The organism is Myxococcus sp. MxC21-1 (assembly GCF_032612255.1).
GTDB classification, from domain to species: domain Bacteria; phylum Myxococcota; class Myxococcia; order Myxococcales; family Myxococcaceae; genus Myxococcus; species Myxococcus virescens.
The window spans coordinates 4,466,273-4,696,958 of the sequence record NZ_CP123278.1 but is presented as its reverse complement, the minus strand read 5'-3'; the positions used below and the strand labels follow the sequence as shown (position 1 = coordinate 4,696,958).

At 69.3% G+C, this 230,686-nt stretch carries 147 protein-coding genes and 26 pseudogenes (2 of these 173 cut by a window edge); 100 read left to right on the top strand and 73 right to left on the bottom strand.

Annotated features, from left to right (window positions below):
* Together QEG98_RS42020 and QEG98_RS42015 are read left to right on the top strand one after the other, a co-directional pair.
* Positions 1 to 8,909 (top strand): annotated as a pseudogene (locus QEG98_RS42020) (MupA/Atu3671 family FMN-dependent luciferase-like monooxygenase) (it extends 2,427 nt beyond the left edge of the window).
* Positions 8,906 to 22,489, top strand: a pseudogene (locus QEG98_RS42015) (amino acid adenylation domain-containing protein). The pseudogenes QEG98_RS42020 and QEG98_RS42015 overlap by 4 nt, the downstream one beginning before the upstream one ends.
* A gap of 118 nt (positions 22,490 to 22,607) precedes the next feature.
* On the opposite strand, the gene QEG98_RS20975 reads toward QEG98_RS42015, so the two are convergent.
* Entirely contained in the window at positions 22,608 to 23,471 is an 864-nt protein-coding gene (locus QEG98_RS20975; RefSeq protein WP_316562572.1) for an N-acetylmuramoyl-L-alanine amidase, read from the bottom strand.
* A gap of 171 nt (positions 23,472 to 23,642) precedes the next feature.
* On the opposite strand from QEG98_RS20975, the gene QEG98_RS20970 reads away from it, so the two are divergent.
* From QEG98_RS20970 to QEG98_RS20945, 6 genes and pseudogenes are all read left to right on the top strand, one after another.
* The gene (locus QEG98_RS20970) at positions 23,643 to 24,794 is read left to right on the top strand and encodes an SH3 domain-containing protein (protein WP_316562571.1); all 1,152 of its coding nucleotides are present in this window, start codon (positions 23,643 to 23,645) and stop codon (positions 24,792 to 24,794) included.
* A 51-nt stretch (positions 24,795 to 24,845) separates the two neighbouring features.
* Positions 24,846 to 29,219, top strand: coding sequence for a hypothetical protein (locus QEG98_RS20965; RefSeq protein ID WP_316562570.1), 4,374 nt, complete (start codon positions 24,846 to 24,848; stop codon positions 29,217 to 29,219).
* A 41-nt stretch (positions 29,220 to 29,260) separates the two neighbouring features.
* Positions 29,261 to 30,491 (top strand): annotated as a pseudogene (locus QEG98_RS20960) (IS3 family transposase).
* A gap of 29 nt (positions 30,492 to 30,520) precedes the next feature.
* Entirely contained in the window at positions 30,521 to 30,979 is a 459-nt protein-coding gene (locus QEG98_RS20955) for a hypothetical protein (protein WP_316562568.1), read from the top strand.
* The gene (locus tag QEG98_RS20950; RefSeq protein ID WP_316567932.1) at positions 30,979 to 33,528 is read left to right on the top strand and encodes a hypothetical protein; all 2,550 of its coding nucleotides are present in this window, start codon (positions 30,979 to 30,981) and stop codon (positions 33,526 to 33,528) included. Before QEG98_RS20955 ends, QEG98_RS20950 begins: the two co-directional genes overlap by 1 nt.
* A 110-nt stretch (positions 33,529 to 33,638) precedes the next feature.
* Complete coding sequence (locus tag QEG98_RS20945; protein ID WP_316562567.1) at positions 33,639 to 34,520, top strand: LysM domain-containing protein; 882 nt, start codon at positions 33,639 to 33,641, stop codon at positions 34,518 to 34,520.
* Positions 34,521 to 34,609: 89 nt separating this feature from the next.
* Here the strand turns inward: QEG98_RS20945 and lon are convergent, their stop codons facing one another.
* The gene (lon, locus tag QEG98_RS20940; RefSeq protein WP_316562566.1) at positions 34,610 to 37,093 is read right to left on the bottom strand and encodes an endopeptidase La; all 2,484 of its coding nucleotides are present in this window, start codon (positions 37,091 to 37,093) and stop codon (positions 34,610 to 34,612) included.
* Between the two features lie 236 nt (positions 37,094 to 37,329).
* Between lon and QEG98_RS20935 the strand changes: the two genes are divergently transcribed.
* The 4 genes and pseudogenes from QEG98_RS20935 (at position 37,330) to QEG98_RS20920 (ending at position 41,659) form a co-directional block, all read left to right on the top strand.
* Complete coding sequence (locus QEG98_RS20935; protein WP_316562565.1) at positions 37,330 to 38,544, top strand: VWA domain-containing protein; 1,215 nt, start codon at positions 37,330 to 37,332, stop codon at positions 38,542 to 38,544.
* A gap of 142 nt (positions 38,545 to 38,686) precedes the next feature.
* Positions 38,687 to 39,557 (top strand): annotated as a pseudogene (locus tag QEG98_RS20930) (ImuA family protein).
* An 8-nt stretch (positions 39,558 to 39,565) separates the two neighbouring features.
* Positions 39,566 to 41,076 (top strand): annotated as a pseudogene (locus tag QEG98_RS20925) (Y-family DNA polymerase).
* Between the two features lie 52 nt (positions 41,077 to 41,128).
* Entirely contained in the window at positions 41,129 to 41,659 is a 531-nt protein-coding gene (locus QEG98_RS20920) for a hypothetical protein (protein ID WP_316562564.1), read from the top strand.
* 19 nt (positions 41,660 to 41,678) lie between these two features.
* Here QEG98_RS20920 and QEG98_RS20915 read toward each other — a convergent pair.
* Positions 41,679 to 42,208: pseudogene (locus QEG98_RS20915) on the bottom strand (FHA domain-containing protein).
* Positions 42,209 to 42,308: 100 nt separating this feature from the next.
* Here QEG98_RS20915 and QEG98_RS20910 point away from each other — a divergent pair.
* Positions 42,309 to 43,282 (top strand): annotated as a pseudogene (locus QEG98_RS20910) (NAD-dependent epimerase/dehydratase family protein).
* Positions 43,283 to 43,345: 63 nt separating this feature from the next.
* Here the strand turns inward: QEG98_RS20910 and QEG98_RS20905 are convergent.
* The 4 genes and pseudogenes from QEG98_RS20905 to QEG98_RS20890 form a co-directional block, all read right to left on the bottom strand.
* A pseudogene (locus tag QEG98_RS20905) lies at positions 43,346 to 44,847 on the bottom strand (ATP-binding cassette domain-containing protein).
* A gap of 239 nt (positions 44,848 to 45,086) precedes the next feature.
* Positions 45,087 to 45,461, bottom strand: coding sequence for a hypothetical protein (locus QEG98_RS20900; protein ID WP_228565250.1), 375 nt, complete (start codon positions 45,459 to 45,461; stop codon positions 45,087 to 45,089).
* Positions 45,462 to 45,791: 330 nt separating this feature from the next.
* Entirely contained in the window at positions 45,792 to 46,781 is a 990-nt protein-coding gene (locus QEG98_RS20895) for an SPFH domain-containing protein (protein WP_316562563.1), read from the bottom strand.
* A gap of 5 nt (positions 46,782 to 46,786) precedes the next feature.
* Complete coding sequence (locus QEG98_RS20890; protein WP_090495399.1) at positions 46,787 to 47,269, bottom strand: NfeD family protein; 483 nt, start codon at positions 47,267 to 47,269, stop codon at positions 46,787 to 46,789.
* Positions 47,270 to 47,642: 373 nt separating this feature from the next.
* Between QEG98_RS20890 and QEG98_RS20885 the strand changes: the two genes are divergently transcribed.
* Positions 47,643 to 50,684: an error-prone DNA polymerase gene (locus tag QEG98_RS20885; RefSeq protein ID WP_316562562.1), complete on the top strand. Its 3,042-nt coding sequence runs from the start codon at positions 47,643 to 47,645 to the stop codon at positions 50,682 to 50,684.
* 61 nt (positions 50,685 to 50,745) lie between these two features.
* Here QEG98_RS20885 and QEG98_RS20880 read toward each other — a convergent pair whose 3' ends face one another.
* From QEG98_RS20880 to QEG98_RS20865, 4 genes are all read right to left on the bottom strand, one after another.
* Complete coding sequence (locus QEG98_RS20880; protein WP_316562561.1) at positions 50,746 to 51,795, bottom strand: GNAT family N-acetyltransferase; 1,050 nt, start codon at positions 51,793 to 51,795, stop codon at positions 50,746 to 50,748.
* A complete protein-coding gene (locus QEG98_RS20875; protein WP_316562560.1) occupies positions 51,788 to 52,546 on the bottom strand; it encodes a hypothetical protein in 759 nt (252 codons plus the stop codon). Before QEG98_RS20875 ends, QEG98_RS20880 begins: the two co-directional genes overlap by 8 nt.
* A 306-nt stretch (positions 52,547 to 52,852) precedes the next feature.
* Positions 52,853 to 54,514, bottom strand: a complete 1,662-nt coding sequence (locus QEG98_RS20870; RefSeq protein ID WP_316562559.1) for an acyl-CoA dehydrogenase family protein — start codon at positions 54,512 to 54,514, stop codon at positions 52,853 to 52,855.
* A 90-nt stretch (positions 54,515 to 54,604) separates the two neighbouring features.
* On the bottom strand, positions 54,605 to 55,381 hold the full coding sequence (locus tag QEG98_RS20865) for a DUF6209 family protein (protein WP_316562558.1): 777 nt from the start codon (positions 55,379 to 55,381) through the stop codon (positions 54,605 to 54,607).
* A gap of 193 nt (positions 55,382 to 55,574) precedes the next feature.
* Between QEG98_RS20865 and QEG98_RS20860 the strand changes: the two genes are divergently transcribed.
* The gene (locus tag QEG98_RS20860) at positions 55,575 to 57,338 is read left to right on the top strand and encodes an ATPase (protein WP_316562557.1); all 1,764 of its coding nucleotides are present in this window, start codon (positions 55,575 to 55,577) and stop codon (positions 57,336 to 57,338) included.
* Positions 57,339 to 57,345: 7 nt separating this feature from the next.
* Here the strand turns inward: QEG98_RS20860 and QEG98_RS20855 are convergent, their stop codons facing one another.
* Positions 57,346 to 58,134 (bottom strand): WbqC family protein, encoded by a 789-nt coding sequence (locus QEG98_RS20855; protein WP_194863201.1) that lies wholly within the window; start codon positions 58,132 to 58,134, stop codon positions 57,346 to 57,348.
* A 186-nt stretch (positions 58,135 to 58,320) separates the two neighbouring features.
* Between QEG98_RS20855 and QEG98_RS20850 the strand changes: the two genes are divergently transcribed.
* Positions 58,321 to 60,393: an ATP-binding protein gene (locus tag QEG98_RS20850; protein WP_316562556.1), complete on the top strand. Its 2,073-nt coding sequence runs from the start codon at positions 58,321 to 58,323 to the stop codon at positions 60,391 to 60,393.
* A 2-nt stretch (positions 60,394 to 60,395) separates the two neighbouring features.
* Here QEG98_RS20850 and QEG98_RS20845 read toward each other — a convergent pair whose 3' ends face one another.
* A complete protein-coding gene (locus QEG98_RS20845) occupies positions 60,396 to 61,178 on the bottom strand; it encodes a phytanoyl-CoA dioxygenase family protein (protein WP_141594165.1) in 783 nt (260 codons plus the stop codon).
* 87 nt (positions 61,179 to 61,265) lie between these two features.
* Between QEG98_RS20845 and QEG98_RS20840 the strand changes: the two genes are divergently transcribed.
* The 5 genes from QEG98_RS20840 to QEG98_RS20820 all read left to right on the top strand — a co-directional run bounded on the left by QEG98_RS20840 (position 61,266) and on the right by QEG98_RS20820 (position 65,755).
* On the top strand, positions 61,266 to 62,234 hold the full coding sequence (locus QEG98_RS20840) for an alpha/beta hydrolase (RefSeq protein WP_316562555.1): 969 nt from the start codon (positions 61,266 to 61,268) through the stop codon (positions 62,232 to 62,234).
* 132 nt (positions 62,235 to 62,366) lie between these two features.
* Positions 62,367 to 63,359: a DUF4215 domain-containing protein gene (locus QEG98_RS20835; protein WP_316562554.1), complete on the top strand. Its 993-nt coding sequence runs from the start codon at positions 62,367 to 62,369 to the stop codon at positions 63,357 to 63,359.
* Entirely contained in the window at positions 63,344 to 64,090 is a 747-nt protein-coding gene (locus QEG98_RS20830) for a lamin tail domain-containing protein (protein WP_316562553.1), read from the top strand. The genes QEG98_RS20835 and QEG98_RS20830 overlap by 16 nt, the downstream gene beginning before the upstream one ends.
* An 81-nt stretch (positions 64,091 to 64,171) precedes the next feature.
* On the top strand, positions 64,172 to 64,954 hold the full coding sequence (locus QEG98_RS20825; RefSeq protein WP_090495363.1) for an exodeoxyribonuclease III: 783 nt from the start codon (positions 64,172 to 64,174) through the stop codon (positions 64,952 to 64,954).
* A gap of 18 nt (positions 64,955 to 64,972) precedes the next feature.
* Positions 64,973 to 65,755, top strand: a complete 783-nt coding sequence (locus tag QEG98_RS20820) for a lysophospholipid acyltransferase family protein (protein ID WP_316562552.1) — start codon at positions 64,973 to 64,975, stop codon at positions 65,753 to 65,755.
* 1 nt (position 65,756) lies between these two features.
* On the opposite strand, the gene QEG98_RS20815 is transcribed toward QEG98_RS20820, so the two are convergent.
* Positions 65,757 to 66,281, bottom strand: coding sequence for a hypothetical protein (locus tag QEG98_RS20815; protein ID WP_316562551.1), 525 nt, complete (start codon positions 66,279 to 66,281; stop codon positions 65,757 to 65,759).
* A 59-nt stretch (positions 66,282 to 66,340) separates the two neighbouring features.
* On the opposite strand from QEG98_RS20815, the gene QEG98_RS20810 reads away from it, so the two are divergent.
* Positions 66,341 to 67,525: a hypothetical protein gene (locus tag QEG98_RS20810; RefSeq protein WP_316562550.1), complete on the top strand. Its 1,185-nt coding sequence runs from the start codon at positions 66,341 to 66,343 to the stop codon at positions 67,523 to 67,525.
* Here the strand turns inward: QEG98_RS20810 and QEG98_RS20805 are convergent.
* A complete protein-coding gene (locus QEG98_RS20805) occupies positions 67,497 to 67,958 on the bottom strand; it encodes a universal stress protein (protein WP_316562549.1) in 462 nt (153 codons plus the stop codon). The genes QEG98_RS20810 and QEG98_RS20805 overlap by 29 nt on opposite strands.
* A 155-nt stretch (positions 67,959 to 68,113) precedes the next feature.
* On the opposite strand from QEG98_RS20805, the pseudogene QEG98_RS20800 reads away from it, so the two are divergent.
* Positions 68,114 to 68,970, top strand: a pseudogene (locus tag QEG98_RS20800) (SDR family NAD(P)-dependent oxidoreductase).
* Positions 68,971 to 69,213: 243 nt separating this feature from the next.
* On the opposite strand, the gene QEG98_RS20790 reads toward QEG98_RS20800, so the two are convergent.
* The 6 genes and pseudogenes from QEG98_RS20790 to truD all read right to left on the bottom strand — a co-directional run bounded on the left by QEG98_RS20790 (position 69,214) and on the right by truD (position 76,585).
* Positions 69,214 to 70,731, bottom strand: coding sequence for an FAD-dependent oxidoreductase (locus QEG98_RS20790; RefSeq protein ID WP_316562546.1), 1,518 nt, complete (start codon positions 70,729 to 70,731; stop codon positions 69,214 to 69,216).
* Positions 70,728 to 72,074, bottom strand: coding sequence for a 2Fe-2S iron-sulfur cluster-binding protein (locus QEG98_RS20785; RefSeq protein WP_316562545.1), 1,347 nt, complete (start codon positions 72,072 to 72,074; stop codon positions 70,728 to 70,730). Before QEG98_RS20785 ends, QEG98_RS20790 begins: the two co-directional genes overlap by 4 nt.
* Before the next feature lie 232 nt (positions 72,075 to 72,306).
* Positions 72,307 to 73,760, bottom strand: a pseudogene (locus tag QEG98_RS20780) (hypothetical protein).
* A 7-nt stretch (positions 73,761 to 73,767) separates the two neighbouring features.
* A pseudogene (locus QEG98_RS20775) lies at positions 73,768 to 74,270 on the bottom strand (hypothetical protein).
* The gene (locus tag QEG98_RS20770) at positions 74,267 to 74,836 is read right to left on the bottom strand and encodes an RNA polymerase sigma factor (RefSeq protein ID WP_225909977.1); all 570 of its coding nucleotides are present in this window, start codon (positions 74,834 to 74,836) and stop codon (positions 74,267 to 74,269) included. The pseudogene QEG98_RS20775 and the gene QEG98_RS20770 overlap by 4 nt, the downstream one beginning before the upstream one ends.
* Before the next feature lie 111 nt (positions 74,837 to 74,947).
* Positions 74,948 to 76,585 carry a tRNA pseudouridine(13) synthase TruD gene (gene truD, locus QEG98_RS20765; RefSeq protein ID WP_316562544.1) on the bottom strand — a complete coding sequence of 546 codons (1,638 nt, stop codon included), beginning with the start codon at positions 76,583 to 76,585 and terminating at the stop codon, positions 74,948 to 74,950.
* A gap of 70 nt (positions 76,586 to 76,655) precedes the next feature.
* Here truD and QEG98_RS20760 point away from each other — a divergent pair, with 70 nt between their 5' ends.
* The 4 genes from QEG98_RS20760 to QEG98_RS20745 all read left to right on the top strand — a co-directional run bounded on the left by QEG98_RS20760 (position 76,656) and on the right by QEG98_RS20745 (position 82,388).
* Positions 76,656 to 77,567 carry a hypothetical protein gene (locus tag QEG98_RS20760; protein ID WP_316562543.1) on the top strand — a complete coding sequence of 304 codons (912 nt, stop codon included), beginning with the start codon at positions 76,656 to 76,658 and terminating at the stop codon, positions 77,565 to 77,567.
* A gap of 107 nt (positions 77,568 to 77,674) precedes the next feature.
* The gene (locus QEG98_RS20755) at positions 77,675 to 79,339 is read left to right on the top strand and encodes an adenylate/guanylate cyclase domain-containing protein (protein WP_186817928.1); all 1,665 of its coding nucleotides are present in this window, start codon (positions 77,675 to 77,677) and stop codon (positions 79,337 to 79,339) included.
* Positions 79,336 to 81,579 (top strand): serine/threonine-protein kinase, encoded by a 2,244-nt coding sequence (locus QEG98_RS20750; RefSeq protein ID WP_316562542.1) that lies wholly within the window; start codon positions 79,336 to 79,338, stop codon positions 81,577 to 81,579. The genes QEG98_RS20755 and QEG98_RS20750 overlap by 4 nt, the downstream gene beginning before the upstream one ends.
* 119 nt (positions 81,580 to 81,698) lie before the next feature.
* Positions 81,699 to 82,388, top strand: a complete 690-nt coding sequence (locus tag QEG98_RS20745) for a hypothetical protein (protein WP_316562541.1) — start codon at positions 81,699 to 81,701, stop codon at positions 82,386 to 82,388.
* A gap of 278 nt (positions 82,389 to 82,666) precedes the next feature.
* On the opposite strand, the gene QEG98_RS20740 is transcribed toward QEG98_RS20745, so the two are convergent.
* From QEG98_RS20740 to QEG98_RS20720, 5 genes are all read right to left on the bottom strand, one after another.
* The gene (locus tag QEG98_RS20740) at positions 82,667 to 85,033 is read right to left on the bottom strand and encodes a hypothetical protein (protein WP_316562540.1); all 2,367 of its coding nucleotides are present in this window, start codon (positions 85,031 to 85,033) and stop codon (positions 82,667 to 82,669) included.
* Between the two features lie 157 nt (positions 85,034 to 85,190).
* The gene (locus QEG98_RS20735) at positions 85,191 to 86,780 is read right to left on the bottom strand and encodes a sigma 54-interacting transcriptional regulator (protein WP_316562539.1); all 1,590 of its coding nucleotides are present in this window, start codon (positions 86,778 to 86,780) and stop codon (positions 85,191 to 85,193) included.
* Between the two features lie 13 nt (positions 86,781 to 86,793).
* On the bottom strand, positions 86,794 to 87,627 hold the full coding sequence (locus QEG98_RS20730) for an MBL fold metallo-hydrolase (RefSeq protein WP_090495313.1): 834 nt from the start codon (positions 87,625 to 87,627) through the stop codon (positions 86,794 to 86,796).
* A 245-nt stretch (positions 87,628 to 87,872) separates the two neighbouring features.
* On the bottom strand, positions 87,873 to 88,406 hold the full coding sequence (gene lspA, locus QEG98_RS20725) for a signal peptidase II (RefSeq protein ID WP_316562538.1): 534 nt from the start codon (positions 88,404 to 88,406) through the stop codon (positions 87,873 to 87,875).
* Positions 88,407 to 88,504: 98 nt separating this feature from the next.
* Positions 88,505 to 89,176, bottom strand: a complete 672-nt coding sequence (locus QEG98_RS20720) for a hypothetical protein (protein WP_316562537.1) — start codon at positions 89,174 to 89,176, stop codon at positions 88,505 to 88,507.
* 116 nt (positions 89,177 to 89,292) lie between these two features.
* Here QEG98_RS20720 and QEG98_RS20715 point away from each other — a divergent pair, with 116 nt between their 5' ends.
* The 4 genes from QEG98_RS20715 (at position 89,293) to QEG98_RS20700 (ending at position 92,777) form a co-directional block, all read left to right on the top strand.
* Entirely contained in the window at positions 89,293 to 89,874 is a 582-nt protein-coding gene (locus QEG98_RS20715) for a tRNA-uridine aminocarboxypropyltransferase (RefSeq protein WP_316562536.1), read from the top strand.
* A gap of 513 nt (positions 89,875 to 90,387) precedes the next feature.
* Positions 90,388 to 91,386, top strand: a complete 999-nt coding sequence (locus tag QEG98_RS20710) for a radical SAM protein (protein WP_316562535.1) — start codon at positions 90,388 to 90,390, stop codon at positions 91,384 to 91,386.
* 12 nt (positions 91,387 to 91,398) lie between these two features.
* Positions 91,399 to 91,917, top strand: coding sequence for an NUDIX hydrolase (locus QEG98_RS20705; protein ID WP_316562534.1), 519 nt, complete (start codon positions 91,399 to 91,401; stop codon positions 91,915 to 91,917).
* Positions 91,893 to 92,777: a hypothetical protein gene (locus tag QEG98_RS20700; RefSeq protein WP_316562533.1), complete on the top strand. Its 885-nt coding sequence runs from the start codon at positions 91,893 to 91,895 to the stop codon at positions 92,775 to 92,777. Before QEG98_RS20705 ends, QEG98_RS20700 begins: the two co-directional genes overlap by 25 nt.
* Here QEG98_RS20700 and QEG98_RS20695 read toward each other — a convergent pair.
* A complete protein-coding gene (locus QEG98_RS20695; protein WP_316562532.1) occupies positions 92,761 to 94,332 on the bottom strand; it encodes a GMC family oxidoreductase in 1,572 nt (523 codons plus the stop codon). The two genes, QEG98_RS20700 and QEG98_RS20695, sit on opposite strands and share 17 nt — an antisense overlap.
* Before the next feature lie 31 nt (positions 94,333 to 94,363).
* A complete protein-coding gene (locus tag QEG98_RS20690) occupies positions 94,364 to 94,918 on the bottom strand; it encodes a hypothetical protein (protein ID WP_316562531.1) in 555 nt (184 codons plus the stop codon).
* A gap of 88 nt (positions 94,919 to 95,006) precedes the next feature.
* Here QEG98_RS20690 and QEG98_RS20685 point away from each other — a divergent pair, with 88 nt between their 5' ends.
* The 4 genes from QEG98_RS20685 (at position 95,007) to QEG98_RS20670 (ending at position 100,600) form a co-directional block, all read left to right on the top strand.
* Positions 95,007 to 98,195 carry an efflux RND transporter permease subunit gene (locus tag QEG98_RS20685; protein WP_316562530.1) on the top strand — a complete coding sequence of 1,063 codons (3,189 nt, stop codon included), beginning with the start codon at positions 95,007 to 95,009 and terminating at the stop codon, positions 98,193 to 98,195.
* Positions 98,192 to 99,289: an efflux RND transporter periplasmic adaptor subunit gene (locus QEG98_RS20680; protein WP_316562529.1), complete on the top strand. Its 1,098-nt coding sequence runs from the start codon at positions 98,192 to 98,194 to the stop codon at positions 99,287 to 99,289. Before QEG98_RS20685 ends, QEG98_RS20680 begins: the two co-directional genes overlap by 4 nt.
* Before the next feature lie 143 nt (positions 99,290 to 99,432).
* Complete coding sequence (locus QEG98_RS20675) at positions 99,433 to 99,741, top strand: c-type cytochrome (RefSeq protein WP_316562528.1); 309 nt, start codon at positions 99,433 to 99,435, stop codon at positions 99,739 to 99,741.
* Between the two features lie 97 nt (positions 99,742 to 99,838).
* Positions 99,839 to 100,600, top strand: coding sequence for a ParA family protein (locus tag QEG98_RS20670; protein WP_316562527.1), 762 nt, complete (start codon positions 99,839 to 99,841; stop codon positions 100,598 to 100,600).
* A 58-nt stretch (positions 100,601 to 100,658) separates the two neighbouring features.
* Here the strand turns inward: QEG98_RS20670 and rnk are convergent, their stop codons facing one another.
* The 4 genes and pseudogenes from rnk to QEG98_RS20650 form a co-directional block, all read right to left on the bottom strand.
* Positions 100,659 to 101,075 carry a nucleoside diphosphate kinase regulator gene (gene rnk, locus QEG98_RS20665; protein WP_140792149.1) on the bottom strand — a complete coding sequence of 139 codons (417 nt, stop codon included), beginning with the start codon at positions 101,073 to 101,075 and terminating at the stop codon, positions 100,659 to 100,661.
* 110 nt (positions 101,076 to 101,185) lie between these two features.
* Positions 101,186 to 102,644: pseudogene (locus tag QEG98_RS20660) on the bottom strand (glutamate synthase subunit beta).
* 3 nt (positions 102,645 to 102,647) lie between these two features.
* Positions 102,648 to 104,824 (bottom strand): annotated as a pseudogene (locus QEG98_RS20655) (glutamate synthase-related protein).
* Between the two features lie 191 nt (positions 104,825 to 105,015).
* Positions 105,016 to 107,209: pseudogene (locus QEG98_RS20650) on the bottom strand (glutamate synthase central domain-containing protein); the annotation flags it as partial.
* Positions 107,210 to 107,445: 236 nt separating this feature from the next.
* Between QEG98_RS20650 and QEG98_RS20645 the strand changes: the two are divergent.
* The 4 genes from QEG98_RS20645 to QEG98_RS20630 all read left to right on the top strand — a co-directional run bounded on the left by QEG98_RS20645 (position 107,446) and on the right by QEG98_RS20630 (position 110,291).
* The gene (locus QEG98_RS20645) at positions 107,446 to 107,934 is read left to right on the top strand and encodes an 8-oxo-dGTP diphosphatase (RefSeq protein ID WP_316562526.1); all 489 of its coding nucleotides are present in this window, start codon (positions 107,446 to 107,448) and stop codon (positions 107,932 to 107,934) included.
* Positions 107,935 to 108,072: 138 nt separating this feature from the next.
* A complete protein-coding gene (locus QEG98_RS20640; protein ID WP_316562525.1) occupies positions 108,073 to 108,954 on the top strand; it encodes a TonB family protein in 882 nt (293 codons plus the stop codon).
* Positions 108,955 to 109,027: 73 nt separating this feature from the next.
* On the top strand, positions 109,028 to 109,969 hold the full coding sequence (locus tag QEG98_RS20635) for a PepSY-associated TM helix domain-containing protein (protein WP_316562524.1): 942 nt from the start codon (positions 109,028 to 109,030) through the stop codon (positions 109,967 to 109,969).
* Positions 109,902 to 110,291 (top strand): PepSY domain-containing protein, encoded by a 390-nt coding sequence (locus QEG98_RS20630; RefSeq protein ID WP_316562523.1) that lies wholly within the window; start codon positions 109,902 to 109,904, stop codon positions 110,289 to 110,291. Before QEG98_RS20635 ends, QEG98_RS20630 begins: the two co-directional genes overlap by 68 nt.
* Before the next feature lie 86 nt (positions 110,292 to 110,377).
* Here the strand turns inward: QEG98_RS20630 and QEG98_RS20625 are convergent, their stop codons facing one another.
* The 9 genes and pseudogenes from QEG98_RS20625 to QEG98_RS20585 form a co-directional block, all read right to left on the bottom strand.
* Positions 110,378 to 110,809, bottom strand: coding sequence for a DbpA RNA binding domain-containing protein (locus QEG98_RS20625; protein WP_316562522.1), 432 nt, complete (start codon positions 110,807 to 110,809; stop codon positions 110,378 to 110,380).
* A complete protein-coding gene (locus QEG98_RS20620; protein ID WP_316562521.1) occupies positions 110,785 to 112,035 on the bottom strand; it encodes a DEAD/DEAH box helicase in 1,251 nt (416 codons plus the stop codon). Before QEG98_RS20620 ends, QEG98_RS20625 begins: the two co-directional genes overlap by 25 nt.
* A 180-nt stretch (positions 112,036 to 112,215) precedes the next feature.
* Positions 112,216 to 113,226: an MlaD family protein gene (locus QEG98_RS20615; protein ID WP_090495264.1), complete on the bottom strand. Its 1,011-nt coding sequence runs from the start codon at positions 113,224 to 113,226 to the stop codon at positions 112,216 to 112,218.
* Positions 113,219 to 113,746, bottom strand: coding sequence for an ATP-binding cassette domain-containing protein (locus tag QEG98_RS20610; RefSeq protein ID WP_316562520.1), 528 nt, complete (start codon positions 113,744 to 113,746; stop codon positions 113,219 to 113,221). The genes QEG98_RS20615 and QEG98_RS20610 overlap by 8 nt, the downstream gene beginning before the upstream one ends.
* A gap of 50 nt (positions 113,747 to 113,796) precedes the next feature.
* A pseudogene (locus QEG98_RS20605) lies at positions 113,797 to 113,868 on the bottom strand (ABC transporter ATP-binding protein); the annotation flags it as partial.
* Between the two features lie 111 nt (positions 113,869 to 113,979).
* Positions 113,980 to 114,726: an ABC transporter permease gene (locus QEG98_RS20600; RefSeq protein ID WP_316562519.1), complete on the bottom strand. Its 747-nt coding sequence runs from the start codon at positions 114,724 to 114,726 to the stop codon at positions 113,980 to 113,982.
* Positions 114,723 to 115,496 (bottom strand): MlaE family ABC transporter permease, encoded by a 774-nt coding sequence (locus QEG98_RS20595; protein ID WP_011553919.1) that lies wholly within the window; start codon positions 115,494 to 115,496, stop codon positions 114,723 to 114,725. Before QEG98_RS20595 ends, QEG98_RS20600 begins: the two co-directional genes overlap by 4 nt.
* Before the next feature lie 9 nt (positions 115,497 to 115,505).
* Positions 115,506 to 116,294: an ABC transporter ATP-binding protein gene (locus QEG98_RS20590; RefSeq protein WP_316562518.1), complete on the bottom strand. Its 789-nt coding sequence runs from the start codon at positions 116,292 to 116,294 to the stop codon at positions 115,506 to 115,508.
* Between the two features lie 21 nt (positions 116,295 to 116,315).
* Positions 116,316 to 118,121 (bottom strand): putative metal-binding motif-containing protein, encoded by a 1,806-nt coding sequence (locus QEG98_RS20585; RefSeq protein ID WP_316562517.1) that lies wholly within the window; start codon positions 118,119 to 118,121, stop codon positions 116,316 to 116,318.
* 381 nt (positions 118,122 to 118,502) lie between these two features.
* Here QEG98_RS20585 and QEG98_RS20580 point away from each other — a divergent pair, with 381 nt between their 5' ends.
* From QEG98_RS20580 to QEG98_RS20555, 6 genes are all read left to right on the top strand, one after another.
* Positions 118,503 to 119,873: a TolC family protein gene (locus QEG98_RS20580; protein WP_410477822.1), complete on the top strand. Its 1,371-nt coding sequence runs from the start codon at positions 118,503 to 118,505 to the stop codon at positions 119,871 to 119,873.
* Positions 119,874 to 119,878: 5 nt separating this feature from the next.
* Positions 119,879 to 121,066: an efflux RND transporter periplasmic adaptor subunit gene (locus QEG98_RS20575; protein ID WP_316562515.1), complete on the top strand. Its 1,188-nt coding sequence runs from the start codon at positions 119,879 to 119,881 to the stop codon at positions 121,064 to 121,066.
* On the top strand, positions 121,063 to 124,188 hold the full coding sequence (locus tag QEG98_RS20570; RefSeq protein ID WP_316562514.1) for an efflux RND transporter permease subunit: 3,126 nt from the start codon (positions 121,063 to 121,065) through the stop codon (positions 124,186 to 124,188). Before QEG98_RS20575 ends, QEG98_RS20570 begins: the two co-directional genes overlap by 4 nt.
* A gap of 298 nt (positions 124,189 to 124,486) precedes the next feature.
* Positions 124,487 to 125,437, top strand: a complete 951-nt coding sequence (locus QEG98_RS20565; RefSeq protein ID WP_316562513.1) for an alpha/beta hydrolase family protein — start codon at positions 124,487 to 124,489, stop codon at positions 125,435 to 125,437.
* Positions 125,438 to 125,479: 42 nt separating this feature from the next.
* Positions 125,480 to 125,893, top strand: coding sequence for a GNAT family N-acetyltransferase (locus tag QEG98_RS20560; RefSeq protein WP_316562512.1), 414 nt, complete (start codon positions 125,480 to 125,482; stop codon positions 125,891 to 125,893).
* Positions 125,894 to 125,984: 91 nt separating this feature from the next.
* Entirely contained in the window at positions 125,985 to 126,446 is a 462-nt protein-coding gene (locus tag QEG98_RS20555; RefSeq protein ID WP_316562511.1) for a DUF2267 domain-containing protein, read from the top strand.
* Positions 126,447 to 126,456: 10 nt separating this feature from the next.
* Here the strand turns inward: QEG98_RS20555 and QEG98_RS20550 are convergent, their stop codons facing one another.
* Entirely contained in the window at positions 126,457 to 128,148 is a 1,692-nt protein-coding gene (locus QEG98_RS20550; RefSeq protein WP_316562510.1) for an AarF/ABC1/UbiB kinase family protein, read from the bottom strand.
* 20 nt (positions 128,149 to 128,168) lie between these two features.
* Entirely contained in the window at positions 128,169 to 129,518 is a 1,350-nt protein-coding gene (nhaA, locus tag QEG98_RS20545; protein ID WP_316562509.1) for a Na+/H+ antiporter NhaA, read from the bottom strand.
* 209 nt (positions 129,519 to 129,727) lie between these two features.
* Here nhaA and mutS point away from each other — a divergent pair.
* Positions 129,728 to 132,429: pseudogene (mutS, locus tag QEG98_RS20540) on the top strand (DNA mismatch repair protein MutS).
* A 456-nt stretch (positions 132,430 to 132,885) separates the two neighbouring features.
* Positions 132,886 to 134,898, top strand: a complete 2,013-nt coding sequence (locus QEG98_RS20535) for an amidohydrolase (RefSeq protein WP_316567804.1) — start codon at positions 132,886 to 132,888, stop codon at positions 134,896 to 134,898.
* Between the two features lie 192 nt (positions 134,899 to 135,090).
* Here QEG98_RS20535 and QEG98_RS20530 read toward each other — a convergent pair whose 3' ends face one another.
* Together QEG98_RS20530 and QEG98_RS20525 are read right to left on the bottom strand one after the other, a co-directional pair.
* Entirely contained in the window at positions 135,091 to 135,684 is a 594-nt protein-coding gene (locus QEG98_RS20530) for a DUF998 domain-containing protein (protein WP_316567803.1), read from the bottom strand.
* A gap of 57 nt (positions 135,685 to 135,741) precedes the next feature.
* The gene (locus QEG98_RS20525) at positions 135,742 to 136,299 is read right to left on the bottom strand and encodes a sugar O-acetyltransferase (protein WP_316567802.1); all 558 of its coding nucleotides are present in this window, start codon (positions 136,297 to 136,299) and stop codon (positions 135,742 to 135,744) included.
* A gap of 400 nt (positions 136,300 to 136,699) precedes the next feature.
* On the opposite strand from QEG98_RS20525, the gene QEG98_RS20520 reads away from it, so the two are divergent.
* The 11 genes from QEG98_RS20520 to QEG98_RS20470 all read left to right on the top strand — a co-directional run bounded on the left by QEG98_RS20520 (position 136,700) and on the right by QEG98_RS20470 (position 149,914).
* Positions 136,700 to 138,862: a pyridoxal phosphate-dependent decarboxylase family protein gene (locus QEG98_RS20520; RefSeq protein ID WP_316567801.1), complete on the top strand. Its 2,163-nt coding sequence runs from the start codon at positions 136,700 to 136,702 to the stop codon at positions 138,860 to 138,862.
* A gap of 43 nt (positions 138,863 to 138,905) precedes the next feature.
* Positions 138,906 to 139,826: a hypothetical protein gene (locus tag QEG98_RS20515; protein WP_316567800.1), complete on the top strand. Its 921-nt coding sequence runs from the start codon at positions 138,906 to 138,908 to the stop codon at positions 139,824 to 139,826.
* A gap of 141 nt (positions 139,827 to 139,967) precedes the next feature.
* The gene (locus QEG98_RS20510) at positions 139,968 to 141,335 is read left to right on the top strand and encodes a hypothetical protein (RefSeq protein WP_316567799.1); all 1,368 of its coding nucleotides are present in this window, start codon (positions 139,968 to 139,970) and stop codon (positions 141,333 to 141,335) included.
* A gap of 217 nt (positions 141,336 to 141,552) precedes the next feature.
* Positions 141,553 to 142,572, top strand: a complete 1,020-nt coding sequence (locus QEG98_RS20505; protein ID WP_316567798.1) for a DUF3616 domain-containing protein — start codon at positions 141,553 to 141,555, stop codon at positions 142,570 to 142,572.
* 49 nt (positions 142,573 to 142,621) lie between these two features.
* The gene (locus QEG98_RS20500; RefSeq protein ID WP_316567797.1) at positions 142,622 to 143,386 is read left to right on the top strand and encodes a DUF3592 domain-containing protein; all 765 of its coding nucleotides are present in this window, start codon (positions 142,622 to 142,624) and stop codon (positions 143,384 to 143,386) included.
* Between the two features lie 85 nt (positions 143,387 to 143,471).
* Positions 143,472 to 145,322, top strand: a complete 1,851-nt coding sequence (locus QEG98_RS20495; RefSeq protein ID WP_316567796.1) for an N-acetylmuramoyl-L-alanine amidase — start codon at positions 143,472 to 143,474, stop codon at positions 145,320 to 145,322.
* A gap of 456 nt (positions 145,323 to 145,778) precedes the next feature.
* Positions 145,779 to 146,318, top strand: coding sequence for a fruiting body spore coat protein U (gene pru / locus QEG98_RS20490; RefSeq protein WP_316567795.1), 540 nt, complete (start codon positions 145,779 to 145,781; stop codon positions 146,316 to 146,318).
* A gap of 16 nt (positions 146,319 to 146,334) precedes the next feature.
* Entirely contained in the window at positions 146,335 to 147,102 is a 768-nt protein-coding gene (locus tag QEG98_RS20485) for a molecular chaperone (protein WP_316567794.1), read from the top strand.
* Positions 147,103 to 147,211: 109 nt separating this feature from the next.
* Complete coding sequence (locus QEG98_RS20480; RefSeq protein WP_316567793.1) at positions 147,212 to 148,912, top strand: fimbria/pilus outer membrane usher protein; 1,701 nt, start codon at positions 147,212 to 147,214, stop codon at positions 148,910 to 148,912.
* The gene (locus QEG98_RS20475) at positions 148,804 to 149,466 is read left to right on the top strand and encodes a fimbria/pilus outer membrane usher protein (protein WP_316567792.1); all 663 of its coding nucleotides are present in this window, start codon (positions 148,804 to 148,806) and stop codon (positions 149,464 to 149,466) included. Before QEG98_RS20480 ends, QEG98_RS20475 begins: the two co-directional genes overlap by 109 nt.
* Positions 149,450 to 149,914 (top strand): spore coat U domain-containing protein, encoded by a 465-nt coding sequence (locus tag QEG98_RS20470; RefSeq protein WP_316567791.1) that lies wholly within the window; start codon positions 149,450 to 149,452, stop codon positions 149,912 to 149,914. Before QEG98_RS20475 ends, QEG98_RS20470 begins: the two co-directional genes overlap by 17 nt.
* 16 nt (positions 149,915 to 149,930) lie before the next feature.
* Here QEG98_RS20470 and QEG98_RS42010 read toward each other — a convergent pair.
* The 5 genes and pseudogenes from QEG98_RS42010 to QEG98_RS20435 all read right to left on the bottom strand — a co-directional run bounded on the left by QEG98_RS42010 (position 149,931) and on the right by QEG98_RS20435 (position 159,144).
* Positions 149,931 to 153,432, bottom strand: a pseudogene (locus QEG98_RS42010) (pyruvate carboxylase).
* A gap of 96 nt (positions 153,433 to 153,528) precedes the next feature.
* A complete protein-coding gene (locus QEG98_RS20450; protein WP_090494519.1) occupies positions 153,529 to 154,794 on the bottom strand; it encodes an MFS transporter in 1,266 nt (421 codons plus the stop codon).
* 87 nt (positions 154,795 to 154,881) lie between these two features.
* Complete coding sequence (locus QEG98_RS20445; protein WP_316567789.1) at positions 154,882 to 155,253, bottom strand: response regulator; 372 nt, start codon at positions 155,251 to 155,253, stop codon at positions 154,882 to 154,884.
* Positions 155,250 to 157,469, bottom strand: a complete 2,220-nt coding sequence (locus tag QEG98_RS20440; RefSeq protein ID WP_316567788.1) for an ATP-binding protein — start codon at positions 157,467 to 157,469, stop codon at positions 155,250 to 155,252. The genes QEG98_RS20445 and QEG98_RS20440 overlap by 4 nt, the downstream gene beginning before the upstream one ends.
* 568 nt (positions 157,470 to 158,037) lie before the next feature.
* Positions 158,038 to 159,144 (bottom strand): isopenicillin N synthase family dioxygenase, encoded by a 1,107-nt coding sequence (locus QEG98_RS20435; protein ID WP_316567787.1) that lies wholly within the window; start codon positions 159,142 to 159,144, stop codon positions 158,038 to 158,040.
* A 196-nt stretch (positions 159,145 to 159,340) separates the two neighbouring features.
* Here QEG98_RS20435 and QEG98_RS20430 point away from each other — a divergent pair, with 196 nt between their 5' ends.
* The 11 genes and pseudogenes from QEG98_RS20430 to QEG98_RS20380 form a co-directional block, all read left to right on the top strand.
* Entirely contained in the window at positions 159,341 to 160,621 is a 1,281-nt protein-coding gene (locus tag QEG98_RS20430; RefSeq protein ID WP_316567786.1) for a dicarboxylate/amino acid:cation symporter, read from the top strand.
* 148 nt (positions 160,622 to 160,769) lie between these two features.
* Entirely contained in the window at positions 160,770 to 161,417 is a 648-nt protein-coding gene (locus tag QEG98_RS20425; protein ID WP_316567785.1) for a cytochrome c3 family protein, read from the top strand.
* Positions 161,396 to 164,356, top strand: coding sequence for a 4Fe-4S dicluster domain-containing protein (locus tag QEG98_RS20420; RefSeq protein WP_410478050.1), 2,961 nt, complete (start codon positions 161,396 to 161,398; stop codon positions 164,354 to 164,356). The genes QEG98_RS20425 and QEG98_RS20420 overlap by 22 nt, the downstream gene beginning before the upstream one ends.
* A complete protein-coding gene (gene nrfD / locus QEG98_RS20415) occupies positions 164,353 to 165,777 on the top strand; it encodes an NrfD/PsrC family molybdoenzyme membrane anchor subunit (protein WP_316567783.1) in 1,425 nt (474 codons plus the stop codon). Before QEG98_RS20420 ends, nrfD (QEG98_RS20415) begins: the two co-directional genes overlap by 4 nt.
* Positions 165,774 to 166,301 (top strand): DUF3341 domain-containing protein, encoded by a 528-nt coding sequence (locus QEG98_RS20410; RefSeq protein ID WP_090494504.1) that lies wholly within the window; start codon positions 165,774 to 165,776, stop codon positions 166,299 to 166,301. Before nrfD (QEG98_RS20415) ends, QEG98_RS20410 begins: the two co-directional genes overlap by 4 nt.
* Positions 166,298 to 166,978, top strand: a complete 681-nt coding sequence (locus tag QEG98_RS20405) for a cytochrome c (RefSeq protein WP_316567782.1) — start codon at positions 166,298 to 166,300, stop codon at positions 166,976 to 166,978. Before QEG98_RS20410 ends, QEG98_RS20405 begins: the two co-directional genes overlap by 4 nt.
* A 220-nt stretch (positions 166,979 to 167,198) precedes the next feature.
* Positions 167,199 to 168,134, top strand: a complete 936-nt coding sequence (locus QEG98_RS20400) for a hypothetical protein (RefSeq protein WP_316567781.1) — start codon at positions 167,199 to 167,201, stop codon at positions 168,132 to 168,134.
* Between the two features lie 396 nt (positions 168,135 to 168,530).
* Positions 168,531 to 169,570 (top strand): annotated as a pseudogene (gene coxB / locus QEG98_RS20395) (cytochrome c oxidase subunit II).
* The gene (locus QEG98_RS20390; protein WP_316567780.1) at positions 169,551 to 171,188 is read left to right on the top strand and encodes a cbb3-type cytochrome c oxidase subunit I; all 1,638 of its coding nucleotides are present in this window, start codon (positions 169,551 to 169,553) and stop codon (positions 171,186 to 171,188) included. The pseudogene coxB and the gene QEG98_RS20390 overlap by 20 nt, the downstream one beginning before the upstream one ends.
* Positions 171,178 to 171,828, top strand: coding sequence for a cytochrome c oxidase subunit 3 (locus tag QEG98_RS20385; RefSeq protein ID WP_090494497.1), 651 nt, complete (start codon positions 171,178 to 171,180; stop codon positions 171,826 to 171,828). The genes QEG98_RS20390 and QEG98_RS20385 overlap by 11 nt, the downstream gene beginning before the upstream one ends.
* A 10-nt stretch (positions 171,829 to 171,838) precedes the next feature.
* A pseudogene (locus QEG98_RS20380) lies at positions 171,839 to 172,039 on the top strand (cytochrome C oxidase subunit IV family protein); the annotation flags it as partial.
* A 182-nt stretch (positions 172,040 to 172,221) separates the two neighbouring features.
* On the opposite strand, the gene QEG98_RS20375 reads toward QEG98_RS20380, so the two are convergent.
* The 8 genes from QEG98_RS20375 to mbhE form a co-directional block, all read right to left on the bottom strand.
* Positions 172,222 to 172,779 (bottom strand): hypothetical protein, encoded by a 558-nt coding sequence (locus QEG98_RS20375; RefSeq protein WP_316567779.1) that lies wholly within the window; start codon positions 172,777 to 172,779, stop codon positions 172,222 to 172,224.
* A 221-nt stretch (positions 172,780 to 173,000) separates the two neighbouring features.
* Positions 173,001 to 173,372, bottom strand: coding sequence for a monovalent cation/H(+) antiporter subunit G (gene mnhG / locus QEG98_RS20370; protein ID WP_140792086.1), 372 nt, complete (start codon positions 173,370 to 173,372; stop codon positions 173,001 to 173,003).
* Complete coding sequence (locus QEG98_RS20365) at positions 173,369 to 173,650, bottom strand: monovalent cation/H+ antiporter complex subunit F (RefSeq protein ID WP_090494489.1); 282 nt, start codon at positions 173,648 to 173,650, stop codon at positions 173,369 to 173,371. Before QEG98_RS20365 ends, mnhG begins: the two co-directional genes overlap by 4 nt.
* Positions 173,647 to 174,120 carry a Na+/H+ antiporter subunit E gene (locus tag QEG98_RS20360; RefSeq protein WP_316567778.1) on the bottom strand — a complete coding sequence of 158 codons (474 nt, stop codon included), beginning with the start codon at positions 174,118 to 174,120 and terminating at the stop codon, positions 173,647 to 173,649. Before QEG98_RS20360 ends, QEG98_RS20365 begins: the two co-directional genes overlap by 4 nt.
* Positions 174,117 to 175,622, bottom strand: coding sequence for a proton-conducting transporter membrane subunit (locus QEG98_RS20355; protein ID WP_316567777.1), 1,506 nt, complete (start codon positions 175,620 to 175,622; stop codon positions 174,117 to 174,119). The genes QEG98_RS20360 and QEG98_RS20355 overlap by 4 nt, the downstream gene beginning before the upstream one ends.
* Positions 175,619 to 175,978, bottom strand: coding sequence for an NADH-quinone oxidoreductase subunit K (locus QEG98_RS20350; protein ID WP_316567776.1), 360 nt, complete (start codon positions 175,976 to 175,978; stop codon positions 175,619 to 175,621). The genes QEG98_RS20355 and QEG98_RS20350 overlap by 4 nt, the downstream gene beginning before the upstream one ends.
* Before the next feature lie 2 nt (positions 175,979 to 175,980).
* A complete protein-coding gene (locus tag QEG98_RS20345) occupies positions 175,981 to 176,424 on the bottom strand; it encodes a Na+/H+ antiporter subunit B (RefSeq protein ID WP_316567775.1) in 444 nt (147 codons plus the stop codon).
* Complete coding sequence (gene mbhE / locus QEG98_RS20340; protein WP_316567774.1) at positions 176,421 to 178,730, bottom strand: hydrogen gas-evolving membrane-bound hydrogenase subunit E; 2,310 nt, start codon at positions 178,728 to 178,730, stop codon at positions 176,421 to 176,423. Before mbhE ends, QEG98_RS20345 begins: the two co-directional genes overlap by 4 nt.
* Positions 178,731 to 178,956: 226 nt before the next feature.
* Here mbhE and QEG98_RS20335 point away from each other — a divergent pair, with 226 nt between their 5' ends.
* Positions 178,957 to 180,750: a thiamine pyrophosphate-requiring protein gene (locus tag QEG98_RS20335; protein ID WP_316567773.1), complete on the top strand. Its 1,794-nt coding sequence runs from the start codon at positions 178,957 to 178,959 to the stop codon at positions 180,748 to 180,750.
* On the opposite strand, the gene QEG98_RS20330 is transcribed toward QEG98_RS20335, so the two are convergent.
* From QEG98_RS20330 to fdh, 6 genes are all read right to left on the bottom strand, one after another.
* On the bottom strand, positions 180,701 to 181,522 hold the full coding sequence (locus QEG98_RS20330; protein ID WP_316567772.1) for an acyl-CoA desaturase: 822 nt from the start codon (positions 181,520 to 181,522) through the stop codon (positions 180,701 to 180,703). The genes QEG98_RS20335 and QEG98_RS20330 overlap by 50 nt on opposite strands.
* 68 nt (positions 181,523 to 181,590) lie before the next feature.
* Complete coding sequence (locus QEG98_RS20325) at positions 181,591 to 183,249, bottom strand: GAF domain-containing sensor histidine kinase (protein ID WP_316567771.1); 1,659 nt, start codon at positions 183,247 to 183,249, stop codon at positions 181,591 to 181,593.
* 83 nt (positions 183,250 to 183,332) lie between these two features.
* Positions 183,333 to 183,929 carry a hypothetical protein gene (locus QEG98_RS42005; protein WP_410478077.1) on the bottom strand — a complete coding sequence of 199 codons (597 nt, stop codon included), beginning with the start codon at positions 183,927 to 183,929 and terminating at the stop codon, positions 183,333 to 183,335.
* On the bottom strand, positions 183,857 to 184,465 hold the full coding sequence (gene nrfD, locus QEG98_RS20320; RefSeq protein WP_316567770.1) for an NrfD/PsrC family molybdoenzyme membrane anchor subunit: 609 nt from the start codon (positions 184,463 to 184,465) through the stop codon (positions 183,857 to 183,859). Before nrfD (QEG98_RS20320) ends, QEG98_RS42005 begins: the two co-directional genes overlap by 73 nt.
* Positions 184,462 to 185,259: a 4Fe-4S dicluster domain-containing protein gene (locus tag QEG98_RS20315; protein ID WP_316567769.1), complete on the bottom strand. Its 798-nt coding sequence runs from the start codon at positions 185,257 to 185,259 to the stop codon at positions 184,462 to 184,464. Before QEG98_RS20315 ends, nrfD (QEG98_RS20320) begins: the two co-directional genes overlap by 4 nt.
* A gap of 3 nt (positions 185,260 to 185,262) precedes the next feature.
* The gene (gene fdh, locus QEG98_RS20310; protein WP_316567930.1) at positions 185,263 to 188,532 is read right to left on the bottom strand and encodes a formate dehydrogenase; all 3,270 of its coding nucleotides are present in this window, start codon (positions 188,530 to 188,532) and stop codon (positions 185,263 to 185,265) included.
* A gap of 225 nt (positions 188,533 to 188,757) precedes the next feature.
* Here fdh and QEG98_RS20305 point away from each other — a divergent pair.
* Positions 188,758 to 189,015: pseudogene (locus tag QEG98_RS20305) on the top strand (Rieske 2Fe-2S domain-containing protein); the annotation flags it as partial.
* 505 nt (positions 189,016 to 189,520) lie between these two features.
* Complete coding sequence (locus tag QEG98_RS20300) at positions 189,521 to 190,663, top strand: phosphatase PAP2 family protein (RefSeq protein ID WP_316567768.1); 1,143 nt, start codon at positions 189,521 to 189,523, stop codon at positions 190,661 to 190,663.
* Here QEG98_RS20300 and QEG98_RS20295 read toward each other — a convergent pair.
* Positions 190,651 to 191,274: a nuclear transport factor 2 family protein gene (locus QEG98_RS20295; protein ID WP_316567767.1), complete on the bottom strand. Its 624-nt coding sequence runs from the start codon at positions 191,272 to 191,274 to the stop codon at positions 190,651 to 190,653. The genes QEG98_RS20300 and QEG98_RS20295 overlap by 13 nt on opposite strands.
* 188 nt (positions 191,275 to 191,462) lie before the next feature.
* Here QEG98_RS20295 and QEG98_RS20290 point away from each other — a divergent pair, with 188 nt between their 5' ends.
* Complete coding sequence (locus QEG98_RS20290; protein ID WP_316567766.1) at positions 191,463 to 192,407, top strand: patatin-like phospholipase family protein; 945 nt, start codon at positions 191,463 to 191,465, stop codon at positions 192,405 to 192,407.
* Here QEG98_RS20290 and QEG98_RS20285 read toward each other — a convergent pair.
* Positions 192,404 to 193,168, bottom strand: coding sequence for a TVP38/TMEM64 family protein (locus QEG98_RS20285; protein WP_316567765.1), 765 nt, complete (start codon positions 193,166 to 193,168; stop codon positions 192,404 to 192,406). The genes QEG98_RS20290 and QEG98_RS20285 overlap by 4 nt on opposite strands.
* Before the next feature lie 285 nt (positions 193,169 to 193,453).
* Between QEG98_RS20285 and QEG98_RS20280 the strand changes: the two are divergent.
* From QEG98_RS20280 to xerD, 7 genes and pseudogenes are all read left to right on the top strand, one after another.
* A pseudogene (locus QEG98_RS20280) lies at positions 193,454 to 193,907 on the top strand (general stress protein).
* A gap of 46 nt (positions 193,908 to 193,953) precedes the next feature.
* Positions 193,954 to 194,292 (top strand): hypothetical protein, encoded by a 339-nt coding sequence (locus QEG98_RS20275; protein WP_090494459.1) that lies wholly within the window; start codon positions 193,954 to 193,956, stop codon positions 194,290 to 194,292.
* Between the two features lie 32 nt (positions 194,293 to 194,324).
* Positions 194,325 to 195,544: pseudogene (locus QEG98_RS20270) on the top strand (sodium:proton exchanger).
* Complete coding sequence (locus QEG98_RS20265; protein WP_141620956.1) at positions 195,541 to 196,839, top strand: cation:proton antiporter; 1,299 nt, start codon at positions 195,541 to 195,543, stop codon at positions 196,837 to 196,839. Before QEG98_RS20270 ends, QEG98_RS20265 begins: the two are co-directional and overlap by 4 nt.
* Positions 196,840 to 196,892: 53 nt before the next feature.
* On the top strand, positions 196,893 to 197,504 hold the full coding sequence (locus tag QEG98_RS20260; RefSeq protein ID WP_090494453.1) for an L-threonylcarbamoyladenylate synthase: 612 nt from the start codon (positions 196,893 to 196,895) through the stop codon (positions 197,502 to 197,504).
* Positions 197,505 to 197,526: 22 nt separating this feature from the next.
* Positions 197,527 to 198,507 carry a hypothetical protein gene (locus tag QEG98_RS20255; RefSeq protein ID WP_316567764.1) on the top strand — a complete coding sequence of 327 codons (981 nt, stop codon included), beginning with the start codon at positions 197,527 to 197,529 and terminating at the stop codon, positions 198,505 to 198,507.
* A 45-nt stretch (positions 198,508 to 198,552) separates the two neighbouring features.
* Positions 198,553 to 199,484 (top strand): annotated as a pseudogene (gene xerD, locus QEG98_RS20250) (site-specific tyrosine recombinase XerD).
* 51 nt (positions 199,485 to 199,535) lie between these two features.
* Here xerD and QEG98_RS20245 read toward each other — a convergent pair.
* Positions 199,536 to 200,707, bottom strand: a pseudogene (locus QEG98_RS20245) (DUF4388 domain-containing protein).
* A gap of 259 nt (positions 200,708 to 200,966) precedes the next feature.
* Here QEG98_RS20245 and trpS point away from each other — a divergent pair.
* From trpS to QEG98_RS20215, 6 genes are all read left to right on the top strand, one after another.
* Positions 200,967 to 202,010, top strand: a complete 1,044-nt coding sequence (gene trpS, locus QEG98_RS20240) for a tryptophan--tRNA ligase (protein WP_090494446.1) — start codon at positions 200,967 to 200,969, stop codon at positions 202,008 to 202,010.
* Positions 202,011 to 202,173: 163 nt separating this feature from the next.
* Complete coding sequence (locus tag QEG98_RS20235) at positions 202,174 to 203,043, top strand: segregation and condensation protein A (protein ID WP_090494444.1); 870 nt, start codon at positions 202,174 to 202,176, stop codon at positions 203,041 to 203,043.
* Positions 203,030 to 204,019, top strand: coding sequence for an SMC-Scp complex subunit ScpB (gene scpB / locus QEG98_RS20230; protein ID WP_090494442.1), 990 nt, complete (start codon positions 203,030 to 203,032; stop codon positions 204,017 to 204,019). The genes QEG98_RS20235 and scpB overlap by 14 nt, the downstream gene beginning before the upstream one ends.
* A gap of 24 nt (positions 204,020 to 204,043) precedes the next feature.
* Complete coding sequence (locus tag QEG98_RS20225; RefSeq protein ID WP_316567763.1) at positions 204,044 to 206,224, top strand: pseudouridine synthase; 2,181 nt, start codon at positions 204,044 to 204,046, stop codon at positions 206,222 to 206,224.
* Between the two features lie 79 nt (positions 206,225 to 206,303).
* Positions 206,304 to 208,421 carry a HEAT repeat domain-containing protein gene (locus tag QEG98_RS20220; RefSeq protein ID WP_316567762.1) on the top strand — a complete coding sequence of 706 codons (2,118 nt, stop codon included), beginning with the start codon at positions 206,304 to 206,306 and terminating at the stop codon, positions 208,419 to 208,421.
* On the top strand, positions 208,421 to 210,484 hold the full coding sequence (locus QEG98_RS20215) for a cyclic nucleotide-binding domain-containing protein (RefSeq protein WP_316567761.1): 2,064 nt from the start codon (positions 208,421 to 208,423) through the stop codon (positions 210,482 to 210,484). The genes QEG98_RS20220 and QEG98_RS20215 overlap by 1 nt, the downstream gene beginning before the upstream one ends.
* A gap of 2 nt (positions 210,485 to 210,486) precedes the next feature.
* Here QEG98_RS20215 and QEG98_RS20210 read toward each other — a convergent pair whose 3' ends face one another.
* Complete coding sequence (locus QEG98_RS20210) at positions 210,487 to 211,185, bottom strand: hypothetical protein (RefSeq protein WP_316567760.1); 699 nt, start codon at positions 211,183 to 211,185, stop codon at positions 210,487 to 210,489.
* Positions 211,186 to 211,358: 173 nt separating this feature from the next.
* Here QEG98_RS20210 and QEG98_RS20205 point away from each other — a divergent pair, with 173 nt between their 5' ends.
* Complete coding sequence (locus QEG98_RS20205) at positions 211,359 to 212,195, top strand: hypothetical protein (RefSeq protein ID WP_316567759.1); 837 nt, start codon at positions 211,359 to 211,361, stop codon at positions 212,193 to 212,195.
* 15 nt (positions 212,196 to 212,210) lie between these two features.
* On the opposite strand, the gene QEG98_RS20200 is transcribed toward QEG98_RS20205, so the two are convergent.
* Positions 212,211 to 213,458: an SLC13 family permease gene (locus tag QEG98_RS20200; protein ID WP_316567758.1), complete on the bottom strand. Its 1,248-nt coding sequence runs from the start codon at positions 213,456 to 213,458 to the stop codon at positions 212,211 to 212,213.
* 121 nt (positions 213,459 to 213,579) lie between these two features.
* Here QEG98_RS20200 and QEG98_RS20195 point away from each other — a divergent pair.
* From QEG98_RS20195 to QEG98_RS20180, 4 genes and pseudogenes are all read left to right on the top strand, one after another.
* Positions 213,580 to 215,993: pseudogene (locus QEG98_RS20195) on the top strand (DEAD/DEAH box helicase).
* Positions 215,994 to 216,590: 597 nt separating this feature from the next.
* Positions 216,591 to 217,037 (top strand): annotated as a pseudogene (locus QEG98_RS20190) (ribonuclease H-like domain-containing protein); the annotation flags it as partial.
* A 98-nt stretch (positions 217,038 to 217,135) separates the two neighbouring features.
* Positions 217,136 to 217,576: a hypothetical protein gene (locus QEG98_RS20185; RefSeq protein WP_316568099.1), complete on the top strand. Its 441-nt coding sequence runs from the start codon at positions 217,136 to 217,138 to the stop codon at positions 217,574 to 217,576.
* 118 nt (positions 217,577 to 217,694) lie between these two features.
* A complete protein-coding gene (locus QEG98_RS20180) occupies positions 217,695 to 218,177 on the top strand; it encodes a peptidylprolyl isomerase (RefSeq protein WP_167371207.1) in 483 nt (160 codons plus the stop codon).
* A gap of 82 nt (positions 218,178 to 218,259) precedes the next feature.
* Here the strand turns inward: QEG98_RS20180 and QEG98_RS20175 are convergent, their stop codons facing one another.
* Both QEG98_RS20175 and QEG98_RS20170 read right to left on the bottom strand, forming a co-directional pair.
* Positions 218,260 to 219,237: a hypothetical protein gene (locus QEG98_RS20175; RefSeq protein WP_316567757.1), complete on the bottom strand. Its 978-nt coding sequence runs from the start codon at positions 219,235 to 219,237 to the stop codon at positions 218,260 to 218,262.
* A complete protein-coding gene (locus QEG98_RS20170; protein ID WP_316567756.1) occupies positions 219,234 to 220,157 on the bottom strand; it encodes a bile acid:sodium symporter family protein in 924 nt (307 codons plus the stop codon). Before QEG98_RS20170 ends, QEG98_RS20175 begins: the two co-directional genes overlap by 4 nt.
* 267 nt (positions 220,158 to 220,424) lie before the next feature.
* Here QEG98_RS20170 and tesB point away from each other — a divergent pair, with 267 nt between their 5' ends.
* The 4 genes from tesB to QEG98_RS20150 all read left to right on the top strand — a co-directional run bounded on the left by tesB (position 220,425) and on the right by QEG98_RS20150 (position 222,763).
* On the top strand, positions 220,425 to 221,294 hold the full coding sequence (gene tesB / locus QEG98_RS20165) for an acyl-CoA thioesterase II (protein ID WP_141620037.1): 870 nt from the start codon (positions 220,425 to 220,427) through the stop codon (positions 221,292 to 221,294).
* A gap of 156 nt (positions 221,295 to 221,450) precedes the next feature.
* Complete coding sequence (locus QEG98_RS20160) at positions 221,451 to 221,657, top strand: DUF1585 domain-containing protein (protein ID WP_316567755.1); 207 nt, start codon at positions 221,451 to 221,453, stop codon at positions 221,655 to 221,657.
* A gap of 85 nt (positions 221,658 to 221,742) precedes the next feature.
* The gene (locus tag QEG98_RS20155) at positions 221,743 to 222,021 is read left to right on the top strand and encodes a hypothetical protein (protein ID WP_316567754.1); all 279 of its coding nucleotides are present in this window, start codon (positions 221,743 to 221,745) and stop codon (positions 222,019 to 222,021) included.
* A 40-nt stretch (positions 222,022 to 222,061) separates the two neighbouring features.
* Complete coding sequence (locus QEG98_RS20150) at positions 222,062 to 222,763, top strand: glutamine amidotransferase-related protein (RefSeq protein ID WP_316567753.1); 702 nt, start codon at positions 222,062 to 222,064, stop codon at positions 222,761 to 222,763.
* Between the two features lie 18 nt (positions 222,764 to 222,781).
* Here QEG98_RS20150 and gspG read toward each other — a convergent pair whose 3' ends face one another.
* The gene (gene gspG, locus QEG98_RS20145) at positions 222,782 to 223,234 is read right to left on the bottom strand and encodes a type II secretion system major pseudopilin GspG (RefSeq protein ID WP_316567752.1); all 453 of its coding nucleotides are present in this window, start codon (positions 223,232 to 223,234) and stop codon (positions 222,782 to 222,784) included.
* A gap of 313 nt (positions 223,235 to 223,547) precedes the next feature.
* Here gspG and QEG98_RS20140 point away from each other — a divergent pair, with 313 nt between their 5' ends.
* The 5 genes from QEG98_RS20140 (at position 223,548) to QEG98_RS20120 (ending at position 230,179) form a co-directional block, all read left to right on the top strand.
* Positions 223,548 to 225,041, top strand: coding sequence for an ELWxxDGT repeat protein (locus tag QEG98_RS20140; protein ID WP_316567751.1), 1,494 nt, complete (start codon positions 223,548 to 223,550; stop codon positions 225,039 to 225,041).
* A 151-nt stretch (positions 225,042 to 225,192) separates the two neighbouring features.
* On the top strand, positions 225,193 to 227,556 hold the full coding sequence (locus tag QEG98_RS20135; protein WP_316567750.1) for a GMC family oxidoreductase: 2,364 nt from the start codon (positions 225,193 to 225,195) through the stop codon (positions 227,554 to 227,556).
* Between the two features lie 12 nt (positions 227,557 to 227,568).
* The gene (locus QEG98_RS20130) at positions 227,569 to 228,387 is read left to right on the top strand and encodes an FAD-binding protein (RefSeq protein ID WP_316567749.1); all 819 of its coding nucleotides are present in this window, start codon (positions 227,569 to 227,571) and stop codon (positions 228,385 to 228,387) included.
* A 50-nt stretch (positions 228,388 to 228,437) separates the two neighbouring features.
* Positions 228,438 to 229,139 (top strand): GMC oxidoreductase, encoded by a 702-nt coding sequence (locus QEG98_RS20125; protein WP_316567929.1) that lies wholly within the window; start codon positions 228,438 to 228,440, stop codon positions 229,137 to 229,139.
* Entirely contained in the window at positions 229,136 to 230,179 is a 1,044-nt protein-coding gene (locus tag QEG98_RS20120; protein ID WP_141590642.1) for an alpha/beta fold hydrolase, read from the top strand. Before QEG98_RS20125 ends, QEG98_RS20120 begins: the two co-directional genes overlap by 4 nt.
* A 30-nt stretch (positions 230,180 to 230,209) precedes the next feature.
* Here QEG98_RS20120 and QEG98_RS20115 read toward each other — a convergent pair whose 3' ends face one another.
* Positions 230,210 to 230,686: the 3' portion of a hypothetical protein gene (locus QEG98_RS20115; RefSeq protein WP_316567748.1), read on the bottom strand. The gene runs 600 nt beyond the window's last position; 477 of the gene's 1,077 nt are visible here — the last part of the coding sequence; the start codon falls outside the window, past its right edge; it ends in the stop codon at positions 230,210 to 230,212.

Sequence of the window (230,686 nt, the reverse complement as noted above, 5' to 3'; positions counted from 1 at the left end):
GACCGCCCTGGCGAGGCTGGGGCTGCGAGGGCACCGAGGACGCGCCGTGGCCTCGCTGCCCCGGGCGGGCTCGGCCCTGGATGCACACGCCGCGTTGATGGAGGCGCTCGGAACGGTCTGGGCGCAGGGGCTCGCCATTGACTGGCAGCGCGTCTACGCGCACGAGTCACGCCAGAAGGTGGCGCTGCCCACCTATCCCTTCCAGCGGCAGACCTTCCGGACCCCGCTGCCCACCTCGGTGGTGGCCCGGCCGGAGACGTCCACGGCGGTGGCGGAGCGCCCCGCGGAAGCCGGAAGCGCGCTCCACCTGGAGGCGCCAGCGGAGCAGGCCGGGGCCCACACGGACGTGGAGCGCAAGGTGTTGGCCATCTGGCGCGAGCGGCTGGGCCGGACCGACTTCGGCATTCACGACGACTTCCTGGAGCTGGGTGGCAACTCGCTGATGGCGGCGCAGTTGTTGACCCGCCTGCGAGAGGCATTCCCTGTCTCACTCCCCTTGAGCGATGTCTTCGATGCGCCCACGGTGGCGGGCATTTCGGCCCGCATCCAGGCGCGGCTGGGCACGCCCGGGACGGCGTCCACGGACCCGGTCCTGCCGCCATTGGTCCGCATCCCGCGTGGCGGAGCGTTGCCGCTGTCCGTGGTGCAGGAGCGCATCTGCGCGCTGGAGCAGGCCCTCCCCGGCAACCCGGCCCTGAACATGTATGTGGTGCTGCGGTTGCATGGCGCGCTGGACGTGGCGCTGCTGGAGCGGGGACTGGAGGCGGTGGCACAGCGCCACGAGGCGCTGCGCACGTCCTATCCGCGTGGAGAAGGCGCTCCGAGCGTCCGCATCGCCCCGGAGCTGAAGTTGCCACTCTCCGCCGAACCGCTGGACCCCGCGGCGTGGCAGCCGCGCGTGCACGACGAGGTGGCCCGGCCGTTCGACCTGGAGCACGGGCCGGTCGTCCGAGCCCGGCTCTGGCGGCTGGCACCGGAGGAACATCTGCTGGCGGTCACCGTGCACCACGTGGTGTGTGACACCTGGTCGCTGGTGGTGCTCGCGAAGGAGCTGGGGGACCACTACACCGCCTTCATGCAAGGGCGGCCGGTGGCGCTGTCCACCTTGCCCGTGCAGTACGTGGACTACGCGGCCTGGCAGCAGCAGGCGCTGAAGAACGGCGCGTTCGCTTCCCAGGTCGCGGCCTGGCGCGGGCGTCTGGCGGCGTTCCCGCGTCCGCTCGAGCTGCCGGTGGACCGGCCGAAGGGGAGGGGCCCGCGCTTCGTGGCCAGTGCTTGCGCGTGGGCTTCTCGCGTGCGCTCTCGGCCTCCGTCCAGGCGTTCGCGCAGCGAGAAGGTGTCACGCCGTTCATGGTGCTGTTGGCCTCCTGGAAGGCGCTGCTGTCGCGCTGGACGGGCCGGGATGACGTCGTGGTGGGGACGCCCATTGGCAACCGGAGCCGGCCGGAGCTGGAGCCGTTGATCGGCTACGTGGCGCACTCCGTCCCGTTGCGGACGGACCTGTCCGGGGACCCACCCTTCAAGGAGCTGGTGGCGCGCGTGCGCGAGGTGATGATGGAGGCCTACGCGCACCCCGACGTGCCATATGAGTCGCTGGTGCGGGAAATCGAGCCCGCGAAGGACACCGGCCGCGGCCGGGTCTTCGACTCGATGTTCGTGCTGCACAGCCGGTTCAATCTGAACCTGGAGCTGCCGGGTCTGCGCATGAGCCTGGCGGAGCTCGAGAACGGTCCACCCGAGTTCGGCACCGTCCTGTCGGACCTGTCCGTGGGCCTGGGGGAGCACGAGCACGGCTTCTCCGGTACCGTCGACTACGCGGAGGAGCGCTTCGAGCAGGACACCGTGGAGCGGATGGTGGCGCATTGGACCGCGCTGCTCGAAGCGGCGGTGGCGGAGCCCGGCCTGGCCCTCTCCGCGCTGCCGCTGGAGCACGCACGGGCCAGTCAGGCGCTGGCCTCGGAGCCCGAGGCATCCGCATCGGCGGTGACGCCAATCGCGGCGCTGCTTCGGGCTCGCGCCATGACGGACGCGTCCCAGGTAGCGATGACGGCGCCGGACGGGCGGGGCGTGACGTGGGGCGAGTTGCAAGGGGCCGTGGGGCGTCTGGCCGCCGTGCTGTCGGACCGCGGCGCAGGGCCCGAAGCGCTGGTGGCAGTGTGCCTGGAGCCGTCGGTGGAGCGCGTGGTCGCGCAGTGGGCGGTCCAGGAGACGGGCGCGACCTACGTCCTGCTTCCCGTGCCTCGGTTGATGGAGCTGCCGGACCTCGCGCCTCCAGGCGCGCCGCCTCCGCTGCTGTTGACCCACGCGAAGGTCCGCACGGGCGTGTCCCTGGATGCCGCGCGCGTCCTCCATGTGGAGACGGTGCTCGCGCACGCAGGAGATTCAGCCCGAGGCACCCCAGTGGCGCCGCTGCGGGCTTCTGACTCGGAGCGGGTCTGCCTCGAGCCGTGGACAGGGCCTCGGGGCGAGCAGCTCTGGGCCATCCACACACACCGCACCGTGGCGGGGCTGTTCGGCCGCCTGGACGCGGATGTGACCACGGCGGAAGGTGTCTGGCTCGCGGCGGAGGAGCCGCAGGCTGCCGGCGCCGGGCTGGAGGTCCTCTGGGCCCTGACTCGCGGGCTGCGGGTGGTGTTGCCAGCGGAGCGCGCGCGCTTCACGCAGGTGGGGGCTGGCGCGGAGCCTGCTCGACGGCGCCTGGACTTCAGCCTGTCGTTCTTCGCCAACGACGAGGACTCGCTGGGCGGTCGTAAATACCGCCTGCTGCTGGACGCCGCGAAGTTCGCGGATGCGAATGGCTTCTCAGCGGTGTGGACGCCGGAGCGGCATTTCCATGCGTTCGGCGGCCTGTACCCGAGGCCGGCGGTGGTGGGCGCGGGGGTGGCCACGGTGACGCAGCGCCTGGGCATCCGCGCGGGGAGCGTGGTGCTGCCGTTGCACGACCCCATCCTCGTCGCGGAGGAGTGGGCCGTGCTGGACAACCTGTCCGATGGCCGCGTGGGCGTGTCCTTCGCTTCGGGCTGGCACGCGAATGACTTCGTGTTCGCGCCGGACCGGTACGCGCGCCGGAAGGAGGTCATGCACCGAGGCATCGAGGAGGTGCGCACCCTGTGGCGAGGCGGGACGGTGCGCCGGCGCAACGGCGCGGGCGCGGAAGTGTCGCTCTCACTGCGGCCACGCCCGGTGCAGCAGACGCTGCCCATCTGGCTCACCGCTGCCGGAAACCCGGAGACCTTCCGGCTGGCGGGCGAGCTGGGGGCCTACGTGCTCACCAACCTGATGGGCCAGCACCTGGAGGACCTGGAGGGGAAGGTGGCGCTGTACCGCGACGCCTGGCGGCAACATGGCCATGCGGGACGGGGACACGTGAGCTTGATGCTGCATGCGTATCTCGGCGACGACCCGGCCGAGGTCCGGCGTCGGGCACGACAGCCGCTGCTCGACTACTTCCGCAGCTCCGTGGACATCGCCGCGGGCTTCATGGCCGGCATGGGGCTCGGCATGGACCCCCGTTCGCTGACGCCCGCGGACATGGATGCGCTGCTGGCGCATGGCGTGGAGCGGTACGTGGAGAGTGGCGGCCTCTTCGGTACGCCGGACTCCTGTGGGCCCATGGTGGAGCGTGTCCAGCGGCTCGACGTGGATGAAATCGCCTGCCTGGTGGACTTCGGGGTGGAGGTGGAGGCGACCCTGGAGGGGTTGCGGCACCTCGACGCCTTGCGCAGTCGCCATGCCCCGGAGCCCGGACTCGCGGTCCCGATGCCGCCGCTGCGGGAAGGCCCGGGGGCGGCGGAGGCCCTGCTGGCGCTCGTGCGCGAGGCGGGCATCACCCACCTGCACTGCACCGCGGCGCTGGCGCGCTCGATGCTGGCGCTCCCCGACGCAGCGGAGGCGCTCCGGCCCATCCGCCACGTCTGGCTCGAAGGCGCGTCCGAAGAAGCGGCGGCCTCCCTGGCGCGCGCCATGCCCTGGCGTGTCGCGCACCGGCAGCCGGACCTGGGCCTGGGGGCCTGGGGGCTCGCCGCCGTGCCGGGAGATGCCTCGCGCTGGGATGTCGTGGATGGGCGCGGCCAGCCCGTGCCGGTGGGCGTCATCGGTGAGCTGGTGGTGAAGGGCGCGGGCGTGCCTCGCGGGCTCTGGAACGCGCCGGACTCCACCTCCGTGCGCATCCTCGCTGGAAGCACGAATGCCGCGAGGCGGATGGCCACGGGCCGGCGTGCGCGGCGCAAGCGGGATGGCTCGCTGGAGCTGTTGCCCGCGCTGCCTGTCCCGGAGGGCAGGCCGACACCCCCGAAGGCGATGGAGGCTCGGGAAGGCGTGGCGAAGAAGCCCGAGGCGCCCGCGTCCATCACCCGGGTCCCTCGGGGACGTCCGCTGCCGCTGTCGTTCGCGCAGCAGCGGCTCTGGTATCTGGACCGGCTGGAGCCGGGCAACGCCGCCTACAACAACGCCGTCGCGTTCACCGTGAGCGGCGCTCTGGATGCCGCGGCGCTGGAGCGAGCGTTGAACGCGGTGGTGCGCCGGCATGAGGCCCTGCGGGCCACGTTCTCCATGGAGGGCACCGAGGCGGTGCAGACCCTCGCGCCGTCGCTGGAGATCTCCATCTCCCTGGAGGCGGCGGAGGGCGCCAGTGCAGCGGACGTCGCCCGCTGGACACGTGAAGAGGCGCGCCGTCCCTTCGACCTGGAGCGGGGACCGCTGCTCCGCGCGACCTTGCTGCGGTTGGGAAGCACCGAGCACGTCCTGCTCATCACGCTGCACCACATCATCTCGGACGGCTGGTCCGCGGGCGTGATGGTGCACGAGATGGCTCGGCTGTACGAGGCCGAGCTGACGGGCCAGCCTGCCGCCTTGCCCGCCCTGCCGGTGCAGTACGCGGACTACGCGCTCTGGCAGTTGGAGCAGATGCGGGGCTCCGCCCTGAAGGCCGAACAGGCGTGGTGGCGCGACGTGCTGGCGGATGTCCCCGTGCTCCAACTGCCCGTGGACCGTCCGCGTCCTCCGTTGCAGACGCACGAGGGCGAGCAACTGCCCTTCGCCGTTCCGAAGTCCCTCACCGACGCCTTGGTGGCGGTGGGGCGGAAGGAGGGCGCCACCCCCTTCATGGTGCTGATGGCCGCGTGGCAGGTCCTGCTGCATGCGTACACCGGGCAGGACGACTTCGCGGTGGGCACGCCGGTGGCGGGCCGCGACCGGCCCGAAGTCGAACCGCTGATTGGCTGCTTCATCAACTCCATGGCCCTGCGCGCCGACCTGTCCGGCGACCCCTCGTTCGTGGAGGTCCTGGGGCGGGTGCGAAGAACGGCGCTGGACGCGTTCGCGCACCAGGAGGTGCCCTTCGAGAAGCTGCTGGAGGTGCTGCACGCGCCGCGCGACCTCAGCCACACGCCCGTCTTCCAGACGATGCTGATTCTGCACAACACGCCCGCCGCGGCGTTGTCGCTCGTCGGGCTCCAGCTCCGCAGCCGTCCCGTGCATGCGGGTGCGACCAAGCTGGACCTCGCGCTGGAAGTCACCGAGACGCCCGAGGGGCTGCGAGGCAGCATCGAGTACAACACCGGGCTCTTCGACGCGGAGACCATCGCCCGGCTGTCAGGCTCGCTCATGCGCTTGCTGGAGGTCGCCGCGAGCAGCCCGGAAGTCCGGCTGTCCCAGCTCGACCTGCTGGACCGCGCGGATCGAAACCGGTTGCTCGAGGAGTGGAATCCCGCGCCCACGGCAGGGCACCTCCCAGCGGACACGTTGCCTTCGAGGTTCCTGGCCCAGGTGTCGCGGACGCCGGACCGGGTGGCGGTGGAGGATGGCGTCCGGACACTCACGTATCGCGAGGTGGAGGTGCTGTCGGGGCGACTGGCCCGGCACCTCGTGTCGCGAGGCGTGAAGCGAGGTGACATCGTCGCGCTCGCGGTGTCGCAGCCGGCGGAGGTCGTTGCGGGGCTGATGGGCGTGACCCGTGCGGGGGCGGCCGTGGTGGTGCTCGACGTGGACCATCCGGCGGAGCGTCTGGCTGGCATCCTCGCGGACACACGGGCCCAGGCGCTGGTCGCCTCCGAGTCGTGCCGTGCCCGGGTTCCCTCGCGCGAGGGGCTGACGATCATCCCCCTGGATTCCCTGCCCGAGGCGTCTGAGGACGTGCGCGGCCTTCCGGAGGGGACGGATGCGGCGTGTATCGTCTACACCTCCGGCTCCACCGGTCGGCCGCGTGGCGTGGTGCTGGAGCACCGGCACCTGGTAGCCGCGACCCAGGCCCGCGCCGACGTGTACGGTGAGCCGGGGGTGGTGATGTCCCTGGCACCTTTCACCTTCGATGCCTCGCTGGCGGGACTGCTGTGGTCCTTGTTCGGAGGCGGCACGCTGCGCTACCCGGACGCCGAGGAACATGGGGACCCGCGCCGGCTCGCTGAGCGGATCGCGCGCTCTCACGTCACGCACCTCGTCTCCGTGCCCTCGCTCTATGGGCAGATATTGGCGGCGGCGCCGGTGGGAGGGCTGAGGGGCCTGCGCGCGGTGAGTGTGGGAGGCGAGCCGTGTCCCGTGGAGTTGACGCGGGCGCATCATGAGGCGCTGCCCGCGGTGTCCCTGTTCAACGAGTACGGCCCCACGGAAGCCACCGTCTGGAGCACGGTGCACCGGGTGCGTGTGGACGAAGAGGGGCGCGTGCCCATCGGACGCGCGGTGCCTGGGGCCCGCGTGTACCTGCTGGACGCGCACCGCAGGCTGGTGCCGCGGGGCGCACCGGGCGAGCTGTACGTGGGCGGCGCGGGCGTGGCGCGGGGCTACCTGGGCCAGCCTGGGCTCACGTCCGAGCGCTTCGTGGCGGACCCCTTCGACGGCCGCTTGGGCGCGCGCATGTACCGCACGGGCGACGTGGCGCGCTGGCGGGCGGACGGGACGCTGGAGTTCATCGGCCGCGTGGACCATCAGGTGAAGGTGCGGGGCTTCCGCGTCGAGCCGGGTGAGGTCGAAGCCGCGCTGCTCGCGCATCCGGCGGTGAAGGAGGCCGTCGTCGTCGCGCGTGAGGATGGGAAGGGGCCGAAGCGCCTGGTCGCCTACGGGGTGCTCGCGACGGAGGGGCCGGGTGAGAAACCAGACGCACAGGCCCTGAAGGAGTGGGTGCGTTCGCGCCTGCCGCCGTACATGGTCCCCGCGGCCTTCGTCGCGATGGACGCGCTGCCGCGCACCCGGCACGGCAAGGTGGACCGCCGGGCGTTGCCCACGCCGGACCCGGCCTCCGCGGCGGCGCCGGCCGCGCCTCATTCGGAGGTGGAAGCCACGCTGGTGTCGCTCTGGCGGGAGGTGCTGGGCGTCGAACGCGTGGGCATCCACGACGACTTCTTCGAGCTGGGGGCGACTCCATCCTGGGACTGCAGATCGTCACCCGCGCACGCGCGCAGGGCATCGAGCTGTCCCCGAAGCAGCTCTTCCAGAACCCGACGGTGGCGCGGCTCGCCTCGGTCGCGGGAACGCGCCTTGCGGTGCAGGCCGAGCAAGGCCCCGTCGTGGGGCCGGTGGCGCTGACGCCCATCCAGCACTGGTTCTTCAACCTGGGATTGGAGGCGCCACACCACTGGAACATGTCCTTGCTGCTGGAGGCGAGAACCTCCTTGGACGCCGCCTTGCTGGAGCGCGCGCTGGCGCACCTGCTTGGGCATCATGACGCGCTCCGGCTGGGCTTCGCGAGCGGGGAGGATGGCTGGCATCAGGCCATCTGCGAGCCAGGCGCGCGCGTCACAGTGGCGCGCGTGGACCTGTCGGCCGTGCCGGAGGTGGAGCGCCCCTCGGCGCTGTCGCGGCACGCGGAGGCGGCGCAACGCGCGCTGCGGCTGGAAGGGCCGCTCGTGCAGGCGGTGTTGCTGGAGTGGGGCGCGGGCCACTCCACGCGGCTGATGCTGGCGGTGCATCACCTCGTGGTGGACGCGGTGTCATGGCGCATCCTCCTGGAGGACCGGCGACGGCGTACACGCGGCTCGCGGCGGGGGACGCCGTGGTGCTGCCTCCGAAGACGACGTCGTTCCAGGCGTGGGCCCGTGGCCTGGAGGCGCTGGCGCGCTCGCAGGCGCTGACGGCGGAGCGGGCCTGGTGGCTGGAGCGGCCCTGGCGCGAGGCCCACCGGCTGCCCGTGGACTTCACGGGGGCCTCAACACGGAGGCCACCGCGAGCACGGTGCAGGTGACGCTGGAGCCCGAGCAGACGCGCACGCTGCTGCAGGAGGTCCCAAAGGCGTGGCACACGCAGCCTCAGGAGCCCCTGCTGACGGCGCTGGCGCAGGCACTGACCGCGTGGGCGGGAGGGGCCGTCGCGCTGGTGGACGTGGAGGGGCACGGACGGGAAGAGGTGCTTCCGGGCGTGGACGTCTCTCGCACGGTGGGCTGGTTCACCCGGGTCTTTCCCGCGCTGCTCGACCTGCGGGGGACGACGGGGCCGGGCGAGGCGCTTCGCGCCGTGAAGGAGGGGCTGCGCGCCGTGCCGTCACGAGGCATGGGGTGGGGGCTGCTCCGCTACGTGGCGAGGGACGCGGCGCTGGCGGCCTTGCCAATGGCGGAGGTGGGCTTCAACCACCTGGGGCAGCTCGATGGCGTCGTGGGCGAGGGGGCTCCTTCGTGCTCGCACCCGAGGCGGCGGCCCTGCGGCAGCGAGCCCCGAGCGCGCGGCGGCCATACCTGCTCGATGTGACGGGCATGGTGCGTGACGGGCGGCTGGTGGTCCTCTGGACGTTCAGCGAGGCGGTGCACCGCCGTGAGACGGTGACGCGTGTCGCCGAGGACTTCCTCGCGCGCCTCCAGGCGCTGGTGCACGCATCGCGCGCGCCGGATGCGGGAGGGCACTCGCCCTCTGACTTTCCGCTCGCGAAGGTGAAACAGGCGCAGCTCGACAAGCTGTCCGCACGGTTTGGAAAGAAGACGCGATGAGCGACAACATCGAGGACCTGTACCCCCTGTCGCCGTTGCAGGGCGGCATGCTGTTCCATGCCATCGCAGAGCCCGGCCGGGGGCTGTACTTCAACCAGCTCGTCTGCGAGCTGCGCGGCCACCTGGACGTGGCGCTCTTCACCCAGGCGTGGAACACGGTCGTCGCGGCGCACCCGGTGCTGCGCACGGCGTTCGTCTGGGATGACGTGGACGAGCCGATGCAGGTCGTTCTGCGCGAGGTGGACCTGCCGGTCCGCATCGAGGACTGGCGCGACCTGTCGCCCGAAGCACGCGAGTCGCGGCTGGAAGCCTTGCTGGCACAGGACCGTCGCGAAGGCTTCGACCTGTCCTGGGCGCCGTTGGTGCGCCTAGCGCTGCTGCGCGTCGGCGATGATGCGCATCGCTTCGTCTTCAGCCACTCCCACCTGATCCTGGATGGCTGGTCCGTGCCGCTGGTGATCCGCGACGTCCTCGCCCTGTACGAGGGCGCGTGTGCGGGGAAGCAGCCTCGCATCGCGGCGCCTCGGCCGTATCGGGACTACATCGGGTGGCTGGGTGAGCAGGACCTGGCGGTGTCCGAGTCGTTCTGGCGGCAGGCGCTCGAAGGCTTCGACGCGCCCACGAATCCTCGCGTCGAGCCTGGTGGAGGGGAAGGGAAGGGCAAGGCCTCGCGAGAGCTGTTCCTGTCGGAGGCGCTCACCTCGGAGCTGAGCCGCTTCGCGCGGAAGCAGGGGCTCACGTTGCACACCCTGGTGCAGGGGGCCTGGGCCTTGGTGCTCGGTCACCTGTGCGGGGCGGAAGATGTCGTCTTCGGCACCACTGTCTCCGGACGTCCCCCGGGACTTGGGGGCGTGGAGGACATGGTCGGGCTGTTCATCAACACCCAGCCCGTGCGAGTGCGGCTGCCTCCCGGTGCATCGTTCGGGCCCTGGCTGCGGCAGATCCAGGAGATGCAGGTGGAGGCGCGGCAGCACGAGCACGCGCCGCTGGTGAAGGTCCAGCGCTGGAGTGGCGTGCCCGCTGGCACCTCGCTCTTCGAGACGTTGGTCGTCTTCGAGAACTATCCGCTGGATGCCGAGCTCACGTCCTCCGCCAGGGCCTTGGCGGTGCGGGATATTCGCGCGGTCGAGGCGGACCACTTCCCGCTGACGCTCATCTCGACGAACGGCTCCCGGCTTCCGCTGTGCTTGCGGTACGACCGGGCGCGCTTCACCGCGGCCTTCGCGGATGCACAGCTCGAACGACTCCGCTTCGCGCTGGAGGCGATGGCGGCAAGGCCGGACGGCGCACTGGGGACGCTGTCTCTGCTCGCCGAGCCCGAACGTCACCAGGTGCTCGTGGCGTGGAACGACACGCGCACCGGCTTCGCACCCTGGGCCAGCGTGCAGGAGCGCTTCTTGGCGCAGGTCGCACGCAACGCGGACGCGCCAGCGGTCCGGTGCGAGGAGAAGGAGGTGACGTACGGGGCGCTGGACGCATGGGCCAATCAGCTCGCGCACCAGTTGAGAGGGCAAGGCGTGGGAGCGGACGTGCCCGTGGCGCTGTGCCTGGAGCGAGGTGTGGAGTGGGTGGTGGGGATGCTCGGCATCCTGAAGGCAGGGGGCGCCTACGTGCCGCTGGACCCCTCGCAGCCAGAGTCTCGGCTGCGGATGCTGGTGGAAGAAGTCGGCGCGCCAGTGGTGGTGACGCAGGCGCGATACGCCGCGATCTTTGAAGGGACGCGCGCGCGCCGGGTGGCGGTGGATGGAGAGGCCGCGCTGCTGGAGCGGTGGCCTTCAGCGGCACCGCCGATCGTGGCGGTGCACCCGGAGCAGCTGGCGTACGTGCTGTTCACGTCAGGCAGCACCGGGCGGCCCAAGGGGGTGGCGGTCACACACGGGCAGTTGGCGAATTATGTGCAGGCGGCCATTGAGAGGTTGGGGTTGGCCGACTGCACCAGCTTCGCGCTGGTGTCGACGGTGGCGGCGGACCTGGGGAACACGGTGCTGTTCCCGGCGCTGTGCACCGGAGGGCTGCTGCATGTGTTGACGCAGGAGAGGGCAAGCAGCGCGGCGGGCGTGGCGGAGTACTTCGCCCGGCATGGGGTGGACTGCGTGAAGCTGGTGCCCTCGCACCTCGCGGCGCTGATGAGCGGCGCGGAGCCGAGACTGGTGCTGCCGAGGAAGCGGCTGGTGGTGGGCGGGGAGGCAGCGTCGTGGAGCCTGCTGGAGCAGGTGCATGCGCTGGCGCCCGGGTGCGAGGTGTACAACCACTACGGCCCGACGGAGGCGACGGTGGGCGTGTTGGCGGGGCGCGTGGAGCTGCCGCGTCGGCCGACATCGCCAGCGGCGGTGCCGCTGGGGCGGCCGATGGGCAACACGCGGGTGTACGTGCTGGATGGGAGCCTGCGTCCCGTGCCGGTGGGAGTGGCGGGGGAGCTGTACGCGGGAGGCGCCCAGGTGACGCGAGGGTACCTGGGGCATCCGGGGCTGACGGCGGAGCGGTACGTGCCGGACCCTTACGGTGGGGAGCCTGGCGCGAGGATGTACCGCACGGGAGACAAGGTGCGGTGGCTGGCGGACGGGCGTTTGGAGTTCATCGGCCGGGTCGACTTCCAGGTGAAGGTGCGGGGCTTCCGGGTGGAGCCCGGGGAGGTGGCGACAGTCCTCAGAGCCCATCCCGAGGTCCGGGATGCGGTGGTGGTGGCGCGCGAAGACGTGCCCGGAAACAAGCGACTGGTGGCGTATGCCACGCCCGCCTCGCAGCCAGCGCCTGACACGGCGGCGCTGCGCGCGTTCCTCCAGCAGCGGCTTCCTGGGCACATGGTGCCGTCGGCGCTGGTGGTGCTGGACGCCCTGCCGCTGACACCCAATGGCAAGGTGGACTGGCGCGCGCTGCCGCCGCCAGCGCTGCCCGAGGACGCAGCGCGAGTCTTCGAGGGGCCGCGCAACGCGAAGGAAGAGACACTCACGGCCATCTGGGCGCAGGTGCTCGACCGGCCGTGGGTGGACATCCACGAGAACTTCTTCGAGCTGGGTGGCGACTCCATCATCGCCATCCAGGTCGTCTCGCGGGCCGAGCAGGCGGGACTGCACCTTCGGATGAAGCAGCTCTTCGACCACCCGACCGTGGCGGGGCTGGCGGCGGTGGCGGGGGATGCTCCCACCGTTGATCCCCAGCTCACGGAGGAGCCTCCGTCCGGGCCCGCTTCCGGCTTTCCGTTGTCGGGGCTCTCCCCGGACGGCCTGGAGGCGTTCTCCAAGAGGCTGGCCACGCACGGTTACCACCTGGAAGACGTCGAGGACCTCTACCCGCTGTCACCGCTCCAGCATGGAATCTTGATCTCCCATCTCCAGGAGAGCGAGACCCAGCCGTACTTCAATCAGATCTCCTTTGAACTCGAAGGCCCACTGGATGAGCGCGCCTTCGTGGAAGCGTGGCGGCAGGCCGCCGATCAGTACGCCATCCTCCGGACCGCGTTCTTCTGGGAGGGGCTGGACACGCCGCTCCAGGCGGTGATGCGCGAGGTGCTGCCTCCCGTCGACGTCGAGGACTTGCGTCACCTGTCCGAGGCCGACCAGAAGGCCCGACTGGCCGCGTTCTTCGAGGAGGACCGCCGAATGGGGCTGGTGCTCACCCGCGCGCCCGGCTTCCGGCTGACGATGCTTCGCACGGGAGCGCGTGTGTGGCGCGTGGTGTTCAGCCTGACGCACCTGTTGCTGGACGGGTGGTCCACACAGGTGGTGCTGCGGGAGGTCCTCACCCGGTATGAGGCGCTGCGGAGAGGCGTGACGCTGGCACGAAGCGCCGTGCGGCCGTACCGCGACTACATCGCGTGGCTGGGGCGTCAGGACCTGGGCGCCGCGCGGGACTTCTGGCGCGCCGCGCTGGCGGGCTTCACGGAGTCCACCCGCTTGGAGCTCGGAAGGGCGCCGCGTGATGTGACGCTCCTGGGGGAAGTGCTGCTCCGGATGAGCGCGGAGGAGACGGCGGCACTGGAGGCTTTCTCGCGCCAGCAGGGCGTCACGGGAGGCACGCTGTTGCAAGCGGCCTGGGCGCTGTTGCTCTGGCGCTATACCGGAGAGGACGACGTCCTGTTCGGGTTGACCGTCTCCGGCAGGCCCCCGGAGCTTGCCGGCATCGAGGCGATGGTGGGCTTGTTCATCAACGCTATCCCCGTGCGAGTGCGCCTGCCCGCGTCGAGCCCCGTGGGCCCCTGGCTGAAGGGGCTGCAAGCCTGGCTCCAGGAGGCGAGGCAGTACGAGACGTCGCCCCTGGTGGAGGTGCGCCGCTGGAGTGAGGTTCCTCCTGGCCCCGCGTTGTTCGAGAGCCTGGTCGTCTTCGAGAACTACCCCCGGGACGCGGGCCTCACCACGATGTCGGACGAGCTGGTGGTTCGCGACCCGTACATCGTCGAGGTGGACTCACATCCGGTGACGATGATGGCCGTCCCCGGGCGTGAATGGCAGCTGCGCCTGACCTACGACGCCAGGCGCTTTGATGCGTCGGCGGCGAAGCGGATGGTCGAGCAGGCCCGGCAACTCTTGCGCGAGCTGTGTGGTTCAGAGCGCCGGACCTTGTCGGAGCTGTCGATGATGTCGGAGGAGGAGCGTCGCCGCTTGGTGGAGGAGTGGAGCGGGCGGCGAGAGGAGTACCCGAGGGAGGCGTCGCTGGCGGAGTTGTTTGAAGCGCAGGTGGAGAGGACACCGGGCGCGGTGGCGGTGGAGTGGGCAGGGCAGCAGGTGAGTTACGAGGCGTTGAATCGCCGAGCGAACCAGTTGGCGCACCACCTGAGGGGAATGGGAGTGGGCGCCGAGGTACGAGTGGGTTTGTGCGTGGAGCGCTCGTTGGAGTGGGTGGTGAGCGCGCTGGGGATTCTGAAGGCGGGAGGAGTGTACGTGCCGCTGGACGCGAGCTACCCGCTGGAGCGGCTGGGGTGGATGAAGCGGGAGGCAGGGGTGGCGCTGCTGGTGGCGCAGGAGAAGCTGGCGGACGAGGTGGCCGCGGGTGGAGAGCTGGTGGTGTGCGTGGACACGGAGTGGGCCACGCGGATTGCCAGGCAGCCGGAGACAAACCCGGAGGCGCGAGTGGGAGGAGGCAACCTGGCGTACGTGATGTTTACGTCGGGAAGCACGGGGAAGCCGAAGGGTGTGGCGGTGCCGCAGCGAGCGGTGACGCGGCTGGTGAAGGGAAGCGGCGTGGCGGACTTCGGGCCGGAGGAGGTGTGGCTGCAAATGGCGCCGACAGGCTTCGACGCGTCGACGTTGGAGGTGTGGGGCGCGCTGCTGCACGGGGGAAGCTGGTGGTGTACCCGGAGGGGCCGCTGGAGTTGGAGGCGGTGGGGCAGAGGCTGAAGGAGGCAGGGGTGACGTCGCTGTGGCTGACGGCGGCCCTCTTCGAGCAGATGCAGGCGTACCAGCCGGAGGCGCTGAGTGGAGTGAGGCAGGTGCTGGCGGGAGGAGACGTGCTGTCGGTGGGGCGGGTGAGGGAGCGGGTGAGGAGTGGGGGCATCCTCCTCAACGGGTACGGGCCGACGGAGGGGACGACATTCACGACAGTGCACCGCGTCGCAGAGGAGGACGTGGGGTTGACGGTGCCCATTGGGAAGCCGGTGGGGAATACGCGGGTGTACGTGCTGGACGAGGGAATGCGTCCGGTGCCGGTGGGGGTGAGGGGGAGTTGTACGTGGGAGGGGAGGGGCTGGCGGAGGGGTACGTGGGGAGGCCGGAGTGGACGGCGGAGCGCTTCGTGCCGTCGCCGTTTGGGGACGGGGAGCGGCTGTACCGGACGGGGGATGAGGTGAGGTGGCAGGAGGGTGGGCTGCTGGAGTTTCTGGGACGTCGGGACGCGCAGGTGAAGGTGAGGGGGTACCGGATTGAGTTGGGGGAGGTGGAGGAGGCGCTGAAGCAGCACGCGCAGGTGAAGGAAGCGGCGGCGGTGGTGAGGGGAGAGGGGCAGGAGAAGCGGGTGGAGGCGTACGTGGTGGCGCCGGGAGGAGAGGGCGGGGCGCTGAAGGAGTACGTGAGGCAGAAGCTGCCGGAGTACATGGTGCCGTCGGTGGTGGTGGTGCTGGAGGCATTGCCGCTGACGCCCAACGGCAAGGTCGACCGCAAAGCACTGTTGGCCTCCGACGCGGGTCCTTCCGAGCCGCGCCAGCACATCGAGCCGCGTACTGCCACCGAGCAGCGACTGAGCATCATCTGGTGTGAAGTGCTGGGCATCGAGCGGGTGAGCGCGGACGCTGACTTCTTCGAGTTGGGCGGGCACTCGTTGCTGGCCACGCAGCTCATCGCGCACATCCGCTCCGCCTTCGGCGTGGAGTTGCCCCTGCGCACGCTCTTCGCGTCACCGGCTCTCGAAGGGCTCGCGCTGCGAATCGAGGAGGCGGCGCGGGAAGCGGCGTCGCCGAGCGTGCCAGCGCTGACCCGGGTAGCTCGCATGGGCGCATTGCCCGTGTCGTTCGCGCAGCAGCGGCTCTGGTTCATCGACCAGCTCCACCCGGGCAGTGCCAGCTACAACGTCCCCATCGTCCTCCGAATCGAGGGCTCGCTCGATGTGGGCGCGTTGCAGCGCGCGTTCTCCGCGCTGGTGGCGCGCCACGAGTCGTTGCGCACGACGTTTGCCTCCCACGAGGGACAGCCTGTCCAGGTCATCCATCCGGCCATGGACGTCCAGCTCGCCTTCGAGGACTTGAGCACGCTGCCGGAAGAGGAGCGGGAGGCCGAATTCCGCGCGCGTGCGACGCGAACAGCCCTGCGGCCGTTTCATCTGGAGCGCGGCCCCTTGATGCGAGTGGGGCTGTCGCGGCTGTCGCCGGACGTGCACGCCCTGGTGCTGGTGCTGCATCACATCGTCTCGGATGGCTGGTCGCTGGGCGTGCTGGTCCGCGAGTTGGGCGCGCTCTATGCGGCCTTCCTCGAAGGACGGTCTCCCGGGTTGCCGGAGCTGCCCGTGCAGTACGCGGACTACGCGGTGTGGCAGCGGCAATGGCTGAGCGGGGCCGTGCTGGAGACACAGCTCGACTGGTGGCGGCAGCAGCTGTCTGGCGCGCCTCCTCATCTGGAGCTGCCTACCGACAAGGCCAGGCCGGCCACGTTGTCGCACCGCGGGGCATGGGTGCCGGTGCGGTTGCCACGGCCGATGAGCGACGCCGTGACGGCGCTGGCCCATGCGGAGGGAGCCACGCCCTTCATGGTGCTGCTGGCGGCCTTCCAGCTCCTGCTGTCGCGCTACTCGGGGCAGGAGGACGTGCTGGTGGGCTCGCCCATCGCGGGTCGCCGGTACGAAGAGACGGAGGGGCTCATCGGCTTCTTCGTCAACACCCTGGTCCTCCGCGCCCAGGTCCAGCCCCATGCCACCTTCCGCGAGCTGCTGGCGCAGGTGCGTGAGCGCACACTGGGGGCATACGAGCATCAGGACCTTCCCTTCGAGAAGCTCGTGGAGCATCTGCAACCCGAGCGGGACCTGGGGCGCAGCGCGCTCTTCCAGGTCCTCTTCGTATTGCAGAACGCCCCGGTGGGGCCGTTGGCGCTGCCCGGGCTGACCGTGAAGCCGATGGGGTTGATCGACAAGGAGGCGGCGCGCTTCGAGCTTTCGTTGAGTCTGGGGGAGACACCACGGGGTTTCGAGGGCTTGCTCCAGTTCAGCACCGACCTCTTCACGGTGGCCACGGCGGAACGGATGGTGTTCCACCTGGAGCAGGTGCTGAAGGCGGTCACCACGCGGCCCGAATCGCGCCTCTCCGAGATACCGCTGCTGACCGATGCCGAGCGTCATCAGGTGCTGGTGGAATGGAACGGCTCGGCAATGGCTCTCCCGTGGGAGGCTGTCCACCGGCGCGTCGAGCACCACGCGGAGCGGACGCCGGAGGCGCCCGCGGTGCGGTGCGAGGAGCGGGAGCTGACGTACCGCCAGTTGGAGGCGCAGGCCAACCAGGTGGCGCACCAGTTGAGGGGAATGGGGGTGGGCGCGGAAGTGCCAGTGGCGCTGTGCCTGGAGCGGGGCGTGGAGTGGGTGGTGGCGATGCTGGGGATCTTGAAAGCGGGAGGTGCGTACGTGCCGCTGGACCCCGCGCAGCCCGAGTCCCGCCTGCGCGCGCTGGTGGAAGAAGTAGCCGCGCCGGTGGTGGTGACGCAGGCGCGGCATGCGACGACTTTCGAGGGACTGTCGGCGCGCCGGGTGGAGATGGATGGAGACGCGGCGCGGAACGAGTCGCAGCCGACGGAAGCGCCGCGGGTAGAGGTGCAACCCGAGCAACTGGCGTACGTGCTGTTCACATCCGGAAGCACGGGGCGGCCCAAGGGCGTGGCGGTCACACACGGGCAGCTTGCCAACTACGTGGAAGCGGCGAATGCGCGGCTGGGGTTGGCGGAGTGCACACGCTTCGCGCTGGTGTCGACGTTGGCGGCGGACCTGGGAAACACGGTGCTGTACGCGGCGCTGTGGACGGGGGGACTGCTGCATGTGCTGACGCAGGAGCGTGCAAGCAGCGCTGCGGGCGTGGAGGAGTACTTCCAGCGGCATGGGGTGGAGTGTTTGAAGGTGGTGCCCTCGCACCTCGCGGCGCTGATGAGTGGCGCCGCGCCAGGGCAGGTGTTGCCGACGAAGCGGCTGGTGGTGGGAGGAGAGGCAGCCTCGTGGAGCCTGCTGAAGCAGGTGGCGGCGTTGGCGCCCGGGTGCGAGGTGCACAACCACTACGGCCCGACGGAGACGACGGTGGGTGTGCTGGCGGGGCGAGTGGCGCTGCCGCGTCGAGCGGAGTCACCCGCGACGGTGCCGCTGGGACGGCCGATGAGCAACACGCGGGTGTACGTGCTGGACGGGAGCCTGCGCCCTGTGCCGGTGGGCGTGGGGGGAGAGTTGTACGTGGGAGGAGCGCAGGTCACGCGAGGGTACGTCGGGCGCCCGGAGTTGACGGCGGAGCGGTACGTGCCGGACCCGTACAGTGGGGAGGCTGGAGCGAGGATGTACCGCACGGGGGACAAGGTGCGGTGGTTGGGGGATGGGCAACTGGAGTTCATCGGGCGGACGGACTTCCAGGTGAAGGTGAGAGGGTTCCGGGTGGAACCCGGAGAAGTGGCGGCGGTGCTCAGAGCGCATCCCGACGTCCAGGACGCGGTGGTGGTCGCGCGAGAAGAGGTGCCTGGAGACAAACGGCTGGTGGGCTACGCCGTTCGTACGGCCCGGGCGGCTCCGGACATCGCGGCCCTCAGGGCCTTCCTCCAGCAGCGGCTTCCTGGGTACATGGTGCCGTTGGCGCTGGTGGTGCTGGACGCCTTGCCGCTGACGCCCAACGGCAAGGTGGACTGGCGCGCGCTGCCCGTGCCGGACGTGTCGGCGCGTGGCCCGGCCTCCGCCTATGCGGCGCCGGCTTCCCCCATGGAAGAGTCGTTGGCCGCTGTCTGGGCCCACGTCTTGCGAATGGAGCGGGTGGGCCGGGAGGACGACTTCTTCGCGTCGGGTGGACATTCGCTCCTGGCCACGCAGGTGGTGGCGCGTGTGCGCGCGGTCCTGGGCGTAGAGGTCCCGCTACGCGCCCTCTTCGAGGCGCCCACATTGAGGTCCTTTGCCCAGCAGGTGGAGCAGGCGACTCGAAGCCAGACGCTGCCCGCGCTGCGTCCGATGCCTCGGGAGGGCCGGGTGCCGCTGTCATTCGCGCAGCAGCGACTGTGGTTCCTGGATCGGCTGAAGCCGGGCGGCACCGAATACAACGTACCGTATGTGCTGCGGGTGGAGGGCCACCTGGATGTGTCTGTCCTGGAGCGAGCCTTCTCGGAGTTGGTGCGCCGTCATGAAGTCCTGCGTACGGCCTTCCCGGATGAGGGTGGATCACCTGTCCAGCGCATCGCTTCGCCATCGCCGGTCCACCTCTCCATGGTCGAGCTGGGCGCTCAGGATGAGTCCGAGGTACGGCGCCGGGTGCGCGCGGAAGTCGACCGCTCATTCGAGCTCGCGCGTGGGCCGCTGCTACGCCCCCTGCTGTTGAAGCAGTCCGAGCAGGCGCACGTCCTCGTGCTGCTGTTGCACCACATTGTCTCGGACGGCTGGTCCGCGAGCGTGCTGCTTCGGGAGTTGGCGGCGCTCTACGACGCGTTCTCGCAAGGGCTGCCGTCACCCTTGCCGGAGCTGCCCGTGCAGTACGCGGACTACGCGCTCTGGCAGCGCGAGTGGTTGAAGGGCGAGGTGTTGGAAACGCAGCTTCGCTACTGGCGCGAGGCACTGGCGGGCGCGCCGCGATTCCTGGACCTCCCCACGGACAGGCCTCGCCCCGCGGCGCAGACCTTTCGAGGCGGCGTCCAGCGGCAGATGTGGCCGAAGGCGCTGTGGCAGCAAGTGGAGGCGACCGCGCGGCGAGAAGGGGCCACGCCGTTCATGGTGCTGCTGGCGGCGTATCAGACGGTGTTGTGGCGGCTCTCGGGGCAGGACGACATCAGCGTGGGCTTCCCCATCGCGGGGCGCACGCAGGCGGAGACGGAGGGGCTCATCGGCAACTTCGCCAATACCCTGGTGCTGAGGGCTCGCGTACGTCCTGAGCTTTCCTTCCGGGACATGTTGGCGCAGGTGCGTGAGGTGACCCTGGGCGCCTACGCGCACCAAGACGTCCCATTCGAGAAGCTGGTGGAGGCATTGCAGCCGGAGCGGGACCTGAGTCGCAGCCCGTTGTTTCAAGTCTCCCTGACACTCCAGAACACGCCTGCGCCCGAAGTGAAGCTGCGACAGGGATTGTCGCTGACGGTGATGGACGCGCGGATTCAGACGTCGAAGTTCGACCTGTCGATGTTCGTCGTCGAGCTGCCGGAAGGTGCCGCCGCGTCAGTCAATTACAACAGCGACCTGTTCGAGGCGAAGACGGCGGAGCGGCTGCTGAAGCAGGTGTCGGTGCTGCTGGAGGCCGCGGTCGCGAATCCGGAGACGCGCCTGGGCGAGCTGTCGATGATGTCGGAGGAGGAGCGTCGCCGCTTGGTGGAGGAGTGGAGCGGGCGGCGAGAGGAGTACCCGAGGGAGGCGTCGCTGGCGGAGCTGTTTGAAGCGCAGGTGGAGAGGACACCGGGCGCGGTGGCAGTGGAGTGGGCAGGGCAGCAGGTGAGTTACGAGGCGTTGAATCGCCGAGCAAACCAGTTGGCGCACCACCTGAGGGGAATGGGAGTGGGGCCCGAGGTACGAGTGGGTTTGTGCGTGGAGCGCTCGTTGGAGTGGGTGGTGAGCGCGCTGGGGATTCTGAAGGCGGGAGGAGTGTACGTGCCGCTGGACGCGAGCTACCCGCTGGAGCGGCTGGGGTGGATGAAGCGGGAGGCAGGAGTGGCGCTGCTGGTGGCGCAGGAGAAGCTGGCGGACGAGGTGGCCGCGGGTGGAGAGCTGGTGGTGTGCGTGGACACGGAGTGGGCCACGCGGATTGCCAGGCAGCCGGAGACAAACCCGGAGGCGCGAGTGGGAGGAGGCAACCTGGCGTACGTGATGTTTACGTCGGGAAGCACGGGGAAGCCGAAGGGTGTGGCGGTGCCGCAGCGAGCGGTGACGCGGCTGGTGAAGGGAAGCGGCGTGGCGGACTTCGGGCCGGAGGAGGTGTGGCTGCAAATGGCGCCGACAGGCTTCGACGCGTCGACGTTGGAGGTGTGGGGCGCGCTGCTGCACGGGGGAAGCTGGTGGTGTACCCGGAGGGGCCGCTGGAGTTGGAGGCGGTGGGGCAGAGGCTGAAGGAGGCAGGGGTGACGTCGCTGTGGCTGACGGCGGCCCTCTTCGAGCAGATGCAGGCGTACCAGCCGGAGGCGCTGAGTGGAGTGAGGCAGGTGCTGGCGGGAGGAGACGTGCTGTCGGTGGGGCGGGTGAGGGAGCGGGTGAGGAGTGGGGGCATCCTCCTCAACGGGTACGGGCCGACGGAGGGGACGACATTCACGACAGTGCACCGCGTCGCAGAGGAGGACGTGGGGTTGACGGTGCCCATTGGGAAGCCGGTGGGGAATACGCGGGTGTACGTGCTGGACGAGGGAATGCGTCCGGTGCCGGTGGGGGTGAGGGGAGAGTTGTACGTGGGAGGGGAGGGGCTGGCGGAGGGGTACGTGGGGAGGCCGGAGTGGACGGCGGAGCGCTTCGTGCCGTCGCCGTTTGGGGAGGGGGAGCGGCTGTACCGGACGGGGGACGAGGTGAGGTGGCAGGAGGGTGGGGTGCTGGAGTTTCTGGGGCGCCGGGACGCGCAGGTGAAGGTGAGGGGGTACCGGATTGAGTTGGGGGAGGTGGAGGAGGCGCTGAAGCAGCACACGCAGGTGAAGGAAGCGGCGGCGGTGGTGAGGGGAGAGGGGCAGGAGAAGCGGGTGGAGGCGTACGTGGTGGCGCCGGGAGGAGAGGGCGGGGCGCTGAAGGAGTACGTGAGGCAGAAGCTGCCGGAGTACATGGTGCCGTCGGTGGTGGTGGTGCTGGAGGCACTGCCGCTGACGCCCAACGGCAAGGTCGACCGCAAGGCATTGGCTGCTACGGAATTGCGGTCGCGCGTTGCCGCCGAGACCTTTGTCACGCCGCGCACGGACGCAGAGCGCGTGTTGGCGGGCATCTTCTCGGAGGTGCTGGGCGTGCCACGTGTCGGTCTTCATGACGACTTCTTCGAACTGGGAGGCCATTCGTTGTTGGCAACCCAGGTCGTGGCGCGTGTCCGCACGGAGCTGGGCGTAGACATGCCGCTGCGCGCGCTCTTCGAGGCGCCGACAGTGTTGCGGCTCGCGGTCTGGTTGTTGAGTTCGGACACGGAAGCGGGCGCGCGTGACTGTGTGGCATTGCAGCCTGAAGGTGCCGGCACGCCTGTGTTCCTCGTGCATGCCGTTGGCGGCGCCGTGGGGCCGTACCGTGCGCTGGCTCGGAGCATGGGGCGCGAGCGGCCCCTCTACGGATTCCAAGCCGCGGGGCTCGATGGACGCGAGCCTCCACTGGAACAGGTGGAGGCGATCGCCCGCCGCTACGTTGACGCAATGCGCGAGCGTCAGCCCAAGGGCCCCTATGTGCTGGGTGGTTGGTCCCTGGGTGGGGTGGTGGCGTTCGAGATGGCGCGAGAGCTGGAGCGTCAGGGGCAGTCCGTGGCGCTCCTGGTCCTGCTGGACAGCTTCGCTCCCGGCGAGAACGCGCCCTCGCGGGAACCCGATGCGGCGTTGCTGCTCGCGGGAATGGCCATGGACCTGGCACGGACAGCAGGTGCCGAGTCCACCCTGCGTCCGGAGGCACTCTCGGGCCTGACCGAAGAGGCGCAATTCACCGCCGTCGTCGAGCATGCGCGACAGGCAGGGTGGCTGCCTCCCGAGGTCGAGGCGTCAACGCTCCGCGCCTGGCGTGATGTGACTCGCGCGAACCTGAGGGCGTTGGCGGCCTACCGTCCCGGTCCCGTTCAGTGCCCCGTGCTGCTGCTGCGTGCGAAGGATGCGCAACGCTCCCAGGCGGTAGAGCCGTCCCACGGGTGGGCCCGCTGGGGGCTATCGGGCCTCACCGTGGAGGATGTCCCGGGGGACCACTACAGTGTGCTCAGGGCGCCGCGGGTGGAGACGCTGGCGCGCCGCCTGGTCGAACACGTCGGCGCCGCCACTGGGCGGCACGAGGCGGCGGGGCAGCAACGCGAGGGGTGAGCGAGGACTCCGCCTGAATGGCAGCGCCATGATGCCCGCTCACCCATGAATGGCGGGCCATCCACCACGAGGTCCGGTGGATGGCCTGGGGCATGTCACGGGACGCTGCGGCTCGGGTTCAGCGGGGGCGGGTTGTGCGTGGCTGGGGGGATGCTTCGGGCGCGAGCGCATCCACGAGCCCCTGGGCCACGGCGGCGGCGAAGGCTTCCAGCGTCCGCTGCTCGCGCCACCGTGCGACTTCCTCGAAGTCGAGCGCATGGTGGGTCTCGATGATGACGGAAGGGATGCGCGGCTTTCGCAGGACGAAGATCTGCCTGTGCGTGGGCTCTCGGGCCACGAAGACGCCAGGCTGGGCGGTGTCGATGGCGTAGAGACCCTCGTAGTCCACGCCGTCATAGGGCGGGAAGCCCGCCTGGCCCAGCCTGCGCGCCAGGGCGCGGGCCAGTCCCGCGCGTCCAGTCTGGAGGAGCGCGGTGGCTTCCGCGGACTCGGACCAGAGCACGGTGAAGCCAGGGGCGGAGTCCTGCCGGTTGCACTCCTGGTCCGGATTTGGAGACCATGGTGTGGCGGTGCCACGCGAGTCGGAGTGCAGGCTGAGCATGGCATGGGCGCGCCACCGCTCGGCGGCGGTGACGCGGGTGGGATAGGGGACGCGCTCGCCCGGCTTGCGACTCAGGCGCACCTGGAAGTGGCCGGTTGCCTCCAGCCGCTTCGCGAGGTCTTCCGCCACTCGGAGGGTAAAGGTCTCCTCGTCATCGCAGGTGACGCCTTTGTTGCCGGTGTTCCCCTCCGCGCCGTGCCCCGCGTCCAGGTAGATGCGTCGCTTTCCAAAGCCCTTAGGGAAGCGGACCTCGGAAACGGTGAGGGGCGCGCCCGGAGCGGGCCATGTGGGAGAGGGGGCGACAGGGGTGGGCTCGGAAGAGGCAGCGGGCCTTGCCCACAGGGCGAGTCCCAGTCCCAGCAGCAGAAAGGTCTTCGGCATGGTGCTTGAACTGCCAAGAAAGGAGCGTCGCTGCGTAGTCTCCCTTGTTGATGGGGTGGTGTGGAAGCCCACGTCGCGGTCTTATTCGACTCACTGAGTAGAACAACTCCTCATGAATCTGCGTCGGACTGGCATGCGAGTGTCTTCAACCGAGGGGGAAGGGTACAGGGGATGAAGACGATGCTGCTAGGTCTGCTGGTGGCCGCCGCTGGGGGAGAGCCGCCGCCGGCATACGTGCTGGGTTCCTCGGTGAATCTGCGGAAGGAAGCCGGCAAGACGGCGGAGGTCCTCCAGAAGCTGCCCATCGGGACGGAGTGCCGAACGCTGGAGTCCCTCGAGGGAGGCTGGGCCCGGGTGCGCTGCGGAGAGGCGGAAGGCTTCGTGGTGGGGGCGTTTCTGGGCCCCGAGAAGCCCTCGGTGGAGAAGCTCGCTGCGGAGGCCAAGGACCCGAAGCGGACGTTGCTACAGCGAGAGGAGAGCGCCCTGCGTGCCGCCACGCTGGCTCCGGAGGACGCCGGCCTCCAGAAAGCGCTGGCGACGTTGTTCTTCGAGCGCAACCTGGAGGCCGTCGCGCGGCTGAAGAAACCGAGCCTGCGGAGGCCGTTCGAGTTCGACTGTACGGTGAATGATCCCGAACGCTGCTTGAGAAGCACCAGCACGAACTATGTAGATGGGCTCAAGGTTCGGGTGGGGATAAGGGATAGGTTGTTCGTTATTGCGCTCGGCTCGGCCGACAGTCTGACTGTCTATCGTGGGCGATTCCGGTTCGACAACAGGCGTTTCGAAGAAACAGCGCAAATACAGGTCAAGGGCGAGGTGTTGGAACAAGCCAGTTCGCCATTGACATCAGTGCTGGACAAGGCGCTGTTCTCTGGTGTCAGCGCATCTTCGGATGTTTATTCGAGACCTTCGTTCGGACAATACGTTCTGGATGATGCTGAACTGGCCTTCTTTCGCTCGATTCCTAGCAAGTGGGCACTGCTATCGATGAAGGCGGAGGATGGCATTCCTCGGATGCGGTGGGATGCCTGCATGAAGCGCCCCTATCGCCTTGTCTTCGATCCGGACATTCACGGGCGCGTCCTCGTCATGATCGAAAGTGAGGGCGGGGGCTTGGAGTTTCTATGGGTTGCTGCTGTGTCGAAGAATGAAAATACTCTTCGACTGACACTCGCGGATATCGACGGCGAGAAGACACGGCAGGAAAGCTTCAGGCTTCCAGATGCTGGTGGCGATATCGCATACCTGGGAGAACTGGCGTGCACGCATGTATTTCAGAAATACCCCGACCTCGGAGGGGAGTGTCTGGAGGGCGGGCCGTAGTAGTGCTCCAGTGCCAGGGGAGGCACTGAGGCGGAGCGACTGAACGTACTCGTGGGGGAACGAGTCGTGCCTATACAGAGTTTGTATCGTGCTGTCTGGCAATATGAACTGCCAGAGTTGTTGTTGTCCGCGCTGGATGAATATCACATCCTGAAAGTTCCTCTCCTGGGGCAGCACTATTCGGGAGGACCATCCGACTGGTGTGGGCGGACTGCCAGTGCAATGGCATATAATTATTATCAGGTGGTGCAGGGTGGTGGCTTTGTCTCAAGGTTCATCACCCATTGGGATGGAGGGAAGCCGGGGCACTTCGTGGACCTGAGATATCCAGGAGGGCAGCGAGCCTTTCATCGAAAGCCGAAAGGTCAACCATACGGGATCAACCTGGAGGGATATTCAGTCTCAAACCGCTGGGCGAAACGGCGGAAGGCGCCCAACGTTGTTCCGCCGAAGTTCGAAGAGACTGACGAAGATTTCAGTGCGTCCGCGGTACTTGATATGGCGTACTCGCATGTGTTGCCGTACTCGATCCAAGACCGACGAAGAATCGCAGCGGGGATTGTGAACGATCCTCGGCTCATTGAAGACAAGCTGTCGCTGATTCTCAAGGCGCTCGCGGCCAACAATCCGGTCATTTTTTATTCAGGGTTTTCCGTTGCGAGAGATGCGCCCATTCATCTCATTCTGATTGTCGGATTCGCTTGGTTGGTGGACCGAACCGGCAGGCTCCTTTGGTTGGTGGTCGCGGACCCGGCAACGCAGAACAACAAGGTTGGGGCCCAGAAGGGAACCCATCTCTTCTTTCCTCCTGATCCTGGTTCGCGGGAGGGCACGGACCTGGAGGCGCTCGCCAAGAAGCAAGTCACGGGTGATCACGATCTCATCCGGGTACGCAGAGGTGACTGGGAGAATGCGCAGGCGTCCGTAGTCCTGATTCGTGCCCGCAAGCTGTTCGAGGAGAACACCTATAGCGCGGTGCCTGACGACTTGTTCATGGACTACCGCCACGACGAGCACAAGGGCGGAGCCTTTCTCTACTCGCTCCGTCCTACCGTCGTCCCGTCTGGTTTTCTCGAAACCAACGTGATGCGCACGGTCGCGTATCCTTTCGACCACGGGGATACTCGCTTCCGGCCTATCAACTGTTATGCCCTCACGGAGACGGAGATGCCGCCCGGTGGGCTCTTCCCATTGGGAATGCGGCGGAACCTTCATTCGGGAATCCATCTGCCTGCGTCGCATTTCTCGGCGCGGGAGGGGACGGCGAACTCCGCAGCCGGGTCCGGCGTGCGAGAGGTTCGCTGCTTTGCCCCAGGTTACGTGGTGGCCGTCCGGTTGGCCCATGGGCTGCCTGCTCCCCTCGAAGAAAAGGAGCGTGTCGAGGAGGGGCCCGAGGCGCACGAGTTGGCCCGGGAATTCACGGGCAACCACAACTCCTTCGTCCTCGTCCGGCACGATGTCGAGGAGGCAGCGAAGACGGAGGGCCAGCCGCCGCGGCGTTTTACGTTCTACAGCCTCTACATGCACCTCGTTCCTCCGGACTGGAAGGACCCGGACACATACCGGAACGTGGACTGGTTGAAGCTGCTCGTGCGGCGCCACGGCGCGCTGACGGTGATTGATCCGGCGCATGAGGCGTTTCGCCAGACACGGTGGTTGCAGGAGGCCCTGCCGGAGGCGGGAGCGGACGTCGTCGAGAAGAAGGGGGGAAGCTACTCCGTCGTGGGGACGGGATTGGGCGTGCCCGAGACACTGCGCCTGGGAGAGGCACCGGGGGATGATGTCCGAGCGCTCTGGAGGCCGGCGGACCAGGACCTGACGGGGATTCATGAAGCACTGCGCGAGGGGCGGATGGTGACGCTGCGCCACCCCTTGCTCAAGCTGGAGGCTGGCGCGGTCCTTGGCTACGTCGACAGCAGGAGCAAGGCCATTGGGGATGGCTTCGTCCACTGGGAAATCCTGGCGCCCTCCGAGCCAGGGCAACTCAAGGACTTCCTCGACTTCGCGAAGGACACGCTGGGGCTGGGCGACTTCTTCAAGGTCTTCGAGGAGGCGGACCACAACAACTTCTTCGACCCGTCGAAGGGAGAACTCGACGCGCTGATGAGGCTGGCGCCCAAGTCGATTCACGCTGCGGGGAACCCCGAAGAGGAGTGTCTCGCTCGCTTCGAGCAGACGTATCACCACGGCGCGCTCAAGGAGATTCTTCGATCACCTCGGGCGCTCGCGTTCTCGTCCGATGATGCGCCTGGTGATGCCGGCGAGCCTTCGTTTCCCGCGGAGCTTGTCATCACCAACTACAAGGACGCGCTCCCTGAAGGGACCTACTGGCTCAAGCTGACCTTCGAGCCTCCCTTGGGCGAGCGGTACGTCGCTTACGATGGAAAACAGAGCCGTCTCAACGTGCGCTTGCCGGCTGGGGCTCGACGAATCTTCGTGGAGCCAGCCGACCGCTCCGGCTTTCTGCTGCAGGTGGGCGGCGGTGCTCAGGATGCACTCGAGCAGGAGCTTCAGCACTTCAAGAGGCTGGCATCCGTCCGTTGGCGAAACGTGGTGCTCAGGCATCTGAACGAGTGGTTGCCGGAGAGCATCGTCGTTCAGGTGATGAAGCATCTGGAGATTCACGGTCAGCTTCGAATGGGGCGCCAGATCGCCGACATCCAGCAGCCGGACGAGGCCAAGAGGCTGCTGGGACGCTACGCGGAGGCAGTCGGATTCTGGGCCCACCCGGAGGAAGTGCCCTTCCTCGGGCCCGTGGGGGACAACGGTGGCAAGAAGGCGCTCTTCGCAGCGGCGCCTGACGTCGACCAATTGCCCGCGAAGGGGCTGGTCGACAACCCGCACCCAGTCACCTTCGCCTGGCTCCTGATGCTCATGGTCCGGCATGGCCTCGTCCGGTTCTCGGACCTGCCGGCCTGGCGCCCGAGCAACTCGAAGGACGTGCTCGCGGTGGGGTGGCTCCCGGCACGAAGCGCTCATGTCGCATACCGGGTGGGGGAGCTCCTGGACGTGGGGGCCGTGGTGCGCGGGAGCGGAGACGACGAGGTGGAACTGCATATGCTGCATGAGGGCACACGCTGCTTCCTCGCGAGCGGAAGTTGCACCGAGGGTGCTTTCTTCGCACAGGTGGAGTTGCCGGGTTGGGGGGCCTGCACGCTCGACATGCCGGGTGCCCGGCTCGTGGGAACGGCGACATTGGAGGTGCTCCCTCCGGTGTTGCTGGGTGGGCGCGAGTCGGCGGAGGTTCCTGGGAGCCAGGTTGTTTCTTCGGCTCGTTACGCTCCCGAGTCTCACAAGGATGGAACGTTCTCCTGGCGTATTCCCTTCAGGGAGAACTGCCCAAAGCTTCTTCGGGGCTGGGTGCTTCTGAGCGCATGGGCGAAGGCCACGAAACAGGAAGGGCTGCACCCGGAGGCACCTGCGTTCGAACTGGCCCGTGTGGCCATCCCCGTACAGGGACGGGAGGACTCGGCGTTCAATGAGTCCTCCGGACTCCGCGTCGTTGACGGCTTCATTCAGAAAGGGGCGCTCAAGAAGCTGGAAACGTATGTGACGCGGCACTTCACCTACCGCGCCTTCTTGAAGGCCGCTGCTTCCAAGACAGAGCCTCCGTTGGCTTGGGCGCTCGTGGAGGCGGTGGAGCGTGTCCAGTGCGCGTATTCAGAGAAGCAGTTGCTGGCGTTGTCCGCGCTGGCCGAGGACGGATTGTCCATCGTGCTCACGGCCACGAATGCCCGGCGTTTGAAGGATGCCGCCGAGAAGGTTCGAGAGGATGGCTGGTTCACCGCCTTGGAGGACGCGGCCAAGGGGGCGATTCGCGTCCGAGTCCCAGCGCCAGCGGAGGGACGTCATCCTGGCGAACTTGTCATCCGGTTCGACGCCGGCGCTGCTTTTTCGGAGCTGCGGAAGGGCATCCCAGGTACCCATGAGGTCCATGTGAAGTTCGGCGCGTTCTTCCCGAACGGGGGAAGCGCGCGGGACTCGCGTCTGGTGACGGCGGATACGCTGGGGAGCCGGTGGGAACCTGTGACGCTCGACGCGCTGCGGAGCGGCGCCAAAGCGGGGGCGCTGGAGGTGTGGTCCACCGAGGTGTCGGAGGTCCTTCACATCCCTTCGCTCGAAGCGCCCAAGGTCTTCGTCACCGCCCGGGGGATTCAGCTCTCCTCGCGGTTGCTGGGTGGGAATCGGAGCTTCTGGGAGAAGGCTCGACCCATCATCAAGGTGGGCCACAGTTCCCTCGATGAAGCCGCCGCACGTCAGTCCGTCATCCAGAATGGGTGCGTGGTGCGGACCTTCGGGTTCGAGGATGCGCAGGTTCAGGGGCGAATTCTCATCCCGACTGCCGAGGTGGTGAACAAGCATGTGCCCCTGGGGCACGAACGGATCGACGTCCAGCCCGCGAAGGGCCGTGGTGTAGCCCCCTGAAGAGTCGGACAGGCTCGTTCGGCTAGAAAGCGAGTCTGACGATGGAGAAGAAGACCCAAGAAGGAGCCCCGGAGGGGGCGGAGAAGGGCAAGCGCCGTCGGCGGTACTCAGCGGCGGAGAAGCTGCGCCTGGTGACCGAGAGTGAGGCGCCTGGCAGCAGCGTGTCCCTGGTGGCACGGAAGTACGGCATCAGCCCCAGCCAGTTGTTCCGCTGGCGGCATCTGAAGGAGGCGGGCGGCGTATCCGGGCTGCAGGCCGGGGAGGCCGTGGTGCCCGAGTCCGAGGTGCAGGCGCTCAAGGCGCAGGTGCGTGAGCTCCAGCGGCTTTTGGGCAAGAAGACGCAGGAGGCGGAAGTGCTCCGGGACGCGGTGGAGTTGGCCCGCGAAAAAAAACTACTGTCGCCCGCGGCCTTGTCCAAGCTGGGAGGCATTCTGTGAGCGCGGTGGCCCGGGCCCTCGGCGTGGCCCGCTCCACCCTGCACCGGCCCCTGGGCCCTCGGGAGCCCCGCAACCCAGACGCCCATGTTGACGCCGAGGTGCTGGAGGGACTCAAGGCCGTCGCTCAGGAGCGCGCCACGTACGGCTACCGCAGAGCCTGTGCCCTCCTCAACCGGCAGCGCCGGGCGGCGGGGAAATCGCCCGTCAACCACAAGCGGGCCTACCGCCTCATGCGCGACGCCCAGCTCCTCCTGCAGAGGCACACGGGGAAGCCGACACGCACCCATGAGGGCACCATCATCACGTTGAAGTCCAACCTGCGTTGGTGCAGCGATGGCTTCGAAATCCGCTGTTGGAACGGCGAGCGCGTCCAGGTGGCATTCAGCCTCGACTGCTGCGACCGGGAGCTCATCGCGTACCGTGCGTCCGCCGAGCACCCCACCGGCCTCACCATCCAGGATTTGATGGCCGAGACGGTGGAGGCCCGCTTCGGCCCGGGCACCTCGAGGGTGCCACACCCGGTGGAGTGGCTGTCGGACAACGGGCCCGTCTACACGGCCACGGACACCCGCGATTTCGGCCGGAGCCTCGGCCTGCTGGTATGCACCACGCCCGCCTACTCCCCGGAAAGCAACGGCATGGCCGAGGCTTTCGTGAAGACGTTCAAGCGTGACTACGTGTACGTCAATGAGTTGCCCTCGGCTCCCCACGTCCTCGCCCAGCTGCCCGCCTGGTTCGACGACTACAACCGCTGCCACCCTCATCGAGGATTGAAGATGATGTCACCCCGCGAGTTCCGTACTGCTAATTCCCAAGCCTGAGCTGTCCGATTTGACGGGGGCAACTCCAGGCCGTGCTTACACCATGCAGCGCAACGCCAGGCTCGAAGCTCGGTCTCACTACCATGATGCCTTCAGTCTGAAGGTCGCCATCATGACGGAGGCCGTCCCGGTGAGCAGGCCCTTCCGATTGGAACTCGCCAGTCCCTCGCTGCCAGGGGGCCCGCCCGGGCTTCCGCTGAAGCTCAAGAAGGGCAGCGTTGTCTACAAACCAGAACGCCAAGGGCAAGGTCTGACGGACGTGGAAGGGGCGCTGCATGCGGACGTGGATCTCAATGACGTCGAGGCCGCGTTGGAGGGCACCAGGGAATACGTGCTCCGTGTCATCCCGATTCATCAGAACGACGCGGATCTTGCTCGGGAGCTGAAGCTCTCGTTGCCCGAGCGGATCGTGCCCCGAGTACACGACGACGTGCGGATTCGCCCCAATCTGTGGTGGTGGTCAGACGACCTGGGGGCCGTGCCCATGAAGGGGGAAGGGTGATGGCGGACACAGCCGTTGCTTCACAGTCACATGCTGGCGGCGAGCGCTTCGAGCTTCGGCGTGAACCGGGAGCCGAGGGCGTCTTCTATCTCGTCGCGGTGGCCCCCACGGAGCTCAAGCTCTCCCTGAGGAGCCACCGGGCCGTTCAGGACAGGATTGCCTTCATCCTGGAGGGAACGCACAAGAACCTGCCGGCGGACACGGTCTGCAGCGTTCTGATCAAGACGCACGCGCGTGGGATGCCAGCGCGGGAGTACACGCTGGTCAACGTCCCACTGCGTGTCAATGGCAGGTCATGCACGTTGGAGTTCGAGGCGGACATCTACGAGGCGAGCTTCTTCGGCCGGGGCCACGCGGAGATGACCGTCGTTCCTGACTTCCCCTTCGCGCAGGAATGCTGCCTCGAAAAGCCCTTCGAGTTCGACATCCCCCTGGGGCTCAGGGGGCTCGACCTGAGCGTCCCTGTCCTGTTTGGCCGACGGTTCCACTTGAAGCCGGACATGGATGCACGTTTCACCGGCGCGACGCTTCGGCTCTCCATCTACCACTCCGTGGAGCCGAAGCGTGGCGTGGCGCCGAGGATGGCTTCAGAGGAGCAGCGCTATGCCGCGCTGGAATGGGGCGCTTCCGACTTGGGCGCGAAGGACTGGCGAGTTGGCTGCGCCTGGAGTGGGGACGGTCTCCGATTGCCATGGCGTGAGCCCATTCAGGGCGAGTACGCCTTCGACCTGCGGCTCGAAGTGCTCCGAGACCTCGAGGGGGAGACGCGGCCCTACGTGGTGTGGGAGCAGCCCAGGGCATGCGTGTGTCCGAAGCCGAAGTTGACCGGGTTCGAATTCAAGCACCACGCGGTCACCGCGACGGTGGAGCATCTGGATCCGGATTTCGAGCTCCCCCTGGAGCTGACCCACTGGCGGTACGAGGCTCAGACGCGAGGAGAGGCCCTGTCCTTCACCCTGATGGACCCCGTCTCGCGGCCGGTGTTGGTGAACGCCAACGAGAGAGGCCTGTTCCTACGGCAGTTCCTCGACGCCGAGGACTGGCTGCGCCGGAAGAGCTTCGCCTTGTTGCGGATTCCGCGCTCGTTGACGGGGACCGATGAATACGTGCCCATCCGCTCGGTGCTGGACTTCGATGAGACGCAATTCCTCGCGTTCGAGGACGAGGACCTGTGGCTGGAGGCCCCAACGCCGGCCAGGGCGCCCGCGCGACAGAAGCAGGACCGGGTGCGCCAGGAGCTGGTGACGGCACTGGCCTCTAAGGAGTTGGCGGTCCGGCCTTCGCGCATGCCTCGCTTCGGGGACGTCTGGCTGGGGGCTCGCGACAACCACCTGCTCATCACCGTGAAGGTCATCGGGGATCTCGACTACTGGCGTGAGGCCTCGCCTGTTTTTTCGATCTGCGACGACCTGCGTCCCGTGGAGCCAACGGCCTCTCGGGAGACCGAGGTGCTTCGGTTGGATGCGCGGCCCCTTGATGGGAATCCTCGTTACTACGAGGCGCTCGTTCGATTCGACGATCCTCGAGTCCGCCAGAAGGTCTTCATCCAGGGGCGAGTCTCAAAGCCGGATGCGCGGCTCTGGGACGAATGGGTGGCAGCGCCACCGGCCTTCTCTGTGGAGTACCCAGGCGTTCCCCAGCTCCAGGGACTTCGCGCCGAGTTCGTCCAGCTCACGGATGATACGTCCATCCTGGAAGTCCGCTGTCAGGCCCTCCACATTCCCAATGGAAAGGAGGGGGATGTCATCGAGTTCCGTCTGTATGAGTTCTTCGCTGACGTCGCGGAGCCCGTTGTCTTCGGTGCCGTGCCCTTCCGGTATGAGGTCGCGAAGGGGGCGGCGGGGCAATGCGACGCTCGTGGACGGGTGGTGGCGCGTCTCCGGGAGCCGGCGCTCGTCGAGCGGGTGCGACGCAAGGGCCGGTTTCGGATTGAAGCGCGTCTGGTGGAGCGGGCGAATGCCAACCACTCCAGCGCGCTTCCTGCCATCCACCTGGACCTGGAGGGAACACCGCGCCGCATTGAAGGCACGCTCATCTACGGCAGCCACCCGAACGTGACGGAGGCGTTCCGGAGGAAGGTGCTGATCATCGCCGAGCAGCTGGAGATGAACGCCGATGATTTGATGGCGTGCATGGCCTTTGAGACGGGCAATGCCTTCCGGGCCGATACACCGAACCGGGCTGGGCATCAGGCGTTCGGTCTCATTCAGTTCACGGCCATCAATGAAGGAAAAGATGCGCTCGACATCAAGCTGTCCGCACTGGTGCGGATGAGCGCTGTCGAGCAGCTCGACTACGTCGCCAAGTACTTCCGCCTGTGGAAGGCGCGGTCGAAGCTCCCTCTAGACAATCTGGGTGATGTCTACGCGTGCATCCTCTGTCCAGAAGCGCTCGGCAAGGACGCGTCCTTCGTCTGTTACGCGAAGGGGTCGAGGGGCTACGAGCCCAACAAGGGGTTGGACCGCGGTGGCAAGGGCTTCATCACCAAGGCAGACATCTTGGTTCCGGTGGAGCGGCACCTTCGTGAAGGCCAGAAGTTCCGCAAATAGAGACGTCTCCTTCAGGTGACAGCATGTTTCTCCATCCTTGTCTGAAAGACGGGTTGCGCGAGTACATTGTCCTCGCGCTCCATGAGGGTCTGCCCAACGGGTATACGCTCGTGACGCCTGCGCGGGGCTGGGCGCTGGAGCGGAGATTGCGCCAGCTCGCGCAGGATTCATCCAACCAGCGGACGCTCCAATCACTGGTCTACATCCATGGACACCGCAGCGGGATGCGCGCACCGCTGCCGGTGGACGAAGTCGTGCGGCAGGCCGCGCTCCTTCTGGACTCGGGTGTCCTTCGGCTGGCGCAGGCTCCCCCGCGCGAGGCCACCGTTTCGCCGTCATTCTCCGTTCCCCAGCCTGCGTGTGTGCCTGTTCCGGTGGAGGAGCCGGTCTGGCTACGGCTCCAGGTGGTGGACGACACCACCGATGTGCCCATTGCCGGCATCCAGCTGCGCATCCAACTCGACGACCGGTCCGAGCATCAGGCCCGGACGGATTCAGAGGGCCGCATCGACCTGAAAGGCGTTCCGAAGGGGGGCGCCGACGTCCTGTCCGACCTCGAAGGGGCCACCCTGGATAACACGTTGGCGCTGGTGCGGACGGGAGGCCCCTGGTCCCAGCAAAAGCCCGCGAAGCGAGGTCAGCGGGCGAGGGTGGCCAGCGCGCCGCGTTTCCTCGCACGCGTCACCCAGCACCGGGTCATCGACGGAGAGACGCTGGAGAGCGTGGCGGAGATGTATGGCCTCACGGTGGATGAGCTCACCCGCTTCAACTGGAACACCACGGATGCGGCGGACATCGAGCGGCACCTCATCCTCGATGTGGGCTGCACGCGCAGGGGCTCGCGTGGGCAGTACGTCTTCACCCGAGAGGATGACCCCGGCATCCTCTACGTTCCCCGTCCAGAGGCCGTCCCCCGGCTGCCTGTGGAGCACAGTCACATCCTGCGGGTGAAGCGCGTCCCGGAACCGCGACACTTCCTGTTCTCGCTCTGAACGCCACCTGCCCCCGAAAAGACAACGGGCAGGTTCCCGGAAGAAGGGAACCTGCCCGTGTCACTTCCTACCGGCTGGAATGCCGTGCGCTAGGCGCGGACCTCAGGGGCGGACTCGGCCGGCTTCGGCAGCGGAGCCTCCTTGCCCGGCTCGCCGCCCGGGGTGCCCGCCACGCCGAAGGGAGGCGTCTCCAGCGCCGCCTTCAGGACGTCGTCCATGTGGGTGACGAAGATGAACTCCAGCTCGTTGCGCGCCTGGTCCGGCACGTCGATCAGGTCCTTGCGGCACCGCTCGGGCAGGATGACTCGCTTGATGCCCGCCCGGTGCGCCGCCAGCACCTTCTCCTTGATGCCACCCACCGGCAGCACCAGGCCACGCAGCGTGGCCTCGCCCGTCATCGCCGTGTCGTGACGCACGCGGATGCCCGTCAGGAGGCTGGTGAGCGCCGTCAGGATGGTGACGCCCGCGGAAGGTCCGTCCTTCGGAATGGAGCCCGCCGGGAAGTGCAGGTGCAGGTCCGTCTTCTCCAGGAAGTTCGGGCTGATGCCGAGCTGCTCGGCCTTGCTGCGCAGGTAGCTCAGCGCCGCCGTGGCGCTCTCCTTCATCACGTCGCCCAACTGGCCGGTGAGCGTCATGCCGCCCTTGCCCGCCATCTTCGTCGCCTCGATGAAGAGCAGGTCGCCACCCGCCGCCGTCCAGGCCAGGCCCGTGGCCACACCCGGAACCTCGGTGCGCTCGGCGACCTCGGAGTAGAACATCTCAGGCCCGAGGATCTCCTTCACCCGGTCGGCGTTGATGGTCTGCTTCTCCGTCTTCCCGCCGGCCACCTCCACCGCCACCGCGCGGCAGATGTCCGCGATGCGGCGCTCCAGGTTACGCACACCGGCCTCGCGCGTGTACGCGGTGGTCAGCGTGAGCAGCGCCTCGTCGGTGATGTCGATGTGGTCCGGGTTCAGCCCGTGCTCCTTGAGCTGCTTGGGCACCAGGTGGATGCGGGCGATGCTCTGCTTCTCCTCGAAGGTGTAGCCCGTCAGCTCGATGATCTCCATGCGGTCACGCAGCGGACCGGGGATGGGGTCGAGCTGGTTCGCCGTGGCGACGAACATCACCTTGGACAAATCGAAGGGCACGTCGAGGTAGTGGTCGCTGAACGTGTTGTTCTGCTCCGGGTCCAGCACCTCGAGGAGCGCCGCGCTCGGGTCGCCACGGAAGTCGGCGCCGAGCTTGTCAATTTCGTCCAGCATCATGACCGGGTTCTTCGTGCCGGCCTTCTTCATGCTCTGGATGAAGCGGCCGGGGAGGGCGCCCACATAGGTCCGGCGGTGGCCGCGGATCTCCGCCTCGTCACGCACGCCGCCCAGCGACAGGCGCACGAACTTGCGGCCCGTGGCCTTGGCCACGCTCTGGCCCAGCGACGTCTTGCCGACGCCCGGCGGACCGACGAGGCACAGGATGGGGCCACGCATGTCGTTCTTCAGCTTGCGGACGGCCAGGTACTCCAGGATGCGCTTCTTCACCTTCTTGATGCCGAAGTGATCCTTGTCCAGCTGCTGGCGCGCGTTCTCGATGTCGAGGTTGTCCTCGGAGAGCTTCGCCCACGGAAGGTCGGCGATCCAATCCAGGTAGGTGCGCGCGACGGTGTACTCGCTGGAGGCCGCCGGAATCGTCTTCAGGCGGTTGAGCTCCTTGTTGGCGACCTTCTCCACGTCGGGCGGCAGGCTGGCCTTCTTCAGGCGCTCCTGCAGTTCGTCGAGCTCCTCTTCCTCCTCGCCCATCTCCCCCAGCTCTTCCTTGATGGCCTTGAGCTGCTGGCGCAGGTAGTACTCGCGCTGGGTCTTCGACATCTCGCCCTTCACGGCGGAGTCGATCTTGTTGGAGAGCTTGAGGATCTCCCGCTTCCGGTTGAGCAGCTCCAGCACGAGCTTCATCCGGGCCTTGAGGTCCACCGTCTCCAGGACGGCCTGCTTCTCCTCGATGGGCACGTCCACGTTGGCGGCGATCAGGTCCGCCAGGTGGCCGGGGTGGGTGATGCTCTCCACCAGCTCGGTGGCGGCGGCGGGCAGCTCGGGCATCAGCTCGATGACCTCGCGCGCCAGCTTCTTGAGGTTGATGCCCAGCGCCTCGACTTCCACGTTCTCCGAAGAGGTCTTGTCCTCCACGGCGTCCACGCGGGCCTTGAGGTAGGGCGCTTCCTGGACCAGCTCCACCACGCGGAAGCGGGCGAGCCCCTGCACCACGAGCGAGTAGTTGTCCTCGCCCATCTTCAGGAGCTTCACGATGCGGGCGACCGTCCCCATGGTGTAGAGGTCGGCGGCACCCGGATCTTCTTCTTCGGCGCGGCGCTGGGTGACGACACCGATGACCTGGTCGTCACGCACGGCGTCCTTGATCAGTGCGATGGTCTTCTGGCGGCCGACGGCCAGCGGAAGCACCCCGCCCGGGAAGAAGACACTGTTGCGCAGGGGGAGGATGGGAAGCACCTGCGGGATGTCTTCCTTGTTGATGAGCCCCGGAGGGGCCATCGCGGTGGGCATAGCGCTCGCAGCGGAGCCCTTCTTCTTCTCATCGGACATGAAATTCAGCCTTTTCCCTTCGACAACCAGTGAACATTTCCAGGTTTTCTGCGGCGGATGAACCAACGTAACAACCAAAACGGACATGGCAAACGCGGTGTGCGTTTTTCCGTCACCCGTCACCTCTCCAGGGTTCCTCGGAAGTCTCGCGTCCGGACGTAGGGTGGGGCATGATCGCCCCCCTAGCATCTGACGCGGCGCCCCGCCGGGGTGCGCAGCTCTTCGAGAGGCCCCCCATGAAGCTCCGACCCTTCGCCCACCTGCTTCTGCTGCCGTCTCTCTTGTGGACGTCCTGCCGGTCGCCCGTCGACGAACCGGGCTCCAATCTCCCCGGGAAGTGCGAGAGCGAGTCCCCCGTCATCGCGCCGCAGAAGACGGACATCCTCTTCGTCATCGACAACTCCGGATCCATGGAAGAGGAGCAGAACGCCATCGCCACCGAGTTGCCCGCCTTTCTGGAGGCGCTGAAGGAGGGCAGCGGCGTCTCGCAGGACTTCCGGGTGGGCGTGATCACCACGTCCGTGTACCGGCTGGCCATGTTCCAGGGGCAGGAGCAGTACCGCGAGTACACCAGGGAGTCCGGCCGGTTGCAGCGTGTGCCGGATGCGGCGGGCAACCCCACCGACGAGCGCTTCATCGACGGCGCGGATCCGTACGTGCTGGAGAAGTTCCGCCGGCTGGTGATCCAGGGGACGGATGGCAGCGGGCAGGAGACGCCCTTCGAGGCGGTCCGGCTGGCCGTGACGGAGCCGCTGGTGTCGACGCCGGGGGCGGAGAACGGCAACGCCGGGTTCCTGCGCGACGGCGCGCGGCTGCTGGTGGCGGTGGTCACCGACGAGGAAGACTGCAGCACCATCCAGCGCCCTCCGCCGGTGTGGGTGTCCGACGACACGTCCATCGACAACTGCAGTGAGCAGTCCCATCTGCTGACGCCGGTGGAGGAGTACTTCGCCACGTTCCAGCAGCTTCGGGATTCAACGGGGGCCTCGCGTCAGGTGCTCTGGGCCACGATTGGTCCGGTGGCGCTGTCCGACAAGCGGGCGGAGCTGATCCGCGACACGACACCCGACGGTGTCTTCGTGCGCAACGTCGACTGCCCGACCTCCTACGGTCCCGGCCACCGGCAGCGCGCCATGGCGGAGGCGTTCGACCAGGGGCTCGACAACCTCGACTCCATCTGCCGGGAGAACTACCGCGACACCTTGCTGCGCATCGCGGAGCTGGCCACGGTGGCGCAGAGCATCGAGGTGGTGAACCTGCCCGACCCCCGGCTGGTCCAGGTGGAGCTGACGCGCGCCAATGACGAGGTGGAGCGGTGCTCGGTGGCCGCGGGCGACCTGCGCTACGAGGCGTCCACGGAGACGTACCCGGCCCGCCTGTTCTTCCAGTCGAGCTGCCTGCGCCGCGCGGACGACAAGAAGGTGGAAGTGAAGGTCCTCTGCGCCGGCTGATGCCCGGGTGAACCCGCACCAGCGAGTCTGATCCACGCACCCACCGCCATGCGTCCCATGAAGGCGCATGTCAGACCTCCGAGGATAGTGGACGACCGCCCCGCCGGTCGTCCGGTCCGGAGGGGCCTGGCGAGGAGGCGAGATGAGCGCGGCGGAGCAGCGAGTGGGAGTGGGGCAGGGGACGGGCTCGGTCGTGGAGCAGCTTCGGGAGCGGATCCGCCAGTTGCAGGCGGCGCCTCGGCGCTACCTGGCGGTGCTCCGCACGGGCCTGTCGGCGGTGGACGCCCTGCTGCCGACGGGGGCCTGCCACTGGGGCAGGTGGTGGAGCTGTGCGGTGAGGCGGCCTCGGGGCGCACCAGCCTGGCGCTGCACGCGGTGGCCGCGGCGCACCAGGAGGCGCGGCTGTGCGCCTGGGTGGACGGCCCCCGGGAGCTCTACTCGCCCGCGGCCGCGGCCCTGGGCGTGGACCTGGAGCGGCTGCTCATCGTCCGGCCCCAGGCTCCTGAGCAGCGCATCTGGGCGGCGGTGCAGCTGGCCCGGAGCGGGGCCTTCGCTTGCGTGGTGCTGGACCTGACGCGCGGCGTGAATCCCGACGGGCGCGCGTGCCGGGTGGCCCTGGCGGAGGCGCGCAAGCTGGCGGACGCGGCGGCGCGCGGCGGCGGGCTGCTCCTGCTGCTGACTTCGCCAGAGTCCCCAGCGGACGGCGTGGTCCGGCTGCGGACGGAGGCCCGGGACGGAGACGGCTGGTCGGTCGAGGTGGTGCGCAGCCGGCAGGGGGCACGGGCGCGCGGGCGGAGCTGCCGTGGAGCGCGCTGTACCCGGCGCTGGGGCTGGAGGGAGGCGGCCGGTTGCTCGACGTGGCCGAGGACACGGAGGACGGCACGCCGGACTTCCTGCGAGATCAGTCCGGGGCGCTGCGCAACGGGCTGGGCATCCTGGGCCAGCGTCCCGGCCGTGACGCGCCCATGCCGCCCGTGCGGCAGGGATTGGACGCGGCCCTGCCGGCGCACTGAGGCACGACATGCGCAGGGCCTATCTGCACCTCACCCGCTTCCCGGTGCAGCGCCGGGTGGTGGAGTCCCCGGAACTCGCGGGCCGTCCCTTCGCGCTGGTGGAGGCGGTGCGTGGCCAACGCCGCGTGGCCTTCGCCTCCACCTCGGCGTTGAAGGCGGGGGTGCGCCCGGGGATGACGCTGACGGCGGCCACCGCGCTGGAGCCGGGGCTGCGGCACTTCGACTACCGCCCGGAGGACGAGCTGCGCGCGCTGACGGCGCTGGGCGAGGCGCTGCTGCCACTGGCCCCGGGTTTTCAGCTCTGCGCCCCGGATGGATTGTGGCTGGACGCGGGGGCCGCGCACCTGTGCGACGGCGAAGAAGGTCTGGGCACGCGGATGCTGTCGCTGTGCGCCGAGCTGGGTTACCGGGCGCACGTGGTGGTGGCCTCGGAGGCCTTCACCTCGCGCGCGGTGGCTCGGCATGGCGCGCGCCGGGTGGAGGTGGTGGCTCCGGGGGACGGTGCTCGGGCCCTGGCGCCGTTGCCGTTGTCCGCGTTGGAAGGCCGCGAGGGGGCGGCGTTCTCCGCGCTGGGCCTCACCACGCTGGGCGAGGTGGCGGCGCTGCCCGTGGGGGCCGTGGCGGCCCGGGGCGGCGCGGCTGGCGCACGGGTTCATGCGAGGTGCCGCGGAGAGGACGACACGCCCTTCGTCCCCGCGGTGCTGGAAGAGGTGTTGGAGGAGCGCGTGGTGCTGGACTTCCCGGCCGAGTCCTTTGAGCCGCTGCGCTTCGCGCTCAAGACGCTGACGGACCGGCTGGGGGCACGGTTGTCCGGACGGTGCCGGGCGGCGGTGCGGCTCACCTTCACGCTGAAGCTGGACCCCTCGGGGCAACGGCAGGTGACGCTGACGCTGGCGCGGCCCACGGCGCGGGCGAAGCTGTTGCACGAACTGGCGCGGCACCGGCTGGAGGAGCTGCGGCTGGAGAACCCGGTGGCGGAGGTGTCCGCTCGGGTGGACGAGCACTCCGAGGACGGAGGACAGCAGCTCGCGCTGGGGGACGCGCCGGAGGGCGACGCGGCGCTGGAAGTCGTGCTGTCGCGGCTGGCGTCCACGTTGGGGGAGGCGTCGCTCTTCGCGGCGGGCCTGGAGGCGGTCCACCGGCCCGAGGCGGCCCATGGAACACGGGCCTTCCGGCCCCCGGAGGCGCGGCGGGGCCTGTCGGCGGAGTTGCTGGAGCCGGCGCCCGGCGCGCCTCGGTGTCGGCGGCCTCACGGGAGCGTCCCTCCCGGCTGCTGGCGGAGCCGGCGTGTCTGGACGCGGAAGTGGCGGAGTCTGGACGCTTGCTGGCCGCGCGCATGGCGGGCCGGCGGCACCGGGTGACGGCGCTCACGGGGCCGGAGCGGCTGGGCGGGGAGTGGTGGTCGGAGACGCCCTTTCAACGGGACTACTACCGGGTCCACTTCGAGGGGCTGGGGCCCGCCTGGGTGTTCCGCGACGGACGGGATGGACGTTTCTACCTCCAGGGACTGTTCGACTGAGGCCCGGCGGCCCAGCATAGTGGCCTCGTCCCCGTCTCCCAGGTTCCCCGTCATGCGCGTCCTCCGTCCCGCGGCCGTCCTGCTTTGCCTCCTGCTCGCTTCGTGCGCTCCGCGTCAGGTCCGCCCGCCGGGGGCCCTGCGCAAGGTGGTGGTGGTGGTGGGCTCCCGGGTGGATTCGCTGCCGACCTTCACGTACCGGCAGGACATGATGGGGGAAGGCAATCCCCGTTCGGTGCTCGTCAGCCAGGCCCAGGCCACGCTGAGTGAGCGGGGCTTCGAGGTGGTGGGGACGCGCATCTCCCAGGCACCGTCACCCACCATCCACGAGGTGGTGGCGATGATCCAGGACAACGAGGCCGAGGCCGGAGTGGTGGTGGTGCTGAACTGGGTGGACGTGACGTCCGCCCAGCTGATGGGCCGCGCGGAGGTGCTGCTGGAGACGGGGGTGGTGGCACCCAACGGCAAGCTGCGGTGGAGCAACCCCACGCGCACCGTCTCCACGATTGGCATGTACCAGGCGCAGACGGACTTCCGCTCCTACCTGCGCAAGGCGGTGGTGGAGGCCATCCAGGCCATTCCGTGAGCCTCGGGCTCGGGCCGGCTCAGGGGGCCTTCTTCGGGCTGGCCAGGCGCAGGTGTTCGTAGACGGTTTCGGCGCGAAGGTAGAGGAACTGGGCGTCGCCGAAGGCCAGGGTGTCCCCGTCGTGGAGCAGCACCTGGGCGCGGTAGCCCAGGGGGGCGCCGTTGATGAAGGTGCCGTTCATGGACTCGGCGTCACGCACGGAGAAGCCGCCGCGGGCGGCGTTCCAGCGCATCGTGGCGTGATGCTGGGAGACGGACGGGTCGGGCACCACCAGGTCGCACGCCTCGGTGCGGCCGACCGTCAGCTCCTCGCCGTCCACGGAGGGCTGGAGGAAGTGGACCTCCAGGTTGTCGAAGTCGCGGAGCATGGCGAGCAGCCGCTCGTCCATGTACGCGCGGTGTGCCATGCCGACGGTGCGTGCCGCCAGGCCCGGCTGTGCTGGCCGACGAGCTCCACGGGCTGCTGGATGAGGGCCACAGGGCCGGACGCGGCCCGGAACGCGTCCAGCGAGGCACCGGCGAAGGGGCGGAGCTGATTCACGGACACCATGAGGGCCTCCACCCTACGTGCAAGTGGCGGGGACGGGAAGCGCCGCGTCCACGTCTTCCGCCGTGGCGTGTTGGGGGCTGGCGTGGGAGCGTGGAGGTGGATGCGGGTACTCGTCACGGGAGCTGCGGGCTTCATTGCCCACCACGTCAGCGCGCGGCTGCTGGCGCGCGGTGATGCCATCATCGGCGTGGACAACCTGGACCCGTCCGGAGACGTGGCGTTGAAGCACGCCCGGCTGACGCGGCTCGGCACGCTGCCGGGGGCGACGGGCTTCACCTTCCGTCCCGTGGACGTTACCGACACCTCCTCGCTGCGAGCGCTCTTCGAGGAGATGCGCCCCGAGGCCGTGGTGCACCTGGCCGCGCGTGTGGGCGTGCGGGCGCCAGCGGGCACCGCGCAGGCATACGTGGACGCCAACGTGTCGGGGTTCCTCCAGGTGCTGGAGCAGGCCAGCGCCGCCCGGGTGCGGCACCTGGTCTACGCGTCCTCCAGCTCCGTGTATGGCGCGGGCTCGGCGCCGCCGTTCCAGGAAGGCGCCGCGGCGGACCACCCGCTCAGCGTCTACGCGGCCACAAAGCGCGCCGATGAACTGCTGGCGCACGCGTACAGCCATCTGCACGGGCTCCCCACCAGTGGCCTGCGCTTCTTCACGGTGTACGGCCCCTGGGGACGACCCGACATGGCCCCCTGCGCTTTCTCCGGGCCCTGCGTGACGGCACCGAGCTGGCCCTGCATGGCGACGGCCGGATGCAGCGCGACTTCACCTACGTGGAGGACGTGGCGGAGGCCGTGGTGCGCGTGCTGGACCGGCCGCCCCCAGGGGCACCTCGCCATCGCGTCCTCAACGTGGGCCGGGGCGAGCCTGTTTCGGTGCGGGCCTTCCTCTCCGTCCTGGAGCGGCTCCTGGGCGCCCGGGCGCGGGTGAAGCCCACGCCCGCGCAGCCTGGGGAGATGGACGCGACCTGGGCGGATCCTTCCGCGCTGGAGCGGGAGACGGGATTCCGGCCGCGCGTCTCCGTGGAGGAGGGGCTGACTCGGCTGGTGGCGTGGTTCCACGAACAGTCGGGCACCTGAGGCAGAACGACGAGACGTGGCTGGGCGTCTTCAACGTGCCTCGAGGTGGGGCCTTCGTGCCGGCTACCCGGACGTCACCGTCACCTGACCATGCTCCACGCGCCACACCTCGGAGGTGCAGGCCTGGGCGAAGGACGTGTCATGCGTGACGAGCATCAGCGCGCCGGGGTACTCGCGCAGCGCCGCCTCCAGCCTTTCGATGGACGGCAGGTCCAGGTGGTTGGTGGGCTCGTCCAGCACCAGGGCCCAGGCGTGTTGGCCCAGGCCCCGGGCGATGAGGAGCTTGCGCACCTCGCCGGGGAGGGCTGCTCGGAGGCGAGCAGCCGCTCCGGGTCCACGCCGAGCGCCGCGACGAGTGACAGCACGCGTCCGCGTTCCTCGGGCGGCAGTGCGCGCACGGCGTCCAGCGTGGCCCGGGCCTCGTCCGCGCTGACGTCCTGGGGCAGGTAGAGCACGCGCTCCAGCGGAATGCGCGCGTTCTCCAGCAGTGCGCGCACCAGGGTGCTCTTGCCGGCGCCGTTGGGCCCTTCGATGCGCACGCGGGCTTCGCGGCTCACGGAGAGATTCACGGGGCCCAGCAGCTCCACGTCACCGGCGCGGAGGCCGGGCACGTCCAGCGTGAAGAGCCACGGGTTCGGCGCGCGCACGTAGTCCAGGAAGACGGAGCGGCCCACCGTCTTGTCCGCGGTGAACTCGCCCACGGCCTCACTGACGCGCTCCAACTCGCGCCGTGCATTGCCCACGCGCCGTCCGGCCCCAGCCTCCGCCCAGCCGGCAACGACCTTGGCGCCCATGGAGCGGGCGTCGTTGTCGTATTTGTTCTTCAGTCGCTTGCGGGTGTGCCGTGCGGCATCCGCGGACTGTTGCTCGCGCCGGGCCTGGTCCAGCAGATGCGCCGCACGGCGTTGTTCGGCGCGGGCTTGCTGGTGGGTGGCGATTTCAGCCTCACGCTCGGCTTCCCAGTGCGCCCGCGCGGCGGTGTATGCGCCGGGCCACAGCCGCGCGCTGCCATGGTGGACGCGCAGCGTGGAGGTGGTGAGGGACTCCAGCAGGTCACGGTCGTGTGACACCACGATGCCCAGGCCCCGGAAGCGGCGCAGCGCGGAGACCAGCCATGTGCGGGCCTCCGCATCCAGGTGGTTGGTGGGCTCGTCCAGGAGCAGCAAATGGGGCTCCGCGGCCAGGGCGGCGCCCACCTGCCACCGCTTGCGCTCGCCCGGGGACAGCGTGGGCCAGCGCTCCAGCGCGGTGACGTCCAGGCCCAGCTGGCCGTGCAGCCGCCGCGCGACGGAGTCCCACGACTCCGCGAAGGCGGAGATGTCGGGCGTCAGCGCCTCCACCTCCTGCCGGCAGAGGCGGAGGGTGGGGGCGGAGGGCTCGAACTGAAGGTGCCCCTCGGTAGGCGTCAGCTCTCCCGCCAACAGCCGGAGCAGGGTGGACTTGCCGGCGCCATTGGCACCCACGAGCCCCGTCCAGCCAGGGGACAGGTGGAAGTCGACATCAGAGAGGACGGGAACGGCGTCAGAAAAAGCGAACGAAACGCGGTGCGCGCGCACGGAAGACATAAAGGAAGCTCCTGAATCCAGGGCGCAAGCCAGCCCGAAGGCGGCTCAGCGCGGGAACGTCAACGGACCTGGGAATTCAGCGAAGCGTCCTCAAGGGTGCGTCTGACCTCTCGTTGGGAGGGGGCGTCAATCCCTCCTGGGGATGGCTGCAATCTATGTCCAGACGCGCGCCGGAATGCAACCCCCGCCTTCATGGAGGCAGGGGGCTCTCCTCCGGCAGTGCGTCCGGCAGTCACACATCAACCTGCCGCGGGCGCCGCGAAGTTCCCCGTGTGGCGGGAGAGTCGCCACGCGCCGATGGAGGCCAGCAGGGCGCCCAGCATGGCAAGCAGCAAGGCGAGCGCCACGTTGTGCAGCGCCTCGAAGGTGCCGATGAAGAGCACGCGCGGGCCCTGGTCCCACAGCGGGCCGCTATAGGCCTGCAGGAGGGAGAGGATGCCGGTGGCGAAGCCGAGCGTGCCGGCAATCAAGGTGCAGAGTCCAAGCGACAGCATCAGCGGCACGTAGCGCGGCGCGGGCCGGCGTGCGTACTGGACGCAGGTGGCGATGAGCGCGATTCCCGCGAGCAACGTGGGGTACATCCCCCAGCCTCCTGCGATGAAGATGTTCTGCATGCTCCCCTCCGGTGAGTGTGTTCGGAGGCTCTGACAGCCGGACACATGGAAGGTTCCCGCGAAGTGACGGCGCGTGCTGGGGGTGTACAGGAGGGCACGCCGTCTGCTCGGCCCCTGGTGGCGCAATGGACCGTCGTCCTGGATGCGCGAACGCGAGCCCTGCTCCGTGTCCCGCGGGAGGCGCATTCCTCCCGCGGGGGCTGCCTACGCCTGCTCAGTCGTCCTGCGTGTCCAGGGCGGGCCGCGGACGCCGAGGGGCCACGGCGGGCGTGCTGCCGGGGAGGGTGGCGTGTTCGGGGACCACCGTGTTCCGGGCAATGGCCTGGGTGCTCAGGCTCGCGGCGGAGCGGGCCGGCGCCGGGGCGGGCCGGCGGCATCCCCCGTCTGCGCGAAGACCTCCTTGAGGGTGGCGACGGCGCCCAGCGTGGCGGTGGCCTCGTAGGGGACGAAGATCTTGTTGTCGCCCTTGCCCAGCTCCTGGAGGGTCTCCATGTAGCGCAGCGCGAGCACCTCGGGAGTGGCGCGGCCGTTGTGGATGGCCTCGAAGACGAGCCGGGTGGCCTCGGCCTTGCCTTCGGCCTGCAGCATGGTGGCGCGCTTGTGGCCTTCGGCGCGGGCAATCTCGGCGTCGCGTTCGGCCTCGGCGCGGAGGATGCGGGAGATCTTCTCGCCCTCGGCCTGGAGGATGGCGGCGGCCTTGTCGCCCTCGGCCTTGGTGACCTCGGCGCGGCGCTCACGCTCGGCGGTCATCTGCTTGGCCATGGCGGCCTTGATGGCCTGGGGCGGCTCGATTTCGCGCAGCTCCACGCGCGTCACCTTGACGCCCCACTTCTCGGTGGCCTCGTCCAGCACGATGCGCAGCTTGGTGTTGACCGTCTCGCGGCTGGTGAGCGTCTGGTCCAGCGTCAGCCCGCCCATGATGTTGCGCAGGTTCGTCATCGTGAGCTGCTCGATGGCGAGCGCGAGGTTCTCCACCTGGTAGAGCGCCTTCGCGGGCTCGACGATCTGGTAGTAGATGACCGAGCCGACCTCCATGTTGACGTTGTCGTGGGTGATGACCTGGACGGTGTCGAAGCCCATGACCTGCTCGCGCAGGTCCACGAGGTTGCTGCGCATGAAGCGGTTGCCCGTGCGCATCTCGATGGCGCGAGGGGCATCCACGAAGGGGACGAGGTAATTGAGGCCGCTGCTGGCCGTCTTGTAGAACTTGCCCAGCCGCTCCACGACCATGACCTTGGCCTGCGGAACGATGCGGATGCCGGTGGCGGCGACGCCCACCAGGATGACCGCGAAGATGCCGAAAATCGTCACGATTTCCATCTCGCCTACTCCTTCCTCGGGTCCCCTGGGGGAACCGGCAACGACGCCGTCGGTCGGCGCACCCAGAGTTTGAGACCTTCCACCTGCTCCACCGTGACGAGTTCGCCCTCGGGCACCGGGCCCGACAGGGAGCGCGCCGTCCACAGCTCGCCATTGATGCGCACCGTGCCCCCGAGCGGGTCGCCCAGGGACTCCACCACCACCGCCTCCTGGCCAAGCATGGCCTCGATCCCTGTCTTCAAATGCGTGGCGTCGCGCATGAAAACGCTTTTGAAGAGGGTGCGGGAGGCCGCGAACAGGGCGACGGAGACGGCGGTGAACAGGTAGAGCTGGCCGTTGAGGCTCAGGCCCAATGCCGCCCCGATCGAGGAGGCCAGCGCTCCCACGGCGAGCCAGAGGACCATGAAGCTGGTGAGCTGGAGCTCCAGCGCTCCCAGGAGGAGCGCCGCGATCAGCCAGAGCTGCCACGCGGTGGGAGTGAGGTCCATGAAGACATGTTTGTCAGTCGGATCGGCATCCTGTCAAACGGCGGTGGCGCGAGCTTCAAACATCACAGCTCAGGCTTTTGGGTGGAGCGCAGGTCGCTTAACTCCCTGAGGTTTGCCGCAGCCTCGCGGGTGTGCAGGACTTGCTGCGCGGATGCGACATTCACGAATCGCGTAACGAGACAGAGGCAGCGCCTGACGCGTTTGCCAGGCCCGGTTGGGAGCCCGAAGGAGGGCGCCGCCCGATCTGTCCGGCAATCAGCAGTCGCCCCCTTGCACGGATCGCCCTCATCCGCGTCAACCCATGAAGTCGCTTGCCCGCACCGCGAAGATCCAATCTAGCGCCTGAACGCCTGTTCGGCATCTAGATCCGGGCGTGGACTACGCCGAGCTGGTCTGCCGCTCCAACTTCTCGTTCCTTCGCGGGGCCTCGCATCCGGAAGAGCTGGTGGCCACGGCCGCGAGGCTCGGGCTGGGTGCGCTCGCGCTGACGGACGCGGATGGCCTGTACGGCGTGGTGAAGGCGCACCTGGCCGCGAAGGAGCACGGGGTGCGGCTCATCCTGGGCGCCGAGCTGACGCTGGAGGACGGCCCACCGGTGGTGGTGTACGCGGCGGATGGGACGGGGTACTCGAACCTGTGCGCCCTGGTGTCCCAGAGCCGGATGACCCACCCCAAGGGCGAGGCCGGGCTGCCGTGGCGCGCGGTGGCGGACCGGTCCGCGGGGCTGCTCGCGCTCCTTCCCGCGCCCGCGCCCTTCGAGCAGGTCGTCTCGCTGGCGGAGGCCTTCCCGGAGCGCTTCCACGTCGGCATCTGCCGGACCCTGTCCGCGGGAGACGCGGAGCGCGAGGCCCGGGCGGAGCGGCTGGCGCTGGAGCTCGGCGTGCCGCTGGTCGCGCACAACGACGTGCACACGCACCACCGCCGGCGGCAGGCCTTGCAGGACGTGCTGGTGTCCATCCGCCACGGGACGTCGGTGGACCGGGCGGGGACGCGGCTGTTGCCCAACGCGGAGCGGACGCTGAAGTCCCCACGGGACATGGCGCGCCTGTTCGCGGACCGGCCGGAGGCCCTGGCGCGCGCGGCGGAGCTGGCCTCGCGCTGCCACGCTTCATTGGATGACTTGCACTACCGCTTCCCGGAAGAGGACCTGCCCGAAGGTCGCACCGCGGACGCGCACCTGCGCGTGCTGACATACGAAGGACTGCGGTTCCGCTATCCGGAAGGGGTGCCCCCGGCGGTGGTGAAGCAGATTGAACACGAGCTGAAGCTCATCGCCGCGTTGGACTTCGCCGGCTACTTCCTGGCGCTGTGGGACATCGTCCGCTTCGCCAGGGCTCGGGGGATTCTCTGCCAGGGGCGGGGGAGCGCGGCGAACTCGGCGGTCTGCTACGCGCTGCAGATCACCGCCATCGACCCGGTGCGGATGGGCCTGTTGTTCGAGCGCTTCCTGAGCATGGAGCGCAAGGAGCCGCCAGACATCGACGTGGACTTCGAGCACGAGCGCCGCGAGGAGGTCCTCCAGTACGTCTACGAGAAGCACGGGCGTCGGCACGCGGGCATGGTGTGCGAGGTCATCTGCTACCGGGGCCGGCTGGCGCTGCGTGAGACGGGCAAGGCGCTGGGCCTGTCGTTGGACCAGGTGGACCGGCTGTCGAAGGTGTCCGCGTCGAACGGCTTCGACGTGACGCCGGACGTGCTGCGCGAGGCGGGCCTGTCCGCGGAGGACGGCCGGGTCCAGAAGACGCTGGCGCTGGCCATGGAGCTGGAGGGCTTTCCCCGGCACCTGTCCATCCACGTGGGCGGCTTCGTGATGACACGCGAGCCGCTGACGGAGCTGGTGCCGGTGGAGAACGCGGCGATGCCGGGCCGCACCGTCATCCAGTGGGAGAAGGACGACATCAACGCGGTGGGGCTGCTGAAGGTGGACCTGCTGGCGCTGGGCATGTTGACGGCACTGTCGAAGTGCTTCGCGCTGATTCGCGAGCACCACGGGCGGGAGCTGTCCCTGGCGACGGTGCCGGCCGAAGACCCGAAGGTCTACGACATGCTGTGCGAGGCGGACACGGTGGGCGTGTTCCAGATTGAGAGCCGGGCACAGATGAACATGCTGCCCAGGCTTCGACCGAGGACGTTCTACGACCTGGTGGTGGAGATCGCGCTCATCCGCCCGGGGCCCATCGTCGGCAACATGGTGCATCCCTTCCTGCGCCGGCGGAACGGCCAGGAGCAGGTGGAGTACCCGAGCGAGGCGGTGAAGGAGATTCTCGGCAAGACGCTGGGGGTGCCGCTCTTCCAGGAACAGGCGATGAAGCTGGCCATGGTGGCGGCGGGCTTCACTGCGGGCGAGGCGGACGGACTGCGGCGGGTGCTGAGCCACAAGCGCGCTGAATCCATGCTGTTGCAATACCGGGGGCGCTTCGTGGAGGGCTGCGTGTCGCGGGGGTACACACGCAAACAAGCCGAGGAGTGGTTCGACAACTTCCGGGGCTTCGCGCACTACGGCTTCCCGGAGAGTCATTCAGCGAGCTTCGCGTTGATTGCGTATGCGTCCAGTTGGCTGAAGTGCCACTACCCGGCGGCCTTCACGGCGGCGCTGTTGAACTCGCAGCCCATGGGCTTCTATGCGCCGCACACGTTGGTGGCGGACGCGCAGCGGCATGGCGTGGTGGTGCGGCCGGTGGACGTGCGGCACTCGAGCTGGGACTGCACGCTGGAGGAGGGCGGGGCCGCATTGCGGCTGGGGCTCCGGATGGTGAAGGGCCTGGGCGAGTCCGCGGGGCGGCGCGTAGCGACGGCGAGGCGCGAGGGCTTCCGTGACGTGGGTGACCTGGCGCGGTGGTCGCGGGCGCCCCGGCACGAGCTGACGCGGTTGGCCCTGGCGGGCGCCCTGTCGTCGCTGTGTGGCTCCCGGCGTCAGGCGCTGTGGGAACTCCAGGCGCTGGGGCCGCTGGACTCGGATGACCTGTTCTTCGGCATGGCCATGGACGGAACGGCGGTGGAGCTGCCGTCCATGGATGTGTTGGAGCGGGTCTGCGCGGACTACGACACGGTGGGACTCTCGCTGGAGAAGCATCCGCTGGAGCTGCTGCGCCCGGTGCTGAAGCAGCAAGGCGCGGTGACGGCGGAGGGACTGAAGAAGGTGGCCCACGGGCGGAGGGTGGCGGTGGGCGGCATGCTCATCTGCCGCCAGCGTCCACCCACGGCCAAGGGTATCTGCTTCATCTCCCTGGAGGACGAGACAGGCATCGCGAACCTGGTGGTGCCTCCGGACGTGTACGAGCGGTGCCGGAAGGACATCCATGGCGCGCTCTTCCTGGTGGGAGAAGGCGTCCTGGAGCGCTCCGGCAAGGTGACGAACGTGAAGTCCAGTCGAGTGGCGTCATTGCATGGACAGCGGGGGGCGCTGCCTGGGTAGGGTGAGCGCGCCTTCTCCGGGCTGCGCTGAAGCACGGGGCTTCAGCTTCGCGCGCGCTGCGTCAGCGCAGGTGCATGAACACCCGGGGTGAGGCGGGCAGCTCCACGTCGGGGGTGGTGAGCAGGCACGTCACCCGGGAGCCCCCGGGGAATGGCAACCATCCGGAGCGCAGCATCAGGTGGGCCGGCGTGCACGGGGTCCGCAGCATCGCCGCGCAGTCGGCCCCTTGGGCCACCATGTCCTGCATGGCCACCCACAGCAGCCGCCGTTGCTCCGAAAAGGGCAGCCCGTCCTGGAAGGCGAGCAGGTCCACCAGTCCTGTCGTCAGGAGGCCTCGGGCCGTCATCTGGAGGGTGTAGTAGTTGACCATGCCCTGGATGACGCCATCTCGCTCCAGGACGAAGGTGCGCGGGATGTCACGGAACTGGAGCTGGTGGGCCAGGCGCTCCGAGGTGTAGGCGTAGCCCAGGTTTACCGGCCGCATCATCTTCTGGACCAGGGCCATGCACTGCGGCAGGTCCCGGGGTTGGTAGGCCCGGATGCCGTCGGCGCACGCCGCCAGGAAGCCCCGGTGGTGGAGCGGACGCGTGAAGGTGAGGAACGCGCGCTCGGCGGCGCTCAGCGACCAGCGGACCGCCTTCTCCGTGTTGAAGATGTGCAGCCACATGCCCAGGTCGTTGAGGTAGCGCGTGTGGCTCCGCTGGCCCCAGAAGCCCTGGCCCAGGGTGCCGCCGGCCACGCAGCCCAAGGTGAGCGCGGCGCCGCGCTCGCGGTGGCGTGCCTGCATGGTGTCCGACAGCTTGATGCCAATTCCCTGGCCCCGGCTCTCCGGCGCCACGCTGACCCAGCTCCCGTAGGTGCCATCCACCTGCCGCGGGCCAAGCTGGATTTTCGCCGGCTCCGCCAGGAAGGCCCCCACCAGCTTGCCCTTTGAATACGCCCCCAGCAGATAGTCCCGGTCCGCCAGGGGATTGCTGAAGAGCAGCCAGTCGAAGAAACGCTCGTCCCAGACTGTCAGTCCCATCTTCACGCCGTAGGTGCGCTGCCAGACGCTGTTGATGAACTGGGATGCTTCCTTCGCGTCGCCCTCGAAGGTGCGGACCTCAACCATGACGGGCCTCGGGCGCGGAGATGGGCGCCGGTGCCGAGGCAGGAACGGAGACGCCGTTCATGTGCTCCAGGGTGGCGGCGGCCGGGTGCTGGCCAAAGAGATGCGTGTACAGCGCGCGCGTGGTGGGGATGAGGGCATTCCAGTCGGGGAGGTGGATCTTCTCCGGACCGACGAGCACCTTCGCGTAGATGGCCTCGTAGACGCGCTTCACCGTGTTGGGCGCGATGGCGTCCACATCGAACGCGGGCACCAGTCCCACCAGCTTGAAGCCGCGGTGCTCGGCGTTGCGCTGCGCCCGGGCCATCTTCAGGGTGGAGTAATAGAGGACGACCTCGGCGCCGATGTTGCGGCCCACCTCCTCCAGCAGGGAGATGCCGAACTGGCCCAGGCCCAGGCCTCGCTGAGAGGGTTCAACGGCCCCCATCGCGGCAGACAACTGCAGGCCGCGAGCGTTCTTCTCCAGCGTCAGCAGCCCAATGACTTCCTGGGTGTCCCGATCCCTTCCCAGAATCGCATACACCGGCCGATCCGGAGACTCACCCTGGATACAGACATACTGCTCATAGAAAGCGGGCTCCAGGTGCCGGCTCTCCGTGCCGACCCGGATGTCCGGGTACCACTTCTCCAGAAGCGCCGTGACCTGAACGACGGAGTCCCGCGAGAGCTGCTCCAGGCAGCAGTTCTCGGGTGGTCTGAGCCCCCCCATCATCTCGTCCAAGCTTCGCCATTGCATCGTGTGCATGGTGAGCATGATTCGAGATTGTGGATGCATTGCGCAGCTGGTTTTTTCTGTCTCTTGGTGGGTATGTCTTTGGCCGATCAAGTCTCCCGTTGAAGCGTGGTGTGTTACACAGGCGCCGCGTTTGGGAATGGGCAGGTGATGTGCGGGCTCGGATTGAGGGGAGGGGCGTCGTCTGCGAACCGACGTCCATAGGCCTTCAAGGGTGCCCGCCCCGGAGGGAGGGGCAGGGCGGCCCCTGGGATAGGAATTGCGTGTAAATGATTGAGGCTGTTTGGATGTGTCGTGTTGTTTCGGGCTGGTGCCAGACGCGGCACCTCAGGCCAGGAGCCGGACATCCTCCAGGCTCGCGGCCGGTTGGATGAGGTCCACGCCGTGCGAGGCGAAGCGCCGTGCCGCCGCCTTGCTCCGGGGGCCGTGGCCGTGCTCCAGGCACCACTGCGCATGGGCGCAGAGCAAGGCCAGCTCCAGCGTCCGTCCCAGCGTCAGCGAGAAGCGCCGGGCGCCAGCCTCCAGGGTTGCGGGGTCCTCCATGGCACCGGCCACCCAGGCCCGTGCGTGCTCCAGCGCGCCCTGGGCCGCGTCGACACAGGGCCGCAGGCCCGCGTCCCGGGTCTGGCCCAGGCGGCCCTCCACCTCGTGGAAGAACGCCTCCAGCGCACCTTCCTTCGCCAGGGCGCGCAGGGTGTCCAGGGAGAGGACGTTCGTGGTGCCTTCCCAGATGGACAGCACCTGGGCGTCGGCCTGGAGCCGCGGAATGCCCGTGTCTTCCACGTAGCCCGCGCCGCCGAAGGCCTCCGCGACTTCAGAGGTGACGTGCACCACCTGCCGGCCGGTGGTCAGCTTCGCCAGGGGCGTCACCAGTCGCTGCAGGAGCAGCTCCTGCTCGGTGGCCGTCTTCGCCTCCATGCGGCCCAGCAGCTCCACGGCGCGGAAGGCCAGCAGGAACCCCGCCTGGAACTCCGCCTCCAGCCCCGCCAGGGTGTCCATGTGCAGCGGCTTGTCCGCCAGCTTCGCGCCGAACTGCACCCGCCGCTGGGCGTAGTCCCGGGCCAGGGCCAGCGCCCGGCGCATGGCCCATGCGGAGCCCACCGCGTTCCAGGTGCGTGTCACATTCAGCATCCACGCCATGTTCCGGATGCCATCCGTCAGCCCCGCCACGGGAATGGCCAGCGCGCCATCCAAGGTCAGCTCCGCCGTGGGCACCTTGCGCGTTCCCAGTTTGTCTTTGAGCCGGTTGATCTGGATGCCATTGAGTCTTCCGGCCGCGTCCCGTGTCTCCACGTAGAACAGGGCCAGGCCCTTGCCGCCGGGGCCGTTGCCTTCCGGACGCGCCAGCGTGAGCGCCATCTGCGCCGTCGTCGCGGAGGTGAACCACTTCGTTCCAGACAGCCGCCAGCCCTCCGGGGTCTGCCGGGCCACCGTCTGCGTGAGGCCCACGTCCGAGCCGCCGGTGCGCTCCGTCATCCACTGCCCGGACGTCCACGCCGTGGCCGGGTCCCGGGACGTCAGGTGGGGCAAGGCGCGGTCGATGAGCGCCGTGTTGCCCAGCGTGAGCAACGAGCGCGCCGCGCCGTCCGTCATCGCCAGTGGGCACGAGTACACGTCCAGCGACGCCTGCACGAGGTAGTTGAGGATGAACTGGTGGACGCGGCTGAGTTCGGCGTTCTTCTGCTCGTAGGCCGTGGCCACCAGTCCGCGCCGCGCGGCCAGGGCCTCGGCTTCCTTCCACAGCGGCGACACCTCGATGTGGTCGACGCGGTGGCCCCACGCATCCCACTGGGTCAGCTCCGGCTCGTTCAGCCGGTCGCGGAGCTGGAAGCGGTAGAAGTAATCCCCACCCAGCTCTCCCAGCTCGCGGAACTCATCTGTCAGCGCGTGCCGCAGGTCCTCGGGGAGGGTGCGGGCCAGGTAGCTCTGGAGCAGCGCATCGTCGTCGTACTGATTGCCCAGCCTCGGCGGTTCCTGGAAGAAACTCATGCGCCAAGGGTAGCACCCATGTTCCGGCCCGGGCGCGTCTCGCGGTGTGAGGGCATTCAGGCCGGAACGTGGGTGATGCCGCCTGGCGGCCTACGGCTGCAGGGTGAACGTGTAGTTCGCCCCGTAGTCGGAGTCCCAGCGGCGGCAGGTGCCACGGTCCCAGTTCTCGAACCAGAGCTGCACGGAGGTGGCCCCGACGGGCGGGATGATGGTGACGGGGGTTCCCGTGCGCGTATAGCCGCTGGTGGTGGTGACGCTCTTCTCGCCCATCACCCCGTTGTTGAAGCGCCAGCGCACACCCACGTCCCACGTGGGCGCGCCGTTGTAGAGCAGCCGGCACTCGGGCAGGCGCGCGATGTCGTAGTCCACGACGAAGGGCTGGCCCTGGCGGGGCGTGCCCACCACGTGCTCCACCCAGCCCTGCTGGAACACGAGCGTCGCCGTGGGCGTGGCGCTGGCCTCCAGGACGTTGAACTGGAAGTTGCCGCCGTAGTTGGAGTCGTAGTGCTCGCAGCCCGGGCTGGACACGAGGAACCACAGCTCCAGCAGGCCCTGCGCCTGCAGGTCCAGCGTCGGTCCATTGCCGGTGACGGGCGCGCCCGCCACATCGAAGCTGGCCGGCGCGGAGCCGTTGATGCGGTAGTGGCCGGTGATGCTCCACGCGGGGCTGCCGTCGGGGTTGTTGACGCGGCACTGCGGCAGGCGCGCGGTGTTGTAGACGACCTGCACCTGGCCCCCCTCGGTCAGCACCTCCGACTGGTGGATGGTCCAGTTGCCATGGAAGGAGAGGGTGGGCGTCGTCTGCGCCGCTGCGGAGGTTCCGAGCAGGAGCAGGGGCAGGGCGAGGACGGACAGAAGTCGCTTCACGAAGAGCTCCAATGCGAATGATGGGGGTGGGCTTCGCGCGCCGCGCAGGCGGGCGGAGGCGCGCGCACTATCGACGAGGAGGCTGACAGGAACACTTGGGTTCAGTGCTTTTCTGTTTGTTCTGCAACTCCGTTTCGTCCAAACCGGACCGATGCGGTAGGCTCCGGCGCGAACACCCTGGAGCGAGCACCGCATGTCCCTGTTCAGGCGACCGCCATCCCCGGACTCCGGCTCGTCGAGCGACGAGTCCAGCCGCAGCGTCACCCCCGTGGAAACGGCCGTGGTGCCGCCCGCGGCGCCCACGCCGGTGCTGTCGGGGCCTCCGCGCCCGCGCGTCGGTGTCACGGGGATGACCGCCGCGCTCCCGCCGCGTCCCCCGGGCGCCGTCACGGGCTCACGTCCCGCGCTGCCACCGGAGCCGGACGAGCCCGACTTTCCCACCGAGCGTCGCGCCTCGTCCTCGCCGCCGGACCGCCGTGCTCCGCCGCCGGCACCGGCCACGCTGCCGTCCGTCATCGTCGCCCCGCCTGAGCGCCGTGGGCCCGGGCCGTCCCAGTACTCGGGCCCGGACCGACGAGGCAGCGCCGCCAGTCCGCAGTACAACGGCCCGGAGCGCCGGACGTCCCGGCGGCAGGGAGAGGAAGGCGGCGCCGGCCCGGGCGACCGTTTCTGGCCCGCCCAGCCACGCACCCTGGGCGAGACGGGCCTCAACACCACCTTCGTGGAAGAACTGGTCCTCAAGGCGCTCTTCTTCGCCGGTGAGATGCGCGGCATGGACATCGCCGCGCGCCTTCAGCTGCCCACCACGCTGGTGGACGACGTCATCGAAGGACTGCGCCGCCAGAAGTACATCGACATCCGCGGCGGTGGCGGCTCGGGCGTGGGCAAGTCGACGATGATCTACCAGCTCACCACGTTCGTGACGGACGTGCTGCGGCAGGTGCTCGACCGCAACCGCTACAACGGCCCCGCGCCCGTGCCCTTCCTGGAGTGGGCGGCCGCCGTGAAGAAGCAGACCGTGCGAGGCAACCGCATCACTCGCGCGCGCATGCAGGACAAGTTCGGCGACCTCATCATCAAGGACTACATCTTCGACGGCATCGGTCCGGCGATGAACTCCGGCCGCGCCATCTTCTTCTACGGGCCCCCGGGCAACGGCAAGACGGCCATCTGCCAGGGCATGGTGAACTGCTTCGACGGGGACATCTTCATCCCCCACGCCATCCTCATCGACGACTTCGTGGTGCGCATCTTCGACGCCAACCTCCACAAGGTGGTGGAGGACGAGCCCGGAGCGCCGCCGTATGACCGGCGCTGGGTGCGCTGCCGGCGCCCGCTCGTCGTCGTGGGCGGTGAGCTGACGCTGGAGATGCTGGACCTCGTGTACTCGCCGGAGGTGAAGTACTACGAGGCGCCGTTCCAGATGAAGGCGAGCAACGGCATGCTCCTCATCGACGACTTCGGCCGGCAGAAGGTGTCCCCCAAGGACCTGCTCAACCGGTGGATCGTCCCGCTGGAGAGCGACGTCGACATGCTCACCCTGCACACCGGCAAGAAGCTGCAGGTGCCCTTCGACGTGTTCGCCGCCTTCTCCACCAACCTGGACCCCAGCGACCTCGTGGATGACGCCTTCTTGCGCCGCGTCCGCTACAAGCTGGAGGTGCAGCGCCCGGACGAGGAGCAGTTCCACGACATCTTCCAGGTCATGTGCCGCAAGCGCGGCGTGCCCTACAACGCGGCGGCGGTGGACTACCTCATCGACGCGCACTACCGCCCGGTGGGGCGTCCGTTCGCCGCCTGCCAGCCGCGTGACTTGTTGGATCAGGTCATCGACATGGCCCACTACCAGGGCCTGGAGCCGCGCCTGACGACCGAGCTCCTGGACTCCGCCGTGCGCGGCTACTTCGTGCGCTTCGACAAAGACAAGCCGGCGGGGACGTCCGCCTCCGCGGGCTGAGGCTCCCTCATTCGCCCGGGGGCCGGGGCGCGAACGGTCCCCAGGGCGAAGGCTCCAGCCACTGGCGCACCTCGTCCACCGGCACGTTGGCCAGCACGTCCACCAACGACATGCCGTGGACGAAGCGGCCCGGGCGGCCCTGTGCGTATTCGGGGTGGCGGAAGCGCTGCCACAGCACGCGCACGTCCACGTCCCGGAACAGGCCCACCTGGAGGTACAGGGACGAGCCCAACCCCGAGTAGTACGTGTGTGCGCCCAGCTGCCGGCAGTACGCCACCAACCGGGCCGACTTGTCCTCGCCCTGCTTGTCCAAGGTGGAGGCCAGGACCAGGTTCGGCGTCAGGCCCAGCGGCTCGTTGAAGAGCGCCATGCTCGCCAGCAGCACCCGCAGCAGCGAACCCGGGCCCGACTCGCGCGCCGCCGCGTCATAGAAGGGCTCCAGCCGGGGCAGTACCTGCGAAGCGAAGTAGGGCCGCTTCGCGTACAGCGACACCAGCGTGCGCAGGTGCTCGCGGGCCCAGGGCTGACGGGCATCCACCGCCAGGTCCTTGATGAGGGTGTCCCGGTGCGGGTTCTCCAAGGGGATGGACATCCACTGGAACCCGGGCTCCGTGGGCGGGGGCTGGGGGACGTTGTGGGGCAGGGCCACCCGCGTGCGCCGCTGCCAGCCGCGCCGCAGCCACTGCACGTTGTCCAGCACGACGAAGGTCCCCGCGCGGGCCAGCTGCTCGTGGAAATCCACCCACGGCAGGTAGTGCGGCTGCTCGGCGACCACGACTCCAGGGATGCCCGGCACGCGCGGAGGATAGCGTCCTGGCGCCACCCGGTGGCCACCCGTTTGCCCTCCGGCCGGTATGTTTCCACCGGACATGGGGTGCGCCTGACCCCCGCCAGTCAGGACGCCCCTGGCTGGAAATGCCGTGCTACAGAATCATAGTATTTTTCACCCCGTGTGTTTGGGGCCACGGAGCAGGGCGACTGGATGAAGTTCCTGTGTCTCACCTCTGATGACCGGCACCCCGTGGCGGAGGAACTGCGGCGCCAGGGCCAGGCCGTGTTCAGCACCGCCGACGTGGTGGAAGCCGGCGCGGCGCTGGGGCACGGGCCCGTGGACGTACTGGTGGTGGACGCGGCGGACCTGGTGGAGGACGCGCGCTGGCTGGACGCGCTGCGGACGCGGGCGCGTCCCGAGGAGCCGCTGGTGCTGGGGTTGGCGCGGGACGACACCGACGCGGCGCTCGAGCCGCTGCTGGCCGCGGGCGTGGACGAGTTCCTGGTGGAGCCCTTCACCCCGGTGCAGGTGCGCTCACGGCGGTTGTTGCTGGAGCGGCGGGTGGCGGCGCGACGCCAGCGGCGGACGTCCGAGGCGGAGGCGCGGGGCGAGGTGGCGCGGCTGGCCTCCATCATCCAGATGCAGTCGGACGTGGCGATGGCGGGCTACGGGCTCGACGAGCTGATGCGGCTGCTGTGCGAGCGCTCGCGGGTGTTGTGCGGCGCGGACGGCGCGGCGGTGGCGCTGCTGGGGGCGGACACCGACGAGGAGGTGACCTACCTGGTGGCCAGCGGCAGCCTGACGCCCTTCATCGGCTTCCGGCTGAAGGTGGAGGGCAGTCTCACGGGCGCCAGCCTGCTGCGGGGCGAGGTGATGCGCACGGATGACTCGGAGGCGGACGTCCGGGTCAACGTGACGGCGCTGCGCCAGGTGGGCGCGCGGTCGATGATTTGTGTGCCGCTGTGGCGCGAGGGCCGCCCGGTGGGCGTGCTCAACGTCACCAGCCGGCGGCCGAACACGTTCGAGGACCGGGACGTGCGCACGCTGGAGCTGATGGCGGGTCTGCTCGGCGCCGCCATGGGCAACGCGGCCGAGGCCCAGGCGCGTCAGGAGTTGATGGTGCAGAACACGCTGGCGATGGGCGCGCTGGAGGAGTCGCAGGAGCTGTTCGCGTCCTTCATGGACAACATCCCCGCGGTGGCCTTCATGAAGGACGAGCGGGGCCGCCGCATCTGGGTGAACGCGCGCTACAGCCGGTTCTTCGGCTACCCGGTGGGCGCGGACATGTCCAACGTGGCCGACGTGGAGTTGATGCCCGCGGCCTCCGCCGAGCAGTCGCGCCGGGACGACGAGGCGGTGCTGACCTCCGGCAAGCAGAGCATCACCGAGATGATGGTTCCCGCGCGCGACGGCACCGAGCGCCACTGGCTCACCTACCGCTTCATCGTGCGGGAGCGCTCGGGGCGGCGGCTGCTGGCGGGCGTGGCGGTGGACATCACCGACCGCAAGGCCATGCAGGCGCAGCTCGTGGTGTCGGACCGGCTGGCGGCGGTGGGGACGCTGGCGGCGGGCGTGGCACACGAAATCAACAACCCGCTGGCCTTCGTCCTCTCCAACCTGTCGTTCCTCGCGGGCGAACTGCACGCCCTGGCGCCGGAGTTGCCGTCGGGCCGCATGGCGGAGTTGGAGGAGGTGCTGCGCGAGGCCACCGACGGCGCGCACCGCGTGCGGCAGATCGTCCGGGACTTGAGGACCTTCTCCCGGGGCGACGACGAGGTGGCCACCGCCGTCAACGTGCAGGCAGTGCTCGAGTCGGCCATCACCCTGGCGCGCAGCGAGCTGAAGCTGCGCGCGCAGCTGGTTCGCGACTACTGCGAGGTGCCGCTGGTGGAGGGCAACGAGGGCCGCTTCGGACAGGTGTTCCTCAACCTGCTCATCAATGCCGCGCAGGCCATTCCGATGGGCCAGTCGGAGCAGCACGAGGTCCGGCTGAGTCTGCGGAGCACCGGGGACCGCGTCATCATCGAGGTGCGCGACACGGGCGTGGGCATGCCGCCGGAGGTGCGCGCCCGCATCTTCGACCCCTTCTTCACCACCAAGCCGGTGGGCGAGGGCACGGGGCTGGGCCTGTCCATCTGCCACGGCATCGTCACCGGCTTCGGTGGAGACATCTCCGTGGAGAGCGAGGAGGGACGGGGCAGCACCTTCCGTGTCTCCCTGCCGGTGGCGCGGCGCGCGAAGGAGCCGGTGGAGCCGCCGCTGCGCATGCCCCTGGTGGGCTGAGGTCAGCGGCGGAACATGGGCGGGAAGACGCGGGGAGCCTTCTTCTTGCGCAGGCAGCGCACGACCGCGTCCATGTAGCAGGCGGAGAAGGCGCGGCGGCGCAGGCCGGGGCGCCCGCGTCCGGAGCGGTGCCAGAGGTGGTTGTGGACCAGGATGGCCTCGCCGGCGCGCGCCGGCAGGGACAGGACGCGGGATTCCGCGTCGGCCGCCGCCACCGCGTCCGGAGGAATCACCCCGCCCAGGGGCGTCACCAGGCCGCCTCGGTGGCTGCCCGGGACGACTTCCAGACAGCCGCCGTCCTCGGGGGCGTCATCCAGTGCGGTCCAGATCTGCAGCTCCGGTTCGTGGGTGAGCCCCCACAGTCGGCCGCCATCCTGGTGCCAGGGCAGGTTGCTGCCGCCGGCCTGCCCCTTGTGGAAGAGGATGGCGCGGTAGAGGACGATGTCGCCGGGGATGAGCGCCCGGGCGATGCGTTCGAACAGCGGGTTCTCCATCCACGCCAGGAAGCGCGGGTCCTTCTCCAGCTTCTCCAGCTTGCGGTAGTCCAGGGAGGGGCCCTGCCAGCCCAGTCCCAGCGGGGCGTCCTCGTAGCGGCCGGTGGTGGCGTCCGGCTGGAAGAAGAGGCCCGGGTGGACGACCCGACCCAGCATCAGGTCGTCGGCCCGCTCGCGGAGCGCGTCCAGGCCCTCGTCACCCAGCACCCGGCCCAGCTTCGCGTAGCCGTGCTCGGCGTAGTGGGCCAGGGCAGGGCGGATATCGAACCGTTCCACGTCGACGCAAAGCATGGCGCCCCCCTCATACCCCGGGACGCGCCCGTCAGGGCAGGTTGATGCTTGCGCCCCCGGCCCGGGCGCCTCATCGTGGGAAGTGGCATGCCCTACCGTCGCACCACGCGCTTTGTGACTGCCCCGGATGGTACCCGGGTCGCCTGGCATACCCACTTCGGCAACCTCCGGGAGGCCACCGCCGACTCAGAGCTGGTGGCCCGCCCCACGGTGCTGCTGACGAACGGGATTGGCTCCTCGGAGAACTTCTGGCGTTACCTGGTGGGAAACCTGGAGCAGGACCACCGGGTGGTGCACTGGAACTACCGGGGCCATGGCAGCAGCGATGAATCCCTGGGGGACGGGTACCAGATTCGCGTGCACGTGGATGACCTGGAGCGCATCACCGAGGCGGTGATGGCCCGGGGGGATGGGCGGCCGCCGCACCATGTGGCGTTCTCCATGGGCGTGCGCGTCCTGCTGGACCTGTATCGGCGGCGGCCGGACCTGGTTCCGTCCATGACGCTCATCGCCGGGGCGCCGGGGGCGTTCGGCTCGGGGGTGGACTCGACGGGGGCCCGCGCGTTCCTGTCCGCCACCCGGGGCATGCTCAAGCTGGCCACGCCCACGCTGCCGCTGGCGGCGCCCATGGCGCACGCGGTGATGGCCAGCCGCTTCGCCTATCCCCTGGCGCGGATGGTGGGGGCGCTCCGGGCCCGGGCGCCTCGGGCGGACATCGACGAGTTCATGCTCGCCCTGCGCCGGATGAGCCCCAGGGCCTACTGGTACACCCTCCGGGGCATGGTGGAGGGCCATGCCTGGGACGTGGCCAGGACGGTGCAGGTGCCCACGCTCATCGTCGCCGCCAGCAACGATTTGCTCGTTCCGCTGAGGGAGATGGAGCGAATGCGTGACGCAATGCCGCACGCACATTGGATGCGGGTGGATGACGCGGGGCACGCCGGTCTGCTGGAGGCCGGGTCGGAGATCGCCGAGGCCGTGCGTGTCTTCCTCGTGGACCATGGCCTGGAGCCGCCCCATGAGGTCGGGGAGCACGCTCCGGTGCCTCCGTCCTGAGAGGGGAGGCCGGGGAGGATCAAAGCCCGGGTTTGAGTCCAGTGAAATCGGAAACTGCCGCCCGGATTGCGTCGTGGGTGACAGATATGGGATGCAGGGGGTTCTTCAAGTTTCAACGGAGACTCTTTACCCATGCCCTGGTCCTTCCGGCAGATGCTGGCGCCGCTGTCCGCACTGCTCCTTTTCATGTCCGCATGTGGCGATGACCCTGAGGTCAGGCCCGTTTGCGGAAATGGCATCGTCGAGGCTGGCGAGACGTGCGACGACGGCAACCGAAACAACAACGACAGCTGTGACAACAGCTGCCGTCGCCCCGCGCCCGATGCGGGCACCGGGGAGGATGCCGGCACCGAGGACGACGCCGGCACCGGTGAAGAGGACGCTGGCACCGGTGAAGAGGACGCTGGCACCACCGAGGACGCGGGCACCGGTGAAGAGGACGCTGGCACCACCGAGGACGCGGGCACCGGTGAAGAGGACGCTGGCACCACCGAGGACGCGGGCACCGGTGAGGACGACGCTGGAACCGCCGAGGATGGTGGTTCGGGCGAGCCGGACGCGGGTTCGGATGAAGACGGTGGTTCGGGTGAGCCGGATTCCGGCACCGACGCGGGCACGGGCGAGGACGACGCCGGCACCGACGCGGGCACGGTCCAGGTCTCGCTGGACAGCTTCGGTCCGACGGGCACCTTCGCGCGCACCGGCACCACGGGGGCGACGTTCCCCGAGGCGCTGACGGTGCGTCTGCGTGAGGACGCTCCGGCGGAGGTCTGGGTGGAGGTTGCTTCGTCCAGCGCCGTGCTGAACGTGCAGGGTGGTCTGGTGCGCATCGCCCCGGGTGAGCGCTCCGCCACGGTGCAGGTGACGGCGAACCTGGCGGCGGATCCGGAGACGGACAAGGCGACGCTGACGGCCACGCTGGGCAACGACACGCGTGCGGCCACGGTCCGGGTGCTGGCGGCGGATCAGGCCGCTGAGCTGGCCACGCTGTCACCCGAGGTTATCTCGGCGAGCGCTGGCCAGACGCAGGGCTTCACGGTGGCGCTGGACGTTCCCCGGCGCAGGACACGGTCATCCAGCTCGCGCTGGAGCCCGCGTCGCTCGGCACGGTGCCGGCGACGGTGACGGTGCCGGCCAACAGCCTGTCCGCCAAGTTCGACTTCACCGCGGGCAGCACGGGCGGCGAGGGTCAGCTGGTGGCCGCGCTGAACGGTCAGTCCATCGCGGCGGCGGTGCAGGTGACCGCGGGCAGCAGCACGGGCCACGTCGTCATCAGCGAGTTCGCCCCCGCGGGCCCCGGTGGCGCCGGCGACGAGTTCATCGAGCTCTACAACCCGACGTCGAGCGCGGTGGACATCTCTGGCTGGAAGCTCCAGTACAAGTCCGCCACGGGCACCTCCGGCTACAACAGCAGCTTCGCGCTGCCCGCCGGCTCGGTCATCGCGCCGCGCAGCTACTTCCTGGTGGTGTCGTCGGGCTACGCGAGCACGTCGGGCAACACCGTGACGGGTAACGCGAACTGGGGTGGCACCATCGCGATGGGCGGCTCCGCGGGCCATGTGCGCCTGGGCTACCCGGAGATGGCGCTGACCGACGCCATCACCTCGCCGCTGGTGGTGGACACGGTGGGCTACGGCAGCAACGCCAACCAGCCGGAGGGCACGCGCATCGCCACCGTGCCGCCCGTCGCGGGCAGCTACGAGCGCAAGGCCTCGGCCGCGTCGACGGTGGAGTCCATGACCACCGGCGCGGACGCGCTGCTGGGCAACGGTCACGACTCCAACGACAACTCGGCGGACTTCATCCTCCGTCCGACGCGTCAGCCGCAGAACGCGTCGAGCGCGGCGGAGCCGTAGCAGGTCTCCTGTTCGCCCCTACCGCCCGTGTGTGCGGTAGGGGCTGGTAATGCCGCACGGGGCGGGCCATAAGCCTTCCCCGTGCGAGTCGTTTCGTGGAACGTGAACGGACTTCGCTCGGTGCACCGCAAGGGCTTCCTGCCCTGGCTCGCGGGGTGCCGGGCGCAAGTCGTTGGTCTGCAGGAGGTCCGCGCGCGCGCCGACCAGCTTCCCGACGAGGTGCGCTCACCGTCCCGGTGGAAGACGCACTTCGTGGCGGCGGAGCGGCCGGGCTACAGCGGCGTCGGACTGTACAGTCGCCTGGAGCCCGATGAAGTCGTGACGGTGCTCGGCGTGGGGGAGCTGGACGTCGAAGGGCGCCTGCAGATTGCCCGCTTCGGCAAGCTCACCGTGGTGAACGGCTACTTTCCCAACGGCAACGGGAAGGACCGGGACCTGAGCCGCATCCCCTACAAGCTGACCTTCTACCGGCGCCTCTTCGAGCGGCTGGAGAAGCCCCTGCGCGATGGTGGCCGGGTGCTGGTGATGGGGGACTTCAACACAGCGCATCAAGACATCGACCTGGCGCGGCCCAAGGAGAACCGGGAGACGAGCGGCTTCCGGCCCGAGGAGCGCGAGGAGTTCGACCGGTGGATTCGCGCCGGCTGGGTGGACACCTTCCGCCACTTCAACAAGGGTGGGGGGAACTATTCGTGGTGGAGTCAGCGGGCCGGCGTTCGGGAGAAGAATATCGGCTGGAGAATCGACTATGTCCTGGCTTCGCCAGCGGCCATGGCCTACGTGCGCAAGGCTGGCATCCACCCGGACGTGCTCGGCTCGGACCACTGTCCGGTGAGCGTGGACCTGGACCCCGCGGTTCGCTGACGCTTGTTCGAGGCTCTCATGAACGCACTGCTCTCCATCTGGACGTGGATCGAGATTGGCCTGGTGGCGCTGGTTGGCTTCTGTGTGCAGCTGTCGCTGGCCATCCTGACCTGGGCCTTCGACCGCAAGCGTCACGTGACGGGGCGCTGCTTCCGGCTCATCGGCGTCACCGCGGCGAAGCTGACGCCGTTCTGGCGCTTCGGCGTGCACGGCCCGGTGCCGGACAAGCTCGCGCCGAACACGGTGGTCGTGAGCAACCACGAGTCCAACGCGGACCCGTTCCTCATCTCGCACCTGCCGTGGGAGATGAAGTGGCTGGGCAAGGCCAGCCTCTTCAAGATTCCCGTGGTGGGCTGGAGCATGTGGATGGCGGGGGATGTCCCCGTGCACCGCGGCGACCGCGACTCGGCGACGGGCGCCATGGCGAAGTGCCGCCAGTGGCTGGCCAAGGGCATGCCGGTGATGATCTTCCCGGAAGGGACGCGCTCGAAGACGGATGACCTGCTGCCCTTCAAGGACGGCGCGTTCCGGCTGGCCATCGAGGCGCAGGCGGACGTGCTGCCCCTGGCGGTGAGCGGGACGCGGCGGGCGCTGCCGAAGCACTCCTGGCGCTTCGCCACCTCGCGCGGTTTGGTGACGGTGGGCACGCCCATCTCCACCAAGGGGATGACGCTGGCGGACGTGGAGACGCTGAAGAACCTGGCCCGCGAGCAGATCCTGTCGCTGCGGGCTTCGCTGATGCCGCTGACGCGCTCCGGCACCGAGCCGGCCGTGCCGCCGGGGCCGGCCAGCGCCGCGTGACTCAGACGTCCTTGTCGCTCTCGTCGACGATGTGGCAGCCAGTCTCCTCGTCGAGCGCGTCTTCAATGAAGCCGCGCACGATGTCCCGGCCGCCAATCTCGAAGGACAGGCTGACCTTGTCGCCCTTCACCGCCTCGTCCTGATCCACCCTCAGCTTTCCTCCCAGGGCGATGGCGTCCCCGTCGACAGCGGCGCCCTTGTGGACGCGGACCTCTCCGCCCAGGGACACCGCGCTGCCCGTCACCCGGGCTCCGGCTTCGACGATGACGCGGCCCCGGATGGCGACGACGTCCTCCACCACCGCGCCCTTGCGGATGATGACGTTGCCCTCCACGGCGACGCCGTCCTTCACCTTCTCACCGGCCTCGATGATCAGGTCCGTGCCCTGGACGGCGCGGCTTCCGTCCTTCGACTGCGTGGCGCACACCACCTTCCACTTCTGGGGCGGCTTCGCGCCGTCCTCGGCGAAGGCAGGGGTGGCGAGGGCGAGCCCGAGGGCCAAAGTGGCAATGGGGGACGAGCGCATGCGAGGCTCCTGTGAAAGCCGTGACACCGCTGGATACGCGCCTGCACGGAGGCGATTGCGTGCCCACGCCGTTAACTCCCCGGCGTGCGGCTTGCACAACCCTGTCTCCACACCCCACCCAGGAACACGTCCTGTCCGCCACGCCCCTTCGAAATGATGACGTCCGTGACCTGAGCATCTGGGGGTACGCCCTGGGCTACTTCGTGGCCTATGCCCCCTACAGCGCGCTGACGAAGGCGCTGTCCGGAGGCGCCTTGCCCGGCATGCGGGAGGGCATCTCCGGCTTCACGCTCCTGCCGGTGAGCACCGCGGCCTCGCTGGTGGGAATGTTCGCCTTCCTCACGTGGATGCGCTGGTGGCGTTACGCGGGGCACCGCCAGGTGTGGGGCTTCCAGGTGCCGGCACCAGGGCAGTGGACGCTGCTGTCGGGGCTCTGCTCGGCGGCCATCATCGGCACCACGACGCTGGCGTACACCCTGCCGGGGGCGTCCATCGTCTTCATGATGCTGTTGATGCGCGGCGGCGTGCTCGTCCTGGCGCCGCTGGTGGACGTCCTCAGTGGACGGCGGGTGCGCTGGCCGTCATGGGTGGCCTTGGGCTTGAGCTTCTCGGCGGTGGCGGTGGCCGCGGGCTCGTCGGTCAGCCCCACGCTGACGCTCCTGGCCACGGTGGACGTGGGCGTGTACCTGGCGGCCTATTTCTTCCGGCTGCGCGCAATGAGCCAGCTGGCCAAGTCCGGCGAGCGTGAGGTCTCCATCCGCTACTTCGTGGAGGAGCAGATGGTGGCCACGCCAGTGTTGGTGGGCACCCTGGCGGTGCTGGCCCTCATCGGCGGTGATGGCGTGCTCGGTGACATCCGCGACGGCTTCACCGGGGCCCTGTCGCGAGGCCACCTGGTCTCGGAGATCGCCGTGGGACTGCTGTCGCAGGCCACCGGCATCTTCGGCGGCCTCATCCTCCTGGACGGGCGGGAGAATGCCTTCTGCGTGCCGGTGAATCGCGCGTCCAGCGTGCTCGCCGGAGTGGTCGCGACCGTGGTGATGTCCGTCACCCTGGGCCAGCCGGGCGCGGGGGCCTTGGAGTTGGTGGGCGCCGCGCTCGTTGTCGCCGCCATGGCGGTGCTGGCCGTGCCCACGGTGCTGGCCGCGCGGCGGAAGGCGGGGAGCCGGCCGCTCCCCGGTGGCTCCCGCCCCAGGGCCGTGAGGCGCGTCCGCGCTACTTATGCTCGGACAGATGGATGGTGAGCACCGGGCAGGACGCACGGGCGACGACCTTCTGCGCCACGCTTCCCAGGAGCAGGCGGGGAAGGCCGCGCCGGCCGTGAGTGCCCATGACGATGAGGTCGCATTTGTCCTGCTCGGCGAGGTCGAGGATGGTGGACGCCGCCTCACCCACGACGATTTTCTGGCTCACCGGGACGCCCGGGGGTTCCCCCTGGTTCATCTGGGCCGTCAGCTCCTTCGTCGCTGCCTCCACGGCGACGTGCTCCAGGGATTGGGAGTTCCACCCCGGCGCGGCCACCAGCAGGTCGGGCGCCACGTACTGGGGGGGCTCCCAGGCGTGGACCACCTCGACCGATGCCTTGAAAGGCCGAGCGAGCTTCACCGCGTAGTCGATGACCTCCCGGGAGCCGTCCGACAGGTCCACGGGAACGAGGATTCGGGAAACAGTCGCCATGTCTTCTTTTCTGGGCATGGCATGCCCCAGATGGAAGAGCCGTGCCAGCGCCGCGCTGGTCGTCTGCTGTCCAGGCGTGCAATCCCTGCGGGGGGAGCGGCAGACCGCGCAAGGCATGCGCACGATGGGCACCTCAACGAACGGAGGATTTTGTCATGCGTCCTCTCCCCATCGACCAAGGAACCGTGCTGATCATCGGCGCGGCCCGGGGGATTGGCCGGGAGCTTGCCCGGCTGCTTGCGCATCGCGTTCGGACCCTGGTGCTCGTGGACCATCAGGCCCAGGTCCTGGAGCCCCTGCGCGAGGAACTCCTGCTGAACTACCCGACGCTGGGCGTGCTCGTCGAATCCTGCGACGTGTGCGATCCCCAGCAGGTGGACGCGCTGCTCGCTTCGCTGGAGTCGCAGTTCGTCCGCGTGGACGTGTTGGTGAACAACGCCGCGGAGGGCGACCAGGCGCTCTATGCCCAGGAGGGCTGGGGGCGTGTGGAAGCCATGTTGCGCGCCAACGTCTGGGTGCCCGCGCTGCTGACGCACCGGCTGCTCAAGCCCATGTTGGAGCGTGGACGGGGCGGCATCCTCAACATCGGCTCCGGCGCGGCGCAGCTCATCCTGCCGGGCTCGGCCACCTTCTCCGCCACCCAGCGCTTCCTGGACGCCTTCACGGAGGCGCTGCGCCTGGAGGTGGAGGGGCAGGGCGTCACGGTGACGCGCGTGGCGCCGGGGCCGCTGTGGGAGGCGGGGGGGGGCGCGGAGTCGCTGGCGCCCTTCTTCCATCTGTCGCTGGAGCGCTGCGCCCGCGAGGCGCTCGCCGGCTTCGAGCGCGGCCGGCCCTGGTGTACCCGGGCCTGGGGCACCGGTGGGTGATGCGGCTGCTGCCGCTGCTGCCACGCGGGCTCAAGCGGAGCCTGGGACGGATGGCGCTGCGGGGCCTGCGGCGGGATGGGTTGCTGCTCCCACCCCGGCAGGCCCCCCAGACGCTGCCGCTGGCGGGCGAGCCATCACCCGCGTGACGCGGAGGCTCGGCTCTAGAGGCCAATCTCGGCCAGGCGCGCCTTCACGCGCGTGGCCTTCACGCCGGTGTTGGCCGTGCCGCGGCCCTGCGAGTTGCCGCCCAGGCCGATGTGGTGCAGGCCCACCACCCGCTCCCCGGCCGTTGTCTCCGGTCAGGACAGGCTCCGGAAAATACAAGGGCCGCGTCCGGACCCGGTGGAGACGGGGTCCAGGCGCGGCCCGGGAGCGGCGCGGCCAGGGGCTCAGCCGATGACCATGTCCTCGCGCTCCAGCGTTCCGGTGCCGAAGTCACGCGAATGGCCCGCCGCGTCAGAGTAGCGTCGGAGGTTGAAGCGGGTGAAGAGCTCGTCGGACTCGCCGGTGGCCATCCACTTCGCCATCCGCTCCGCGACGGCGGGGGCCATCATGAAGCCGTGGCCCACGAAGCCGGACATCTGGAGCAGGTTGTCCAGGCCCGGGGTGCGTCCCAGAATCGGGTTGTTGTCCGGCGTCACGTCGTAGCAGCCGGCCCACTGGCGCAGCACCTTGACGTGGCCCACCTCGGGCAGCTGCTCCATCAGCGCCTGCGCGAAGCGCGACACGAAGCGCAGGGTGCTGCCCATGTTGAGGCCCGCGGGCTCCTTGGCGTCGCCCATGCCGCCCACGATTTCGCCGCGCATGGACTGGCTGAAGTACAGCCCGCTGTCGAGCACGGACACCAGCGGCCCCAGGAAGGGCTTCAGCGGCTCGGTGCTGAGGATTTCGTGGCGGTGCGGCTCGTTGGGCAGCTTCACGTCCACCAGCTTCGCCACCTGCGGACTCCAGGCGCCGGCGGCCAGCACCACGGTGTCGCAGGCGATGTCCCCGCGCGTCGTCTTCACCTTGCGCACCTGGCCGCCGCTGGTCTCGAAGCCGGTGACGTCCGTGTACGTCTCCACGCGGACGCCGCGCTTCTGGCAGCCCTGCGCGTAGCCCCACAGGAAGGGCCAGGGGAAGATGACGCCGTCCTCGGGATTGTAGGACGCGATGAGGCAGTCCTTCATCGTGAGCCCGGGGACGATGCCGCGCGCCTCGTCGGGGGTGATGAGCCGGGTGGGGACACCGAAGCGGTTGTGCAGCGAGACGTTGCGCTCCAGCCGCTGGGCCACCGGCTTCGTCTTCGCCAGGAAGATGTAGCCCCCCTGGCGCAGCCAGACGTTGATGCCCAGCTCGCGCGCGAAGCCCTTCATCAGCTCGATGGAGCGCTTGGCCAGCTCCACCAGTGAGGGCGTGCCCCACTGCATGCGCACGCCACCGCCGTTGCGGCCGGACGCGCCCGCGCACAGGTAGCCGCGCTCCAGCACCACCACGTCCGTCTCTCCGGCGCGCGCCAGGTTGTACGCCAGCGCCAGGCCCATGATGCCGCCGCCGATGATGACCACCTTCGCTTTCGCGGGCACCGGGCCTTCCGGGCGCAGCGCGGCGGGGAAGGCGTCCACTTCCTGCGGCAGCCCGCCCACGGGCGGCTGGGACTCGTCCACGGGCGCGGAGGCCATCATCCGCAGCTCGGTGGGGTAGAGCGGCGGGCGCGGCGTGAAGGGCACCACGGCCGCGGACTTGAGCGCCTTCTCCTTCTCCAGCAGCGCGGCCACCGCCGCCGAGCAGCTCTTGCCCTGGCAGATGCCGGTGCCGAAGCCGGTGTAGCGCTTCACCGACTCCACGTCGCAGAAGCCCCGGGACACCGCGTGACGGATGTCGTCGACGGTGACGTCCTCACAGGAGCAGATCATCGCCTTGCTCATGACAGCCCTCCCACCAGCGCCTGGGCCGCGCGCCGTCCGGCCGCCGCCGCGTCCTTCGCGGTGCCTCCGCCCGTGACGTCACCCGCGGCGTACACGTCCGGCGCCTGGGTGCGCCCGTCCGCGTCCGTCTCCACCACGAAGAGCCCGCGCTTCTCATCGAACGGCACCTTCGCGCCGCCCTGCCGCGCCAGCTCGAAGCTGGGGCTGACGGGGACGGACACCAGCACCGCGTCACACGACACCTTCTCGCGTCCGCCGCCCTCGCGCGTGTAGCTGAAGGCGCTCACGCCGCGCAGGCCATGGGCCTTGGGCTCGCTGCCTCGCACCGCCGTGGCATGGGCGCCCGCCGGAGGCGTGTCCCGCAGGTCCACCACCGCCACCACCTTCGTGCCGCGCTCCTGGAGCAGGTTCGCCAGCGCGTGCAGCTCCGCGCCCCAGCCCACCAGGGCCGCGGTCTCCGGCGCCACGTCGTAGCGGCGCAGCAGCAGGCTGGCCGCGCGGCCCGCGTAGACGCCGGGCAAGTCATTGTTCTCGAAGGGGAGCGTGGGCGGGTGGCCGCCAGGGGTGAGCAGGAAGCGCTCCGAGTACACCTTCACCAGGCGCGGCGCGTCCGCCTCCCAGGTGCCCACCGCGAGGAAGCGCCCCGCCTCGTCGTCATACAGGCCCAGCGCGGTGGCCCGCGTGAGCACGCTGCTGGGGGAGATGCGGTGGATGTCGTCCAGGCTGGGGCCGCCGGCTTCCGGCGCGCCGTTCGCGAGCCGGCCGCCGAGCGCGTCGTCCCGCTCGATGAGGAGGAAGCCCACGTCCCGTTCGGTGAGCACGCGCGCCGCCGCCAGTCCCGCCGCGCCGCCGCCCACCACGGCCACGCGGGTGCGCACCGTGCGCGCAGGCGCCGTCACGGGCGCGGGTGTCTTGGGCAGCAGGCCCAGCCCCGCGAGCTGCCGCGCCACCTTGGCCATCACCTGCTCGGCCACGGGGACGCCGGCGAACATCTCGTGGTGGTCCATGCCCTTGGGGAAGAACCAGTCGATGCTCTCGAAGATGTCCACCTTCGCGGAGGGGTAGGCGTTCTGCCGCTCCAGCTTCATGCCGTCCCGCGCGGCCGTGCGGCACGCGTAGACATTGGGCACGCCGTCCACCCGCATCAGGCAATGCGAGCAGGCCCCGGCGAAGCAGTAGGGGCCTCGCGGCCGGTGGTACTTGATGGAGCGGGCGAGCATGGGCTCACCCGCGGCAACCAGCGAGCACGCCACCGGCTCACCTTCGATGGCGGGGAGGCTCTCGCCCTCGAGGTCCACGGTGATGGCCCGGCCGCGCGGCGGTACGTCGGGAAGGCGTCGCATAGGGTGTGCCAAAATGGCCCACGCGGACCGGGCGGTCAAAGCCTCTGACGGCATGACGCGCCATGCCCAACATGCCTGGCTGATAGGCGCGGTGATGGCGCGCCCGACCTTGGCTAAGGCGCACACCGTAAAACGAGAGGGGACCGTCTCGGGCCGTGTGGCACCCGGGACAGTCCCCCTGAAGACTTACGTCAGCGTGTGACGCGCCGGGCAAAGCACCCGGCAATCCCTGTCAGACCGGCTGCTCGCTCGAGGGGATGACGGGCTCTGGCATGCCCTGCGGCCGGTGCCCGAAGCGGGTGCGGACCACCGCGCCCAGGGCCATCAGACCGACCAGCGTGGTGATGAGGGGCCCGACGATGGGGAGCGAGCCCACCACCATCAGCACCAGCAGCCCCAGGGCCAGCACCACCGCCTGCGTCTTCCGGCCGCGGAAGATGGGCAACCGCGTGCCCAGCTCGCTGGCCACCGCCGCGTAGCCGAGCGCCGCCGCCACGGGGGCCGCCATCCACAGCACCAGCGCCACCGGGATGCCGATGATGGTGATGCACAGCACCACCGTGAGGGGAATCATCGCCAGCAGTCCCACGAAGCCGGTGAGCCCCGCCTGCACCGGCTTGCGGCGCACTTCCTCGCCCAGCTGCTTCATGCGCGCGGGGAAGAACATCTGTCCCAGGAAGCCGAGCCCGAAGAGCACCGCGAAGGTGAGGATGAAGCCCGCCAGGCCCGCGCCGTCATCGTCGCGGTCCCTCCGGCGCTCGGAGGGGTCCTTGGCTTCCTTCACGCCCTTCTTGATTTCACTGGCCACCATGCGGCCAATGCCCGCGCCGCCGAAGGACTCGATGCTGCCTTCCACCTGGGCGTCGTCGTCGCGCTCCACCGAGCCGCCAAAGGCAGACACGTCGCCCTCCACGTGGGCATCCGGCCCCAGGATGACGTTGCCGCCGAAGGCATGCGCGTCCCCATCCACGCGGCCGTGGACCTCCAGGTTGCCGCCGAAGGCGACCGCGTCATCCTTCACGTGGCCGTGGACCACCAGGTTGCCGCCGTACACCACGGCGCTCTCCACCGTCTGACCGTCCTTCACCTCCAGGTTCTGTCCGCGCGCCACCACATTGCGGCTGCCGTTGCGACGCATGTTGCGCCGCACCTCGTCGCGGGCCCGCTTCATCTCCTCCCGGGCGCGCTTCATCTCGCTCCGCGTCTCCTCGGAGAACGCGTTCGGGAGGTCGGGAATCGGAGGGATGGGCGGGATGGGAGGAATCGCCATCTCCGGAGGATCGCTGGCCACGGGCGGCGCGACCGATGCGGCGTCGGCGTGGGCTTCGGACTCACCCGATTCGGCGGCGTGCTTCTCCTGCGCCGTCATGGGCCGCAGCGTGAAGATGGTGCCGTCCTGGTCCAGGCGCAGGAAGTACGCCCGGGCCACGGTGCGCAGGGCCTGGTTCGCCGTGACGCCGCGCAGGTGGACCTCGGCGGGCGAGTCCAGGTCGCCGGTGACGACCAGGTTGAGGCCCCCTTGTCGGCGATGGTCTTGAGGGCGTCGCGCAGGGTGCCGCGGAAGCTGATGTCGATGGTGCTCGCGGCGGGCGCCGTCACGCCGGCCTGGGGCGCCGTGTCCTGGGCAAGCGCCAGGGGGGCGCCGAGCAGCAGAGCGGGGAAGAGGATTCGAGGAAGGAGCTTCATGGTTCGCTCACGCTTCGGAAGGAGTGGGCCCGTTGCCGACAAGCCGCTTGAGACCGTACAGAGACGTCAGCAGGAGGAAGGCGAGAGAGCAGGCCACCGTCAGGCCTGCGGTGGACCACAGCGCGTGGGCGCCACTGAGGACGCCTTCGATGAAGGGGCGCCCCTGCACCAGGACGGAGGCCAGCCCGGTTCCCAGCCGGCCGAGCGCCTGGTCGCTCATCACCAGGTAGCCCAGCCCGCCCAGCATCGACGTCAGCAGGATGGCCAGCCCGGACCAGACCTCGCGGCGCCGGGGCACGGGTTCGGCGGACACGCGCGCCATGACGCTGGCGACCAGGGTGGGCGGGGGAGGGGATCCGCCAGCCGGTACAGGTCCTGCTCCATCAGCCGGTGCTCTTCCAGGACGGCGGCGCAGGCGGCGCACTCGGCGGCGTGGTCCAGCGCGGGGCCTTCGCCGGCTTCCAGCTCCGTGAAGAGGACTTCGAGGTCCGGGCACAGGTGGGGATTCATCGTGGAGCCTCCTCGGCCGTCATCTTCTTGCGCAGCTTCTCACGGGCCCGGAAGAGCCGGGCCATGATGGTGCCAGGCGCACAGCCCATGATCTGGGCGATCTCCTTCGTCGTGCGCTTCTGGACGTAATAGAGGGCGAGCACCTCCCGGTCCTCCACGGACAGGGTGGCCATGGCCTCCTCCAGCGACTGCCGCTCCTCGCGGGCGATGGCGCCTTCCTCCTGCGACGCCTCGCCGCTGGGGAGCACCTCCTTCATGGGCTCCAGCTCCTCGGTGCGCACCTTGGTGCGGCGGCGGAGCAGGTCCAGGCAGAGGTTGCGGGTGATGGCGAGCACCCACAGGTCGAACGGGCGCGCGTCGTCGTAGCGGTGGAGGTTCTGGTAGGCGCGAAGCAGCGCTTCCTGCGCCACCTCCGCGGCCTCGGCCTCGCTCTGGAGCAGTCGCAGCGCCAGGCCGTAGACCGGGCGCTGCACGCTGCGAACCAAGGCCTCGAAAGCGGACGGGTCACCCCGGCGGGCGGCCTGTACGTCCGCTTTCCAGGGAAGCGGAGGGGCTTCCTCAGCCATCAGCATCCCGATGGCATGGGCGAGCGTCCCGGGAGCGTCGTCGAGGGCAAGAGCGTTCACACCTGGGTCTACGGCGCGCCCGTCCGCCCATTGCATCCGGGAGATACATCTCTATTTCTTCCGTGATTTCGCGGGCTTGGCCTTGGTTGCACGTTTGGCTTCGGTCTCCGCGCGCGCGGCCGAGCGGGCGTCCTTGCGCTGGCGCTGCCGCTCACGGAAGCCCAGCGGCGCGGCGGGCTCCGCGGCCTTGGCAGGTGCGGGGGCCTTGGCGGCCAGGGTGCGGGCGCGGCCCGAGGCGGGCTCCAGGAGCTCCACCTCACGCGGACCGGCGCGGCGGCGGCCCGGAGCGCCAGCGCCCCGGGCATCGCGGCTGCCGGCGGGCGCGCGCGTGTCGCGGTCTCCGGACGAACGGCGGCGGGTGTCCGTGCCCGGAGCGCCACGGCTCGAGGCGCGCGCGCCGTCCGCGTCCCGGCGGGGCGGGCCCCGGCGGCTGGAGGGCTCGTGCGCGGCGGCGGCGGCTTCGGCCTCCGCCAGCTTCGGCCGCTGCGAGGCGCGGATGGTCTCCGCGCTGTCCTCGGCGTACTCGAAGTGGAACAGCCGCTTGATGACCAGGGTGGCGTAGGCGCCAGGCGGCAGGGTGAAGGCGATGTTGACCTTGATGTCGTCGCGGTTGAGCTCGTCCGCCTGCGTGCGGCCCACGACGAGCTTGTGCGGGAACGACAGCAGGGGCCGCTCCTCGTGCTTGAAGTAGAGCCTGCGCTCGGCGCCGGGGACCTGCAGGTCCGACAGCTGGAGCTTCTCGCGGCCCAGCACCCAGCGCACGGCCTCCTCCACCTTCGGGTCGCTGAACGTCGAGTTCGGCGCGAGCAGGGGGAAGGAGGCGTCACGCAGCGTGCGGAGCACCTCCGGGCTGGCGTCGCGGTGGAACAGCAGCGTGCCGGCCTGGTACCGCATGGGGAAGAGGTGCTCGCGCGGCAGCATGAGCTGGAGGTAGCGCCGCACACCCTCGTTCCAGAGGAAGCTCTGGTAGGTGAAGATCAGCATCGCGCGGTAGTCCGCGTCGATCTGCATGAAGGCGCGCAGGTAGTCACCCGGCTGATCGCGCAGGGACTTGAGGACGCGGTGGTACTTGCGCGTGCCCTCGTAGGGGACGCGGGCGTCCCAGCGGCCCCAGTTCTCCTTCCAGAAGGCCTTGATCTTGGCGTCCTCCGTCCGGTCCAGCTCGGACGGCTTGGCCATGTAGTTGTGCAGCGCGGCCTCGAAGTCGCCCCGGATGAGGTCCTTGGCGATGAAGCCCTGGCCGTGCTTCAGCGAGCCGAAGCGCTGGCTGTCGAAGTAGTTGATGACGCCCAGGCGGTTGACCTCGGCGGCGGCCACGTTGAGGGGCCCCAGCGACTCCGGCTGGAGCGCGCGCACCGTGACGGAGAAGCGGTTGGAGGTGATGTTGGCGGCGGACAGCGGCTTGTCCGTGCGGCCCAGGTACTTCAGCCGCAGGTCCGGCTCCTGCATGTCCACGTCGGCGCCGTCCACCGCGATGATCTGCTCGGTCCGGCCCTGCTTGTCCTTGAGGCCGCAGTAGCTGATGGCGCCGGGCTTGAGCCCGAACGCATCCCGCAGCCGGGTCACGGCGTCGAAGGTGGACAGCTTCTGCTTGTCCATCAGGTAGACGCGGTGACGTCCCGAGTCGACTTCGTCGAAACGGTATGACTCCTTGACGGAGAAGTCCTCGGGCTTTTGTTTGATTCGCACGGCGCCCCCTTACCAGCGCGGCGCCCCGGAATGAAGCATCTGCGCCAGAAAGGGGATAACGTGACTTTTCATGCGAATTCTTCCCCTGTTGATCCTGGCCCTGACTCCGGGGTGTGCCTCCACGCTGTCCACGCAGCAGACGGCCCGGACGCTGGCGCCAGGGCAGGTCCAGGTGACGGGCGGGATGGGGGCCTTCGTCCCGGTGGGGGCCCTGGTCCGGGTGGTGGACGCCGGCATCGAGCAGGGGGAGGCGGCCCGGGACGCGGTGGTGAATGACCGCCCCTACACGCTGAGCGAGGAGGACCAGCAGGAGCTGCTGACGGCGGGCGTGGCGCTGATGGTGGCCCCGCCGGGCGTCAACCCGGAGCTGATGGTCCGGGTGGGGGTGGTGGACCGGCTGGACGTGGGCCTGCGCTACAGCGGCATCTCCCTGCGCGGGGACCTGAAGTTCCAACTGGCCCACGGCGGAGATGAGGTGGGCCGCTATCTGGAGCTGGGCCAGCGCTCCTTCGACATGGCCCTGGGGGTGGGGGTGTCCAAGCACTTCTTCAGCAGTCCGGCCCTGGACGTGCTGGAGGTGGTGGAGATGAACGACTTCAGCCGCTACGACGTGGAGGTGCCCCTGTACCTCAGCGCGGACTGGGGGGACGTCTTCAAGCTCTACGCGGCGCCCAAGTACATCTACAGCCGCACCCGGCTGGACGCGCGGCTGGTGGACTACTCCCAGCAGGGGAAGCCGGTGTCGGGCTTCGACGCGAGGCTTCCCGCGACGGTGGGCAGCCACTTCGTGGGCTCCACGCTGGGAATCGCCGTGGGCTACCGGTACGTCCACCTCTTCGCCGAGGTGACGGGGGGCTACTTCCGGAGCAGGCCGCAGCTCTTCGGGATGGAGCGGAACCTGGGGGGCGTTACGGTGATGCCTTCGGTGGGCCTGGCCATCCGGGCGGGCGGTTCGGACAGGAAGCCGGCAGCCGGTCGCTGAGGAGCCGTCCCGCCAGGCGGACGCTGCTCGGCCGTGCAGTGGTGATTTCCGAGCGTTCCCCGGTGCCGATGGCCTCTGGTAGTGTCCGGGCCGGTGAGGATTTCCGCGTGAGCCAGTCCCCCGTCCCGTTCGCTCCCAAACCCGGGCAGATTCGCGGCCCCCGACTGACAGGGCGCTTCGCGGATGGCACGCTCGGAGAGTTTCCCCTGGGGCCGGCGACGTCCCTGGGCCGGCATCCGTCCAACACGTTGCGGCTGGTGGACCGGGAGGTCTCCAAGGAACACGCGGTCATCGAGCGCGTGGGCAAGGACTTCATCCTCAAGGACCTGGGCTCGTCCAACGGCACCTTCGTGAATGGCCGGCGGGTGAAGGAGCTCAAGCTGCGCGACGGGGACGAAATCTCCCTGGGCGCCTCGCGGCTCATCTTCCACAGCGGCGAGCCGGTGGCGCAGGCCACCGCGCCCACCGCGCCGGGCGTGACGGTGGTGGCGCAGTCCATCTCCATGCCGGCCTTCCTGGCGCAGATGGACCAGGTGCCGCAGAACTTCCGGCCCGCCGAGCAGGTGTCGGACGTGGAGGCGCTGCGCCGCGACTACGAGAAGCTGCGCATCGCCCATGAGTTCCACCGCCAGGTGAGCCTGCAGGGCAGCCAGACGGGGCTCTTCGAGCAGATCCTCAAGGTGGCCTTCCAACTGCTGGCCGCGGACCACGGCGTCATCCTGAAGGTGGCCGCGGACGGCGAGTTCATCCCGTCGGCGGTGCACCACCGCTCCGACAAGGCCGTCAACGTCATGCTGTCCGACACCGTGCTCAAGCGCGTGGTGGAGACGGGCAAGGCGGTGCTGACGGCGGATGCCATCATCGACGAGCGCTTCTCCGCGGCGGAGAGCATCGTCGCGCAGGGCATCCGGTCCGCCATGGCGGTGCCGCTGAAGGTGAACGGGAAGATCCAGGCGGTGCTCTTCCTGGACAGCCGGCAGCAGATCAACGCCTTCTCGGAGAAGGACCTGACCATCCTCTCCGGCATCGCCTCGCAGGCGAGCATCGCGCTGGAGAACGCGGTGCTGGCCGAGCAGATTCGCGCCGAGGCCGTGACGCGCGCGGAGCTCAGCCGCTTCCTGTCCAAGGCCGTCGCCGACGCGGTGATCGCCGGTGAGACGGAAGACCTGGCGCAGAGCCGGCTGGCGGAGGTGAGCTGCCTCTTCGCGGACATCCGCGGGTTCACCACCATCTCGGAGAACGATTCTCCGCAAGAGGTGGTAGACATGCTCAACGCATTCTTCACCGCCATGGCCGGGGTGGTGTTCCGCCACGAGGGGAACCTGGACAAGTTCATTGGGGACTGTGTCATGGCCGTCTGGGGGCCGCCGCTGTCGCACCCGGACGATGCCGCCCGAGCGCTTCGGGCCGCCTTGGAGATGCAGGACGCCGTGCATGAGCTGAACCGCCGCCGCGTGGCCGCGGGCAAGCAGCCCATCGAGGTCGGCATCGGGGTGAACACCGGGCAGGCCGTTGTCGGCTACATGGGCAGCGCCGAGCGCCACGAGTTCACCGCCATTGGCGACACGGTGAACACGGCCTCGCGCCTGTGTGGCATGGCGAAGAGCGGTGAGGTGCTGGCCTCCGAGTCCACGGTGCGCAGGGCGGGCGCCGGCTTCGACGTGGAGGGGCTGCCGGCCCTCCAGGTGAAGGGCAAGGAGAAGGCCGTGCCGACCTACCGCGTCCACGGGCTGGAATACACCACCGCCGCTTCCACCTCTCGCCGCGCATGAGCCCGACGACGCAGGCCTGCCCCAACTGCGGCCATCCACACGACATCCGCGTCTACGTGAGCGGCCAGCGTGTCCAGTGCCGCTGCGGCATCCGGTTCGAGGCCCGCCGGGGTGACGTGGCCGCCGAGGTGGCGCGCAACACGATGGTGCCCACGGGCAGCGGCATCCAGGAGCAGCGCCCTCCGGCCCATGGGACCTCCGGCGTGGTGACGGTGGTTCCTCACGCGGAGCCGGAGCCGGGCATCGACATCTCCCTTTCGCGTGCTCCGGAGTCCGTGCGCTCCGCGCCTCCCGGCGGCGTGAACGGGCTGCCAGGCGTGGCGGCGCCAGGGACCAGCGGTGTGGCCCTGCCTTCCAGCAACGGCGCTTCGGACGCGTCAGTGGACCAGACCTTGGTGCGCTCGTCCGCGAAGACGGGCTCGGACACTGCGCACTCGGCGCTGAACGCGCACGAGGACAGCACTTTCGTGGGCACGGGCAAGGTGGACCTGCCGGGCTTGGAGCTGCTGGAGCTGCTCGGGCGCGGCGGCATGGGCGAGGTGTGGCTCGCGCGGCAGCAGTCGCTGGGGCGCACGGTGGCGGTGAAGCTGCTGCCGCCGCGGCTGGCGAAGGACCCGGAGTTCGTCACGCGCTTCGAGAAGGAAGCCACGGCGCTGGCGGCGCTCAACCACCCGCACATCATCCAGATCATCGACCGGGGCGTCGCGGGCGAGCACTACTACTTCGTCATGGAGTACGTGGAAGGCCGCTCGCTGCGCGAGGCGATGTCGGCCGGGCTCGCGCCGGAGAAGGGCATCAAGCTCCTCCTGGCGGTGGCGCGCGCCATCGAGTGCGCGCACGACAAGGGCATCATCCACCGCGACCTGAAGCCGGAGAACATCCTGCTGGACGGGCGGGGGCACGTGAAGGTGGCGGACTTCGGCCTCGCGGGCATCCGCGCGCCGGACTCGCGCCTGCAGCTCACCGCGACGTCGGTGGCCATGGGCACGCTGAACTACATGGCTCCCGAGCAGCGCCGGGACGCGAAGAACGTGGACGGGCGCGCGGACCTCTTCTCGCTGGGCGTCATCCTCTACGAGGTGCTCACCGGGGAGCTGCCGCTGGGCCGCTTCAAGCTGCCCTCTTCGAAGGTGCCGGGGCTGGACCCGCGCGTGGACCCGGTGGTGGACCGCCTGTTGGAGCAGGACCCGGCCGCGCGCTACGAGAAGGCCAGCGAGCTGTGCGCCGCGCTGGAGGCGATGATTTCCACCAGCTCCGCGCCGGGCATCCCGCAGAGCGACCTGGACGGGCGCATGGTGCCCGCGGCCGCGCGGTCGGTACGGCCGGCGCGGCAGACCGCGCTGTCGCGTCAGCTCCGTTCGGGCTGGCGGCGCGTGCGCGGTGGCCTGTCGGTGGTGGGCGGGCTGGCGCTGCTGGGCTTCGCGGTCCGGTGGTTCGTGGGGCCGGTGAGCCTCCACCTGGGCGACGACCAGGGCGTCATCATCGGCACGAAGGGTATCCAGGTGAAGCCTGGCAACCGGGTGCTGCCGCCGAACACCTACGGCGAGGTCTTCTCATCGCTTTCCTTCGCGGCGCCCGCCAAGGCCGGGGGCACTTCGCGCCTGGAGCTGGGCTTCAACGAGGGCAACGAGGAGGTCAACGTCCACAGTGGCCAATGGCGGCTGGTGGATGGGGAGCTCCAGGCCTTGCAGGCGGGCAAGGAGACCAATGGGCGGCGGCTGATTCCGCGCGCGTACATCGCGCAGCGCTACTTCTCGTCCAACGATTTCACGGCCGAAGTGCTGATGGACGTGGCGCAGCTGGGGCCGGAGTACGCGCAGGAAGCGGATGCGCAGCACTACGGCGAGCTGGCGTTCCGCATCAAGGACTTGCAGGTCTCCGCGTTCGCCATTCCGGAAGTGGGCATGCGGCTGTCGTGGCGCTACTTCATGCCGGACGGGCGCGAGGTGGTGGGGAACAGCGCGCAGGACACGGAGGCGCTCGTCGAGGACGAGATGCCGCTGCCGGCCCACGGCCCCTACCAGGTGCGGCTGCAGCTGCGCCGGAACAACTCGGGCGTGCTGGTGGAGGCGTTTCTCAACAACGAGCGCTTCGCCCGCAAGCTGCTGGTGGGCCTGGAGGACCGCGTGGGCAAGGTGGCCCTGGGCTGCCGCAACCTGTCCTGCTCGTTCGATGACTTGAAGGTTCGGGGACACCTGATGCCCCGGCCCGTCCGCCGCGTCGCCGCCAGCCCCGAGTAGTCCGCGCGGCAGGCGAAGGCTTGCGCGGACGCCGCTCCGTCCCCACCTTGCTCTCGGCATGTTCCGCCTCGCGGGCGTCCATGCCGAGTCTTCAGGGGGACGGGATGGAGCTGTGGCGCATGGCACTGGCGCCGGTCTACGCGGCGTGCCTGTTGGGGCTGTTGGTGGCGGCCTTCGCCTACGGGCGCAAGGACGTGACGTCCCGTCCCTACCGCGTGCCCCTGTTGTGGTTCGGACTTCTGGCGGGGGCGTCGCTCGTCGTGCTGCGGCACGTCCAGGGGACCGGGGCGGTGTTGGCCTCGGAGACGGCCGTGAAGGCCATGGGCTCTGTCTTGTTGGTGCTGGCCGCGGGGCTGGCGCTGCGGGGCGCCTGGGCCCGGACCCGGGCCAACGTGCTGCGGGGTTCGGCACCGGTGCCGCTGGATGAAGCGGTGGCGGCCCTGCGTGCCGGTGCGTCCCCGGGCTGGGGCGTCTACCACGGCGTCCTGGACGCGGAGTCGACGTTGACGTCGCCCGGTGGCGTGCCGTGTGTCTTCTTCGACGCGGAGGTGCGCGAGGTGGCGGCGGACGGTCGGCGCGGGCCGCTGTTGTCACATGAGCGCGCGTATGCGCCGGTGCTGGCGCTGCGTGGCCAGCGCGTCCGTGCTTCGGTGTCCTTTTCGCCCGCGTCGCTGATGGCCCCAGTGGAAGTCCGCCGGTGCCAGGCCCTGCCGCGCGGTGCCCGCGTCCTGGTATCAGACGGCGCATCCGGAGGCCCTGTCCTGGGAGCGCGTGGGCGCGGTGGGCGAATCCTGCCTCGTGGTGGGTGAGCTTCGGAGGGGCCCTGTCGAGGGCAGCTACGCCCTGGTCGGTCGGGAGGAGGCCCCGCGATGTTGGTGCTGGGCCCCCAGGCGCCGGCCACCCGTGGGACGCTGGCGCGCCAGGCCGGCGGCACTTCGCAGCGGCCGGGGTGTTGTCCATGGCCGCAGCCGTCGTCCTGTCGCGGGTGCTGTGAGACGCGCGGCGGAGGCCGTACCGCCGGGCAGGAGCGTGATGCGCCGCCGGCCTCGCGGCCCGAGCACGGACGCCCGGGCCGCTCGGGACGCGCTCAGGCGGCTCCGGTGCTTCCGGTGCCTCGCGTGGTGGAGAACACGAGCTGTTCCTCGCTGTCCGCCACCCGCACGGTGAGGGTCCGCTCCACGCCCGCGAGGCCTAGCGGCGTGGACTGCGCCAGGTCCGAGAGCAGGGAGCCCGCGGCGCGCAGGTGGAAGCCGGTGGTCCACATGCCCTCCAGCTCGCCGAACACGGTGCGCAGCTCGTCCGGGGCCTTGCGTTCATCAATGGCGCGGCGCAGGCGCACCATGCCGCTCACGAAGTTCCGGCACCGCATGAGCGTGTTGGGGTTCTTCGAGATGACCTCCGCGAAGCTGAAGTTGCCGCCACCTGGGCGCCACTCGCTTTCGATGAGCTGCAGGTCCTTGCCCAGGTCGCGCACCGTGGGGTCCTTCTGGAAGTACCACTTGGCGATCTGCGCGGCGCGGCTGGGTGACAAGTCATTCAGCATGAGGCTGCCTTGCTCCTGCACCTCACGGAGGTAGGCCTCCCAGATGGGGGCGTAGACCGCGCGCCGGAACTCGGCGGAGGCGCGGGGAAGCTGCTCGCTCCAGGGCAGCGCGCGGGCCAGGGCGCGTGAGAAGCGGGACAGCTCCAGCGTCTGGATGCGGGGCACCAGGGCGCGGAACGAGTCATCCGCCATCTTCAGCTCGAGCCGCGTTTCGATGGGGTGCTTGCCCATGTCCTCCTGCATGGCGCTGATGACGGTGGCCGCGTCCTTCGCGTCCAGCACGCCCCAGACGACGGCGTCATCCACCGCCTGCTGCAGGTCCTTGCGCGACAGCTTCTTCTGCCGTCCCCACAGCATCAGGTGCAGGCCGTAGCCGAAGTCGGAGGCCACGGGGGTGGGGGAGAAGCGCGTCATGTCCGCCTTCAGGTCCACCACCCACTGGCCGCGGGTGCCCAGCAGCTTGTCCTCGTAACCCCGGCGTCCGAGGAACGCCATGCGCCGGGCGCCCTGGAAGTTCTCCTGCGTCACCCAGGACTGCTTGCTGACGTTCTTCGCCTTGAGCAGCTCGAACGAGCCAACCCCCAGTGAGAAGCCGTAGGCCTGCTGGCGCGTGAGCGTGGTGGCGTGGAGGTAGTTGCGCAGCTCGAACTCGCTCTGCTGGGCGGGGAGGCTCTTCATCCACTTCAGCAGCTCCACCAGGTTGCCCTTGAGCAGGGACTCGTGGAAGCGCATCGCGGTGACGTCCTCCACGACGACCTCCAGCAGCGTGGAGGTCTCCGACAGGCGCAGGTATTCGTACTCGAAGCCCTCGGCGACCTGCGTGCGGACGGCGTTCTCCAGCGCCTCCGCGACGCGGGCCTTGAAGTCGGCCCAGGCCTGCGGAAGGTTGGCCGGGTCCGCCAGCTGCGGGTCGATGCCAAGGCGCTCCAGCACCAGGCCCAGCACCTTCTTCTGGTTGTCGTCCAGCTTCGCCTTGCTGGCCTTGTCCACCAGGCCGTCCATGATTTCCACCGCGGTGGTGCCCTTCTTGACGAGGTCGCGAAGGACGGGCCCCAGCAGCGCTTCCAGCAACTGGCCCAACTGGGCCTTCACCGTCGCCGGGTCCAGCAGCTCCACGGTGATGCCCAGGCCGGCGGAGAGCGCCTGCTCATGGGACTTCACCTTGCGCACGGCGACCTGGATGCGGCCGGCACGAGGTCGGGAGAAGCTGAGCTGGTAGTCGTCGGTGAGGGACACCCGGGCGGACAGGCCCGCCTTGGCGCTGGTCTTCAACGCGAGCAGCTCGTTGCCGCGCAGGAAGCCCAGGCGGTTGAGGTTGGTGGGGAAGATGTCCGCCCAGTTGAGCTCCAGCCGTGTGTGGAGTGCGCCGCGGACCTGCCACGCCACCGCGTCCCCCGTGGTCAGCTTGGCCAGGTCGGTGGCCTGCATCAGCCGCAGCTCGGACAGGTCGGAGCGCACGGCCTCGCGCATGTTCTGGCCCAGCGGATGCGCGCGGTAGTCGCTGAGCGTGACGGACAGCTCCGTCTGGTTCTCGGAGGCGAGGAAGGACAGGCTGGCGCTCACGGCGGCCTTCACGCGCGCGGACACCTGGTAGCGCATCCACCCGATGTCACTGCCCAACAGCAACTGGGGCCGCGGCCCTGGCTCGGCGCTCTCCGGGCTCGGCTCGCCGATGATGCCGTTTTCGTCCACGTCACCCAGCGAGTTGAAGTTCCGGATGGACGCTTCGCCGGTGGCTTCGAAGGAGAGGGTGAAGCCGTGCATGGCCAGCTTGGGCGGAAGGATCTTCTCTTCCGTGAAGGTCCCCTGGGCCAGCGGCACCTTGATGTCCTGGTCCTGCAGCTTCACGTCGGGCACCTTGCCCGCCACGACGTCGGGAAGCTTCTCCAGCAGCTTGTTGACCACTTTCATGCGCGTCCCCCTGGGCTGAAGCCTCCTGCACGTGGGCCGGAGGTCTCTTCGTCGTACGCCGTTGCCCAGCTCGGAACAAGGCGGATACCGGAAAAGACCGGTGGTCAGCGGACAGATGCCCTGGAGGGTGGGGTGGAAGTCGCCCCCGCGCGGTGCGTCAGGGCTCGTCGCCCAGTCCGTACTCCTTGAGTTTCCGCGCGAGCGTGTTGCGGCCAATCTCCAGCACGCGGGCCGCGGCGGTGCGGTTGCCCTTCACGGCGTCCAACACGCGCAGGATGTGGCGGCGTTCGACCTCCGCCAGGGGCAGCAGGCCCGCATCCAGGGGCGCGGGCGCGGCTGGCGCGTTGACACCTTGAGCGGCAGCCGGAGTCGGCAGGACGTTCCGGTCCACATCGGGCAGGGGCAGGTGCTCTTCGAGAATCTCCCCTTCACAGAGCACCACGGCGCTCTCGATGCAGTTCTCCAGCTCCCGCACGTTTCCGGGCCAGCGGTAGCGCTTGAGGCGCTCCACCGCGGCGGCGCTGAGGCGGGGCGGCGTCAGCCGGTGCCTCCGGGCGACGGCGGCGACGAAGTGGCGGGCGAGCCGCTCGATGTCCTCCGCGCCGCGCTCCCGCAGCGGCGGCAGCACCACCTCGACCACCTTGATGCGGTAGTAGAGGTCCTCGCGGAAGCGGCCCTCGGCCACCATGCGGGCCAGGTCCCGGTGGGTGGCCGCGACGATGCGCACGTCCACCTTCACGGCCTGGGTGCCACCCACGCGCTCGAACTCGCGATCCTGGATGACCCGCAGCAACTTGCCCTGCACCGGCAGGGGCAGCTCGCCAATCTCGTCGATGAATACCGTGCCGCCGCTGGCCGCCTCGAACTTGCCGGGCACGCGGTGGTCCGCGCCGGTGAAGGCGCCGCGTTCGTGGCCGAAAAGCTCGTTCTCGATGAGCGTGGCGGGCAGCGCCGCGCAGTCCACCTTGATGAAGGGCTGGTCCCTGCGAGGGCCATTCACGTGGACGGCACGGGCGAACAGCTCCTTGCCGCTGCCACTCTCGCCGCGCAGCAGCACCGTCGCGTCGGTGGGCGCGGCCTTGCGCACCAGCCGGTAGATGGCCTGGAGCTGCGGGGACTCGCCGATGATGCGGTTGAAGAAGTAGCCCACCGGTACCTGGGGCTGGTCCTTCGCGCGCTGGAGCTCCTGGTAGAGGCTGGTGCTCTGGAGGGCGGTGCTCACCTGCGAGGCGATGGCGGTGAGCCGCTGCGTGTCGTCGTCGGTGAAGCGGTCCGCGCCGCGGCGGTTGAGGACCTGGAGCACGCCGTAGAGGGCGCCGTCCCCGTCGCGCAGTGGCACGGCGAGCAGGCTGGTGGTGCGGTAGCCCGTCATCCGGTCGATGTCCGCGAAGAAGCGCTGCTCGCCGCGCGGGTCCGGCACGTTGATGGCGTGCCCCGCCTGGGCGACGGTGCCTGCGACGCCCTGGCCCAGCTTGACGCGAATCTGGGACACCTCGGGCAGGTGCGCGGCGCGGCTGAACAGCTCGCGGCGGGCCGGGTCCAGCAGCCAGAGGGTGCCGCGGTCCGCTTGCAGGGTGATGGCGATGCGGTCCATCAGCGTCTGGAGGAACGCGTCGAGGTCCACCTCCCTGCCGACGAGCCCTCCGAAGGGGAGGAGGACCTGGGAGACGTCCGAGGGGGCTTGGGGCATGGCGGGCAACGGCGGCAGGACGAAGGCGGAGGCCGCACCATAACATCCAGAGGGCATGGGACTGCCCCTCTCAGGCCGCGCGGCCCAGCACCAGCCGCTGGCCTTCGCGTGCGGGCTCGCAGATGGGGAAGAGGGCGCGGGCCTGCTCCGCCATGTCCTCGAGCATGTCGTCGCCGTGCGCCGGGTCATGGTGGAACAGGCACAGCCGGCGCGCCCCCACCAGTCCGGCCACGCCCGCGGCATCCATCATGGTGGAGTGGCCCCAGCCCTTCTTCGCCACGCCCTTGCGGCCCTCGTATTCGTCCGGCGTGTACTGCGCGTCCAGGCACAGGACGTCCGCGCCCTCGAAGAGGCGGCCCACCTCCGGCGCGAGCTCCTGCACCCGCACCTCCACGTCCGTGGCGTAGACGAACGAATGGCCATCCGCCTCCACGCGGTACGCCAGGCACCCCTGCGGGTGCGGCACGTCGATGGGCGTGACGCGGAAGGGGCCCACCTCCACGGGCCGGGCATGCATCGCCGAGCGGAAGTCCATCCGCGAGCGCATGGTGCTCAGCGGCACCGGGAAGTGGGGCGGCTGCATCTGCGCGGCCAACTCGGACTGGAGCGCCTGGGCCCCATTCGCGCCCGGGCCGTAGAGCGTCAGCTCGGACGTGGGCAGCCACGCCGGCGTGAAGAAGGGGAAGCCCTGCACGTGGTCCCAATGCAGATGCGAGAAGAAGAGCGTGGCCTTCTGGGGCGCGCCCTCGCGCATCATGATTTCGCCCAGCGCCCGGATGCCCGTCCCTGCATCCAGGATGAGGCGGTGACCCTGGCTGGTCACCTCCACGCAGGCCGTGTTGCCACCAATGCGCGAGCCCGACACCGCGATGCTCCCCCGAACGCCATGAAACCGGACTTCCATCGTGAGCCTCCTTGAATGGGGGGCCTCCACGTGGGACGCCCTCATGTCAGGAGCCTCAGAGCATGGGGTGTGCCATTTCCAAGTGCGCGGAATCAGGGGCGAGGGCTTTGAGCGCGCTCACCGGTGCTCCAGAGTGGATCGCGCTCGCATGGTGCGGGCGATCCAAACCGGTACAGGTCGCCCGCATGGCAGGGCGGCGGGCACGTCTTCCAACGCCAAGGGGCGCGCTCACGCCCACGCCCTGGCTAGTCGCCCTGGCTCGGAGCGGGAGCGGGAGCGGGAGCAGGTGCCGGCTGCGGACGACGGGAGTCGAAGGCCATCAAGATGGCGCCGACGACGAGCGCGGCGTCCGCGACGTTGAAGGCATACCAGGGGTTCACCGGCCAGAACCCGAAGTCAGCGACGACGAAGTCCGTCACGCTGCCCAGGCGGACGCGGTCAATCAGGTTGCCAATGCCGGCGCCGACGAGGCCGAGCGCGACGTGCAGCCGGTAGTGGTCCGCGGGCGACTGGCGGACCAGGTGGATGACCAGCAGGAAGACGGGGATGGCCACCGCGCTGAGGATGAGCTGGGCGTAGGGCAGCGACCGGAACATGCCGAAGGTGATGCCGGTGTTCTCCACGTACTGGAAGCGGATGACGTCGCCGAAGACGCTCATGCCGGTGTAGCCCAGGGGCTTCACGTGCTCGCGGACGAGGACCTTCGTCCATTGGTCGAGGATGAGCAGCAGCGTGGCCAGCCCACCCACGACAAGGTACTTTCGACGCTCCGGAGTCATTTGCGGCGCAGCCTCCTATAAATGAGGTGGCCGGACAACCACCGGGAGTGTCGGCGAGCGGATGCTCATCGTGCTCGCAGGGCCATTGGCAGACCGGGCTACCGCGTGGGGAAGGGCCAGGCGACGAGGGGCGCTGGTACCGGCGTGGGCCGCTCCATGTACAGGGAGTGCGCGAACGGGCCGACCTCCTTTGTTTCGGAGAGTGCGTTGAACCGGCCTGTCATTTCGAGTTCGGCCCCGCTTTGCGCCATCGACTTGTCGATGAACAGTGTCAGGAGGCCTGTGTGGACCCAGCCGAACTCGAAAGTGAAGAGTCCCACCACGCACTCCATTCGCCCCCGGCGAGGAGGAGGGCCTCCGGCGATGAGCGCCTCGGCGACGCGGGCGGCGGGGGCTGAGTCCAGGTGGCTCTCGCTCAGGCTCCAGGAGGCAAGAGGGCGCTCGAAGCGGATGGGGGTGCGCAGACACAGCACCGCGTGTTGAACCGCGGGCGGGAGGGCGGCGTCTTCACCCAGCAGCGCCGCGGCTCGCGCGAGGCGGCTTGCGCCGGAGGGCTCTGTGGCGACGAGATAGTTCCAGGCCGCGGAGAAGGGGCCGCCTCCGTATTCCACCAGGTAGTCGTCGGGAGCTTGAACCCCCACGGCGGCCGTCCCTTCGGGGGCACGGTAGTAGCCGTATTTCTGGAGCGTTTCCAGCTGCCAGAGCCCCGGGCCCACCCGGCCAAGGCGGGCAGCCCAGCGGTCGCTCGGAAAGTCCCTGGCTTCAGGCATTCGCGGCCGTGTCCAGGCCCAGTGCGTCGTCACCGCCCAATCACCCATGGCGAAACATCCCAGCACGAGAGACAGAGGGAAACGAGTGCTTCTGTTCGTCCAACGGCCGGACCAAGATGGGGGCAGTGTCTTCCCGTCTCGCCAGTCGCCCGCGTTGTTCTCGCTGCAACCTGGCGCTGCACCTGTGTCTGTGTGACGAGATTCCCCAGGTCCACACGCGGACGCGAATCCTCCTCCTGCAGCACGTGATGGAGATCGCGAAGAAGAGCAACACCGGCGGCGTGGCCGCGCTGGCGTTGGTGAACTCGAAGCGCCTCATCCACGGCTCTCTCAGTGGGAACGCCGAGCTGGAGCTGCTCTCCGAGCCCGGGACGTGGCTGCTCTATCCCGATGGGCCGCCACCCCGGCCCGATGCGCCGCCACCGCGGCAACTGGTGGTGCTGGACGCGAGCTGGTCCCAGGCGCGGCGGATGACACAACGGGTCGCCGCGCTCCGGACGCTGCCTCGCCTGGCGCTGCCGCCACCGGAGCCAGGACTGCTCCGGCTCCGCGAACCCTCGCACCCCTCCGGGATGTCCACCCTGGATGCCGTGGCTCGAGCGGTGGCGGCGCTGGAAGGGGCCGAAGTGGCCATGCCCCTGGCGCGGCTCGCCGCGCTCCGAGTCCAGCGGATCGCCGAGTGCGGGACCTTGTATTGAGTCCCCGGGTATCCGTGCGCGGTTCCGTGTCTTCGTGAACTGACACGCGCTTGAGCCGGTCGTGATGGGTTCGGGATGTCTGTGATTGCCCTGCCAGGGGCATGCACTGATTCACCCTGGAAGCGATGCCTTCGGAACGCGGAGCCGGCGCTGGCTCGCGGCGGCGCCCGACACGGCGATGTCAGTGGCGTGAGTTAAAGAGAATGTCGCGGCAGATGAATCTTCTCCAGGGACCTCATGAAGAAACAGAAAAACTTGCTCTTGCGGATAAAATGAAATCCACGTAACATCTCTGTGACGTCAGCGTAGGCTGGCTCTTCTATTTCAAGAGGTCACGAGGGGGGAGCCCCGGGAAGTTCAGGGGCGTTGCCGGGCGGATGTGACGGTACCCGTGCCCAAGGTGGCATGGGCGTCCTCCTGGGCGTGGTGTGTCTTTCGATTGGGCGGCTCAGATTCATCAACCAAGGCTCTGCGGCCCATTGTCGGCTGCGGGGCTGTTCTTAATTCCTCGCCATGTCCGCACGCATCAGAGAGCGTCAGGAGAGCTGGGGCACCATCATCTACGACAACCTCCGCGATGAGTTCTCGGCGAAGGTGTTCGAGGGCTGCGTGCCTGTGCCGCGGAGTCCCATCGGTTGTGGATGGCTCGTCACCGCGCCGTGCAACCTCGTGTGTATCCACTGCTACGGGAACGTCGAGGACCTGCCGTCGAAGCGGCTCTCCACGCCCCAGCAGCTCAAGGTGGCCGACGAAGTCATCCGCGCGGGAATCATGCGACAGATTCTCTCCGGCGGTGAGCCGTTGATGCGCCGAGACACGCTGAACGTCATCGACAAGCTCACGGACCATGGTGTCGCCACCATCCTTGGCACCAACGGCACCTTCCTGACGCAGCAGATGATGAAGACGGTGTCTCGCTGCACGCGCGTGGAAATCAGCCTCGATTCCATGGACGAGCGGGTCAACAACGAGATTCGCCCCAGCCGCAACGCCAAGGGTAACACCTACCAGGAGACGCTCCGGGCCATCGGCCTGTGCGTGGACCATGGCGTGGCGCCGCGAATCCTGACCTGTCTCAACCGCCACAACAGCCAGCATGTCGAGGAGCTGGCCCAGTTCATCTACGAGCGGGGCATCCGTGACTGGGCCATCTCCTGGACGCTCTCCGCCGGCCGCGCCTATCACATCTACGGCGAGTTGATGCCGGAGGAGACGTCGCATGTCACCGCGGCCGTGGAGCGGCTGCGGGAGCGCTACCCCGACATGCAGATTCGCCTGTCGGACCGCACCGTCAACTACAGCCGCTACTACTTCCTCATCTGGCCGGACGGGATGATGGGCACCGAGGAGATCGTCACCGGCAAGAAGCTCTTCTTCAGCTCGCTGGTGACGGGCTCCGTCCAGGACGGTTGGAAGCAGGAGAACTACGACCTGGACGCTCACTTCCGGAAGTGGGTGGGGGACCGCATCGAGGTCATTCCCATGGAAGGCCGGAAGCCCCTGGTCGCATAGGATGTCCGTGGCATGGAGCTGATTGACGTCATCGACACCCAGGGGCAGGTGGTGGGGAGCGCGCCCCGCGACCAGATCTACGGCCAGAAGCTGCCCCATCGCATCGTGCATGTGATGGCGGAGCACGACGGCAAGGTCTTCCTGCAGCGGCGCTCCCGGCACATGACCTTCATGCCCGGCCACCTGTGCACGTCCGCGGGTGGCCACGTGAGCGCGGGCGAGGCGCCCCTGGAGGCCGCCCAGCGGGAGCTCCTGGAGGAGCTGGGCCTGGAGGGCCCGCTGGTGCCCGTGGCCGAGTTCGTCTTCGACGATGGGCACCACCGGCGCATCTTCCTCTACCGCGCCCGAATGGAAGGCCCGCTGCGCTTCTCCGAGCGGGAGGTGGATGGGGGCCTGTTCCTGGCGCCGGAGGAGCTGGGGCGCCTGCTGGACGAGCCCTGTCATCCCCAGTTGTGGCCCTGTCTGGAGCGCCTCTTCCCTGGCCCGAGCGCCGACGCGCGGACGCGATGGAAACCGTCCTCTACTCGCTGACGTCCGTCCTGTTGCGGTCGGGAAACAGCGTCTTCGACCGGCTCAGCTACGGGCTCCGCCGCCAGTCCATCCTCGTCCTCAACTTCGCCAACAACTTCGTCCCGTTCCTCTTGCTGGCGGCGCTGACGCCGCTGCTGCCCATGGCGGACAGGGCGGGGTGGGCGCTCTACGGCAACGCGAGGCTCGCGCTGTTCGCGGTGAGCGTCCAGGGAGTGGCCTTCGCCTTCTCCTACGGCTTCCGGCACCTCACGGTCGCCCGGGTGAACATCGCCTCGCGCGTTGGGGATGTGCTCATCCCCCTGGTGCTCATGCTGTCCGGCCGCACGGTGCACTGGACCGAGTATCTGTTCGCCCTCGCCGTGTCCGGCTGCTCGTTGCTGGCCGCGGGAGGTGGCTCGGACAGCCGCCGCGCCCTGTGGCTGCCGGCGTTCTTCATCACCGTGGCCGTCCTCGTGCAGAGCCTCTGCGGGGAGCTCTTCTTCCAGGGCCAGCCTTCGGGCGTGGCGTCCAACCTGGAGGTGAGCACCGCCTTGATGTTCTGGAGGAGCGCGGCGTGTCTGGTGCTGCTGCTCCTCTTCGGCGCCCGGGGGACGCTGGGGGCGCAGTTGAGCGAGCTGGTCGTGGACGGCCGCGCACGCACCAACCTGCTGGTGCGCGCCCTCTTCACCGTGGGCAATCAGGTCGCCTTCGTCATGGCGCTGGCGGCGGGAAACCGCGTCGTCGCCTGGCCCATCCTCAACTCGGTGACGCTCTTCTCCCTGGTGTTCGCCAACGCCTTCATCCAGGAGGCGCCCGCGCGACGCGAGGTGTTCGCCGTCGTGGCCATCGTCGCGTTGGCCGTGCTCAAGGCCGCGCTGTAGTTTGAGTCGACGCCAGGTCCGGCAGCACCTGGTCCGCGAAGCGCAGCGAGAGGGCGGTCAGCGTCAGCGTCGGGTTGATGGCGCCGTTGTTCGGGAAGTTGCCGTTGGTGAGGGCGAACAGGTTCTTCGTCCCGAAGACGAGGTGCCTCCCGTCCACGACGCCCGAGTCCGGTCCTTGGCCGAAGCGCGCCGTGCCCACCGAGTGGTCCGCCCGGCGAATCACGCCCGAAACCCAGACCTCCGACTCGCGGCAGCCCGCGGTCTTCATCACCTGCATCAAGGTGTCGGTCATCCACTGCCAGCGCGCGGAGAACCCCGCGTCCACCGCGTAGTGAATCTCCACCTGACGCTCGCCCGGCTTGCCCGTGAAACGCAGGCGGTTCTCCGCCTGGGGGAACTCCTCGATGAAGCCATGGAGGTTGAGCCGGCTCTCCCGGGCGAAGGAGGCGATGTACTCGGGCGCCAGTTGCTCCTGGCGGACCCATGACTGCAGGTCTGGCTCCTCCGGGTACTCGGAGAAGATCATCTTCCCGGCGGCCTGCTGCTCCGGCGTGTCGAAGTGCCGCGAGAAGAGGGCGGGCATGGGGACCTCGCGCCCGTTGAACTCCCGGGGGGGCTTCGCCAGCTTGCCCTCGAGCTTCAGCATCGGGTGGGTGACCAGGTAGCGCCCGAGCGCGGGCAGGCGCTGCTCATCGAAGCCGGAATGCCACAGCAGCTTGGGCGTCTCCAGGGCGCCCGCGGCCACCAGCACGGCGTCCGCGTCCAGCGTGGCCGTCTCACCCTCGGCGGTGCGGTAGGTGACGCCCTGGGCCACCGCTCCCGCCATGCGCACGGCCAGCACCGGGCTGCTCGCGAGCAACCGGAAGCCCGGGTGGGACTCCATGTCCGCCAGCAGCAGGGTGGGGTCGAAGCGCGCGCCCATCGGGCAATACCGGCACGTGCCAAACGTCATGCACGGGCCGCCCACACCCTCGCCGCCGGGGCCTCTGCGCGACATGGGAATGTGGTCGTAGGTGATGCCCAGCGCCTTCAAGGCGTGGCGCACCGGCTCCGACTCGATGGGATACGGCGGGCTGTTCCACTTGTAGGGCTGCGAGCGCCAGGGCGTGGGATGCCCGTCCACGGGCGCGTTGGGGCCGGTGACGTTCAGCAGGGACTCGGCCTGGCTGTAATAGGGCTCGAGCTGGGTGTAGCTGAAGGGCCAGTCGTTCCCCTTGCCGGTGCGCTTGCGCAGCTCCAGGTCTTCGGGCTGGAGGCGGGGCGTCCAGCCGCTCCAGTGCAGCGTCGACCCGCCCACCGCCATGAGCCGGCTGCCCTTGATGAGGAAGTGGTCGCGCTCGGGTTGGACACCGGGGCGGGAGTTGGCGTCACCCTGCGAGTCCTCACAGGCGTGGTAGGGCCGCACGCCCGTGGTGACGAAGTCCAGCCAGCGGCGCGAGTCCCGCATGGGCGTGCGAGGGCCGGCTTCGAGCATCACCACCTCGTAGCCCCGCTCCAGCGCGGCGCGGGCGGTGATGACCGCGGCAACACCACTTCCGACGATACACAGCCTCATGGTTGTCAAATCCTGTCGGCGACCGCGCTGACTACAGTTCGTCCGAGGCGTGATAGGAGCCAGACGCGTGCGGCTCGTGCCAGAGCCCGCCCATGTGGCCATTCATGTTGCCGAAGCCAAACGTCCGGAAGCCCCCGCCGACCAGCGACATGATGGCCAGCTCGCCCACCACCTTCACGCGGTGGAGCTCTGGCAGCTCCACGAGCCACTCCGCGGAGAGCTTCTCGGGCCGCTTCACCTCCGCCGCGAAGCGGGTGTAGGTGCCCAGGTATGAGGGACGCTCCTCGCATTTGAGACGCAGATAGCCTTCCAGCAGCGCCTCGTTGAGCTGACCGTCCATTCCCACGAAGCGTGAAAGCTGGCGGGCCGTATCGAGCAGGACCTCCCGCACGTCGTCGGGAAGGGGCCCCGCGTTGTCGGGCGCGATGAGCTGGAGGGGCGCCGCTCCCTCCGTGCGAGGTATCAGCCGCGGACGAAGCGTGCCGCAGCTGGAGGCCACCACGCCGATTCCCAACCACTGCAGGAGTTGTCTGCGATTCAGCAGCGCTTGCGTCAGCACAGTCCCAGCGGAGGGAGATGTTTTCACGGCGTTGTTCATGACGGCTCAGCCCTCATGCTGCCCCAGTCTTCCCAGCGGAAGCAAGGGTTGCGGACATTGCCTCGATTGCTGCTCCATGGCAAAGAGCGGAGGCGATATGTGGATCGTCCGGCTGGCGCTCCGACGCCCCTATACCTTCGTGGTGGCGGCGCTGTTGCTCGTCTTCGTGAGTGTACAGGTCATCCGCGAATCCCCCACGGACATCCTCCCCGAGGTCGACATCCCCGTCATCAGCGTCGTCTGGAGCTATGACGGGCTGCCCGCGCAGCAGATTGAGCGGCAGATTACTCAATACAGTGAATACTCCCTGGCGAACAACGTGGCGAACCTGGCCCGGCAGGAAAGCCAGTCATTCGACGGTGTATCGGTCGCCCGGTTGTATCTACACCCGGGGGCTGACGTGGCCGAGGCCATGGCCCAGGTGACGGCGTCCTCGCAATCCATCACCCGGCGCATGCCTCCGGGGACGCAGCCGCCCATCATCCTCCGGTATTCGGCCAGCAGCGTGCCCATCCTCCAGGTGTCGTTCAGCAGCGAGACGCTCACCGAGTCGCAAATCTACGACCATGTGAATCAACGCGTCCGGCCCCTGCTCGGCACGGTCCGGGGCGCGCGCATTCCCCAGCTCATGGGCGGCAAGGTCCGTCAGATGACCGTGGACCTGGACCTGGAAGCCCTCGAGGCCCATGGGCTGGCGCCGCACGACGTCGCCTCGGCGGTCTCCGCGCAGAACCTGGTCCTCCCCACGGGGAACATCAAGATGGGCGCGCACGAGTACCGCGTGACGCTCAACAGCAGTCCGGAGACGCTCGCCGCGCTCAATGACATCCCGGTGCGCCGGAGCGATGGCCGCGTCGTGTTTCTCCGAGACGTGGCGCACGTGCATGACGGCTTCGCGGTGCAGACGAACATCGCCCGGGAGGAGGGCCGGCGCTCCGTCATCCTGTCCGTGATGAAGACGGGGGACGCCTCGACGCTGGAGGTCGCCCGCCGCGTGCGCGAGCTGCTGCCCACCATCCAGGCCGCCGCGCCGGAGGGGTTGTCGGTGCGGTTGCTGGCGGACCAGTCCTCCTTCGTGACGACCGCCATCCACGGGCTCCTGGTTGAAGGGGTCATCGCCGCGCTACTGACGGCGACGATGATCCTCCTGTTCCTGGGGAGCTGGCGGAGCACGCTCATCATCGCCATCTCCATTCCCTTGTCGGTGCTCGCGGCCATCCTGGTGTTGCGGGGCCTTGGGTACACGCTCGACTCGATGACGCTGGGCGGGCTGGCGCTCGCGGTGGGCATCCTCGTGGATGACGCCACGGTGGAGATAGAGAACATCCACCGCAACCTGGCCATGGGGAAGCCGCTCACCCAGGCCATCCTGGATGGCGCGGAGCAGATCGCCGTGCCCGCCTTCGTCGCCTCGCTCTCCATTGGCATCGTCTTCATCTCGGTGCTCTTCCTGGAGGGGCCGGCGCGGTACCTGTTCCTGCCCATGGGCCTGGCGGTGGGGCTCTCCGTCATGGCTTCGTATCTGCTCTCGCGCACGCTGGTGCCCACGCTCGTGCAGTTCCTGCTGCGCGCGGAGGTTCAGCGGCATGGGCAGCCCCAGACGGGCTGGCTGGCGCGACTGCACCACCGGTTCGAAGAGGGCTTCGAGCGCTTCCGGGCGCGGTACGTGAGGGCACTCCAGGGGGCCCTGGCCCGGCCGCGCCGCGTGCTGGTTTTCTTCCTGCTCGCGGTGTTGGTGGCGGTGGGGTTGATGCCCTTCGTGGGCCGGGACTTCTTTCCCACCGTGGACGCGGGCCAGCTCCGCCTTCACGTCGTGGCGCCGCCGGGGACGCGCATCGAGGAGACGGAGCGGTACCTGTCGCTCGTGGAGGACGCCGTGCGCGAGCTCATCCCCGCCGAGGACCGGGTGAGCCTGATTGACATGATGGGCATGCCGGGCGGCTACAACCTCGCGCTGACTGACACCTCCAACGTGAGCAGCGCGGACGGGGAGGTCCTCGTGACGCTGGCTCCGAAGCGCCGGGTCCGGACGGACGCGTACGTCCGGCTGCTGCGCGAGGAATTGCCACGGCGCTTCCCGGAGCTCACGTTCTACTTCCAGCCCGCGGACATCGTGACGCAGATTCTCAACTTCGGGCTGCCGTCGCCCATTGACGTGCAGGTGTCGGGCTCCCAGCGCGAGGCCACCTATGCCATCGCGCGCAAGCTCGAGGCGGAGCTGGGGCAGGTCCGCGGCGCGGTGGACGTGCGCCTGTCGCAGGTGGTGAACGCGCCTCGGCTGCACTTCGAGGTGGACCGGGTCCGCTCCAGCGCGGTGGGGCTCACGCAGCGGGACGTGGCCAACAACGTGCTGCTCACCGTGTCATCCAGCTCGCAGGTGAGCCCCAGCTTCTGGATCGACCCGAAGACGGGGAACAGCTATCCGGTGTCGGTGCGCGTGCCGGAGACGCGGGTGTCCTCGGTGGAGGACCTGACGCGGATGGCGCTGCCCACCCGGGAGGGGCCTCAGCTCCTGGGCGACCTCACCCGGGTGCAGCGCGAGTGGACGCCTGTCTTCGTCACCCACGTGGACATCCAGCCCACCTTCAACGTCCGCGCGGACGTCCAGGACACGGACCTGGGCAGCGTGGCGTCGCGGCTGGAGCGGATCGTCGACCGCTACCGAGAGGAGCTGCCGCCGGGCTCGCGCATCCAGGTGCGTGGGCAGGTGGAGAGCATGCGCACCAGCTTCGACCGGCTGCTGTTGGGCCTGCTGTTCGCGGCGGTGCTCGTCTATGCGCTGATGGTGGTCAACTTCCAGTCCTGGCTGGACCCCTTCATCATCATCACCGCGCTGCCCGGGGCGGTGGTGGGCATGGTGGTTTCGCTGTTCGCCACGCAGACGCCGTTCAGCATTCCCTCGTTGATGGGCGCCATCATGAGCGTGGGCGTGGCCACGGCGAACTCCGTGCTGGTGGTGTCCTTCGCCAACGAGCAGCTTGCGCTTGGCGCGAGCGCGGCGGAGGCGGCGCTCGAAGCGGGGCGGGTGCGGGTGCGCCCCGTGTTGATGACGGCGCTGGCCATGGGCCTGGGCATGCTCCCCATGTCCCTGAACCTGGGCGAGGGCGGCGAGCAGAACGCCGCGCTCGGCTGCGCCGTCATTGGCGGCCTCGTGGGCGCCACGGTGGCGACCCTGTTCTTCGTTCCCGTCGTCTACAGTCTGATGCAGGCGCGGCGGGCCGACCGCGCGGCGGCCCCTGAACTCGAGCCCTCGGTGACAGCGTGACGGAGCAGACTCCTGGCGTGGATGCCACGGCGCGAGGCGGGCGCTGGCCCTGGGTGTTCGCCGCGTTGCTCCTGGTGCTGCTGGGGCTCGGCGTGGCGCCACGGTTGGAGCGGTCGCGCGCGTTGGACCGCCGTGACGTGGAAGCCCGTCTGCCGCCGCTCGTGGCCACCGCGCGCGTGACGCGGTCCGAGCCGAAGGCGGAGCTCACGTTGCCAGGGACGGTCCTTCCCAGTCAGCGCGCGTCGCTACACGCCCGCATCAATGGCTTCGTGGGCCGCATCCACGTCGACCTGGGCGACCAGGTCCGCGCGGGCCAGTTGCTGGCGGAGCTTGAAGCGCCCGAGCTCCAGGCGGAGTGTCACCGGGCCCGGGCGCGCCTGGACGAGACGGAGCGGAACCTGGAGTTCGCTCGCGCGTCCGCGCGGCGCGGGCAGATTCTCGCGGGAGAGGGCAACGTCAGCCACGAGGTGGCGGAGGAGGCGCGGGCGCGGGCCAACTCCGCGGAGGCCTCGTTGAAGAGCGCGAAGGCGGAGGTGGAGCGCCTCGATTCGTTGTACGCGTATCGCCGCGTGGTGGCGCCGTTCGATGGTGTCATCGTGCGTCGCAACGTGGACCGGGGGGCGCTGGTCACCGCGGGCAGTGGCAGCGGCATGACGAGCCTGTTTGAACTCGCGCAGACGCACACGCTGAAGGTCTACGTGGACGTGCCGCAGTCCCTCGCCCATGACATCCGGCCGGGGCTCGAGGCGCGGATCTCCACGCTGGATGCGCCCGCGCGGGCGCTGCCGGGACGCGTGGTGCGGACCGCGGGGGTGTTGGACCCGGGGACCCGCACGCTCCTGACGGAGGTGCAGCTCGCCAACACCGAGGCGCTGTTCGCCGGGTCATTCGTGCGAGTCCGGTTGCTCATCGAACGCGAGGCTCCGCCCATGCTCATCCCCGCCAGCGCGCTGGCCGTGCGGAGGAGGGGCCCACGGTCCTCGTGGTGGGGGAGGCGAATGCCGTCCAGCAGCGCGTGGTCGTGCTGGGGCGTGACCTGGGCGCTCATGTCGAGGTGCTGGACGGATTGTCCGCCGAGGACCGGGTGGTGCTGAGCCCACCGGACACCCTGGGCGATGGGCGCGTGGTGCGCGTCGCGGAAGGGCGTGCCGCGCGCTAGTCCGCGTGGAACTCAGCAAAATCCGATAGGGCTGCCATGTCGGTCAGCCTTGATATGCTGTGCGGACTGGAGACTTCGATGAAGCGTTTTCTGTGGCTGTCTGTTTTCGCGGTGGCGTCGGTGTCCAACGTGGCCTCCGCGAGCGAGGAGCTCTCGAAGGCCAAGAACTGCTCGACGTGCCATTCAGCGACGGTGCGGCTGGTCGGTCCCTCATTCAAGGAGATTGCCGCCCGCTATGCGAAGCAGGAGGGCGTGGAGGACAAGCTGACGCAGCGCGTGCGCAAGGGCAGCAGCGGCGTCTGGGGCGCCATTCCGATGCCGGCGAACGCCCAGGTGTCGGAGGCCGAGGCGCGAGCGCTGGTGAAGTGGATCATGACGCAGAAGTAGCGCGCGGAGGTGTCCATTTCCTTCGCACGCCGTGGCAGGTAGAGGCGCCGCCGCCCGTGGCTTCTCTCCCCGTGGGTCGTCCGGTATAGACCGGGGCATGGCGTTCATCTCGTTCTCCACCATCAAGGGCGGCGTCGGCAAGACGACGCTCTGCTCGCATGTGGCGGCGGCCCTCGCGGATGCCGGCCGCCAGGTGCTGCTGCTGGACCTGGACCCCCAGGCCCATGCGTCGCTGGTGCTGGGGCTGGAGAGCCGGGAAGGCCCGTGCGTGGGGGATGCGCTCGGGCCCCGTCCCAGGCACACGCTGGCGCAGGTCGTGGTGGCTTCACCGAAGCGGCCCGGCTTGTTCATCGCCCCCGCCGCGCCGCGCATGGCCGCGCAGGAGCGCGAGCTGTTCCAGTGGGGCCACCGCCTCCAGGCGATTCCTCGCGCGCTCAAGACGCTGGGGTGGACGCCGGACATCATCCTCGCGGACACCCCGCCCAGCATCGGTGCCTACACCGAGGCTGTGCTCGCCTCCGCGGACCTCGTCGTCGCCCCCGTGCCCACCGGCGCCTTCGCGCTCCAGGGGCTGGGGGAAATCGAGACCGCCTGGCGTGACGTTCGCGAGCAGGGCGGTGAGCTGGTCGCGGTGGTGAATCTGTGGGATCGCCGCACCACCGCGACCAACGAGGCCATGGAGGGCGCGCTGAGCGAGTCCACCGTGCCCGTGCTGCGGGCTCGGATTCCGCGCTCGGAGTCCATCAACCAGGCGGGGCTGGGCTACGAGGTGGTGTTCGACACGAGCCCGCAGGCGGCTGGCGTGGAGGAGCTGCGGGCCCTGGCGCAGGAGTTGGCGCAGCGCGTGGGGCTGCGCTGAAACGGCGAACGGCACCGTCCGCCACGAGGGCGTACGGTGCCGTCCCGGGGAAGCCGAATCAGAGGTTGTAGTGACCCGAGGCCTCGGGCTGGTAGGGCACCGCGACGATGCGCAGCCGCTTGGAGCGTCCGCCCGGCAGGGGCCAGGTGATGGTCTGCCCTACGGTCAGGCCGATGAGCGCGCTGCCGATGGGGGCCAGGACGGAGATGCGGCCATCGTCGCTGCTGGCGTCGCGCGGGTAGACGAGGGTGACCTCCCGGCGCTCTCCCGTCTGTTCGTCCTCGAAGACGACCTTGCTGTTCATCGTCACGACGTCGGGCGGCACCTCTTCCGACGCGACGACGCGAGCCCGGGTCAGCTCCGCGTCAAGCATTTCCGCGAACTCGGCCGTGCGGCCGCCTCCGTTGTGGTCCACCACCTGGCGCAGGCGCTCCAAGTCGGCTTCGGTCACGATGAGGGTCTGTTCGCTTCGCATGTCAGGGGCCTCCTGTGGGAGGGAGTAATGGGTTAAGCCCATTCTAACTGCCTCGCCTGCTATTTATTCCCGACTCGCCCCAAAAAGGCGACCTGGGCGTTTCATTCCGCTCAGAAGGCGCAGTCCGCACCCCGGGTGGGTAGCGCGGAGCGCCCCCCAGAAAGATACGCATCGCAGGCCTTGGCGGCTTCGCGCCCGTCCGACAGGGCCCAGACGATGAGGCTGGCGCCCCGGCTCGCGTCCCCGGCGCAGAACACCCCGTCCGCGGACGTGGCGAAGCACGCGTCCACTTGTACCGTGCCGCGGGGGACAGCTTCACCCCCAGCTCCTCGGAGAGGTTGCCCACCTCGGGCCCCGTGAAGCCCATGGCCAGCACCAGCAGGTCCGTTTCGAACGTCACCTCGGTGCCGGGACGTTCAATGAGGCGGGGCAGGGCGCCGGTTCGGGCTGGAACTCGATTTCCACGGCGTGCAGCGTCTGGAGCCGTCCGCCGCTGCCCGTCAGCCGCTTCGTCATCAGCGCGAAGCGGCGCTCGCCGCCTTCCTCCTGGCTGGTGGAGGTGCGGAAGATGACGGGCCACCTCGGCCAGGGGTTGCCCTCCGCGCGCACCGCGGGCGGGGCGGGGAGGAGCTCCACCTGCCGCACGCTCGCCGCGCCCTGACGCAGCGCGGTGCCCAGGCAGTCCGAGCCGGTGTCGCCGCCGCCCAGCACCACGACGTGCCGGCCGGCCGCGTCCAGGCGTGAGTCCTTCTGGCCATGGCCCGAGACGAGCCGGTTCTGGTGCTCCAGGTACTCCATGGCCTGGACGACACCGGACAGCTCGCGTCCGGGGACTTCCAGCTCGCGCGGACGGCGCGCGCCCAGGGCCAGCACCAGGGCGTCGTGCTTCGCGCGCAGCGCGCGGTAGCTCAGGGCACCGCCCACGTCCACGCCGGTGACGAAGGTGATGCCCTCCGCCTCCATCAGCGCCAGGCGCCGGTCCACCACGGACTTCTCCAGCTTGAAGTCGGGGATGCCATAGCGCAGCAGGCCGCCGGCCCGGGCGGCCTGCTCGTACACGGTGACGGTGTGTCCGGCCGCGTTGAGCTGCGCCGCCGCCGCCAGTCCCGCGGGCCCGGAGCCCACCACGCCCACCGTCTTCCCGGTGCGGCGTGCTGGAGGCCGGGGCTTCACCCAGCCCTCCTTGAAGGCCCGTTCGATGATTTCCTTCTCCATCTGCTCGATGGTGACCGGGTCCCGGTCGATGGCGAGCACACACGCGGCCTCGCACGGCGCCGGGCACAGCCGGCCCGTCATCTCCGGGAAGCCATTGGTCCGGCTGAGCAAGTCATACGCCTCGCGCCAGCGCCCGCGGTGCACGGCCTCGTTGAAGTCGGGGATGAGGTTCCCCAGGGGACAGCCCTGGTGGCAGAAGGGGACGCCACAGTCCATGCAGCGGCCGGCCTGCCGTTTGGCCTCTTCGGGGGCCAGCGGCAGCGCGAACTCGCGCCAGTCGCCCAGCCGGTCCGCCTTGTCCCGCTTGTCCGCGTGGACGCGCTCCCACTCGATGAATCCCGTTGGCTTACCCATGGCTCAGGCCCTCCCCGCCGCGGACTGGGGCAACGCCGCGGATGTGGGCTCCGGTGGTCTGCGCGCCGCGCGCCGTGCCTGGAGGACCCGCTTGTAGTCCGTGGGCATCACCTTCACGAAGCGCGGCACCATTAGCTCCCAGTTGTCCAGCACCCGCCGCGCCAGCGCGCTGCCGGTGTGGTGCAGGTGTCGCTCCACCATGCCGTGCACGAGCCAGATTTCGGACTCGTCCACCAGGGACTCCAGCTCCACCATCTCCAGGTTGCAGCGCTGCCGGAAGGACTGCTCGCGGTCGAGCACGTAGGCGATGCCGCCGCTCATGCCCGCCGCGAAGTTGCGCCCGGTGGGGCCCAGCACCACCACCGCGCCGCCCGTCATGTATTCGCAGCCGTGGTCGCCCACGCCCTCCACGACGGCTTGCGCGCCGCTGTTGCGCACCGCGAAGCGCTCACCCGCGAGCCTCGCAGGTACACCTCGCCGGCCGTGGCACCGTAGAGCGCGGTGTTGCCCACCAGCACGTTCTCCTCGGCGGTGAAGCGGCTGGCCTGCGGCGGGTAGACGATGATGCGTCCACCGGACAGGCCCTTGCCCACGTAGTCGTTGGCGTCACCCTCCAGCTCCAGCGTCACGCCCTTCACCACGAAGGCGCCGAAGCTCTGGCCGGCGGAGCCCTTCATCCGCACGTGGAGCCGGCCATCCGGCAGCCCCTGGCCCCCGTGACGCCGGGCAATCTCCCCCGACAGCAGGGCGCCCACGGCGCGGTGGGTGTTGGCCACCGGCACGTTGAGCAGCATGGGCGGCCCGCCGTCCAGCACCGCGCTGGCGTCGCGCAGCAGCGCGTGGTCCAGGTGGTCGGACACGTCCTTGATGCGCGGCTCGGTGCAGTGGCGCGGCTCGCTGTCCGGCGCGGCTGGCGCGGCGAGCAGCCCGGACAGGTCCACGCGCTTCGCCTTCCAGTGGTCCACCGCCGGGCGCTGCCGCAGCAGGTCCACGCGGCCCACCAGCTCCTGCAGGGAGCGAGCGCCCAGCGTGGCCATCCGCTGGCGCAGGTCCTCCGCGATGAGGAGGAAGAAGTTCACCACGTCCTCGGGCTTGCCCTGGAAGCGCTCGCGCAGCCCCGCGTCCTGCGTGGCGATGCCCGCCGAACAGGTGTTGAGGTGACACTTGCGCAGCATGATGCAGCCCACGGCCACCAGGCTGGCGGTGGCCATGCCGAACTCCTCGGCGCCCAGGAGCGTGGCCACCAGCACGTCCCGTGCGGTGCGCATGCCGCCGTCCGCCTGAACGCGGATGCGCGAGCGCAGCCCGTTGTGCACCAGCACCTGCTGCGTCTCCGCCAGCCCCAGCTCCCAGGGCAGGCCCGCGTGCTGGATGCTGGACAGCGGCGAGGCGCCCGTGCCGCCCTCGTAGCCGGAGATGACCACGCAGCTGGCGCCGGCCTTGGCCACGCCCGCGGCGATGGTGCCCACGCCCACCTCGCTGACCAGCTTCACGCCGACGCGCGCGGCCGGATTCACCGACTGGAGGTCGTAGATGAGCTGCGCCAGGTCCTCGATGGAGTAGATGTCGTGGTGCGGTGGCGGGGAGATGAGCGTCACGCCCGGCGTGGACCAGCGCACGCGGGCAATCCGCTCATCCACCTTGTGGCCGGGCAGCTGGCCGCCCTCGCCGGGCTTGGCGCCCTGGGCCACCTTGATTTGGAGCTCGTCCGCGTTGACCAGGTACTCCGTGGTGACGCCGAAGCGCGCGCTGGCCACCTGCTTGATGGCGCTGCGGCGCAGGTCTCCGTTCTCGTCCCGGGTGTAGCGCCGCGACTCCTCGCCGCCCTCGCCGCTGTTGGAGCGCCCGCCCAGCCGGTTCATCGCGATGGCCAGCGTCTCGTGCGCCTCCGCGCTGATGGAGCCGAAGGACATGGCGCCGGTGACGAAGCGCCGGGCAATGGAGAGCGCCGGCTCCACCTCGTCCAGCGGCACGGGCGTGCGGCCCTCGTGGGCGATTTCGAGCAGGCCCCGCAGGTTGGAGTGCTCGCGCGTCTCGTCGTCCGCGAGCCGCGAGTACTCCGCGAAGGTGGCGGCGTCGTTCGCGCGCACCGCCGCCTGGAGCCTGGCGATGGTGGCCGGGTTCCACTTGTGCCGCTCGCCCAGACGGCGCCAGCGGTACTGGCCGCCCACGGGCAGCATGCCGGCCTCCGCGTCCGCTTCCGCGCCGAAGCCCCGGGCGTGACGCTCCGCCACTTCGCGCCCCAGCTCCGGCAGGCCCACCCCTCCACGCGCGACGCCGTGTCGGTGAAGTGCCGCTCCACCAGCGAGCGCTGGAGCCCCACGGCCTCGAAGAGCTGCGCGCCGCGGTAGGACTGGAGGGTGGAGATGCCCATCTTCGACATCACCTTGAGCAGGCCTTCCTCCACGGCGTGGATGAAGCGGTCCTGCGCCTTCTCCGCGTCCACGGCCAGCTCGCCGCTGTCCGCCAGGGCCCGGAGCGTGTCCAGCGCCGGTACGGGTTCACCGCCGCGGCGCCGTAGGCGAACAGGCAGGCGAAGTGGTGCACCTCGCGCGCCTCCGCCGTCTCCAGCAGCAGGCCGGTGTACATGCGGATGCCGTCACGGACGAGCCGCTGGTGCACCGCGGACATGGCCAGCAGCGCGGGAATGGCCGCGTACGCCGCGTCCACGCCGCGGTCGCTCAAGAGCAGGATGCTGGCGCCCGCGTCCACCGCGTCCACGGCCTCGTTGCAGAGCTTCTCCACCGCCGCCTCGAGCGCGCCTTCGCCTCCGTCCAGGGCGTAGAGGAGCGACAGGCGGCGCGTCTCGAACAGGCCCTCGTCATTGATGGCCGCCAGCCGCGCGAGCTGCCCGTTGGTGAGGATGGGGCCGGGGAGGGACAGCCGGTGGCACTGCTCCGGCGTCTCCTCGAAGGTGTTGCTCTCCGGGCCCAGCGCGGTGGCCAGTGTCATCACCAGCGACTCGCGCAGCGGGTCGATGGGCGGGTTGGTCACCTGCGCGAAGAGCTGGTGGAAGTAGGAGAAGAGGCTGGGTGCGTGGTCGCTGAGCACCGCCAGCGGCGTGTCCGTGCCCATGGAGCCCACTGGCTCCTTGCCCGTCTCCGCCATGGGCGTGAGCACCGAGCGCACGTCCTCGGCGGTGTAGCCGAAGGCGCGCTGGGCCCGCCACAGCTCCTCGCCGCGCAGGCGCACCGGGGCGGTGACGGCGGGGAGGTTGTCGAAGGTGTAGACGTTGCGCTGGAGCCAGCGGCGGTAGGGCCAGCGCGTGGTGATGTCGCGCTTGACGTCCTCGTCCTCCAGGATGCGGCCCTCGGTGGTGTCCACCAGCAGCATGCGGCCCGGCGTCAGGCGGCCCTTGCGGCGCACCTGCGAGGGCGGCACGTCGATGACGCCCATCTCCGAGGCGAGGATGATGCGGTCGTCCTCCGTGACGAGGTAGCGCGCGGGCCGCAGGCCGTTGCGATCCAACGTGGCGCCGATGAGCTGCCCGTCCGTGAAGGCGATGGCCGCCGGTCCGTCCCACGGCTCCAGCAGGGCGGAGGAGTATTCATAGAAGGCGCGCCGCTCGTCGGACATGAGCGCGTCGCCCTCCCACGCCTCCGGAATCATCATCATCAGCGCGTGGGGCAGGGTGCGGCCGCCCAGGTAGAGCAGCTCCACCATGTTGTCGAACTGCGCCGAGTCGCTCTTGCCCGGGACGATGATGGGCTGGAGCGCCTCCAGGCTGCCGCCCAGGCGCGCCGTCTGGAGCAGGCCGCGCCGCGCGGTCATCCAGTTCCGGTTGCCACGCATGGTGTTGATTTCGCCGTTGTGCGCGATGAAGCGGAACGGCTGCGCCAGCTCCCACGTGGGGAACGTGTTGGTGGAGAAGCGCGAGTGGACCAGGCCCAGCGCGCTCACGAAGTCCGGCTGCTGCAAATCGGAGTAGAAGCGCGGCAGGTCCACCGGCAGCATCAGTCCCTTGTAGACGAGCGTCTCCGACGACAGCGACGCCACGTGGAAGCGGCCCTTGGGGTCCACGCCGCGCGCCTGGATGAGGTTCTCCGTCAGCTTGCGGATGCGGTACAGCTTCCGCTCGAAGGCGCTGGGGACCATGCGCCGCCGCGCCACGAAGAGCTGGCGGATGACGGGGGCGGCCTCACGCGCCACGGGGCCCAGGTGCTCCGGGTTCACGGGCACGTCGCGCCAGCCGAGCACGCGCTGGCCCTCTTGTACGACGACCTCCTCGAAGGCGGCCTCACAGGCGGCCCGGGCCTCGGGCTCGGGCGGGAGGAACACCGGCCCACGCCGTAGTGCCGGCGCGGCGGGAGGGCGAAGGGCAGCTTCGGTGATTCGCGCTCGAAGAAGCGGTGGGGGAGCTGCACCAGGATGCCGGCGCCGTCGCCGGTTCGTGGGTCCCTGCCCGCGGCCGCCCGGTGGCTGAGCCGGTTGAGGAGCTCCAGGGCGTCCTCGACGATGCCTCGCGAGCGCTCACCCCTCAGGTGGGCGACGAATCCCACGCCGCAGGCGTCATGCTCGGTGTCTGGCTCATACAGGCCGTACCGGCCGGGGCGGAATGCCGACATCAAGAGTCCCCTCTCCCGACGACGCGGGTTGTCATCAAGAATAATGCAGTGCCGCTAGATGTTAACGCGCTGCGTTGGCTGGCGTAAAGGGAAGCCCCCGACCCGCCGTGCGAGGAGGGCGGGGTGAGGAGGGACCTGGCTGGCCCGGCATGAACTACAGTGCCGCGCTTTGTCACATTCCGGCGGTGGCCAAGGGGCTCCGACGCCTGGATGCCGCACCGCGCGAGGTCGCTCCCATGCCGTACACCCCGATCATCGGCACGCTCGGTTACGTGATGTCACCGGACGGCCAGCGCGTGCTGCTCGTCCACCGCAACGCCCGCCCGGATGATGCCCACTACGGGAAGTTCAATGGCCTGGGCGGGAAGATGGAGCGCGACGAGGACGTGGCCGCCTGCATGCGCCGGGAGATTCGCGAGGAGGCCGGCATCGAGTGCACGCGGATGGTGCTGCGCGGCACCATCTCCTGGCCCGGTTTCGGCAAGCACGGGGAGGATTGGCTGGGCTTCGTGTTTCGCATCGACGGCTTCGAAGGCACTCCGCTCGAGCGGAACCCGGAGGGCTCCCTCTCCTGGGTGCACGTGGCGGACATCCAAGGCCTCAACCTGTGGGACGGGGACCGGCACTTCCTGCCGCTGGTGTTCGACGCCGACCCCCGGCCGTTCCATGGCGTCATGCCGTACGCCGGTGGCCGCGCGCTGAGCTGGTCCTTCAGCCGCCTGTAAAGGGCTGCCGCGAAAGGGCTTTTCCGCGCGCCATCCCTCCGTGGACGACCGGACGGGCATTCCACCGTGCGTAAGAAGTTTTACTCAGCGAGCGTTGACGGATGAGGGCCGTGGGGGGTATCCACGTCCGCAGTGAGAGTGAGAACGATTCTCAATTTCGAACTTCCGGAGCCCGCCGCGGATGCCGCATCCTCGGTGTTGGCGCAACCCACTGGGGCGCTCTTCCGCATGGGGGATGCCGCCGGGGTGGAGGGCTTCTGGAGCCGCTGGAGCGGGGCCGTTGTCGTGGCGGTCGTGCTCCACGCGGTCGTCGTCGCGGCGGGACTGTCCGTGTCCCCGGCGTCGCCGAAGAAGGTGGTGCGGGAGGAGCCGGAGCTGGTGTTGCTGGCGTTCGCCGCGCCTCCGCCCCCGCCGCCCGCGGGTGGTGGCGGGGCGCAGCCGGCCGCGAAGAAGGAAGTGCAGCGTCAGGCGCGTCCCAAGCCGGCGCAGCGGGTGATGCCGACCCCCGTTCCCCGGCCCGAGCCGGTGGCGGAGGTGAAGCCGGAGACGCCCCCTGAGCCGGAGCCCGTGGTGGAGCCCGAGCCCACGGTGGCGAAGGCGGAGCCGGCGTCCACGAGCAGCGAGGCGTCCGCAGTGGGTGGGGTGGTGGGTGGCGTGGTCGGCGGCGTCGTGGGTGGAACGCAGGGCGGCATCGTCGGGTCGACGGCCATTGGCGGCACGGGCGACGCGCTGACGCTGAAGCAGGTGATGCGGCCCCCCACGGTCCTCAAGCAGGTCAGGCCGGACTACCCCCGGCTGGCGAAGCAGCGGAACATCCAGGGCGTGGTGGTGGTGCGGGTCATCGTTGGCACGGACGGCCGGGTGGAGCAGGCGCACACCCGGGTGATGCGCTCCGTGCCCGCCCTGGACGCCGCGGCGATTGCCGCCGTGAATCAGTGGCACTTCACGCCCGCGCTGGGCCGTTCGGGGCGGCTGGCGCGAGTCATGATCGACATTCCGGTGAACTTCTCCCTGAAGTGAGCCTGGCGCGGTGTCGCGCCGGGTCCGCTCCAGTTCTCCTCGCGTGGGCTCCGGCCCGCGCTGGAGCCGTTTCATGCGCACCTTCCGAAACATCATCTTCTGGATTCATCTCATCGCCGGAATCGCCACCGGGCTGGTGATTGCGATCATGTCCTTCACGGGCGTGGTCATCGCCTTCGAGAAGCAGCTCATCGAATGGGCGGAGCGGGATGTCCGGACGGTGCAGCCGCCGTCTCCAGACGCGCCCCGGCTCCCCGTGGAGGCGTTGGTCGAGCGCGTCCGCGCGGCGCGGACGGACGGACAGCCCTCCGGCGTGACGGTGTATCCGGAGCCGACATCCTCGGTGCTCGTGAGCATCGGCCGGGGCTCGGTGACCTACGTCAACCCCTACACCGGCGAGGTGCTGGGGAATGGCGCGACGGGCCTGCGCGGCTTCCTCCAATGGAACGTGGAGCTCCACCGGTGGCTGGCCGCCAGCGGTGACAACCGCGCGGTGGGCAAGGCGATCACCGGTGCGAGCAACGCGGTGTTCCTCTTCCTGGCCATCTCCGGCCTGTACCTGTGGTGGCCGCGCAAGTGGACGTTGCGCGCCATGCGGCCGTCGCTGTGGTTCCGGCGTGGGCTGAAGGGCAAGGCGCGCGACTGGAACTGGCACAACGTCATCGGCTTCTGGTCGCTGCCGGTGCTCATCGTGCTCACGGCGTCGGGCATGGTCATCTCGTACAAGTGGGCCTCCGACCTCGTCTACACGGCGATGGGCCACGAGGCTCCGGCGAGGCAGGGGCCGCCGGGCTCGGCGTCGGTGAAGGTGCCCGCGCCCGACGTGGAGACGCCGCGCAAGCCGATGGATGCCCTCATCGCCGAAGCGCAGAAGACGTCGCCCACCTGGTCGTCCGCCACGGTGCGCCTGGGCGGCGGAGCGCGTCCGGGCGGGGCTCCCGCGCAGGGTGGCCGTGGTCCGGAGGCGAAGGGCGAGCGGGGCGGGAAGGGGGCGCGGACAGCGTGGACGCGGTGACAGTCAGCCTCCGCGAGGCGGATGCGTGGCCGCCGTTCTCCTCCAAGCAGGTGTCCCTCAACCCCTTTTCGGGCGAGGTGGCGAAGCAGGAGACGTACGCGGACTACAACAGCGGCAGGAAGCTGCGCACCGGCTGCGCTTCCTGCACACCGGCGAGGCGCTGGGGCTCCTGGGCCAGCTGGTGGCCGCCATCGCGTCGCTGGGCGGCGTGTTCCTCGTCTACACGGGCTTCGCGCTGTCGTGGCGCCGGTTCTTCTCCCGGCGCCGGACGAACACCGAGCCGCGGGAAGAAGCCGCCGCGCAGACCGAGCGGGCGGCCTGACGGATTTCAGCCCTCCTCGTGAGCGTGACGGGTTCGCTCGTCATCCTCCCACTCACGAGGCGGGCATTTCCCTTTGAGTCGGAAGGTCAGCTCCGGTCCTTGCGGACGAGCACCTTCTTGCCGCGCAGGGTGGCGTTCTTCAGCGCGGCGATGATGCGGTTGGCCTCCGACTCCGGCACCTCCACCAGGGAGAAGGCGTCGCCAATCTGGATGGCGCCAATCTTGGAGGACTCGACGCCCGCTTCTCCGGCGATGGCGCCCACCAGGTCGGCGGGGCGTACGCCGGCGTGACGGCCGGCGCCAATCCACAGGCGGGTGACGTCCCACGTCGGCGGGCCACCGCGGGCCTTCGGGCCGCGCTCCGGACGGCCCGGACGCCCTGAGGGCGCTCCGAACTTGCCCGTGCGCTCGCGGCGCTCCTGCGGCGGCGCGACGACGGGGATCTCCGTCTCCTCCGTGTCGCGGCCCTCGTCCTGGGCCTCATGGAGGAGCTTCACGGCGGCGGCGGCGATGTCCATGGCGTCGAACTCGCTGGCCGGCTCTCCACCACGTTGCGGAGGGAGTCGTACTCACCGGTCACCAGCGTCTCGCGCAGGGATGCGCGCAGCATCTCCTGCCGCTTCTCGCGCATGTCCGCGACGGTGGGCACGGTGGCCACTTCGATGCGCTGGCCGGTGACGCGCTCGATGTTACGCAGCAGCCGGTGCTCGCGGGGCTCCACCAGGGTGATGGCCACGCCCTCGCGGCCGGCGCGGCCCGTGCGGCCGATGCGGTGCACGTAGGCCTCGGGCGCGTTGGGGACGTCGAAGTTCACCACGTGGGACAGGCGGGGGATGTCCAGGCCGCGCGCCGCGACGTCGGTGGCCACGAGCAGGTCGGTGCCCTGGGACTTGAGCTGCTTGATGACGCGGTCTCGCTGCTCCTGCGTCATGCCGCCATGCAGGGCGTGGGCACGCCAGCCACGGCCGTTGAGGGAGACGGTGAGGTCGTCCACCTCCGTGCGCGTGCGGCAGAAGATGATGGCCGCGGTGGGCGACTCCACGTCGAGCAGGCGGCCCAGGGTGGCGATCTTGAAGGCGCGCGGCACGACGTAGGCCGTCTGCCGGACGCGGGGAATCTCCCCCTGTTCCACCTTCTCGCGGGCAATCTTCACGCGCACGGGCTCGTGCAGGTGACGCTCGGCGATGCTGGCGATGCGCGGCGGGAGCGTAGCGGAGAAGAGGGCCGTCTGCCGGTCCTCGGGCGTGCCGGAGAGGATGGCCTCCAGGTCCTCGGCGAAGCCCATGTCGAGCATCTCGTCGGCCTCGTCGAGCACGACGACGCGCACGTCATCGAGCTGCAACGTGCCACGGCGCAGGTGGTCCAGCGCGCGGCCCGGCGTGGCGACGACGACGTCCACGCCGCGCTTGAGGACGCGGAGCTGCTGGCCAATGACCTGGCCGCCGTACAGGGGCAGCACGGAGATGCCGAGCTTCTGGCCGTAGCGGTGGATGGCCTCGGAGACCTGCATGGCCAGCTCGCGCGTGGGGACCAGCACTAGCGCGGACGTGGTGTTGGGCCGGCACGCGCCGGGCTCCACGTGGTTGAGCAGGGGCAGGGCGAAGGCTGCCGTCTTGCCGGTGCCGGTGGCGGCGATGCCGAGCAGGTCCTTCCCCGCGAGCAGTGGCGGGAGGGCGGCGGCCTGGATGGGGGTGGGCTCCTCGTAGCCGAGCGCGCTGAGCGCCTCGACGAGCGCGGGCTTCAAGCCCAGGGAATCGAAGGTGGCCTCAACGGGGGCGGGGGCTGGGGGCTTTCACGGCCCGGGCTTGTACCACCAGCAATGGTTTGGTGCGCTCTCAGAATGGGGGAGGCCACACCCTGAACAGTTGGGCCCGTGTTTGCACGCCTTCACGCTGCGTCCTGATAGGTGCCCGACGCCCGGGCCTCAGTCCTTCCAAAGCACCTTCCACGGGTGCTTGCGGAGGTCCGTCACCAGCATGCGCAGCTCCTCGTAGAGCGTGCCGTCCTGGAGCGCCGCGCCCACGGTGCCCTCGCCGGCCTCGAGCTTCGCGAGCACCCGGTCCGCGCGGGCCGCGATGCTCTCCAGTTGGCCCGAGGCCGAGGTGAGGCGCTCCAGCGCGACCTTGACCCGCGCGCCGTCCTCGGGCCCCAGCGGGCCCGTCACGGCCGCCAGTCCGTCCAGCGTCGTCCCGGCGGACTTCGTCAGCCCCGGCAGGTCGCGACGAACGATGGCCGCCGCCGCCGAGGCATCGTCCAACAACCGCGCGCCCTTGCCTCCAGGCTGGAAGGCCTCGCGCGCCAGGCCCGCGAGCTGGCGCAAGTCCTTCGAGGCCGCCGCCAGCTCGGACGCGAGCACCTTCACGTCGCCCCGGTTCTCCGTCAGCAACTGGTCCAGCGTCCGCGCCAGCCGGGAGACGTTCGCCGCGAGGCCGCGGATGGCCTCCGGGTCCTCCTCCAGCATCTGGGACAGCAGGTCCACGAAGCGGGTGAGCTGCTCGGCCAGGACGTCCAGCCGGGGCGCGTCCGTTCCCCGCACGGCCGTGCCCGCGGGCAGCCGCTCCGGCGCCGAGCCCGGGTTCAGCTCCAGATAGGGCTCTCCCAGGATGCCCACCGTGGCCACCGTCACGCGCGCGTCCTGGCGCAGCGCGCCCACGGCCTCCGGCGCCACCGCGAGCTCCATTCGCACGGGCAGCGGGCGTCCCTGGGCGTCTCGCCGCTCGGGCTGGAGCTGGATGTCCTGCACGCGGCCCACCTGCACGCCGCCCAGCTTCACGGGGGCGCCCTCCACCACGTTCCCCGTGTGGCCGAAGTCCACCGCCAGCCCCGTCTCCGAGCCCAGCTTCAATTCGCCCATCAACCACAGCAACACCAGCACGCCCACGATGGCGGCCAGCACCAGGGCGCCCACCTTCAGCTCCAGCCGTCGCTCATCCATCCGTCGCGCCCTCCATGAATGGCGCTGTCAGTACTCGCAGCTCGGGCGCGGAGGACTCCAGGAAGCCCTTCGGCGTGCCCAGGTAGGCACATTGCTTGTTCGCCACCACCAGCACCCGGTCCGCCAGCGCCTTCAGCTGCCGGTAATCGTGGGACACCACCATCCCCCCAAGGCCCCGCGCCTTCAGCGACGCGAGCACCTCCTCCACCTGGCCCGCCGCCTTCCGGTCCAGGCCCGTCGTCGGCTCGTCGAAGAGGAGATAGCGCGGCTTGAGCACCAACGCCCGGGCGATGGCCGTCCGTTTCTTCGCTCCGGGCCCCAGCTCCGGTGGCAGCCGGTCCGCCCAATCCAGCAGCCCCACCTGCGCCAGCGCGGCGTCCACGTCGTCCACGGACGCCGCCGGGTCCGCCAGCCATACGTTCTGCCGGAGCGTGCGCCAGTCCAACAGCGCGGGGCCCTGCACCAGGTAGGGCGCCTGTCGGCGCAGTGGCACCAGCTCGCGCTCGGGTCTGGAGTCCACGCGTCCCCCCACAGCACCACTTCGCCCGCGTCCGGGCGCAGCAGCCCCACCGCCAGCCGGCACAGCACGCTCTTCCCGGTGCCACTGGCGCCCGCGATGAACGTCAGCTCCTTCGTGGACACCTCCGCCGTGAGCCCCGCGAGCACGCGCCGGCGTCCTCGTCGAACGCGACGTGTACGTCCCGGAATCGCAGGGCCTCGCTGTCGGGAAGGGGCGTCATGCGCGGGGCTCGCTCACAGGCGCAGCAGCTGGAAGGCCAGCGACACGGCGAGGTCGATGAGCAGGCACCCCAGGCTCGCCGCCACCACGCCGTCGGTGGTGGCCTCGCCCACGGCCTCGGCGCCGCCGCGCGCCTTGAGGCCCGCCACCGCCGCCGCCAGCGGGATGTAGAGCCCGCAGCCCGCGGCCTTCAGGAACGCGGCCAGCAAGTCCCATCCGTCCACGTAGCGCGGGTCCATGAAGGCCCGCCCGTCCACGCCGAAGGCGAACTGCGCCACCGCCGCCGCGGACAGCGTGGCCGCGATGGTGCCCAGGGTACACAGCAGGGGCACGCCCACCACGCCCGCGAACACCCGGGGCGCGACGAGGTCCGCGTAGGGGTCGCCCGCGGACATCTCCAGGGCCTCCACCTGTTCGTTGACGCTCATGGTGGACAGCTCGGCCGCGTGAGCCGCGCCCGCGCGTGAGGCCGTGAGCAGCGCGGACACCGCCGGGCCCAGCTCGCGGATGAGCAGCTCGAAGTACGCGGGCCCCAGCACCGCCACGTTGCCCACGAAGCGCCGTGCACGGCTGTTGGCGATGGTGACGAGCACCGCGCCGAAGAAGGCCATGCCGGACATCACCAGCCACACGCTGCGCCCGCCCAGCTCGTGGAGCTGCGCCAGGGACTCGCGCCAGGGCACGCCGTCCCGGGTGGAGGCCCGCACCGTGCGGGCCAGCATCACCACCGGCGCTCCGAAGAAGGACAGCACGCCGCTCATCCCATCCACCCCGCGAGCAAGGACGTGAGGGCGAAGTCGAGGACGAAGATGGCCGCGCAGCTGCGCACCACCGCGTTGGCCGCCGCCTGGCCCACGGCGTGTGCGCCACCTCGAGCGGACAGGCCCACGGTGGTGGACAGCAGGGCGATGGCCAGTCCGAAGATGCCCGTCTTCACCACGCCGCCCAGGAGGTCGAGCGGACCCAGAAGCTGGGAGAAGGTGCCGAAGAAGACGCGCACCGGAAGGCCCAGGGCGAGCAGGGCGGCCACGGACTCGAAGAGGATGGCCACCGCGAAGGTGACGCCGCTGAGCGCCAGCATGCTGACCTCCATGGCCACCACGCGAGGCGCGACGAGGATGGCGAAGGGGTCCAGGCCGATGCCCCTCAGCCCTTCAATCTGTCCGCCCACCTGCATCAGCGCCAGCTCCGCCGCGTTTCGCGCGCCGAGCCGCGCCGACATGATGAGGCCCAGCAGCAGCGGGCCGAACTCCCACAGCACGCCATAACCCGCCGCCCAGCCGAGGAAGGCCCGCGCGCCGAAGCGCTGGACGTAGATGCCCGACTGCAGCACCACGATGATGCCGGCCAGCGCCGCCGTGGCCAGGGCGAGCGGCAGCGAGCCGTAGCCGAATTGCACCAGCGCACGGCCCAGCTCGCGGCGCTCCAGTTTCGGCAGCGCCAGCACCGTGCGGCCCACGACCAGGCCCAGCGCGCCGGTTCCGCGGAGCGCGTCCAGCGCCGTTCGTCCGAGCCTCGTCAGGAGCGCCATGGCGGCATCTCATCCCGGGGCAGACTCGGCGGCGGCACGGCTGTGGCCGCGCCCTCCGGGTGGCGCGACATGGCACCTGGATGTGCTCGCGCGCTTCGCGTCATGCCGGCACCTCGTCCGGTGCATCCTCCCACTCGGGCGCGGGGGCCCGTCATGAACCAGCCGGCCACTCCGCAGGTACAGCCAGCGGGGCAGGGGCAGGTCCATCGGGGCCTCCGTCGCCACGACCAGCAGCGTGCCACCCTGGGACACGTCCAGGAGCACCCGGGCCACCTGCCGCGCCGTGCCCGGATCCAACCCCGCGAACGGGTCATCCGCCAGCACCACCGACGGACGCGCCGCCAGGGCCCGCGCGATTCCCGCGCGCTTCTTCATGCCGCCAGACAGGCGCTCTGGCAGCGTATCCGCCGCGTCCGAAAGCCCTACCGCCCGCAGCACGTCACTGGCGCGGGCCCGGGCCTCGGCCTCCGGGACGTGGCGGCGGGTGAGTGGCGCCATGACGTTCTCCAGCACCGTCATCGAGTCGAACAGGGCGTCCGTCTGGAACACCATGCCGAACGACGCCTGCTGCTCGCGCCGCTCGGCGGCCGTCAGACGCGCCGCATCCTGTCCATCCCACAGCACGCGGCCCTCCGTGGGCCGCACCAGGCCGGCCAGGGCCTTCACCAGCGTCGTCTTCCCCGCGCCCGAGCGCCCCAGGACCAGTGCCTGCGTCCCGGGCGGCAGCGCGCAGCTCACGCCGGACAGGACCTGCCTCGCTCCGTACCGCACCGTGAGGCCGTCCGCGCGCAGGTCCATGGTGTCCGTCCGCCCGCTGTCTCAGGGCCGCCAGCGCACGAGCGCGCCGCTGCTGCCCGCCACCCAGACGTCGGCCGGGCCGGTTCCGCTCAGCGCGTTCATGGGGCTGGACGGCGCGAAGGCGGTGCTCCAGGCCGTGCCGTTGAAGAAGTGGATGTTGTTCGTTCCGGAGCTCACGGCGTAGATGGCCTTGCTGCCGAAGGCCACCAGTCCGCGGATGTCCGCCGGGGCCGAGGTTGGCAGGGTGATGGCGGGCTTCACGCTCCACGTCGTGCCCGCGCGCTCCAGGAAGAGACCTTTGTCACCCACGGCGTAGACATGGTTCGGTGAGAGCACCTGGATGCCGAAGAGGAATTCGGTCGACCCGACGTTGCCCAGGGCTTCCTTCTGCCACGTGCCGCCGTCCTCCGTGGGGCCGCGCCAGACCACGGGGCGGTTGGTGCCGCCCTGTGCCTCGGCGCCCGCGGCGAACAGCGTCCGCGGGCTGGTACCGTCAATGGACTTGAGGTTGTCGTTGAGCCGCGTGAGCTCCTCGGGGGCCGCCTGGGTGGGGGCGCCCTCCTCGTAGTTCCAGAGGAGGATGCGGCCCTGGCTGTCCACCGCGTACAGCGCCACGCGGTTGCCGCTTTCGAAGCCCACCATCCCGTTGATGCTGGCGTTCCCGGGGCCATTCACGTTGACACACGCGCCAGTGTCGGTCGGCAGCCGGGTGGTGAACTTGCCCGCGCCGTTGCCCAGGAACACGCGGCCGCTGTTCGTCACCCAGGAGGACTTCCACTGGCCCGGGCAGTTCGTCACAGGGGTGAGCGTCCCGCCATCGACGTGGGCGACGTGGCCGTCGCGTCCCGCGAGCCAGCCCTTGTTGCCGGGGTACGCAGCCACCGTCTCCCAGACAATCGAGGAGGGCGTCGCGTTCGTCGTCGTCCAGTCCACGGCGTCGCAGCCCGCCGGGTCTTCGTCCACCTGTCCGTCACAGTCGTTGTCCAGCCGGTCGCACACCTCGGTGGCCGTGTTCGACACGAAGCGCGAGCTCTCATCACAGTCCGTGTTGTTCTCCTTCGCGTCCTGCGGTGGGTTGGCGCACCAGAGCCCCACGGAGGTTCCCGCCTGGCCGTCACCGTCCTCGTCCACGAACCACTCCCGCGGCGTCTCGCTGCTGACGCAGGTCGTCAGCAAGGTGCTCGCGCACTGCTTGGCGCCGGCGCAGTTCTGCTCGGTCAGGCACGGCGTGCTCACATCGAACGGGTCGTTGTCGATGTCCCCATCGCAGTTGTCGTCCTTGCCGTCGCAGACCAGCTCGGCCTGTCTGGGGTGGATGTTGGGGTCCTGATCGTTGCAGTCACCGGCCTCCCGGACATAGCCCGCGGGAGGCGTGCAGGAGAGGTTGGGCAGGGCGAGCGGGTCGCCGAAACCATCACCGTCCGCGTCGCGGTAGTAGGTCGCGCCGCCGGGGGCATCCGCTTCGCCGTTGACGCAGTTGTTGTCCACGCCGTCGCACAGCTCCGTCGCGCCGGGGTGGATGCCCGGGTCGTCGTCGTCGCAATCCGAGCCAGGGAAGGCGCCCTCGCTGGTGACGTAGTCATCGTCATCCAGGTCCAGGGCGCGCAGGTCGAGAGCCACGGTCGTGGTGCCCACGGTGGGCACCTGCGCGGTGACCTCGTGCTGTGCCACCACGGGGCCGTTGCAGGAGCGCTCGTTGGCGGTCGCGGTGAGCCGCAGGTTCCGGCTCCAGCCCTCCCGGCCCAGGATGGCCACCGTCCGCGTGTCGCTGCGGGCAGAAGGCTCCATCCGGACGTTGGCGGTCTCGGTGCGGCTGGGTTCGTCCACGTCCGTGACGGTCAGCGTGAGACAGCCCGGACGAAACGTCGCATACGAGACGCTTACGCGGATGGCCCCGGCATTGGGTGGGTCTTCCTGCTTCCGGCAACCGGAAAAGGAGACCACCACCGCAAGAACGCAACCCATCAGGAATAAACGCATCGGCCGAGCATTCCCGGGCGCTTGGTGGCGCCCGCAATCTTTCTACAGTGAGCTACGGAACCCAGGAGAACCCAACGCCACCCATAGTCCGTCGCGCAGGCCAGCGTCCAGACGCCGAATCGTCATGGCCCCTTCTTTCCACCTCCGTTTAGATGGCGCGCCGGCCCGCTCCCCCGACGCCCGAGCCTTCCCCGCCCGTTCATGCATAGACCCCGTCACGCCCTCACCATGCCCCTCTGCGCCTGGCTCGCCCTGACCGCGTCCAGTGCTTCGGGGCAGCAGCCCGCGACCGAATCCACGAAGGGTGCCCCCGCAAGTCCTTCGTCCCAGCCTCCGCCCGCGGAAGCCCTGTCCACGGAAGGTGGTCCGCTGACGCTGGAACAGGCGGTGCAACTTGCCGCGAAGCGTAACGAGGTGGCGCTGGCCGCCGAGCAGCAGTCGGAGGCCGCCCGGGCCCGGCTGGCTCGGGCCCGGGCCTTCTTCTTTCCAGAGCTGACGGGAACGGGCACCTACACCCGGCGTCTGAATGAGGTGACGCGCGAAGTGGGTGGCCAGACGGTGGTCATCCAGCGCAACAACGCCTTCAACGCCAACTTCGTCGCCTCCCTGCCGCTGTTCGACGCGCGCGGCATCTTCCTGTACCGCGCGGCGCGGAGGGACGGCGACGCGGCGGAGCTGGAGGCCGTGGAGGCGCGCCGGCAGATTGGCTTCGAGGCCGCCAACGCCTTCCTCGCGACCCTGGCCCAGGAGCAGGTGTACCGCGCCGCCGAGCAGCGCCTCGCGTTCGCCCGCCAGTCACTTCAGGACGCGTCGGCCCGCGCCAAGGCGGGTCTGGCCAGCAGCAACGATGTGACGCGCGCGGAGCTGGAGGCGGCCAGCGCCGAGGTGCAGATGTCCAACGCGCGCAACGCCGCGCAGACCACGCGCCTGGAGCTGGGCTTCCTGCTGGTGTCTTCGGTCAAGGGCACCCTGGCCTCACCGGACGCGCTGCTGTCGGACGCCAGCCGGCCGCTGCAGGCCCACGCCTCCCTGGCGGATGGGGCCCTGGACCGCCGGCCGGATATCCTGGCCGCGCGGCTGCGGGTGGACGCGCTGGAGGAGAGCGCCAAGGAGCCGCTCGCCCGGCTGCTGCCCACGCTGGGCGCGTCCGCCACCTACCGCCTCACGAACGAGGCCGGACTCGCGGGCCGCACGGGTGACGGCTTCCTGGGCGTCAACCTCATCTGGAACTTCTTCGACGGCGGCGAGCGCTATGCCGAACGCCGGGAGCGCGTGGCCCTGGCGAGGGCGGCAGAGCTCCAGGTCCAGGCCACCACGCGCCGGGTGGACGTGGACATCGAGCAGGCGAGGGTGGCGCTGGAGAATGCCCAGGCCGCCCTGGCACAGAGCGACCTGGCGGTCCGCACGGCCCGGCAGAACGCGGAGGAGCAGGGGATTCTCTACCGTCAGGGCTTGTCCACGGCGCTGACGGTGGCGGACGCCTCGCTGCGGCAGTTCGAGGCGGAGGTGGCGTATGCCCAGAGCCGGTTCGCGCTGGGCGTGGCGCTGCTGGGGCTGCGGGCGGCAGTCGGACTCGACCCATTGGGGAAGGAACCGTGAAGGAAATGCGACGCGCAGGAACGTTGGGTCTGGCCGTGGCCGCGCTGGCCCTGGGGGCTGGCTGCAAGAAGGACGCGCAAAGCACCCCAGGCGGAGCAGCGCCGGCGGGTCGCGGCCGAGCCGCCATCCAGTTCCCCGTCGAGGTGGCTCCGGTGGAGTCGCGGGACGTGGAGTACGTGGTGGACGCGGTGGGCTCCGTGGAGGCCTTCGAGCGGGTGCAGATCACCGCCCGCGTGCCGGGGGCCGTGGAGCGGGTGCTCTTCGCGGAAGGGCAGTCGGTGAAGAAGGGCGCGGTGCTCGCGGAGATCGAGCCCGCCCGCTACGCCATCGCCGTGCGGTCCGCGGAGGCCGCGCTGGCGCGAGCTCGCGCCACGCTGGTGGAGGCGGAGGCCGGTGCGAAGCGCCGCACCGCGGTGAACCAGGCCAGCCCCGGCCTTCTGCCCGCCGAGCAGTTGGAGACCTTCGAGGCTCGCGCGCGCACGGCGGAGGCGGACGTGGCGGCGGCGAAGGCGCTGCTGGACCAGGCGCAACTCAACCAGCGTGACGCCTATGTGCGCGCGCCCATGGACGGCGTGCTCCAGACGCGCACGGTGCAGACGGGGCAGTACGTGCAGCCCGGCATCGTGTTGGCCACGCTGCTGCGGCGCGAGCCGTTGCTGCTGCGCTTCACGGTTCCGGCGGCGGACGTGTCCCGCATCCAGCCCGGCATGACGGCGCGCTTCTCCGTCCGGGCCGCGGAGGGTGGCTCTTTCACGGCGAAGATCACACACGTGGCCGCCGCCGCGGATGATGCCAGCCGCATGGTGCCGGTGACGGCGGAAGTCACCGGTGAGGACGCCGAGCGGCTCCGTCCGGGCGCCTTCGCCACGGTGGCGGTGCCCGTGGACACGCGCGGCGGCAGTCCGGTGATTCCGCAGACGGCGGTGCGCGCCAGCGAGCGCGGCTTCCTGGCCTACGTGGTGGAGGACAACAAGGCGCGTGAGCGCGTGCTGGAGCTGGGCCTGCGCACCGCGGATGGCCGCGTGGAGGTCCGTGACGGCGTGAAGCCCGGTGAGCTGCTGGTGATTCGCGGCGGTGAGGCCCTGCGCGACGGGGCCAGCGTGCGCGTGGCGGAGGGACCCAAGCCCACCTTCACGGGTGAGCCCCGGCTGGAGCCGGAGGCCGCCAGCGGCGGCGGAGGCGCCCGGCCATGAACATCACCGAGGCGTGCATCAAGAAGCCCGTCCTGGCGTGGATGATCATGGCGGCCACCATCGTCTTCGGACTGGTGGCCGCGCAGCGTATTGGCATCAGCCAGTTCCCGGACGTCGACTTCCCCACCATCAACATCTCCGTCACGTGGGAAGGCGCCAACCCGGAGGCGGTGGAGAGCGACGTCCTCGAGTTCATCGAGGAAGCGGTGACGCAGGTGGAGGGCGTCACGGCCATCAACTCCACCGCGCGCCAGGGCGGCGGCAACATCACCGTCGAGCTGGACCTGTCGCGCAACGTGGACCTGGCGCTCCAGGACGTGCAGACCAAGGTGAGCCAGGTGCAGCGCCGGCTGCCGCTGGACATCGATCCGCCCATCATCTCCAAGTCCAACCCGGAGGACCAACCCATCCTCTGGGTCGGCGTGTCCGGGCCCTTCAGCCAGCAGGTGGTGAGTGACTACGCCCGCTACCGCGTGAAGGAGAAGCTCCAGACGATTCCGGGCGTGGGCGAGGTGCAGTTGGGCGGCATGCTGGAGCGCAACGTCCGCATCTGGGTGGACGCGCAGAAGCTGGACGCGCTGGGCCTCACGGTGGCGGACGTGTCCGCGGCGCTCCAGCGCGAGCACGTGGAGCTGCCCGCTGGCCGCATCGAGACGCAGGGCCGCGAGGTCAACGTCCGCGTCATGGGCGAGGCGTTGGACCTGGAGACGCTGCGGCGCATCATCGTGCGCGAGCAGGGCGGCTTCCCCGTCTACCTGAAGGACGTGGCGCTGGTGGAGGACGGCTTCGAGGACGTGCGCCGCATGGCGCGCATCAACGGCGAGCCGGCGCAGGGCCTGGGCATCAAGAAGCAGCGCGGCGCCAACGCCGTGGCGGTGGCCCAGGGCATCCGGGCCGAGCTGGACAAGATGCAGAAGGACCTGCCGGAGGGGATGCAGCTGGGCATCAACTTCGACTCGACGCAGTTCATCGAGGAGAGCGTCCACGAAATCGAGTTCGAGCTGATGCTCGCGTGCATCCTCACCGCCTTCGTGTGCTGGGTGTTCCTGGGCTCGCTCTCCAGCACGATGAACGTGGTGCTGGCCATCCCCATGTCGCTGCTGGGGACGGTGGCGGTCATCTACTTCCTGGGCTTCACGCTCAACACCTTCACGTTGCTGGGCCTGGCGCTGGCGGTGGGCATCGTCGTGGACGACGCCATCATGGTGCTGGAGAACATCTACCGGCACTCCGAAGAGGGGAAGGACCGGGTGCGCGCCGCGCGCGAGGGCACCGCGGAAATCACCTTCGCCGCGCTGGCGGCGACGGCGGCGGTGGTGGCCATCTTCCTGCCCGTCGTCTTCATGAGCGGCGTCATCGGCAAGTACTTCCTCCAGTTCGGCGTGACGCTGTGCGTGGCGGTGCTGCTGTCCTACGTGGAGGCCATCACCCTGGCCCCCGCGCGCTGCGCTCAGTTGCTCAAGACGTCGCGTGAGGGCCGCAGCCGGATTGGCGTCTGGGTGGACCGGGGCTTCGAGAAGCTGGAGCGCGTCTACGCGCGCACCCTGGCCTGGGGCCTGAAGCGGCCGTGGTGGGTGCTGGGCGCGGCGGTGGTGCTGACGGCCTCCAGCGTCTTCGTCTTCCGTGCGCTGCCGGGTGAGTTCGTGCCGTCCCAGGACCAGAGCCGCCTGCTCGTGCGCATGCAGACGGCGGTGGGCAGCAACATCGAAGAGACGAACCGGCTGTTCCTGCGCGCGGAGGAGTTCGCCAGCAGCCGGCCCGAGGTGACGCGCGTCTTCTCCGTCGTCGGCGGTTTCGGCAGCGGCGCGGTCAACACCGGCATGATGTTCGTCAGCTTGAAGCCGCCCGACGAGCGCATGCCGCAGGCGGAGTTCCAGCAGATCCTCCGCAAGGAGTTCAACAGCTACCCGGGCCTGCGCGCGGTGGTGCAGGACCAGTCCCAGAGCGGCTTCACGGCGCAGCGCGGCTTCCCGGTGGAGTTCAGCGTGCGCGGCTCGGAATGGGAGCAGTTGGTGGAAGCCAGCCAGGAGATGCGGGAGAAGCTCCAGGCCAGCGGCAAGGTGGTGGACGTGGACACGGACTACCAGTTGGGCATGCCGGAGCTGCGCATCACCCCGGACCGGGGCCGCGCGGCGGACCTGGGCGTGCCCATCCAGTCGGTGGCCACCACCATCAACGCGCTGGTGGGCGGCGTGCGCGTGGGCAAGTACAGCACCGGCGGCCGGCGCATCGACGTGCGCATGCGGCTCCTGGCGGACCAGCGCTCCAGGCCGGAGGACCTGTCCACGCTGAAGGTCCGGACGGCCAGCGGCGCGCTGGTGCCGTTGTCGTCGCTGGTGACGCAGGAGGAGCGGCCCGCGCTGCAGGCCATCACCCGGCGGGACCGTGAGCGCGCCATCAGCGTCTACGCGAACGTGGCGCCGAGCTCGAACCAGGAAGAGGCCCTGGCGACGGTGGAGCGGCTGGCGAAGGAGTTGCCTGGCGGTGTGCGCGTGGTGGCGGGTGGCGCCAGCGTGGCCTTCCGCGACTCGATGAGCAGCCTGTTCTTCGCGCTCTTCCTCGGGATTGGCGTGGCGTACATGGTGCTGGGCGCGCAGTTCAATTCGTTCCTGCACCCGGTGACGGTGCTCACGATTCTGCCGCTGTCGGTGGCGGGCGCGGCCTTCGCCCTATTCGCCACGGGCACCACGCTGAACATTTTCAGCATGATTGGCCTGTTGCTGCTGATGGGCATCGTGAAGAAGAACTCCATCATCCTGGTGGACTACGCGCTGCAAGAGCGGGAGCGCGGCGCGGACGCGCTGCAGGCCATGCTGCGCGCGGGGCCGGTGCGGCTGCGGCCCATCCTCATGACGTCCACCGCGACCATGATGGCGGCGGTGCCAGCGGCGCTGGCGCTGGGGGCGGGCTCGGAGACGCGCGCGCCCATGTCCATCGCAGTGCTCGGTGGACTGTCCGTGTCCACGGTGCTCAGCCTGCTGGTGGTGCCCGCCTTCTATGTCGTGGCGGACCGCATGAAGACGCGGTTGGGCGAGCGGTTCGGCAAGAAGGACGATGAGACCCACGAGCCGCCGCAGCACCCGGAGCATGGCGACGCGCCGCGTCCGGCGGCTCATGGGTGAGCGGCACGTCTGACCGCTTGGGTGATAAGGCCATCGCGGACGTCTTCGTGACGCCGCGGTGGCCTTTTCTTTGTGGCGCGACGCCGCAATGGGTCCTGCGTTGAAGCGTTGGTGGATGGCCATGGTCCATCGTTCGTTTCGCGGTCGCAGCGCCTCCTTCGTCAACCGTCTGGGCGCAGGGGGCCTCGGGGTTGTGCTCCTGATGGGAGGCTGTGCCTCCTTCCCGCCTGCTCGGGAGGTGTCTTCCGCGTCGGCTCCGTCGGGCGCGACGCAGCATGGCGCCGACGCGGCATTCGCCGTGGGCTTCACGTCACTGACGTTCGAGGACGCGGCCCGCCAACGTTCGTTGAAGACAGTCGTCTGGTATCCAGCGCCGCTGGGCTCCCACATGGTGGAGCATACGGCGTCTCCCATCTTCGTGCCCTTCGTCGCCGCGAAGGACGCCCCCGTCTCGGATGCCCGGGAGCGCTGGCCGCTGGTGGTGCTGTCCCACGGCAACGGCGGCGCGGCCATCAACATGTCGTGGCTCGGCGCGCACCTGGCCGCGCATGGCTTCATCGTCGTGTCGGTGGACCATCCTGGCAATACCTACGGAGACACGAGTCCTGAGGGCTATGTGCGCGGCTGGGAGCGACCCCAGGACTTCACGGCCCTCCTGGATGGGCTCTTGAAGGACGCGGTCTGGGGGCCTCGTGTGGACACGGAGCGCATCGGTGCAGCGGGGCACTCCATGGGGGGCTACACGGCGCTGGCGTTGGCGGGCGCGCGGCTCAACCTGTCACCGATCGCGAACCTCTGCACAGCACCTGATACACGCGAGCACCCAGGTTGCGACGAGCTTCGAGACGTGGACTACAGCCGAATCGACATGGCGGTGGCGCGGGCGTCGTACAAGGACTCGCGGGTGCGGGCGGCCTTCGCCATGGCACCGGGGATGGCGGGGACCTACGAGGCGCGGGACGTGGCGGACATCGACGTGCCGGTGACGCTGGTGCTCGCCAAGGGGGACGAACTCATGCCCCATGCACAGCACGGCCTGCATTTGGCGAAGCTGCTGCCCGACGCGACGACGGTGGTGTTGGACGACGCGGCCCACTTCACTTTCCTGCCCGAGTGCACGGAGTTGGGCTTCAAGGTGGCGGCCATGCTGTGCCGGGATGCCATGCCGGGGACGCGCGCGGCCTCGCAGGCACGTACACGCGCGGAGGCGGTGGTGTTCTTCCAACGGACGTTGGACGCTCGGCGGTAGCTTCGCGGCGTTCCGCGACAGGCCAGACTGAGAGGGCACAGCGTGAAAGACGGATACGAAGTCGTCGCCGAGGGGCCGTCCATCGACGACTACCGCCGGCTGAGGGAAGTCGCCGGGCTGAGTCCCAAGAGCGCGGAGGCTGCCGCGGCAGGATTGCCCAACACCCGCTTCGCCGTGGTGGTGAAGCACGACGGCCGCGTGGTGGGCATGGGCCGCGTGATTGGTGATGGTGGCCTGTTCTTCCAGGTCGTCGACATCGCCGTGGAACCGGCGCATCAGGGCCAAGGCCTGGGCAAGGCCATTGTCGGTCGGCTGGTCGAGCACCTGAAGGCAACAGCGCCAGCGGGGGCCTACGTCAGCCTGATTGCCGACGGGGAAGCGCACCGGCTCTATGCGCAGTTCGGCTTCCAGCCCACCGCGCCAGCTTCCATCGGAATGGCCTTCGTCATCCGATAGGGCCGAGGTGCGGCGTGCCCGCGCCATGTCCACAATAACAGGCGCCGGAGGCACGCGGCACGGCCGCACTGGCATCCGAGGAGGCAGCCCCATGGCGGAGCACACCGAACCCCCTATCAACGCCACGCCGGTCAAGGAGCGTGAAGAGCCCGCTGACCTCCAGGGCTTCCTGGACGAACTGGGGAACAGCCGCGAATTCCAGGTGAATGGTGTGGACGCCCGGAAGGGCGCGGAGGCGGTGTTCTGCACGCTCGCGCGGCGCCTGTCAGACGGAGAGGACCTCAAGCTGCTCTGGTCTCTGGGGAAGGGCGGCATTGGCTCCATCCTTGGGACGTGCAACATCCACCGGGGCCCGTCCCACGCGAAGCGCATGGGACGCGCGGAGTTCATCACCGACGTGGCGGACCACCTGCGCATCCCCGTGGACCAGGCGCTGCGCGTCCTGTCGGTGGTGTTCACCGCCATCCGGGACCGGATTCCAGACGACGAGGTGGCGGCCGTGGCCTCGCAGCTCCCGGCGGACCTCGCCGACCTGTGGCGCCGGCCCGTCTAGCGGCGGCGGGCTACTTGCGTTGGGGCTTCTTGAGGAAGCGGCTCAAGCGCACCTTCCCCAGGCCCCGGCCGCCGAAGAGGTACCAGGTGATCGCCGCGCCGAAGAAGGCCGCGGCCACCGCGATGCCCACCACGCCGAGCACCGGCACGTTGCCGTACATCCACGGCTTGGGCGCGAAGGAGATGAACGCGCCCACGATGAACCCGCACGCGCACAGGCCCATGAAGGCAATCACCGCCGCGCCGCGCAGGTTCTCATTCAGCTTGTCGAACTGGTCCGCGCGCACCGTGACGGTGAACTTGCCGGACTCCATGTCCAGCAGGATCTGCGACAGCTGCGTGGGCAGGTCCTGCGCCATGGCCTGGAAGCGCAGCAGCGTGCGCATCAGTCCGCCCTGGAGCTGCATCGGATCGTAGCGCCCGGCGAGCAGTTCCTTGGCGTACGGCAGCGCCACCTCGATGATGTTCATCTCCGGGTACAGGCTGCGCAGCATGCCCTCCGTGGACACGGAGGCCCGGCTGAGCAGCGCGTACTCCTTGGGGATGCGGATGCGGTACTTCACCGCCAGGTCCAGCAAGTCCCTCAGCAGCGAGCGCGTGTCCACCTGTCCCAGCGTCGTGGCCAGGTGCTGGCCGAGCAGCGCCTCGATGTCGTTGCGGAAGCCCACCAGGTTGGCGCGCGCGTCCGGCACGCCCACGCGGTAGAGGATGCGCGCCACGGATTCGCTGTCCTTGAGCGCCACCGCCAGGCACAGCATGACCAGCGTCTCCTGCATGGGGCGCGACAGCCGGCCCACCACGCCGAAGTCCAGCAGCGCCAGCCGGTGGTCCTCCAGCAGCAGCAGGTTGCCCGGGTGCGGGTCACCGTGGAACAGGCCGTCCTCGAAGAGCTGCCGGAAGGAGGCGTCCAGGATGTTCTGGGCAATGGCCTTGCGCTCGGGCTCGCTCAGCTCCGCGGGGTTGAGCTTCACGCCGCGGATGAACTCCATGGTCAGCACCGTGCGGCTGGACAGGCCGGAGTAGACGCGCGGAATCTTGAGGTAGGGCCGCTCGCGGTGGTTCTCCAGGAAGGCCCGGATGTTGGTGGCCTCGTTGATGAAGTCCAGCTCCTCGTGGATGGCCCGGTCGAACTCATCCACGATGCCGGTGGGCGTGTACACGCCCGTCTCCTCCACCACGGCCTCCAGCAGTCGCGCCAGGCTGCGCAGCACGCCCAGGTCGGAGTCGATGCGCTCGGCGATGCCCGGCCGCTGCACCTTCACCACCACCTCTTCGCCCTCCAGCGTCAGCGCGCGGTGCACCTGGGCGATGGACGCGGCGGCCAGCGGCGCCGGGTCGATGGTGGCGAAGAGGCTCTCCACGCTGGCGCCGAGCGAACCTTCAATCTGCGCGCGGACATCCTCCAGGGAGATGGGCTCCACGTGGTCCTGGAGCATGGCCAGCTCGTCGATGTACTCGGCGGGCAGCAGGTCGGCGCGGGTGGACAGCACCTGTCCCAGCTTGACGAAGGTGGGGCCCAGGTCGTTGAGCAGCATGCGGAAGCGCCGCGCCGTGGAGGCGCGCTGGGCCTCCGGAGAGACTTCCACCTTCTCCTTGCGGCCGAGGATGCGCCACAGCCCCGCGCGCTCCGCCAGCTCGCCAAAGCCGTGGCGCGCCGCGATGACGGTGATTTGCCGCACGCGGTTGAGGTCTTGGAGAATCACGAGCGTTCCTGTCCTCTACGTTACGCCGGGACGGCCGGTTTCGCCACGAAGCGCAAGAGTGCGTAGCCCACCACCGCGGAAAGCAGCGAGCCCACCAGGATGCCCAGCTTGGCCTCCGTGAGCAGCTCCGGCTGGGTGGGGAAGGCCAGCCCCGCCACGAACAGGGCCACCGTGAAGCCAATGCCCGCCACCACCGCGACGCCGTGGATCTGCGGCAGCGTCGCACCGCCGGGCCGGTCCGCCACGCCCAGCTTCAGCGAGCCCCAGGTGAACAGGAAGATGCCCACCTGCTTGCCCACGAAGAGGCCGGCGATGATGCCCAGCGGCAGCGGCCGGAGCAGGTCCGCCCAGCCCATGCCCTCCAGGGAGATGCCCGAATTGGCCAGGGCGAAGAGGGGGACGATGCCGTACGCCACGGGCACGTGCCACAGGTGGACGAAGCGGTTGAGCGGCGGCTCCAGCTCCTCCAGACGCTCCTCGAGGTAGAGAATCTGCGCGCCCCGCGTCGCCTCGTCCATCGCCGTCTGGAGCGCCCGGTCCACGTAGAGGCGCAGTTCCTCCAGCACGTGGCGGCCCGGACGCAGGGGGCGTGCGGGCATGAACAGGCCCAGCACCACGCCCGACAGCGTGGCGTGGATGCCGCCGTGGTGCATCGTGTACCAGAGCGCCGCGCCCGCCAGCGCGTATGCCACGCCGTTGCGCACCTGGAAGTGGTTGAGGCACGCCAGCACGGCGAGCACGCCCAGGGCTCCCATGAGCCAGCTGACGTGGAGCCCCGAGCCGTAGAAGAGCGCGATGACGAGGATTCCGCCGATGTCATCGAAGATGGCCAGCGCCGTGAGGAACACGACCAGCCCGTGGCTCACGCGCGTTCTGACCAGCGTGAGGCAGCCAATGGAGAAGGCGATGTCGGTGGCCATGGGGATGGCCCAGCCCGCCTGGGCGGGCGTCCCCTGGTTGAAGGCGGCGTAGAGCGCGGCGGGGACAATCATGCCGCCCATCGCGGCGATGAGCGGCAGCACCGCGCGGGAAAAGGTGCGCAGCTCCCCCGAGCTCAGCTCGCGCTTGATTTCCATGCCGACGACGAAGAAGAACAGCGTCATCAGCCCGTCGTTGATGAACTCGCGGACGGTGAAGCCCGCGTGGACGCCCGCCAGCCCCACCATCATGCGGGCGTCGAACACGGCGGAGTAGGTGGCGGCCCACGGCGAGTTGGCCCACGCCATGGCGGCCACGGCGCACAGCGCGAGCAGGATGCCGCTGGCCGCCTCCAGGCGGAAGAAGGCCTGGATGGGCGCCAGGGCCACGCGGAAGAGGGCCGGGACTGGAGGCCGGGGCCGGGCCTCTGAGGGAGGGGGTGTCTGCGCCATGCGGCGCGCACGATGCCCCGCGTCGCCGGGGCTGGCACCCGTTTTCAGCGGTGGGGTGGGTGGAATGTCGGCGGGGGGTGGTAAGGGAACTCGGCGGGTAGGGCGCCGGTTCGTTGATCCAGGGGTGGGGCCATGAGAGAAGGGCAGGGATGGCCGTGACGCAGCAGGCGAAGGCAGGCAGGACCGCAGCAGTGGAGCTCCCCGGGGACATGACGCCCGAGGTGGGGCCGGTGAACGAGGGTGCGGGCGCCCGGGAGATTGCCTCCCTGACCCCCATGATGCGCCAGTACATGGAGGTGAAGGCGCTCCACCCGGACTCGCTGCTGTTCTTCCGGTTGGGTGACTTCTACGAGATGTTCTTCGAGGACGCGGTGAAGGCCTCGGAGATCCTCCAGATCACGCTCACCGCGAGGTCCAAGGGTGCGGACAAGGTGCCCATGTGCGGGGTGCCCTACCACGCCGCGCGGCGCTACATCGGCCGGCTCGTGTCGGAGGGCCTGAAGGTCGCCATCTGCGAACAGGTGGAGGAGCCGGGCAACGGGCCGGGCATCGTCCGCCGGGAAGTCACGCGGGTGATTACCCCGGGCATGGTGCTGGACGAAGAGGTGCTGGAGCCTCAGGCCAGCAACTTCCTGGCCGCCGTGTCCTGGAACGACAAGGGCTGGGGCGCGGCGCTGCTGGAGGCGTCCACCGGCGAGTTCATGGCCCTGGAGGCCCCAGGCATCGCGGAGCTGGCGGAGTCGCTGTCGCGCGTGGAGCCCCGTGAGCTGCTGGTGCCGGACGGGAAGCGGGACGCGCCGGAGGTGGTGCAACTGCTCGCCCGGCTGGTGCGCACGCCGGCGGTGGCGGAGGGCGAGGCCGCGTCGTTCGACCCCACGCGAGCGGCGGGCTACCTGCGCAGTCACTTCGCGGTGCAGTCGCTGTCCGCTTTCGGACTGGATGACGCGCCCCTGGCCGCGGGCGCCGCGGGCGCTGCGCTGCGCTACCTGAAGGACACGCAGAAGACGGCGGCGGCGCACGTGGACCGGCTGAGCCGGCAGGAGCGCGGCGGCAACCTCCTGATGGATGAGTCCTCCCGGGCCAACCTGGAGGTGCTGCGCTCGCTGCGGGACGGTGGGCGCAAGGGCTCGCTGCTGGGCGTGTTGGACAAGACGGTGACGAGCCTGGGCGCGCGCAAGCTGGCGCGGTGGCTGGCGTCTCCGCTGGGCTCCCTGCCGGAAATCCACGCGCGGCTGGACGCGGTGGAGGAGCTGTCCGGGCGCAGCGTGTGGCGCGAGGAGCTGGCCGGCATCCTCAAGGAAGTGGGAGACCTGGAGCGGCTGTGCGGCCGGCTGTCGCTGGGCGCGGGCAATGCACGGGACTTGCGCGCGCTGGGCTTGTCGCTGGCGCAGCTTCCCGGGTGGTGGCGGTGCTGGCGCGGTGTGAGTCCCCGCTGCTCAAATCCCTGACGGGGCCCCTGTCCGCGCTGCCGGAGCTGGCGGAGCTGCTGTCGCGCGCCGTGGCGGAGGAGCCGCCGGTGACGCTGAAGGACGGCGGCATGATTCGCGCCGGCTTCCACGCGGAGCTGGACAAGCTGGTGGCGCTGTCCACGTCCGGAAAGGACCTGCTGCTCCAGATCGAGCAGCGGGAGAAGGAGCGCACTGGCATCTCCTCGCTGAAGGTCCGCTACAACAAGGTCTTCGGCTACTACCTGGAGGTGACGAAGTCGAACCTCGACCGGGTGCCCAAGGACTACATCCGCAAGCAGACCACGGTGAACTCCGAGCGCTTCGTCACCCCGGAGCTGAAGGAGTACGAGGAGCAGGTGCTCACCGCCGAGGAGCGGCGGTGCGCGCTGGAGATTCAGCTCTTCGAGGAGCTGCGCGCGCAGGTGGTGTCGGCGGCGCCGCGCATCCGGTCCGCCGCGGAGGCGGTGGCCACCGGGGACGCGCTGCTGTCCTTCGCGCGGTGCGCGGCGGAGTACGGCTACACGCGGCCGGAGGTGGATGCGTCCGTGGCGCTCAGCATCACCGCGGGGCGGCACCCGGTGGTGGAGCGCATGCTGGGGGCGGGGGATTCGTTCGTTCCCAACGACGTCCGCCTGGACCCGGCGGAGGACGCGCAGCTGATGGTGATTACCGGTCCGAACATGGCCGGCAAGAGCACGGTGATGCGGCAGGTGGCGCTGACGGCGCTGATGGCGCAGGCGGGCTCGTTCGTTCCGGCGAAGGCGGCGCGCATCGGCCTGTGCGATCGCATCTTCACGCGTGTGGGCGCGGCGGACAACCTGGCGCGCGGTCAGTCCACCTTCATGGTGGAGATGACGGAGACCAGCCACATCCTCCATCACGCCACGAACAAGAGCCTCATCATCCTGGATGAGATTGGCCGTGGCACGTCCACCTTCGACGGGCTCTCCATTGCCTGGGCGGTGGCGGAGCACCTGCACGACACGGTGGGGGCGCGCGCGCTGTTCGCGACGCACTACCACGAGCTGGTGGACCTGGCCCGCGAGCGGCCTCGGGTGAAGAACCTGTGCGTCGCCGTGAAGGAGCAGAGCGGCAAGGTCATCTTCCTGCGCAAGCTGGTGCCGGGCGGGGCCAGCCGCTCCTATGGCATCGAGGTGGCGAAGCTGGCGGGCCTGCCTCCGGAGGTCGTGGGGCGCGCGCGTGAGCTGCTCCAGAACCTGGAGTCCGGGGAGCTGGATGACGCGGGCCGGCCCCGGGTGGCCGTGCGGCAGCCCCAGGGCGGTCGGCGTGGGGCTTCGACCGGGCAGCTGGGACTGTTCGGCATGGAGCCGGCGCAGGGCGGCACCGGGGTGACGCCCGCGCAGCAGAAGGCGCTGGACGCGTTGAAGGGGGCGACCATCGACCGGATGACCCCCCTGGACGCGCTCAACCTGCTGGCGAAGCTCCAGCGCGAGCTGGAGTAGGGCGCGCCCGCCTGGGACGCCTGTGTTGTTCCTCGGTGAGGCCCTCGCTCGGGTGCAGGGCCTCGCCGCACCCGCGTATCCGGTCGTGTCCCGAGGGCACCGTCACCGCCCGCATCGGAGTCCGTTGATACGGCTCGGGTGGGAGGGAGGGTGCTCACGGCAGGGACTCGATGCTCGCGTCTACTACCGTGTATCACCCTATGACGGACCGGACGGTTGCAGGGCGCGACTCCCGTTGACGCGTCGGACCGGCGCTGACGTGTCAACGGACAGTCTGCCGTGTCAGTTCACAGCCTCACGGCGGATGCTCCCTGGGGACGGGCCAGGCCTGACGTGTCAGTGACCTCTGTTGACGTGTCGGACGACATCTTGACGCGTCTGTCTTTGAGTCTTCGGGGTGTATGGATTTGATTGGGTTTCTGTGTATGGTGTCTCACCTCATTTAAAAGGAGTCCTATGTCTGGACCTCTGCGTCGAGATGCCTCATGTCCTCCCCGTGCATTCGCCCGTGGCTCCAAGCTCGTGGCTGCACTCGCCCTCCTGTCGTCCTGCGCGGCGCCCATCGAGCGCGGCCCCGCAAGGCCTGGCGCCACCCTGTTCCTCGGGAAGGTGCTCACCATGGACGACAAGGGGACCATTGCCGAAGCCGTCCTGGTGGATGATCGAGGCCAGATCCTGAAGGTTGGCACCGCGCACGAGGTGCAGAAGGGCCTGGACACCTCGGTGCAAACCGTCCAGCTCGCGCCCGGGCAGGTCTTGATGCCGGGCTTCTTCGATCCGCACATGCACTTCCTGCCGACGCTCCTTCAGAGTGTGTTGGGCACGCATGACCTGGCGCCCTGCCTGCCTCCCCCGTACAGGGTGGACCCGTCCGCGGACTGCAGGCCCCGCAGGGATATCCTGAGCGCGCTCTCCTCGATGAAGGTGGAGGACGCGAGTGTCATCGGGAGCGACGTCTTCGTCCTGGGGATGAACCTGGATCCGTCGAGGCAGACGTTCGACAACACAACGGGCTGCGGCAAGGGCGGCCCTGCGAGCTTCATGACGAACCCGAAGTTCTACCTCGAAGCGTGTGTGCCCAAGGCCAAGGAACGGCCGGTGCTCATCGTGGACCAGTCGGGCCACCTGGCCTACGTGAACCAGAAGGCCTTCGAGGCTGTCTGTCCGAACGGAGTCGTCAAGGGCTGCAAGCCGCCTGAGTCCGTTGGCAAGGGCGGTGGCGAATGGGTCACGGATGCGAATGGCGATTTCACGGGCCTGCTTCGGGAGTCGTCCGCTTTCGGGCCGTTCATGAAGGCGATGCAGCAGAACCTCCCGATGGCCCTGATGCACTCCGACCCGGTCAAGCTCGCGGAGCAGGGCGGCGCGGAGATTGATCGCGCCATCATGGCGCTGCGCAATGCAGGTGTCACCACCATCGCGGATGGTGGGCTCCAGAGCGTGGGGCAGATCAACGCCGTGAAGCGGTTCACCGAGTTGCCCGGGTTCCCCTTCCGCATCACGGGTGTCGTGGTGGCGGATGCCGCGATGGAAGCGGGGCTCAAGCCGACGGCCCCTGCCTGTGAGCCGAAGGCTGGCAATGACTGTGCGCTGCCGAAGTGGCTGGGCGCCGGTGGTATCAAGATCTGGGTGGATGGCTCCACGCAGGGCTGCACAGCGAAGCTCGATTCGCCGTATCAGTACCTGGAGGGTGGGCACTGCTCCGGTGCAGGCGAGGGCCGGGCGGATTACGACAGCGCGCAGGCCATTGTCGACCAGTTGAGCCCGCTCTGGAATCAGGGGACGTGGCGGTTCAATCTCCACGCCAACGGCAATGGCGCGAACACGTGGGCGCTGGATGCGTTGTCGCGGCTCCAGCAGTTGAAGGAGAACCCTCACCGCGTCCTCCTCATCCACAACACGGTGGGCCGGCCGGCGCTCTCCAAGCGCATTGGTGACCTGCGCAAGGGCGCGGGTGTCATGGATGGGAATCCGGTGTCGGCGCTCGACGTCCAGGTGACGCACCTGATTGGTCACGTGGCGTACTGGGGTGACGCCTTCGTGGGGATGCTGGGGCAGGAGGCAGCGAGCGAGATCGACCCCATCGCCTATGACCGTGAGAACGAAATTCCGTTCTCGCTCCACAGTGATTCCATGGTGACCCCGACGCGTCCCCTCTGGTTCGTGGAGCAGGCCGTGACGCGGCGCACCTGGTCCTATCCGGACTTCACCAACACGTATGTGCTAGGGGCCCAGCATGCGGCGACCGTCGAGGAGGCGCTGCGCGCGATTACCATCGTGCCGGCCCGTCACCACGAGCTCGACAAGCTGATTGGCAGCATCGAGCCCGACAAGGTGGCTGACTTTGTCGTGCTGAGCGCCAACCCGCTCGATTTCGACCCGGCCAAGAAGGGCGACCCGACGAAGATCAGCCAGATTCAGGTGATCCAGACCTACCTCAACGGACGGCCCACCGGCAGCCAGCACTGAACGGCGCTTGAGCGCCCAGTCCAGACGCCTCCCACAGGGGACTCCTGTGGGAGGCGTTCGTCTTGGCGTCCGGTTTTGCGCCGCGAAATCTCCCGACATTTCCGAACAGCGAGCTGCCGAGGTGCGCCTCGCTTCAGGGCGCGCCTCAAAAGGGCTGAGCGATTGCGTCGCCGCGGGGCGGCAGGGATTGGCTCAGGCTGCCACCACCAACCACACGCCCACCAGGAGCATCCAGCCGAAAACGGTCGCCTCGATGAGGCGCTGAACGAGTCCTCGCACGGGCGATTCGAAGGACAGCACGAAGATTCCGGCGAGGACTCCCTTGCCCAGCGCGGCAGTGAGCATCGCAAGATTGGACAGCATCGCCGTGTCCTCGAAGGTGCGCCCAAGCTCGATCAACCCAGCGCCCGCGCCGAAGTAGCCGATGGCGGCGACGAGGTTGTGAATCTGGTTCCGCCAGGTCCCCCAGAATGGCGCCCCAGCGTCACATGGAAACAGCGCGGCTCCGACGTAGCTCACGCCCAGGAAGGAAAGCAACACGAGGCCCGTTTGGCCGTCCTCCTGCAGCTGCCCTCTGAGCATCGCCACGAACACCCAGACAGCGAACCCCAAGGGCGCGAAGGCGAGCCAGGCAACTCGGGCCGCGTCGGGTGCCCCCGATTCTCCCAGCTCGCTGAGGGTATTCCGCAGGTGGCTGTAGCCAGGGCGACGACGTGCGAACCACCACGGCGGTACGGCGGCCAGCAGACCTGCGAAGACCGCCGCGACGAGGACCCACAGGCTCATTCTTCAGCCTCTAAGCGCGTGTCCCCTCTGGCGAAAGCGCGCGGTCGGGCTCGACGGTTACTCGGTAATCTCGCGGATGACGCGGCAGGGGTTCCCGGCTGCGAATACGCCATCCGGAACATCCCGGGTGACGATGCTGCCCGCACCGATGACCGCACGTGAGCCGATCCGAACGCCCGGGAGGATGATGGCTCCGCCTCCCACCCAGACGTCTGTACCAATCGTGACGGGCTTGCCGAACTCCTCCTTCCGCCGCAGCTCCGCGTTGAACGGGTGCATGGGCGTGTAGATCTGCACCCCCGGCCCGAACAGTGTGTAGTCGCCGATGCTCACCCGGCACACGTCCAGCACGATGCAGTTGAAGTTGAAGAACACGCGCTCGCCCAGCTCGATGTTCGAGCCATAGTCACAGAAGAAGGGCGGCTGCATCCACACCGTGTCGCCGCCCACACCCACCAATGCTTGAAGGATGCGCCGCCGCTCCTCCTGCTCACCCTCGCGGGTGGCGTTGAGCGCCTGGCAGAGGTCCCGCGCGCGAATTCGGGCCGCCACGAGCTCTGCGTCAAACGGGTCGTAGAGTTCCCCGTCCAGCATCTTCTGGCGTTCGGTCTTCACGGGCGTTCCTCCTGATGGGCCTTGTTGGCAGGGATCGGACTTGTGGCCACGAAATGGCGGTCGCAGGAATCGGAGTGATTCCTGTCCGTCCACTTTCCGACGCGGAGCGTCGCTCAGGGCGGCCTGGCTGCGGACAGCGCCCTCTCCGCAGCAGCCGAGCGCGAGCCCGTTCCACGCGCCGCTGGGCCACGGACGCATGGACGGGCACCATCATGGACCGATTGAAGAACGTGAAAGGGAATTGAGGACATTCATCATGCCCCGGCAGGTGGTGTGTCCTCTGGACTGACGACACTAGTTTTGGATGGCCTTGGTCGGTCGCGGTTCTGTAGCAAGGGGGCTGGTCATGAAATCACGACGGGATTTCAGAGGTCCGAGCTTTGCGAGGCTCCGCGAGGGAATGCGGCAGGTGGCGACCGCCAGCAACATTTCGGGACTGGATGGAGCGGGTTCCCGCGCAGTGGAAGCGTGGTTCTTGGGGCCCAAGGGCGAAAATGCGGATGTATTGGAGTCTCTCATCGTAGAGGCCATTCGGGACCAGGTGTTCTGGCGCCGCAACTTTCACCCGGGAGACCCGACTCACATCACAGAGGAGATAAAGCGTAGCCCCGAATATATCGAGGCCCTGGACGCGCTCGTTGCCGGACACCGCTCGCTGTTGGCATTCCTGAAGAAGTCCGTTCCCTTTTTCAGCATGCGCTACCAGGGGCATATGAATTGGGACCTCACGCTGCCAGGGGTTGTCGGATACTTCACCGCGATGCTGTACAATCCGAACAACGTTGCCTTCGAGGGCTCCACGGCAACGACGCTGCTCGAAATCCTCGTTGGTGACGACTTGTGCCGGATGCTTGGCTATCCCATTCCGGACACCGGCGACCTGGCTGCCGGAGCCCTCCGACCCTGGGGCCACATTACGTGTGATGGGTCGGTGGCCAACATCGAGGCCATCTGGGCGGCGCGAAACCTGAAGCTTCTGCCCGTTGCCCTCCAGGCCGCGCTTCGGGAGGAAGCATCGATTGCGCGCGGCAGAGACCTCACGGTGCCCGTTCCTCAAGGAGGAACCGCGAAGTTCGTGGAGCTCGACACCTGGTCCCTGTTGAACCTCCCAGAAGACACCGTGCTTGCCCTTTTCGGACGACTGACTCGGGAGTTCCAGATCCCCCGAGATACCCTCACGGCGGTGCTGGCTCGCTTCTCGCTGCAAAACCTCGGCATGATCGAGTTCTCACGCCGCTTCTTGGGAGACGTTCCCGGACCTCCAGTATTCCTGGTGCCGGGCACGCGTCACTATTCGTTCCCGAAGGCCGCGGCGGTGCTGGGGATTGGCGCGTCAAACATGATCGATGTGCCCGTGGACCTCGATGCGCGCATGGATCTCACTGCCGTGCGTCGGGTCCTGGAGGACTGTCTCACACAGCGAAGGCCGGTTTACGCCGTCGTTGCGGTCATTGGCAGTACCGAAGAGAGCGCCATTGATCCGTTGAAGGAGCTCCTGGCTTTGCGTGACGAGTACCGAAGCCGAGGACTCGACTTCCACGTTCATGCGGACGCAGCCTGGGGGGGATATCATGCGTCCTGTATCCGCGAGGATTTCGCAATGCCGGAGCCCTTGGCGCGGGGGTTCGCCGCCGCTCCACCTCCCGCCATGCCACTGAGCCGGTATGCCACTGAGCAGCTCCTCGCGCTCGGGGGCGCGGACTCCATTACCGTGGATCCACACAAGTCTGGCTACATCCCCTATCCAGCTGGCGCGCTCTGCTACCGCAACTCGGCCATGCGCGACCTGGTCACCTTCAGTGCCCCAGTGGTCTTTCATGGAGATGCGGAGCCCACGGTTGGCATCTACGGGCTCGAGGGCTCAAAGCCGGGCGCTGCCGCTGCGGCCGTGTATTTGAGCCACCGGGTCATTCGTCCCACCCGAAGTGGATACGGGAAGATCATTGGTCAGGCGCTCTTCAGTTGCAAACGCCTCTATGTGCGTCTGCTCTGCATGGCGAAGGAAGGGGACCCATTCGTGGTCGTTCCGGTGCCGCGGCTTCCGGCAGAGGCGAATGGTGGAAATGGGGTGGAGCAGCTCCAATTCCTTCGTGAGCGCATCGACCGGGCGACTTCTGCGGAACTGGAGAAGGATCCGGAGGCAATGGCGTTGCTGCGAGAGCTGGGCCCGGATGAGAACATCCTCGCATATGCGTTCAACTTCCGGACTGCCACGGGGGAGCTCAACCGGGACCTTGCGCTGGCCAACCAGCTCAACAAGGCAATTTATGAGCGGCTCAGCATCGATCCGGGCTCGGATATCTATGGCTATGATTTGATCGTCAGCACGACGGACTTGTCTGGCCCGGGTTACGGTCGTGGCTTTATCGAGAACTACAAGGCCCGGCTCGGAGTCGGTGGCTCGCCGGGCGACACCATCACGGTGCTGCGTTCGGTGACGATGGACCCCTGGGTTACCGAGACGAAGGAGGGATCCTTCATCGACGTGTTGGAGGTTGAGTTTCGCAAGGTGGTGGCTGCGGCTCTCGAGGAGCTCATTCCTACTCGAGACAAGGGCTACTGAGATGGCCGGGCGTCGCTTTCTATTGTACTTTGCATGGAGTCGCGTGCTCGAAGAGAAGGCGCCGCTGGGGACTCTGGAAAACCGCTATCCAGCGCTTTTTGAGCTGCGGCGTGCCATCTGGCCTCACTATGAGTGGGCGGCAGCTGGCGCGCGCTACCGGCAGGGCATTGCAGGCTTTCTTGAGCACGTCGTTCTCTTTGATTTTCAGCGGTTCATCCAGGTCATTCACGAGGCCACCGGCAACGCCGTAGCGCTCGTGGAGCGTCAGAGTACCGAGGGGGACTGCAGTCCCCTGGATGACCGGCTGCTCAGTCGTGCAGACACCGTCATCGTCGTGAGTCTCGATCATCAGGTGACGAAGCAGGCGGTCCATGCGGACGAGGTGGCCGCGGTTCGGCGGTTCCTGATGCGTTCGGGCACGGCGCTCATCGTCTGTCCTCATCATGACGTCGGGGCGGCTCAAGAGCAGTCGGCGCGCGAGGTCGAGTTCCTGCACCACGGTGACCGCCTTGTCCCTTCGCAGCAGCGGCTCGGTGGTGTGGCGAGATCCCTGCTCGCGGAGCTGGGCTTCCCCGTGGAGAATCGCTACGGCCTCACGCCCGCTGCCGCGCCCGATGGTGGACCCGCGCCGCTCGATGTGGCGACCCACCTTGACACTCCTGGGTTTCTGGTGGGCGTGGAGACGTTCAACCTCCACGCGCATCTGCCACACTTGTGGGTACCACCTGCGCTGGAAGGCCGCGTGAGGGTGCTGGCGCGCCAGTTGATTCACCCCTCAGCGCCGCCTCATCCCTTTGTCGAACGCGGTCATGACCGGTTCAATGCCATGCTGTGGATGCCGCCAGATGCGCTGCGTGCTGGGCACCTGCTCGTCTGCGACGCCACCATTTGGAGTTCGGCTTTTGGTGGCCTCACGAGCTTGAACCGATTCTGGCAGAACCTGGCGCGAATGCCCGCGTCATAGCGCATCGTTTTCACTCGCTGGGAGGTGTTGATGGCAAGGACAGAGAAGGGGCGGAAAGTGACGCGCGGGGAGACTCCAGCGGGGCGCACCGCTGTGAGGCGTACCAGGAACGGCGCGCTGGGAGCGAGCGAGTCTCAGGCCGTGGACATTCGGAACCTGCCTGCCTGTATTCAGGACATTGTGCTGGCCGCACAGGATACCGACCCAGGACCGGCGGAGCCCCTCGATTATCACCAACTCCGGGGCCGCATCGAAGCGGCGCGTATGACACTTCCGCCGCTCTATCGCGATGAGGTCCTGGTTCCCTTTCTCCGCATCCTGGACAAGCTCGGGGCCCAGGGTTTTGCGGATGTGCTTCTGCGGGACCCCAAGCGCGAGCGCGAGGCGGGGCTCCTCATCGACGCTGCGCACACCATCCTTCAGAACGGGGAGAACTATCAACTCGTCGCGACGGATGCCTTTGAGGAGGTCGTGAGCGATCTGTATGACGGGTTCTTGAGCGCCGAAGACCGGCGGAACGTCAAGCCCCCTGATCGGGGAATCATCCCGCCTCTGGTGAAGTGGGGGAACCCTCAATTCGGGCCTTATACGTGGCCGGTGGATGTGACGAGGTCCGTCCTGGGGATGGGCGCTGGTGTCGTGAGCCTTCCTCCCGCGCATGCCAGGGTGGGGTTGCTGGCGTGGTCTGCGCTCGGTCATGAGGTGGGAGGGCACGACATCCTGCATGCCGATGATGGATTGCCGGAGGAGCTTGCCAGTGCTGTGAATGAACACTTGCAAGCGGGGAAGCTCGCTTCATTGGGTAACTACTGGAGTGAACGCATCGACGAAACAGCGTCCGATGTTCTCGGCATTCTCAATATGGGGCCGGCCGCGGGCATGGGGCTCATTGGCTACTTTCGAGGGTTGAATCTCGCATTCCATGGAGAGGGAAGGCTGCGCAACGGTGGGCGCGCTTCGGATCCCCATCCCGCGGATATCCTTCGGGGGTTCCTGGCCGCCTACGCAGTTTCGCGCCTGCGCTTCGACCACGCGGCGGAGTGGTCTCAGGTGATTCTCGATGAGGTGAGAAGGGATGTGGTGCCTGAGGAGCTGGTGCTGGCAGGAAAGAAGGTGGACCCCGAGGATGCGCGGAGGTCGGCCGAGTTGGTGGCGGAGGTGATTGTTTCCAGCAAGCTGAACGCGCTTGAAGGGCACTCACTGGGATCCATCCAGACCTGGCGCAACAGCGACGAGGAGAAGGTGCAGGAGATGCGGCGCCTTCTTGTGTCCGGCCTGGGGGCTCTCCCTGACGCTGTTACCGAGGGCATCTACGCCGCGCACCTCGTCGCGGCGGGTGTCACCGCCGCGCTGGCTGCGGAGGCGGACGTCCGGCGAATCTTCGACCGGATGATTCGGCTGCTGAAGCAGATGCATGATCGGAACCCGTCCTGGGGGCCGCTTTTCATCCGGCACCGCAGCGACGTTGCGCCGCACTTTCTCTATCCATACCCCCGCCGCAGGGTGTGATTGAGCACGCACAGCCATGTGCCGGAAGGTCTGAGTCGGCAAGCTGCCTCACCGGCGCATCGTCACTGCCGCCGGTGAGCAGCCTCCACTTCGTGGTTTCCGCGCATGGCGTGATGGCGCCCGCTACTCAATGCAAGCGCAGGGCCCTGTGTCTCGCAGCACACAACCGGCGCCACGCCACTCCCCGCATGGCCGGGGAGTGACCAAGAGTGGGGCCATGAGGATGCTGCCTGTCTACATGGGAGTCCTGGTCTGTGGGTGCGCGGCGCACGGCGTGGGGGAGCGGCCAGACGCCGTGGCTGCCGCCCCCGTGGCGGGCCGCGAGGTGCTGCGCTTCGAGGGCATGTGTGATGCCTCCGGCGCGGTGGCGCTCGGCGGCAGCCTGTTTGTCGTGGGCGACGATGAGGACAACATCCTCCGTGTCTACGACGCGCGCCGGGGGGCCCCCGTGCAGAGCGTGGACCTGTCCCCGGACCTGGAGCTGCCCGCGGTGAAGAAGAAGCCCCCGGAGGCGGACATCGAGGCGGCCACCGGGCTGGGCTCGCTGTCCTTCTGGCTGACGTCTCACGGCCGCAACAGCTCCGGGAAGAAGGCGCCCAGCCGGCTGCGCTTCTTCGCCACCGAGGAGACGGACGCGGGGCCCCGGTTGGTGGGCCGGCCGTACACGCAACTCCTGGATGACATGCTCGCGGCGCCGCAGCTGGCGCGCTTCGGGCTGGATGGGGCGGAGACGAAGGCGCCCAAGGCTCCGGGTGGGCTCAACATCGAGGGCATGACGGCCATGGCGGATGGGCGCACCATCCTCGTGGGCTTCCGCAGCCCCGTGCCCGACGGGAAGGCGCTGCTGGTGCCGCTGCTCAACCCGATTGCGTTGGTGGAAGAGGGCGCTCGGGCCCAGCTGGGTGAGCCCGTGCAACTGGACCTGGGCGGGCTGGGCATCCGTTCGCTGTCCTGGTGGCGCGGCCGCTACGTCATCATCAGCGGTGGCACGGCGGGAGAGGGCACCTCGCGGCTGTTCACCTGGCGCGGCGGTGAGGAGGCCCCGGTCGCCGTGGAATCGGTGGACCTGGCGGGCCTGAACCCGGAGGCCTTCTTCACGCCGGAGGACGCAGAGGAAATCCTGCTGCTCAGCGACGACGGCGCCGCGCCCGTGGACGGCGTCGAGTGCAAGCGGCTGAAGGACCCGGCGCGCAAGCGCTTCCGGGGCGTCTGGGTGCGGCTGCCGGAATCGCCGTGAGGCGGCGGGTGCGTCCGTCCGCCGCGCTTGGGGTAGGCTGCGCGTCCATATGCAGCTGGCCATTCCGCATGCTCCCCGGCAGGTCCGACTGACGCAGGTGCCCGGCGCCGTGGGGCGCGTGGTGCGAGGCGTCCTCCTGGGACTGGTGGCCGTGGCGCTCCTGGGCACCGGCGCCGGCTGGGCGGGACGCTTCTTCGTCGAAGAGCAGGGCTTCGCCGCGCGGGCGGAGGAAGTGGAGGGGCTGGTGGTGGCCTCCCGCCTTCCTCCCCTGGACGCCCGGGATGGCGCGGAAGCCGCCCTGGAGGTGCTCTACACCTTCGCGGAGGCGGAGCACTCCGTGTCCGGCGTCCGGACCTTCGCGGAGTACGCCGAGGGCCTGGGGCGGGGCGCGCGGGTGACACTGCTGGTGGACCCCGCCATGCCGGACCGGCCGCGCGAGGCCGGCTTCGCCCGCTCCCGGGCGATGCGCGTGGGGCTGCTCCCCTGGGGCATCGGCCTGGGCGTGCTGGTGGCCGCGGGGTACTTCGCGTGGGAGATGCGGCGGCTGTGGCGCTCAGAGGTGGAGCCGCTGCGGCTGGGCGCGCTGGTGTGGCTGACGCCGGACGGGCCCCTGCCGGAGGCCCGGGGCGAGGTGTCCTTTCCGGCCCACTATTTCCGGCAGGATGTGAAGCATGCGGTTCGCGCCCGGGTCCGGCCGGGGCGGGCGCCCGTGCGCAACGGGGAGAAGGTGCTGGCGGCGGTGGTGCCCCGGCAGCCTGGGTGGGCGCGCGTCATCGACCAGGACCTCGCGGGTGTGTTGGGGTGGCTGCGCTGAGACAGATGGTGGGGGCCGAAAATTTGCCGGGGAGGTGGGGCTGTGTGACACACGCCTGTAGCTCGCGCCCACCCGGAGGAACCCCATGCACTCGCGCCTCGTCATCGTGCTGCCCGTGCTGCTGCTGCTCGTCCCGAGCGCGGTGGGGGCCGCCAAGCGAGACGAGGCCGAGGAGGCCTACCAGGGTGCTCGCAAGGTCTACTACGCGCTGAAGGACGACGCGGCCCGGCGCAAGCTGCGCCATCACTGGCTGAACGTGGTGGCGCGCTTCGAGTCCGTGGCCGCGCGCTTCCCGAAGTCGGACCGCGCGCCGGATGCCCTGTTCACGGCGGCGGAGATGCTCCAGGAGCTGAGCCGCATCTCCTTCGTGGAGGACGACCTCAAGGCCTCCATCACCGACTACACCAAGCTGCTGGAGGGCTACCCGAAGCACCGGCTGTCGGATGACGGTGCGCTGGCGCTCGCGAAGATTCACGTCCACCGGCTGGACCAGCCGGAGTCCGCGCGCAAGGTCCTGACGGAGATGCTGGCCGTCAACGGCAAGGGTGACCGGGCTCGTGAGATGCGGGAGCTGCTGGCCTCGCTGCCGTCGCCCAAGGCCCCGCCGCCGCCCCCACGCAAGGCCGCGCCCGCGGTGGCCAAGAACGATGCGCCCCCGCCGGGCAAGTCGGGCGCCTCCGGGAAGGGCGGCGCGTCCGCTGATTCGTCCGTTGCGGGCAAGGGTGCCGCGCCGGCCAAGGCCGTCGCCTCGGCCGATGCGTCCTCCGCCGGCAAGGCCTCCACGTCGGACGACGCGCCGGGGGCGGGCAAGGGCGGCGCGTCCAGCGACGCGTCCGGTCCCGCCAAGGCCGTTGCCTCGGTGGATGCGTCCAGCGATGCGTCCGGCCCTGGAAAGGCCGTTGCCTCGGCCGACGCGCAGCAGGCTCCGGCCGTGGAGGCCTCGGCCCCCGCGGAGCGCCCTGCGGCCTCCCTGGTGGCCGCCATCGAGAAGATGGCGCGCGAGCCGTCGCCCACCATTCCCCAGAAGGAGCCGAGCGCGCCCGCGAAGGCGGACGCGCGCGAAGGCAGCCTGGACGCGGCCGTCGCCGCCGCCCTGGCTTCGAAGACTTCCCGCACCGAGCCGCCCGCGGCCGAGCCCCCGCGTCCCATCACCCGTCCGGTGGACGACAAGGTGGCGCAGGCCCGGCTGAAGGCCGTGGCCAAGCAGTCGCGCAGCATGGAGCTGACGCTGGCGGAGCAGCTCGGCCTGAAGGTGCGGCGCGTGGTCATCGACCCCGGCCACGGCGGTCACGACACGGGCGCCATCGGCAAGGGGGGGACGCGCGAGAAGGACGTGGCGCTGTCCATCTCCCTCAAGCTGGCGGAGGAGCTGCGCGAGAAGGGCCTGGAGGTGGTGCTCACCCGCGACGATGACCGGTTCATCCGCCTGGAGGACCGCGCCAAGTACGCCAACGCCGAGCACGGAGACTTGTTCATCTCCGTCCACTGCAACGCCGCGGAGAAGCGCACGCTGCGTGGCATCGAGACGTACACCCTCAACACGTCGGCGGACCGCTACTCCATCCGTCTGGCCGCGCGGGAGAACGCGTCCTCGGAGAAGGGCATCAGCGACCTCCAGTTCATCCTGGCAGACCTGGCCACCAAGGCGAACACCGAGGAGTCGACGCGGCTCGCCACCCAGGTGCAGCGCAGCCTCGTGGGGGGCCTCTCCCGCAAGTACAAGGGCATCCGTGACCTGGGCCACAAGGAAGCGCTCTTCTATGTGTTGTTGGGCGTGAAGATGCCGGCCATCCTGGTGGAGACATCGTTCCTCTCCAATCCAGACGAAGAGGCACGTCTCAAGTCCAATGCCTACCAGACCGAGGTCGCCAAGGCGATTGCCCAGGGCGTGGAGGAGTTCCTCGGAGACCGCCGCCGCGTGGCGAAGGTGGACTGAGCGCGTCCGGCGCTTCGCCAGAAGTGGGTAGCAAGGACGGACGTGCTGGGCAGTTCAGTTCCGTTCGGCTGGGGAACGCGCGTGTCACCGGGTAGACGCCGCCGGACACCCTCGCGCTTCTCGTTCCAGGGGTGGGTAGAGTCTTGCCCAGCGTGGGCAATGAACTTACGCCCCCTGGGTACATCCTGTCACACGATGCCACATGCCAAGGACCTGGCGCGGGCCGCGAAGCCTGTCCGTCCCTCCCTGAAGGGCTCCCTCCAGGGACATGTGTGCGTTTCGCCGTAAAAACAAACAAGAAACAACTTCCACGTATTGCCTGGAAGCGCACGCGAGGCGTTGGTGCGACATGCGCTGAAGGGAGGGGGCCGCTGGACCGCTCAGCGGACGGCGAGCGGGTTGCAATGCCCTGACGCAGCCGGAATCAACCGGCCGCTCGATGGAGCACGCAACTCAATGAACGCAATCAAGACTGCCGTTGCCGCTGTCACCGCCGCCGCGTCCCTCGTCGCCTTCTCGCCCGCTGAGGCCGCCACCTCCACCGCCAACCTGAACGTCACCGCCAACGTCGGTGGCTCCTGCTCCATTGGCTCCGGCGGCGGCGGCGGCACGCTGAACTTCGGCACGTACGACCCCATCATCGTCAACTCCGCGCTGGGCATCGACCTGTTCGGCACGGGCGCACTGAGCGTGCAGTGCACCCTGCTCGGCACCGCGGTCATCACCCTGGGCCAGGGCCTGCACCCGGCCGCGGGCTCGACGGACGCGGCCCCGCTGCGCCGGATGCGCAACACGGCGTCGGCGGACTACCTCGCGTACAGCCTGTACCAGGACGTCACCCGCCTCATCGTGTGGGGTAACACCGCTGGCACGGGCCTCCCGTTCCTGGGCACGGGCCTGCCCGTCCCCGTGCTGGTCTACGGCACGGTTCCGCGCGGCCAGAACGTTCCCTCCGGCACGTACAACGACACCGTCGTCGCCACCATCACCTTCTGATTCGGGGCGATAACACATGCGTAACCGTCTTCTGTCTTGGACTGGCGGCCTGATGTGTTCGGCTGCCTTGGAATGGATTGCCATGGGGACCGCGAGCGCGGCTGAGATCGATGTCAGTCCGGTTCGGCTTGAATTGGATTCAAGCGCCCGTGGCGTGGTGATGAACGTGAGGAACAAGAGCAGCGAAACCACACGCTTCCAAGCCTCTGTCTATTCCTGGGTTCAGGACGAAGAAGGGCGCATGTCGCTCGCGCCGACTCAGGATTTGTTCTTCTTCCCGTCCATGTTGACGTTGGAGCCCGGGGAGTCCCGCCCCATCCGGGTGGGGAGCTCCTCGGCTCCACAGGATACCGAACGCTCCTTCCGAATCGTCGTGGAGGAGCTTCCCCCGCTGCAACCGTCCACCCAGTCAACTGGGTTGAATGTCCTCACCCGAGTCTCAGTGCCTGTCTTTGTCGCACCCAAGAAGAAGACCGTTCAAGGCCAGATCGCGGAAGCCGTGCTGCGCGAGTCGAAGTTCCACGTCCGGGTGCAGAACCCGGGCACGGTGAACTTCTTCATCCGGAACCTTCGGGTCCGGGGGCTCGACGCCAAGGGCAAGCGGCTGGTCGAGAAAGAGGAGCCCGGCTGGTACGTCCTCGCGGGCGACGCGCAGGTGTATGCCATGGAGATCGCTGGCAAGGCCTGCCGCAAGGTCCGCACGGTGGAAGTGGAGATGGAGACCGACCAGGGCGTGCTCCGTCAGACCTCCCCCGTGGATTCTCCCGCTCCCTGCGCTCGCTGACCGACGCACCATGGCCCCCTTTCGGCTTGCAGCAACCCGTGCGCCCTCATGCACGGTGCTGGCGTTATCCTTGTCGTTGGGGGCCTTGCCGGCGGCCGCGCAAGGTCCCGTGGCCGACAGCCCCTCCGCGCCGCCGATGCCCATCGTCGCGGACTTCACCCTGAACGGCGTCCCCCGCGGCGCCACCTTCCCCATGCTGCGGGGCAGTGACGTGCTGCTCCCCGCGGCCACGCTCGAGGCCCATGGCGTGGACCTGGTGGCGCTCGGGGGCCGCCAGGAAGTCATCGAAGGAAAGACATACATCTCCGCGCGGTCCCTGGAGCCCGAAGGGCGCTGCTCCCTGAACGAGCGGACCGTCAGCCTGGCGTGCGAGCTGCCCGCTACCGTCTTCGGACAGACGCGCATCAACCTCGGGCCGCAGGCGCCGTCGGACTACTCCGTCCGCGGCAGCCCCAGCGGCTTCATCAACTACGCGGCCCACGCCCGCAACACCTCGCTGACCTTCTTTGGAGAGGCCGGCGCGTCGGTGGGGCGGGGCCTGTTGACGACGCAGGCGCGATGGCGGCCCGGCTCCGTGCCCCTGCGGGGGCTCACGCAGCTGTCGTTGGACTTCCCCAAGCACATGGTGCGCGCCATCGCGGGTGAGTCCACGGGCTTTGGCGGCGTGCTGGGCGGAGGCGCGGTGGTGGCCGGCTTCCACCTCATGCGCACCTTCGAGCTGAATCCGTACTTCGTGCGCAACCCGATGCAGGACTTCGCGGGCGACGTCACCACGCCGTCCACGTTGGAGGTCTACGTCAACAACCACCTGGTGAAGCGCACCGAGCTCCCGCCCGGTCCCTTCCGGCTGGAGAACCTCACGGTGCCCCGGGGCGAGGGCAACACGCGCTACGTCATCCGGGACGCGTTCGGCCGGGCGAGCGAGGTGAACACGTCCTACTATCTCAGCGGGCAGCAGCTCTCTCCGGGCGTGGTCGACTACCGGCTCTCCGCGGGCATCGAGCGGGAGTCTGTCAATCTCTACAACTTCGCCTTCGGCCGGCCCATGCTCCTGGGCAACTTCCGCATGGGCCTCACGTCGTGGCTGACGCCGGGCGTGCGGCTGGAGCTGGCGCCCAACGTCGTCAGCACCGGCGCCATGCAGCTCATCCAGTTGCCTTTCGGCGAATTGGAGCTGTCACAGGCCATCAGCCGCAGCGAGCGGCGAACGGGGCTGGCGGCGGGCATCGTGTACGCGCTCCAGCGCCGCTGGGTGGGCGGCTCCGTCTTCGGCCGGGGCATGAACGAGTCCTACACGCACACCAGCCTCGAGCTGGATGACGACCACCCCACCGTGGAGACGGGCGGCTCGCTGTTCCTGGCGCTGGGGGAGAGTGTCAGCGTGGGCGGGCAGGCGATGCTGTCACGCTACCAGCGGGACGGGTGGACGACGTGGCTGGGCGCCACCACCTCCGCGCGGCTGACGGACTGGTCGACGTTGTCCTTCTCCGCCAGCCGCAGCAACTCCGAGCGAGGCGGCTCCGCCATCGAGGGGATGGTGTACCTGAACGCCATCTTCGATTCCCGCACCACGGGTACGGTGGGGCACTCCCAGGCGCTGCGCGGGGAAGGCACCACGTCGGTGGACATCGCGCGCTCGGTGCCCATGGAGGGCGGCCTGGGCTACCGGTGCAGGGCCGGGTGGGGGCGGTGGACCAGGCGATGGCGCGCGCCGACTTCGACTCCAACGTGGGCCGCGTCAGCGCGGGCGCGGAGTGGTTCGAAGGACGGATGGCGGGCATGGCCGAGGTCGCCGGCGGCCTGGTGCTGATTGGCGGACGCGTGCGTCCCACGCGCGCGGTGGACCAGGGCTACGCGCTGGTTCGCGTGAAGGGCGTGGAAGGCGTGGGCGTGCGGCTCAACAACCACGAAATCGGGCGCACGGACTCCAGCGGCGAGCTGGTGGTGACGCGGCTCCAGGCCTACAACGCCAACCGGCTCTCGCTGGCGGACCATCAGGTGCCGCTGGACGTCTACATCCCCTCCACGGAGCAGGTGGTGGCCACGTACCAGCGGGGCGGCGTGGTGCTGGACTTCAAGACGCAGACGATTCGCGCCTACCGGGGCAAGGTGACCATCGACTCGGCGGAGGACACGCGCTGGCTGTCCTACGGCGAGCTTCGCGTCGAGAAGGACGGAGAGAAGTGGAGTTCACCCATCGGGTGGAATGGTGAGTTCGAGCTGGTGGGCCTGCCCGAAGGGCGTCTGCCGGCGACAGTCGTCTACCCCAAGGGCCGTTGCGCGACCTCGCTGGAAGTTCCATCCCTCGAGGGCAAGGTCATTGACCTGGGAACGGTGAGGTGTGTCCATGACGAGGCGAAATAGGGCGGCCGCGTTCGCGGTGGCTGGCGTATGCGGGTTGCTGCCAGGGCTGGCGGGGGCCATCTGCCAGATACGCAGCACGATGGGGGTGAGCTTCGGCACCTACCTCACCACCGACCTGCTGCCCCGGGACTCCGCCGGGAGCATCACCTACCGGTGTGAAGGGCAGAGCACCCCGATCACCATCGACTTCAGCGCCGGTGGCTCCGGCACCCCCCTGGCGCGCAGCATGGCGGGGCCGGGCGCTCAGCGCTTGGAATACAACCTCTACGTGGACGCGACGCGCCTCATCGTCTGGGGTAACGGCACGTCGGGCACGGGGCGCTATGGGCCCGTCATCCCCTTGTTCGGCGTGGAGGTGACGGTGCCCATCTTCGGGCGCATCCCGGCCGGGCAGACCATCCCCGCGGGGGCCTACGCGGACACCGTGGTGATGACAGTGACGTTCTGAGGGTCCAGGCCCTCCGTCACTGGAGCACCGCCAGCAGGTCTCCGCCCTGGACGGAGGCTTTGAGCGCGGGGACGACCTCCGCCACGGTGCCGGCGCGCGGGGCCCGTACCACCGTCTCCATCTTCATCGCCTCGAGGGTGACGAGGGGCGCGCCCGCCTCCACGGTGTCTCCCGGCCTGGCATGCAGGGCGATGACGGTGCCCGGCATGCTCGCCGCGACGTGGCTGGGATTGGCGCGGTCCGCCTGACGCCGCGCCTCCACGGTGGCGGCGCGGCTGCGGTCCCTCACGTGCACGGTGCGGGTGTGGCCGTTGAGGGCGAAGTAGACGGTGCGCACGCCTTCTTCATCCGGCTCGCCCACCGCGGACAGGCTGATGACCAGCGTCTTGCCCGGCTCCAGGTCCACCCAGACCTCTTGTCCCACCTCCATGCCGTAGAAGTAGTTCGGGGTGTCGAGGATGGACACGTCCTCGTAGCGCCCCAGGTCTTCCAGGTAGCCGGCCATGACGCGCGGGTAGAGCGCGCTGGAGATGGCGTCCACGCGGGTGAGCGCATGGCCTGTCTTCGCGGAGAGCTCCCGTTGGAGCGCGTCCAGGTCCAGCGGCGGCAGGCTGGCGGAGGGCCGTCCCTCCACGCGGGGCAGGCCCTTGAGCACGGCGGCTCGCAGGTCCTCGGGGAAGCCGTTGGGCGGCTGGCCCAGCTCACCCCGGAAGTAGCCCACCACGCTGGTGGGGAAGTCCAGGCGCGGCGCCTGTTCGATGAGCTTCTGACGCGTGAGCGCGGCTGCCTCCGCCAGCGTGGAGGCGCGCACCGTGAGGTCGTTCTTGAGCAGGAAGATGGCGAAGTCACCGACCATCTTCGACGACGGCGTCACCTTCGGGATGTCGCCCACCAGGACGTTCACGAGCGCGAACGCGTCCTTCACGTCGTTCCACCGGGCCAGCAGGCCCATCTCCGCCACCTGTGGCCGGAGGTTGGAGTACTGGCCGCCCGGAATCTCGTGGTAGTACACCTCGCTGGTGGTGCTCTTGAGGCCGGCCTCGAAGGGGGCGTAGTACTCGCGCACGTCCTCCCAGTAGTTGGCCAGCGGCTGAAGGCGCGCGTTGGCCAGCCCCGTCTCACGGGGGTGACCGCGCAGCGCGCTGACCAGCGCGTTGAGGCTGGGCTGGCTCGTCAGGCCCGCCATGCTGCCCAGCGCCACGTCCACCACGTGCACGCCCTGCTCGATGGCTTCCAGGTAGCTGGCGATGCCATTGCCGGACGTGTCGTGCATGTGCAGGTGGATGGGCAGCCGCGTCACCTCGCGCAGGCGCCGCACCAGCATGGCCGCCGCGCGCGGGCGCAAGAGGCCCGCCATGTCCTTGATGCAGAGGAAGTGCGCGCCGGAGTCTTCAATCCGCTTCGCGAGGTCCGCGTAGTAGTCCAGCGTGTACTTCGTGCGCTTGGGGTTGGCGACGTCGCCCGTGTAGCAGATGGCCACCTCCGCCACCTTGCCCGTCGTCAGCACGCGGCGGATGGAGACCTCCATGCTGCCCAGGTCATTGAGGCTGTCGAAGATGCGGAACACGTCCACGCCCGCCTCGGCCGCCTCGTCGATGAAGGCCTCCACCACGTTGTCCGGGTAGCTGGTGTAGCCCACGGCGTTGGCCCCGCGCAGGAGCATCTGCTGGAGCAGGTTGGGCGCGGCGGCCTTGAGCGCGCGCAGGCGGGCCCACGGGTCCTCGTTGAGGAAGCGGTAGGTGGTGTCGAAGGTGGCGCCGCCCCAGCTCTCCAGGCTGAACAGCTCGGAGGCCGGTGCGCGGTGGCCGGGGCCACGCGGAGGATGTCCCGCGTGCGCATGCGCGTGGCCAGCAGGGACTGGTGCGCGTCCCGCATGGTGGTGTCCGTCAGCAGCACGCGCTTCTGGGCCAGCACCCAGTCCGCCAGTCCGCGCGGGCCCTTTTCCGCCAGGATGTGCGCGGTGCCCCGAGGCACCGGGCCTGAAGGCGTCACCGGCAGCCGCGGCTCCAGGAACTGTGTGGGCTTGAGCCGCTGGTCCTTCTTGATGGTGGGGTGCCCGTTGACGATGACGTCGCCCAGGTACTGGAGCAGCTTGGTGGCCCTGTCCCTGCGAGGCTCCAACTGGAACAGCTCCGGCGTCTCGTCGATGAAGCGCGTGTACGTCTCTCCCTGCTGGAAGGCGGGGTGGGCGAGCACGTTCTCCAGGAAGGGCAGGTTCGTCTTCACGCCGCGGATGCGGAACTCGCGCAGCGCGCGCTGGCCCTTCATCACCGCGCCCTGGAACGTGGGCGCGTAGGCGATGACCTTCACCAGCATGGAGTCGTAGTAGGGGGAGATGACGGCGTTGGTGTAGCCGTTGGAGCCGTCCAGCCGGATGCCGAAGCCCGTGGCCGCGCGCCAGGCGGTGATGACGCCCGCGTCGGGCATGAACTGGTTGGCGGGGTCCTCGGTGGTGACGCGCAGCTGCACCGCGTAGCCCCGGAGCACCACGTCCTCCTGCCGGGAGATGCCCACCTCCGGCGCGTCCAGCCGGTAGCCCTCCGCGATGCGAAGCTGGCTCTGCACCAGTCCACGCCCGTCACCTGCTCGGTGACGGTGTGCTCCACCTGGAGGCGGGCATTGCACTCGATGAAGTAGAAGGCGTCGCCCGCCACCAGGAACTCGGCGGTGCCAGCGCTGGTGTAGCCGGCCTTGCGCGCCAGCCGCGCCGCCGCGTCGCAGATGGCCTCCTTCACCGCCGGGGCCAGGTTGGGCGCGGGGGCAATCTCAATGACCTTCTGGTGGCGCCGCTGCACGGAGCAGTCCCGTTCGTGCAGGTGGACGATGTTGCCGTGCAAATCTCCCAGCAGCTGCACCTCGATGTGGCGCACGTGCTCCAGGAAGCGCTCCAGGAACACCGACGACGAACCGAAGGCGCTCTTCGCCTCTGAACGCGCGGAGGCCAGCGCATCCTCCAGCGCCTGCGCCTCGCGCACCACGCGCATGCCTCGGCCGCCGCCGCCATGGGCCGCCTTCACCAGGATGGGGCCACCCTGCTTCGCGAAGAAGGCACGGGCCTGCTCCAGCACCTGCGCGTCGTCGCCCTCCAGGGTGATGCCGGGAACCACCGGGACGCCGCACGCTTCGGCCAGGTGCTTGGCGGCGACCTTGTCGCCCATGGTGCGGACCACGTCCGAGCGCGGGCCGATGAAGCGGATGCCACGCCGCTCACACGCCTCCGCGAAGGCGGCGTTCTCCGACAGGAAGCCGTAGCCGGGGTGGATGGCGTCCACGCCCGCCTTCACGGCCACGTCGAGGATTTCGTCGATGCCCAGGTAGGCCTCCACGGGCCGCTTGCCCCGGCCCACGAGGTACGCCTCGTCGGCCTTGTGGCGGTGCTCGTGGGTGCGGTCCTCGTCGCTGTAGATGGCGACGGTGCGGATGCCCAGCTCGTTGCACGCGCGGAAGACGCGGATGGCAATCTCACCGCGGTTGGCGCAGAGGACCTTCTGGATGGGACGCAGCGACACAGGTTCCATGTGCGCGCTGTATGCATCCGGTGGGCCCCGGAGCAACGGCTGCCGGGGCGAACGTCCGATTCAGGGCGCGGCGTCGCGTGGGCGCCGCGCCGTGCGTCAGGTGCCGGACTGCGAGGGCTGGGCGGCCGGCTGTGGGCCGGTCGCCGTCTCCTCGTAATCCAGGTCCCGGTGGAACGTCTCTTCCAGCCGGGTGAGGGCCAGCAGCGCCAGGCCGAAGCAGATGCTGCCGACGATGAGCGCCGCCGTGGACACCGACACCTCGCCCTTCAGGTAGGCGAAGCCGCTGGCCGCGAGCGCCGCAGAGCCACGCACGAAGTTGGGGACGGTGGTGGCCACGGTGCCGCGGATGTTGGTGCCGAACTGCTCGGCGGCCATGGTCACCAGCACGGCCCAGTAGCCCACGGTGATGCCAATCAGGAAGCTCAGCCCGTACACCATGGTGCTGGTGAGGCCCGGGGTGAGGCCGTAGACGAGCATCAGCACGAAGCCCGCGGTGAGGTTCATCGCCACCGCGCGCTTGCGGCTCTTGAGCCACTGGCTGAAGACGCCCGCCAGCAAGTCACCCAGCGTCAGGCCGATGGAGCCATAGAGGATGGCGTTGCCGGCCGTCACGGTGCCCTGGACGTTGAGGCCGGCCGTCAGCTCGGGCGCGAAGGTGAAGAGGATGCCCGTGGTGAAGTAGATGGGCACGCCGATGAGGATGCAGCAGATGTACTTGAGGAACCGGCCCCCGGTGAGGAGCAGCAGCGGGTTGGCGCGCGCGGGGTCCATCTTCTTGGCGAACAGCTCCGACTCCGACACCTTGAAGCGCGCGAAGAGCAGCGCGAGGCCCATGAAGCCGCCGGTGAGGTAGGCCGTCTTCCAGTGCATGTGCTGGCCCAGGAAGGCCGCGGCGACGATGCCGAGCATGCCCAGCGTGGCGACGATGGTGGTCCCCAGGCCGCGCTTCTCCTTGGGCAGGGACTCCGCCACCAGGGTGATGGCCGCGCCCAGCTCACCCGCGAGCCCCACGCCTCCGAGGAAGCGGAGAACGGCGTAGCTGGTGACGTCCCAGGCGAAGGCGTTGGCCAGGTTCGCGAAGGAGTAGAGCAGGATGGAGCCGAACATCACCGACAGGCGTCCGCGCTTGTCGGCGAGCACGCCCCACAGCAGGCCGCCCACCATCATGCCCACCATCTGCGCGTTGTAGATGAGCAGGCCGCTCTGGAGAATGTCGGCCGGGTCGGTGACGCCGATGTCCTTGAGCGATGCGACACGCACCACGCCGAACAGCGTGATGTCGAAGAGGTCGACGAAGTAGCCGAGCCCGGCCACCAGCACGGTCAGGTTGAGGACCGAGCGGAGCTCTCTCAGGAATTTCATACGCCCGATTAACGGACTTTGGCGCGCGAGGAGCAAGCGCCCCGCGTAGGGGCATGCATGACGCACTGCATGAACCTGAATTCACCTTCAGGCCATGGCCTGGGCGAGCGCCTGCTCGATCTGGGACAGGCCGTAGGGCTTGGGCAGGAGGACGGCGCCGGCGAGCGGCCCCTTGTCGCCACCGGTGTCCACGTTGGTGCCGTGGCCGGACGCGATGATGACGCGAAGGCCGGGCACGTCCTGGACGGCCTGGTGGGCCAGCTCGATGCCGGACTTGCCGGGCAGGCTCACGTCGGTGAACAGGAGGTCGAACGCCTGTGCGCGCAAGAGGGGCGTGGCTTCTTCCGCGCAGGTGACGGCCGTCACGGTATGGCCCATCGTCTCCAACAGCTCGCAGGCGGGGAGGAGGATGTTCTCGTCGTCCTCCACCAGGAGGATGCGCAGCGCGGTCCGCTTCACGCGAGCGGGTGCCAGCGTGGTGGCGCCTCGGGACGGCTGGGGGCCTCGCGCTGGGCGATGCGTTGCTGCCGGGTGGCCAGGAGCTGGCGGATCTTCCGCGCCAGGTCCTCGCGGCGGTAGGGCTTGCTCAGCAGTTGGACACCCGGATCCAGCCGGCCGCCGTGGACAATGGCGTTCTCCGTGTAGCCGGACGTGAAGAGCACCTCCAGGTCCGGGGAGAGGGCCTTGGCCTGCCGCGCCAGTTCGGGGCTGCGGACCGGGCCGGGCATCACCACGTCGGTGAAGAGCAGGTCGATGGGGATGCCGCTCTGGATGACCGCGAGCGCGCTCTGCCCGTCAGAGGCCTTGAGCACGCGGTAGCCCAGCTCCGTCAGTATCTCCACCGCGGTGGCGCGCACCTCCGCGTCGTCCTCGACGACGAGCAGCGTCTCGGTGCCGCCTTCGACGTGCTCGGAGATGACCTCGGCGCGCGGCATCTCCGCCTGGAGCGAACGGGGGAGGTAGATCTTGATGGTCGTCCCGTGGCCGACCTCGCTGTAGATCTTGACGTGGCCGCCCGTCTGCTTGACGAAGCCATACACCATGCTGAGCCCCAGGCCCGTGCCGCGGCCTTCGGGCTTGGTGGTGAAGAACGGCTCGAAGGCGCGCTCCAGCACCTCGGGCGGCATGCCGCAGCCGGTGTCGGAGATGGCCAGCAACACGTGCTGGCCCGGCACGACGTCCGGGTGGAGCTGGGCGTAGTGGTCATCCAGCATGGCGTTGCCGGCCTCGACGGTGAGCTTGCCTTCGCCCGCCATGGCGTCACGCGCGTTGATGGCCAGGTTGAGGATGACGTTTTCGAGCTGGTTCGGATCGGCGAACGTGTTCCAAAGCCCGCCGCCGATGATGGTCTCCAGCGCCACGTCCTCGCCGAGCGCGCGCCGCAGCAGGTCGTCCATGTCGCGGACCATGCGGCCCAGGTTGATGACCGTGGGATTGAGCGGTTGCCGCCGGGCGAAGGCCAGCAACTGGGACGCGAGCCGGGCGCCGCGCTCCACCGCGCCCACCGCCGTGGTCAGCCGGCGCTGCGCCTGGGCGTTGTCGCCCACATCCCGGAACAGGAGCTGCAGGTTTCCGCTGATGACCTGGAGCAGGTTGTTGAAGTCGTGCGCCACGCCGCCGGTGAGCTTGCCCACCGCTTCCATCTTCTGGGCCTGCCGGAGGGCGGCCTCCGCTTGACGCCGTTCGGCCTCGCTCTCCTCCAATGCGCGGGTGCGTTCCTGGACGAGCTCCTCCAGGTGGTCCTTGTACTGGCGCAGTTCGTCCTGGGCGCGCTTCTGCTCCGTGATGTCGTGGCCCTGGACGAAGATGCCGGAGATGGACCCGTCCGGCTCGATGATGGGCTGATACACGAGGTCGACGTAGCTCTCCGCCAGCGTGTCATCGGGGGTTCGCTGGAGGGAGACTTTCATGCCCCGTCCGACGAAGGCCTGACCCGTGGTGAAGACGCGGTCCAGCAGCTCGAAGTACCCCTGGCCATCCACTTCGGGCAGGGCGTCCCGGATGTGCTTGCCGAGGATGTCCCGGTGTCCGACGAGCTGCATGTAGGCCATGTTCGCCAGCTCGAAGACATGGCCCTGGCCGCGAAGGAAGCACATGAAGCCGGGCGCCTGCTCGAACAGTCGACGGAGGTGGCGCCGCTCCTGGTCCAGGTTCTGGTTCGCTTCCTGGACCTGCAGCGCGCGCTGGAAGACGCCGGCTTCCAGCTGCGACGGTGGAGGCTTGCTGGTGCCGGTGGAGCCGGTCGCGGTCTGGACGGCCTCCTGCAGCCGCTGGAGCTCCGTGACGTCCATGGTGTGCTGGAGGATGTAGGCCACCTCGCCCGAGGCATCGAGCAGGGGGATGTGGGTGGCGCTCCAGTACCGGTACGTCGGGACGACGCCCTGGTTCGTCAACTCGGGGACGCGGTAGGGAATCAGGGCCAGGATGTCCGGCGCCCGCTTTGTCAGGACGCGCAGGAAGGACTCCCGGAGCTGCCGGAGATTGGCGCTGTTCGGGTCCGAGGGGTCGTCCGGGAAGGCCTCGAAGACGCTTCGGCCAAGCAGCTCGTCCAGCTTGCTGGCCGTGACGCGCAGGTACGCTGGGTTGGCGGCGACGAAGCGCAGCTCGCGGTCGAGCAGCATGTACGGGTTGGGTGAGACGTCGAAGAGCGTCTTGAAGTCGATGGTGGGGTGCATCGTGCGAGGGCAGGGCGAGCTACCCTTGACTGGTCTGCCACCAGGACGCCATTGCCTCTGCCGCTGGGACGGTACCTCTGTCGCTCAGGCGACACACTGGGATGGCGACGACGCACGGCCTCAGGGCGGATGTCCCCAGAACCTGAGGCACGGATGTGTCATGCCTACATGAACGAACCTTCAGGCAGTTTTCGCGGGCCCTGATGCCGGTCGCCCGCCTGCCTGACACGTCTGCGCGCGGCCAGGCGCCGGAGGAAGACGTGCAATGCCTACATGAACACGTCATCAGTGGTTTTCAGGAGCCGCTGGCCTGCCTCCTCGCGAGGAAATGCGCCTCATCCGGGAGTGCAATGCCTACATGAAGTTCTTTTCAGTGGTTTTTGGCACCCTCCGGCAGGTAATGCGCGGACGACAAGGGGCTTCGCCAATGACAGAGTCTGTCATTGCAAATGCAAAACACAGACATGGGGGATTGTCTTTGTGTGCCTGTGTTTGATTGTCTGTGATTATTGGCTGTGTTTCACGCGAGGCCCCGGTTGTCTCCGGGGCCTCAAGCGGTACCGCAGGATTACGCGCCAGCGCGCTGGCGGTTCAGCCGGTCGTAGTGCCGGTAACCCAGCTTGTCGAGCGCGCTCGCGGGCGCAAGGCCGATGTCCACGAGCGTCTTGATGTCATACGTCCCCGCGAGCACGGGCGGCGCGTAGTTCCGGACGGCATCCGCGCTGCGGAACTTCTCCAGTGGGAAGAGCACGGTGTTCGTGTGCACGTGCATGAAGTGCGCGGCGGATTGGCGCTGCCAGCCCGGCACGCCCGGGGCGGTGATGACATGCGGCGTGGCGAGGAAGGTGCCACCCGTGAGGATCTCCAGCTGCTGGCCCACCTGCGCCACGATGCAACCCGCGGGCGCGGTTCCCCGCACCTTGAGTCCGTTGGGCGCATCGGGCGTCGCGCGGGTGCGGAGGTAGAGGCCGCTCTTGTTGTCGGGGCCGGGCGCGGGGCTGCCGTCCGGGTCCAGGAAGCGGCCGCCCGGGAGCAGGGTGAGCAGGTTGAAGTCGGTGTGCTCCTCGCCCCAGACGATGTCCGTGTTCACCTGCGCGTTGGTGAGCGGCAGGTACTGGAGCGCGCGGGTGACGTGGGCAGCCCGGTCGCACAGGTCGGTGAACAGCGTCTCCGGCAGGCCCAGGGCCACCGCGGAGCCACGGAGCAGCTTCAGGCCGGCCTCATGGAGGGAGCGGCCCAGCGTCATGATGCCGTCCTCGAAGTAGGGCGGCGCGTTCTGGGGCCACACGTTCTCCGGGTACAGCTCCGGGAACTCGAGCGCGGACTGCGCGTCGTTGGGGTAGGGCGCGACGAAATAGCACTCCTTGAAGTCCGGCTGGCCATTGCTGGCGACCGCGACCTCGGTGTTCGGAGGCGTCCAGCCGCGCTGGTACCAGATGTCCGCGCGGCCGTAGGGCTTCTTCTCCTCGGCGGGCCGGGCGATGAACGCCGCGAACGCGTCGTAGAACCGGTTCAGCGCCTGGGTGTCGACGCCGTGGTTCTTCAGGTACACGAGGCCAAAGACGCCAAAGGCCTCGCGGATCGCCGCGGCGGCGCGCTCGACGCGAGCGGAGTCATCCGACGCGAGGTCGGCGAGGTCGACAGTGGGAATGTTGAGCGAAGAGGTCTCGGCCATGATGGGGCCCAGGTGTACCGCTCCTCGGGAATAAATGGGAGGCCCTGTTGCTCTGTGGCGTCCCGCCGGGGCCGGCCGGACGCTGCAAAACCCGGATCCCGGGCGCGGGCACCCTCGGCGCAAATTCTGCGCTTCATCCTGCGCGGCCTGGGGCCTGGGGTTATCGTCCGCCGCCCGCTGTCGAGAGGTCTCCCCCGTGAAGAAGCTCGTCTCCGCCTGGTTCCGCATTCCCTTCTGGCAACGTGTCCTGGGGGCGTTCGTGCTCGGGGCCGTCGCCGGGTGGCTCGTGGGGGAGCCCGCGGGGCCCTGGTTCCAGCCGCTGGGCACGCTGTACGTGAACCTCATCAAGATGATCGCCACACCGCTGGTGTTCTTCGCGGTCATCAACGCGGTGGCGGCGCTTCACGGGCAGAAGAGCATGGCGGTGCTCGGCGGCAAGACGTTCCTCTGGTTCGCCGTCACCGCCGCGTTGGCGGTGGGGGTGGGCCTGGGCGTCGCCGCGCTGCTCCGCCCCGGGGAGGGCGTGGGCCAGCTCGTCGCCACTGAAACCTACAAGCCACGGGACGTGCCCGGCCCCATCCAGGTGCTGCTGGACGTGGTGCCCACCAACCCGTTCGCGGCGCTCGCGAATGGGAAGATCCTCCAGGTCATCTTCTTCGCCGGCCTGCTGGGCTTCGCGCTGGTGAAGCTCGGCGCGAAGACGGCCCGGCTGCGAGAGCTGGTCCGCGAGGCCAGCGACGCGATGATTCAGGTCACCCGCTTCGTGCTGGAGCTCACGCCGCTGGGCACCTTCGGCCTCATCGCCGCGCTGGTGGGCACCTACGGCTTCGAGCGCCTGTTGCCGCTGGGCAAGCTGGTGCTGGCGCTGTACGTGGCGTGCGCGCTGCACATCGTCTTCGTGTACGGCGGCCTCCTGATGACGCACGGGCTCAATCCGCTGCGCTTCTTCCGGGGCGCCGCGCCCGGCATGCAGGTGGCCTTCGTCAGCTCGTCGAGCTTCGCGTCCATGCCGGTGGCCCTGCGCGCCGTGACGAACAACCTGGGCGTCGACAAGGACTACGCGGCCTTCGCCGTGCCGCTGGGGGCCAGCATCAAGATGGATGGGTGCGGTGCCATCTACCCGGCCATCGCGTCGCTCTTCGTCGCGCAGTACTTCAGCCTGGAGCTGTCCGCGTCGCAGTACTTCATCATCCTTCTGGCGTCGGTGCTGGGCAGCTTCGGCACCGCGGGCGTGCCCGGGACGGCGGTGGTCATGGCCACGGTGGTGCTCAGCTCCGCGGGCTTGCCGCTGGAGGGGCTGGGCTACCTGCTCGCCATCGACCGCGTCCTCGACATGATGCGCACGATGACCAACGTCACGGGCCAGATGCTGGTCCCGGTGCTGGTGGCGCGCGAAGAGGGCCTGCTGGATGCCGCCGTCTACAACGGTGCGGCCCCCGCCATCGCGCTGGAAGAGGACGCGGTGAAGGCGGACTGAGCTGCCTCCGTCCAGAGGGCACGCGCATGTGCGCTCTCCGACGGGCGTCCCTCCCTGGCTTGGAGTAACGGACACGCTGCGAGGTCCGCGCTATCGCCCCCAAACGCCGCTCCGCTAGGTGCGGGCCTCGTGCCTGCCTGGGCGGTGTATGGGTCTCTTTCCACCGGCGACTGATGGAGTCCTGCGAGCCGTGCTCGGCCTGATGGCCGTGCTGCCGGTGGCCACGCCCGTGGCGTTGCTGCTGCTGGCCCGCAGTCCCCTGGGGACGGGGGCCTTCGAGCCCGTGCAGCAGCCGGTGCAGTTCGACCACCGCCACCACGCGGCGGACGAGGGCATTGGCTGCCGCTACTGCCATGACGGCGCGTGGCAGGGGCCTTCGGCGGGGATTCCACCCACCAGCCGGTGCATGGGCTGTCACGCGCAAATCTGGAACGAGAGCGCGCTGCTGGCGCCCGTGCGCCAGAGCTACTTCGAGGACCGGCCCATTCCGTGGAACAGGGTCCACCGGCTGCCGCAGTACGTCTTCTTCAACCACGCCATCCACGTCCACAAGGGCGTGGGGTGCGTGAGCTGCCACGGCCGCGTGGACCAGATGCCGCTGGTGGAGCAGGTCGCGCCGCTCACCATGGGCTGGTGCCTGGAGTGCCACCGCGACCCGGCGCCGCACCTGCGGCCTCCGGAGCACGTCGCGGACATGACGTGGAGCCCGCGGGGCCCAGCCCGCGACGTGGGGCTGCGGGTGATGCGGGCCCTGGATGTCTCGCCCCGGACCGAGTGCTCCACATGCCACCGCTGACCGACCGATATCCGCTCCCCGTCCTGGAGGGAGCCGAGCCCTGGCGCAGCCTGGAGGCGAGACAGGGCGCCGCGCCCGTGCCATCGCCGGGTGAGTTTCCCTTGGATGCCGATGCGCCACCTCGGGGGCTGTCCCGGCGCGTGTTGCTGGAGTTGGCCGCGTTCGGCACCGCCGCCGCGGGCCTGACGGGCTGTTTCCGCGCGCCGCCGGAGAAGGTCCTGCCCTATTCGCGGCCACCGCCGGACGTCACTCCAGGCATCCCGCTCCACTACGCCACGGGGCTTTCTTTGGACGGCTACGCGCGGGGCGTCCTGGTGCGCAGCCAGGAGGGGCGGCCCACGCTGGTGCAGGGCAATCCGTCCCACCCGGAGAGCCTGGGAGCGGCGGGCGCACACGAACAGGCGTCGCTGCTGGGCCTGTATGACCCGCACCGTGCTCGGGCCGTACGCCACCGTGGCGCGCCCACCTCCCTGTCCCAGGTCTTCCAGATGGTGCGCCGTCGCGCCGCGCGCCAGGACGGAGGGGCGGGACTTCGCCTGCTGGTGGAGCCCACCGCGTCACCGCTGTGGACCCGGACCTTCGAGCGCATCCTGGCTCGCTTCCCGAAGGCCCGGGTGGTGCCCTTCAGCGCCACGCAGACGGGGAACGCGCACGAGGGCGCCCGCCTGGCGTGGGGCCGGTCCCTGCGCGCGATGCCGGATTGGGGCTCCGCGCGCGCCGTGGTGGTCCTGGATGACGACTTCCTGTCCACGCTGACGGGAGGACTGCGCGCGCCACGTGAATTCGTCTCCGCGCGCATGCCGCCGGCGCTCAATCGCCTCTGGGTGGTGGAGAGTCGCTTGAGCCTCACGGGCGCCTTCGCGGACGAGCGGCTTCGGGCGCGCCCGTCTCGTGTGCCGTGGATTGCCCGGGCGCTCGCGGCGGAGTTGGGGCGACTGCTGGGGCACGATGCGTTGAGGGGGCTCGGGCGCGGGGCGCTGGCTCCCGCGGAGCATCGCTGGGTGGCAGGGGCCGCTCGAGACCTGGTGGAGCAGGGGGACGGGGCGTTCATCGTGGTGGGAGAATCCCAGCCCGCGGCGGTGCACGCGCTGGCGCATCTGCTCAACGCGACCTTGCACGGTGGAACGGTGCGGTGCGTGGACTCGCTCCTGGTGCCCGCGCCGGACGAGGCGGCGTTGCCGGCGCTCGTCGCGGACATCCGTGCGGGCGTGGTGGACACGCTGGTCATCACCGCGTGGAACCCCGTCTACCGCGCGCCCACGGACGTACCCCTGGGGGAGGCGCTGGGGCTGGTGGAGGACGCCGTGTACTGCGCGCTCCACGACGATGAGACCGCCGCGCGGGTGTCCTGGTCCGTCCCCTCCACGCATCCGTTCGAGGCCTGGGACGATGGGCGCGCGGTGGATGGCACCGCGACCATCCTGCAGCCGCTCATCGCGCCGCTGGTGGAGAGCGCCGTGCCTCCGCTGGAGCTGCTGGGGGCCTTCGCCGGAGCGCTGGCGACCACGCCCTACGAGCGACTGCGGGCCCAGTGGCGCGAGCACGCCGCGGCATCGGGAGGCTTCGAGGAGGAATGGGAACGCTGGCTCGCGGAGGGCGTCGTTCCTGGCACGCGGCTGCCGGTGCAACAGGCCGCCGTGGATGCCGCGTCGGTGCTCGCGGCGGTCCAGTCGCTGCCGCCCTCGGGGGACGGGCTGGAGCTGCACTTCGTCACGGACGCCAAGGTCCATGACGGTCGCTACGGCGCCAATCCCTGGCTCCAGGAACTGCCGGACCCGGTGACGCAGCTCACCTGGGACAATGCCGTGTGGGTGAGTCCCGCCACGGCTTCGCGCCTGTCGCTGGTGCGAGGCGACCGCGTCCGCCTGGAGCTTCGCGGCCGTTCGATGGAAGCGCCCGTGCTGGTGGTTCCCGGGCAGGCCAATGACACGCTCACGCTGCCGCTGGGGTACGGCCAGCGCCTGGGCAGTCCGGTGGCGCGCGGCGTGGGCTTCGACGCCCAGGTGCTGCGCTTCCAGGACGCGCCCTGGTGGGCCTCCGGCGTGCGGCTCACGCGCGTGGATGGCCACCACGACTTCGCGCTGACGCAGGAGCACTGGCACATGGAGGGCCGGCCCATCGCGCTCCAGACGACGTCCGCCCGCTTCGCGGCCCAGGGCGATGCGCGGCTCCCCGCGCTCCAGGCACCGGAAGAACACCTGTATCCGCCTCGGCCCGTGCCGGACGCGCCGGGCCATCGTTGGGGCATGTCCATCGACCTGCACCGTTGCACGGGGTGCAGTGCCTGTGTGGTGGCGTGCCAGGCGGAGAACAACATCCCCGCCGTGGGGAAGGACCAGGTGCGGCGCGGACGGGAGATGCACTGGCTGCGCATCGACCGTTACTTCATGGGAGACGCGGACAACCCCGCCGTCATCACCCAGCCGCTGATGTGCGTGCACTGTGAGTACGCGCCTTGCGAGTACGTGTGCCCCGTGGCCGCCACCGTCCACTCGGACGAGGGGCTCAACCAGATGGTCTACAACCGCTGCGTCGGCACGCGGTACTGCTCCAACAACTGCCCCTACAAGGTCCGGCGCTTCAACTACCTGGAATACAACCGCGGCGGACCCCTGGACCGGATGTACCGCAACCCCCAGGTGACGGTGCGCTCGCGCGGGGTGATGGAGAAGTGCACGTACTGCGTGCAGCGCATCGAGGCCGCCCGCATCACCGCGCGCGTGGCGCACCGTGCCATCCGGCAAGGGGAGGTGCGCACCGCGTGTCAGCAGGCGTGTCCCACGGAGGCCATCGTCTTCGGTGACTTGAACCAACCGGAGGACCCCGTCACGCGGCTGCACCAAGACCCGCGCCATTACGCCTTGTTGAACCACCTGGGGACGCGGCCGCGCACCGTCCACCTGATCCGGCTGAAGAATCCAAGCGAGGCCACGGGATGAGCGAGCCACTGCCCCTGGCTCCGGTGACGGCGGACCCGCTGGTCGTCCACCCGCTGCTCGAGGAGCGACGCACGGACGCGCAGCTTGGTGAGGCGCTGCTGCGGCCGGTGCTCACCGCGCCGGGCATGGGGTGGTGGGCGCTCGTCGGCGTGTGCGCGGCGCTGACGGTGCTGCTGGCGGTGGCCATCACCATCACCTTCGTCACGGGCGTGGGGATGTGGGGCAACAACATCCCGGTGGCGTGGGCGTTCGGCATCATCAACTTCGTCTGGTGGATTGGCATTGGCCACGCCGGCACGCTCATCTCCGCCATCCTCCTGCTCTTCGGCATGAAGTGGCGCAGCTCGGTCAACCGCATGGCGGAGGCGATGACGCTGTTCGCCCTGGTGTGCGCGGCGCTGTTCCCCCTGCTGCACCTGGGCCGGCCCTGGAAGTTCTACTACCTGGTGCCGTACCCCAGCTCGCTGCGCATGTGGCCGCAGTTCCGGTCCCCCCTCACGTGGGACGTGGTGGCCATCACCACGTACCTCACCGTGTCGGTGCTGTTCTGGTACCTGGGCCTGTTGCCGGACCTGGCCACCGCGCGGGACACCGCGAAGCAGCCCTGGCGGCGCCGATTCTGGGGCCTGCTGTCCCTGGGGTGGCGGGGGAGCGCCCGCCACTGGCGGCACTGGCGCACCGGCTACCTGCTGCTCGCGGGGTTGGCGACGCCGCTGGTCGTGTCGGTGCACACCATCGTCTCGTTCGACTTCGCCGTGTCGCAGCTTCCGGGCTGGCACAGCACCGTCTTTCCTCCGTACTTCGTGGCGGGCGCCATCTTCTCCGGGCTGGCCATGGTGCTCTCGCTGTTGATTCCCGCCCGGCGGGCGCTCCACCTGCACGCCGTGGTGACGCAGGCGCACCTGGACGCGCTGGCGCGGCTGCTGCTCGTCTCCGGTCTCTTCGTGGCCTACGGCTACGTTCAAGAGCACTTCTTCGGCTGGTACAGCGGAAACCCCTACGACATGCACGCGATGAACATCCTGCGCACCGGCCCCTATGCGCCGGCGTTCTGGACCGTCTTCGCCTGCAACGTGCTGGTGCCACAGCTCTTCTGGTCCGCCCGGCTGCGCACCCAGCCGGTGGTCCTGTGGTGCGCGGCGCTGCTCGTCAACGTGGGCATGTGGCTGGAGCGCTTCATCATCATCGTGTCTCCGCTCAGCGAGGACTTCCTGCCTGCGAGCTGGCGGCACTACGCGCCCACCTGGGTGGACCTGAGCCTGCTGTCCGGAACGGTGGGGCTCTTCGGGCTGGGCTTCCTGCTGTTCCTCCGCTTCCTGCCGCCGGTCCCCATCAGCGAGGTGAAGGAGCTCCAACACGAGCTCGAGGCCTCCGAGGCCTTCGCCCATGACGTGTCGGTACGGGAGGGAGGCGCGCGATGAGCCGCTGGGTGCTGGGAGAGTTCCGATCGCCGGAGCGGATGGTGGAGGCGGCCCGGGCGCTGCGGGCGTCGGGCTTCCTCCGGTTGGACGCGCACACCCCGTATCCGGTGGAGGACGTGGACGCCGTGCTGGGAGTGTCCGGTTCGAGGCTGCCGCTGCTGGCGTTGATTGCCGGGGTGGGCGGCGCGGCGGGCGCCTACGTCGTGCAGTGGTTCACGCAGGCCGTGGACTGGCCGCTGAACGTAGGCGGCCGTCCGCTGCACAGCGGCCCCGCCTTCATTCCCATCACCTTCGAGTCCGCGGTCCTGGCGGCGGCGGGTGCCATCTTCCTGGGGGTCATCGTGGCGTGTGGCCTGCCGCGCGTGACGCATCCGTTTTTCGACCTGGAGGCGTTCCGCAGCGCCAGCATCGACGGGTTCTGGCTCGCCGTCGCGGTGGACGGTTCGGAGGGCGTGGACGCGGTGGAAGGCGCTCTCCGCCAACTCGGCGCCGCCGTCGTGCTCGCGGTGGAGGGCCGGCGATGAGTGCGCGTCTTGCACAGGTCGCCTTCGGGCTCATGGCGGTGGCCGGCTGCGAGGACCTGGACCCGATGCGGGTGCAGGCTCGCGACGGGGCCTTCGTCGCCAACCCGTACTTCGCGGACGCGCGAGCGATGCGGCCCCGCGTCCCCGGGACGGTCGCTCGCGAGTGGTACTTCCAGGAGGCCGCATATGCCCGCCGGGGCTCTCCGGATGGCGGCTGGGTGGAGGTGGCGCGGCTCCCCGTGCCGTTCACGCGCGACACGCTGCGGGAGGGCCGTGCCCACTTCGAGACCTGGTGCGCGCCGTGCCACGGCCTGCTCGGTGATGGGCAGAGCATCGTCGCCCAGAACATGGGCGAGCGGCCGCCTCCCTTGCTGTACGGCGAGGCGCATTCACATCCCGAACATGGAGTTGAGGGGCCGGCGGACGCAGGGGAGGGCGCCCGTCCGGTGCCACCTGGATGGGAGGCGCTGCCACACCCGCCGGGCTTCTATTATTCGGTCATCACCGGCGGCTACGGGTTGATGCCTTCCTACGCGGATGCGCTCACGCCCGAGGCGCGCTGGAAGGTCGTGGCATGGCTACGGGTCCTGGCGTACAGCCAGCGCGCACCGCTGTCCGCCGCGCCCGAGGACGCACGCGATGAACTCATGCGGGCACCCGTGGAGGGTGCGCCATGACGGCCGCGGTGCTGACACGCCTGACGGAAGGCCGGCGCGTGGTCTGGGGCGCCGCCGCGGTGGGGAGCCTGGGGCTCCTGGCCACGTTGCTGGGGGATGGACCGCGCCCCGGGAGGCCGCCCACGGCTACCTGTTCGCCTTCGCGTACTGGCTGTCACTCAGCCTGGGGGCGCTCATCATCCTGGCTGCGTTCCACGCGGCGCGCGCGCGGTGGCCCACCGTGCTGCGGCGGTCTCTGGAAATCATGGCCGCGAGCTGCCCGCTGTTCGCGTTGCTCTTCGTCCCCGTGGCCCTGGCGATGCCACACCTGTTCCCCTGGGTGGCGCTTCCTTCCAGCTTGAGCGGGCATGACCTTCAGTTGCTGGCGCACAAGCAGCCGTACCTGAACGTGCCCTTCTTCCTGGGCCGGGCCCTTCTGTACTTCGCCGTCTGGGGCTCGGTGGGCGTCCTCCTGTTCCGCTGGTCGGTGCGACAGGACGCGGAGCCGGGAATTACCGAACGGGCGGTGCGCATCACCCTGTACCAGCGGCGGCTGGCCTCGGGGGCGCTGCCGCTGATGGTGCTGTGCCTGTCCTTCGCCAGCCTGGACTGGCTGATGTCGCTGGAGCCCCTGTGGCAGTCCACCGTGTACGCGCTCACGGTCGGGTGTGGCGCGGTCGTGGGCGCGCTCTCCACGGTGGCCCTCACCGCCGCGCTGGCGCGAGGCGCGGGGCAGTTCGGCGCGTTGATGGGGCCGGCGCACTTCCTCCGGTTGGGAACGCTGCTGCTCGGCTTCATCTGTCTGTGGGCCTACTGCGGCTTCTCGCAGTTCCTGCTGATGTGGATTGCCTCGTTGCCGGAGGAGGTGACGTGGTACCGCGCCCGCCTGGACGGAGGCTGGCTGGCGGTGGCGGTGGCGCTGGCCGTGGGGCACTTCGGCGTGCCGTTCTTCCTGCTCCTGCTCCGTCGCGTGAAGCAGCACGCGGGCGCGCTCGCCGCGGTGGGCGCCTGGCTGCTGCTCATGCGGGCACTGGACGTGTACTGGCTGGTGTGGCCCGCGCTCTCTCCTGGGACGGCGACGTTCCACTGGACCAGCGCCACGGCGTGGGCCGGCGTGGGGGATGGACGGTGGCCGCGTGGGTGCTGCTCGCGCGCGGTGGCTACACGGTACCAGTGAGAGACCCCTTCCTGCCCCATTCGCTGCAGGTGCCCCGCTCATGAGCACCGGCTTCACGCCGCCTCCGCCAGAGCACCGGCAGCTCCCAGGGCGGCGCCTCGCCGGGGTGGGGGCCGCGTGGCTCGCCCTGGTCGTGGGGGCGCTGCTCGTGGTCCGTTGGGGAGAGGACTGGTACGCGCCCGTGGCAAGCGCGGGGTTTCCCCGTCCCTGGGGGCGCCCGAGGTCGCGGACGTCAACCAGCGGCCCTTCGCCCTGGAGGACGGCGCGCCTCGGCTGCGCGAGGCACAGCAGGCGCGGTTGCAGACGTATGGCTGGGTGGACCGGGACGCGGGCGTCATCCACCTGCCGGTGGAGCGGGCCATGGAGCAGGTCCTCTCCGCAGAAGAGGGGGCGGCCATGAGTGACCTGATGCGACGAATCCTCTTCCTCCCGGAGGCGGCGTCGTCGCTGGCCCCGCGCGTGGACCGGATGCACTTCTTCATCATCGGCACCACCTTCGTGGTGGGCGCGGGCATTGGTCTCACCGGGCTCTTCTTCCTGGTGCGCTACCGCCGTGGGCGAGCCCCGCGCAGGAGCCGGCGGTGGCCGCGCCTACCTGGATGGAGGCCGCGTTCGCCGGGGTGCCGCTGGCCTTCTTCCTTCTCTGGGGCGCGCTGGGGTTCCAGGACTACGTGTGGGCGCGCACGCCGCCGCGCGACGCGCTGGACGTCTACGTCACCGGCAAGCAGTGGATGTGGAAGTTCGCGTACCCAGACGGGCCGGGCATGGTGGGCGTGCTGCACGTTCCCACCGGCACGCCCGTGCGCCTGCTGATCACGTCGCGCGACGTCATCCACTCCTTCTACGTCCCCGCCTTCCGCTTGAAGATGGATGCGTTGCCTGGGCGCTACACGGAGCTCTGGTTCGAGGCCGTGAGGCCGGGCCGCTACCGGGTGTTTTGCGCGGAGTACTGCGGCCTGGACCACTCGCGCATGCGCGCCGAGGTGGTGGCGTTGGAGCCCGAGGCCTTCGAGTCCTGGCGGGCCCGGCAGTTGGCTCAACCCACCTGGGTGGCGGATGAATCCTCCGAGGCGGAGGGCACCCGGGGACCGCTCGCGCGGCGAGGGGCGGTCGTCGCCACGCGGCAGGGCTGCTTCCAGTGCCACACCATCGACGGCACGCCGCACATCGGTCCCTCCTGGCTGGGGCTGTATGGCCGCGAGGAGCCGCTGGCCTCGGGTGACAGCGTGCGAGCCGACGTCGCGTACCTCACCGAGTCGATGATGGACCCACTGGCGAAGGTGGTCGCGGGCTACGCGCCGGTGATGCCGTCCTTCCACGGGCGGCTGAGCGCTGGCGAGGTGGGCGCGCTCGTCGAGTACATCAAGTCCCTCCAGCCGGAGCGTCCGGAGCCGCCCCCCGCCCAGGAGCCCACGTATGGCCCCCTCCCACGCTGAGCCCTCCGTCGCCGGGCCCAGCTATCTGGACGCGGAGCGAGGGCTCTGGTCCTGGCTCACCACGCGCGACCACAAGCGCATTGGCGTGATGTTCCTGGCTGTCTTGCTGCTGATGTTCCTGCTGGGGGGCATCTTCGCCCTGGCCCTGCGCGTGGAGCTGCTGACGCCCGGTGAAACGGTGATGGGGCGGCTGGCCTACAACCGCGCCTTCACCGTGCACGGCGTCGTCATGGTGTGGCTGTTCCTCATCCCGTCCATCCCCACGTCCTTCGGCAACTTCCTGCTGCCGCTGATGATTGGCGCCCGGGACGTGGCCTTCCCCCGGCTCAACCTGGCCAGCTTCTACCTCTACGTGCTCGGCGCGGTGATGACGCTGTGGGGCGTGTTCCAGGGCGGCGTGGACACGGGGTGGACGTTCTACACGCCCTACAGCACCGCCACCGGGCGGGCGGTGATGCCCGTGCTCGTGGGCGTCTTCGTGGTGGGGTTCTCCACCATCATCACCGGCATCAACTTCATCACCACCGTGCACACCCTGCGGGCCCCCGGTGTGACGTGGATGAAGGTGCCCCTCTTCGTGTGGGCGCTCTACGGCACGTCCATCATCCAGGTGCTCGCGACGCCGGTGCTGGGCATGGTGCTGGTGCTCGTGGCGCTGGAGCGGGTGGCGGGCGCGGGACTGTTCGACCCGAGCCGGGGAGGGGACCCGCTGCTCTTCCAGCACCTGTTCTGGTTCTACAGCCACCCGGCCGTCTACATCATGGTGCTGCCGGGCATGGGCGTCATCAGCGAGACGGTGTGCGCCTTCAGCCGCAAGCGCCCCTTCAGCTACCGGGTGATTGTCTGGAGCACGGTGGGCATCTCCTTCGTGGGGTTTCTCACGTGGGGACACCACATGTTCGTCTCCGGCCAGTCCACCTTCGGGGCGGGCGCGTTCAGCGTGCTGTCCATGCTGGTGGCCATCTTCACCGCGATGAAGATCTTCACCTGGCTGGGCACCATGTACCGGGGGAGCCTGTGGGTCTCCACGCCGTTCACCTACGTGCTCGGCTTCATCTTCCTGCTCTTCTTCGGAGGCATGAGCGGGGTCGCCGTGGCCGTCACGTCCGCGGATCTGCACTGGCATGACACGTACTTCGTGGTGGCGCACTTCCACTTCATCATGGTGGGCGCGTCGCTGATGGCCTTCCTCGCGGCGCTGCATTACTGGTTCCCGAAGATGTCCGGCCGCATGTACCCGGAGGGCATGGGCATCGGGACGGCGGTGCTCATCATCTTCGGCTTCATCGCCACCTTCCTGCCTCAGTTCCTGCTGGGCAATCTGGGCATGCCCCGCCGGTACGCGGACTACCCGGAGGCGTTCCAGCCGCTGCACGTGGCGTCCACCGCTGGGGCGTCCCTGCTGGGCTTCGGCTTCCTCATCGTCGCCATCTACCTGGGCTGGTCGCTGCGGCATGGCCGGGCGGCGGGGCGGAACCCCTGGGGAAGCGAGGGGTATGAGTGGCTCAGCGACTCACCGCCCCCCGAGTTCAATTTCCACGCGCCGCCGCGGTTTCCCAGGCCGCCGCACGACTACGCGAACCCTGGCGCCAACACGGAGGTGGAGCATGCGGCATGAGGCGAGCCCGCGCCCGGTGGAGCCTCGTGCCCTCCACTTTGGAGACGAGGCGTCCCGCCAGGACGCCGCGCACCTGGGCATGTGGATCTTCCTGGCCACGGAGGTGCTGCTCTTCTCGGTGTTGTTCACCGCGTATGCCCTGTACCGGCTGACGTATCCCGGTGTGTTCCAGCAGGCGCCCGCGCACATGGACGTGTTCCTGGGGACGCTGAACACCTTCGTGCTGGTGGTCAGCAGCATCCTCGTGGCGCTCGCGGTGGATGCCATCCGGAATGGACGCGACTTCGCCGCGGCGGCGTTGCTCGCGCTGTCGGTGCTGCTGGGCATCGCGTTCTTGTTCATCAAGGCCGCGGAGTACACGAAGCACGTGCATGACGGGGCGCTGCCCGGCGCCTGGTACGCCTATGAGGCGTTCGCCCTTCCCGGCGCCAACCTCTACTTCACGCTGTACTGGGTGATGACAGGCTTGCACGCGGTGCATGTGCTCGTGGGGGTGGGCGTGCTCGTCACGCTGGCGTTGCGGACGCTGGCGGGGGAGTTCGGGGCCCGCTTCCACACGCCCGTGGAGCTGGGTGGGATGTACTGGCACCTGGTGGACGTCGTCTGGTTGTTCCTCTGGCCACTGCTGTACCTGACGTGAGGAGGCGCGCATGCGGGGTGGGGTCCGGGTGCTGGCCGTCGGAGCCGTGTTGCTGGCGCTGGCCACGCTGTCCTTCGGGTTGTCGAGGTTGCCCCTGGGGGCGTGGTCGGTACCGGTCGCGCTGGGCATCGCGCTGTGCAAGGCCGTGCTGATTGCCTTCTTCTTCATGCACCTGGCGGAGCGGCCCGGCGGGCCCCGGCTCGTCATCGGCACCGCGGGTGTCTTCGTTGGCATCCTCGTGGGGCTGGTGTTGGCGGAAGCCGCGGCCCGGGCGTGGCCGACGCTGCCGCCAGGGCCCTTTCCCGTGTCGCGGTTGCCGGGCACCGAACGAAGCGGCCCCCTCGCGTGGCGCCGCCCTGGCTGCCGCTGCCCTGATGCGCCCGAGCCGCGGGCTCAGTGCGGCGGTTCCGGGAGTGCCCGGACGCCACGGCGCTTCGCATCCAGGAGGAGCAAGGCCTTCCGGACAGGCGTCAGGACGCCCAGGCACGCGCCGAAGACCAGGTGCAGGAGCAGGAACGCGGCGATGGGCGGTCCCGCTCGCTCCAACGGCGGCGCGGCCCAGGGGACGACCAGCACGGGCATGACGGCCTGGAGCGTCAGGCCCGCGAGCAGGCCCAGCATCACGGCCGTCAGTGCCGAGCCACCTCGAGGCACCAGCATCGCGAAGGCGGTGGCGAGCCCTCCCGCCGTCGCGAAGTGCAGGGCGAAACCGAGCACCACCGCCGCGGTCCCAACGGGCGCGTCCCTGAAGACCACGCCGCCCACCAGCCGTGGCGCGTACCAGAGGTCGCCCTGGGTGATACCGCCCAGCAGCAGGGCCAGCGCGGCCATGGCGCATGCGCCGAGCGTGCCCACCAGCCCTCCCGCGATGAGTACGTCCCGGACCAGGCTCCAGTGGGCCACGGCGTCCGCGTGTTCCGCCTGGAGCTTCCGCTGCCGCGTGCGGTCCATGGCGCCACCTTCCTTCTGATTCGTCCCGACCCATGACGGGATGGGCCTGGGCGTGGCGACAGTGTCGCTCGCGCTCGCGTGCCGCGCGTAGTGTCTCCCGGGCGCGCCGTTCGCGGCCTGGCGGGCATTGTGCCGGTCCAGGGGGCGGTAGCCCCAGCGGCCGGGCGGAGCGGCCCGCCGTGGACCGGTGGACCTTGGAGGTGCACCCACCCGTCCGGCGTTCAATCCTCGCCATCGGGCCCCAGGCGCGGCTCGTACGGACCTCCAGCGGGGTGGTGTTCCTCCAGGTCGTTCTGGTGCGTGCGCTCCCAGAGCGGGATGCCGGCGCGAAACGCCGCCTGCGCGATGAGCAGCGTGGCCACGGGCGTCATGACGAAGACGAAGGTGACGCCCAGCGCCGCGCGGGCCACCACGCTGACGTCTCCCAGGCCCAGCGCCGCCGCGCCCATCAGCAGGCCCACGCCCAGCGAGGACGCCTTCGCGGCCCCGTGGAGCCGCAGGAACAGGTCCGGCATCCGGAACAGGCCCAGCCCCGCCAGGAGCATCAGCAACGCCCCCAACACCAGCAACACCGCGGTGATGATTTCCTTCATGGCGTGCCCCTCTGCGCGCTGTAGAGGTACCTGGCGATGACGATGGTGCCCATGGACCCGATGACGGCCAGCACCAGGGCCACGTCCACCAGCTCGGGCTGTCCCATCCAAAGGGCGTAGACGGTGATGACCGCCGACGTCTGGAGCGAGAAGAGGTCCAGCGCCACCACCCGGTCCGTCAGCGACGGCCCCCGGAGCAGCCGGTGGAGCGAGAACAGCATCGAGACGGAGATGGCCCCGAGGGCCCCCTGGGTGATGCTCTGCAGCCAGTCGCTCATCGCAGTGCCCTCAACAGTGGAATCTCCACGCGCTCGCGGAGCTCCTGGCAGAACGCCTCCCGGGTGGTGGCGAACATGACGTGGACGTAGATGGCCTTGCGGTCCTCGGACACCTCCAGGGCCAGCGTGCCCGGCGCGAAGGTGACGATGAGCGTCAGCAGCGTGATCTCCGCGTCCGTGCGCGCCTCCATGTCGTAGCGGTAGATGGCGGGACGGGTGTGGAGCTTGGGCGTCGCGATCTCGTAGGCCACCCGCACGTTGGCGACCAGCACGTCCCAGCCCACCCCCGCCACCAGCCGCACCACGTTCCACGCCTGCGTCCCATAACGCGAGGGCCCATGCTGCGTGTCGATGAGGGCCAGCAGCGCGAAGCCGATGACGAACCCCGTGAGGAGGTTCTCTGGAGTGACGTTCCCCAGCATCGCGGCCCAGAGGAGCGCCAGCATCAGGTTCCAGAGGAACGCGGTCATGGGCGTCCCCCCAGCACCGCCCGCACGTACTCCTCCGGGTCCAGCAACTGGCCCGCGGCGGCGTCCGCCAGCTCCAGCAGTGGCTCGGCGCCCAGGCCCAGGACGACCATGAACAGTGTCATCGCCATGCAGGGCCCGAGCACGCCATCTCCCAGGCTCAGCGGCCGGATGGGTTCCTGCGGCTGGTCCTCCGGCGGCGCCTTCCAGAAGGCCTCGCGCCAGATCTTCATCATGGAGAAGAGGGTGAGCAGGCCCACGACGACAGCCGTCCCCGCGATGATCCAGTTTTCGGCCCGCAGCGCCGCCTGGATGACGGCCAGCTTGGCGAAGAACCCGGAGAAGGGCGGCACGCCCGCGAGCGACAGCGCGGGGATGAAGAACAGCGCGGCCAGCAGGGGCTGGGTCCGGTACAGGTTGCCCATCTGGTGCAAGTCGTAGGTGCGGGTGACACGCGCGGTGGCCCCGCTCACCAGGAAGAGCGCCGACTTCGCGAAGATGTAGTGGATGAGGAAGGCGATGAGCGCCGTCAGCGCGCTCCGGGTGAGCAGCCCCAGGGCGGCGATGAGGTAGCCAATCTGGCTGATGATGTGGAAGGACAGCAGCCGGCGCATGTCGTACTGCGCCACCGCGCCCAGCACGCCCGTCACCATGGTGAGGCCGCCCATCACCAGCAGGAGGGTGCTGGTGAGCTGAGCGTCCTGTGTGAAGACCAGGGTGAACACGCGCGCCAGGGCGTAGACGCCGACCTTGGTGAGGAGCGCGGAGAAGAGCGTCGTCACCGCCGCCGGGGGCGTGTGGTACGAGGCCGGCAGCCAGAAGAAGAGGGGAAAGGCGCCCGCCTTCAGCGCGAAGGCCACCAGGAAGAACATGGACACGGCCGTCATCAGGTTCGGCGTGCCCAGGCCCGGCACCGTGACGGCCAGGTCCGCCATGTTCAGCGTGCCCGCCGCCCCGTACAGCAGGCCCACCGCGCACAGCAGCACCACCGAGCCCATGAGGCTCAGCGACATGTATTTGATGGACGCTTCGAGCTGCTCCTGTCGGGCCTCCAGCGCGAGCAGCACGAACGAGGCGCCCAGCATGACCTCGATCCACACGAAGAGGTTGAAGAGGTCTCCGGTCAGGAACGCACCGCACACGCCGCCTACCAGCACCAGCACCAGCGGGTAGTAGGCGCCCGCCTCCTTCGACGCCGGGAGCGTGGCCGCGGAGTAGGAGACCACCGTCAGGCCCATCACCCCGGTGACGAGCACCAGCAGGGCGCTCAGCAGGTCCGCGACCAGGGTGATGCCAAAAGGCGCCGCCCACCCGCCCACCTGCATGGACTGGATGCCTTCGCGGCGCACCGTCACCAGCAGCATCGCGCCCACCACGGAGAGGGACACCATCGTCATCAGCGCCAGCCACCGGCGCGGCCATGCGCGTGACGGGGTGAGCAGCCCCGCGGCCGCGGCGCCCAGGCACAGGATCATGGGCAGGCTGAGCAGCGCGGAGGGCGTCATCGCTGGGAGTCCTTCAGCTCGGTGCGCAGGGCCCGCGTGTCATCGGTCCCCGTCTCCTGCGCGGCGCGGTGCACCAGCACCAGCAGCAGCGCGAGCAGGCCGAAGTTGATGACGATGGCGGTGAGGATGAAGGCCTGGGGCACCGGGTCCGCGTAGGGCGGGGAGAGGGCCTCCTGGCCTTCGGGCACCAGGGGCGCGAAGCCGCGCTGCAGCCCGTTGACGGTGAAGATCAGGAGGTTGGTGGCGCTGCCCAGCAGCACCAGCCCCAACGCGATGCGGACGATGCTGTGGAGCATCAGGCAGTAGAACCCCGCCGCGAAGAGGCCGCCCACGGTGATCGCGAGGAACAGTTCCATGCCTAGCCCCCCATCTCCGGCGCCGTGGTGTCCTCGCCCCGGGCCATGCCCAGGATGAAGGACATGGCCGTCCCCAGGACGACCAGATAGATGCCCACGTCGAAGAGCTGTGGGGTACCCACCTTCAATCCCCCCGTCCCCGGCACCGGCAACTGCGCCCAGATTCCGGACAGGAAAGACCGGCCTTCCAGCATCGAAGGGACGCCGCTGAAAAGCGCCACCAGCAGGCCCGCCGCGGCCAACCGGGTGGGGTGCACCCGCAGTTGCTTGCGCGCCGCGGGCCGGCCAAACGCCACCATCTGCAACGCGAACGCCGTGGCCGCCAGCAATCCGCCGACGAACCCACCACCGGGAATGTCGTGGCCACGCACGGCCAGCACCACGGACACGAGCAGCAGCACCGGCGTCATCATCCGCGCCACGGTGTGCATCACCACGGGATTCATACCTGCCTCTTCTTTCGCTGGGAGCGCGTGCGGAACAGGAGATAGACACCCAGTCCAGACGTCGCCAGCACGGTGGCCTCTCCCAGGGTGTCGAGCGCCCGGAAGTCCACCAGGATGACGTTGACGATGTTCAGCCCCTTGCCGGCGGGCACGCTCTGCGAGGCATAGAAGTCCGCCAGCCGCGTGTGCGAGGGCCGCGAGGCCACGTGCAACAGGGTCCAGGTGATGAGCCCGCCCACAGCCAGGGGCAGAGCCGCCGTCCACCAGCGGAAGCGGTGCTCGTGCGGCTGCACCGGGAAGCGCGAGAAGACGAGCGCGAACAGGATGACGGTGAGCGTCTGCACCACGACCTGCGTCATGGCCAGGTCCGGCGCGCCGAAGAACACGTACAGCAGCGCCTCCGCCAGGCCCAGCGCGCCCAGCGCGAGGATGGACGTCAGCGCCGAGCGCGACACCACGGCCAGCACCGCCGACACGAGGATGCCCACCAGGACCACCAACTCGTAGGGCAGCACGTCCATGGACACGCCCCCGGGCCATTCCCCTAGCCGCAGCACCACCGCGAGCGCCAGCAGCCCGCCGAACGTGGCCATGGTGACGACGATGTACTGGTGCAGCGAGCCATTCTGGAGCACCCGCGTCATCGACGAGGACAGCTTGATCAGGCCGCTCAGGGAGGCCTGGTAGAAACGCTCCGGGCCGTGGCTGGACAGATTCAGGGCGCGCAGGCCCTTCAGCACCGGCTGGCGCAGCGCGAAGAGGCCCCCGCCCAAGACGAGGCTCCCCGCGCTCAACCCCAGGGCGGGCGTCACGCCATGCCACAGCGTCAGCTCGAGGCCCCCTGCCTGACTTCCACCAATGTCCACCGCAGCCATGGCCAGCAGGGGCTGGATGGCCCAGGGCACCAGGCCCAACACCAGCCCGGCGGCGGCGAGCAGCGCGGGCCCCACCCACATGGACGGAGGCGCTTCGTGGACCTTCGACTCCGGCTTTTCGGCGCGGAACGTCTTGCCCGCGAAGGGCTGTACGCCCACGCGCAGCGCCGCGGCCACCATGCCGCCGAAGCCCACCATGGCCCCCACCGCCAGGGGCCAGCCTCCCGGGCCCTCCAGGCAGGCCTCGTAGATGAGTTCCTTGCCCACGAAGCCGAAGAGCGGCGGCAGGCCCATCATCGACAAGGCGGCGGCCACGGCGGCGGCGGCCGTCATCGGCAGGTGCTTGCGCAGCCCTCCCAGGTGCGTCACGTCGCGTGTGCCCGTCTCGTGGTCCACCGATCCCGCCACCAGGAACAGCGTGCCCTTGTAGAGCGCGTGCGCGGTGAGGAACGTCACCATGGCCTGGATGGAGGCCGCGGTGCCCTGACCCAGCAACATCACCAGGGCCCCCAGGACACTCACCGTCGCGTACGCGAGCACCAGCTTGAGGTCCGTGTGCCCCAGCGCCAGCAGGGCGCCCAGCACCATCGTCATCGTGCCCACGAAAGTGAGGATGGTTTCCCATGGGGGTGTGCCTCCCAGGACGGGCGACAGCCGCGCCAGCAGGAAGACGCCGGCCTTCACCATGGTGGCGGAGTGGAGGTACGCGCTCACGGGCGTGGGCGCTGTCATCGCGCCCGGCAGCCAGGTGTGGAACGGCATCTGCGCTGATTTGGTGAAGGCTCCGCCCAGCACCAGCAGGAGGATGGCCAGGTAGCGGGGGCTGTCGCGCACGGTGTCCGCGGCGGAGATGGTGCCGGAGATGGACAGCGTGCCCACCACGTCGCCCAGCAGGAGCAGGCCCACCAGCAGGGACTGTCCGCCCAGCGCGGTGATCAGCAGGGCCCGCTGCGCGGATTCGCGGGCGGCGTCTTCCTTGTGCTCGAAGCCGATGAGGATGAACGAGCTGAAGGTCGTCACCTCCCAGCAGACGAAGAGCAGGAGCGTGTTGTCGGCGAGGACGATGCCCAGCATCCCGCCCATGAAGAGCAGGAGCCAACCATAGAAGCGACCCAGCACCTCATGGTGGACCAGGTAGCGCCCCGCGTAGATGACCACGAGCGTGCCCAGGCCGGTGATGAGCAGCGCCATCAGCAGGGACAGGCCGTCCAGCCGAAGCGCGAGTTCAATGCCCAGGTCCGGCATCCACGGCAGCGTCAGCGAGGGCACCTCACCGCGGACCCCGGCGGGAACCTGTGCGCCGAACCATACCGCCAGCCCCGCCGGAAACAGGGCGAGCACCCAGCCCGCCCGTGACTTGAACAGCCGGGTGAACAGCACGGCCAGTGCCGCGGCGATGAAGGGAACGAAGAAGGCGATGCACAGAGCCATGACCGGAGCCCAGCAGGCCATTGCCTGGGTGCCTGGCTCCAGGCTTCTTCCTTGCACGCCCTCCGCGAGAGCCAGTGGTGGACATTCCCCGCGGTTGCCCGGCTTCGAAGTGTCCACCAGTGCCCGGTCGCTGCCCCGGCCGCTGGACGGGCGGATGGGTGCTCCGCCGCAGGCGGCGGTGCCCGGGTGCCTAGCTTGATGGCGTCCCCAAACCCGAGGAGCCGCCATGAGCGCCACCGTCTCCGACTACCTGCTGCACCGCCTGTCCCAGTGGGGCGTCCGCCGCATCTATGGCTATCCCGGTGACGGCATCAACGGCATCCTCGGCGCGCTCGGGCGCACGTCGGAGTTCCGCTTCGTGCAGACGCGCCATGAAGAGATGTCCGCGTTCATGGCCTGTGCGCACGCGAAGTTCACCGGCGAGCCGGGCGTGTGTCTGGCCACGTCGGGGCCCGGGGCCATCCACCTGCTCAATGGTCTCTATGACGCCAAGCTGGACCACCAGCCGGTGGTGGCCATCGTCGGACAACAGACGCGCGCCGCGCTGGGCGGCCACTTCCAGCAGGAGGTGGACCTGATGTCCCTCTTCAAGGACGTGGCCAGCGAATACCTCACCATGGTGACCAGCCCCTCCGCCATCCGCCACGCGGTGGACCGGGCGATGCGCGTCGCCATCTACGAGCGCACCGTGACGTGCGTCATCATCCCCAACGACGTCCAGGAAGAGGCCTACCAAAAGCCTCCGCACGCGCACGGCACGGTCCATTCGAGCGTGGGCTCCAGCGTGCCGCGGGTGCTGCCTCGTGAGCGGGACTTGCGGCGGGCGGCGGACGTGCTCAACGCCGGGAAGAAGGTGGCCATGCTGGTAGGCGCCGGAGCGCAGGCCGCGGCGGACGAGGTGATGCACGTGGCGGAGCTGCTGGGCGCGGGCGTGGCGAAGGCCCTGCTGGGCAAGGCGGTGCTGCCGGATGACCTGCCCTATGTCACCGGCTCCATCGGGCTGCTGGGCACCAAGGCGAGCTGGGACCTGATGTCGGACTGCGACACGTTGCTGATGGTGGGCACCAGCTTTCCGTACTCGGAGTTCCTCCCGAAGGAGGGACAGGCCCGGGGCGTTCAAGTCGACCTCGACGGCCGGATGCTGGCCATCCGCTACCCCATGGAGGTGGCGCTGGTGGGGGACAGTCAGGAGACGCTGAAGGCGCTGATTCCCATGCTCGAACACAAGAAGGACCGGAGCTGGCGCGACAGCGTGGTGAAGAGCGTGCGGCAGTGGGAGAAGACGGCGGAGGCGCTCGCGATGGACAGCGCGAATCCCGTCAACCCCCGGCGCGTGTTCTTCGAACTGTCGCAACGGCTGCCGGATGGCGTCATCCTGACGGCCGATTCGGGGTCGGGCACGAGCTGGTACGCGCAGTACCTGAAGATTCGCAAGGGGATGATGGCGTCGCTGTCCGGGAACCTGGCCAGCATGGGCTGCGGCGTGCCCTACGCCATCGGCGCCAAGTTCGCATTCCCGCACCGGCCCATCATCGCGCTGGTGGGCGACGGCGCCATGCAGATGAATGGCAACGCGGAGCTCATCACCGTGGCCAAGTACTGGAAGGAGTGGAAGGACCCGCGCTTCATCGTCATGGTCCTCAACAACCGGGACCTCAACATGGTGACGTGGGAGCAGCGCGTGCTGGCGGGAGACCCGAAGCTGCCCGCGTCGCAGGACCTGCCGGACTTCCCCTACGCGGCCTATGCGGAGTCCCTGGGCTTCAAGGGCATTCGCGTGGACCGGCCGGAGTCGCTGGGCCGCGCGTGGGATGAGGCGCTGAGCGCCGACCGGCCCGTCGTCTTCGAGGCCTACGTGGACCCGGACGTTCCGCTGCTACCGCCGCACATCACCTTCGAACAGGCGAAGCACTATGCCCAGGCGCTGGCGAAGGGCGACGTGGACACGGGCGGCATCCTGAAGCAGTCGCTCAAGGGCATGGTGGAGACACTGCTGCCTCGGGGCGGGGGGAAGTCTTGAGCGGCAAGCTCCGGCGCCCCTCCATTGGCCGGGGTACATCCTCACGAGGCACTTTGCGCAGCTGGATGAGCTTCAGCCGTGCGAGCAACCGCATCACCTGCCAGGTGGGATCCAGCTCGAAACGCCTCGCGGCGAAGTCGGGGCTCGCCGGCCGGGCATGGTGGTTGTTCTGGAACAGCTCGCCCATGCACACCACGTCCAGGGGCAGCGTGTTGCGCGACTCGTCTCGGGGCGCGAAGTTGCGGTAGCCGTACCGGTGTCCGCACCAGTTCACGATGGCGCCGTGCAAGGGCCCCATCACGAAGTGCACAGGGAGGAGCGCCCAGTGCCATCGGCGCGTGGCGAAGCGCTTGTAGAAGAGCGTGTAGAGCGCACCAAACCCCAGACGTGAAGACCAGCTGCAGAAGAAGCGGTCCACGGCGGGCCACTCGGGGTAGCCACCGATGAAGCGTGCCTCGGCCTGGACGCTCCCCGTGAGCAGGCCCCCGTAGCGGCGCCCCGTTTCCAGCATCATGCGCGGCAGGTGCTTGTGGTGCACGGGGGAGTGCGGGTCACGGTCGGTGTCCGCATAGGCATGGTGTTCACGGTGAAGGATGGCGTAGGCGCGTGGGTCGAGGTAGCTCGAGCCCTGCACCAGCGCGGTGCTCAAGTGCAGGGCCCGTTCAGCGCGCGGCGTCATCGTGAACATCCGGTGCGCGGCATAGCGGTGCTGGAAGAGGCTCTGGAAGAGCACACTCAGCGTCCAATGAGAGGCGAAGGCGAAGGGGATCATATTCGTACAACCCACTGGGGTGTCACCCTTCTGTCAGCCAACGCCCGATACCGGGGCAGGACGGCGGCTCACGGCTCACGAGGCTGGTAGGGGCGGGCGTCCAGCGGCAGCTCCAGGGAGAAGGTCGTTCCGGTCGCGGCGTCACTCTGGACGGAGATCGTTCCTCCATGTGCTTGTGCACACCCCCAGACGAGCGTCAGTCCAAGCCCCCAACCCTTCGAAGGGCCTTCCTGCGCGGAGTGGGTCCGGGTGAAGGGCTTGAAAATCTGTTCCTGGTCCGCGGGCGCGATGACGGGGCCGCGGTTGTGGACGGACGCTCGCGCCCGGTCTCCGGCCCGTGTGACGGCGAAGGTGATGGGCTCCGTGGCGGACCCGTACTTGATGGCGTTGCTGCCCAGGTTCCAGAGCGCGCGGCGGAGCTCTTCCGCGCTCCAGATTCCCCGGACGCGCTCCTCCGCCTGGAGGACGAAGCGGTCCCCATGGAGCGCAATCAGCTCTTCGACCACTTCCTGAGCGACACCGCCCAGGTCGCACATGTCGAGGCGAAGCGGGAGCCGCTGGCCCCCCTGGATACGGTTCGCGTCGAGGAGATCCCGCACCATCCGGTCGGTGCGTTCAATGTTCCGGTCAATGCGCAGCGCCAGATCGCGTCGTTGGTCCAGTCGCTCGGGATGCCGCATGAGCAGCTGAGCCCCCGACTTCGCCGCCGACAGGGGGCCGCGAAGGTCGTGGGCGAGCACCGAGACGAAGTGCTCGCGAAGCGCTCGCTCGGCCTGCAACGCTTCGATTTTCTCGCGCAGATTCGCGTACAGCTTGGCGTTGTCCAGGTGGACGCTCAGCTGCTGGCCCAGAGACAGGAGCCGCCCCTTCTCCCGGGCGGTGAATTCCCGGACCTCGGCAAGGCCGACATACATGATGCCTACCAGTGCGCGGTGGGGGGGAAGCCGAACCCCGAGCAGCGAACGAAGTCCGCTCTGACGCAGCGGAGGGCTCACCTCGAGCGACGTCGTCTCGGCATCCAGGACCGAGCTGGTCTCCTCGCCCGCGGCGGCAACCCTGCCAGGAAAGGACGCAGGATTCATGGAGGCCGCGTAGTGCTCGAGCTGCTCGCTCGCCAATCCCGCGGCGGCCGCGGTGACGAGCTGTTCCCCCTGGGCCTCATACAGGAGCACGGCACCACTCTGGGCGCCCATCGCCTCGATGATCAACTCGAGGACGTCCTTCAAGTGGTCACGCAGGGATGCCGCATCCCCATCGACAAGCGCCTCACTGGCCACCTTCTGGAGCAGTCGCAGGTATCGCTTCTCCGTCTGCTCATCCTCCAGCAGGTGACGGCTGAAGAGTTCCGACACGGCGGTCGAAGCGGCATGCATCTCGGTGAAGAGCCGCTCGACGTCAAGGGCGCTCGGGCGGGCTTCAGGCGAAGCGTTCGCCCACATGCTGGCGATGCACCGTCCCAGGATGGCGAACTCCTCGATGACCTCCGCCACATTGAAGCCCTGCCGGAGGCGGGCGGCCACATGCGTCTCGACGTGCGCCCGCCGCGCGTGGGCAAGCGCACCGGGCGCTCCTTCCTCGTCGGCGAGCGAGGCCACGTAGACAGGCATGATGTTCTTGAACTCGGGGGCGTCGAGCCCTCGAGCGGACGCGGCCTGGGCTGCCTGCTCGAACCACCGCCGGATGATTTCCTCTTGATGTCGACGGATGATGCCCGCAACGCTCGTCATCGGGAGTCCTCATCCTCGATGATGGACATCGCCTGCTGCTTCCCGCATCCGGAGACACTCAAAGTGTCTCGTTGAATGCAATGCTAGCGCAGCACTGGCAGAGGGAATTTCAAGGGCCGGCCGTCCGCCGCCATCGTATGACCGACGGCTTCCGCGGCGCCCTGTCCCTGTCGTTGCGCCTGGAAGGTCGCCTGTGGATTCCGCGCGGAGGCCTTGCCACCCTCGAAGATGGCGAAGCGCGCCGCCACCGCGCCCACCGTGGTCAGCACGTCCGCCGCCACCTCAGCCCAACGGGGACACCGCGGCAGCAGGTCCAGGGCCAGCCCCGCCACGGCGCACGCCTTGGACGTCCGCCACAGCGCACCAGGGAGTCCTTCCCGCATGGGCCTGGCGACCTCCGCGATTCTTTCCACGTCACGCTCCACCGCGAGCCCCATGGCCAGTGACGCCAACTTGCCCGCGATGCGGTACGCGCGCAGGACGGGGGCTTCGTGGCGCGCATGTGGCAGCAGGGAGAGCAGGCTGCCCGCCGCCGCCGTCGCCGAGGCCATGAAGAACAGCGGCAGCGTGCGGTGCATGGACTGCCACAGCGGCACGGCGGTGTTGGTCAGCAGCACCGCCGTGTATCCCGACAGCGGCAGGCCCAGCGCCGCGGCGCCAGCCCCGGCCACCCGTCCCACCGCGCCCGGCACGCCGCGCCGGCGGCCCAGCAGGAGCGCCAGCGTGTTGAGGCCCCCGAGCCCGCGAGCACCCACGAGCCAATGCTCATGGGCGAAGTGGGACGGAAGACGCGCAGCATGTTGAGGAAGCGCGCGGGACGTCCCAGGTCGTAGATGAGCAACCCCGCGCTCACCATGTCGCCCACCGTGCCCACCCAGACGCAGCGCCGCGCGAGCCGTTGCAGGCGGCGTCCTCCAGTCAGCTCCACGGCGAGGCCCAGGACACTCGTCGCGCCCGCCACGCCACCCACGTAGAGGTACATGGGGACCGCGGCGATCCACACTGGCTCCTTGATGACGGGCAGGCCGTAGTAGCTCGGCGACTCCGGCGTCTCAGGCAGGGAAGGGTGGAGGCCCGGCGTGCGCTCCAGCGTCTCCACTCGCTGCTGGGCCCCTTCACCCGCGAGCACGCCCAGCGCGGGGTCCACGTTGCGTCCATCCCCGCGGCGCTGCAGCCGGTCCAGCAGGGAATCCCCGGGTTCGTGCGGAGAGGTCATCGACGTTCCTCCTCGCCGACCCACACCGCGCCCAGTGCCACCGCTGCCATTCCCAGCGCGCCCACGGCCACGACCGTCCAGGACTCGCGCGCCTTCATCGTGGGCACCACGGGGTCGGGTGGCAGGTTGTAGACCTCCGGCCGGTCCACCAGCAGGAAGAAGGCGTTGAGGCCTCCCGTCCCGGGCTGGTTCGCCGCGTCCTTTCCGTACAGATACGCGTCCTTCAATCCGCGCTCGTGCAGGCTCTGGACGCGGGCTTCCGCGCGCGCATGCAGGTCCTCCAGGTCTCCGAAGACAATGGACTCGGTGGGGCACGCCTTGGCGCACGCGGGCGTCATGCCTTCACCCAGCCGGTCGTAGCAGAGCGTGCACTTCCAGGCCCGGCCGTCATCCTCCCGGCGCGAGACGACGCCAAAGGGACAGGCCGGCACGCAGTACCCGCAACCGTTGCACACGTCGGGCTGCACGTAGACGGTGTCGAACTCGGTGCGGACGATGGCGCCGGTGGGACACGCCTCCAGGCACCCCGCGCGCTGGCAGTGCTTGCACACGTCCGACATCATCAACCACGAGAAGTCCGCGATGGCCGTGGACACGCCGGGCAGGGGCACCGGCCGCTCCACGAAGGCCACGTGCCGCCACGTCGACGCGCCCAGCGCACCGGTGTGGTCATACGACATGCCGGTGAAGTGGAAGCCGTCGTCGGGGAGCTGATTCCACTGCTTGCACGCGACCTCGCAGGCCTTGCAGCCGATGCAGACCGTGGTGTCGGTGAAGAATCCCTTCTGTCCCATGGCCTATGACTCCTCCGGCTCCTGCGTCGTGGCGTGCGAGACGTCGCCCAGGAACGGGCTGTCGCGGTGCAGCTCGGGCAAGCCCGGCGGGAGCGCGGGCTGCGTGGCTCCAGTGGCGGCGCGGGCGCGGGTGGCCAGTCGCCCCGCGACGATGTCGCAGGTGAGCGCCTTGGACTCCTGAATGTCCACGTTGGGGTCCGCCAGCATGGCGGTGAGCTCGTTGGCGCCGTCGCCTCGCAGGCGGCCCGTCACGCCCCAGTGGTAGGGGACGCCGACCTGATGCACCCACGTCCCGTTGAGCTTCAACGTGGGGATTCGCGCGGTGACGAGCACCCGGCACTCCAGGTCTCCCCGCGCCGTGCGCAGCGTGGCCCAACCGCCATTCGTCAGGCCGCGCTCGCGGGCCAGCTCGGGTGAGACTTCGCAGAACTGCTCGGGTTGCAGCTCGCTGAGCCAGGACAGCCAGCGGCTCATGCCGCCCGCCGTGTGGTGCTCCGTGAGGCGGTAGGTGGTGAGCACGAAGGGATAGCGCGGGTCGTCCCAGGCGCGGTGATACGGGTTGCCGCGCCGGCGCCACTCCCGCCGCGCCGGGTTGCACTGCTGCCCGTAGAGCGCGTTCTGGACGGGCGACTCCACGGGCTCGTAGTGCGTGGGCAGGGGACCATCCACCAGTCCACTGGGCGCGAAGAGCCAGGCCCGGCCATCCGCCATCATCAGGAATGGATCCGTCCCCGAATGTGCCTCCATGCCCCGGGCATCCGGTGACAGCGGCCGGTAGTCCGGGGGCCGGTCCACGGGGAAGTCCGGCACGTCCTCACCCGTCCACCGCGCCTTCGCCGCGTCCCACCACACGTACTTCTTGCGCTCACTCCACGGCCGGCCCTCCGGGTCCGCCGAGGCGCGGTTGTAGAGGATGCGGCGGTTGGCCGGCCACGCCCAGCCCCAGTCCGGCGCCACCCAGGTCTGCTCACGCCCCGGCTTGCGCCGCGCGGTCTGGTTGATGCCGTCGGACTTGCAGCCAGAGTAGATCCAGCAGCCGCACGCGGTGGAGCCGTCGTCCTTCAGGTCCGTGAAGCCACTCACGGGGGCGCCGTCCGCCACGCGGTAGCCGTTGATTTCGTGGAGCACGGCCTCCGCAACTGGGGTCTCGTCGCGGCCCTCGGTGGGGTAGCCCCACGTGAGGTCCTGGAGCGGCCGGTCCTTCTCCTCGCGCGAGCCGGCGTAGCGCGCCTTCAGCCGGCGGCCCAGGTGGTACATGAAGTGGAGCTCGCTGCGCGCATCACCCGGTGGCTCCACGGCCTTGTGGTGCCACTGGAGCATCCGCTGCGTGTTGGTGAACGAGCCGTCCTTCTCCGTGTGCGCGGCGGCGGGGAAGAAGAAGACCTCCGTGTGGATGTCCTCCGTCTTCACGTCACCGCGCTGGATTTCGGGAGCGGTGCGCCAGAACTCGGCGGTCTCGATGAGCGAGAGGTCGCGGACCACCAGCCAGGCGAGCTGCCGCAGCCCCTGGCGCTGGAGCGCTCCATTCATGGAGCCCACCGCTGGGTTCTCCCCCATGACGAAGTAGCCCTTCACCCGGCCGTCCGCCATGTCCGCGACGGTCTGCATGTGCGAATGGTTGCCGGTGAGTCTCGGCAGGTGGCTGAAGAGGTAGTGGTTCTCCGCCGTGGCCGCGTCGCCGAACCAGGCCTTGAGCAGGGAGACGATGTACTTCGGGAAGTGGTGCCACCACCCGGTTCCGGACTGGTGGTCCGCGATGTACTCGTCGAGCACGCCGGAGTGCTCGCTGTACGGCATGGGGATGTAGCCGGGCAGCAGGTTGAACAGGGTGGGGATGTCCGTGGAGCCCTGGATGGAGGCATGCCCCCGCAGCGCGAGGATGCCGCCACCGGGCCGCCCGATGTTGCCCAGCAGTAACTGGAGGATGGTGGCCGTGCGGATGTACTGCACGCCCACGGAGTGCTGCGTCCAGCCCACCGCGTAGCAGAAGGCGCTGGTACGCTCTCGGCCCGAGTTGGCGCACAGCGTCTCCGCCACCTTCAGGAACTGCGCCTCGGACACGCCGCACACCTTGGACACGATGGCCGGCGTGTACCGCTGGAAGTGACGCCGCAGGACCTGGAAGACGCAGCGGGGATGCTGGAGCGTGAGGTCCTTGGGGGCCTCGAAGGGCGGCAGACTGCCGGTCTCACCGCGCGCGCCGGCGCCGGGCTCGGCGAAGACCTCCTTGTGGCCCGCCGCGGGAATGGTGCCCGTCACACCTTCGTACTGCCAGGTGGCGGTGTCGTATTGGTTCCGCTCCCGCTCGTAGCCGCTGAAGAGGCCATCCAGGTCCTCCGCGTCCAGATAGTCCTCGCGCAGGATGTTGGCGGCGTTGGTGTAGTGGACGACGTACTCCCGGAAGTCGCGCTCGTTCTCCAGCACGTAGCGGATGAGGCCCCCCAGGAACGCGATGTCCGAGCCGACGCGCAGCGGGACGTGCAGGTCCGCCATCGCGCTGGTGCGCGTGAAGCGCGGGTCTACATGGATGACGGTGGCACCCCGTTCCTTCGCCTCCATGACCCACTGGAAGCCCACGGGATGGCACTCGGCCATGTTGGAGCCTTGGATGAGGATGCAGTCAGCGTTCGCCAGGTCTTGCTGGAAGGTCGTGGCCCCGCCACGCCCGAGCGTGATGCCCAGACCGGGCACCGTGGAGGCGTGTCATATTCGAGCCTGGTTCTCGACCTGGACGATGCCCAACGCGGTGAAGAGCTTCTTGATGAGGTAGTTCTCTTCATTGTCCAGCGTGGCGCCGCCCAGGTGGGCGATGCCCAGCGTGCGCCGGACGTCGTGGCCGTGGACGTCGGTGGGCTCCCAGGTGGCGTCGCGGGTGTGCTTCACGCGGTCGGCCACCATGTCCATGGCCTGCTCCAGCGGAATGCGCTCCCAGGCCGTGCCGCCGGGCCGGCGGTAGAGCACGTCCTTCACCCGGTGCGTTCCGGTGACGAGCTGGAAGGTGGCGGAGCCCTTGGGGCAGAGGCGCCCCCGCGACACCGGCGAGTCCGCGTCCCCTTCGATGTCGAGGATGCGCCCGTCCTTGACATGGACGTCCTGGCCGCATCCCACGGCGCAGTAGGGACAGACGGACTTCACGATGCGGTCGGCGCGGGCAGTGCGCGGCTCCAGGGTGCGGCTGCGCTCCGACATCGCCGTCTCGCCCAGCGCCGTGGTGTCTCCGGCCTTCACCTGTCGCAGCAGGGGCCATCGGGTGAGCCAGTCGAAGAGTCCCAACACTCACCTCCCGTATGAGGCACGTCTCCCGGGGAAGATGTCCTCGGCGCGAGGAGGAGGAGGGGGCCACGAACGGGCCCTCGCGTGGCATGTCTCGCCGGGGACGCTCCTGGTCCGATGGTGTTCGCCAGCGAGCGAGGGCATCGGCCTTGGGGGCTTCGCGAGGGCGCACTCCCCTCAGCGTGCAGATGGCCACAGGACGGGACGGTCCGTTAGGGTCTCGACATGGTGGTGAAGATTGCCTCGCGGCCGGAGCCTGTGTGTCACCCCGAGCTGGGCCGGCTGCGCGCGTGGCACCTCGTGTGCCCCTCCGAGGCGCTCCGGCCTGGGCAGGTGATGCGCTGGAGCACGGGCGCGCGGGAGCGGGTGCTCTTCCGGGGACGGAGCGGCGCGGTCCACGCGCTCGCCGCCCATTGTCCCCACATGGGCGCGCACCTGGGCGGTGGCACCGTGGTTGGGGATTCGCTGCGGTGTCCGCTCCACCACTGGCAGTTCGACGGCAGTGGCGCCTGCCGAGGGAAGACGGCACAGAGGGCATTCCCCGTGGTGGAGCGGTACGGCGCCATCCTGGTCTTCAATGGCCCCGTCGTGTTGTTTCCTCCACCGGAGGTGGGCGGCGGGGCGTTGCGCTGGGGCACGTCGTCTCGCTTCGCCGTCCGTTGTGACTGGCTGCCCGTGGTGGCCAATGCCTTTGACTTGGAGCACCTGCGCACGGTGCACCATCGCGAGCTGCGGGACGCGCCGGTGGTGGAGCGGCCGGACCCGTTCACCTTGCGTGTTCGGTACACGTCCCGCGTCACGGGCAGCGGGCTCAGCGACCGGGTGATGAAGTTCCTGTCCGGCGATCGCATCGGTGTCACGCTCACGTTGCATGGCGGCACGCTCCTGTCCGTGGAGAGCGACCTGGGGCGCACGCGCAGCGCGTTGCTCGCGGGCCTTCATCAGAGCGAGGAGGGGTTGTTCGTGCGGCTGGCCTTCGCCGCGCGCCGTGGAGGGGACCTGGGCGGGCGTCTTCCAACTGGCGGACACGCTGAACCTGGAGCGGAACTACCTGCCGTCCCTCCATGTGGCCTTCGCGTGCACGGCGGCCCTGGCCTACGCGGAGCGGGCGGGGGTGCTGGGGCGTATCCTCTTCGGCCTGTGGGCGCTGGCCATCGCGGCGTCGACGTTGCTCATCCACGAGCACCACGTGGTGGACGTGGTCGCGGGGGTGTTGCTGGCCTGGGGCACCTGGTCGTGGGTGGCTCCCCGGGCGCGCCGCACGGCGTTCCTCGATGCCCTGCGAGTCGAAGCCTTGTGCGCCCGGGAGTCCTATCGCTTCGCGCGGCGTCACCTGCGTTACGGGCTGATTGCCCTGGTGCTCTACCGCTATGCGGTGAGCCGGTGGTGGCGCGAGGCACGGGTGGCGCGGGTGGGCTTCTGTTTCCTCCAACTGGTGGACGACGTGCTGGATGGGGACCGCGCGGTGGACGGAGAGCCGCTCGCCTGGGTGGACGCGCTCCTCTTGGAGCTGGAGTCCGGGCGAGGGGAGGACCGGGGGACGGCGGCCACGCTGGGGCGCGTGCTGCTCGAGCGGCTGGGAGGCGACTCGGCCCGCGCCCAGGTCTTCGCGCTGGTGCGGACGATGCGCAAGGACCGGGAGCGGGTGAAGGCCGGACAGTGGTGGAGCGAGGAGGCGCTTCGCGCGCAGCAACGCGACACGTTCTGCTTGTCGGTGGATTTGATGCTGCACGTCGCCGGGGCGGGCGTCCGGGCCGAGGACGCGCCCGCGCTGGTGGAGGCCTTCGGCTGGTGCTCGGTGATGCGGGACCTGCGAGAGGACCTCGCCCAGGGGCTCTACAACGTGCCGGAAGAGGTCGCGGCGGCCGTCCGTGGCGGCGGCGCGGATCCGACGGACATCGACGCGCTGCTGGGAACGGAGGCGGGCCGCGCGTGGATGACGGCGGAGCACGTCCGGGCCAGGGCGTTGTTGGATGATTCGACCGGACAACTGGCGGCGCTGGAGGGCCGTCCGGGGCTGGCGTTGTTGCGCCTGTTCCACCGCTCCATCGAGTCCTTCTGGCGCAAGCGCCTTCCCCGGCGCCATCCCTTCCTGGCCGAGGTGACGGCCCGCCAGCTTCAGGGTGCGTGAGGGGCGGGCCCGGGGCTTCGGTGCCGCAGCCTCCGGCCGATGGCTGCGCCCGCCACGAGTGCGCCAAGTCCGATGACCGTCGCGCCCGCGAGCGCGAGGTGCTTCACCCGCGTGAGGAGGGGATTGTCGAAGACGTTGGTGGAGTAGTGGAACGCGGCGATCCGCCAGCGGTCGCCCTCCCGAACCAGGGTGCAGGTCCACCGGCCGTCGATGACGATGTCCGTGCCGTCCGTGAGGACGTAGTGGTCCCGCGACGAGCCGCGCGCGATACCGGTGTCGCCGTACAGGCGGGTCAGGTCGTCCACCTCGAACTTCGCCTGGATGCGGTCCACGACGCGATTCGGCCCGCGCATCATCTCGTCGTAGTACGCGCGGATAGATTCCTTCCCCACGCGCACGTCGTTGTTCATCGTGGTGAAGGAGACATCCGGGTGCAGGTGGCTCAGCAGCCGGTCGATGTCCTGGGTATTGAGAGCGTCTTCCATCTCCTGCTTGAGGACGCGCAGGGCGTCATGGGTGGCGGCGTCGGCGGTGGGCTGCTGGGCCAGCACCGCGGACGGCAGGAACGCGAACAGCAGCGCCACCACACAACAGCCAGGCAAGCGGATCATCGAGGCTCCGGAGGGGTGAATCCGTCCATCCTAGAGAGCCTTCCGGCCGGTGGTGCGTGGAAGTTGCCGTCCGAGGTGCCCCGGGGACCCGAGGGACGGTGGACAAGGGCCCACGCCCCGGGGTGATTCCCGCCGCGCTGGCACGCACCTATCCATCTGCGCCAGGTCCATTTCAAAGGAGGCGTGCCATGAAGGATCGTCCCGCAACGCTCGTACTGTCCGGCGGTGGGGCCAAGGGAGCCTTCCATGTCGGCGCCGAGCGCGTCCTCCGGGAGGTCCACGGCTTCCGCTGGGAGCGCATCTTCGGCGTGTCCGTGGGTGCCCTGAACGCCGCGCTGCTGGCCCAGCACTCCTACCGGGCACTGAATGACATCTGGTTGAACATCCGCGAAGCGGACCTCTACCGGAAGCTGCCGTGGCCGCTCGTGGCCCTGCGCGTGGGCCTGTTCCGGAAGCTGGGGCTGTACGACAACACGCCCATGCGGGAGCTGATCCAGCGGCACCTCGCCGGACACCGCTTTCGGGTGCCCGCCCACGTGGGGCGCGTGTCCCTGGTCTCTGGCAACTACGAGCTGGTGCCCAGCGACTCGAGGGACTTCCTGGACGCCGTCTGGCAGAGCGCGACGTTGCCCATCCTCTGGGAGCCCGTCGGCGCGTCGGCCCAGGTCGACGGGGGCCTGCGCAACGCCACGCCCTTGGGGGATGCGCTGGCGTTCGGCCCGACGGAAATCGTCGTCATCGTCTGCTCACCGTCCCAGATCGAACGGGCGAAGCCGCCGGCCAATCTCCTGGAGGTGGCCACGCGCAGCCTGGCCGACATCACCCTCAACGAAATCCTTCTCAATGATGTGGATGCCTTCGTGCGCATCAACGACATCGTCCGTCAGGCCTACGACGCGGGGCTCACCGTGCGGCGTCCCGATGGGGTGCCCTACCGGTACTGTCGCATCACCGTCATCGAGCCCTCACGGCCCATGGGGGACATGTTGGACTTCGCGCCGGAGGTGATCCGGATGCGGCTGCGACATGGTGAGGAGATGGCCCGGGCCGTCTCGCTGCCCACGGGCGTGGGCCCAGGCGAGCGCGTGCAGCGCCGCGTGGAGCTCTTCCCGGAACCCCCCATGCATGCCTAGAACGCCGCGGGCTTGGCCGTCGCTTCGGAATGACCGATGGGGCGTCGCGCGGGCGGCGGCTCCGCGCGTGGCTTCAGCGCGTCTTCGTTGAGCTCCTTGTAGAAGCGCCGCCCGATGTAGCCGCCGAGCACCAGCGACACCACCAGGCCCGCGGCGGCGACCGCCGTCATCGTCGTGCGGCCCTGGGCCAGACCACTGCCGAGCTGCGCCGTGAGGAAGGTGCCTGGAAGGGTGCCAATCAAGACGCCGGCCAGCGTGGGCAGCAGCCGCGCGCCGCTCGCCGCCGCCGCCGCCAGCATCACGTCGGTGGGGCACAGCGGATTGATGCAGGCGGTGAAGGCGAAGAGGAAGTCATGCCGCCTCGCCGCCCGCACCAGTGCGGGGTACTTGCTGCCAGCCAGGCGCTTCATCAGCCCGGTGCCCAGCTTGCGCGCCGCCGCGAAAAGCAGCAGGCCCGACAGCAAGCCGCCCGTTAGTGAATAGAGGGTCGCTGCGAGCGTGCCAAACATCATCCCGCCCACGGCCGTCAGCAGCTGACCCGGAAGCAGTGTCACGGGCCGGATGGCAAGGAAGCCGATGTATGCAATGGGTGCCCACTTCCCGAAGGGCTCCAACCAACTGGCGAGGCGCTGCTGGTCGACGAAGTCCGGTCCGAGCAGCCGGAGTGCGACAAGCCCCCCCACTGAGACGAGCATCGGGGCCAACACCCGGAGCCAGGTCTTCACCGACTGCGCCACGCCGTACCTCCCCCGCGGCCCCACTTCCGCCGCGCCGTGGGCCTGAAAGTGAAGGTGGTTTCGGGAATCCGCAATGTGCAGTGGGGTGTTTCCAACATGAAAGCATCCGGCCGGGCAGCCCGCCGCCCGGTCCGAAAGCTCGGCAGGCGTTGCGAAACCCACGAAATCACAGGTGTTTTCGTGTGGCGTATCAGGCGTGAACGGCTGGCGGTGTACGGAGCTTGCTTGCATCGGGGCGCTTCCGTCCCAAGGTTTCAAGCAAGGGGCACCAAGGCGAGGGCTGGGGTAGTCACGAGAGGAGATAGGGAAATGTCGGACAAGGACAACAAGGGCAGCATGACGGTGGCCGAAGCGGGTCGGAAGGGTGGCGAGACGGTCCGGAACGAGCGCGGACGCGAGTTCTACGAGACGATCGGCCGCAAGGGCGGCGCCACGGTGAAGGCCGAGCGCGGTCGCTCCTTCTACGAGGAGATCGGCCGCAAGGGCGGCGAGACGGTGAAGGCCGAGCGCGGCGCCAAGTTCTACGAGGAGATCGGCAAGAAGGGTGGCGACCGGGTGAAGGCCACCCGAGGGCCGAACTTCTACGAGGAGATTGGCCGCAAGGGTGGGCAGAAGGTGAAGAAGCTCATCGAAGAGGGCAAGCGGGCCGCGCGGGCCGCCATGGCGGCGCAGGAGGGCGCGGCAGGTGCTCCGCCCCAGGAGGGTGCGGCGCCATCCACCCCCTTCTTCCGGAGAGCCGGCGGGGCCGGGTCAAAACGAGTAGCACCGCGAGCGTGGCGCCAGACTCGCGGACCGACTAAGAGGGCCGCGTGTACCTGGTCATCACGTTCCTTGAACAGTTGGAAGGAACCGAGCGGGCCATCCGCCGGCTCCGGGAGTTCGGTATCCCGGAGCCGTTGGTGGTGCGGGCTCGGAGCGCGGCGGCGGCGTTATCCGCCGAGGTCCCCGTGTTCGCGGGGCTCCGCAGTCTGGCGTTGGGCGCCGATGACGATCGCGTCATCCTGGTGAGCTTGTTGCCAGGCCTGCCCCCCGAGGAGATGGAACGGTTGGTGCAACGCGTCCAACTGGAAATGGACGCGGACGAGCCGCCCATGGGACGGCTGGTCGCCATGCCAGTGATTTCCGCGCCCACGCATCGCCGGTCGTGACGGGAAGCGTCCCGTCGTTATAAGCACGGGCTGTGCAAGCGCTGCTCGTCTTCCTATCCATCGCGGCGCTGTCGCTGCTCGCCTCCAGCCGTGCGCTGGACCCGGGGCGCTTTCCGGCGCTGGCGAGACTGGCGGCCAGCGGCTTCCTCTTCGTTCTGCTCGGCATCTTCCTGGGGCCTTCCGTGGCGGGGGTGCTCACCGAGCGGCACCTGGAGGCCATGCGCCCGGTGATGGCGCTGGGGTTGGGCACTGCGGGCGTGCTGCTGGGGCTGAACCTGGAGCCTCGGCTGCTGCGCCTGTTGCCGCGGTCCGTCTACCTGTCGGGGCTGGCGCACTCCGGAACGGCCTTCTTCTTCGTCGCGCTGCCATTGCTGGTGCCGCTCGTCTTCACGTCCGCCCGGGGCCTGCTCGGCGCGGTGGGCGCGGCGGCGATGTTGGGGGCGGCGGCCAGTCTTTCTTCGGGGCACTCGGCCGTGCTCGCGTGGCGCGCGGGGCGCCTGGACCGGGCGCGCGGCCTGGGCGTGGCGCTGCTCACCATGCTGGATGACGCGGTGGGTCTGGGCGTGCTGGCGCTGGCGTTGATCATCGGCGCCGCCAGCAACGTGGGCGAAGGCCTGGGGCTGGTGTGTCTGGCCTTGCTGCTGGGCGTCATGTGTGGGGCGCTGCTGGCCTTCCTCACGCATTCGTTGAAGGACCTGGCGGAGCTGACCACGGTGACGCTGGGCGGCGTGGTGCTGGTGAGCGGCGCGGCGGCGTACCTGCGGGTGTCGCCCTTGCTGGCGGGCGTGGCGTGTGGGGCGACGCTGGCGGTGGTGGGAGGCCGCACCTCGGAGCGCGTGGCGCGCGCGCTGGGCCGGGTGGAGCGGCCCGTGTTCCTGGTGCTCGTGTTCCTGGTGGGCTGCGCGGTGCATGCGCGGGACTACTGGGCCTGGGTGCTGATGCCCGCCTTCGTGGGCCTGCGCTTCCTGGGGAAGATGCTGGGGGCCGGTTCGCGCGGCGGTTGGCGCAGCAGACGCTCGTGCTGCCACCCCGGCTGGGCTACGCGCTGATCGCCCAGGGCGGCCTGGCGCTGTGCCTGGTGGCGGAGTACGGGATGCTCGTGCCGGGAGGGCTGTCGCGGCGCGTGCTGGACGTGGTGGTGATGGGCGCGGTGGTGAACGAGCTGCTGGCGGGCCAGGCCTTCCAGTACGTGGTGGACCCGCCCCGCAGCATGTCCGAGACCCCGGCTGACAGCGACAAGGTGGCGGCATGAAGGGCGCGGTCATCCGACTGCTGCTGTTGATGGTGCTCCTGGCCATCATCAGCCGGGCTCAGGTGCTCCGGGCGGACTCGGGGACACCAGTGATGCTGGCGGCGGGCGCGCTGCTGTTGTGCGGCCTGTTCGCGGGAAAGGTGGCCAAGGGCCTGGGCCTGCCTCGCCTCACCGGTTACCTGCTGGTGGGCGTGGCGGTGGGGCCCTATGCGCTGGGCTTCATCCCGAACGCGGGCGTGAAGGGGCTGGAGCTGGTGAAGGGGCTGGCGGTGAGCCTCATCGCGCTGGTGGCCGGCACGGAGCTCCGGTTGGGGCTCATCCGACGCGTGGGCGCGCGCGTGGCCTTGCTGTGCGCGGCCGTGTGCGGCGTCACCTTCCTGGTGTGCTTCGGGGCCACCTTCGCGCTCAAGCCCTTGCTGCCCTTCCTGGCGGACATGACGGTGCCCCAGGCGCTGGCAGTCAGCGCGCTGCTGTCCACGGTGGTGGTGTCGTTCTCTCCCACCGTCACCATCGCCATCGTCCAGGAGACGAGCGCGCGCGGCGCCTTCACGGAGTTCCTGATGGCGCTGGTCATCATCGGCGACTTGCTGGTGATGGTGGCCTTCGCGCTGGCCGCGGGCCTGACGAAGGCGAGCTTCGGCGGCGGGCTGGACGTGACGGAGCTGCTGGGCGGGGTGGGGTGGGAGCTGTTCGGCTCGGTGGTGGTGGGGCTGGTGCTGGCCGTAGGCATGCTCATCTACATGCGCGGCGTGAAGCAGGAGCTGCCGCTGTTCCTGGTGGGCTTGTGCTTCGCCGCGGCGGAAGGGGGCACGCGCCTGCACCTGTCGCCGCTGCTGGTGTCGCTGGCGGCCGGGGCACTCATCGCGAACCTGGACGAGCACGCGGGCGAGCGCATCCACAACGCCATCCAGCAGGCGGGGCTGCCCGTGTTCGCGCTCTTCTTCGCCGCGGCGGGCGCGGGGCTGAAGCTGGACTCCCTGCTGACGGTGGGGCCGGCGGCGATGTTGCTGGTCGCGCTGCGCGGCGTGGCCATCTGGCTCTCCTGCCGTCGCTTCGCCCCAGCGGACGACCCGCGGCTCAAGCGCTACCTGTGGATGGGACTCATCTCCCAGGCGGGCGTGACGTTTGGCCTGGCGGCCCTGGTGTCCAGGACATTTCCGACCTTTGGCCCCCAGGTGGAGGTGCTCATCGTCGCCATGATTACCGCCCACGAGCTGGTGGGGCCGGTCCTCACCCGGCGCGCCTTGGCGGCCTCCGGGGAGATCCGCGCGGACGACGCGCAGGGAACGGCATAGGCTGTCAGGCATCCACACCTTCAGCAGCAGTCACAGGAGGCACGGAGGACATCATGGCCGCACCCATCCTCGAGGTGGACACGGAGCACCCTTCACCCCGCCACATCCAACGAGCGGTGGAACTGCTGGGGCGCGGCGGCCTGCTGGCCTACCCGACGGACACGTACTTCGGGCTCGGCTGCGACTTGAGCTCCAAGAAGGGCATCGAGCGGCTGTACCAGCTCAAGGGACGCGACAAGAAGAAGCCCCTGTCTTTTCTCTGCCCCGACCTGTCGGACGTGGCCCGCTACGCGCACGTGAGCAACTTCGCGTACCGGACCATGAAGAGCCTCACTCCGGGTGCGTTCACCTTCATCCTGGAAGCGACGCGTCTGGTGCCGGACCTGATGATGTCCAAGCAGAAGCAGGTGGGCATCCGGGTGCCGGACTCGGCGCTCGTTCGCGAGCTGACCCGAGCCCTGGGCCGCCCTCTGGTGACGACCTCCGCGACCAATACGGAGGGTGAGCCCCTCACGGACGCAAAGGATATCAAGGAAGCGCTGGGCCACGGCCTGGACCTCATCCTTGACGGGGGCGTGACGCTCAATGAACCGTCGACCGTGATTTCACTCATCGGCGATTCACTTGAAATCCTCCGGCAGGGGAAGGGTAGGCTGGAGGACTAGAACCCGAGAATAGGGGGATTTCTTGGCACAGGGGGGAACACGGCCGAGCTCCGTGGATGCACCGGAGCAGGTCCCAGGGCTGCTCAAATTACTGCTGTTGCTCCTGTTCCGGCCGGTGGACCTGCACTACCGGCTGCGAGCCGCGGGCATCCGCGTTCCGGGCGCACGGCTGGGGACGTTGTGTCGCGAGCAGTCCGAGGGAGACCGGGCCACGGCCGTCTATGTCCGGCGCATGCTGCTGTTGCTGCTCGTCGGCGCGCCGGTGGTGACGCAGGTGCTGGGCCTGGCGCTCGTGACGGCGGGCCTGCCGCTGGAGCGAGGCTGGGTGTTGTCGGCGCTGTTCTGCTCGGCGGTGGGGCTGCTGGTGGCGCAGGTGTTGGGGCTGGCCGCGGGCGTCCTGCTGGGCTCGCTGTCCAGTCTGGCCACGCTGCTGGGGCTGCACGCCACGGCCGCGGATGCCTTCGGGCCGGAGCTGGGTGGGGTGGCGGGCATGGTGGTGGGGGTGTGCCTGGGGAGCGTGGCCGGGTTGGCGTGTGGGAGCATCAGCGGCATTGCCATTGGCCGGGGCCCCACCGTGGTGCGGGTCCAGATGGCGGCCATCCTCGCCAGCCTGACGCCGATGCTGCTCTGGAGTGGGACGACGAATCCGTCCTACGCCGGCGCGGTGGCCGCCAGTGCGTTGGTGGCCTTCCTGGTGAGTGCGTTCCGGCTGCCGCTCTATGCGCTGGAGGTGCTGGCGTCCGCGGTGGCGTATGCCGTGGAGCGCTGGACGGGGCGGCCCACGCTGGGCTGGGTGCCGGTGCGTCACCACAACCTCAGCTATCTGCCGCATCCCTTCCTGGGGCGGCATCTGGCGCTGGCGGTGCGCTCGCGGCCGGCGGAGGTGCTGGCGGTGGCGGATGCCTGCCTGCGCTCGCCGGGGAACATCGTGGTGGGCTGGCCGTGGGTGGTTCAGGCGCTGGAGTCGGCGTCGCCGGAGGGGGCGAGGGAGCCCCGGGCCTGAGCCGCTGAGTTGCCTCGCCGCGCGCCTCCGGTAGCCTGCGCGGCGATGGAAGGAATGCTCGACGCGTTCATCGCCTTCATCCGCGCGGAGCGCGGACTGTCCGGCAAGACGGTGGACGCCTACGCCGCCGACATCAACGTGTACTTCGAGGACCTGCGCTCCCGCGGCGTCTCCGACGTGACGCAGGCGCGGCAGGAGGACGTGTCCGCGCACCGGCCTCGCTGGGCAAGCGGGGCTTGGGCAAGCGCAGCCAGGCCCGTCACCTGGCGGCCCTGCGCGGCTTCCACCGGTTCCTCGTCGCCGAGCGCATGGCGGACAAGGACCCGACGGAGGACCTGGACACGCCCCGGTCGGCCCGGAAGCTGCCGTCGTTCCTCACCCTGGAAGAGGTCGAGCAGCTCCTGGCGGCCCCGGACGAGCGCACGTCCACGGGCGTGCGTGACAAGGCCATGCTGGAGGTGCTGTACGCCACCGGCCTCCGCGTGAGCGAGCTGTGTGGGCTGGGCATCAACGACGTGCAGCTCACGGCGGGCTATCTGGTGGCGAAGGGCAAGGGCGCCAAGGAGCGGCTCGTCCCACTGGGGCGCGTGGCCATCGAGAAGGTCCAGGCATACCTGGCGGAGTCCCGGCCAGCGGTGCTGGGGCGGCGCAAGTCCCAGGCGTTGTTCGTCACGCCGCGAGGTTCTGGCTTCACGCGGCAGGGCTTCTGGAAGCTGCTCAAGCGGTACGCGCTGAAGGCGGGCATCGTGAAGCCGCTGTCGCCCCACAAGCTGCGGCATTCGTTCGCCACGCACCTGGTGGAGCGCGGCGCGGACCTGCGCGCCGTCCAGCAGATGCTGGGGCACGCGGACCTCGCCACGACGCAAATCTATACCCACGTGAACGCCGCCCGGCTGCGGTCCGTGTACGACGAGTTCCACCCGCGCAGCGACGTCTTCGTCCCCAAGGCGAAGAAGACGCGGGCCGCCGCGCGGTAGGGGCGGTCCGGGGCCTCGGCGCCGTGGGCGGAACGTTCCGTCCGCTGGCGCTCAGCTCCCCACGCCGTGGATGGGGAGGCCGAACGGGTCCGTGTGGGCCCGCCGGGGCCCGCTCCCTGGCAGCGGGGCCACGCGAATCAGCCCGGACGCCATCAGGCGGTGCACCGAGCGGGACGCGGCGAGCTCGCCCATGGCCGCCGTGCGCAGGGCCTGCCGGATGCTCCGGCTGCCGCGCAGCTTCGAGTACAGGTACAGGTCATCCGCCGTCAGGTCGGGCGGGGTGGGGCGCGGAATCGGCTCGAACACCAGGCGCCCGTCGAGCGCGAAGAGTTCGTCACTGAGGGCCAGCGTCAGGCGGATCTCCGCCTCGCGGTACAGGGCGTGGGCTTCGGGGACGGGGCCTTGCTCCAGGATTTGCGCGGCCAGGGCGACGGCATGGTCATACTGGCCGGCTTCCAGGAAGCGCTTCACCAGGGTGAGCAGCTCCTGCAGCTCGGCGGCTTCACCCAATCGGGGGCCGAGGGCCTTGCGCGGGGCCAGTGCCCCCGCCGGTACAGGTGCAGCACCCAGCGCGCGGCGAAGAGTGGCGCCTCCCGGGCGCTCGCCAGCAGCTCTCCCAGCGTGGCGCCGCTCGCCGCCAGGTCCAGCAGGACGTCCTCTTCCTCCGAGTACGTCTCCACGGCGAACTCGCGGAAGACGCGGAACGTCGTGTCCATTCGGGGGAAGATGTCGCGGAACATGCTCCACTCGCGCTGCCGCGACACCGCGTCACGGTGCAGGGTGGACAGCGACAGCTTGAGCCCAATGGCCCGGGCTGAGGGCGGCAAGCCAGGGGTGAACCCCACCTCGCCGGACTCCCAGGCGTAGCAGTCGAACAGGGACTCGCGCGCCTTGTGCTCCAGGGCCTCGATGAGGCGGGGCAGCTCCACGAAGCAGCGCTGGACCAGGAAGGTGCCGTAGGGCATGCCCGCTCCCTCGGCCGCTTCGAAGGCCGCCGCGGCGCGGGGGGCGTCCAGGATGCGGAGGTTCACCAGGATTTGGGCCAGGTGCTCGCGTGGGTCGTTGGAGCTCTCGCCCACCAGGTAGCCGTCCTTGACGTGGAAGCAGCGCCGCACCGCGCCACGTTCCACGCTCAGCACCCCTTCAACCCCGGGCGCGCTGAACAGCGGCGGCATCACCAACTGCAAGCGATAGTTGGCGAGACTTCCGTTGAATGGCTCCATGCCGGTGCTTCCTCCAAGGTGGGTTGGCCCGCGTGAGGAACCCCCAGGGTACCGGCGCACCCCACTGTGATTCAATTGCAAGTGCCTGAATTTGCTCAGGGTTTCCTGGCGGGACGCAAAGTTCCAGGGAGAGTCCGTCTTGACTTCGGATACTGAACGGGCGCAGGACACGGGCAACGGACGGTTGCAGGGCCGCGTCGGGTGTGCGAACGAGCCCCGTCCGATTCCCGATTCCGCCCAACCGAATCAGAGCGAGTCCATGCGAATTCTTTCAGGAGTGCAGTCGTCCGGCAGGCTGCACATCGGCAACTACTACGGCGCGCTCCGCCAGTTCGTGCAGCTCCAGGATGAAGGCGAGGGGTACTACTTCATCGCCAACCTGCACGCGCTCACCACCGTGAGGGATCCCAAGGCCGCGCTGGCGCTGACGCGCGAGGCCGCCATGGCCTACCTGTCGCTGGGGTTGGATCCGAAGAAGGCCGTGCTCTTCCGGCAGAGCGACGTGCGCGAGGTGCTGGAGCTGTACTGGATTCTGGGCACCGTGACGCCGCACGCGCACCTGGAGCGGGCCCACAGCTACAAGGACAAGGTGGCCAAGGGCATCAGCCCGGACTTCGGCCTCTTCGCCTACCCGGTGCTGATGGCCGCCGACATCCTGCTCTACAGCGCGGACTTCGTCCCGGTGGGCAAGGACCAGATTCAGCACATCGAGTTCGCGCGCGACTGGGCGGTGAAGTTCAACACCCAGTACGTGCCCGGCTACGACCCGGCCGACCCGGAAGGCAAGGAGCGGGGCCATGCGCCCGGCATCCTCAAGCTGCCCGCGGCGCGCATCCAGGAGACCACCCAGACGGTGCCCGGCGTCGACGGACAGAAGATGTCCAAGTCCTACGGGAACACCATCGAGCTGTTCGGGGACGAGAAGGAAATCAAGAAGCGCATCATGTCCATCAAGACGGACTCGACGCCGGTGGACGCGCCCAAGCCGCTGCCCACGCAGTCGCCGCCGCCCGGGCTCGTCAGCGATGCGCCGCTCTACGACTTGCTGAAGCTGATGCTTCCCGAGTCCGAGTTTGCCGAGGTGGACGCCACCTGGAGGGCAGGCGGGAAGGGCTACGGCGACTACAAGAAGAAGCTCCTGGAGGCCTACCATGCGGCCTTTGGCCCGGCCCGTCAGCGGTACGCCGAGCTGGCGGCCGACCCGGGCGAGGTGGAGCGCATCCTCCAGGACGGCGCCAGCCGGGCCAGGGCCGAGGCGAGCCGCCTCATGGACCAGGTCCGCAAGGCCGTGGGCGTCCCATGAGTCCGTGTGCCTGAACGGGCTTTCACTGCCGATTGTTTGACCCTCCTGGGGGGCACTGGTATGGGTGTGTGTCCTCCAGGCTCGTGCCCGCTGCCTAAGAAAGTCGGGCCCTTACGCGATGACGCGCCCCCACCCACACCGTTGACGCCATCCAGGACATCCGGTGAGTGAGGACCGTCGCTCGCCGACCGATGAGGCCCCTCGTGAAGGGGAGTTGCCGCGGAGTCCTGGCGACAACTTCCGCATCGCGTTGCCCAATTTCGAAGGTCCGCTGGACCTGCTGCTCCATCTCATCAAGGAGCATCGGGTCGACATCTTCGACATTCCGCTGGCGCTGATTACGGAGAAGTACCTCGAGCACCTGGAGCGGATGCGGGAGATCAACCTCGACATCGCCGGGGAGTTCCTGGTGATGGCCTCCACCCTGGCGCACCTCAAGAGCCGCATGCTGCTGCCCCGGCAGGACGTCGTCTCGGCGCAGGAGGGGGCGGAGGTGCTCGCGGTCGCCGAGGAGACCGAGGACCCGCGCGCGGAATTGGTGCGGCGCCTGCTGGAGTACCAGAAGTACAAGGACGCCGCTGAACAGCTCGCCACGCAGGACCTGCTCGGCCGCGACGTCTTCGCCCGCAACGTCCCGGTGGAGGCGGTGCCCATCCCCGAGGAGGAGGTGGGGCTCCAGGAGTTCAGCGTCCTCAAGCTGGTGGAGGCGCTCGACCGGGTGCTGGAGCGGTTGCAGCCCAAACTGCAGCACGAGGTGGTCCGGGAGCGCGTGACGCTGTCCGAGGCCATCCTCCGCGTAGTAGAGCGCCTGCGCCCGCATGGACAGGTTCTGTTCGAGAGCTTGTTCACGGAAGAGGAAACCCCGTCGCGACAGGAGGTGGTCATCACCTTCCTGGCCATCCTGGAGATGGTGAAGCGGCGGCTCATCCGGGTGGTGCAGGACGAGCCGCTGGGGCCCATCCTGCTGCTGCCCAACGGGGACGCGCTGGAGAAGCTGGCTCCCACGGAGGTCGACGACAGTGACTACCGGTAGCAACGGACCGCAAGACGAGACTCCCGAACCGGGCACGCCCGGTGGCCCTGGCCCGTTCTCCGAAGAGGAAATCGCTGCTGTCACGGGCCCCGGCCCGGCGGATGAGCTGGACGAACTGGAAGCGGCCTCCATCGAGGAGGACTCGGACGAGGCGCCTCCAGACCTGGAGACGTCCTTTGAGAAGCTCCTCTCCAAGAGCCGCAAGCTGTCCACGGACCGCATCCGCACCGTCATCGAGAGCGTGCTCTTCGTGGCGGAGCGTCCGCTGTCGGTGGACGAGCTGTACATGGCCACCGGCATCGAGCGGGAGCTCATCGCCGAGGCCCTCAACCAGCTCTCCGGCATCCACCGCGACGGCATCAGCGGCATCGTGCTGTACGAGGTTGCGGGCGGGTGGCAGTTCCGGACGGACCCGCATTCGGGTGAATATGTCCGGCGTTACCTGCGGGTGAAGCCACAGCGGCTGACCCGTGCGGCGGTGGAGACGCTGGCCATCATCGCGTACCGGCAGCCGGTGACCCGGCCAGAAATCGAGGACATCCGCGGCGTGGACTGCGGCGCGGTCATCAAGGCGTTGATGGACCGCAAGCTGGTGAAGATCCTGGGCAAGCGTGAAGAAGTGGGGCGGCCCATCCTCTACGGAACGTCGCGCGAGTTCCTGGAGTTCTTCGCACTGAAGGACCTGTCTGCCCTGCCCACGCTGCGTGAGTTCCACGAGCTGACGCAGGAGCACCGGGAGATCGTCGAGAAGGAAGACAAGCCGGCGCCCCCGGCTGCGGGGACGGTGGAAGCGCTGTCGGACCCGGCATTCACGAAGCGGATGGAGAAGAGCGCGGCGGCCAGTGAAGCCGCGCTAGAGGACCTGGAAGAGGCCATGGCGGCCGCGGACCGGACACAAAAGGTCAGCTCCAGCGTCCTGGACACGACGCCCCCGAAACCCGAGACGGGTGATACGACGGGGCCCAAGCCCGAGTGACGGGCAGCATGGAAGAAGGATGGTATGGCGGCCGAACGACTACAGAAGTACCTGGCCCGCGCGGGAGTTGCTTCGCGCCGGCATGCAGAAGAGCTGATTACCGCGGGCCGCGTCGCGGTGAACAACAAGACGGTGACGGAGCTGGGCAGCCGGGTGGAGCCCGGCACCGACCTGGTGACGGTGGACGGGACGCTCGTCACGCCTCCGGATGAATCCTCCTACTTCCTGCTCTACAAGCCCGTGGGCGTCGTGACGACGCTGTCGGATCCGCAGGGCCGGCCCACGGTGGCCAACTACGTGGAAGAGACGGGCAAGCGTCTGTTCCCGGTGGGCCGTCTGGACTACGACGCAGAGGGCGCGCTGCTGTTCACGGATGATGGGGCGCTGGCGCACAAGCTGACGCACCCCAGCTTCCAGGTGCCGCGCACCTACCTGGCGAAGGTGAAGGGCGCTCCGGACACGGCCACGCTGGACAAGCTGCGCGGCGGCGTGCGGCTCGAGGACGGCATGGCCACGCCGGTGTCGGTGAGCGTGTTCGAGGCGGCGGAGCGGAACACCTGGCTGAAGATTGTCGTGGCGGAAGGACGCCCGCACCTCATCAAGCGGCTGTGCGCGGCGGTGGGGCACCCGGTGGTGCGCCTGTTCCGTCCGTCCTACGCCGGCGTGGGCGTGGAAGGCCTGCGCCCCGGTGAGCTGCGCCCGCTCAAGACGAGCGAGGTGGAGCTGCTGAACGCGGTGTCGGATGGCAAGGCCGCGCCGCCGACGGGGGAGCTGAGGCTGCCTCCGCGCCGGCATGGCCGGGCGGCTCCGGGCTTCGACTCGGACGATGAGGCGGAGCTGTCCATGGATGATGATGCGCCCGTGGCCGCCAAGCCCGCGCGCAAGGCGCCGGCCCGTGCGGCCAAGGCCGCGTCCGCGGGTGGTTCGAGCCTGGCACGTTTCGGTCGGCCCAAGGCGGGTTCGGCCGAGGGCAAGCCCGCGCGCCGTTCGTTCGGTGGCGATGAGGGCGCGCCGCGTGGCCGTTCCTTCGGCGGTGACAAGGCTGGCGCGCCGCGTGGCCGCTCATTCGGTGGTGACGAGGGCAAGCCCGCGCGCCGTTCCTTCGGCGGTGACGAGGGTAAGCCCGCGCGTCGTTCCTTCGGTGGAGACGAGGGTAAGCCCGCGCGTCGTTCCTTCGGTGGAGACGAGGGTAAGCCCGCGCGTCGTTCCTTCGGTGGAGACGAGGGCAGGCCCGCGCGTCGTTCCTTCGGCGGTGATGAGGGCAAGCCCGCGCGTCGTTCTTTCGGCGGTGATGAGGGCAGGCCCGCGCGCCGTTCCTTCGGTGGTGACGAGGGCAAGCCCGCGCGCCGTTCCTTCGGTGGTGATGAGGGCAGGCCTGCGCGCCGTTCCTTCGGCGGTGACGAGGGCAGGCCCGCACGCCGTTCGTTCGGTGGCGATGAGGGCGCACCGCGCGGCCGGTCCTTCGGCGGTGACAAGGCAGGCGCTCCTCGGAGCCGTGGTCCGGGCCGCGCCTTCGGTGGTGACGAGGGCGGCGCGCCGCGGAGCCGTGGTCCGGGCCGCTCCTTCGGCGGCGATGCGGGCAGCGGTCCGCGTAGCCGTGACACGGGCGCTCGCGGTGCGGGGCGCGCATTCGGTGGTGCCGGCGGCGCCCGTCGCTCCTTTGGCGGTGACGAGGGCGGAGCCCCCAAGAGCCGTGGTGCGGGTCGTCCGGATCGCCGCGAGTGGAGCGCGGGCGGAGACGCCGCGCCGCGGACTCGCGCACCGCGCGCGGGTGGCGAAGGCCGTCCGGAGCGCAAGTCGTGGGGGCTGGCGGCGGCGCCAGCCGTGCCCCGCGGGGTGAAGGCCGTCCGTACTCGCCCCGTTCCGGAGGCGCGGGTGCGGGCCGCCCGGAGCGCCGTGAGTGGAAGCCTCGCGCCGAAGGGGCAGACGCTCCGCGTGGCCGAGGTGGTCCTCGCCGTGAGGGCTCCGAGGGCGGACGCCCCGCACGCAGCACCTGGACGCCCACCGACGAAAGCGGGAATCCCCGTGAACGCGTCGTCCGGGCCGGGGCTCGCAAGGGTCCTCCCGCCGAGAAGTCCGGCGGATTCCAGGACTGGGGCAAGAAGAAGGAGCGGGCAAGCGCCCCGAGTTGGAGCAATGAGCGTCCCCGAGGCGGCGCGGGCCGGCCGCCTCCCCGGGGGCCTCGCCGTCCGCGTTGATACATGACGCGGTGGATTGGGCGGGAATCGAGGGGGATTGATATAACCGGCGCCAACTCCTACACCGTTTCCCTCACCGGAGACCGATGCGAACCGGCGCACGCCCCCTCATTCTCGCACTTGCCCTGCTCCTCGGCTGCAACGGCAGCAGGGACCAGCTTCTCGCGGACCTCCAGAGTCCTCGTCCGGAGGTCCGCGCGCTCGCGGTGAAGAAGCTGGCCGGGCAGGGCAACCCGGATGACCTCGTCCTCTTCACCCGCGCGGCGAAGGACTTCGCCGCCATCGTCCGGGCCGAGGCCGCCGTGGCGCTGGGAGAGAGCCAGGACGCCCGCGTCGTGGACCTCCTGGGCGAATTGCTCGAGGACCAGGACGAAGAGGTCCAGGGCCGCGCCGCCATGGCGCTGTCCAAGGTGAACAACGAAAAGGCCAAGGCGTACCTCACGCTCCAGTACGGACGGCGGGGCCGGGCCACGCGTCAGGTCATCGTCCAGGCCCTGAAGAACGCCAACGTTCCAGGGGCCATGGCGGAGGTGGTCGCCGCCGAGGCCCGCTCCCAGTGGGACCGCAACCAGCTCGCGTTGACCGAAGGCGCGTTGCCCGAGCGCGTGGGCGCCGCCGAGGAGCTGGGCAAGAGCGGCCGTCCCGACGCCGTCAACCGGCTGCTGCCCTTGGTTCGCGACAGCCAGGTCATCCTCGCCGCCGCCGCCGTGCGCGGGCTGGGGGACGCCGGCGACAAGCGCGCGGTGAGCCCCATCGCGCTGCTGCTGGAGGAGAACTTCCCCGAGCTGCGCGAGTCCGCCATCCACGCCCTGATGAAGCTTCAGGATCCGGTGGCCACGCAGCGCCTCCAGTTGGTGGCGGTGGAGAAGAGCGCCGTCAGCCCGCTGGCCATCGACGCCATCGTGTCCTTCCCCCGAACGCCGCAGACGGATGCTGCGCTGTGCGCCATCGTCATGGAGGGCGCACCGGCGGAGGCGCTCGTCGCGGGCCGGAGCATGCGCTCACGCGGCGGCTGTCCGGTGGACGCCATTGGCGAGCGGCTGGCACGTCCGGCCACGGCCGCCAGCGGCCTCCAGGCCGTCGAGGGGCTGGGACCCGCGGCGCTGCCGCTGCTCGGCAAGGTGGTGCCGTGGCTGAGCCATCCCGACGCCACGCTGCGCCTGCTCGCGGTGGAGGCCGTGGCGGAGGTGGGGGATGCCTCCGTGGTGCCCGCGTTGCAGAAGCTCTACGAGCAGGAGGTCAAGGGACTGGAAGCGCTGCGCGCCGACTGGGTGACCCAAGCGCTCCCGGAGAAGTTCGGCGTGGGGTTCGACCCTTCGACCATGCCGCCCCCGTCCACGCCTGGCCTGAAGGATGATCGGCCGTCGCGGCACGCGGACCTGCTGGGGCGGGTGAAGGAGCTCAATGCCGCCCGGGTGCGTGAGTCCGGGCGGGACGTGGTGCGGCACCGCGTGCCCACCGAGCTGTACGACGACGTGGCGCCGGAGCGGCTGGTGCCGCTGGCGACGCTGCTGCGAGCGTTGGGGGCGCTGAAGGCGCCCGGCGCCCTGGAGCTGCTCACCGGCTACACCCAGGATTCCAGCGCCGCGCTGCGCGTGGCGGCCCTGGTGGGACTGGCGCGGCTGGGCCCCGAGGGCGTCAACGTGGCCAAGGCCGGGCTCGTCGAGCCGGACCGCGACCTGCAGAAGGCCCTGGCCCAGGCGCTGGCGGAGGCCGGCGAGGCGGGGCAGGCCGCGCTCATCGAGGTGCTGCCGAAGATGGGGAGCGAGAAGCTGCTGGTGTTGGATGCGCTCACGCGCGCCGGCGCTGTGCCGGGCTCTGCTTCCGCGCAGCTCCAGGCCGTTGTGCGCGAAGGTGGACCGGAAGCGGCGCTCGCGGCGGCCCTGCTGGGACGGATTCAGGCGAAGGACGCCGTGCCCACGCTGGTGAAGGCGTTGGACGAGCCCAACAGCGTGGCCCGCCGCGACGTGCTGCTGGCGCTGGGGAGCATCGGCGACGCGCAGGCGGCGGACGCGGTGGCCAAGGACCTGTTCCACGACCTGCCCGAGATTCGCGCCGCGGCGGCCTCGTCGCTCCGGAAGCTGGGCAGCGCCGAGCACGCGGACCAGTTGGAGGCCCTCAAGGCGGACTACTTCCGGACGGTGCGTGAGGCCGCGGGCGCCGCACCGGCGTCCGCGAGCACCGCGTCGGAGGGTGCTCGCTGATGGAGTTGCGCAAGCTCAAGGACAAGGCGTCCGAGGCATTCACCAAGGGACGCTTTTCCAAGGCGGCGGAGCTCTACGAGGACTACTGCCGGGCCGAGCCCAAGGACCATCAGTCACGCCTGCGCTCCGGGGATGCCTGGGTGAAGGCGGGGCAGCGGGACCGGGCCATCTCGGCGTATCAATCCGCCGCGGAAGGCTTCGCGCGCGAGGGGTTCCTTCCGCGCGCCATCGCCGCGAGCAAGCTCATCCTCGAGATGGACCCCGCGCACCGTGGCGTGCAGCAGATGCTCGCGGACCTGTACGCGCGCCGGGGAACGCCCATGGGCGCACGGGCCCGGGGCCCGATGAGCAGCGCGTCGTCCGTGACGGTGAAGACGTCCTCCGAGCCTGCTGGGGCGTCGCGCCCGCCCGAGACAGTGCGCGCGTCCGGCGCCGCCATTGATGTGGGGGAGGCAGAGGACAGTGCTTCGCCAGCCCCGTTGGAGGCCGGCGGTCCCGCGGTGGACCTGTCCGCGGAGCTGCCTCCAGAGCTGTTGTTGTCCACCGAGGCGTCCACGCGTGGCACCGAAGAAGTCGTCCACTCGGTCGAGGTAGGACTGGCGTCGGAAGAGGGGACCGCAGGCGTGGAGTTGACGCTGGACCTGGAGCCCGTCGTGGCGGCCTCAATCCCGCCCGCGATGGCCATCCGTGAGCCAGAAGCGCCGCCGCTCGCGACCCGGATTCCCGCTGTTCAACCCGGAGGCGCGCGTCCGGCGACGAGCGCGTTGCCGCCAGGACTGGCACCCCGCGCGTCGCAGCGGCTGCCCGCGGTGGGCGCTGCTCGCGCGCCCGAACCCGCGCCGTCCGCACCGCCACGGTCCGTCTCGAACAGCGGCCGCTGGCAAGCCCTGTCGTCGCCCATCACCACGCAGGCAGCGCCCGCCGCTGCTGAAGCCGCGGCCTCCTCCGCGCCCCCAGGACTTCGGGCGCGCCGTGCCGACCCACCGGTCCCCGCGGGCGCCACCGCGCTCCCGGGCCACGACCTGTCACCCGCGCTGGGCGCCTCCTTCCGGACGGCGACGCTTCCGTTCTCCTTCACCGAGTTGGAGCTGGAAGCCGACTCCCTGTTGCACGCGGTGGAGCTGGCCGCACAGGCGGGCTTGGATCGACAAGGCCTGAGGGGCACGTCCATCAGCGACGGCCTCGAGGATGAGATCTACAGCCTGACGGAGGAGGTCCCTCCCGAAGCGGGCTCCCTGGACGCGCTGCCCACGATTCCGCTCTTCTCGGATTTGCCTCGCGACGCCTTCATCGAGCTGTTCGAGCGCTGCCCGCTGCGCCGCTTCGGCCCGGGCGAGCGAATCATCGACCAGGGCAGCCACGGCGATGCTTTCTACGTCATCTGCGAGGGCGCGGTGCGCGTCTTCCGGACGGAGGAGGGCCAGCGCCAGGACATCGCGACGCTCGAAGGAGGCACCTTCTTCGGAGAAATGGCCCTGCTGTCCGGCGCGGCGCGCACGGCCTCGGTGGAGTCCGCGTCCGACGACACCCAGCTCCTGGAGATCTCCGCCAGCGTGCTAGGCGAGCTCTCGGGAAGCCACCCGCAGGTGGCCCAGGCCCTGAAGAAGTTCTGCCGGCAGCGCATGCTGACGAACGTGATGAACACGTCGGAGCTGTTCCGCCTCTTCGGGCGGAAGGACCGGCGCGCGCTCGTGGAGCGCTTCCGCTCCCGGGACGTGGAGCGTGACACCGTCATCATCCGTGACGGCGACGCGACGGACGGCCTCTACGTGGTCCTGTCCGGCGAGGTGGAGGTGCGCAAGGACGGCCACCTGCTGACGCAGCTCCGAGAAGGGGACGTGTTCGGAGAGATTTCCCTGCTCCAGAAGACGCCTGCCACCGCGACCGTCACCGCCACCCGGCACACCACGCTGCTGCGGTTGCCGCGCGCCGACTTCGACGCGCTCATCTCCAGCCACCCGCAGATCCTGGCCCTGATCTCCAACCTGAGCGATGAACGGCTCCGGCGCACGCAGCGCGTGCTGACCGAAGCCGGCGTCGAGGAAGACCTCATCCTCGTCTGAGGTCAGCGCACCTTGGCGAGGTAGTCGTCTCGCGTCACCAGGCCGCGCGTCTCCAGGAGCTCCAGCATGGCCCGCAGCGAGCGGGCCTGCTGGGCCACCATCCGCTCCAGCCCCGCCACCTGCTGCGTCAGCTCCTCCACGCGCTGGGTGAGATCCGTCTCACGGCCGGGCTGCGCCAGGGTCGCCGAGGCCGCGCGCACGGCCATCGACACGGGAGCGCTTTCGGCCGGGGGCGCCAGCTCGAAGGTGGGCTCGTCCATGCCGAAGGACAGCGGGGTCGCCGTCGTGGAGGTGACCTCCCCGTGGTAGTGGCGGCGGATGGCGCGCTCGATGGACGACGCGCTCGAGACGACCACCTGGATGCGCTGGCCACAGTGGAAGGCCAGCTCCTGGAACGCCTCCACGTTGGTGGGGTCGGCGGTGGCGACGGTGAGGGTCTTCGTCGCCGGATCCGCGGCGATGGGAAAGACGGTGTAGCGCTCGGAGATGTCCGCCCGGAGCGCCTGCAGCGCCACCGCGGACGCAGTGTGCTGCTCCAGATCCACCGTGGGAATGGCGAGCTGCCGCGACAGGGCGTGGACCATGGAGCTTTCGTCCACGTACCCCATCTGCACCAGGGTGAGGCCCAGCTTGCCGCCCCATTTGCGTTGTTCCGCGAGGGCGGAGCGGAGCTGGGTTTCCGAGAGGAGCCCGGCGTCCATGAGAATCTCCCCAAGCCGGCGTTTGCGGCCCGGGAGCGAGACAGAAGGTGTGACAGGCGGCTGTTTCACAGCCGTGAAGCATAGCAGCCAGTCAGGCACGACCGCAGACCCGCCAACACCCAGGAGGCCGGGGAGGAGCGTGAGGGACGGGAATGGGGTAGAACAGTCCCTCCATGACGCAACGGATACTGCCGTTTCTCGCACTGCTGCTGGCTTCGGGCTGTGCGTCGCAGCGCCTGGCTGGCGCGGACCTGGACCGCGTCCAGCGTCCGGCCTTCATCTCCCGCATCGAGGACGGGGCCGGCCCCAAGAGCCACGTGTTCCGCGAGGACTCGGCGTACCGGAACAAGCTCAAGAAGCTGGAGCCGGTGGAGGCGGACCGGCGGCTGACGGTGAAGCTGCTTCAAGCCGTCACGCGCTTCGAGATCTCCGAGCGCCTCCGGGTCACCACGTTGTCGCAACTGCCGCGTGAGTTCCCGTGGACGCACGTGGTGGACCCCGCGCGGGTGGCCTCGGTGCTGGAGAGCTTCCTGGTGGAGGAGGTGCCGGCCAACGCGCCGGACTACGACCTGGTGGCGTCGCTGGGCGCGGACACCATCGTCGAGTTCGTCATCCAGGACTACGGCATGCGCAGCGAAGACGGCCGCGCGGGCGCGTACCTGCGAGGCTATGGCCGCATGTTCACCCTGGACGGGCGCACGGAGGTGTGGCGCCGCCCGTTCGCCATGGACCAGGTGGCCGAGGGCAAGGAGCACCTGGACCCGTTCAAGGTGGGCAAGGACCCGTCACTCTTCCGCGCGGCGATGACGTCCATGCTGGACGAGGTGGCGCGAATGTTCGTGAAGGACCTGACGCCCACCGACCGCGGTGGCGCGCCGCCGCCCCGGGCTTCCGCGGCGGCTTCGGACGTGGTGCCCGGCAAGGCGGGCGCCTCGGCTCCGGCACCCGAGGCGACGAAGCCTCCGGAAGACGAGCTGGCGCCCGGCGAGCTGCCGGACCCCGACCCCTGAGTCACACGGCCTGCTTCAGAACAGCGCGTGCTCCACCAGGAGCACGCTCAGCCCGACGACGAAGCTGACGAGCGTCACCGGGAGGCCCACGCGGAGGAAGCGGAGGAAGCTCATGTTGACCTTCCCGCGCGCGGCCTCGAACACGATGAGGTTGGCCACGCTCCCCACCAGCGTGAGGTTGCCCGCCAGCGTGGAGCCCAGCGCGAGCACGTGCCAGCCCAGCTCCACGTCGTGCAGCGTGGGCACCCACGTCCGCGCCAGCATGACGAAGGGCACGTTGCTGAACAGGTTGGACGCCACCAGCGTCAGCCCCGCGAAGCCCAGCGTCTCCCGCAGGGGCGGGCCCGCCATGAGGGGCTCGAACAGGACGCGGATGTCCTCCGCGTAGCCGTGCTTGTTCACGCCATAGACGACCACGAACAGGCTGGCGAAGAAGAGCAGCAGCACCCAGTCCACGCGCTCCAGCGCCTCGCGTGGCTCGCGGCGGGCCAGGGCCATCACCAGGGCCGCGCCGGCCAGGGCGCTCCAGCTCATGGGCAGCCCGGCGAAGAAGGCCACGACAACCCCGGACAGCACCGTCAAGGTGAGCGCCATCATGCCCCGGTCCACGGGCGGAGGCGGAGGGTTGGGCTCGAATTGCTTCACGGGCAGGTCATGCCGGAACAGGTACAGGAGTCCGGCGGCGACCACCGCGGTGGAGAGCAGGGCAGGCAGGGCCATGTACGCCGCGAAGCTGGCGTAGGACAGCCCGGAGGCCCCCTGGATGAGCATGTTCTGCGGGTTGCCGGTGAAGGTCGCCACCGAGCCGCTGTTGCTGCCCATGCACACCGCGAGCAGGTACGGAGCCGGCGGCAGGCGCGCGTCCTCCACGGTGGCCAGCACCAGGGGCGTGAGCATCAAGCACACGGTGTCATTCACCAGGAACGCGGACAGCGCGGCCGAGATGAACGTCACGGCGAGCAGCAACCGCCGGGGCGTGTGCGCCTTGCGCACGGCCCACGCGCCCGCGGTGCGGAAGAAGGACGCCTGGGACATGTACGCCGCCAGCAGCATCATCCCCAGCAGGAGGACGATGGTGTCCGCGTCGATGGCGTGACGGTTCGCGTCGGCGCTGTGGTTGTAGACCTCGGCGGGAGTGACGACGCCGAAGACGACCATCAGCACGGCGCCCAGCAGCGCGCCCCCGGGGCGGTCCAGCTTCAGGTACGGAAGGCGCGCACCGGCGATGAAGACGTAGGTGAACAGGAAGATGGCGAGGGCCACGGCGCGGCACACTAGTGGAGTGCCCGCACGTCCGCCTCTGCGCGTATTGGCTGGAGCTCAAACCAATGAAGCGCGCTCCCGCGTTGTTTGCCTCGGTATACGTCTGTACAGTGCCCGGCCCATGAAGCCAGAGAAGGAACCGGGCGCTTTCGGAGGGGCCCGTCGCACGCCGTGGAACGCGCCTCGCGGGTTGGACTCCGTACTGGAGGGGTGGCGGTCGGACCGGCAGCTCCGCTCCTGCTTCGTCCTGGATGAGGCCACCCCCGCGCGGGCGGGCGTCTTCGCGCCCATTCCGGAAGAGGTGGCGCCCCAGGTGCGCGACGCGCTGGAGAAGCGGGGCATCCAGCAGCTCTTCTCGCACCAGGCGGAGGCGTACCGGCTGGCGCGGGCGGGCCAGAGCCTGGTCATCGCCACGCCCACCGCGTCCGGCAAGAGCCTTTGTTACAACCTGCCGCTGCTGGACCGCTTCGCGCGGGAGCCCCAGGCGCGGGCGCTGTACCTGTTTCCCACCAAGGCCCTGTCCAGAGATCAGGAAGAGTCCCTGCGCGCGCTGATGCGCGAGGCGGGCCTGTCCCATGGCGCCATCACCTTCGATGGGGACACGCCGGCGGATGCGCGCCGGGCCGCGCGGGAGCGCAGCGGTGTGCTGCTCACCAACCCGGACATGCTGCACACGGGAATCCTCCCGCACCATGCGAGCTGGGCGCGCCTGTTCTCCAATCTGCGCTACGTCGTCATCGACGAGCTGCACACGTACCGGGGTGTCTTCGGCTCTCACCGCCAACGTGCTGCGCAGGCTCCAGCGCGTGGCGCGCTTCCACGGCGCGGACCCGGTGTTCGTCGCGGCGTCGGCCACCATTGGCAATCCAGAAGCCCACGCGCGGCGGATGCTCGGGCGGGACGTGACGCTGGTGTCGGAGAGCGGGGCGCCTTCCGGCGAGCGCCGCGTCATGGTGTTCAACCCGCCCGTGGTGAACGCGGAGCTGGGCATCCGGGCCAGCTATCTCAAGACGGCGGTGCGGCTGACGGCCGACCTGGTGCGCGCGGGCGTGTCGACGCTGCTCTTCGGGCAGTCGCGCAACAACATCGAGGTGATGCTCAAGTACCTCCGCGACCGCTTCGTCGAGGAGAAGTTGGACCCGTCCCTCATCCAGGGCTACCGCGGTGGGTATCTGCCGGGCACGCGGCGCGCCACGGAGGCGGCGCTGCGTGCGGGCGAAGTGCGCTGCGTGGTGGCCACCAACGCGCTGGAGCTGGGCATCGACATCGGCTCGCTGGACGCGGTGGTGTGCGCGGGCTACCCGGGTTCGGTGGCGGCGCTGATGCAGCGATTCGGCCGGGCAGGGCGGCGCGGAGAGGAGCCTGGCGCTGCTGGTGACGTCGAGCGCGCCGCTGGACCAGTACCTCGCCGGCGACCCGCGCTTCCTCGTGGGCTCGCCGGTGGAGCACGCGCGCATCGACCCGGACAACGTGGAGATTCTGGTTCAGCACCTCAAGTGTGCGTCCTTCGAATTGCCGTTCGAGGAGGGAGAGCCCTTCGGGGACGTGCCGCCGGAGTCCACCACGGAGGCGCTCGGGTTCCTCGCGCAGCACGAGGTGGTGCACCCCACCGTGGGCGAGGCGGGCCGTCGCGTGTTCCACTGGTCCACGGATGCGTATCCGGCCAACCACGTGTCACTGCGCAGCGTGGGCTGGGACAACGTGGTCATCATCGAGAAGGGGACGGACCGGACGCTGGCGGAGATGGACTTCCGTTCGGCGCACACGATGCTGCACGAGCAGGCCATCTACCAACACGAGGCCGAGCAGTATCAGGTCGAGCGCTTCGACTACGAGAACCACAAGGCCTTCGTGCGGAAGGTGGCGCCGGACTACTTCACCGACGCGATGACCTACGTGCGCGTGCACGTCATCCAGGAGGACCAGGCCGCGCCCATGGGCCCGGACCTTCAGGCGGGCATGGGCGAGGTCAGCGTCATCGAGAAGGTCGTGGGGTACAAGAAGATCAAGTACCACACGCATGAGAACGTCGGTTACGGCGACGTGGCGCTGCCGGAGATGCAGATGCACACCACGGCGCTCTGGCTGACGGTGCCGGAGACGGTGGTGCGCGCCATGCGGGCGCCGCGACCGGCGGTCATCGACGCGCTTCGCGGCCTGACCACGGCGCTGCGCACGGTGGCGTGCGTGGGGTTGATGATCGACCCTCGGGATATCGGCAAGACACTGGGGAGCCGGGATGACGCGGAGGGACCGCCCCGCAAGGATGGTGGCGTGGGCTTCGACCCGACGCTGTTCTTGTACGACAACGTGCCCGGCGGCGTGGGGCTGGCGGCGCGGCTGTATGACCAGCGGGACGAGCTGCTGAACCGCGCGCGCCGGCTGCTGGAGTCGTGCACGTGCGAGGATGGCTGTCCGGCGTGTATCGGCCCTGCCGCGGGGGCGATGCCGGGGCAGGCGCCCGTGGACCCCCTTCCGCGCAAGCGACTGGCGCTCGAAGTGCTATCGGCGCTGGGCGTCGCGGGAATGCAGTAACCGGGAGGCGCGGCCGTGGACCTCAAGCGCAAGCTGGCGCGCCTGACGAGCGTGGGCCCCGGGGGCAAGTCACCCCCGAAGCCCCCGTGGCGGAGCCACAGGCCGAGCCCGCCGCGCGCGCGGATTCCATGCCCGCGCCTGGGGCCGAAGCGGGCGTGCCCGACGCGCTCGCCGCGCAGTTGGCGAAGCTGGTGCAAGCCCGGCGCATGGAGGCGCCGTCCACGCCCGCCGACGCGGAATCGCAGGCCGCCCGCACGGAGGGCACGGTGGAGGTCCCGGCAGCACGCCCCGTCACGGCCTCGACTCCACCCGCCCCCGAGATCCCCGCATCGACAGCCTGCGCCGGATGCTGTCGGACTGGTCGGAGCGTCAGGGCCGGCCGCCGCGCGCCGGGGCACGCCACCGCCAGCGCCCCCTGGCCCGCTGCCCGTGGAGTCCCGTGCCACGGCCCACGGCACGGTCCACATCTCCGAGCGCATCCTCTCCCCGGAACACCACCACGGCTCCGCGCCTCTCGCCGCGGCCCTGGACGTGGAAGGCCCCCTGGTCGCCAGCCTCGCGCTGCACGCGGACCTGGCCGGCGTGGACTTCCAGCGGATGCTCTTCCTGGACACGGAGACCACCGGGCTCGCCGGAGGAACGGGCACCGTGCCATTCCTCGTGGGGCTGGCGTGGTTCGAGGGCCGCTCGCTCAAGGTGCACCAGCTCTTCCTGCGGCGCCTGGGAGAAGAGGCCCCCATGTTGCGCTCGCTCGCCGAGCGCATGGCCGCGTCCTCCTGCCTCGTCACCTTCAACGGCAAGAGCTTCGACTGGCCGCTCCTGCGGACGCGCTTCGTCCTCAACCGCGTCCCCGCGCCCGTGGAGCTGCCCCACCTGGACCTGCTCCACTGCGCCCGCCGCGTCTTCAAGCACCGGGGCGCCGGCACGCGACTGGTCCACCTGGAAGACCAGGTCCTCGGCTTCCGGCGCGTCGACGACGTGGACGGCTCGCTGATTCCCGACCTGTACTTCCGCTACCTGCGCGGCGGAGACGGCTCGGCGCTGACGCCCGTGCTGGAGCACAACGTCAACGACCTCCTCCTCCTGGCGGCCCTGCTCGGTGAGCTGGTCCGCCGCTTCCGAGCAGGGGCGCAGGCGCCTCCGTGCCCCGGGACGCGGACCCTCGCGACCTGCTCGGCTTCGCGGGCGTGGCGCTCCGGGCACGCGACTACGAGCGCGCCCAGGCCTTCGCCCGGGCCGCGGCGGCGGGGGACACCGGCGCCGTGGGCATCGAAGCCCTGGCCCTGGCCTCCCGGCTGTCACGCAAGGCGGGTGACGCCTCGGCCGCTGCGGCGCACCTGCACCAGGCACTGCAGACCGCCCAGGGCTTCCAGGCCGCGACGCTGCACCTCCAGCTCACCAAGCTGTACGAGCATGGCCTCAAGGACCTCGCGCGGGCGCTGCACCACGCGAAGCTGGCCTCGGCGGCGGAGCTGCCCGTGGACCACCACCGCCGAATCCTTCGCCTGGAGACGCGCCTGGCCCGGAGCACCCGGGCGGCCTCGCTGGACCTGGGAATGGGGAGCCCGCGCTCGGGGACCTGACGCTTCTGGGCTTCCGCACCACTGGAATCGGACAGTCGATCCAGGCGGGACGCTCGCCTCATTGTCAGACAGGCACATGATTGAGGCACACGCCACGGCCGTGCGCTATGAGGGCCCCATGAAAATTACCAAGGACAGCGTCGTCTCCATCGATTTCCGCCTCCACCTCGGCGACGGCAAGGCCGTGGACGAGAGCGAGCCGGGGGAGCCGCTCGTCTATCTGCAGGGGCACGAGGAAATCGTCCCGGGCCTGGAGAAGGCGCTCGAGGGCAAGTCGCGCGGTGACACCCTCCAGGTGACGGTGGGGCCCGACGAAGGCTACGGCGACTACGACCCGGAAGGCATCGAGGAAGTCCCGAAGACGGAGTTCCCGGAGGGCCTGGAGCTGGTGGCGGGCGGCGTGCTCAGCGCCACCGACCCGGACGGGGACGAGGTGGACTTCTTCATCAAGGAAGTGAAGGCCGACTCCGTGCTGGTGGACTTCAACCACCCGCTGGCCGGCAAGACGCTGCACTTCGAGGTCACCGTGCGGGACGTCCGCGCCGCGACGGCCGAGGAGCTGGAGCACGGCCACGCCCACGGGCCCCACGACGAGCACTGATTCGGACGGGCGCCTTCGCGGGCCCCTCCTTGCTTCGACGCCGGGCGTCCCCAAGACAGGACGCCCGGCGGAAGTCCTCCGCCTAGCCGCCCAGGAAGTCGGACGTGAAGGCGAAGGCGCCCATCATGTAGGGCAGGGCGCCGCCACGGTTCGGGTGGTTCAGGTACCACGCGAAGTTCAGCAGGATCGTCGGCCGGTTGAACGACGAGCCCTCGCGCGTGTTCAGGGCGTACGCCAGCATGGGGCCGATGCGCGTGTGGCTGTTGTCCACGTTCTGCGCGCCACCCGAGCCATCCTGGTAGCGCGGCCACACACCGCTGAAGCGGGCCCCCAGCGTGAGCTGCGGCGTCGTCAGCATCATCAGGTCGGTGTCATTGGTGAACACCCAGCCCCGGCCGGGGATGAGCGTGTCCAGCAGCGCGTCGTAGAAGGACGCACCGTTGCCCTCGCGCAGCGCCACGTTCCAGTACTCGATGGACGCCTTGCTCCGCACCACGAACGAGCCGAAGCGCGCCTGGAGCGTGGGCTCCACCATGTAGTGGTGACCCGAGGTGCTGTACGCGGCGTCCTCCGTCAGGTCGCGCGCGTCGTCGGAGAAGTCCAGCATCGGGTTGTTGTACGACTGGAGGAACCCGAAGGTGCCGAAGTACCGGACGTACTCATAGGTCGCCCGCAGGTTGAAGATGGCCAGCGGCTGAATCTCGAAGACGGGGCCAATCTTCACCGAGGCCGGGTTGGCCTTGATGGCGAACGCGCCGTTGACGAAGTTGTCGCGCGTCAACATGGACTCGCCGTCGAACATCCGCTTCTGGAGGACGAGCCGGTTCTGGGTCTCCATGCCCAGCGGGTTCCATCGCAGGAAGTTGATGTTGGCGAAATACAGACGGGTGTCGGGCCCCAGCGGCGGGAGCGTGGGGGCCGTGGGTGCGTCCGTGGGCTTGGGGGCTGTCTGCGGAGTCGACGGCAGGGCAGCGGCTTCGGGCTCTTCGGCGGCGGCTGGTGCGGAGAATCCCAGGCAAAGTGACAGGGAAAGCACGGACAGCGGTCGACGCAGCGTCATCGAGACACCTTCTCGGGGAGTGACGTGGGGGGGCGGTGTACAGCGGGGTCCTGCTCATCCGCGTAGCGCCGGCTGACATAGAAACCGAAGGCCGCCGCGGTGAAGTACATGATGAGGCTGTAGATGGCCGGGGGAATGGCCATGGTCGAGTTCGCCAGCAGCGTCGGGCTGAGCGCGATGGCAATCGCAAGCATTCCGTTGTGAATGCCAATCTCCATGCCAATGGCAACCGCTTGCCGCCGGGGCAGGCGCAGCAGGATGGGCACGAAGTAGCCCACCGCGAGGCTCACCAGGTTGAAGGCCAGCGCGGCCGGGCCCACCTGGCGGAAGAAGCTGAGCGCATTCGCGCGCTCCGTGTACACGGACGCTGCAATCACCGCGACGAGGAAGAGGGTGGACAGGATGCGAATGGGCTTGTCCATGCGCTGCGCCACGGCCGCGCTGCGCGAGCGGATGAACATGCCCAGGCTCACCGGCCCCAGCACGATCAGCACCACCTGCACGATCTTCGCGAACTGCATGGGGACCGCGCGGCCCTCGTCCATGAAGTGCGCCAGCGACAGGTTGATGATGAGCGGCAGCGTGACGAGCGACAGCGCGCTGTTCACCGCCGTCAGCGTGATGTTGAGCGCCACGTCACCGCGGGCCAGGTGGCTGAAGAGGTTCGCCGTCGCTCCGCCAGGGGACGCCGCCAGCAGCATCAGCCCCACCGCCAGCTCCGGCGGCAGACTGAACGCGTGGGCGATGAGCAGGCACGCCACCGGCAACACCAACATCTGGCAGCCGAGGCCCACCAGAATGGCGCGCGGATAGACAATGACCCGCTTGAAGTCCGCCAGCGTCAGCGTCAGGCCAAGCCCGAGCATGATGACGGCCAGCGCCAGCGGCATGAGGACCGCCGTGAAGACATTCGACTGCATTCGCCCCCCGGATGGAGTGTCCAGCGTTGAGCATTAGCGTCGCGCAAGAGTGCGGGGCGCTTCAAGCGTCTCCGCTCTCAAAGGTTGCTAAAAGTGGAGGCTACCCATGACGCCGTATGTCATTGATGCGCTGCGGCGCTGCGCATGAGCCGTCTATTCTCATCGTGAACCGACACGGCTTCGCGGTCGGGCGGGACCCGGCATGGGACGAGGGACGGGGCGCCGCTTCCCGAGACACCGGTGCCCCGGTCGATTACGACAGGGGCCATGAGCCGAGTCCTGGATGAGCTGTTGTCGCTCCTTAAACTGGAGAAAATCGAGGAAAATCTGTTTCGTGGCCGGAGTCAAGACCTGGGGTTCCGCCAGCTCTTCGGCGGCCAGGTGCTGGGGCAGGCGCTGTCCGCGGGCAGCCAGACGGTGCCGGCCGGCCGCCATGTCCACTCACTGCACGGCTACTTCCTGCGCCCGGGCGACGCGACGCTTCCCGTCGTCTACACGGTGGACCGTGTGCGGGACGGCGGCAGCATCACCACGCGCCGCGTCGTGGCCGTGCAGAAGGGCGAGCCCATCCTGACGATGATCGCCTCCTTCCACGGGGACGAAGAGGGCTTTGCCCACCAGGCGCCCATGCCGGAGGTGCCAGGCCCGGAGGCGCTGGCCTCGGAGCAGGAGCTGCTGAGCCGCTTGTCTGCCCGCATCCCGGAAGCCCTGCGAGAGAAGTTCCTGGGGGAGAAGCCGATTGAGATCCGGCCCGTGGCGCCGGTGGATCCGTTCAACCCGGAGGCGAAGGCGCCCATCAAGCACGTGTGGTTTCGCGCCAACGGCGACCTGCCGGAGGATCCGCAGGTGCACCGGTACGTGCTGGCCTACGCATCCGACTTCAACCTCATCAGCACTGCGCTCCTGCCCCACGCGGCCAGCTTCTTCCAGCCCCGCATCCTGGGCGCCAGCCTGGACCATGCCCTGTGGTTCCACGGAGACCTGAAGGTGAGCGACTGGCTGCTGTACTCCATGGACAGCCCGTGGGCGGGCAACGCGCGCGGCCTGTCGCGCGGCAGCGTCTACACGCGTGACGGCCGGCTGGTGGCCTCGGTGGCCCAGGAAGGGCTGCTGCGCATCCGCAAGCCCAAGGCTTGAGAAACGGGGACGACACCCCATACCGGCGTGTGGGGGCGAGCCCCCACCGCGCCCTCGGGAATCCACGAGGGCTGCAACTCTCCGGAGTTCCTTGTTCTTTCCGGGGTGGCACCCTCGTTGCTGGGCAATGCGACGGCTCAGACAACAAGGCCCCCCGTGCCGAAATCGAGAACCTGGGAGCTGTCGCGACGCAGCCTGCTGCGGGGTGCCGCGGGAGCGGCGCTTGCATTCGAGGACGAGGCCACCGTGCGCTACGTGGACGCGCGCTTCTCGGAGGGCGGACACCGGCTCCCCGAGCTGCTGGTGGCCGTGGCCCTCAGCGACAGCTTTCGCAACCGCTGCCCGGTGCCGGCCGCGGAGTAGAACGACGCACGGACCGTGAATACGGCGTTCGGACGGCCGTCGGGAGCAAGCGGGCATCCTCCGCTTGCTCTTGAAAGGTATTTCGATGCGTACCCGTCTCTGGCCCGTCGTCCTCGCCCTGCTCGCGCTGGGAAGCAGCGCCTGTGTCATGGCGCCCCTTCAGCCCGGGTACACCGAGTGCGGGGACTTCATGGGCGATGACCCCTGCCAGCCGGGGCAGTACTGCGCGGACGCCACGCTCAGCTATTGCGAACCCGGCTGTACCAGCGACGTGAACTGCGCCTCCAACCAGGAATGTGTGAAGGAGTACAGAGAGCAGGTGGGGACCTGCCTCAACATCTGCACGTCCTGCGAATACGATTGAGCCGGTGGGCAGGGCGCCCGCGGCTTGGGAGGTGACGTCGATGCGCGCGGTGGTGTTCCAGCACGAGGAGCACGAAGGGCCCGGCTTGCTGGGGCCGGTGTTGCAGGCGGCGGGCTTCACGCTGGTGAACCGCTTCCGCGCCGTGCGCCGGGAGGACGTGGACGCGGAGCTGCTGGTCGTCATGGGCGGCCGCATGGCCGTCTACGAATCCGAGCAGCATCCCTTCCTGCGGCAGGAGCTGGGCATCCTCATGGAGCGGCTCGCCTACGAGCGCCCATGCCTGGGCATCTGCCTGGGCGCCCAGATGCTCGCGGCGGCGGCGGGCGCGGACGTGTTCCCCGGGAAGAATGGCTTCGAGGTGGGCGTGGGCCCGATGCGATGGACGCCGGAGGCGCAGAAGGACCCCGTGGTGTCCGGGGCTCGTCCGCGCACGGTGGTGGCGCACTGGCACGGTGACTCCTATGCGCCCGTCCCGGACGCCACGCTGCTGGCGTCCACGGACCGGTACACCCAGCAGGCCTTCCGTCTGGGCACGTCCTACGGCTTCCAGTTCCACCTGGAGCTGACCGCCAGCGAGCTGGGGCGATGGATTGAACTCGAGGCGGACAGCCTCCAACAGCGCGGGAAGAACCTCCAGGAGCTGAAGGCGCAGCTGCCCAAGCTCAAGGCGGCGGAGGCCGACAACACGGAGGTGCTGCACCGCCTCGCGCACCACTTCGCGCGCGTGGCGGCGGGCCGCTGACGTGCTCGAGGGCTCGGACTAACGGAGCCCCTTGGGGCGGCGGGCCGCGCTCGCGGACGGTGACTCCATCTGGGAGGTGATGTCCGCGTCGCTGCCATCACCCCCTGGGACACCGTCCGCGCCGTACGACAGGATGACGGGGTTGCCGCCCTCATTCATGTACACGTAGTCGCGGTTCCACGGGTCCTTGGGCAGTCGCTCCAGCGAGCGCGCCTGGAGGAGTTCTTCCAGGCCGGCCTGGGTCTCCGGGAAGCTGCCAGTCTTCATGTAGTGGAGCTTGAGCCCCGTCTCCAATGTCTTGATGTCCAGTGCGGCGGTCTTCTGCTTGGCCTCCTCCAGGTTCGACATCACGGAGACGCCCACCGCCGCGGCGATGAGCCCGAGGATGGTGATGACGACCATGATTTCAATCAGCGTCAATCCGCGAACGTGACGACGCCGAGCGTTCAGCTTCTGCTGGGTTGGATTCATCTTTGAGTTGTGACCTCGTGTGACGTTGTGTCCGGCGCGTGCGTGCCCGACGTGTCGTCATGTCTGCCGGTGCAAGGGCGTTGCACATGCCGCGGGTTGCGTGCGCCTGGAGCAGGACTTCGGCGCCGGGCGCGGACGTTCGCCAGTGCAGTCGCCGTGCCTGGATGGAGCGCCGATCTCTCTGCCCGCGCCGCGTGACCGACTGTCGCTTTCCGCCCGCGGAGTGCCACTCCTGCGCAGGTAGATGCGGGTACGCATGACTCTCACCCTCCGGATTCGGCGCGGATGGACCGCGCCTTCAACGGAGGCCGTCATGAAGCCCCATCTTCCATTGCTCATTCTCCTGGGCGCCGCGGGTTGTGGCACCGAAGTCGATGATGCTGACGCCACGAGTGATGCCGACTTCACGAGTCAGGAGTCCGCCCTGAGTCAGAAGTGGGAGCTGTGCGGGAAGGAGGCCGTTCGATTGGCGGACATCCACCCTGGCCCCGTGGGGTCCAATCCGGCCGATCTGATCCACGGCGACCGAGTCCTCTTCTTCACGGCGGACGACGGGGTGCATGGACGCGAGTTGTGGCGAAGCAGCGGAACGGAAGGAAGCGGCACGTCGCTGGTGAAGGACATCTACCCAGGGCTGGCGGGGTCGGAGATTTCGAATCTCACTCGGGTGGGGAACCGGGTGTTCTTCGCCGCGGATGACGGCGTCCACGGCTACGAGTTGTGGGTGACCGACGGGACGTCGGCCGGCACGTACCTGGTGAAGGACATCTACCCGGGGCCGGAGGATGGGATTTTCCGTCCGAACCCCCTCTTCAGGAGGAACGAGCCCCTGCTGGTTGAGTTCGGGGGTGTCCTGTACTTCGGCGCGAACGACGGCGTGCACGGAAGCGAGCTGTGGCGCAGTGACGGAACGGACGCGGGGACGTACCTCGTCGAGGACATCGAGCCCGGCCCCGATGGCTCATTCCCGCGAAGCTTTGTTCGCGTGGGTAACGAGGCCTTCTACTTCGTCGCGGCTCAGCAGGGGCCCATCAACGACGAGATTCATCTCTGGCGTAGCACCGGAGTGCCGGGCGCCATTTCCGTCCTCACTCGGGCGGGCGATAACCTTCTCTTCAACTTCCTGGCCGTGAAGTCGCGGCTCTACTTCCTCTTGGATAACGACGAGGGCGAGGCCCGCTTGTGGAAGACGGATGGGGCCGCCTCGAACACGGAACAACTGCGGTCCTTCGCCGGAGAGTATCCGCACGACCTGGTGGCCCTGGGGAATCGAGTCGTCTTCAGCGCCGGGGACGGAGAGCCAGAGGGCGATGAGCTCTGGACCAGTGACGGCTCGCCGTTGGGCACGAAGCTGGTGAAGGACATCTGGCCAGGGCCCATGAGCTCCTCACCGAGCGCTCTGGCGGTTCTGAAGTCGCGAGTCTTCTTCGCCGCGAATGATGGCTCCGGGGAGGGACGTGAACTCTGGGTGAGCAACGGCACCGGCTCGGGGACCAGGCTCTTCAAGGATCTGGCGCCCGGTGGTGGCTCATCGGATCCCGAAGCGCTGGCCTCCATTGAAGGCACGCTGTTCTTCTCCGCGAGCGATGGGGTGCATGGGCACGAGCCCTGGGTGAGCGATGGCACCCGTTCGGGCACGAAGGCGCTGCGAGGTCTGGCGCACGGGAGCGCTTCCTCGTCGCCTCGCGACTTCGTGCGCTCAGGCTGGGACGTGTTCTTCTCGGCGGATGACGGGAAGACTGGACGCGAGCTGTGGGCCTTGCCGTTCCGTCCGAAGGGGGAGTGCAAGCAGCACCACGCCCACTGAGCTTCGGCGCCCACGCCCAGCCCCTCTTGGTAACAACGATTCCAAGGGGTTGGGTTCCCCGGATGGGTGGAGGTCGAAGGATCAGCCCCTCGTGCGTTAATAAAGTGTCAGTTGAAACCTGCCGCGGGGACAGGTCTCGACGAGGGGGAACATGGCGCCGACGTACGACGCGCTGGTCATTGGCACCGGCTTTGGGGGAGCGGTGGCGGCGTGCCGGCTGGCACAGGCGGGCCTGACCGTGCGCGTCCTGGAGCGGGGCCTGCGCTACCCGAAGGGGAGCTTTCCCCGCGACTGGAGCAACCCGCTCAATGGCTGGCTGTGGCGGTACGGCCAGGGCCTCTTCGACGTGAAGCTGCTACCGGGGATGAGCATTGTCCAGGCCGCGGGCTACGGCGGCGGCTCGCTCATCTACGCCAACGTCCACCTGCGCCCGCCCGCGGAGACCTTCGACACCGACTGGCCGGAGGGCTACAGCCGCGCCGCGCTGGATCCGTACTACGACCTGGTCGCGTACATGCTGGACCTCCAGCCCATCACCGCGTCCGCGCGTGGCCTGCCCACCAAGGCGAAGCGGATGCGGGAGGTTGCGCGCAAGCTGGGCCGCGAGCAGCAGTTCTTCTACCCGGACCTCGCCGTGCGCTTCGCCCCCGCTGGCGAGCCGATGGCCAACAAGTTCGGCGTCGCCCAGGAGGGCTGCAACTACTGCGGCGAATGCGACATCGGCTGCAACGTCCGCGCGAAGAACACGCTGGACCTGAACTACCTGGCCGTCGCTGAACAGCAGGGCGCGGAGATGACCACCCAGGCGGAGGCCACGCGAATCGAGCCGCTGTCTCCCGCGGGCTATCGCGTCACCTATACCGACCATGCCGCGGGCGGCGCCGAGCGCACCGTGGAGGCTCGCCGCGTGTTCCTGTGCGCCGGCACGGTGAACACCACGGAGCTGCTGCTGCGCTGCCGCGACCAGTGGGGCACGCTCCCGCGCATCAGCGACCGGCTGGGGTGCCGCTATTCGGCCAACGGCGACTTCCTGGCCTTCGCCTTCGAGACGCGCGAGGTGTGGGAGCCGTCCGAGGGCCCCACCATCACCACCAGCCTGGTGGTGGACCAGGGGCAGGGCGCGGACAAGACGTGGTTCCTCTTCCAGGAAGGCGGGCACCCCGGGCAGGCGGCGGGGCTGCTTCAGGTGCTGGACATGAGCCGGGACTTCCGTGTCCCCGCGGACCTGCTCCAGAAGCAACTGGTCCGCGCCCTGCGCCGGCGCTCCCAGCCTGAAACCGTCATGGGCAAGGAGCGCGGGCGCTTCCAGGCCGTGTTCCTGGCCATGGGGAGGGATCGCGCCAACGGGCGGCTCGCGCTGCGGCCTTTGACTCGGGACATGGAGGTGCGCTGGGACGTGCCTTCCAACCTGCCGCTGTACCGGACGCAGGAGCAGATCTGCCAGGACATCGCTCGGGCGCTCGGGGCGCGCGCCGTCTTCAACCCCCTATGGGATCGGCTTCACATCCCCGTGTCCGTCCACAACCTGGGCGGCTGCACCATGGCGGAGGAGCCGGCCTACGGTGTGCTGAACCCGGACGGTGAGGTGCACGGCCACCCTGGGCTGTACGTGCTGGATGGCGCCGCGCTGCCCGCGAGCACCGGGGTGAACCCGTCATCCACCATCGCCGCGGTGGCGGAGCGCAACGTCGAGGCCGCGATCCGGCAGGTGCTGGGGAACCCCTCCTGGACCGCCCCTGAGCGGGCCGGAACGGCTTCGGGCCGGGCGGCGGCGGAACCGTTCCGCGCGTCGATGCGGATGAGCACGAGTGTGGCACCCACGCGGGTGGTGCCAAGAGAGGATCCGATGCGGAGCGTGGTGATTCCAGAGGGAGGCACGGTGCTGTCGCCAACGCCCGTGGTGGGGCTGCGCTTCACCGAGCGGATGCGCGGCTTCATCAACCACGGCCACCTGCCGGACACGGATTACGCGGGCGCCGAGGAGGAGGGCAAGTCAGAGGGCAGGGTGGCCGAGTTCATCCTCACCATCACCTTGCCCAACCTGGACCGCTTCCTCGCGGAGAAGGCCCATTCCGGCATCGCGCAAGGCACCGTCCACGTCCACGGCCTCACGCCTCCTGGCGGAGCGAAGGTGGACCACGGCGTCTTCAACCTCTTCGTGGACACGGACAGCTACTACGAGCGGCGGATGCTCTACCTGTTGCCCTTCACCGGCATGGACGGCCAGCAGTACCTGCTGGATGGCTACAAGCATGTCCGGGACGACGACGGCTTCGACATGTGGTCCGACACGTCCACGCTCTACACCGTCATCCGCCGGGGCAGCGACCGGCACGCGCCCGCGGTGGCCAGCGGCATCATCCGTCTGGGCATGCCGGACTTCCTCCAGCAGCTCACGACCTTCGCCGTGCTGGGAACGACGTCACCGCTGGCGAAGGCCCAGGCCGTGAAGCGTTTTGGGAGCATGTTCATGGGCAACCTCTGGGACGTCTTCGCGCGAACCAAGCTGGAATAAGAGAGGCGCATCGTGGCGAAGGCATCGCGGTACGACGTGGTCGTCGTGGGCTCCGGCTTTGGGGGGTCCATCAGTGCGCTGCGCCTGGCTCAGGCGGGCAAGTCCGTGCTGGTCCTGGAGCGCGGCAAGCGCTACCGGCCCGGTGACTTTCCCAGGGACGTGACGCGAACGGACGAGGTGCTCTGGCGCCATGCCACGCGGCGCAAGGCGCAGGGCCTCTATGACGTGCGCTTCCTGTCCGGCATCGGCACGGTGACGGCCAGCGGCGTCGGCGGCGGCTCGCTCATCTACGCCAACGTCCACGTGCGGCCGGACGCCAACGTGTTCGAGGACCCGCGCTGGCCCCGGACGTACCGCCGGGACTCGCTGGAGCCCTACTTCGACAAGGTGGCGCGGGAGCTGCGGTTGAATCCGGTGCCGCCCTCGATGCCGCTGCGCAAGCGCGACCTCTTCCAGCGCGCGGCCCGGGGCATGGGGCGCGAGACGTTCGACCCGCCCGTGGCCGTGGCCTTCTCGGAGCCGCCGGGACCGGGCCGGCGCGTGTGCCAGCTCTGCGCCGAGTGCGAATTCGGCTGCCAGCACGGCGCGAAGAACACCATGGACCTGACGTACCGGCGCGGGCGGAGGCGCTGGGGGCGCTGGTCCTGGCCCGTACGCTCGTCTCCCACGTGGAGCCGGTGCGGGATGGGTACCGCGTCCACTGCCAGGACCTGGTGTCGGGAGAGCGGCACACCGTGGAGGGCTCGCGGGTGGTGCTGGCCGCGGGGACGCTGGGCACGGTGGAGATATTGCTGCGCAGCCGGGACGTCGCGCGGACGCTGCCTCGGGTGAGCCGGCGGCTGGGCCATGGCTATTCGGGCAACGGGGACTTCCTGGCGTCGATGCAGGGCGCGCGCGAGGACATCCAGCCCTGGGTGGGCCCCGACGTGTCCACCGTGATGCGCTTCACCGACCGGCAGCCGCGCTTCACGCTGGTGACGGCCACGTTCAACCAGCCCGCCACGGAGGTCCTCGCGGGCCTGGGGCAGCCGAACCTCGGACGGCTCCAGGGCCTGGGGGCACCGCTGTGGACCTGCCTGGGTCCAGCCGTTCACGCGGCGCTCAAGAAGGGGCTGATGAGCCGGCCCATGCGTACCAACGTGGATGCGGCTCGCACGTCCAACCTGTTCGGCATCGGCCAGGACAACGCCAATGGCCGGATGCACCTCGATGACGGGCAGCTCGACGTGTCGTGGGACTTCGCCGGGGAGAACGCGGAGTTGGTGCGGCGGATGACGGACGCGATGCGGGACCTGGCGGCCCAGTACGGTGCCACCTTCGCGCCGCTGATCACCTGGCAGCTCTTCAAGCGGCCTTTCACGGTGCATTCGCTTGGCGGTGCCCATCTGGCGGAAGCTCCCGAGCGCGGCGTGGTGTCCACCGAGGGAGAGGTCTTCCACTATCCCGGGCTGCACGTGGCGGACGGCTCCGTCATCCCGACAGCCATCGGCTTCCACCCGGTGATGACCATCAGCGCGGTGGCCGAGCGCATCGCCGAGGCCGTGGTGCACGGATTCTCATCCCATTCGAGGAGCGCTTCATGAACACGCTTCCTTCCGCCGAAAGGCACGACTTTCCCGCGGGCGACGGCGTCCCGTTGCAGCTCACGCGTTACCAGGGCGGCGCGAAGGGGCCCGTCCTCCTCGTCCATGGCGCGGGGGTCTGGAGCGGCATGTTCATGCTGCCCACGGTGCGGGAGAACTTCGTGCAGCACCTGGTGCGCCACGGCTACGACACCTGGCTTCTGGACTGGCGCGCCAGCGTGGAGTTGCCGCTGCGGCAGTTCACGCTGGATGACGCCGCCCGCCACGACATGCCCGCCGCCGTCCGGTGGGTCCGCGAGCGCACCGGCGCGGACTCCGTGCAGGCGGTGGTGCACTGCGCGGGCTCGGCGACGTTCTTCATGGCGATGGCGGCGGGGCTGCTGCCGGACGTCCAGAGCGTGGTCGCCTCGCAGGTGGCGCTGCATCACATCGTCCCGCCTTCGACGCAGCTCAAGGCGATGCTGCGGTTGCCGGACGTGCTGGACATCACCCGCGACTATCTGACGCCGGACGAGGACCCGAGCAGCCCCTTGTTCCAGGCCGCCTTCGGCGCCTTCGTGGACCTGTGGCGTCATGAATGCGACAGCACCGTCTGCCGCCGTCTGACGTTCATGTACGGGCAGCTCTTCCGGCACGCGCGCATCAATCGGGAGACGCATGACCGGCTCGACGAGCAGTTCGGCCCCTGCAACATGCTGACGTTCCGTCACCTGGCGCAGATGGCCCGCTCGGGCTACGCGGTGGGCTTCGACCATGGCCGGGAGGAGAACCTCCGCCGCTATGGCCGTGAGCGCCCGCCGTCGTACCTGCGCGCGGAGCACCTGAAGCGTCCCATCACCTTCGTGTCCGGAGAACAGAATGGCACGTACATGCCCGCGTCCACGGAGCTCACCTACGAGTGGCTGCGCGAAGAGAACGGTGCGTCGTATTACCGGCGGAAGGTTCTGGCGGGGTACGGCCACCTGGACACCTTCATGGGAAGCACTGCGTCGCAGGATACGTATCCGGTGATACGCGACGCGCTGGAGGCCATGGCCTGAGCGGAGACGGCGCCCTGAGCACTCGCGCCGCTACGCGCCTTCGGCCACCGCGGGCAGTGCCTCGCCCGGTGCCTCCGAGACTGACGTCTCATCCCACCCGATGTAGCGCACGCCCTCCAGGGGCTCGGGCGCGTGGAACTCCAGGGCGCCCACGGTGGACGTGAGCCGTCCGTCCGGTCTCCACGCCGCGAAGGGATGGGGGCGGGTGAAGCGCTCCAACTCACAGGTGGCCACGTCGCTCTGGGCCACGTGGACGTCCCAGCCCGTCGGGTCCCGGTAGACGTAGCCCACCAGTGTCTTGGGATCGCACCACGCGCGGCCCTTCACGGCCACGGTGGCCGAGCGGGCCTGGAAGCACAGCTCACCCGGCTGCGGCGACTGCAGGCGTGTGAGGAGCATGTCCGGGGCCTCGTGGAACCGGTGTTCCCGCCGCGCGGTGCGCAGGTAGATGGGCGACAGCCGGGGACTGAGCGGATGCTGGCGGGAGCGCACGGACAGCACCTCCAG

Bases quoted from the DNA above. Each gene is read 5' to 3' on its own strand.
- QEG98_RS20975 (WP_316562572.1), bottom strand. From the start codon at position 23,471: ATGCCGAAGACCTTTCTGCTGCTGGGACTGGGACTCGCCCTGTGGGCA.
- QEG98_RS20970 (WP_316562571.1), top strand. From the start codon at position 23,643: ATGAAGACGATGCTGCTAGGTCTGCTGGTGGCCGCCGCTGGGGGAGAG.
- QEG98_RS20955 (WP_316562568.1), top strand. From the start codon at position 30,521: ATGCAGCGCAACGCCAGGCTCGAAGCTCGGTCTCACTACCATGATGCC.
- QEG98_RS20950 (WP_316567932.1), top strand. From the start codon at position 30,979: ATGGCGGACACAGCCGTTGCTTCACAGTCACATGCTGGCGGCGAGCGC.
- lon (WP_316562566.1), bottom strand. From the start codon at position 37,093: ATGTCCGATGAGAAGAAGAAGGGCTCCGCTGCGAGCGCTATGCCCACC.
- QEG98_RS20935 (WP_316562565.1), top strand. From the start codon at position 37,330: ATGAAGCTCCGACCCTTCGCCCACCTGCTTCTGCTGCCGTCTCTCTTG.
- QEG98_RS20920 (WP_316562564.1), top strand. From the start codon at position 41,129: ATGCGCGTCCTCCGTCCCGCGGCCGTCCTGCTTTGCCTCCTGCTCGCT.
- QEG98_RS20900 (WP_228565250.1), bottom strand. From the start codon at position 45,461: ATGCAGAACATCTTCATCGCAGGAGGCTGGGGGATGTACCCCACGTTG.
- QEG98_RS20895 (WP_316562563.1), bottom strand. From the start codon at position 46,781: ATGGAAATCGTGACGATTTTCGGCATCTTCGCGGTCATCCTGGTGGGC.
- QEG98_RS20890 (WP_090495399.1), bottom strand. From the start codon at position 47,269: ATGGACCTCACTCCCACCGCGTGGCAGCTCTGGCTGATCGCGGCGCTC.
- QEG98_RS20880 (WP_316562561.1), bottom strand. From the start codon at position 51,795: ATGGTTGAGGTCCGCACCTTCGAGGGCGACGCGAAGGAAGCATCCCAG.
- QEG98_RS20875 (WP_316562560.1), bottom strand. From the start codon at position 52,546: ATGCTCACCATGCACACGATGCAATGGCGAAGCTTGGACGAGATGATG.
- QEG98_RS20870 (WP_316562559.1), bottom strand. From the start codon at position 54,514: ATGAGTTTCTTCCAGGAACCGCCGAGGCTGGGCAATCAGTACGACGAC.
- QEG98_RS20860 (WP_316562557.1), top strand. From the start codon at position 55,575: ATGTCCCTGTTCAGGCGACCGCCATCCCCGGACTCCGGCTCGTCGAGC.
- QEG98_RS20850 (WP_316562556.1), top strand. From the start codon at position 58,321: ATGAAGTTCCTGTGTCTCACCTCTGATGACCGGCACCCCGTGGCGGAG.
- QEG98_RS20845 (WP_141594165.1), bottom strand. From the start codon at position 61,178: ATGCTTTGCGTCGACGTGGAACGGTTCGATATCCGCCCTGCCCTGGCC.
- QEG98_RS20840 (WP_316562555.1), top strand. From the start codon at position 61,266: ATGCCCTACCGTCGCACCACGCGCTTTGTGACTGCCCCGGATGGTACC.
- QEG98_RS20835 (WP_316562554.1), top strand. From the start codon at position 62,367: ATGCCCTGGTCCTTCCGGCAGATGCTGGCGCCGCTGTCCGCACTGCTC.
- QEG98_RS20820 (WP_316562552.1), top strand. From the start codon at position 64,973: ATGAACGCACTGCTCTCCATCTGGACGTGGATCGAGATTGGCCTGGTG.
- QEG98_RS20815 (WP_316562551.1), bottom strand. From the start codon at position 66,281: ATGCGCTCGTCCCCCATTGCCACTTTGGCCCTCGGGCTCGCCCTCGCC.
- QEG98_RS20805 (WP_316562549.1), bottom strand. From the start codon at position 67,958: ATGGCGACTGTTTCCCGAATCCTCGTTCCCGTGGACCTGTCGGACGGC.
- QEG98_RS20790 (WP_316562546.1), bottom strand. From the start codon at position 70,731: ATGAGCAAGGCGATGATCTGCTCCTGTGAGGACGTCACCGTCGACGAC.
- QEG98_RS20785 (WP_316562545.1), bottom strand. From the start codon at position 72,074: ATGCGACGCCTTCCCGACGTACCGCCGCGCGGCCGGGCCATCACCGTG.
- QEG98_RS20770 (WP_225909977.1), bottom strand. From the start codon at position 74,836: ATGGCTGAGGAAGCCCCTCCGCTTCCCTGGAAAGCGGACGTACAGGCC.
- QEG98_RS20760 (WP_316562543.1), top strand. From the start codon at position 76,656: ATGCGAATTCTTCCCCTGTTGATCCTGGCCCTGACTCCGGGGTGTGCC.
- QEG98_RS20750 (WP_316562542.1), top strand. From the start codon at position 79,336: ATGAGCCCGACGACGCAGGCCTGCCCCAACTGCGGCCATCCACACGAC.
- QEG98_RS20745 (WP_316562541.1), top strand. From the start codon at position 81,699: ATGGCACTGGCGCCGGTCTACGCGGCGTGCCTGTTGGGGCTGTTGGTG.
- QEG98_RS20740 (WP_316562540.1), bottom strand. From the start codon at position 85,033: ATGAAAGTGGTCAACAAGCTGCTGGAGAAGCTTCCCGACGTCGTGGCG.
- QEG98_RS20735 (WP_316562539.1), bottom strand. From the start codon at position 86,780: ATGCCCTCTGGATGTTATGGTGCGGCCTCCGCCTTCGTCCTGCCGCCG.
- QEG98_RS20730 (WP_090495313.1), bottom strand. From the start codon at position 87,627: ATGGAAGTCCGGTTTCATGGCGTTCGGGGGAGCATCGCGGTGTCGGGC.
- lspA (WP_316562538.1), bottom strand. From the start codon at position 88,406: ATGACTCCGGAGCGTCGAAAGTACCTTGTCGTGGGTGGGCTGGCCACG.
- QEG98_RS20720 (WP_316562537.1), bottom strand. From the start codon at position 89,176: ATGCCTGAAGCCAGGGACTTTCCGAGCGACCGCTGGGCTGCCCGCCTT.
- QEG98_RS20715 (WP_316562536.1), top strand. From the start codon at position 89,293: ATGGGGGCAGTGTCTTCCCGTCTCGCCAGTCGCCCGCGTTGTTCTCGC.
- QEG98_RS20710 (WP_316562535.1), top strand. From the start codon at position 90,388: ATGTCCGCACGCATCAGAGAGCGTCAGGAGAGCTGGGGCACCATCATC.
- QEG98_RS20705 (WP_316562534.1), top strand. From the start codon at position 91,399: ATGGAGCTGATTGACGTCATCGACACCCAGGGGCAGGTGGTGGGGAGC.
- QEG98_RS20700 (WP_316562533.1), top strand. From the start codon at position 91,893: ATGGAAACCGTCCTCTACTCGCTGACGTCCGTCCTGTTGCGGTCGGGA.
- QEG98_RS20695 (WP_316562532.1), bottom strand. From the start codon at position 94,332: ATGAGGCTGTGTATCGTCGGAAGTGGTGTTGCCGCGGTCATCACCGCC.
- QEG98_RS20685 (WP_316562530.1), top strand. From the start codon at position 95,007: ATGGCAAAGAGCGGAGGCGATATGTGGATCGTCCGGCTGGCGCTCCGA.
- QEG98_RS20675 (WP_316562528.1), top strand. From the start codon at position 99,433: ATGAAGCGTTTTCTGTGGCTGTCTGTTTTCGCGGTGGCGTCGGTGTCC.
- QEG98_RS20670 (WP_316562527.1), top strand. From the start codon at position 99,839: ATGGCGTTCATCTCGTTCTCCACCATCAAGGGCGGCGTCGGCAAGACG.
- rnk (WP_140792149.1), bottom strand. From the start codon at position 101,075: ATGCGAAGCGAACAGACCCTCATCGTGACCGAAGCCGACTTGGAGCGC.
- QEG98_RS20645 (WP_316562526.1), top strand. From the start codon at position 107,446: ATGCCGTACACCCCGATCATCGGCACGCTCGGTTACGTGATGTCACCG.
- QEG98_RS20635 (WP_316562524.1), top strand. From the start codon at position 109,028: ATGCGCACCTTCCGAAACATCATCTTCTGGATTCATCTCATCGCCGGA.
- QEG98_RS20625 (WP_316562522.1), bottom strand. From the start codon at position 110,809: ATGGACATCGCCGCCGCCGCCGTGAAGCTCCTCCATGAGGCCCAGGAC.
- QEG98_RS20615 (WP_090495264.1), bottom strand. From the start codon at position 113,226: ATGGATGAGCGACGGCTGGAGCTGAAGGTGGGCGCCCTGGTGCTGGCC.
- QEG98_RS20600 (WP_316562519.1), bottom strand. From the start codon at position 114,726: ATGAGCGGCGTGCTGTCCTTCTTCGGAGCGCCGGTGGTGATGCTGGCC.
- QEG98_RS20595 (WP_011553919.1), bottom strand. From the start codon at position 115,496: ATGGCGCTCCTGACGAGGCTCGGACGAACGGCGCTGGACGCGCTCCGC.
- QEG98_RS20590 (WP_316562518.1), bottom strand. From the start codon at position 116,294: ATGGACCTGCGCGCGGACGGCCTCACGGTGCGGTACGGAGCGAGGCAG.
- QEG98_RS20580 (WP_410477822.1), top strand. From the start codon at position 118,503: ATGCCCCTCTGCGCCTGGCTCGCCCTGACCGCGTCCAGTGCTTCGGGG.
- QEG98_RS20575 (WP_316562515.1), top strand. From the start codon at position 119,879: ATGCGACGCGCAGGAACGTTGGGTCTGGCCGTGGCCGCGCTGGCCCTG.
- QEG98_RS20570 (WP_316562514.1), top strand. From the start codon at position 121,063: ATGAACATCACCGAGGCGTGCATCAAGAAGCCCGTCCTGGCGTGGATG.
- QEG98_RS20555 (WP_316562511.1), top strand. From the start codon at position 125,985: ATGGCGGAGCACACCGAACCCCCTATCAACGCCACGCCGGTCAAGGAG.
- nhaA (WP_316562509.1), bottom strand. From the start codon at position 129,518: ATGGCGCAGACACCCCCTCCCTCAGAGGCCCGGCCCCGGCCTCCAGTC.
- QEG98_RS20535 (WP_316567804.1), top strand. From the start codon at position 132,886: ATGTCTGGACCTCTGCGTCGAGATGCCTCATGTCCTCCCCGTGCATTC.
- QEG98_RS20530 (WP_316567803.1), bottom strand. From the start codon at position 135,684: ATGAGCCTGTGGGTCCTCGTCGCGGCGGTCTTCGCAGGTCTGCTGGCC.
- QEG98_RS20520 (WP_316567801.1), top strand. From the start codon at position 136,700: ATGCGGCAGGTGGCGACCGCCAGCAACATTTCGGGACTGGATGGAGCG.
- QEG98_RS20505 (WP_316567798.1), top strand. From the start codon at position 141,553: ATGAGGATGCTGCCTGTCTACATGGGAGTCCTGGTCTGTGGGTGCGCG.
- QEG98_RS20500 (WP_316567797.1), top strand. From the start codon at position 142,622: ATGCAGCTGGCCATTCCGCATGCTCCCCGGCAGGTCCGACTGACGCAG.
- QEG98_RS20495 (WP_316567796.1), top strand. From the start codon at position 143,472: ATGCACTCGCGCCTCGTCATCGTGCTGCCCGTGCTGCTGCTGCTCGTC.
- pru (WP_316567795.1), top strand. From the start codon at position 145,779: ATGAACGCAATCAAGACTGCCGTTGCCGCTGTCACCGCCGCCGCGTCC.
- QEG98_RS20485 (WP_316567794.1), top strand. From the start codon at position 146,335: ATGCGTAACCGTCTTCTGTCTTGGACTGGCGGCCTGATGTGTTCGGCT.
- QEG98_RS20475 (WP_316567792.1), top strand. From the start codon at position 148,804: ATGGCGCGCGCCGACTTCGACTCCAACGTGGGCCGCGTCAGCGCGGGC.
- QEG98_RS20470 (WP_316567791.1), top strand. From the start codon at position 149,450: ATGACGAGGCGAAATAGGGCGGCCGCGTTCGCGGTGGCTGGCGTATGC.
- QEG98_RS20450 (WP_090494519.1), bottom strand. From the start codon at position 154,794: ATGAAATTCCTGAGAGAGCTCCGCTCGGTCCTCAACCTGACCGTGCTG.
- QEG98_RS20440 (WP_316567788.1), bottom strand. From the start codon at position 157,469: ATGCACCCCACCATCGACTTCAAGACGCTCTTCGACGTCTCACCCAAC.
- QEG98_RS20435 (WP_316567787.1), bottom strand. From the start codon at position 159,144: ATGGCCGAGACCTCTTCGCTCAACATTCCCACTGTCGACCTCGCCGAC.
- QEG98_RS20425 (WP_316567785.1), top strand. From the start codon at position 160,770: ATGGGTCTCTTTCCACCGGCGACTGATGGAGTCCTGCGAGCCGTGCTC.
- nrfD (WP_316567783.1), top strand. From the start codon at position 164,353: ATGAGCGAGCCACTGCCCCTGGCTCCGGTGACGGCGGACCCGCTGGTC.
- QEG98_RS20410 (WP_090494504.1), top strand. From the start codon at position 165,774: ATGAGCCGCTGGGTGCTGGGAGAGTTCCGATCGCCGGAGCGGATGGTG.
- QEG98_RS20405 (WP_316567782.1), top strand. From the start codon at position 166,298: ATGAGTGCGCGTCTTGCACAGGTCGCCTTCGGGCTCATGGCGGTGGCC.
- QEG98_RS20390 (WP_316567780.1), top strand. From the start codon at position 169,551: ATGGCCCCCTCCCACGCTGAGCCCTCCGTCGCCGGGCCCAGCTATCTG.
- QEG98_RS20385 (WP_090494497.1), top strand. From the start codon at position 171,178: ATGCGGCATGAGGCGAGCCCGCGCCCGGTGGAGCCTCGTGCCCTCCAC.
- QEG98_RS20375 (WP_316567779.1), bottom strand. From the start codon at position 172,779: ATGGACCGCACGCGGCAGCGGAAGCTCCAGGCGGAACACGCGGACGCC.
- mnhG (WP_140792086.1), bottom strand. From the start codon at position 173,372: ATGAAGGAAATCATCACCGCGGTGTTGCTGGTGTTGGGGGCGTTGCTG.
- QEG98_RS20365 (WP_090494489.1), bottom strand. From the start codon at position 173,650: ATGAGCGACTGGCTGCAGAGCATCACCCAGGGGGCCCTCGGGGCCATC.
- QEG98_RS20360 (WP_316567778.1), bottom strand. From the start codon at position 174,120: ATGACCGCGTTCCTCTGGAACCTGATGCTGGCGCTCCTCTGGGCCGCG.
- QEG98_RS20355 (WP_316567777.1), bottom strand. From the start codon at position 175,622: ATGACGCCCTCCGCGCTGCTCAGCCTGCCCATGATCCTGTGCCTGGGC.
- QEG98_RS20350 (WP_316567776.1), bottom strand. From the start codon at position 175,978: ATGGAACTGTTCCTCGCGATCACCGTGGGCGGCCTCTTCGCGGCGGGG.
- QEG98_RS20345 (WP_316567775.1), bottom strand. From the start codon at position 176,424: ATGAATCCCGTGGTGATGCACACCGTGGCGCGGATGATGACGCCGGTG.
- mbhE (WP_316567774.1), bottom strand. From the start codon at position 178,730: ATGGCTCTGTGCATCGCCTTCTTCGTTCCCTTCATCGCCGCGGCACTG.
- QEG98_RS20335 (WP_316567773.1), top strand. From the start codon at position 178,957: ATGAGCGCCACCGTCTCCGACTACCTGCTGCACCGCCTGTCCCAGTGG.
- QEG98_RS20330 (WP_316567772.1), bottom strand. From the start codon at position 181,522: ATGATCCCCTTCGCCTTCGCCTCTCATTGGACGCTGAGTGTGCTCTTC.
- QEG98_RS20325 (WP_316567771.1), bottom strand. From the start codon at position 183,249: ATGACGAGCGTTGCGGGCATCATCCGTCGACATCAAGAGGAAATCATC.
- nrfD (WP_316567770.1), bottom strand. From the start codon at position 184,465: ATGACCTCTCCGCACGAACCCGGGGATTCCCTGCTGGACCGGCTGCAG.
- QEG98_RS20315 (WP_316567769.1), bottom strand. From the start codon at position 185,259: ATGGGACAGAAGGGATTCTTCACCGACACCACGGTCTGCATCGGCTGC.
- QEG98_RS20295 (WP_316567767.1), bottom strand. From the start codon at position 191,274: ATGATCCGCTTGCCTGGCTGTTGTGTGGTGGCGCTGCTGTTCGCGTTC.
- QEG98_RS20290 (WP_316567766.1), top strand. From the start codon at position 191,463: ATGAAGGATCGTCCCGCAACGCTCGTACTGTCCGGCGGTGGGGCCAAG.
- QEG98_RS20265 (WP_141620956.1), top strand. From the start codon at position 195,541: ATGAAGGGCGCGGTCATCCGACTGCTGCTGTTGATGGTGCTCCTGGCC.
- QEG98_RS20260 (WP_090494453.1), top strand. From the start codon at position 196,893: ATGGCCGCACCCATCCTCGAGGTGGACACGGAGCACCCTTCACCCCGC.
- trpS (WP_090494446.1), top strand. From the start codon at position 200,967: ATGCGAATTCTTTCAGGAGTGCAGTCGTCCGGCAGGCTGCACATCGGC.
- QEG98_RS20225 (WP_316567763.1), top strand. From the start codon at position 204,044: ATGGCGGCCGAACGACTACAGAAGTACCTGGCCCGCGCGGGAGTTGCT.
- QEG98_RS20220 (WP_316567762.1), top strand. From the start codon at position 206,304: ATGCGAACCGGCGCACGCCCCCTCATTCTCGCACTTGCCCTGCTCCTC.
- QEG98_RS20215 (WP_316567761.1), top strand. From the start codon at position 208,421: ATGGAGTTGCGCAAGCTCAAGGACAAGGCGTCCGAGGCATTCACCAAG.
- QEG98_RS20210 (WP_316567760.1), bottom strand. From the start codon at position 211,185: ATGGACGCCGGGCTCCTCTCGGAAACCCAGCTCCGCTCCGCCCTCGCG.
- QEG98_RS20205 (WP_316567759.1), top strand. From the start codon at position 211,359: ATGACGCAACGGATACTGCCGTTTCTCGCACTGCTGCTGGCTTCGGGC.
- QEG98_RS20180 (WP_167371207.1), top strand. From the start codon at position 217,695: ATGAAAATTACCAAGGACAGCGTCGTCTCCATCGATTTCCGCCTCCAC.
- QEG98_RS20175 (WP_316567757.1), bottom strand. From the start codon at position 219,237: ATGACGCTGCGTCGACCGCTGTCCGTGCTTTCCCTGTCACTTTGCCTG.
- QEG98_RS20170 (WP_316567756.1), bottom strand. From the start codon at position 220,157: ATGCAGTCGAATGTCTTCACGGCGGTCCTCATGCCGCTGGCGCTGGCC.
- tesB (WP_141620037.1), top strand. From the start codon at position 220,425: ATGAGCCGAGTCCTGGATGAGCTGTTGTCGCTCCTTAAACTGGAGAAA.
- QEG98_RS20155 (WP_316567754.1), top strand. From the start codon at position 221,743: ATGCGTACCCGTCTCTGGCCCGTCGTCCTCGCCCTGCTCGCGCTGGGA.
- QEG98_RS20150 (WP_316567753.1), top strand. From the start codon at position 222,062: ATGCGCGCGGTGGTGTTCCAGCACGAGGAGCACGAAGGGCCCGGCTTG.
- gspG (WP_316567752.1), bottom strand. From the start codon at position 223,234: ATGAATCCAACCCAGCAGAAGCTGAACGCTCGGCGTCGTCACGTTCGC.
- QEG98_RS20140 (WP_316567751.1), top strand. From the start codon at position 223,548: ATGAAGCCCCATCTTCCATTGCTCATTCTCCTGGGCGCCGCGGGTTGT.
- QEG98_RS20135 (WP_316567750.1), top strand. From the start codon at position 225,193: ATGGCGCCGACGTACGACGCGCTGGTCATTGGCACCGGCTTTGGGGGA.
- QEG98_RS20125 (WP_316567929.1), top strand. From the start codon at position 228,438: ATGCAGGGCGCGCGCGAGGACATCCAGCCCTGGGTGGGCCCCGACGTG.
- QEG98_RS20120 (WP_141590642.1), top strand. From the start codon at position 229,136: ATGAACACGCTTCCTTCCGCCGAAAGGCACGACTTTCCCGCGGGCGAC.